This is a genomic window from Acidicapsa dinghuensis, from assembly GCF_025685685.1.
GTDB lineage: Bacteria > Acidobacteriota > Terriglobia > Terriglobales > Acidobacteriaceae > Acidicapsa > Acidicapsa dinghuensis.
Map to the genome: position 1 here is coordinate 1 of NZ_JAGSYH010000009.1, position 230,686 is coordinate 230,686.

The 230,686-nt window shown below is 57.6% G+C and carries 193 protein-coding genes and 1 other RNA gene (1 of these 194 cut by a window edge); 104 read left to right on the forward strand and 90 right to left on the reverse strand.

Annotated features, from left to right (window positions below; genetic code table 11):
- Positions 1-232: 232 nt before the first annotated feature.
- Positions 233-925 (reverse strand): hypothetical protein, encoded by a 693-nt coding sequence (locus tag OHL22_RS22100; protein WP_263341960.1) that lies wholly within the window; start codon positions 923-925, stop codon positions 233-235.
- A gap of 661 nt (positions 926-1,586) precedes the next feature.
- A complete protein-coding gene (locus OHL22_RS22105) occupies positions 1,587-1,979 on the reverse strand; it encodes a hypothetical protein (protein WP_263341961.1) in 393 nt (130 codons plus the stop codon).
- Positions 1,980-2,087: 108 nt separating this feature from the next.
- On the opposite strand from OHL22_RS22105, the gene OHL22_RS22110 reads away from it, so the two are divergent.
- Positions 2,088-3,884 (forward strand): c-type cytochrome, encoded by a 1,797-nt coding sequence (locus OHL22_RS22110; protein ID WP_263341962.1) that lies wholly within the window; start codon positions 2,088-2,090, stop codon positions 3,882-3,884.
- A 148-nt stretch (positions 3,885-4,032) separates the two neighbouring features.
- Positions 4,033-4,959: a 16S rRNA (cytidine(1402)-2'-O)-methyltransferase gene (rsmI, locus tag OHL22_RS22115; RefSeq protein WP_263341963.1), complete on the forward strand. Its 927-nt coding sequence runs from the start codon at positions 4,033-4,035 to the stop codon at positions 4,957-4,959.
- 3 nt (positions 4,960-4,962) lie between these two features.
- Here the strand turns inward: rsmI and OHL22_RS22120 are convergent, their stop codons facing one another.
- Together OHL22_RS22120 and OHL22_RS22125 are read right to left on the reverse strand one after the other, a co-directional pair.
- Positions 4,963-5,955 carry a PilZ domain-containing protein gene (locus OHL22_RS22120; protein WP_263341964.1) on the reverse strand — a complete coding sequence of 331 codons (993 nt, stop codon included), beginning with the start codon at positions 5,953-5,955 and terminating at the stop codon, positions 4,963-4,965.
- A 28-nt stretch (positions 5,956-5,983) separates the two neighbouring features.
- Positions 5,984-6,463: a hypothetical protein gene (locus OHL22_RS22125; protein WP_263341966.1), complete on the reverse strand. Its 480-nt coding sequence runs from the start codon at positions 6,461-6,463 to the stop codon at positions 5,984-5,986.
- 210 nt (positions 6,464-6,673) lie between these two features.
- Here OHL22_RS22125 and OHL22_RS22130 point away from each other — a divergent pair, with 210 nt between their 5' ends.
- The 4 genes from OHL22_RS22130 to OHL22_RS22145 all read left to right on the forward strand — a co-directional run bounded on the left by OHL22_RS22130 (position 6,674) and on the right by OHL22_RS22145 (position 11,211).
- Positions 6,674-6,979: a hypothetical protein gene (locus tag OHL22_RS22130; RefSeq protein WP_263341968.1), complete on the forward strand. Its 306-nt coding sequence runs from the start codon at positions 6,674-6,676 to the stop codon at positions 6,977-6,979.
- Between the two features lie 19 nt (positions 6,980-6,998).
- Positions 6,999-8,192, forward strand: a complete 1,194-nt coding sequence (gene moeB / locus OHL22_RS22135) for a molybdopterin-synthase adenylyltransferase MoeB (RefSeq protein WP_263341969.1) — start codon at positions 6,999-7,001, stop codon at positions 8,190-8,192.
- Positions 8,193-9,186: 994 nt separating this feature from the next.
- Entirely contained in the window at positions 9,187-10,224 is a 1,038-nt protein-coding gene (locus OHL22_RS22140; protein WP_263341970.1) for a PIN/TRAM domain-containing protein, read from the forward strand.
- 123 nt (positions 10,225-10,347) lie between these two features.
- Positions 10,348-11,211 carry a TIGR03435 family protein gene (locus OHL22_RS22145; protein ID WP_263341971.1) on the forward strand — a complete coding sequence of 288 codons (864 nt, stop codon included), beginning with the start codon at positions 10,348-10,350 and terminating at the stop codon, positions 11,209-11,211.
- Between the two features lie 28 nt (positions 11,212-11,239).
- Here OHL22_RS22145 and OHL22_RS22150 read toward each other — a convergent pair whose 3' ends face one another.
- Positions 11,240-12,241: a DUF7544 domain-containing protein gene (locus OHL22_RS22150; protein ID WP_263341972.1), complete on the reverse strand. Its 1,002-nt coding sequence runs from the start codon at positions 12,239-12,241 to the stop codon at positions 11,240-11,242.
- A gap of 247 nt (positions 12,242-12,488) precedes the next feature.
- On the opposite strand from OHL22_RS22150, the gene OHL22_RS22155 reads away from it, so the two are divergent.
- Positions 12,489-13,421: a hypothetical protein gene (locus tag OHL22_RS22155; RefSeq protein WP_263341974.1), complete on the forward strand. Its 933-nt coding sequence runs from the start codon at positions 12,489-12,491 to the stop codon at positions 13,419-13,421.
- A 25-nt stretch (positions 13,422-13,446) separates the two neighbouring features.
- On the opposite strand, the gene OHL22_RS22160 is transcribed toward OHL22_RS22155, so the two are convergent.
- The 3 genes from OHL22_RS22160 to OHL22_RS22170 all read right to left on the reverse strand — a co-directional run bounded on the left by OHL22_RS22160 (position 13,447) and on the right by OHL22_RS22170 (position 15,927).
- Entirely contained in the window at positions 13,447-14,706 is a 1,260-nt protein-coding gene (locus OHL22_RS22160; protein WP_263341975.1) for a hypothetical protein, read from the reverse strand.
- A 110-nt stretch (positions 14,707-14,816) separates the two neighbouring features.
- Positions 14,817-15,329 (reverse strand): NINE protein, encoded by a 513-nt coding sequence (locus OHL22_RS22165; protein ID WP_263341976.1) that lies wholly within the window; start codon positions 15,327-15,329, stop codon positions 14,817-14,819.
- A gap of 115 nt (positions 15,330-15,444) precedes the next feature.
- Positions 15,445-15,927 (reverse strand): GNAT family N-acetyltransferase, encoded by a 483-nt coding sequence (locus OHL22_RS22170; RefSeq protein ID WP_263341977.1) that lies wholly within the window; start codon positions 15,925-15,927, stop codon positions 15,445-15,447.
- An 86-nt stretch (positions 15,928-16,013) separates the two neighbouring features.
- On the opposite strand from OHL22_RS22170, the gene OHL22_RS22175 reads away from it, so the two are divergent.
- The 3 genes from OHL22_RS22175 (at position 16,014) to OHL22_RS22185 (ending at position 18,992) form a co-directional block, all read left to right on the forward strand.
- Entirely contained in the window at positions 16,014-16,409 is a 396-nt protein-coding gene (locus OHL22_RS22175) for a DUF120 domain-containing protein (protein WP_263341978.1), read from the forward strand.
- A gap of 30 nt (positions 16,410-16,439) precedes the next feature.
- Positions 16,440-18,530: an NAD-dependent DNA ligase LigA gene (gene ligA, locus OHL22_RS22180; RefSeq protein ID WP_263341979.1), complete on the forward strand. Its 2,091-nt coding sequence runs from the start codon at positions 16,440-16,442 to the stop codon at positions 18,528-18,530.
- Between the two features lie 81 nt (positions 18,531-18,611).
- A complete protein-coding gene (locus OHL22_RS22185) occupies positions 18,612-18,992 on the forward strand; it encodes a hypothetical protein (RefSeq protein ID WP_263341981.1) in 381 nt (126 codons plus the stop codon).
- A gap of 45 nt (positions 18,993-19,037) precedes the next feature.
- On the opposite strand, the gene OHL22_RS22190 is transcribed toward OHL22_RS22185, so the two are convergent.
- Positions 19,038-19,262: a DUF433 domain-containing protein gene (locus tag OHL22_RS22190; protein ID WP_263341982.1), complete on the reverse strand. Its 225-nt coding sequence runs from the start codon at positions 19,260-19,262 to the stop codon at positions 19,038-19,040.
- Between the two features lie 144 nt (positions 19,263-19,406).
- Here OHL22_RS22190 and OHL22_RS22195 point away from each other — a divergent pair, with 144 nt between their 5' ends.
- Positions 19,407-20,237 (forward strand): protein-L-isoaspartate O-methyltransferase family protein, encoded by an 831-nt coding sequence (locus tag OHL22_RS22195; RefSeq protein WP_263341983.1) that lies wholly within the window; start codon positions 19,407-19,409, stop codon positions 20,235-20,237.
- Here OHL22_RS22195 and OHL22_RS22200 read toward each other — a convergent pair.
- Together OHL22_RS22200 and OHL22_RS22205 are read right to left on the reverse strand one after the other, a co-directional pair.
- Positions 20,227-21,033 carry a carotenoid biosynthesis protein gene (locus OHL22_RS22200; RefSeq protein WP_263341984.1) on the reverse strand — a complete coding sequence of 269 codons (807 nt, stop codon included), beginning with the start codon at positions 21,031-21,033 and terminating at the stop codon, positions 20,227-20,229. The genes OHL22_RS22195 and OHL22_RS22200 overlap by 11 nt on opposite strands.
- Before the next feature lie 89 nt (positions 21,034-21,122).
- Positions 21,123-21,860 carry a hypothetical protein gene (locus OHL22_RS22205; RefSeq protein ID WP_263341985.1) on the reverse strand — a complete coding sequence of 246 codons (738 nt, stop codon included), beginning with the start codon at positions 21,858-21,860 and terminating at the stop codon, positions 21,123-21,125.
- Between the two features lie 133 nt (positions 21,861-21,993).
- Between OHL22_RS22205 and OHL22_RS22210 the strand changes: the two genes are divergently transcribed.
- Entirely contained in the window at positions 21,994-23,502 is a 1,509-nt protein-coding gene (locus tag OHL22_RS22210) for a sulfatase-like hydrolase/transferase (RefSeq protein WP_263341986.1), read from the forward strand.
- Positions 23,503-23,520: 18 nt separating this feature from the next.
- On the opposite strand, the gene alaC is transcribed toward OHL22_RS22210, so the two are convergent.
- Complete coding sequence (gene alaC, locus OHL22_RS22215; RefSeq protein ID WP_263341987.1) at positions 23,521-24,705, reverse strand: alanine transaminase; 1,185 nt, start codon at positions 24,703-24,705, stop codon at positions 23,521-23,523.
- A 138-nt stretch (positions 24,706-24,843) separates the two neighbouring features.
- Between alaC and OHL22_RS22220 the strand changes: the two genes are divergently transcribed.
- The 5 genes from OHL22_RS22220 to OHL22_RS22240 all read left to right on the forward strand — a co-directional run bounded on the left by OHL22_RS22220 (position 24,844) and on the right by OHL22_RS22240 (position 28,220).
- The gene (locus OHL22_RS22220; RefSeq protein ID WP_263341988.1) at positions 24,844-25,728 is read left to right on the forward strand and encodes a hypothetical protein; all 885 of its coding nucleotides are present in this window, start codon (positions 24,844-24,846) and stop codon (positions 25,726-25,728) included.
- Between the two features lies 1 nt (position 25,729).
- The gene (locus OHL22_RS22225) at positions 25,730-26,380 is read left to right on the forward strand and encodes a class I SAM-dependent methyltransferase (RefSeq protein WP_263341989.1); all 651 of its coding nucleotides are present in this window, start codon (positions 25,730-25,732) and stop codon (positions 26,378-26,380) included.
- A 31-nt stretch (positions 26,381-26,411) separates the two neighbouring features.
- Positions 26,412-26,699, forward strand: coding sequence for a UPF0175 family protein (locus tag OHL22_RS22230; RefSeq protein ID WP_263341990.1), 288 nt, complete (start codon positions 26,412-26,414; stop codon positions 26,697-26,699).
- 324 nt (positions 26,700-27,023) lie between these two features.
- Positions 27,024-27,188 carry a DUF3368 domain-containing protein gene (locus OHL22_RS22235; RefSeq protein WP_263341991.1) on the forward strand — a complete coding sequence of 55 codons (165 nt, stop codon included), beginning with the start codon at positions 27,024-27,026 and terminating at the stop codon, positions 27,186-27,188.
- Between the two features lie 165 nt (positions 27,189-27,353).
- Complete coding sequence (locus OHL22_RS22240) at positions 27,354-28,220, forward strand: inositol oxygenase (RefSeq protein WP_263341992.1); 867 nt, start codon at positions 27,354-27,356, stop codon at positions 28,218-28,220.
- Positions 28,221-28,241: 21 nt separating this feature from the next.
- On the opposite strand, the gene OHL22_RS22245 is transcribed toward OHL22_RS22240, so the two are convergent.
- Positions 28,242-28,367: a hypothetical protein gene (locus tag OHL22_RS22245; RefSeq protein ID WP_263341993.1), complete on the reverse strand. Its 126-nt coding sequence runs from the start codon at positions 28,365-28,367 to the stop codon at positions 28,242-28,244.
- A 110-nt stretch (positions 28,368-28,477) separates the two neighbouring features.
- Between OHL22_RS22245 and OHL22_RS22250 the strand changes: the two genes are divergently transcribed.
- Complete coding sequence (locus OHL22_RS22250) at positions 28,478-29,821, forward strand: alpha-L-fucosidase (protein ID WP_263341994.1); 1,344 nt, start codon at positions 28,478-28,480, stop codon at positions 29,819-29,821.
- Between the two features lie 138 nt (positions 29,822-29,959).
- Here OHL22_RS22250 and OHL22_RS25155 read toward each other — a convergent pair whose 3' ends face one another.
- A complete protein-coding gene (locus OHL22_RS25155; protein WP_377819786.1) occupies positions 29,960-30,559 on the reverse strand; it encodes an SEC-C metal-binding domain-containing protein in 600 nt (199 codons plus the stop codon).
- 230 nt (positions 30,560-30,789) lie between these two features.
- The gene (locus OHL22_RS25160) at positions 30,790-31,185 is read right to left on the reverse strand and encodes a DUF3892 domain-containing protein (protein WP_377819789.1); all 396 of its coding nucleotides are present in this window, start codon (positions 31,183-31,185) and stop codon (positions 30,790-30,792) included.
- A 364-nt stretch (positions 31,186-31,549) separates the two neighbouring features.
- Here OHL22_RS25160 and OHL22_RS22255 point away from each other — a divergent pair, with 364 nt between their 5' ends.
- The 6 genes from OHL22_RS22255 to OHL22_RS22280 all read left to right on the forward strand — a co-directional run bounded on the left by OHL22_RS22255 (position 31,550) and on the right by OHL22_RS22280 (position 35,320).
- Positions 31,550-31,921, forward strand: coding sequence for a helix-turn-helix transcriptional regulator (locus OHL22_RS22255; protein ID WP_263341995.1), 372 nt, complete (start codon positions 31,550-31,552; stop codon positions 31,919-31,921).
- Positions 31,922-31,925: 4 nt separating this feature from the next.
- On the forward strand, positions 31,926-32,435 hold the full coding sequence (locus OHL22_RS22260) for an ImmA/IrrE family metallo-endopeptidase (protein ID WP_263342161.1): 510 nt from the start codon (positions 31,926-31,928) through the stop codon (positions 32,433-32,435).
- Between the two features lie 204 nt (positions 32,436-32,639).
- Complete coding sequence (locus OHL22_RS22265; protein WP_263341996.1) at positions 32,640-33,566, forward strand: MBL fold metallo-hydrolase; 927 nt, start codon at positions 32,640-32,642, stop codon at positions 33,564-33,566.
- A 443-nt stretch (positions 33,567-34,009) separates the two neighbouring features.
- Complete coding sequence (locus OHL22_RS22270; protein ID WP_263341997.1) at positions 34,010-34,462, forward strand: type II toxin-antitoxin system RelE/ParE family toxin; 453 nt, start codon at positions 34,010-34,012, stop codon at positions 34,460-34,462.
- On the forward strand, positions 34,389-34,979 hold the full coding sequence (locus OHL22_RS22275; RefSeq protein ID WP_263341998.1) for a helix-turn-helix domain-containing protein: 591 nt from the start codon (positions 34,389-34,391) through the stop codon (positions 34,977-34,979). The genes OHL22_RS22270 and OHL22_RS22275 overlap by 74 nt, the downstream gene beginning before the upstream one ends.
- Complete coding sequence (locus OHL22_RS22280; protein WP_263341999.1) at positions 34,979-35,320, forward strand: DUF3467 domain-containing protein; 342 nt, start codon at positions 34,979-34,981, stop codon at positions 35,318-35,320. The genes OHL22_RS22275 and OHL22_RS22280 overlap by 1 nt, the downstream gene beginning before the upstream one ends.
- Positions 35,321-35,428: 108 nt before the next feature.
- Here the strand turns inward: OHL22_RS22280 and OHL22_RS22285 are convergent, their stop codons facing one another.
- Both OHL22_RS22285 and OHL22_RS22290 read right to left on the reverse strand, forming a co-directional pair.
- On the reverse strand, positions 35,429-36,364 hold the full coding sequence (locus OHL22_RS22285; RefSeq protein ID WP_263342000.1) for an IS1595 family transposase: 936 nt from the start codon (positions 36,362-36,364) through the stop codon (positions 35,429-35,431).
- Between the two features lie 156 nt (positions 36,365-36,520).
- Positions 36,521-40,393, reverse strand: coding sequence for a hypothetical protein (locus OHL22_RS22290; protein ID WP_263342001.1), 3,873 nt, complete (start codon positions 40,391-40,393; stop codon positions 36,521-36,523).
- A gap of 283 nt (positions 40,394-40,676) precedes the next feature.
- Between OHL22_RS22290 and folK the strand changes: the two genes are divergently transcribed.
- The 4 genes from folK to OHL22_RS22310 all read left to right on the forward strand — a co-directional run bounded on the left by folK (position 40,677) and on the right by OHL22_RS22310 (position 45,273).
- Positions 40,677-41,156, forward strand: coding sequence for a 2-amino-4-hydroxy-6-hydroxymethyldihydropteridine diphosphokinase (folK, locus tag OHL22_RS22295; protein WP_263342002.1), 480 nt, complete (start codon positions 40,677-40,679; stop codon positions 41,154-41,156).
- A gap of 214 nt (positions 41,157-41,370) precedes the next feature.
- The gene (locus OHL22_RS22300) at positions 41,371-43,335 is read left to right on the forward strand and encodes a TonB-dependent receptor (protein ID WP_263342003.1); all 1,965 of its coding nucleotides are present in this window, start codon (positions 41,371-41,373) and stop codon (positions 43,333-43,335) included.
- A gap of 123 nt (positions 43,336-43,458) precedes the next feature.
- Positions 43,459-44,643, forward strand: a complete 1,185-nt coding sequence (locus tag OHL22_RS22305) for a VWA domain-containing protein (RefSeq protein ID WP_263342004.1) — start codon at positions 43,459-43,461, stop codon at positions 44,641-44,643.
- 57 nt (positions 44,644-44,700) lie between these two features.
- Positions 44,701-45,273, forward strand: a complete 573-nt coding sequence (locus tag OHL22_RS22310; protein WP_263342005.1) for a tetratricopeptide repeat protein — start codon at positions 44,701-44,703, stop codon at positions 45,271-45,273.
- Here OHL22_RS22310 and OHL22_RS22315 read toward each other — a convergent pair.
- From OHL22_RS22315 to OHL22_RS22330, 4 genes are read right to left on the reverse strand one after another with little or no spacing between them, the layout of a single operon-like run.
- The gene (locus OHL22_RS22315; protein WP_263342006.1) at positions 45,268-45,753 is read right to left on the reverse strand and encodes a GNAT family N-acetyltransferase; all 486 of its coding nucleotides are present in this window, start codon (positions 45,751-45,753) and stop codon (positions 45,268-45,270) included. The genes OHL22_RS22310 and OHL22_RS22315 overlap by 6 nt on opposite strands.
- Positions 45,750-46,205, reverse strand: coding sequence for a GNAT family N-acetyltransferase (locus OHL22_RS22320; protein ID WP_263342007.1), 456 nt, complete (start codon positions 46,203-46,205; stop codon positions 45,750-45,752). The genes OHL22_RS22315 and OHL22_RS22320 overlap by 4 nt, the downstream gene beginning before the upstream one ends.
- A gap of 9 nt (positions 46,206-46,214) precedes the next feature.
- Positions 46,215-47,138 (reverse strand): hypothetical protein, encoded by a 924-nt coding sequence (locus OHL22_RS22325; RefSeq protein ID WP_263342009.1) that lies wholly within the window; start codon positions 47,136-47,138, stop codon positions 46,215-46,217.
- A complete protein-coding gene (locus OHL22_RS22330) occupies positions 47,135-47,449 on the reverse strand; it encodes a PadR family transcriptional regulator (protein ID WP_263342010.1) in 315 nt (104 codons plus the stop codon). The genes OHL22_RS22325 and OHL22_RS22330 overlap by 4 nt, the downstream gene beginning before the upstream one ends.
- 167 nt (positions 47,450-47,616) lie before the next feature.
- Between OHL22_RS22330 and OHL22_RS22335 the strand changes: the two genes are divergently transcribed.
- The 5 genes from OHL22_RS22335 (at position 47,617) to tgt (ending at position 52,445) form a co-directional block, all read left to right on the forward strand.
- Positions 47,617-48,390, forward strand: a complete 774-nt coding sequence (locus tag OHL22_RS22335) for an ABC transporter ATP-binding protein (RefSeq protein ID WP_263342011.1) — start codon at positions 47,617-47,619, stop codon at positions 48,388-48,390.
- On the forward strand, positions 48,383-50,221 hold the full coding sequence (locus OHL22_RS22340) for a hypothetical protein (RefSeq protein WP_263342012.1): 1,839 nt from the start codon (positions 48,383-48,385) through the stop codon (positions 50,219-50,221). Before OHL22_RS22335 ends, OHL22_RS22340 begins: the two co-directional genes overlap by 8 nt.
- A gap of 105 nt (positions 50,222-50,326) precedes the next feature.
- Positions 50,327-50,572, forward strand: coding sequence for a hypothetical protein (locus OHL22_RS22345; RefSeq protein WP_263342013.1), 246 nt, complete (start codon positions 50,327-50,329; stop codon positions 50,570-50,572).
- 150 nt (positions 50,573-50,722) lie between these two features.
- Positions 50,723-51,280, forward strand: coding sequence for a hypothetical protein (locus OHL22_RS22350; RefSeq protein WP_263342014.1), 558 nt, complete (start codon positions 50,723-50,725; stop codon positions 51,278-51,280).
- Positions 51,281-51,284: 4 nt separating this feature from the next.
- A complete protein-coding gene (gene tgt, locus OHL22_RS22355; RefSeq protein ID WP_263342015.1) occupies positions 51,285-52,445 on the forward strand; it encodes a tRNA guanosine(34) transglycosylase Tgt in 1,161 nt (386 codons plus the stop codon).
- 25 nt (positions 52,446-52,470) lie between these two features.
- Here tgt and OHL22_RS22360 read toward each other — a convergent pair whose 3' ends face one another.
- Complete coding sequence (locus OHL22_RS22360; RefSeq protein ID WP_263342016.1) at positions 52,471-53,658, reverse strand: GDSL-type esterase/lipase family protein; 1,188 nt, start codon at positions 53,656-53,658, stop codon at positions 52,471-52,473.
- 153 nt (positions 53,659-53,811) lie between these two features.
- Between OHL22_RS22360 and OHL22_RS22365 the strand changes: the two genes are divergently transcribed.
- Complete coding sequence (locus OHL22_RS22365) at positions 53,812-54,480, forward strand: O-methyltransferase (protein ID WP_263342017.1); 669 nt, start codon at positions 53,812-53,814, stop codon at positions 54,478-54,480.
- Here the strand turns inward: OHL22_RS22365 and OHL22_RS22370 are convergent.
- From OHL22_RS22370 to OHL22_RS22380, 3 genes are all read right to left on the reverse strand, one after another.
- Positions 54,470-54,868 carry a hypothetical protein gene (locus tag OHL22_RS22370; RefSeq protein ID WP_263342018.1) on the reverse strand — a complete coding sequence of 133 codons (399 nt, stop codon included), beginning with the start codon at positions 54,866-54,868 and terminating at the stop codon, positions 54,470-54,472. The two genes, OHL22_RS22365 and OHL22_RS22370, sit on opposite strands and share 11 nt — an antisense overlap.
- A 164-nt stretch (positions 54,869-55,032) precedes the next feature.
- Positions 55,033-56,475 carry a DUF4139 domain-containing protein gene (locus OHL22_RS22375; protein ID WP_263342019.1) on the reverse strand — a complete coding sequence of 481 codons (1,443 nt, stop codon included), beginning with the start codon at positions 56,473-56,475 and terminating at the stop codon, positions 55,033-55,035.
- 131 nt (positions 56,476-56,606) lie between these two features.
- A complete protein-coding gene (locus tag OHL22_RS22380; protein ID WP_263342020.1) occupies positions 56,607-57,101 on the reverse strand; it encodes a MarR family winged helix-turn-helix transcriptional regulator in 495 nt (164 codons plus the stop codon).
- 86 nt (positions 57,102-57,187) lie between these two features.
- On the opposite strand from OHL22_RS22380, the gene OHL22_RS22385 reads away from it, so the two are divergent.
- Together OHL22_RS22385 and OHL22_RS22390 are read left to right on the forward strand one after the other, a co-directional pair.
- Positions 57,188-57,958, forward strand: a complete 771-nt coding sequence (locus OHL22_RS22385) for a VOC family protein (RefSeq protein ID WP_263342021.1) — start codon at positions 57,188-57,190, stop codon at positions 57,956-57,958.
- A gap of 124 nt (positions 57,959-58,082) precedes the next feature.
- Positions 58,083-59,357 (forward strand): alpha/beta hydrolase-fold protein, encoded by a 1,275-nt coding sequence (locus OHL22_RS22390; protein ID WP_263342022.1) that lies wholly within the window; start codon positions 58,083-58,085, stop codon positions 59,355-59,357.
- Between the two features lie 66 nt (positions 59,358-59,423).
- On the opposite strand, the gene OHL22_RS22395 is transcribed toward OHL22_RS22390, so the two are convergent.
- The 14 genes from OHL22_RS22395 to OHL22_RS22460 form a co-directional block, all read right to left on the reverse strand.
- Positions 59,424-59,762, reverse strand: coding sequence for a cytochrome C oxidase subunit IV family protein (locus tag OHL22_RS22395; protein WP_263342023.1), 339 nt, complete (start codon positions 59,760-59,762; stop codon positions 59,424-59,426).
- Positions 59,763-59,812: 50 nt separating this feature from the next.
- A complete protein-coding gene (locus OHL22_RS22400) occupies positions 59,813-60,568 on the reverse strand; it encodes a cytochrome c oxidase subunit 3 family protein (RefSeq protein WP_263342024.1) in 756 nt (251 codons plus the stop codon).
- Positions 60,558-62,219, reverse strand: a complete 1,662-nt coding sequence (ctaD, locus tag OHL22_RS22405; protein ID WP_263342025.1) for a cytochrome c oxidase subunit I — start codon at positions 62,217-62,219, stop codon at positions 60,558-60,560. The genes OHL22_RS22400 and ctaD overlap by 11 nt, the downstream gene beginning before the upstream one ends.
- Complete coding sequence (coxB, locus tag OHL22_RS22410; protein ID WP_263342026.1) at positions 62,216-63,295, reverse strand: cytochrome c oxidase subunit II; 1,080 nt, start codon at positions 63,293-63,295, stop codon at positions 62,216-62,218. Before coxB ends, ctaD begins: the two co-directional genes overlap by 4 nt.
- A 6-nt stretch (positions 63,296-63,301) precedes the next feature.
- Complete coding sequence (locus OHL22_RS22415; protein ID WP_263342027.1) at positions 63,302-64,219, reverse strand: SCO family protein; 918 nt, start codon at positions 64,217-64,219, stop codon at positions 63,302-63,304.
- 165 nt (positions 64,220-64,384) lie between these two features.
- Complete coding sequence (locus tag OHL22_RS22420; RefSeq protein ID WP_263342028.1) at positions 64,385-65,011, reverse strand: hypothetical protein; 627 nt, start codon at positions 65,009-65,011, stop codon at positions 64,385-64,387.
- Positions 64,998-66,290: a hypothetical protein gene (locus OHL22_RS22425; protein ID WP_263342029.1), complete on the reverse strand. Its 1,293-nt coding sequence runs from the start codon at positions 66,288-66,290 to the stop codon at positions 64,998-65,000. Before OHL22_RS22425 ends, OHL22_RS22420 begins: the two co-directional genes overlap by 14 nt.
- Positions 66,291-66,306: 16 nt before the next feature.
- Positions 66,307-67,164, reverse strand: a complete 858-nt coding sequence (locus tag OHL22_RS22430) for a cytochrome c (protein WP_263342030.1) — start codon at positions 67,162-67,164, stop codon at positions 66,307-66,309.
- Positions 67,164-67,709 carry a DUF3341 domain-containing protein gene (locus OHL22_RS22435; protein WP_263342031.1) on the reverse strand — a complete coding sequence of 182 codons (546 nt, stop codon included), beginning with the start codon at positions 67,707-67,709 and terminating at the stop codon, positions 67,164-67,166. The genes OHL22_RS22430 and OHL22_RS22435 overlap by 1 nt, the downstream gene beginning before the upstream one ends.
- Positions 67,709-69,136: an NrfD/PsrC family molybdoenzyme membrane anchor subunit gene (nrfD, locus tag OHL22_RS22440; RefSeq protein ID WP_263342032.1), complete on the reverse strand. Its 1,428-nt coding sequence runs from the start codon at positions 69,134-69,136 to the stop codon at positions 67,709-67,711. Before nrfD ends, OHL22_RS22435 begins: the two co-directional genes overlap by 1 nt.
- A gap of 62 nt (positions 69,137-69,198) precedes the next feature.
- Positions 69,199-72,318, reverse strand: coding sequence for a TAT-variant-translocated molybdopterin oxidoreductase (locus tag OHL22_RS22445; protein ID WP_263342033.1), 3,120 nt, complete (start codon positions 72,316-72,318; stop codon positions 69,199-69,201).
- Positions 72,315-73,190, reverse strand: a complete 876-nt coding sequence (locus OHL22_RS22450; protein WP_263342034.1) for a cytochrome c3 family protein — start codon at positions 73,188-73,190, stop codon at positions 72,315-72,317. The genes OHL22_RS22445 and OHL22_RS22450 overlap by 4 nt, the downstream gene beginning before the upstream one ends.
- A gap of 505 nt (positions 73,191-73,695) precedes the next feature.
- Positions 73,696-75,159: an esterase/lipase family protein gene (locus OHL22_RS22455; RefSeq protein WP_263342035.1), complete on the reverse strand. Its 1,464-nt coding sequence runs from the start codon at positions 75,157-75,159 to the stop codon at positions 73,696-73,698.
- Between the two features lie 116 nt (positions 75,160-75,275).
- Complete coding sequence (locus OHL22_RS22460; RefSeq protein WP_263342036.1) at positions 75,276-76,733, reverse strand: aldehyde dehydrogenase family protein; 1,458 nt, start codon at positions 76,731-76,733, stop codon at positions 75,276-75,278.
- A gap of 109 nt (positions 76,734-76,842) precedes the next feature.
- Here OHL22_RS22460 and OHL22_RS22465 point away from each other — a divergent pair, with 109 nt between their 5' ends.
- The 3 genes from OHL22_RS22465 to OHL22_RS22475 all read left to right on the forward strand — a co-directional run bounded on the left by OHL22_RS22465 (position 76,843) and on the right by OHL22_RS22475 (position 80,671).
- Complete coding sequence (locus OHL22_RS22465) at positions 76,843-77,310, forward strand: DUF1648 domain-containing protein (RefSeq protein WP_263342037.1); 468 nt, start codon at positions 76,843-76,845, stop codon at positions 77,308-77,310.
- Positions 77,311-77,429: 119 nt separating this feature from the next.
- Complete coding sequence (locus tag OHL22_RS22470) at positions 77,430-79,676, forward strand: tetratricopeptide repeat protein (protein WP_263342038.1); 2,247 nt, start codon at positions 77,430-77,432, stop codon at positions 79,674-79,676.
- Positions 79,673-80,671 carry an ROK family protein gene (locus OHL22_RS22475; RefSeq protein ID WP_263342039.1) on the forward strand — a complete coding sequence of 333 codons (999 nt, stop codon included), beginning with the start codon at positions 79,673-79,675 and terminating at the stop codon, positions 80,669-80,671. Before OHL22_RS22470 ends, OHL22_RS22475 begins: the two co-directional genes overlap by 4 nt.
- Here the strand turns inward: OHL22_RS22475 and OHL22_RS22480 are convergent.
- Positions 80,649-81,197 (reverse strand): AAA family ATPase, encoded by a 549-nt coding sequence (locus tag OHL22_RS22480; protein ID WP_263342041.1) that lies wholly within the window; start codon positions 81,195-81,197, stop codon positions 80,649-80,651. The genes OHL22_RS22475 and OHL22_RS22480 overlap by 23 nt on opposite strands.
- A gap of 85 nt (positions 81,198-81,282) precedes the next feature.
- Positions 81,283-81,786: a hypothetical protein gene (locus OHL22_RS22485; RefSeq protein ID WP_263342042.1), complete on the reverse strand. Its 504-nt coding sequence runs from the start codon at positions 81,784-81,786 to the stop codon at positions 81,283-81,285.
- A 327-nt stretch (positions 81,787-82,113) separates the two neighbouring features.
- Here OHL22_RS22485 and OHL22_RS22490 point away from each other — a divergent pair, with 327 nt between their 5' ends.
- The 7 genes from OHL22_RS22490 to OHL22_RS22520 all read left to right on the forward strand — a co-directional run bounded on the left by OHL22_RS22490 (position 82,114) and on the right by OHL22_RS22520 (position 92,010).
- The gene (locus tag OHL22_RS22490; RefSeq protein WP_263342044.1) at positions 82,114-82,926 is read left to right on the forward strand and encodes a hypothetical protein; all 813 of its coding nucleotides are present in this window, start codon (positions 82,114-82,116) and stop codon (positions 82,924-82,926) included.
- Positions 82,927-83,052: 126 nt separating this feature from the next.
- Entirely contained in the window at positions 83,053-83,385 is a 333-nt protein-coding gene (locus tag OHL22_RS22495) for a PadR family transcriptional regulator (protein ID WP_263342162.1), read from the forward strand.
- Between the two features lie 100 nt (positions 83,386-83,485).
- Positions 83,486-86,317, forward strand: a complete 2,832-nt coding sequence (locus tag OHL22_RS22500) for an ABC transporter permease (protein WP_263342046.1) — start codon at positions 83,486-83,488, stop codon at positions 86,315-86,317.
- A 16-nt stretch (positions 86,318-86,333) separates the two neighbouring features.
- The gene (locus tag OHL22_RS22505; protein ID WP_263342048.1) at positions 86,334-89,084 is read left to right on the forward strand and encodes an ABC transporter permease; all 2,751 of its coding nucleotides are present in this window, start codon (positions 86,334-86,336) and stop codon (positions 89,082-89,084) included.
- Between the two features lie 174 nt (positions 89,085-89,258).
- Positions 89,259-90,857, forward strand: a complete 1,599-nt coding sequence (locus tag OHL22_RS22510) for an alpha/beta hydrolase (protein ID WP_263342049.1) — start codon at positions 89,259-89,261, stop codon at positions 90,855-90,857.
- 130 nt (positions 90,858-90,987) lie between these two features.
- Positions 90,988-91,521, forward strand: coding sequence for a DinB family protein (locus OHL22_RS22515; RefSeq protein ID WP_263342050.1), 534 nt, complete (start codon positions 90,988-90,990; stop codon positions 91,519-91,521).
- Positions 91,522-91,605: 84 nt separating this feature from the next.
- Positions 91,606-92,010 (forward strand): nuclear transport factor 2 family protein, encoded by a 405-nt coding sequence (locus OHL22_RS22520; RefSeq protein WP_263342051.1) that lies wholly within the window; start codon positions 91,606-91,608, stop codon positions 92,008-92,010.
- A gap of 17 nt (positions 92,011-92,027) precedes the next feature.
- Here OHL22_RS22520 and OHL22_RS22525 read toward each other — a convergent pair whose 3' ends face one another.
- Positions 92,028-93,302, reverse strand: coding sequence for a YncE family protein (locus OHL22_RS22525; RefSeq protein ID WP_263342052.1), 1,275 nt, complete (start codon positions 93,300-93,302; stop codon positions 92,028-92,030).
- Between the two features lie 60 nt (positions 93,303-93,362).
- Between OHL22_RS22525 and OHL22_RS22530 the strand changes: the two genes are divergently transcribed.
- The 3 genes from OHL22_RS22530 (at position 93,363) to OHL22_RS22540 (ending at position 96,036) form a co-directional block, all read left to right on the forward strand.
- Complete coding sequence (locus OHL22_RS22530) at positions 93,363-94,013, forward strand: GNAT family N-acetyltransferase (RefSeq protein ID WP_263342053.1); 651 nt, start codon at positions 93,363-93,365, stop codon at positions 94,011-94,013.
- Complete coding sequence (locus OHL22_RS22535) at positions 93,985-94,839, forward strand: SDR family oxidoreductase (RefSeq protein WP_263342054.1); 855 nt, start codon at positions 93,985-93,987, stop codon at positions 94,837-94,839. Before OHL22_RS22530 ends, OHL22_RS22535 begins: the two co-directional genes overlap by 29 nt.
- 156 nt (positions 94,840-94,995) lie before the next feature.
- Positions 94,996-96,036, forward strand: coding sequence for a S1/P1 nuclease (locus OHL22_RS22540; protein ID WP_263342055.1), 1,041 nt, complete (start codon positions 94,996-94,998; stop codon positions 96,034-96,036).
- 189 nt (positions 96,037-96,225) lie between these two features.
- On the opposite strand, the gene OHL22_RS22545 is transcribed toward OHL22_RS22540, so the two are convergent.
- A complete protein-coding gene (locus OHL22_RS22545) occupies positions 96,226-97,260 on the reverse strand; it encodes an MBL fold metallo-hydrolase (protein WP_263342056.1) in 1,035 nt (344 codons plus the stop codon).
- 172 nt (positions 97,261-97,432) lie between these two features.
- Here OHL22_RS22545 and OHL22_RS22550 point away from each other — a divergent pair, with 172 nt between their 5' ends.
- The 11 genes from OHL22_RS22550 to OHL22_RS22600 all read left to right on the forward strand — a co-directional run bounded on the left by OHL22_RS22550 (position 97,433) and on the right by OHL22_RS22600 (position 116,548).
- A complete protein-coding gene (locus OHL22_RS22550; protein ID WP_263342057.1) occupies positions 97,433-99,019 on the forward strand; it encodes a VWA domain-containing protein in 1,587 nt (528 codons plus the stop codon).
- A 118-nt stretch (positions 99,020-99,137) separates the two neighbouring features.
- Positions 99,138-99,497: a PadR family transcriptional regulator gene (locus OHL22_RS22555; protein ID WP_263342058.1), complete on the forward strand. Its 360-nt coding sequence runs from the start codon at positions 99,138-99,140 to the stop codon at positions 99,495-99,497.
- A gap of 51 nt (positions 99,498-99,548) precedes the next feature.
- Positions 99,549-102,284, forward strand: coding sequence for an ABC transporter permease (locus tag OHL22_RS22560; protein ID WP_263342059.1), 2,736 nt, complete (start codon positions 99,549-99,551; stop codon positions 102,282-102,284).
- 102 nt (positions 102,285-102,386) lie between these two features.
- Positions 102,387-105,074 (forward strand): ABC transporter permease, encoded by a 2,688-nt coding sequence (locus tag OHL22_RS22565; RefSeq protein WP_263342060.1) that lies wholly within the window; start codon positions 102,387-102,389, stop codon positions 105,072-105,074.
- Between the two features lie 87 nt (positions 105,075-105,161).
- Positions 105,162-107,804, forward strand: coding sequence for an ABC transporter permease (locus tag OHL22_RS22570; RefSeq protein WP_263342061.1), 2,643 nt, complete (start codon positions 105,162-105,164; stop codon positions 107,802-107,804).
- Positions 107,805-108,321: 517 nt separating this feature from the next.
- Positions 108,322-111,891, forward strand: a complete 3,570-nt coding sequence (locus OHL22_RS22575) for a TonB-dependent receptor (RefSeq protein ID WP_263342062.1) — start codon at positions 108,322-108,324, stop codon at positions 111,889-111,891.
- Between the two features lie 360 nt (positions 111,892-112,251).
- On the forward strand, positions 112,252-112,653 hold the full coding sequence (locus OHL22_RS22580) for a hypothetical protein (protein ID WP_263342063.1): 402 nt from the start codon (positions 112,252-112,254) through the stop codon (positions 112,651-112,653).
- Positions 112,654-112,903: 250 nt separating this feature from the next.
- Positions 112,904-113,359: a hypothetical protein gene (locus OHL22_RS22585; protein ID WP_263342064.1), complete on the forward strand. Its 456-nt coding sequence runs from the start codon at positions 112,904-112,906 to the stop codon at positions 113,357-113,359.
- 151 nt (positions 113,360-113,510) lie between these two features.
- Entirely contained in the window at positions 113,511-115,169 is a 1,659-nt protein-coding gene (locus OHL22_RS22590) for an alpha-galactosidase (protein WP_263342065.1), read from the forward strand.
- Positions 115,170-115,318: 149 nt separating this feature from the next.
- Positions 115,319-116,308 (forward strand): IS1595 family transposase, encoded by a 990-nt coding sequence (locus tag OHL22_RS22595; protein WP_263342066.1) that lies wholly within the window; start codon positions 115,319-115,321, stop codon positions 116,306-116,308.
- Positions 116,309-116,347: 39 nt separating this feature from the next.
- Positions 116,348-116,548 (forward strand): helix-turn-helix transcriptional regulator, encoded by a 201-nt coding sequence (locus OHL22_RS22600; RefSeq protein ID WP_263342067.1) that lies wholly within the window; start codon positions 116,348-116,350, stop codon positions 116,546-116,548.
- A gap of 132 nt (positions 116,549-116,680) precedes the next feature.
- Here the strand turns inward: OHL22_RS22600 and OHL22_RS22605 are convergent, their stop codons facing one another.
- Together OHL22_RS22605 and OHL22_RS22610 are read right to left on the reverse strand one after the other, a co-directional pair.
- The gene (locus OHL22_RS22605; protein WP_263342163.1) at positions 116,681-117,685 is read right to left on the reverse strand and encodes a DUF3800 domain-containing protein; all 1,005 of its coding nucleotides are present in this window, start codon (positions 117,683-117,685) and stop codon (positions 116,681-116,683) included.
- Positions 117,686-118,181: 496 nt separating this feature from the next.
- Entirely contained in the window at positions 118,182-119,186 is a 1,005-nt protein-coding gene (locus OHL22_RS22610; RefSeq protein WP_263342068.1) for a YncE family protein, read from the reverse strand.
- 118 nt (positions 119,187-119,304) lie between these two features.
- On the opposite strand from OHL22_RS22610, the gene OHL22_RS22615 reads away from it, so the two are divergent.
- Positions 119,305-119,730, forward strand: coding sequence for a DoxX family protein (locus OHL22_RS22615; RefSeq protein WP_263342069.1), 426 nt, complete (start codon positions 119,305-119,307; stop codon positions 119,728-119,730).
- Between the two features lie 230 nt (positions 119,731-119,960).
- The gene (locus tag OHL22_RS22620) at positions 119,961-121,346 is read left to right on the forward strand and encodes an FAD-binding oxidoreductase (protein WP_263342070.1); all 1,386 of its coding nucleotides are present in this window, start codon (positions 119,961-119,963) and stop codon (positions 121,344-121,346) included.
- On the opposite strand, the gene OHL22_RS22625 is transcribed toward OHL22_RS22620, so the two are convergent.
- The 6 genes from OHL22_RS22625 to OHL22_RS22650 form a co-directional block, all read right to left on the reverse strand.
- A complete protein-coding gene (locus OHL22_RS22625) occupies positions 121,312-122,667 on the reverse strand; it encodes a hypothetical protein (RefSeq protein ID WP_263342071.1) in 1,356 nt (451 codons plus the stop codon). The two genes, OHL22_RS22620 and OHL22_RS22625, sit on opposite strands and share 35 nt — an antisense overlap.
- A 7-nt stretch (positions 122,668-122,674) precedes the next feature.
- Complete coding sequence (locus OHL22_RS22630) at positions 122,675-124,138, reverse strand: APC family permease (protein WP_263342072.1); 1,464 nt, start codon at positions 124,136-124,138, stop codon at positions 122,675-122,677.
- Between the two features lie 69 nt (positions 124,139-124,207).
- Entirely contained in the window at positions 124,208-125,308 is a 1,101-nt protein-coding gene (locus tag OHL22_RS22635) for a Rieske 2Fe-2S domain-containing protein (RefSeq protein WP_263342073.1), read from the reverse strand.
- Between the two features lie 42 nt (positions 125,309-125,350).
- Complete coding sequence (hpnI, locus tag OHL22_RS22640; protein WP_263342074.1) at positions 125,351-126,592, reverse strand: bacteriohopanetetrol glucosamine biosynthesis glycosyltransferase HpnI; 1,242 nt, start codon at positions 126,590-126,592, stop codon at positions 125,351-125,353.
- A 56-nt stretch (positions 126,593-126,648) separates the two neighbouring features.
- Positions 126,649-127,908, reverse strand: coding sequence for an ABC transporter permease (locus OHL22_RS22645; protein WP_263342075.1), 1,260 nt, complete (start codon positions 127,906-127,908; stop codon positions 126,649-126,651).
- A gap of 104 nt (positions 127,909-128,012) precedes the next feature.
- A complete protein-coding gene (locus OHL22_RS22650) occupies positions 128,013-129,239 on the reverse strand; it encodes an ABC transporter permease (RefSeq protein WP_263342076.1) in 1,227 nt (408 codons plus the stop codon).
- Positions 129,240-129,506: 267 nt separating this feature from the next.
- Here OHL22_RS22650 and OHL22_RS22655 point away from each other — a divergent pair, with 267 nt between their 5' ends.
- A complete protein-coding gene (locus OHL22_RS22655) occupies positions 129,507-133,016 on the forward strand; it encodes a S41 family peptidase (protein WP_263342077.1) in 3,510 nt (1,169 codons plus the stop codon).
- Between the two features lie 72 nt (positions 133,017-133,088).
- On the opposite strand, the gene OHL22_RS22660 is transcribed toward OHL22_RS22655, so the two are convergent.
- Positions 133,089-133,523: a dUTP diphosphatase gene (locus OHL22_RS22660; RefSeq protein WP_263342078.1), complete on the reverse strand. Its 435-nt coding sequence runs from the start codon at positions 133,521-133,523 to the stop codon at positions 133,089-133,091.
- Between the two features lie 71 nt (positions 133,524-133,594).
- On the opposite strand from OHL22_RS22660, the gene OHL22_RS22665 reads away from it, so the two are divergent.
- Positions 133,595-133,852: a ribbon-helix-helix domain-containing protein gene (locus OHL22_RS22665; protein WP_263342079.1), complete on the forward strand. Its 258-nt coding sequence runs from the start codon at positions 133,595-133,597 to the stop codon at positions 133,850-133,852.
- Positions 133,821-134,267 (forward strand): putative toxin-antitoxin system toxin component, PIN family, encoded by a 447-nt coding sequence (locus OHL22_RS22670; protein ID WP_263342080.1) that lies wholly within the window; start codon positions 133,821-133,823, stop codon positions 134,265-134,267. Before OHL22_RS22665 ends, OHL22_RS22670 begins: the two co-directional genes overlap by 32 nt.
- A 55-nt stretch (positions 134,268-134,322) precedes the next feature.
- On the opposite strand, the gene rnpB is transcribed toward OHL22_RS22670, so the two are convergent.
- From rnpB to glyA, 6 genes are all read right to left on the reverse strand, one after another.
- Positions 134,323-134,792: RNase P RNA component class A (rnpB, locus tag OHL22_RS22675), an RNA gene on the reverse strand.
- A gap of 70 nt (positions 134,793-134,862) precedes the next feature.
- Positions 134,863-135,285 (reverse strand): PIN domain-containing protein, encoded by a 423-nt coding sequence (locus OHL22_RS22680; RefSeq protein WP_263342081.1) that lies wholly within the window; start codon positions 135,283-135,285, stop codon positions 134,863-134,865.
- Complete coding sequence (locus tag OHL22_RS22685; RefSeq protein WP_263342082.1) at positions 135,282-135,605, reverse strand: antitoxin; 324 nt, start codon at positions 135,603-135,605, stop codon at positions 135,282-135,284. Before OHL22_RS22685 ends, OHL22_RS22680 begins: the two co-directional genes overlap by 4 nt.
- A 24-nt stretch (positions 135,606-135,629) precedes the next feature.
- Positions 135,630-137,465 (reverse strand): glycoside hydrolase family 2 protein, encoded by a 1,836-nt coding sequence (locus tag OHL22_RS22690; protein ID WP_263342083.1) that lies wholly within the window; start codon positions 137,463-137,465, stop codon positions 135,630-135,632.
- Between the two features lie 191 nt (positions 137,466-137,656).
- A complete protein-coding gene (locus tag OHL22_RS22695; RefSeq protein ID WP_263342084.1) occupies positions 137,657-138,184 on the reverse strand; it encodes a hypothetical protein in 528 nt (175 codons plus the stop codon).
- A 261-nt stretch (positions 138,185-138,445) separates the two neighbouring features.
- On the reverse strand, positions 138,446-139,774 hold the full coding sequence (gene glyA / locus OHL22_RS22700) for a serine hydroxymethyltransferase (protein WP_263342085.1): 1,329 nt from the start codon (positions 139,772-139,774) through the stop codon (positions 138,446-138,448).
- A gap of 182 nt (positions 139,775-139,956) precedes the next feature.
- Between glyA and OHL22_RS22705 the strand changes: the two genes are divergently transcribed.
- From OHL22_RS22705 to OHL22_RS22730, 6 genes are all read left to right on the forward strand, one after another.
- Complete coding sequence (locus tag OHL22_RS22705; RefSeq protein WP_263342086.1) at positions 139,957-140,283, forward strand: hypothetical protein; 327 nt, start codon at positions 139,957-139,959, stop codon at positions 140,281-140,283.
- A 177-nt stretch (positions 140,284-140,460) separates the two neighbouring features.
- A complete protein-coding gene (locus tag OHL22_RS22710) occupies positions 140,461-140,799 on the forward strand; it encodes a PadR family transcriptional regulator (protein ID WP_263342087.1) in 339 nt (112 codons plus the stop codon).
- An 8-nt stretch (positions 140,800-140,807) separates the two neighbouring features.
- Positions 140,808-143,519: an ABC transporter permease gene (locus OHL22_RS22715; RefSeq protein WP_263342088.1), complete on the forward strand. Its 2,712-nt coding sequence runs from the start codon at positions 140,808-140,810 to the stop codon at positions 143,517-143,519.
- A gap of 17 nt (positions 143,520-143,536) precedes the next feature.
- Positions 143,537-146,209: an ABC transporter permease gene (locus OHL22_RS22720; protein WP_263342089.1), complete on the forward strand. Its 2,673-nt coding sequence runs from the start codon at positions 143,537-143,539 to the stop codon at positions 146,207-146,209.
- Positions 146,210-146,228: 19 nt separating this feature from the next.
- Complete coding sequence (locus OHL22_RS22725) at positions 146,229-148,976, forward strand: ABC transporter permease (protein ID WP_263342090.1); 2,748 nt, start codon at positions 146,229-146,231, stop codon at positions 148,974-148,976.
- 21 nt (positions 148,977-148,997) lie between these two features.
- Positions 148,998-151,742 carry an ABC transporter permease gene (locus OHL22_RS22730; protein WP_263342091.1) on the forward strand — a complete coding sequence of 915 codons (2,745 nt, stop codon included), beginning with the start codon at positions 148,998-149,000 and terminating at the stop codon, positions 151,740-151,742.
- An 8-nt stretch (positions 151,743-151,750) separates the two neighbouring features.
- On the opposite strand, the gene OHL22_RS22735 is transcribed toward OHL22_RS22730, so the two are convergent.
- The gene (locus OHL22_RS22735; protein WP_263342164.1) at positions 151,751-152,545 is read right to left on the reverse strand and encodes a DUF1223 domain-containing protein; all 795 of its coding nucleotides are present in this window, start codon (positions 152,543-152,545) and stop codon (positions 151,751-151,753) included.
- An 82-nt stretch (positions 152,546-152,627) separates the two neighbouring features.
- On the opposite strand from OHL22_RS22735, the gene OHL22_RS22740 reads away from it, so the two are divergent.
- From OHL22_RS22740 to OHL22_RS22755, 4 genes are all read left to right on the forward strand, one after another.
- Positions 152,628-153,497 (forward strand): M23 family metallopeptidase, encoded by an 870-nt coding sequence (locus OHL22_RS22740; RefSeq protein WP_263342092.1) that lies wholly within the window; start codon positions 152,628-152,630, stop codon positions 153,495-153,497.
- Positions 153,498-153,702: 205 nt separating this feature from the next.
- Complete coding sequence (locus tag OHL22_RS22745; RefSeq protein ID WP_263342093.1) at positions 153,703-154,299, forward strand: hypothetical protein; 597 nt, start codon at positions 153,703-153,705, stop codon at positions 154,297-154,299.
- Between the two features lie 34 nt (positions 154,300-154,333).
- Positions 154,334-154,990, forward strand: a complete 657-nt coding sequence (locus OHL22_RS22750) for a hypothetical protein (protein ID WP_263342094.1) — start codon at positions 154,334-154,336, stop codon at positions 154,988-154,990.
- Positions 154,983-156,398, forward strand: a complete 1,416-nt coding sequence (locus OHL22_RS22755; protein WP_263342095.1) for a Dyp-type peroxidase — start codon at positions 154,983-154,985, stop codon at positions 156,396-156,398. The genes OHL22_RS22750 and OHL22_RS22755 overlap by 8 nt, the downstream gene beginning before the upstream one ends.
- Positions 156,399-156,448: 50 nt before the next feature.
- Here OHL22_RS22755 and OHL22_RS22760 read toward each other — a convergent pair whose 3' ends face one another.
- The 4 genes from OHL22_RS22760 to OHL22_RS22775 all read right to left on the reverse strand — a co-directional run bounded on the left by OHL22_RS22760 (position 156,449) and on the right by OHL22_RS22775 (position 165,456).
- Complete coding sequence (locus tag OHL22_RS22760) at positions 156,449-157,732, reverse strand: abhydrolase domain-containing 18 (protein WP_263342096.1); 1,284 nt, start codon at positions 157,730-157,732, stop codon at positions 156,449-156,451.
- Between the two features lie 138 nt (positions 157,733-157,870).
- Entirely contained in the window at positions 157,871-159,103 is a 1,233-nt protein-coding gene (alr, locus tag OHL22_RS22765) for an alanine racemase (RefSeq protein ID WP_263342097.1), read from the reverse strand.
- 109 nt (positions 159,104-159,212) lie between these two features.
- Complete coding sequence (locus OHL22_RS22770; RefSeq protein ID WP_263342098.1) at positions 159,213-163,202, reverse strand: carboxypeptidase-like regulatory domain-containing protein; 3,990 nt, start codon at positions 163,200-163,202, stop codon at positions 159,213-159,215.
- 868 nt (positions 163,203-164,070) lie between these two features.
- Positions 164,071-165,456 carry an FAD-binding oxidoreductase gene (locus OHL22_RS22775; protein ID WP_263342099.1) on the reverse strand — a complete coding sequence of 462 codons (1,386 nt, stop codon included), beginning with the start codon at positions 165,454-165,456 and terminating at the stop codon, positions 164,071-164,073.
- A gap of 147 nt (positions 165,457-165,603) precedes the next feature.
- Between OHL22_RS22775 and OHL22_RS22780 the strand changes: the two genes are divergently transcribed.
- The 6 genes from OHL22_RS22780 to OHL22_RS22805 all read left to right on the forward strand — a co-directional run bounded on the left by OHL22_RS22780 (position 165,604) and on the right by OHL22_RS22805 (position 169,883).
- Positions 165,604-166,026, forward strand: a complete 423-nt coding sequence (locus tag OHL22_RS22780; RefSeq protein WP_263342100.1) for a GntR family transcriptional regulator — start codon at positions 165,604-165,606, stop codon at positions 166,024-166,026.
- Between the two features lie 43 nt (positions 166,027-166,069).
- A complete protein-coding gene (locus OHL22_RS22785; RefSeq protein ID WP_263342101.1) occupies positions 166,070-166,966 on the forward strand; it encodes a slipin family protein in 897 nt (298 codons plus the stop codon).
- Positions 166,967-166,994: 28 nt separating this feature from the next.
- A complete protein-coding gene (locus OHL22_RS22790; RefSeq protein WP_263342102.1) occupies positions 166,995-168,227 on the forward strand; it encodes an alpha/beta hydrolase family protein in 1,233 nt (410 codons plus the stop codon).
- Positions 168,228-168,282: 55 nt separating this feature from the next.
- Positions 168,283-168,816 carry a hypothetical protein gene (locus OHL22_RS22795; RefSeq protein WP_263342103.1) on the forward strand — a complete coding sequence of 178 codons (534 nt, stop codon included), beginning with the start codon at positions 168,283-168,285 and terminating at the stop codon, positions 168,814-168,816.
- 65 nt (positions 168,817-168,881) lie between these two features.
- Positions 168,882-169,406, forward strand: coding sequence for an energy transducer TonB (locus OHL22_RS22800; protein ID WP_263342104.1), 525 nt, complete (start codon positions 168,882-168,884; stop codon positions 169,404-169,406).
- Positions 169,407-169,430: 24 nt separating this feature from the next.
- Entirely contained in the window at positions 169,431-169,883 is a 453-nt protein-coding gene (locus tag OHL22_RS22805; protein WP_263342105.1) for a hypothetical protein, read from the forward strand.
- 436 nt (positions 169,884-170,319) lie between these two features.
- Here OHL22_RS22805 and sucB read toward each other — a convergent pair whose 3' ends face one another.
- The 4 genes from sucB to OHL22_RS22825 form a co-directional block, all read right to left on the reverse strand.
- Entirely contained in the window at positions 170,320-172,047 is a 1,728-nt protein-coding gene (gene sucB, locus OHL22_RS22810) for a 2-oxoglutarate dehydrogenase, E2 component, dihydrolipoamide succinyltransferase (protein ID WP_263342107.1), read from the reverse strand.
- A 168-nt stretch (positions 172,048-172,215) separates the two neighbouring features.
- Complete coding sequence (gene lipB, locus OHL22_RS22815) at positions 172,216-173,070, reverse strand: lipoyl(octanoyl) transferase LipB (RefSeq protein ID WP_263342108.1); 855 nt, start codon at positions 173,068-173,070, stop codon at positions 172,216-172,218.
- 55 nt (positions 173,071-173,125) lie between these two features.
- Entirely contained in the window at positions 173,126-173,674 is a 549-nt protein-coding gene (locus OHL22_RS22820; protein WP_263342109.1) for an acyl-CoA thioesterase, read from the reverse strand.
- Between the two features lie 80 nt (positions 173,675-173,754).
- On the reverse strand, positions 173,755-176,223 hold the full coding sequence (locus OHL22_RS22825) for an ABC transporter permease (RefSeq protein ID WP_263342110.1): 2,469 nt from the start codon (positions 176,221-176,223) through the stop codon (positions 173,755-173,757).
- A 405-nt stretch (positions 176,224-176,628) separates the two neighbouring features.
- Here OHL22_RS22825 and OHL22_RS22830 point away from each other — a divergent pair, with 405 nt between their 5' ends.
- Positions 176,629-178,665 carry a serine hydrolase domain-containing protein gene (locus tag OHL22_RS22830; protein WP_263342111.1) on the forward strand — a complete coding sequence of 679 codons (2,037 nt, stop codon included), beginning with the start codon at positions 176,629-176,631 and terminating at the stop codon, positions 178,663-178,665.
- Between the two features lie 18 nt (positions 178,666-178,683).
- Here OHL22_RS22830 and OHL22_RS22835 read toward each other — a convergent pair whose 3' ends face one another.
- The 3 genes from OHL22_RS22835 to OHL22_RS22845 all read right to left on the reverse strand — a co-directional run bounded on the left by OHL22_RS22835 (position 178,684) and on the right by OHL22_RS22845 (position 180,875).
- Entirely contained in the window at positions 178,684-179,211 is a 528-nt protein-coding gene (locus tag OHL22_RS22835) for a hypothetical protein (RefSeq protein WP_263342112.1), read from the reverse strand.
- Entirely contained in the window at positions 179,208-179,822 is a 615-nt protein-coding gene (locus OHL22_RS22840; RefSeq protein WP_263342113.1) for an RNA polymerase sigma factor, read from the reverse strand. The genes OHL22_RS22835 and OHL22_RS22840 overlap by 4 nt, the downstream gene beginning before the upstream one ends.
- Positions 179,823-179,939: 117 nt before the next feature.
- Positions 179,940-180,875: a hypothetical protein gene (locus OHL22_RS22845; protein ID WP_263342114.1), complete on the reverse strand. Its 936-nt coding sequence runs from the start codon at positions 180,873-180,875 to the stop codon at positions 179,940-179,942.
- A 363-nt stretch (positions 180,876-181,238) separates the two neighbouring features.
- On the opposite strand from OHL22_RS22845, the gene OHL22_RS22850 reads away from it, so the two are divergent.
- Genes OHL22_RS22850 through OHL22_RS22865 form a run of 4 tightly spaced genes read left to right on the forward strand, consistent with a single transcriptional unit; the run spans position 181,239 to position 189,596 of the window.
- Positions 181,239-181,565: a PadR family transcriptional regulator gene (locus tag OHL22_RS22850; protein WP_263342115.1), complete on the forward strand. Its 327-nt coding sequence runs from the start codon at positions 181,239-181,241 to the stop codon at positions 181,563-181,565.
- A gap of 15 nt (positions 181,566-181,580) precedes the next feature.
- A complete protein-coding gene (locus OHL22_RS22855) occupies positions 181,581-184,256 on the forward strand; it encodes an ABC transporter permease (RefSeq protein WP_263342116.1) in 2,676 nt (891 codons plus the stop codon).
- An 18-nt stretch (positions 184,257-184,274) separates the two neighbouring features.
- Positions 184,275-186,917, forward strand: coding sequence for an ABC transporter permease (locus OHL22_RS22860; RefSeq protein WP_263342117.1), 2,643 nt, complete (start codon positions 184,275-184,277; stop codon positions 186,915-186,917).
- 18 nt (positions 186,918-186,935) lie between these two features.
- Positions 186,936-189,596 carry an ABC transporter permease gene (locus tag OHL22_RS22865; protein WP_263342118.1) on the forward strand — a complete coding sequence of 887 codons (2,661 nt, stop codon included), beginning with the start codon at positions 186,936-186,938 and terminating at the stop codon, positions 189,594-189,596.
- Here the strand turns inward: OHL22_RS22865 and OHL22_RS22870 are convergent, their stop codons facing one another.
- Positions 189,597-192,812: a DUF3857 domain-containing protein gene (locus OHL22_RS22870; RefSeq protein ID WP_263342120.1), complete on the reverse strand. Its 3,216-nt coding sequence runs from the start codon at positions 192,810-192,812 to the stop codon at positions 189,597-189,599.
- Between the two features lie 201 nt (positions 192,813-193,013).
- Here OHL22_RS22870 and OHL22_RS22875 point away from each other — a divergent pair, with 201 nt between their 5' ends.
- The 3 genes from OHL22_RS22875 (at position 193,014) to OHL22_RS22885 (ending at position 195,568) form a co-directional block, all read left to right on the forward strand.
- Positions 193,014-194,186: a lactonase family protein gene (locus OHL22_RS22875; RefSeq protein WP_263342121.1), complete on the forward strand. Its 1,173-nt coding sequence runs from the start codon at positions 193,014-193,016 to the stop codon at positions 194,184-194,186.
- Positions 194,187-194,317: 131 nt separating this feature from the next.
- On the forward strand, positions 194,318-194,530 hold the full coding sequence (locus OHL22_RS22880; protein WP_263342122.1) for a hypothetical protein: 213 nt from the start codon (positions 194,318-194,320) through the stop codon (positions 194,528-194,530).
- 18 nt (positions 194,531-194,548) lie between these two features.
- Positions 194,549-195,568 (forward strand): hypothetical protein, encoded by a 1,020-nt coding sequence (locus tag OHL22_RS22885; RefSeq protein ID WP_263342123.1) that lies wholly within the window; start codon positions 194,549-194,551, stop codon positions 195,566-195,568.
- An 81-nt stretch (positions 195,569-195,649) separates the two neighbouring features.
- Here OHL22_RS22885 and OHL22_RS22890 read toward each other — a convergent pair whose 3' ends face one another.
- Complete coding sequence (locus OHL22_RS22890; RefSeq protein WP_263342124.1) at positions 195,650-196,882, reverse strand: erythromycin esterase family protein; 1,233 nt, start codon at positions 196,880-196,882, stop codon at positions 195,650-195,652.
- Between the two features lie 87 nt (positions 196,883-196,969).
- Positions 196,970-197,911, reverse strand: a complete 942-nt coding sequence (lpxC, locus tag OHL22_RS22895; protein WP_263342125.1) for a UDP-3-O-acyl-N-acetylglucosamine deacetylase — start codon at positions 197,909-197,911, stop codon at positions 196,970-196,972.
- Between the two features lie 266 nt (positions 197,912-198,177).
- On the opposite strand from lpxC, the gene OHL22_RS22900 reads away from it, so the two are divergent.
- The 6 genes from OHL22_RS22900 to OHL22_RS22925 all read left to right on the forward strand — a co-directional run bounded on the left by OHL22_RS22900 (position 198,178) and on the right by OHL22_RS22925 (position 203,358).
- A complete protein-coding gene (locus tag OHL22_RS22900; RefSeq protein ID WP_263342126.1) occupies positions 198,178-199,386 on the forward strand; it encodes a M20 family metallopeptidase in 1,209 nt (402 codons plus the stop codon).
- Positions 199,387-199,546: 160 nt separating this feature from the next.
- A complete protein-coding gene (locus OHL22_RS22905; protein WP_263342127.1) occupies positions 199,547-200,053 on the forward strand; it encodes a YxiG-like protein in 507 nt (168 codons plus the stop codon).
- 316 nt (positions 200,054-200,369) lie between these two features.
- Positions 200,370-202,010, forward strand: a complete 1,641-nt coding sequence (locus OHL22_RS22910) for a glycoside hydrolase family 32 protein (protein WP_263342128.1) — start codon at positions 200,370-200,372, stop codon at positions 202,008-202,010.
- A 117-nt stretch (positions 202,011-202,127) separates the two neighbouring features.
- Positions 202,128-202,412 (forward strand): DUF2089 domain-containing protein, encoded by a 285-nt coding sequence (locus OHL22_RS22915; protein WP_263342129.1) that lies wholly within the window; start codon positions 202,128-202,130, stop codon positions 202,410-202,412.
- Positions 202,413-202,427: 15 nt separating this feature from the next.
- The gene (locus OHL22_RS22920) at positions 202,428-202,784 is read left to right on the forward strand and encodes a hypothetical protein (protein ID WP_263342130.1); all 357 of its coding nucleotides are present in this window, start codon (positions 202,428-202,430) and stop codon (positions 202,782-202,784) included.
- A gap of 112 nt (positions 202,785-202,896) precedes the next feature.
- Positions 202,897-203,358, forward strand: a complete 462-nt coding sequence (locus OHL22_RS22925; protein WP_263342131.1) for an SRPBCC family protein — start codon at positions 202,897-202,899, stop codon at positions 203,356-203,358.
- A gap of 521 nt (positions 203,359-203,879) precedes the next feature.
- On the opposite strand, the gene OHL22_RS22930 is transcribed toward OHL22_RS22925, so the two are convergent.
- The 6 genes from OHL22_RS22930 to OHL22_RS22955 form a co-directional block, all read right to left on the reverse strand.
- Positions 203,880-204,473 carry a hypothetical protein gene (locus OHL22_RS22930; RefSeq protein WP_263342132.1) on the reverse strand — a complete coding sequence of 198 codons (594 nt, stop codon included), beginning with the start codon at positions 204,471-204,473 and terminating at the stop codon, positions 203,880-203,882.
- Positions 204,474-204,718: 245 nt separating this feature from the next.
- Positions 204,719-205,924 (reverse strand): 5-(carboxyamino)imidazole ribonucleotide synthase, encoded by a 1,206-nt coding sequence (gene purK, locus OHL22_RS22935; protein WP_263342133.1) that lies wholly within the window; start codon positions 205,922-205,924, stop codon positions 204,719-204,721.
- Positions 205,921-206,436, reverse strand: coding sequence for a 5-(carboxyamino)imidazole ribonucleotide mutase (gene purE, locus OHL22_RS22940; RefSeq protein WP_263342134.1), 516 nt, complete (start codon positions 206,434-206,436; stop codon positions 205,921-205,923). Before purE ends, purK begins: the two co-directional genes overlap by 4 nt.
- A 72-nt stretch (positions 206,437-206,508) precedes the next feature.
- Positions 206,509-206,727, reverse strand: a complete 219-nt coding sequence (locus tag OHL22_RS22945) for a hypothetical protein (RefSeq protein ID WP_263342135.1) — start codon at positions 206,725-206,727, stop codon at positions 206,509-206,511.
- 207 nt (positions 206,728-206,934) lie between these two features.
- A complete protein-coding gene (locus tag OHL22_RS22950) occupies positions 206,935-207,435 on the reverse strand; it encodes a hypothetical protein (RefSeq protein WP_263342136.1) in 501 nt (166 codons plus the stop codon).
- A gap of 120 nt (positions 207,436-207,555) precedes the next feature.
- Complete coding sequence (locus OHL22_RS22955) at positions 207,556-207,984, reverse strand: hypothetical protein (RefSeq protein ID WP_263342137.1); 429 nt, start codon at positions 207,982-207,984, stop codon at positions 207,556-207,558.
- 1,142 nt (positions 207,985-209,126) lie between these two features.
- Here OHL22_RS22955 and dnaN point away from each other — a divergent pair.
- Entirely contained in the window at positions 209,127-210,260 is a 1,134-nt protein-coding gene (dnaN, locus tag OHL22_RS22960; RefSeq protein WP_263342138.1) for a DNA polymerase III subunit beta, read from the forward strand.
- Positions 210,261-210,399: 139 nt separating this feature from the next.
- The gene (locus OHL22_RS22965; protein ID WP_263342139.1) at positions 210,400-211,164 is read left to right on the forward strand and encodes a hypothetical protein; all 765 of its coding nucleotides are present in this window, start codon (positions 210,400-210,402) and stop codon (positions 211,162-211,164) included.
- Positions 211,165-211,741: 577 nt separating this feature from the next.
- On the opposite strand, the gene OHL22_RS22970 is transcribed toward OHL22_RS22965, so the two are convergent.
- The 4 genes from OHL22_RS22970 to OHL22_RS22985 all read right to left on the reverse strand — a co-directional run bounded on the left by OHL22_RS22970 (position 211,742) and on the right by OHL22_RS22985 (position 214,161).
- On the reverse strand, positions 211,742-212,143 hold the full coding sequence (locus OHL22_RS22970) for a DUF1801 domain-containing protein (RefSeq protein WP_263342140.1): 402 nt from the start codon (positions 212,141-212,143) through the stop codon (positions 211,742-211,744).
- Between the two features lie 85 nt (positions 212,144-212,228).
- Positions 212,229-213,083, reverse strand: coding sequence for a sigma-70 family RNA polymerase sigma factor (locus OHL22_RS22975; RefSeq protein WP_263342141.1), 855 nt, complete (start codon positions 213,081-213,083; stop codon positions 212,229-212,231).
- Positions 213,080-213,562, reverse strand: a complete 483-nt coding sequence (locus tag OHL22_RS22980) for a carboxymuconolactone decarboxylase family protein (RefSeq protein ID WP_263342142.1) — start codon at positions 213,560-213,562, stop codon at positions 213,080-213,082. Before OHL22_RS22980 ends, OHL22_RS22975 begins: the two co-directional genes overlap by 4 nt.
- Positions 213,563-213,705: 143 nt before the next feature.
- The gene (locus OHL22_RS22985) at positions 213,706-214,161 is read right to left on the reverse strand and encodes a VOC family protein (protein ID WP_263342143.1); all 456 of its coding nucleotides are present in this window, start codon (positions 214,159-214,161) and stop codon (positions 213,706-213,708) included.
- A 189-nt stretch (positions 214,162-214,350) separates the two neighbouring features.
- Here OHL22_RS22985 and OHL22_RS22990 point away from each other — a divergent pair, with 189 nt between their 5' ends.
- Positions 214,351-215,796: an ATP-binding protein gene (locus OHL22_RS22990; protein WP_263342144.1), complete on the forward strand. Its 1,446-nt coding sequence runs from the start codon at positions 214,351-214,353 to the stop codon at positions 215,794-215,796.
- Positions 215,797-215,938: 142 nt separating this feature from the next.
- Here the strand turns inward: OHL22_RS22990 and OHL22_RS22995 are convergent, their stop codons facing one another.
- On the reverse strand, positions 215,939-216,532 hold the full coding sequence (locus tag OHL22_RS22995; RefSeq protein WP_263342145.1) for a class I SAM-dependent methyltransferase: 594 nt from the start codon (positions 216,530-216,532) through the stop codon (positions 215,939-215,941).
- A 199-nt stretch (positions 216,533-216,731) separates the two neighbouring features.
- Here OHL22_RS22995 and OHL22_RS23000 point away from each other — a divergent pair, with 199 nt between their 5' ends.
- From OHL22_RS23000 to OHL22_RS23010, 3 genes are all read left to right on the forward strand, one after another.
- Entirely contained in the window at positions 216,732-218,225 is a 1,494-nt protein-coding gene (locus tag OHL22_RS23000) for an FAD-dependent monooxygenase (RefSeq protein WP_263342146.1), read from the forward strand.
- Positions 218,226-218,575: 350 nt separating this feature from the next.
- On the forward strand, positions 218,576-218,899 hold the full coding sequence (locus OHL22_RS23005) for a putative quinol monooxygenase (RefSeq protein ID WP_263342147.1): 324 nt from the start codon (positions 218,576-218,578) through the stop codon (positions 218,897-218,899).
- Between the two features lie 96 nt (positions 218,900-218,995).
- A complete protein-coding gene (locus tag OHL22_RS23010; protein ID WP_263342148.1) occupies positions 218,996-219,880 on the forward strand; it encodes an RNA polymerase sigma factor in 885 nt (294 codons plus the stop codon).
- Between the two features lie 55 nt (positions 219,881-219,935).
- Here the strand turns inward: OHL22_RS23010 and pdxR are convergent, their stop codons facing one another.
- Positions 219,936-221,417, reverse strand: coding sequence for a MocR-like pyridoxine biosynthesis transcription factor PdxR (pdxR, locus tag OHL22_RS23015; protein WP_263342149.1), 1,482 nt, complete (start codon positions 221,415-221,417; stop codon positions 219,936-219,938).
- A 151-nt stretch (positions 221,418-221,568) separates the two neighbouring features.
- Here pdxR and OHL22_RS23020 point away from each other — a divergent pair, with 151 nt between their 5' ends.
- Entirely contained in the window at positions 221,569-222,411 is an 843-nt protein-coding gene (locus OHL22_RS23020) for a DoxX family protein (RefSeq protein ID WP_263342150.1), read from the forward strand.
- Between the two features lie 672 nt (positions 222,412-223,083).
- On the opposite strand, the gene OHL22_RS23025 is transcribed toward OHL22_RS23020, so the two are convergent.
- The 4 genes from OHL22_RS23025 to OHL22_RS23040 form a co-directional block, all read right to left on the reverse strand.
- Entirely contained in the window at positions 223,084-225,741 is a 2,658-nt protein-coding gene (locus OHL22_RS23025; protein WP_263342151.1) for an ABC transporter permease, read from the reverse strand.
- An 11-nt stretch (positions 225,742-225,752) separates the two neighbouring features.
- Positions 225,753-226,097: a PadR family transcriptional regulator gene (locus OHL22_RS23030; protein WP_263342152.1), complete on the reverse strand. Its 345-nt coding sequence runs from the start codon at positions 226,095-226,097 to the stop codon at positions 225,753-225,755.
- A 553-nt stretch (positions 226,098-226,650) separates the two neighbouring features.
- Positions 226,651-227,046, reverse strand: a complete 396-nt coding sequence (locus OHL22_RS23035) for a (R)-mandelonitrile lyase (protein WP_263342153.1) — start codon at positions 227,044-227,046, stop codon at positions 226,651-226,653.
- An 11-nt stretch (positions 227,047-227,057) separates the two neighbouring features.
- Entirely contained in the window at positions 227,058-227,816 is a 759-nt protein-coding gene (locus OHL22_RS23040) for an SDR family NAD(P)-dependent oxidoreductase (protein ID WP_263342154.1), read from the reverse strand.
- A gap of 129 nt (positions 227,817-227,945) precedes the next feature.
- On the opposite strand from OHL22_RS23040, the gene OHL22_RS23045 reads away from it, so the two are divergent.
- On the forward strand, positions 227,946-228,833 hold the full coding sequence (locus OHL22_RS23045; protein ID WP_263342155.1) for a LysR family transcriptional regulator: 888 nt from the start codon (positions 227,946-227,948) through the stop codon (positions 228,831-228,833).
- A 207-nt stretch (positions 228,834-229,040) separates the two neighbouring features.
- Here the strand turns inward: OHL22_RS23045 and OHL22_RS23050 are convergent, their stop codons facing one another.
- Positions 229,041-230,009 (reverse strand): RNA polymerase sigma-70 factor, encoded by a 969-nt coding sequence (locus OHL22_RS23050; protein WP_263342156.1) that lies wholly within the window; start codon positions 230,007-230,009, stop codon positions 229,041-229,043.
- Positions 230,010-230,152: 143 nt separating this feature from the next.
- Here OHL22_RS23050 and OHL22_RS23055 point away from each other — a divergent pair, with 143 nt between their 5' ends.
- Positions 230,153-230,686, forward strand: partial view of an SDR family oxidoreductase gene (locus OHL22_RS23055; RefSeq protein WP_263342157.1) — the 5' portion only. The gene runs 243 nt beyond the window's last position; 534 of the gene's 777 nt are visible here — the first part of the coding sequence; the start codon lies at positions 230,153-230,155; the stop codon falls past the right edge of the window.

The following is a 230,686-nucleotide window of genomic DNA, read 5'->3' on the forward strand; positions in this document are numbered from 1 at the left end:
AGCTCAGTCGGGCATTCTTATGAATGTCCATTCGATCCTCCGAAGATTCCTAGTTGCTCGTCACAACCAGCTTCTCCGGTCCAAATCGAATGGACAACCTCCTGAAAGATCACAGGTGCCCCATCCTTTCTACGTTCTCTGTAGAAAGGGTGGGATAGCAGATGGCCGCAGTACGCAACCAAATTCGTGCACAGCACGAACCCCCACCGTCCGCCCAGACTCTCAATTCAGGCTAACTACCCTTCACACACCAATTCACAATGTAGTTAGACCCCGAGCTATTGCACGGCCTGTCCCAGCCTTCCTTCTTCGCATTGAACGTGTCGCTCTGATGAAAGGTCTTGTCCGCCGCAGCATTGATCGCATTCAAAATCGTCGCGCCCTTAAACGTGTATCCACCAATCGCCACCTGTCCATCACAATCCTTGAACGCCAGCTTGATCAGCGAATAAAGCCCGCCTGTCAACACATTCTCTAAAACCGGTTGAGATGTTTCACCAGCATCTGCGTTAGGAAAGTCGACCGGATATGCACTCAGCTTGCTGTTCGTGTCGGCGCCCGTCGGGTGCGATTCAGTATCGGGAAACTTCATCGCCGGCATCACCGCGCTGAACAGCTTCTGCGCCGCGATCCCGATCTCGCCTCGCAACAGATTCTCGTTCGGGCTATGGTGATCGCCATTGTTGTAAATCTGGTAAACCACCACCACCGAGTCTGTCGGGCTCACCGGCACGCCCGTCACCGGCTGCAATTTATGCTTGCTGAACGAGTGCGTCCCGTTGTTGAAGTCCCCCATCGACTGCACATTCGGACCGAACTCCTTTTCGTTGACGTAGACCCCAATCCCCGCAATCAACGTGTCGTCATGGTGTGAACGGGTGTCAGTGATCTTAAAGGTGTCGAGATAGAACTGAAGATTTGGCATGGAAACCTCTCTCTCCTTCGTGTCACAACTCCGGAAAGCGTTTCTTTCAGGTGGCCGCCGTTTTACGCGCACCGCTTCCCTTGAGTCAACGACTCTTACCGCTATTGACTATTGGCAGATGGCCCACCCTTCATTTTCGGCTCCTGGAGTCACACAACTCTGGGTGTCCCATATCTACGCGCGCTCTACACGCGGAGATGTGGGTCCACTTTCGTGCGCAGCACGAACCCGGAGGTAGCAGGGGCATTCATGCTCCTGAAATTCCGCTACGAGAGAAATGGGGCTTCAGCCCCGGGCCTCGATTCCCAATCCGCCACCACAAAGACGGGTGGCCGACCCTTTCGTGTCGACACCTTGAAGCGCCACAACTCCACGGGTGCCCCATCCTTTCTACGTCCTTAGTAGAAAGGGTGGGATAGCGGATGCTGGCAGCACGAAACCAAATTCGTACACAGGCGGATGGTTCAGATCTGAAATCGCGTGTGGAACATGCCACAACAGATATAAATTCTGGGCCACTCTCAGGCCGATGCACAAACACCCATAATTCCACGCAAATCCACCGCTAACGGAACCAGTAAGTTACAGGAAACTTCACTTGACAGGGCATCTCGACCCACACACACCCAACCCAAAATGTTCCACGAGGAACATTTCTGCCTCACCTGAAAATTGCTCCACGTAGAGCAAAATCCGCCTCCAGCGCTCTGAGAACCGGCCGCCATAAATTGCTCCACGTGGAACATTCCTGAGTCCAGGCACCCAAACAAAATTGCTCCACGTGGAGCAATTTCGCCGCGAAGACCCCGATTTGCAGGAAGCGGCACCAGTCGAGAAATCCACCTAATTTCTTTCCAAACCTTTGCATCGAATTAGCCCCAAAAAGCGCATCATGGAGACAGCGAGCCTTACATCTCTTGCTGCGGGTAATGTCAAACTCGCTAACAGCAGTACCGTTGTTGTTGGCGAGAAAAATAATTACTCCCTCCCCCTCTTTCCGCTGTTTCTTCGCCAAAAGACTTTCTTTCAGCGTTAGATACACCACGCTGCTCAACAGCAATTACGCATCGAACTTCATGAACTGCGGCACGCCATCGACGCCCATCGTCCACCAGTGCACGGCACCGGTTGATATCCTGCCTTCGCAGTTCAGGAGAGTCTCATGCGGTTCTTTTCCTCGCCCAGAATCCTCGCCTCTGCCGTCCTTGCTCTCGGCATCTTCGCTGCGTTCTCACTCGTGATTGGCAATGTTCCGGCACATCTGAACCACTCCACCGTCAAAGCCGCCTCCACCTGTTCCGACGACAGCGGCCTCAAGCTTCCACCGGGCTTCTGCGCCACCATCTTCGCCGATGACATCGGTCACGCCCGGCACCTTGTCGTCAGCGCTGACAACGTCGTCTACGTCAACACCTGGTCAGGCCGCTACTACGGCAACAAGCCAACCCACGAAGGCGGCTTCCTCGTCGCACTTCAGGACAAATCCGGCAGCGGCAAGGCAGACGTTATCCAGCGCTTCGGGCTCACCGAGGCAGATGGCTCCCGCGGCGGCACCGGCGTCGGCCTCTACAACGGATGGATCTATGCCGAGATGAACGACAAGATCGTCCGCTACAAGCTTCCGGCAGGCAGCATCGTGCCCACCGGCGCTCCTGAAACCATCGTCTCCGGCCTTCCCCTCAACGGCGACCATCCGATGCACCCCTTCTACATCAGCACTGAAGGCATGCTCTACGTCGATGTCGCAACCGCGACCAACGCCTGCCAGGAAAAGAACCGCACTCTCCAATCGCCAGGAATCACGCCCTGTACGGAGCTCGAAACCCGGGGTGGCATCTGGCGCTTTGACGCAAAGAAAACCGGCCAGACCTTCTCACCCGCAGAGCGCTATGCGACCGGTATCCGCAACGCCGAGGGCTTCGGAGTAGACAAGACCGGCAACGTCGTCTACATCACCCAGCACGGCCGCGACCAGCTGCACGCCAACTGGCCCAGCATTTACAAGCCTGAGCAGGAAGCCACGCTGCCGTCCGAAGAAGTCATGATCCTCAAAGATCACGGCGACTACGGCTGGCCCGAGTGCTACTACGATCCCGGCCTCAAGCGCCTCATTCTCGCCCCCGAATACGGCGGTGACGGCAGCAAAGCCGGAGTCTGCTCCACCAAAACCGGCCCATTCGCCGCATTCCCCGCACACTGGGGACCCAACGGCATGGTCTTCTATGATCGGAAGCAGTTTCCCGCCGCCTATCAGCGCGGCCTGTTCATCGCATTCCATGGCTCATGGGATCGCGCTCCCTACACGCAGGGCGGATACAACATCGTCTACCAGGCGATCACGCGCAGCGGCACACCCGGCCGCTGTGAGATTTTCGCCGACGGTTTTGCCGGTGGCACCGTCTCACCCGACGGCGCTACCCATCGCCCCTCCGGAGTCGCCGAAGGTTCCGATGGCGCTCTCTATGTAGCCGATGACGTCGCGGGTCGCATTTATCGCATCACCTACGTCGGCGGTAACGCTGCCTCCACCGCCGCGCCAAATTACACCCCTTGCCCCAGCCTCACCGCCGCTCCTGAAGAAGCCTCAGCCGCTGCGGCCCAACCACCTGAGGGCAACCACGCCGACGCAGGCAATGCAGCGCTGCCCGTTCCTGAGGGCGCTACACAAGAGCAGGTGGCTCTTGGAGACCGCATCTATCACGGCCAGGTCAACGGCGCTCCCTGCATGGCCTGCCATGGCGCGAATGGCGGAGGCACACCGCTCGGTCCTGACCTCACCAAAGACAAATGGCTGTGGAGCGATGGGAGCTGGAAAGGCATCGCCAAGACCATCGACGACGGCGTCCTCAATCCTAAGCAGTACCGCAGCGCCATGCCCGCCAAAGGCGGCGCGCAACTTACTCCCGAACAAGTCGAAGCTGTCGCGGCTTACGTCTGGTCCATCAGCCATCACAAGTAGTCCACAAACACCACAAGGGCATAACCAGTCTCACTTCGAGACTGGTTATGCCCTTTGCCTTTTGCAATAGTCCTGCGGTCCGCCACGCATCGTTGCAACGCAAGCCACGCGCCCAAGTGGATATGACCGTCGCGCTATCCTAGTCTTCGTGTCCGAACCCAGCTCCGAACCCGCTCTCGTTCCCGGCCTCTATCTGGTCGCCACACCCATCGGCAATCTGGAAGACATCACTCTGCGCGCGCTCCGCACTCTGCGCAGCGTTGACCGCATCGCCTGTGAAGATACGCGCCAGACACAGAAGCTTCTTAATCACTTCGAAATTGCAAAACCCACCATCAGCCTGCACGAGCACAATGAGCGCGAACGAACCACCGAACTCATCGAAGACATCCGCTCCGGTAAAAGCATCGCGGTTGTCTCCGACGCCGGCACCCCAGCTATCTCCGATCCCGGCCACATCCTCACGCGCGCCGTTCTCGAGGCAGGATTATCCATCTATCCCATTCCCGGCGCAAACGCCGCCATCACCGCGCTCATCGCTTCCGGCCTTAATTCAACAACCTTCCGCTTCCTCGGTTTTCTTCCTGAAAAAACTGGCGCCCGCCGCAGTTATCTCGAATCACTCGCAGCCGAATCCACCTCGGCTCACGAAGATGAGAAATCCGCGCCGGCAACACTCATCTTCTACGAAGCTCCACATCGCATCCTCGAAACCCTATCCGATCTCGAATCCGTCTGGGGCGCGGACCTGCGCATTGTCGTGGCCCGCGAGCTGACCAAGCTCCATGAAGAGTTTCTGCGCGGCTCCGTGAGTGAGATCCGCACCGAACTCGCGGCACGCGACCGCATTCGCGGCGAAATCACTCTTCTGGTCGAGCCCGCTCCTCGCCAGTCCGGCTCAGGCGAGCAACCCGCCAGCCTCGTCGAACGCCTCGCCGCCCTGCAATCCGGCGGACTCAGCGAAAAAGATGCTTTGAAGCAGATTGCCCGCGAAACCGGCCAGGGCAAGAGCGATCTCTACCGCGAACTGCAGCGCGAAAAAGCAAAGACAGTGAACATGACCAGGCGAAGCTGAATATCATTCAGCGTTCTGCGTTTCTGTGATTGACGGTTCATCACGCTCCAGCGCGTGCGCCTCTTCAATCTCCGCGATCAACTCCACAAGCTGTGCGCGGCAGCGCTCGCTCATATCCAGAAACCGGATTCCGATCGTGTTCTTATCCTGAATCGCCTGACTGACACCCGCAATCCGGAACGGCAGTCCGTGCAGATAAAACTCCGTCTCCACGCGAACAAAAATGCCCACGCCGAACCGCTCATCGGTGCGAATCCGGCATCCACCCATACTCAGATTGGCGATCCGTCCGGTCATCGTAATCGCCGATTTGATCAGCAACAGTTTCACACTTGTATCCACCGTGTGCCTGTCATGGCTCCGCCGTTCCCGAACCTTCAGGTGCTGCGCATCTTGAGGCCGTGAATCCCGCATCTCTGACGATGCCGGAACAGCCTGCGCCATTCGCTTCTCTTCTTCCGGCGCCTTTGGCTTCTGTGAGGTTGCTGGCGGAACAGACACATCTGCAACCGCCAGAGTTGCCGCCTCATCCGCTGCAGTTTCCCCTTCACAAGGCGCGTCTTCCTGAACAGCCATCTCGGCCCTTGCGGCATTGACTGTTGCAACTTCCCCCAGCACCTCAGCCAGCATCGCGCGCCGCCGCTCCGGCATATCCAGAAACCGGATCGCAAAGCACTGCGCTCCGCGCGTACCCACCGTCACGCCCAGAATGCGAAACGCAATTCCCCGCAATTGAAACTGAACCTCGACTCGCACCAGCATTCCCGCCAGATACCGCTGTTGCAGCCTTACCAGACATCCGCCCAGGCTCACGTCAGAAAGGCTGCCCGCCATCTGGCCTACGCCGCCCACCGGAATCACCGTAACCGGACAATCCACAGTATGACGCGGAAAAGCGCGCCGGTTGGCGCGCTTCCTCGGTTCCTCTGCTGAAGATTGAAATTCCGGCTGGTTGGCGGTTAACTCTCGGTCTTGCGGGCTCTCGACGCTTGCCATCCCGTGCTCCTGGGGCTCATCTGCCGGCTTAGTGGCCGCCAGAGCTGTCCCAGGGCCGGACCGGCGCGGGCTGCACGGCCTCGCGGCCTTTCACCCGGTCATACATGTACACGTCGCTGGTTGTCCCCAGCGACTCGTTGTAAAGGCTCACTCCACCTGAAATCTGAGCGACCTCTTCCGAAAACTGGTGAACCGAATGCAACTGCTGTGCCGTCGCCGGCAGCTCATATTTGCTGGTTTTAAAGAACTTCTGATATCCGCGATCCTGCAACCGCGCAATCTCACCGCCAAAAACCACCCCAGGGCTCACCTTGTACGCAACTGACGTTGGCTGCCCAATCGACGTCCCAACCTGGTCTCCAATGACCGGGCTCGCCACCAGCACCGCCGCACAGCCATACTTGCTTATCCGCGAACCTTCTGCCGACGGTGTTACTTCAAATCCTTTTGCGCGCAACGCATCCTGAATCTGCTCCAGCGTCGGAGCCTTTCCCGCATTTCGAGCCATGCTCGCGATCCAGTCCCCCGCGGCCAACCGCTCCGCCGGGCAGTGAAATAGATATCGGCAACAATGCCGATTGCTTCAACTCTCGCACATGCCCGCAGTCCATCGCAATTTTTCGCCCCGATTCCACCGCCCGTCCCGCCGCATTTCCACGCGCCCGAATTACTGAAGACCAGCCCTCCTTTGCCGCATCCAATGCGAAAAGGAGTTGCCATGGGCAGTTTCCTCGACCGCCGCTACCAACGCAGACTGCTTTCCGCAGGTCGTCTATATCGCCGCGGACACAGCTATGTCGTGTGGATTCATGGCCTGCTCTTCTTTGGCGGCAGCCTCTTCCTGCTCTGTAACGCGCTTGATTATTTCTTCGACAACGGCGCGCCCTTTCGCCCCTCCGATCTTGTTCGCATCGGCGGGTATCTGGCCCTTAGCATCGTCGGTGGTCTTTTCTATGGCGTTCGCGTCTGGCACAACCTGGACCGCATGCTCGGCCCCGAACCAACTTCCAAACCCGTACAATAGAACCTGAAGGAACCCTAGCATGTCTACCGCTACCCTTGCCCCCGAAACCCTGCCCGAATTGACCAACGACGATCTAGCCCGCTACTCGCGCCACCTCATCCTGCCCGAGGTGGGCATGGAGGGCCAGCAGCGCCTCAAGGCCGCAAAAGTGCTCTGCGTCGGCGCCGGAGGGCTCGGCTCGCCGCTCGCTCTTTATCTTGCGGCGGCAGGCATCGGCACCATTGGCATCATCGATTTTGACACCGTTGACTCCAGCAATCTGCAGCGCCAGATCATCCACTCCACGAAGGATGTGGGCCGTAAGAAAATCGACTCAGCGCAGGAGAAGCTCAACGCTCTCAACCCGGCAATGAACGTCGTCAAGCACGACACCATACTCACCAGCGCCAACGCGCTCGAGATCTTCGCGCAGTACGACATCGTCGCCGACGGCACCGACAACTTCCAGACCCGGTACCTCGTCAACGATGCCTGCGTCATCCTCAAGAAGCCCAACGCCTACGGCTCCATCTTCCGCTTCGAGGGTCAGGCCAGTGTCTTCGCCACTGAGGAAGGCCCATGCTACCGCTGCCTCTACCCCGAGCCGCCACCGCCGGGACTCGTCCCCAGTTGCGCTGAAGGCGGCGTCCTCGGCATCCTGCCGGGCCTCGTCGGCATCATCCAGGCCACGGAAGTCATCAAGCTCATCCTCGGCAAAGGCGAGCCGCTGGTCGGCCGTCTTCTGCTGGTTGACGCACTGGGCATGAAGTTCCGCGAGCTCAAGCTGCGCAAGAACCCCGACTGCCCCGTCTGCGGCACAAACCCCACCGTCACCGAGCTCATCGACTACAACCAGTTCTGCGGCATCGCCAACGAGCCTCCGGCTGACGCCCCCATCAAGAACGGTATCCCGCAGATCTCTGTTCGCGACCTGAAAACCAAGCTGGACAAGCGCGAGACCAACAACGATAACTTCCTGCTGCTCGACGTCCGCGAGCCTTATGAGTACCAGATCGCCCAGATCGGCGGTTATCTCATTCCGCAGAACGACGTCCCGAACCGGCTCAGCGAGCTCGACAAATCACGCGAGATCATAGTCCACTGCCGCAGCGGTGCCCGCAGCCAGAAGATCGCCGAGTTCCTCAAGCAGCAAGGCTATGAAAAGGTCAGCAATGTAGCCGGCGGCATCCTCGCCTGGGCCGACGAAATCGACCCCAGCGTGCAGAAGTACTAACAGGCTGCCTGAAAACTCAATCGGGCGAAGTTTTGTAACAGGTCAAGGCGCTATTTCAGTCGTGCCGTTGACTCGATCAACATACAGGCTTTTCAGTTTTGAAAAGCCTGTTTTTTCATATTCCCACCTCGACTTACGCCCCCGTACACAACTTTTCTGCAAATATCTATCTCTTGTATACCCTATGGGGGTATAGTTGTCTTAGGCAGGGAAATCCGGAATCACCGAACCCTGAGTCACTTATGACCTCAAACGCCAAAGAACCTCCAGACAGCACCTGTGCCACCTGGAGCGCTCTCCTGCGCTGCGTACGCCCGATTGGACCTCTCGCCGACTTCTGACCGGCCAGGCCTTCGCTCGCTTCTCGCAGTGCACGACTGAAAGCACGAGCGAGTGAGCAGCAATCGCGCGGATAAGGACCTGCGCGGCTCTACCACCCCCTCCTGACAATCACAACTGGCCACGTCTATAAGCTTTGCGTCGAACGCTCCTGTCTCTCGCGATGCTCAAAAACGTGCGCCGGAAGGAGGATGCCATGATCCGGAATCTCAATTGCAAAATGGCCCGGAGGATTCTCCCCTTTGCCCTGCCCACACGCCCTGAGCTTCACTGCGTCTGGGCGCCAACCGGTAATCCAGCTCAGCCATTGGCCTGCCGCTGGATCAGCAGCGAAACCACCAGTAGGGCCTCTTCGAAAACCCCTTATCGTCAGCAGACCGGCACATCGCCGGTCTCTGCCCAACCACGGCCACACTTAGTCTGAGTTCGCCTGCGTCTCAGATGCCAGACGCTACCCTTCCTGATCCAGAAGCAATCTTTCATCATTCTGGAATTCATCCATCGGAAATCTGAATCTCTATTTTCGATTTCACTCATTGCACACAAAAGTTTTTCGCAATGTACAACTTCCGTCCTTGACGACCCTTACTCAGGGTATGCATACTCCCCTTTTGTAATCGCCGGGCATCGTTCCCTCCCGGCGGGAGCCGTCATCATGGATCTCATTCTGGTACGTATTCTTTTTGTTGCCTTAGTTTCTGCTGTTTGCTTCTTCCTCAAACCCTTCGGCGTTTCCGGACCCATCGCCGCAGGCTGTGGTGCATTCGCCTCCGCGGCAGCCATCGTCTTTGAATTCCGCGTCCGAGCGCTTTCCCTACGCCGCCTCATCGGAGCGGTCGCAGGTTCCGTCCTCGGCATCTTCGGAGCCTCACTCTTCTGCCTCGTCCTGCGCAGCGCCCTGCCCGCCGGAGCCACATCGGCCTCTGTACAGGTCTTCGTTCTGCTGCTCATGACCTACGTCGGCCTGCTCGTCGGCGCCAGCAAAGGTGACCTTCTCAACCCCGCAGCTCTCGGTGGCGTCTTCTCCGGCGAAAAGGTGACACGCAAGAACTACAAAGTTCTCGACACCTCGGTCATCATCGATGGCCGCATCGCCGATGTCGCTGACACCGGCTTCCTCGACGGAATCTACGTCATCCCCGAGTTCGTCCTGCGCGAACTTCAGGTCGTCGCCGACTCCACTGACGGATCAAAGCGTCAGCGTGGCCGCCGCGGACTCGACATGCTGCAGCGCATGCAGTCCAATTGCAACCTGCAGATCCAGATCGTCCCCGACGACTTCCCCTCCATCAAGGAAGTCGACCTCAAGCTCCTCGAACTTGCCAAGAAATGGGACGCCAAGGTCGTCACCAACGACTTCAACCTCAACAAGGTCGCCCAGCTCCACCGCGTCGAGGTACTCAACGTCAACGATCTTGCCAACGCGCTCAAGCCTGTCGTCCTGCCGGGCGAGAAGATGAACATCGTCATCCTCAAAGAAGGCAAGGAGTACAACCAGGGCGTCGGCTATCTCGATGACGGAACCATGGTAGTAGTCGACCACGCACGCAAGCTCATCGGTCGCAATGTTGAGATCACCGTCACGAGCGTTCTCCAGACCGCCAGCGGCAAAATGATCTTCGGACGCATGGAAGAGAACGGTCGCAGCGCCGACAGCCCGCGCACTCCGGTTCCAATCGAGATGACACACTAGAGCCAGAGTGCCGAATCGGCTTCGGGCCGACATGCTCCACTGGCTCCGTTTGCCGAGCGCCATGAGACTCCAGTGCGTCATCCTGATCGAGTCACACTGATTGCATCGCGGGGACTTTTCACAATGACTGCGCGCACACTTCGAAGACGGCTACCGTCTTTGCTGCTTCTCGTAGCCCTCGCACTCTCTTCTCTCATACGTGCGCAATCACCTGCACAGCCCACGCCATCAACTGCTTCCACTCCAGCAGAATCCCTCTCGTTTGAAGTCGCGGCCATCAGGCTCAATAAATCAGGCGGTGGAAACTCCAGCTCCGACACCGATAACAACCGTTTCACCGCCGTCAATGTTTCGCTGAAGAGCCTCATGCAATACGATGCCTACGGCATCCCGGCCTCACGTATTTTTGGTGGCCCTAAATGGCTTGATTCAGCCCGATTTGATATCGAAGCCAAGATGGATGACGAAACCACGGCCCGCTTGAAAAACCTGGACAGACAACAGCGCAATCTTCAAACCCAGGCTATCTTCCAGCAGCTTCTGGCCGATCGCTTCCAGCTCAAAACCCATTGGGAAACCCGCGAACTCCCCACCTACGCGCTGGTCGTCGCCAGGAATGGTCCAAAGCTCAAGCCCACTGCGGACACAACAGGCAATTCCGGCACCTCGGTCAGTGGCAATGGATCCAGCGTCAATTTCAAAACTACCGGCCTCACCTTGGAACAATTCGCCGAGAGCCTTACTTCCTCCACCTCCGGTGATCTCGGACGCGAGGTCATCGACAAAACCGGCATCCAGGGCCGTTACGACATTACCCTTAACTGGACGCGTGACACCGGCGCAAATGCCTCCGGCGATCCAGCACAAGGCTCAGGCCCATCTCTTTTCACCGCCATCCAGGAGCAGATCGGCCTGAAACTCGAATCCTCGAAAGGTCCTGTACGAGTCCTGGTCATCGACCACGCAGAGATGCCGTCAGACAACTAGTGGTTCCGGCTCAACTCCTGCGATCGCCTCACGCGGCGTGATACACGATATCCCCTAAAGCCGGGTAGCGGCGGCCATAAAAAAGGACGGCATAGTAGCGAATCCAGACCGCGACTGGAGTTGCCAGACTTATAAAGACGCTAAGCCATAAACTTAAACATAAAAATATAAGTCCAACATCACCTGCTATTTGAAGATACATTCCCGTGCCGGTAACACCTCCGCTCATCCTCGCCATTGACAGATCGACTATTTGAGCCAGCACCCAACCCAGTGAGCCGGCTATGAGCGCCAGAATGATCCAGGCTATGAATGGTAGCGCTGTGCGGAGAATCAGATACGAGATAAATTTTTCCCTGTCTGAACTGAAAATCGTGCGCAAAGCCTTGAATGCCGCGCCGAAGGACAAACCCTCCAATGCCATGTGCGGCAGAATAAAATCCTGCAGCATTACCTCAAGTACGGACGCTACAAGACAAACGAAACAGGTAAACCCCAGACTAGGGAAAAACAGGATAAGAAAGACTCCGGGATCCAGTTTGCCATTCGGCGTGCGAATGTTGAGAGTTACAAAGATCACCACAACATACGCAAGAACGATCAGACATAACATGACAAGATCCAGCACCCAGACAATAAGATTCGCTCGGGATAGACGATCCGCCTGCGTCGGATATTTGCCCCAAACCTGCCGGATCTGGCTTGTCTTATGAATCAGACAATCGAAGAAAACAAAGCGGAGATGGATAACTACGCATAGAGTGAGACAAATGAACGTCACCGCTGCAATCGGCAGTGGAATCGCATAGGGTATGTATTGTGCTTTGAATAGAGTAAAAACCCGGTCCCATGGAAGATTCAATTCCAACCCACACACCACTCCCAACGGTATGCTGATGAAAATGTCCTCTGTCATGATCGCCACTGCGGCCAGTTTGAGAAACCGTCGCCAGCTCAGAGGTTGATATAAGTAGTCGTATGTCCGCTTCATCGCAGGCCACACGGCCTCAGAAGCAGAAAACTTCTTCATATCGATTCACCAATCCAAATAGAATTCGGCGTGGCCACTGGATATTTTGGACAGCAGAAGTCTATTACATCGCCGCCGTTGCAGCTCGATCTGGCCTTGAACCATTGAATCGATAGAATTCGTCTTGAGCTTTCGTTTCACCATCTGCCCGGAAACTGCCCGGCACGCCTGCCGCAGCCTGAGCCGCATGCTCAAAAAGGTAAAATTCATTTAGAGCGCCAAGCGAACGCATCTAGAAGGACCAATCATGACCTCCACCCTCAAAACCGCCCTCACCGATTCCATCCAGGCTGCGGCCTCCAAAGCCGGCCTGCAGCTTGTCTCCGCCATCGAGGGCAAGGACTTCCACGGCCACCCCACCGCCGTATTCGAGCTCGCGCCCGCGGCCAATGCCGTCGCAGGCCGTACCCTTCGCCTCGAGCTCAGCGAGCAATTCGATTTCAACAAGCCTGACCTGCTTCCTGCCATGACGGCTCACCTCGCGGAAGAGGCAAAGCGCCTGCGCAATCCGCGCCCCGACACGTACGTGACCCTTGAAGGCCTGCCGATCTCCTTCCGCAAATTCCAGTGGCCGTTTCACCGCTCCACCTCCGGCGCCGACACCTACATCGTCCATGGCGAGGCCTACATCGAAGACGGCACCGGCTCTCCGCTGCACGCCAAACTCTCCGCCTCCATGACCGTCACTTTCGCTGAGATTGTGCCCGCGCCCGAGCAGCCCTATGCTGAGACCTTCGTCTACAACGCTATCCGCAAAACCATCGATATGGGCCAGCTTGAGTTCGTGAAGAGCGGCAACCGCCAGCCTGTTCCCGTCACCACCCGCTATTACTCGCGCTGGCAAAAGAAGTTCATCTTTACCGACACCAATGACGCAGCACGCCTCGACTTCCTGCTGCTCAAGACCTACTGGCTCTCCGGCGTCCTCGGTCAAAACCAGCCCGTCTGGATCGCCGATCCGCGCGATGCCCAGTACCTCAACACCACGGAAGCCGACTTGCTGCGCATGGCCGGTGATGAAGCCGGACAAGGCCTGCTCACGCTCAACGGAGAATATGCCGCTCCCACCGCTCAGCTCATGGCCCGCGCCGATGAGTTTCGCGAGAAGCTCCAGAAGGCGCTGGCCATCACCAAGCCTCAATTCAACGAAGAGATGCGCGCCGGCCACGCCAACATGTAGGTAGCTGCAACCATTTCAAAGCAATCTAAGCTGGCGACTCACCGAGGGCCGCCAGCTTTTTGCTGTTTTGCACCATCGGTTCAGACACAGGCTCAGCGCCGGCCTCTGCACTCTCCCGCCACATCCGCCGGTAGGCCATCGCATACGCGCCGATCATCAGGAACGTACCGTAAGCTCCCCACATGCGCCCGTTGGCCATCACCAGCGGCAACGCAAGAGCCGGCAGATATACGGCTGCCCAGCAAAGCAGCGGGCGCCGCACCCGGAACGCATATACCAGCAGAGGAACGGTGCAGAAGACCGGTATGTCGGCCTCATACTGCATCAGCCGCGGATTCATGAGGAAGATGGCGCAGATAATCATCCCAATCCACACGTCGTCGTTGACGGGATATTCGACTTTATCCATGCGCCGCCGCAGCAGGAACAGCGAGACCAGCAATCCCAACCCGAGCAGGCCCAGCACCGCATAGGGCACAAGTCCCACGCGTCCGGTGAACTTCGCGACATAGTGCGCCAGCACACCAAAGACTCCAAATCCATAGTGCACCGGAATCACAATGCACTGACGCACCGCCCACAAATAACCCGCGTAGAGCGACGGCCACTCGGCCTTCTGTACGACATACAACGCGCCAACGATCACGGCCGTTGCGATGCTCTTCACCCACTGCTTCTTGCCTGCAAACACCGGCAGCAGCAGCAAAGGCAGCAGCGTAAACTTCGTCAGCGTTACCGCAATCACCGCGAGGTAAAACCATCCCCAGCGATTCCTGAGCACTCCCGGCACCGCTGCAATAAAGACGGTGCAATAGATCAGCGTCGCCACGTTGCAGCAAAACAGCGCTTCCTCGCCCATGTACAACGGCCCGACAAAGAACAGCAGCAGCGCCATCAGGGGCGTAAGCCATGGCTGCCGCAATATGTACTTCGCCAGCACCAGCGGCAGCGCCAGCGTAGCCGCAAAATGCGCAATCAGGTAAACCACCAGCGCCACATGCGGCCCAAGCAGCCGCACAAAACCGCCCGCGACGAAGATGAAAACCGGCGGATAGATGTAATACAGCGGAGCTACCTGGCTCGAGTACGGCGACCGGCCCGCAAGCCACTCCCCAACCGCACTTTTAAAGATCGGAATATCCTCAAGCCACCAGCCCTTCCAGCTGAAGCGCCAGTGGATGGCGAGAAACACGAGAATTCCGGCAATCAGGAGAAGCAGAACGAGTATCGTCGCCGGCCGCTTCACCTGTTCAACGCTCTTCTGGGATGTCGCAATTGCCCGCAACGGATCTCCTGGGTTGTGTGGCTCGGAAGCTCATTATCCCAGAGGAAATGCCTAACCGCAATCAACCCAAAGTAGAACAGCCACCGTCGAGATCTTCGTATTTCGGTCCGTTAGCCCAACGGCTGTCCGCATGATGAGCAGAACCGTGAGCCTAGCGGATTGGTATTGCGGCAGTTAGAGCAGACCACCAGCGTTGTCTCGCCGCTCACCCCTGGCGCAGGTGTCACCATCGGCGCCCCGGGTACCGGTGCCGTTGCGTATCCCGGCGCCGCGGCATAGCCCTGCGCACCCGCGAATCCCGGCGCAACCCAACCCGGATATCCAGCCCACCCAGGAACCGTAATGCCCAGCGCCGCCGCTAAGGCTGCTGCCTGCACCGCGTTGTACATCCGCACCCGGCCCGGCATGAAAAAGCACTCCACCCAGCCGATAATCCACGGAATTCCCGTCCACGAAAACACCAGGTACAGCACACCCAGCCCAATGCGGCCCATGTAGAAGTGGTGAGCGCCAAACCCGCCCAGAAACAGCGCCAGCAGCACCGCAATCAACTCATCCTTGCGCACCGCCTCATACTGCTGTTGAAAAATAACCTGCTGATTCGGATATGGCGCCGTGCCCATGGCATCACCTCATGAAAGTGTCTGGTCGGAAAGGCCTGACAAGTTTATATACGACGCACGCGCCGCGCGAGTTCATTTACCCCATAAATCCTGTCTGGATTTGATCGCGATGCAATCACAACAGCTTGCGATAGTGAATACACCGATCCACGACAACATACCCCAGCGCCTCATGCGCGCGCTGTGACATCTCATCATCCAGCCACGTATCGGACGCCATCTCCGCGCATCCCTGCTCCCGCGCCCACGCCTCAGCCGCGGCGACCAGTGCGCTGCCCACCCCATGACGGCGTGCGTCTTCCTCGACAAACCATCCTTCCAGAAATCCCACCGGCTTTCTGCCGTCGCAGCCATCGGCATGCGAACGTAAACCCACTTCGAGAAATCCGCACAGGCCGCGGTCCTGCCGCTCCGCCACCAGAATCACAACAGGCAGGGTGCTTATAGCCTCACCCGCAAGCTTCGCCGCCACTTCCTGTCTGTGCTCCTCAACCGTTCCATCCGGCCATAACGCAGCGCACATAGCCGCTATCCGGTCGCAGTCCTGCGGCTCGGCAAACCTCACGCGAAATCCGGAAACTTCCGCTACGTCTTCCACAACGCTCCCGCTTATCGTGCCTTTCGGCTACCCTGCTATGTTCAAACCAGCAAAGGAAACCGTCACTCTGCACAAGGAGAACACGTTTGGCCATTCTGCGCGGCGTCGTTGTCTCCGGCATGGGCAACTTCTCGTATTGGATCGAGAAGCTCCGCGACCACTACGAAGCTAAGACCGGCATGCACCTTTTCCCCGGAACACTCAACGTGCAGCTCGACCAGCCCTACACCCTTCCCGGAGACGTCATTCGCCTGGAAGGCGCGGAATACGGCGGCACGGTCTCCATCAACATCGTCCCTTGCCGCATCAACGGCCTGCCTTCGTTCCTTCTCCGCACCGACGCCAACGAACAGGGCCGCGGCCACCATCCCCGCACCATCATCGAAATCGCGACTGACGTGAAGCTGCGCGATCACTTCCATCTCACCGACGGCTCACTTGTCGAAATCGATCTCCCCGATGACCCCACGCAGGACGACTGACCCACCGTCCGCCTAGCTATAATCCGGCCCATGACCGTGAATCAGCACGACGGCGCACCCGAAACCCGCATCGAAGAGCTACGCGAACAGCTCCGCCATCACGAATACCTCTACTACGTCCTCGACAAGCCCGAAATCTCCGACGCAGACTACGACAAGCTCTTCCGCGAGCTCAAGTCGCTCGAAGAGGCTCATCCCGAGCTCCTCACACCCGATTCACCCACGCAGCGGGTCGGCGGGCGCCCTGCCGAAGGCTTCCAGAAGGTCGCCCACACACGCCCCATGCTCTCGCTCGACAACGCCAACAGCGAAGCCGAGCTGCGCGACTGGGACCGCCGCGTCCACGAGTTAGCGGGCAACCTGCCCATCCGTTACGTAACCGAGCTCAAAATGGACGGCCTATCCCTCGCCCTCCACTACCAGCTCGATGCCAAAGGCAATGCCCATCTGCTGCGCGGCCTCACCCGCGGCGACGGAGCCATCGGCGAAGACGTCACCACGAATGTGCGCACCATCCGCAGCGTCCCCCTCAGCATCCCGGAATCAAAACTCCACAAATCTCATCTCGAACTGACGCAAACCACCGCCGAACCCTACAGCGGCGCACACATCGCCTTTGAAGTCCGCGGTGAAATCGTGATGCCGCTTGAAAGCTTTAAGAAAGCCAACGAAGAGCGCGTCCGCGAAGGGCTTGATCCTGCGGCCAACCCGCGCAACTTCGCCGCCGGCACCATCCGCACCCTCGACACCAAGGTCGTCGCCTCGCGTCGTCTCGATTTCTACTCCTACTTTCTACTCATCAACGGCGAATACTACTCCGGCGGCCAGCACGCCACACTCGAAACCCTCACAGCACTCGGCTTCCGCGTCAACCCGCACCGCGATACCTACACCACGGTCGACGAAATCCTCAGCTTCCTCACCAAGGTCGAAGAGACCCGCGAAGGCCTGCCCTATGAAATCGACGGCGTCGTCATCAAGGTCGATTCGCGCGAAACCCAGGCTCGCCTTGGCTACACGGGCCGCGCACCGCGCTGGGCCATAGCCTACAAGTTTGCCGCACGTACCGTCGTCGCTCGCATCCGTGAGATCCAGGTCACCGTCGGCCGTACCGGCAAGCTAACGCCGCTGGCCGTACTCGATCCCGTCGTCGTTGGCGGTGTTACCATCACCAACGTCGGCCTCTTCAATGCAGACGAAGTTGCGCGCCTCGGAATCCGCGCAGGAGGCTACGCTCGCGTCCAGCGCGCCGGAGATGTCATCCCCAACATCGTCGAAGCCGTTGTCGATGCGGAACACCCCGAAGGCCCCGCGCCGTTCGTCATGCCTACCCACTGCCCCGTCTGCGGCACAGAGGCACAGCAGACCGAGGGCGAAGTCGATACCTACTGCATGAACGTCGATTGCCCCGCGCGCATCTGGGGTTCTTTACTCTACTTCGCCTCACGCGGCGTCATGAACATCGAAGGCATGGGCGATGTGCTCGCGCAGCAACTTCTCAACGCAGGCTTCATCCACTCCCTCGCCGACATCTACACCCTCACCAAAGAGCAACTTCTCTCTCTTGAACGCATGGGCGAAAAGTCCGCGCAGTCCGTCCTCGACCAGATCGAGCGATCCAAACAAGCCGGCTTAGCACGTCTGCTCATGGGCCTCGGCATCCGCCACGTCGGCGAACGCACTGCAGAAATGCTAGCCTCCGACTTCGGTTCCATGGAAGCCCTCGAAAAGGCAACACAGGAAGACCTGCAGCGCACGCAGGATATCGGTCCCAAAGTAGCCTCCTCGATCGTCGAATTCTTCTCGATAGAAAAGAACCGCGAACTGGTCAAACGCTTCGCCGAGCTAGGCCTGAAGATGACGGCGGAGAAGAAGCAGAAGTCCAACCAGCTCGAAGGCCTGACCTTCGTCCTAACCGGCACCTTCCCAACCCTCAGCCGCGAAGAAGCGAAGGAGGTCATCGAAGCCGCAGGCGGCAAAGTCTCAGGTTCCGTCAGCAAGAAGACGAACTACGTAGTGGCAGGCGAAGAAGCCGGTAGCAAACTTGCGAAAGCTCAGGAACTTAATATCTCCATCATCGACGAAGCCGTATTGCTGGCAATGCTAGACAAGACATCTTGAAGATCGCATTTTATCTATGAAATGCATTTCAACTTACCCTCTTGGTGTCTGACGACGACCAGTGCCCTATACTTTGGCTGCATGAAAAATTCGGCAAGTATTTCGATAAAGGGCTGCGATTCGGATTTACTGTTCGAGTGGCTTGATTATGACGGAGACGACTGCTTCAACGATTTTCACATCGTGTTGTCTGTGGGAAACGAATTGCGCCGATTCGACTTTGGCCCATGTGCCGTCCGAGGGCTGAAAAAATTCGCTCAATTTTTTAAGGGCAAACTAGAAACAGTAAGCTCGGGCTTTCGATTTCCAGATATTCGCAACTGCGAACTCATTCGTGTCGCAGATGGTTTCCAGCTTCAAGTTCGCTTTGAAGCAAATGACTTTTCCGAGCAAATCCACATTAGCGAACCCGCGATAAACATCGAGGATGAGTTTCTGAAGGAATACTACGGAGATCTCTAATTTACGATCGCGAATTGAAACGATTGGTTCTCATCACCAGCACCGTTATACAAACAGCGTCACTGTGTTGCGTGCAAGATCCGCTGCGTAAGCCAGGCACGCCCGCAAATCCATCTCCGTCAGATCAGGAAAATCCGCCAGAATCTCTTCATGCGTCATGCCCGCAGCCATATATTCCAGAACATCGGAGACCGTAATGCGCAGCCCGCGAATACAGGGCTTTCCGCTGCGCTTGCCCGGCTCAATCGTGATGATCTGCGTGTAGTCCATACTGATAAATCCCAACAAGTCGGATTGAAGTAAGTATAAGCTCTGTTGATATCACGGCCAAATCACGAACTTACGGCATCCAACAAGGTGCACTCGTTGGCTACCGATCACTGACCACTGTTCACTGTAGCCTGCCCACTGAAAATGGACCGCCCCACAGAACTCCGCCAATTCTTCGCACACATGGTCACCGCCAATGCAGGCATCCCACCTGGCAGCGCCATCGAAGCGGCCTTCGCCTCCACACCCCGCGAGCAATTCGTAGCCCCGCCACCGTGGCGAGTCTTCACCCCGCGCGGCTACTACGAAACCATCTCCGCAGACCCCGCCTATATCTACCAGGACACGGTCTTAGCCCTAGGCGGCGACCATCCCGGCCTCAACAACGGCCAACCCACGCTCCACGCCTACTGCATCCACACGCTCGGCCTCAAGCCCGGTGACCGAGTAGTCCACATCGGAGCAGGCACCGGCTACTACACCACCCTCCTCGCGAAACTCGTCGGTGAAGCCGGCCACGTCACCGCCTTCGAAATCGAGCCAGACCTGGCCGCTCGCGCCAAAGAAAACCTCGCGATCTTCCCGCATGCCGCCATCGAATCGCGAAGCGGCGCTATCTCGCCCATCCCCGCCTGCAACGCGATCTACATCAACGCCGGCGCAACAGAACCACTCTCCATCTGGCTCGATGCTTTGGAAATCGAAGGCCGCCTGCTCTTCCCACTCACCGGCCCCGACGGCAACGGAGCCATGCTCCTCATTACGCGCAAAGAAGACGGCGTCTACACAGCCCGCTTCCTCATGCCAGTCGCCTTCGTCCCCTGCATGGGCGCACGCGACAAAGCGCTGGAAAAGCAGCTTTCCAAAGCCCTCCGCAACCGCGACTGGCAAAACGTCCGCTTCCTTCACCGCAACAGCGAACCCGCTGCAAATTGCTGGCTGGCCGGTAACGGCTGGTGGCTAGCTACGCAGTAAACCCCTGCGAATCATGCCGTCCCTTTGGATTAAGCCCGATCTGCATCAGCGCCAGCATGCCCGCCAAACCCATCGAGAACATCGCGATGACCTGCATCGCGGGCATGCGGCTTCCAATCACATAGCGCGCCGCAAAAAAGGCATATACCACCACCGGCAGCGCCTCGAATAATCGGTTAGCACCAGCAACAGGCCGCACTCGCCTCCACAACAGACCCACGATCCAGTACACAAGAAACGTCGTCAGCAGCCAGCCCAGATAGTTATGCCGCGGCACGCCAAAGTACGCGCCACCCTTTTCCCATATCCAGTTGCCTCCCGCCGCCATGCCCGGATCCATCACCACATCCCAACCGGTCATCACAAAAGCCGCTGCAATGGATATCGCCGTCACCCCGGCAAGCCCCCGGCCGTCCACTCCCCGCAGCAGCTCCCGCGCCACCATCCACGAGGGATAAATCATCATGAACCACGCCAGCGGAATGATCACCGGCACATGGCCCAGCTTCGGCCCCAGCAGATCGCCATAGTGGTACGCGCCAAACACCAGCCCCGATCGCACCCCAACCTCTTCCATCAGGTACGAAACGATCGCCGACACGGCAAAGAAAATGCCGGTGCGCCGCCATCCATGCTGCACCGCGCAGTGCGCCACCGCAAAGACGACAAACACTAGCGTGAATCCAACATTGCCAAGCGTCGGCAAATGTACCCACTGCCACATCGTCTCAGCCAGAATCAGGTATAGGATGCCGGCAAAAAAGACCCACGCCACCGCCCGCGTTAACCGGTGCATAAGCGCTCCCCAATGCTTTCAGGAATAGAGATGTCTTCAGGAATCGCTTTCACCATAGCAGATCGCAGGCAGCAATGCTGTCTTTGGTTTTAACCCTGCTTCACCGAAGTCGCCTTGTCATTCGAGAAAGACACCACCCAGGTCTTCGGCCCCGCGTGATACGTCACCGTGCGATTCCCAATCTCCTGCGAATCACTCTCGATCAGTATCCCCACGGCCATGCGCGTCTGCGCCTCGCTCATACCCACCTCGGGCTCATGCGCAGCCACCGCATCCCAGACATCTTTCGGCCAGTGGCTGTAGATCGTCTTCGGATCGTCGTAATAAAAAAGCTGGTCCGCAACAATCTGCTCCTGCTCACCCTCAGCCGAGCCGATCGGCGCTGCAAACTCACCCGGCTTGGCATTTCCCGTTTCGTCAGGCATTGTGAACACCACCAGATATTGTCGGCTGCCATGCGCCACACGGTCATCCACCTTCGCTGGAACGGCCGCCTTGATCAGCTTCTTGATTTGCAGCTTCTCCGTCGCGGGCAGATCGCCCTGCGGTTTCGACCACTCCACCGCGCCCGCATACGGAAAATAGGGTAGCGAATATCCAGCCTTCACCCATACCGTCGTGCCTTCCAGTTGTTTGGCCTGGTCAAACGTGGCAAACAGGTATTGCTTCACATACGAAAGATCGTCTTCCGAAACCGGCTTCGGTGCTTCAGCCTTCGTTGCCGCTGCATTCGACACATGCCGCTCATGCTGGACAAACAGGATATAGCCCCCAGCAACAAGCACCGCAGCCAGCGTCATCAGGCCCAACTTTTGCCAGATCTTCATCTCACCTCCGAATCTTCTTCCGTATCAATGGACGGTCCGTCGTGTTTCCGTCGTTTCCACCTACTCATTCGTTAAGATGCCAGAAGTTCCTTTTTGCCGCTGTATCACCTGTCTCTTGTATCGCCCATCGAACGTGAGCTCATCCTCTGCCAATGCGACTCGTCATACCGACCAGAATCCCGCATCTCTGAAAAAAGACCCTCGCGCATTCGCATATATCGTCTTCTACGCGCTTTTTGCCAACATCCCTTTTCTTCTGGCGGCCCGTCAGATGGGTATTCTCCGCAATGGATGGCTCTCGCTCGACTATCTCGCAGCCGGCATTCTCGCGCTTTATCTGCCGCGCGTCTTCGCGCCATTCCTCTTTCTGTTCGCTTTCTTCATTGACTTACTTCAGGGCGTCAGCGAAACCTACTATCTCTCCGTTCGCGTATGCCTGACCAATCTCAATGCTCTCAGCGATCTTCCACCCGGCCGCCTGGGGTACATGATCTTTATTACCTTCATCTTATTGCTTGCGCTCGCCCTTGCGTGGGCTTTGCGCACTCCGCGCCCACGTCGGCTCAAGCAACACATTGCACTGTGCCTGATCCTCACTGGATCCGTTTTTGTTTTGATCGATTGTCTCTCTGCCGTATGCCGCAGTGGCCATCTTCCCGGCCTACTCCATCCATCGCACTGGTCCCAGTCAGCTGCGTTGCCGGTAGAGTACCGTCTTACTCGTATCTCCAGTATCCGTATGGCGCGCGCCATCGTCGCACCTGCCCCTGTCGGTTTCTTCATGCCAAGCGCCGCGGCACAGATCCTCGATCCAACGGTCTTTCACGCTTCCGGCCTCGCATCGTCTCAGCCCAACATCGTCCTCATCCTTGTCGAGTCCTGGGGAAAAGCCAACGATCCGGCAATCCGCGCCGCTCTCACCCGGCCTTTTGAACAGCCTGCAATCCGAACCGGCTACACCATCTTTCAAGGCACTGTTCCCTTTCAAGGCTCAACCGTCACCGCCGAGGCTCGCGAGCTCTGCGGCAGTAACATGGGCTTTCATATCCTTGAAGCCACAGCGCAGGATCTGGCTTCCTGCCTGCCTCATCGCCTAGCCTCCCTTGGTTATCAGGTGATCTCCGTCCATGGCATGGACGGCAACTTCTACCACCGTCTCGACTGGTACCAACGCATGGGCATACAAACCATGTGGTTTAATCCAGAGCTCCAAACAGCAGGCCTTCCCTCATGCGCAGGTTCTTTCAGCGGCATCTGCGACCCGGCCATCGCCGCATGGATCGCCCACAGGCTCACTAGTGACCAACACAACTCACAGCCCGATTTCATCTACTGGGTTACGCTCAACTCACATCTGCCTGTGACTGTACCCGCCCCGCTCAATAGCCCGCCTAACTGCGCCTTTAGTCCGACGCTTTTACAGCAGCCTGAGCTTTGCTCCTGGTATCAGCTCATTGCGACGCTACAACAATCCGCAGCAAAACTCGCCACAGATGACACTGGGCATCCCACCATCTTTATTCTGGTCGGCGACCACGCGCCGCCATTCACCAACGCAACTCTTCGCGATCAGTTTTCTCCCAGCAATGTTCCTTATATCGCGCTCATCCCACGCGCGTTATCAAGTGCAAAGCCCAAATGATTCACATCACTCTGCGGGTTATGCGTAAATCTTCTGCGCCAGCATCTGTTTGATGCCGCGAAGCGCCTGCCGCGTCCGCTCTTCATTCTCGATCAGAGAAAAGCGCACATGCCCGTCACCATACTCGCCGAAGCCCACTCCGGGACTCACGGCAACCTTCGCCTCAGTCAGCAATTGCTTGCTGAACTCCAGCGACCCCAGATGCCGGAACTGCTCCGGAATCCGCGCCCACACAAACATCGTCGCTTTCGGCGAGGTTACGTGCCAGCCCGCACGGTTGAGGCCGTCCACCAGCACGTCACGGCGTTTACGATAGTTCTCGCAGATCTCTTTCACACACTCCTGCGGACCATCCAGCGCCAATATCGACGCCACCTGGATCGGCGTAAACGTTCCATAGTCGAAGTAGCTCTTAAGCCGCGCCAACGCACCCACCAGCACCGGATTGCCCACCATGAACCCGACGCGCCATCCCGGCATGTTGTAGCTCTTCGACAGCGTAAAGAACTCGACGGCAACATCCTTCGCACCCGGCACCTGCATCACGCTAGGCGGCTTGTAGCCATCAAATGCAATATCCGCATACGCGAGGTCGTGAATCAGATAGAAACCAAACTCCCGCGCCAACTCCACCAGCCGGGCAAGAAACGGCAGCTCCACGCACTCCGTCGTCGGATTCGACGGAAAGTTAACGATCAGCGCCTTGGGCCGCGGCATCATCCGCGGAATCAGGTTTTCGATCTCCGCCAGAAACTGCTCCTGGTTGTGGATCGGCACGCTCACTACATGCGCGCCTGCAATCGCCGGGCCGTATATGTGAATCGGATAGCTCGGATTCGGCACCACCACTGTGTCGTTCGAGTCCAAAATTGCCAGGCACAGATGCGAGATGCCTTCCTTCGACCCAATCGTGACAATCGTTTCCTTGTCTGGATCGAGATCCACGCCGTACCGTGTGCCGTACCAGTGAGCGATTGCCTTACGCAGCCGCGGCAGTCCGCGCGACACAGAGTAGCGATGCGTCACCGGCTTCTGCGCCGACTCCACCAGCTTGTCGAGAATATGCTTTGGCGTCGCCCCGTCCGGGTTGCCCATGCCAAAGTCAATGATGTCTTCGCCACGCCGCCGCGCGGCCACCTTCATCTCCCCGGTGATGTTGAACACATACGCGGGCAGACGGCGAATCCGTGTGAACTCTTCCATTCAATAATCATAGCCGCGCCTCAGACTCTTTACCCCCGCCGCAACCGCAAACAGCCTCCCTCCCGAACCCATTCTCGAACACCGCACTAGGAATCCGCGGCAGTAGGCGTCTACCCGAGCAGACCGTACAATAGAAGTGTGGCTACTCTGTCCACTCCTCAGCCATGCGTACGGCTGCAGATAGACGCACCAGCGCCCCTGCGCCTCTGGCACCTCACCAGCCTCGACGCCCCAACCGTCGCTTTTGTCTGGACCCTCGTCTTTGCATGGGTCGTGCACGTTCGTCTGCCGCTCTGGCTTCCCATCGTCGTCAGCCTCTCCGCCTGGGCCTGCTACATTGGCGACCGCCTTATGGATACCCGAAGAGTCCACCGCAGTATCTTCGGACTTTACAAATCCGGCTCTCTCCGCGAACGTCATCATTTTCACTGGCGTAACCGCAAACTCCTGCTCCCCATCGCCATCTTTGCCGGCTGTGCCGCCCTCATCCTCGTCCTGCGCTTCATGCCCTTCCACGCCCAGGAGCGCGATTCAGCTCTCGCCATCGCCACCGTAGCCTACTTCGGCTCTATCCACTCACCCAGCCACTCATCCAACCGCCGGCGTCGTACCCTCCTGCCCAAAGAATTGCTCGTCGCCCTCGTCTTCACCCTCGCCTGTGCAGCCCCCGCTTTCACACGCGTTTCCTCTCACTACGAACTCCTCCTCCTCCCTGCCGTGATCTTCATCGCTTTAGCCTGGCTCAATTGCCACGCCATCGAAACCTGGGAAACCTCCTTCATCCAGACCGCGACCGGCATCCACAAACTCGCTTACCGCCTAGCCACCGCCGCATTCGTCATTGCCATTGCGGCGGCTTTCCTGCATGCGCCCCGCGTCGCCGCACTCCTCGTCATGGCCACCATCAGTGCCGCGCTCATCGGGCTCCTCGACCAGTTCCGCGACCGCCTCACCCCGCTCTCCCTCCGCATCGCCGCCGATCTCGTCCTCCTTACCCCGCTAGCTCTTCTGCCATTTGCCTGAGATGTCCAAGGCCCCCAACTTCAATCGCCTCGCCCTCATCTACCGCTGGCTTGAATACCTCACCTTCGGCCCATTCCTGCATCGTTGCCGCACCCATTTCCTTCCTCATCTCGAGCACTGCCGAAACGCCCTCATTCTTGGCGACGGAGACGGCCGCTTCACCGCCGCCCTCTTGCGCTTCAATCCGGCGATACACGTAACCGCCATCGATGCGAGCCCCGCCATGCTCGCCGCGCTCCGCAAGCGCTGCTCCCCCAGCATCAGCCGCCTCACCACACAGACCGCCGACCTGCGTCAGTGGGCACCTGACCCGTCCGCACTCCGCTATGACCTTGTCTGCACACACTTCTTCCTCGATTGCCTCTCCACCGAAGAAATCGCCGCCATCGCCCATCGCCTAACCCCGGTGTTAGCCCCCAACGCCCTCTGGATCATCTCCGAATTCGCCATTCCATCCACCGCCTTCGGTCATTTCGCCGCAGCCCCACTCGTCTGGCTCCTCTACCGCGCCTTTCGCCTGTTAACCGGCCTCCGCCAACAATCCCTCCCCGGCTATCCCTCAGCTCTCACTGCCTCTGGCTGGTCACTCCAATCGCAAATTCCGCAGCTTCGCGGCCTCCTCAGCAGCCAGCTCTGGCAGCGGGTTTCCTGATGCCGATGTATCATTGCCATCAGAAGCGCCCATGAATCTCCAGATCGAAATCCCGGACGATCTCGCCCACCAGCTCACCTGTGCAGACGCAGATTTGCCGCGCGTCACCATGGAAGCACTGGCGCTCGAGGGATACCGTTCCGGGCGATTGTCCGACGGTCAGGTGCGGCGCATGCTCGGCTTTGCCTCCCGCCTCCAGGTTCACGCGTTCCTCAAGGAACACGGCATCCACCTGCACTATTTCATGTCCGATCTGGATGAGGACCGCTCCACCTCCAGAGGTCTGGAAGATATCTCCGGATATCCGCCTCACGCATGATCGTTGTCGCCGACACCTCTCCAATCAACTATCTTGTGCTGATCGGTCACATCGAAATTCTGCACCACTTCTACGATCAGGTGGTTGTCCCATCCGCAGTCTGGGAGGAGCTGCAGGACATGCACACGCCCTTCTCGGTTCGCTTGTGGGCTCTTCGACCACCCAAAATGGCTTATAGTTCGCCAACTCAGCAACACTCCAGATCCTTCGCTCGATTTTCTCGATCGTGGCGAACGTGATGCCATCGCGCTGGCTCTCGAACTTGAAGCGACTCGCCTCATAGTCGATGAAACACTCGCGCGTAAAGAAGCCGTCCATAGAAAGTTGGCTGTCATCGGAACGCTGGGAGTCCTTAGAAACGCAGCTCGCGCCAATCTTCTTGACCTGCCCGAAGCACTCTCCAAACTGGAACAAACCAGCTTTTATGTTGCCCCGGAACTAATCCAGTCACTCCTCGATGAAGACGCACTTTGGAAGAAAGAGCAATAACGCACTCTCTTATCCGCTTCTCCTGCAACATGTTTCTCCGTCAAGCGCCCAGGCAGGTGATTATCACCGTAATTTCTTGCCACCCGTCCAACATCCGGCATACGATCTTGGAAACGGTTCCATGCGCTGAGCCGCATGGACCGGCATGACACGGAGGACTCCTTCATGGCCGCCATCATCGAACCCGCAGCAGCCGCAATCGCCGCCAAAACCGAAGAACAATGGGACGAGTTCGTCTCTGGCCGCTACCGCGAAGGCAAATCCGAAGAAGAGTTCCGCGTCTATGACGCTCAGGCCAATCCCGGCGTCGCTGAGTTCTACCGCATCAATCACGCCCACCAGACCCTCGATTTCGTCCTCGCCAAAGAGGCTGAGTTCCTGCCTCTGAAGAAAGCCGAAATGGGCATCTGGGAGGCCGCCGACTTCCTCAACAACCTCGTCGACGACAGCGACCCCGACACCGACCTCTCGCAGACCGAGCACCTGCTCCAGACCTCCGAAGCCATCCGCAAAGACGGCCACCCTCGCTGGATGGTCGCCGCAGGCTTCGTCCACGACCTCGCCAAAGTCCTCTGCCTTTGGGGCGAACCGCAATGGGCCGTCGTCGGCGACACTTTCCCCGTCGGCTGCGCCTTCTCAAGCAAAGTCGTCTTCCCTGAATATTTCGCCGCCAACCCCGATGTGACCCACCCCGTATTCAGCACCAAATACGGCATCTATGCGCCCAACTGCGGCCTCGACAAGGTCCACATGTCCTGGGGACACGACTGCTACGGCGCAAAAGTGATGGAGCCCTACCTGCCCGAAGAGGCCATCTACATGCTCCGTTACCACTCCTTCTACGCCTGCCATCGCGAAGGAGCCTACAGCTACCTAATGAACGATCACGACCGCGCGATGTTCGAATGGGTCAAGAAGTTCAACCCCTACGACCTCTACAGCAAAGGCCGCGCCAAGCCCAACATTGCCGAGATCAAGCCCTACTACGACGAACTCTTCACCGAGTTCTTCCCCGCCAAAATCGCCTGGTAGTTAGGAGATTTTTCGGAAGGATCAGCCATCTTCAAAGGCTGCGGAAAACCCATGCGATCGCTTGTTTTGAAAGGGCACGGCTTCAGCCGTGCCGTTAAATCCACTCAGATCAATGGGCTTCAGCCCCTGAGGGATGTTTTTTCGCATCCTCTGCTCCAAAAAACCCGATTTTCCCACCTCACGCCCTAACCTTTCGCGCTCGGTCGGGAATCACCGCTGTCTAATCCCCCTCCCTCCTGCCGTACATTGGATACATTATGAAATCTCTCCTCCTCGCCGCCGCGCTGCTCGCCACCACCCCGGCAATCGCTCAGAATTTCTCCGATCTAAAGCCCACCCCGCAGCAGACTGCCTGGCAGGACCTCGAATTTGGCGTCATCATCCACTTCTCAACCAACACCTTCCTTGATCGAGAATGGGGCGACGGCACCGCCGACCCCTCCGTCTTCAACCCCACCGACTTCGACCCCGACCAGTGGATGCAGGCCATCAAGGCCTCCGGCGCCAAATACGTCGTCCTCGTCGCCAAGCACCATGATGGATTCTGCCTCTGGCCTACAGACCAGACTGATTATTCCATCAAGAAAAGTCCCTGGAAAAACGGCAAAGGAGACGTCGTCGGCGACGTAGCCCGCGCCGCCCACAAATACGGCCTGCAGTTCGGCGTCTACCTTTCGCCATGGGACCGCCACGACCCCCGCTACAAAGACCCCGCCGGCCCCGCCGCGTATGACAAGTACTACAACGCCGAGCTTGAAGAACTAGCCTCCCACTACGGCAACCTCGTCGAGTTCTGGCTCGATGGCGCAGGCTCCGCAGGTCACGTCTACGACTTCAAAAAGATCATCGAAACCCTACGCACCTACCAGCCCAACGCCATCGTCTTCGCCGACACCGGCCTCTTCGAATACGGCGACGCCCGCTGGGTCGGCACCGAAAGCGGCCGCGTCCCCTACGAGAACTGGAACGTCATCGACCGCCACGGATACCTCCGCTGGCGTCCCGTCGAAGCCGACACACCCCTGCGCGACCTCCACTGGTTCTGGCATCCCAACGACGAAAAATCCCTCAAGTCCCTCGACGAGCTCCTAACCACCTGGGACGACACCGTAGGCCACGGCGCGCAGCTCATGCTTGGCCTCGCCCCCGACCGCCGCGGCCTCCTGCCCGACTCCGACGTAGCCCGCCTGAAAGAATTCGGCGAAGCCCTCCGCCAGCGCTACAGCCACAACCTGATGGCCGAGCGCAACACAACCACCGTCGAGGAATCCGCGGCCCTGGACAACAACCCCGACACCTTCTGGTCCGCACCCGCAGGTTCTCACCACTCCGAACTGGTAGCCACATTCCCCCACCCCATCACCTTCAACCGCTCCCTAACAATGGAGTGGCTAAACGACGGCCAGCACATCCAGAAATACTCCATCGATATCTGGGATGAACAAAAGAAGGAGTGGCGCTCAGTAGCTGCAGCCCAGGCCATAGGCCACGAAAAGATAGACAAGTTCGAAGAAGTAACCACCACCCGAGTCCGCTTGAATATTCTAAGCAGCACTGAGGCAGCAGAAATCCGCGAATTCCAGCTTTACGAAATCAAGTGACATCCAAAACAGTCAGCCTTCAGTATGTTCACATTCCCTCCAAATGGGTACCCGAGGTCCGAGAATTGAGACCCTACGGGTACCCAGGCGCTGTAATTGGATTTGTATGCCGAGACATGGGCCACGCCGGCCGTTCATTTATCGAGATATAGCCAACTTGGCTTTATCAAGTGGGCGATGACAACTCTTGTAAGTGCTTCCACTACCGCACCAGCACTGCTGATTAGGGCCGATGAATTTGAGATGAGTAGCCGGATTGAATGCTCGCGCTGTTGGTCCGGGCCAGTATCCGGACCAGTAGTCTAGCATGATCATTCTCCTAGGATCGCCCGCAAACACGACTGAAGGCATGTCATTAATGAGCGTTTCTCCCGGCAGTAAGACTCGGAGCAATACGCCATTGGGTGGGAATCCACGGAAAAGTTGGCGCGTTCGAAGCCAAACTAAGTGCCTCGCGGTATAGATCGTAAGTTGATTGAGGAATTTGGAAATGTCATCCCGCCGCGGATCATATTCGAACTCGGATGCTGAGTATATACACAGACCTGGAATCCTTTTGCCTTCATATTCGATTAGCTGGTCGTAGCGCGGATGAGGATGAACCAAGCCATAATGCTCAGCAAAGAGCGGATCAAGCAAGTATGCCCTCGGATGCGCTGGTAATGGCTGAATTAAGATTAGTAGCCGACACCTCACTGTCATGTTGACTAAGAGCGGGTCCGCCCAATGAGCTTTCATCGGTAACTCTTCCCGCAGTCTGCCGCCATGAAGCCATATCGTCTTACCTTCCTCAAGGCGATGCAGGAAGCCGCGGGCCGATTCGTCGGAAGAGAATGGTTGAATCTCACCAACCCAAGCGCTGGTTGCGGTCGTTTGATCTGGTTTCCGCGTCTGGGCAAATTGAGGATAGTCGACTGCGAGGGACGCCGCTTGGTATGGCGTCCTCGCAGTAGTTACGGCCGCCCCCACTAGAGCGACCGCCAATCTGCACCAACACTATGTGAACGAGCCGGTTGAACTGGTCGGTAAGGTGGCGGAGATACTTGAATGGGTTTCGGCTGGCAATCGGGAAGTGCGCCAAGATTATCGGTGATGATGCCATCACGTCGGGTGATTAAGAACTTACGACCCTCACGTCTCTCGACCTCAACGACTGCTTGGTGCCCTAGCGCATCGCGGACAATGAACCGAGTCTCTCCAGCTTCGATCTGCCGTATCGCCTCGTCTTCGCTTATACGCAGTTCAGCACCTGTGATGGCGTCGATACCTCCGACTGCCTCAATACGCCCTTCGGGCGCGCTTTTGCTCTTACATCGGACCAGTATGGTCTTCATTGCGTTCCCCTTGGTTCTCCAGTTCAGCATGCGGAACTGGGTGGAGGGTTTCACCGGTTGGCGAGGCACGCAATGAGCTCGGGCTATGGCATCATAGACCGCAGGGCCGCTTCATAGCATGGAGTGGCGGGTGAACCGTTGGTTCGCCACCCGATGCCGGTCCGCCTCTAACGGACCGGCATCCTCTTTTCCCCACCCAAAGGAACATAAACCGAGCTGTTGGGCGGAGTAGCATCGCGTATAGCGTAACCAAGGACCAAAAGTATTGTCAAGTTGACTATGATCATCGACTTAAAATGTCGGTAAAACCGACAAAATTCCTTAATCTATTGACAAACGCGATACTTTGTTGAAAATATTCAGTGTGGGATCTGTGGAAAAAAGAGCGGAACTGATGAAAATTTCCGCAGCTGTCAATGAAGCGTTCGGTGCCAAGCTCAGGTGGCATCGAAGATCACGGGATATCTCACAAGGAGAACTTGCCGCCCGCGTAGGTTTGTCACGCGTCACAGTTGCGACTATTGAGGCAGGCAAGCAAAACACACAACTGCAGCATGTGTTCCTTTTTGCTCGGGCGTTGGATGTCCCAATCTCCGACTTGGTGCCAAGTATTCAAGAGGTTGAGCAGAGGCATCATGCTCCGGTCGACATTGGTTCCGGTGGAATCGTCATGTCGGACCTGTTTTTTTTGCAGGACGCGCGGGAATTGCTGCGGCAACTAAAGGATGGAGCCGATGAGCACCCATTGGACGAAACAACAGATTGAGAGTATGACCCGAGAGCTACTCGTTGAGCTTGGAGTTGACCGGGTACCTGTACCGGTCGAGTTTATAGCTAGAGCTAAGGGCCTACCAATCGTAGAGAGCAACATGGAAGCTGAAGTTTCGGGAGCTCTGATCAAGAGCGGAAATCTTCGCGGGATTGCGATCAATGCTTCTAATGCTCCCGTACGAAAGCGCTTCACGATCGCCCACGAACTTGGTCACCATCTAATGAACCACATCGACAAAGACCACATCGACTGGGAATTTACTGTTATACGAAGGGATGGGCTATCCTCTGAGGCGCAAGACGATCAAGAGATGGCTGCTAATTCATTTGCAGCAAACCTGTTAATGCCAAAGCATCAATTAAGGCAAGATATGGAGAGGTACAGGCGCTTTAATGGTGAAATTCGTATGGACGAAGCGGACGTCGCTCTGCTGGCCAAGAAGTATCGCGTCAGCACCGTGGCGATGAATTACCGGCTTCAGAATCTTGGTTTTCTATCTTGGGCTTGACGTAAATCTATAGACCTCCGGATGTGTGTCGGCCGAGGGCCTAAGTCCAGGACGTACATTCCACCACAAAATCAAGGGCCCCAGGCTTCACTTCTGAGACCTGGGCACCTCCACATCCACGACTTCCACGTCTATTCCATCCTCCTGCCGCGTCTATCCACCAGCAAGAAACCTCCAGCCCACAAGATGGAAATGAGGCCCAACATGCACTCACTCAAACCATCGCTGGCAGCCCTGCTTCTCCTGCTCGTTCTCTCACCCCACCCAGCAAAAGCTCAATCCTGCGGAGCTACCAGCATCGCCGTCCAGGTCCTCGGCTCCGGCGGCCCGGAGTACCAGGACAAGCGCGCCTCCACCAGCTACCTCATCTGGGACCACGGCACCCCACGCATCATCCTCGACGCCGGAGGCGGCAGCGCTCTCCGCTTCGGCGAAAGCGGCGCACAGATCTCCCAGCTCGACGTCTTCCTCTTCAGCCACTTCCACATCGATCACACCAGCGACTTCCCCGCGCTGATCTTCTCCTCCTGGTTTGAAGACCGCATCCGCCCTCTGCCCGTCTACGGCCCTCCCGGCAATGAATTCATGCCCTCCACCACCGAGTTCGTGCACGATCTCTTCAGCGATCCCCACGGAGCCTGGCGTTACCTAAGCGACCTAACCGATCCCCACGCGCAGGGGACCTATCAGCTACAACCGCACGACGTCGCCGCCGGAGCAACGCCGGTATTGGTCTTTCGCAATGACCACATGGCGCTGTACGCCGTACGCGTCATTCACGGCGCTTTTCCCGCACTCGCCTGGCGTGTAGAAATCGGCGGCAAGCGCATCGTCTTCAGCGGAGACACCAACGGAGAAGGCGGCGGCCTAACTCAACTCGCAACCAACGCCGACCTCTTTGTCGCCCACAACGCCGTCCCCGAAAGCGCCTCCGGCGTGGAACGCCGCCTCCACATGCCGCCCTCCGTCATCGGCACCATCGCCGGCAGCGCCCACGTCCACCAACTGGTGCTCGCTCATCGCATGCTTCGTACGTTAGGAAAGGAAGCCGAAACCCAAACCGAAATCCGCCGCCACTACGCGGGCCCCGTCGCCTTTGCCAATGACCTCGATTGCTTCCCCGTAAAGTGAGATAACTGCTCCCGGTACATACTGGGTGTCTACTCGCTACGCCGGGGTCGTCGTTGCCGAAAATTATCACTCAATCCGGCACAACAGATCTGACACAGCTAACCCCGTGTAAAGAAACAGCGCAACCTGCTCTGGCGCCCGAGCACAAGAACACTCTCCTCATGACCGCAAAAGAAGATTATGCACTTCACACAGAACGAGAATTCCGGCATAATGGGGTTGCCGTGACAGGGCAGAAAAGGTAAAACTGCATTGTTTTCGATTAGATAGAAGAGGTACAGTTAAATCTGGCGGCAGGCCGGGGAGTTGAACCCCAATCCTGGCAGGGACTGTTCGCGGGTATAAATCCGCTTAGGAGCACCGGCTCCGGGCCTGCCGCTAATCGTCATCTCAATTTTGAGATACGAGTAGAATCTTACCACTAATCTCTTTTTTGAGATAATATGAACGGGCACACGCTCTGTACGTTCGCGGGTTTTGTTTCTGAGGCTGGCGGACGGCTGGTTCAGGAGTGGTACGACGATCTTCCGGAAGAAGAGAAAGAAGAAATTCAGGACACACTCAACTACCTTGCGAGTATTCCCCCTGCTCAGTGGAAAAGACCGGAATTCGACAAATTGGATAAAGGTCTGCATGAAATCGGATGTAGGGTATGCGCGAAAAACCATTGGATTCGCATTTACGGAATATTTGATCCTCAAAGGCGGGGAAGATTCATATTTCTCTACGGAAATGCCGAAAAGAAGGTCAAGAACGACACGCGCGGCAAGAACAAATCACTAGAAAGGGCGAGCCTGCTTAAGCAAGGAAAGGCATCTACACATGAGTTTGTTATCGAAGCGGGGGTTACTGAAGAGAATTCGCAGAAGCAAAGAGGCAAGAAGCCGACTGGTTGAGTCCAACCTGGCTAAACGTGTTGCCTATCAGATCAGGGCTACGAGAGAGGCACAGGATCTCAGTCAATCAGCACTTGCCGATGCAGTCGGCATGAGCCAGAACAATATTTCGCGTCTTGAAAACCCTGACTATGGCAAGCACACTATCTCTTCGTTGCGAAGAATTGCCGATGCACTAGATGTTGCCCTTGTTGTGAATTTTGTGCCGTTTAGTCAGTTCGTTGACTGGTTAAGCGGAACCCCTTATTTAGACAAGGGACTTCGCCCAGAGGCGTTGGCGGTGCCTAAGTTCGCCGAAGAAGAGCAGCAAAAGGCTTTCGATAGCGACATTAAATACTATGGGGTATTTACCAACCCCGTAGCAGCCAGCGGAGTTTATCCTTCGCGAATCGAAATTTCAACGCCACCAATCCCGCTCTTCCAGAGCGCTGGAGCTATTACCCCGCCAATAAATTCTGGATCTAGCAGGCCCATGCTTTCAGAATCTCAACGCGTTAAGCAGGAGTGGGCAGCATGATGAGCACTTCCGAAACAAAACTGCAAACTGGTCAAACTGTGACATGGGACAACTCGCAGTTGATAAGTATCTACGCCAATACTATGGCCATAGGGTTGACACCATTCGACCTAAGCCTCACATTTGGGGAGATCGGTTACGCCACTCCCGAGCAGATGCAAGCGGTAGGTAGAGTCAAGCTAATACTCGCTCCAGAACAGGCATCCAACTTGATGAAGCTTCTGTCGATTGCCGTCCAGAAGTATGTAGAAAACAATGGCGAATTGCGGGTAGCAGCAGCAGTTGATCCTGACCTGTTCTCTAGGACGCTACAGGAGAATTTGGTAAAGCCAAACCAATGAAAGTAGACAAGAGCCAATTCGATACGCTGCTGGGGCGTCTTATGCAGACGCCACCTGAACCCGCGAAGGCGATAAAGACCGAGGGCAAGGCGGGAAAGATAGTCCCGCCTATTCAGCCACCAACTCCGCATAAGGCATAGGCTCAACACCGAGCATCCGGCGGAGTGTGGGGTTGAAGCGATCCTTCTCTTTCCGTGCGTTGAATCGCGTCTCAAACTCGCTTAGGTAGCGGTGCAGGTGCTTTATCGATACCTGATGGTAGCTGCCTATGATGGCCCGTTTGAACAGCGAAAACGCTGATTCGATGCCGTTCGTTGTAGCGTTGCCGTCCACATACACATTCTTGCTATGGTTCACGGTCATGTGCTTTTCAGGGGCATGGCCGGAGAGACGCAGAGCCTTAGGGTAGGCGCGTAGCTCATCCGTGTTGATTGCCTCCACATCTGCGCTCACATGCTCTTTCAGGAACTTCGCCAGCGTCTCTATCTTGGCATCGGTGGTGTGAAACATCCGAACACGACCGCCGCGCTCTTTGATGCCGACAACGACTTCTTTGTTCTCGAATCGCTTGTGCCAACTGCGACCGATACCGTGGCCTTTGCCGCCTACGTAAGTCTCATCCATCTCCACGATGCCTGAGAGCTTATCGTCGCTGCGAGGTGCCATTGATTTACGAATGCGATGCGCCATGTACCATGCGGTGCGATAAGAACCGATGCCCAAGTGTTCCTGAAGCTGTTTCGCGCTCATGCTCTTCTTGGCGTCTACGATCAGCGCCAGCGCCATGAACCACTTTGTTAGAGGCAGGTGAGAGTCATTGAAGATCGTTCCGCTGGTCGCTGAAAATTGATTCTTGCAAGTAGGCTCAAGGCACTGATAGATGCGCGTCCGCTTGTTCTTGCTGGCCGTCTTCCGCGTGATCTTGCTGATGTGATTGTTGCCGCATACAGGGCAGCGGATGCCATCAGGCCAACGCATCGTCTCAAGGTAAGCTAGGCAATCATCGTCTGTTTGGAAGGTCTTGGTTACGTCTATCAGGTTCATTTCGGCCTCTTGATGTTCTAAGTATGCCGAAACTATCTTTCTGTGTCAAGTGTATAATCTTCCCGCAAAATAAACAGCAACAAAATCTGTTGTTCGCAAAATTAATTACCCCCTCCCTCGCGGTAACTTCTTTCTTTTCTTCCTGACCGAACCGGATCACTCCACAAATCCCGCAACCGGGGGCAAGCCAAGCTCGCGCCGCGCAAACAAACGGAACTCCATCGGATAGCCAACCACATGCTTGCGCCACGTCTGCCGCACCAGCGTCACGCGGCACCAGCGGCGGAAGGTGCAGATCCACCACTCCGAATGCGGCGAAATGCGATTGTCAGGAAATGCCAGCTTCAAATCGGTGTAAACCGTGTACATGAAGTCCAGCATCGAGTTCGCAAACTGCTCCGGATACAGCGTCACCTGCGCCTCGTCGCTCTCGGGAACATTCCACTCCACCTCATCCGCTGTGAGCGTGGGCTGGTTCAATGCTGCTTCTAGCCCTACCAATTCCTTGCGCTCCCGCAGATCTTTGAGAATGCCCTCATACAGCCGCATGTGATCGGCGAGAAACTTCTCCATCTCCGGCGTGCGCGGATACCAGATGTCGTACATGCGGTCAAAAAGCCGCCGTATCTCATCCGTCGCACCACCCCGCGGCGTCGCAGGCGCATCCAGCTTCACCTTCTCCGGACTCATCGCCGGCATCATCGTCGTCATGGCCACATGATGCCCAAGCCGTCGATACGCCTCAAACTGCGTCTCCAGGAACCACTGGTTCGCCGTCGAGTCCTGCGGGAACACCGGATGCTTAAGCTTGTAAGTCAGCAGGTCAGGCGGCTCGTCACCCACCAGCGAAGTCTTCATGTACACGATGACGCCTTCATACGGGTCGGCATCGTCGCTGCCCATGCACTCACACGAGGTCGACACATCCGCCTCGCGCGCCACACCGGGCGGCGGCGGATAGGTAATGGTGCCCACCACGCAATGCGCACTGCTCGTTCCTGTCTTCTCCTCAATCTGCAGCGGTCTGAGATCCAGATCGATTTCCACGCCAAAGTCTGACCGGCATTTGGTGATCGCTGCGCCAATGCCTTCAAATTTCATGCCACAGTCCTCTTCGGCATCGCACACGACGATGTAACGGCAGCGCCGCCGCACCAGCTCGTATAAACCCATGTTCTCGAAGTGGCCGCCGTCGCTCAGGTTCACATAAGGCGCGGCATCGTTCACTGCGCCAAACAGCTCACGAAACAGATACAGCGCGGCAAAGTACGGTGTTGGCCTGTTACGTCCCGCAAGCCAGCGGCTCTCGCGCCGGGGATTCGATATCCACCAGCCCAGCCGCACGTTAAAGAACGTCATCAGAAAAGCCATCGCCGGATTGCTGTTATAGCCCATGTTGGGGTTCGCAGCCGCTCCTGAGATCGCTACGGCAGTATCGAGTCCAATGCCGCCTTCCGAGTAGGCATATTCTTCGGTGGGCACAAAGCCGTTGTAGCTCACCATGCAGCCTTTGCGATTGCTTTCCTTCGCATCCGTCCATGGAATGCTGTAGCCGGAGTACAGCGGCGTAAAGGCGAAACTGGCTCCTTTCCGCTCCTGCGTCGCCAGGTCCTCACCAGTAGTCAGATTGATCGTCGTGCAAAAGATGGGGAACGGCCCCTCATACTCTCCCTGCTCATTGTGGATCGAGCGATACTCTTTGGGCAGCAGGTCGCGTACACGCGGCTGCACGCGCTGCGTGGATTTCTGCTGCAGACTCTGCCCCGCTCGATCCGGTACCCACAACTTTGCCCTGGTATCGAAACCGCTAAAAGGATCGGCCTCACGTTCGGGCGCAGTGGCTGCCAGGTAGCAGCGTGAGAGCCTGTTGCGATAGAACGACTGCATCGAGAACTCGTTAACATCGACGCGCCATCCAAAGATCACGGCAATAGCAAATGTAACGAAGCAGCACGCCACATCGACAAACCAATATTGTGCGACAAAACCAGCCCATCGTGGCAACGCATCGTCGGGTAAGCCATTGACTGCCTGATATAGACCGTCCAGTCCAAGTGAGGCGACATTGGAGACGCACAGGAGGATGATCAGCATCGATAATGGCGCGGCAATGAAGGCAATGAGATCGAGTGGCTTAAAGCCCAGGAAATGATTGTCCGTTGGCTTGCCATCCGACTTACCGCTGGCTCCGGCAAAGATCGTCGTTCCATGCGCCACCAGAAAGGTGATGGCCGTAGATATCACCGCTGCGGGCCCTACGCCATAGAGCCAGTAGCCGAGGTATGGTCCGATCAATGCCAGACTCACTAGTCCGAACCACAAGAGGCCGTAGAGCATGGACCAGGCGCGGAGCCGGGCCAGCCATTCGCGGCGCAGATCAGAGAAACTGCGCCCCAGCAAACCCATGGTAAGTTCGATAGCGATATACGGCACACCAAGCAGCAGCCCTGGCAGAATCGCCAGTTGTATTCGCCACGGATCAATCATCGCTCCATTCGAGCCGTTATTGGCTGCATTCGCGCACGACAAAACGCCGCTAAGATTAGCCTGCGAAGAATTGCAGACACACGATTTCAGCGCCTGCGACGCTGCCTGATTGTGCGCCCCCAGCACACCGATTGCACAGGAGATATGCCGCGCGGCCCAACCGCTGCCCTCAATAAAGCCCCAGCCAAGAGCACACGCCGTTGCAGTCATGGCTATTCCAGCGCAAACAAAAGCCATGCCGCAGACAAAGTAGAAACGTTTCGAGGCATGTTCATAGATGCGCTTCAGTGAGTCCATAGCACCGCCGGCAAAGATGACCACCATCGCGACCGCAAGCACCCAGAGCGCAAAACCTGCTTCGCCAAGCCAGCAAACCACCGGATCGCTGGCCTTTCGCAACTGCACCCAGTAGCTGAGCCACCCGGAAAACGCCAACCAGGGGAGGATAATCTTCAACTGCACCTGGCGATTGGTCAGCAACTTGTCCGCTTTCATGCTTGCGGAGTCATCACTATTGGCATGCATTCTGCGTTGCAGCTGCAAATTTGTGCCCAGCCTTACAAGCGACCAGATGGCGATGCCCGCCATGACCACTCCGGCCACCGCGCCCCACCATCGTAATGTTGCGGCGACGTCACCTTTCCAGGTCCAATAATCGCTTTTCGCCCATGCTGGCGCACCGGCAAGCAGGTGCACTGCAAAGCAAGCCGAGGCCAGGCCCATGACAATCGGTATCTGATTGAGGATGGTATTGCGCAGCCAGATGGCGATCATCGTCCAGGTATCGGTTGAAAGCGCGCCGCGCGCGGGAGTGAGATAGCTGGCATAGCGCATCAGCCACTTGATAGGCTCGGGCGAGCGCGGCAAACAACCCGGCTCAGCCTGTGGAATCAGTTCGGCGATCACTCCGTCGCGGCCGTCAGCGTTGCGCATGATCCACGACGCGAGGAATTCATGGATATAGCCGCCACCGGAGACAGACGAAAGATAGTCGATATGCGGCAACAGGCCTATCTGGGCAAGGCCTTGCAGCACGCCGAGGTTAAAGGTAGCGCTGCGTATTCCGCCGCCCGAAAAACAAACGCCGAGAAGCCCTTTTTTCGCCGCTGTTGTATAGACATCGTCTCCAGGCTCACCTGGCCATGCGCGGCGCGCTGCCAGCTCCTGCTCCAGCAGCCATTTGCTCGGGGTGAAATGCACCTTCACCGCAACCAGCTTCTGCAGCTTGGGATTGTGCGGAAGACGCTCGATCAATTGCTGGCGTGTGTAATGGGCTGTTCCTAAACGGACCGATGCGGGAAACGCAGCATCGACGAGTTGATCGACAGTCCACTCATTATCCAGATGGCGATAACGACGGCCTGCTTCTGAAAGAAGCTCAGGGCGAGCCTCAAGAAGAGCGCGCAGCTCGTCGCGGCCATACCGTTCGCCGCGCACAATAGCCGCATCGGGAAATGCAAGCTCAACCAGACGCTTGCAATAAGCGCGATTTGAAGCTTCACTACGCGAATTGGATGTGTGATGATCCGGTCGGCTTGCCATACGTACTCCCGATCGAATGTATTTGGGGATTTTGCGCCGCGGAGCGCCTGCAGATGTGCAGAATAAAAATGCGATGAAAACTCGCTGATGATTAAACCACTCTTCTTACCGCGCGAACAGATGAAATCGCACCAAGCGGCGATTTCCGCGTATTACGATCCCTGCCTGCTATGGTGATCTCAGCGCGAACACCGTTTCTATCGGCGCATGAACTGACCGCACACGGCGGATCGATTGTGCATCGAAGATTCAATCCAAAGTTGAGAGACGTTACCAGCAATCCATGCCTACCGCTTACATCGCCTTGGGAGCGAACCTCGCCAGCCCAGCAGGCGCTCCGGCGCAGACCTTTGATGCTGCGATCGAGCGCCTGGCAGAGCTCGGCGCGGTCTCGGCACAATCGAGCTACCTGAGCACCGCGCCTGTTGGATATGCGGACCAGCCTGAGTTCCTGAATGCTGTTGTGGCGCTGGAAACAGAGCTTGGTCCACTGGCGTTGCTCAACAGGCTGCTTGCCATTGAAAAGGAATTTGGCCGCGACCGCAGCCATGGCATCGTGAACGGACCGAGGACGCTCGATCTCGACCTCATCCTTTTCGGCGACGTGGTGCTCGACACGCCGGAATTACAATTGCCGCATCCCCGCATGCATGAACGGGCGTTTGTCCTCGATCCGATCTTTGAGATCGCGCCAGAGTTAATGCATCCGGTATTACGGAAAACCGTGACACAATTGAAGAAAGAACTATCCCCAGTAAGTTGAGGATCCTCCTCCTATGGCTCAAGGGAAAGCGTGCTTGCGCGCCACATTGCTAAACCGGTCAGTGCAGCGAATCGGCGCAATATCCGTCGCGTATTGGTATGCCCTAGCATTCGCCGCTTTTTCGGGTTCCGCATACGGCCAAGCTCCTGAAAATCCGTCAGCCGTGCAGCGATCTTCTCAAACCCCTCAACCAGTTACAATTGCCGATCCGTCAATGATCGATCTGAGTGATCATCAAACTGTCACTATAACTGCCTACCGCACGCCGCTCGGCGATCTTGAAAATCCCTCCAGCACGCGCGTGCTCACGCCGACCGATTTGCAGGAATCGGCCCCCATCACGCTAGACGGCCAGCTTCGCCTGATCCCCGGCGCGGAGACGTTTCGCCGTTCCAGTTCACTTGTCGCCAATCCGTCCTCGCAGGGCATCAGCCTGCGCGGCCTGGGATCAACCTCGGCCAGCCGCACGTTGGTGACGGAAGATGACATTCCGCTCAATGACGCCTTTGCTGGCTGGATTCACTGGGAAGAGTTGCCGGAACTCTCCATTCATTCAGTCGAAGTGGTGCGTGGCGGCGCCAGCGATCTCTACGGATCGAGCGCCATCGGTGGCGTCATTAACGTGCTTCCGGTCAGACCCAGCGCCAACTCTGCCGAGCTGACCTCGAGTTACGGCTCAGAGAACACCTACCAGGACAACCTGTTTCTGCAAGGCAAACGTGGAGCCTGGGGTGCGCTCGCTACTGGCGGTGTGCTCGGCACCGACGGTTTCATTCAAACAGTGCCCTATGAACGCGGCTCCGTTGATGTTCCTTCCAACGTTCATGCACAGAATGGACTGCTCTTTCTCGACCACCAACAGGGCGCCTTGCGCGTGTTCGTCAAAGGCTCGGCAATGAACGAAGCGCGTGGCAACGGTACGCCCATTCAGCAGAATGGCACGCGCATCTGGCGTTTTGCTGGCGGCAGCGATTGGACACCCGCAGGCGGCGGCTTCTTCGGCGGCAGTACAACGGTCTTTCGCGCTTACGGATCAACAGAACACTATCGCCAGACCTTTTCGACCATCGCGACCAATCGCAACTCGGAAATCCTGAACCGCTTTGCCAGGACGCCTGACGATGAAATGGGCCTGGTGTTGCACTGGAGCAAGCCCCTGCGTCCGGATCTGGTCTTCCTCGCGGGCAGCGACACGCATGACGTCCGGGCAGGCGACTTTGAGACCGTCATCAAGTCAGGAGTGAAGTCCTACGTAAACCTGCATGACCGGCAGCGCCAGACCGGCACGTATGCCGAGCTGCTCTGGACTCCCGGCGCGTGGACCATCTCTGCCTCAGGCCGCATCGACTGGTTCAACAACTTTGACGGACAGCAGTTCCTGCCGACCGTGACAACGCTGCCCCAGATCAGCCAGCACGTTTTTGATCCGCGTATCGGCATCGACCGCAAGCTGAGTGAACATTTCGCGCTGAGTGCGATGGGCTTTCGCGCCTTTCGTGCGCCCACGGCGAATGAACTATACCGCTCCACGCAGGTTGGCAGCCTGCTGACGCTGCCGAATAACGACCTGGTCAGCGAGCGCGCTACGGGTTGGGAAACGGGCATCGCGATGCAGCAGAAATGGGGCACCGTGCGCGCCAGCTATTTCTGGACGCAGGTGAACCGGCCCATCACGGCGCTTACCACTTGCAGCACCTGCAATCCCATCCAACTCAAGCGCGAAAACCTGGGCCAGATCGAGTCACGCGGCGTCTCCGTGGACTTTGAGGCGCATCCGCTCACGTGGATGGCCGTGCAAGGCGGCTATCAATTCACCAACGCCGACGTCACCAAGGGAACGGGCGATGCTCCTGCCGGCAACTGGATTCCGCAGGTGCCGCACCAGATGGGAAGCGCGCAGCTTCGCGCCTACAAGCCGAAGATCGGCACGCTCAGCCTGCAGGCCCGCATGAGCGGCCATCAGTTCGACGACGACGCGAATACCTACTTACTCCACAGCTACTTCAAGCTCGATACTTATGCCTCGCATGACTTCGGCAAACGCATCGAGCTTTTCACTTCTGCAGAAAATCTCTTTGACCGCAGCATTGAAGTGGGCCGCACACCGACGCTGACGCTGGGCAATCCGCGGACGATTCGGGGTGGCTTCAATCTGAAACTCGGGCCTTCGCCACGGTAATCGCCTATTGGAGCTTCTGATTCGGCCAGATTTGGTACCGAAGACATCGAATCTCGCTTAGCACCAGCAACTAATAGCTATTCTTTGCCGTCCAACGAGACACGCAGCATCTGGAGGCCTCCGATGTTTCCCCTGCGTCTCTCCCTTGTTCTTCTTTGTGTATCGCCTGCTTTTTCGCAAACGCCAGTCCCTGGCGGAGCTGCGAATCAGCCCACTCCCGTCATTACAACCAACTCAACGGTCGTGCTTGTGCCGGCCCTGGTGACGACCCGCAAGGGCGAGCCAGTCTTCGCTCTGACTGCCAAGGACTTCGCCCTGACGGATGATGGCGTCACCCAGCCACTGACTCTCGAACCAGATAATGACGCTGAACCGCTCGCATTGATCGTCGCCATTCAGACGGGCGGTGACGGAGCCAGGCGGCTTCGCAACTACGGCACGCTGTCACTGATGGTCGATAACCTCACCGGCCAGGTTCCACATAAGGTCGCGGTCGTCACCTTTGACAGTGTGCCGAAGCTCGTTCAGGGTTTCACTGACGACTCCGACGACATTTCCTCGGCGATTCGCAACCTTTCGCCGGGCGATCCCGGAGCAGCGATTCTCGACACACTTGGCTTCTCGGTCGATCTGCTCAAGCAGCAGCCCATTCAGTACCGGCGCGCCATTCTGCTTATCAGCGAAACCCTCGATCGCCCACTAGCCGGTAGTCATGTTTCGATGGAAGAGGCTCTGCGCGAGATCGGCGACGCCAACACGGCCATCTACAGCCTCGCTTTCTCGTCGATCAAGTCTGAATCGCTGCGACGCAGCGGCAATGCCTTCGAGACCAGCGCTCCCGGTCCACGTCACGGATGCATGGCCCGGGCTGACGGCCCAAATCCGCCAACCGCGGACGAAGCCGCTGCGGGCGCGAAAGACACCGTCGCGGATTCGGCCCCGGCGCGCACACCCGGCCAGGTAGCCAACCAAGCATTCGACTGCGCCGCGTTGCTGGCTCCGCCGCTTGCGCTCGGCAAGATGGCCGTGCTCGCTGGCGTTCACTCCCTTGAACACAATGTGCCTGAGACTGTAGCTGAGATGACGGGTGGCGAGTATTTCCCTTTTAAAGACAACAAGAGTCTTGAGCGCGATCTTGAAACCATCTCTAACCATGTGCCGAACCGCTACATGCTGAGCTTTCAACCTCAGTCACCGCATGTCGGTCTGCATACGGTGAAGCTGCGCCTCAACGGTTATCCTGAGCTGGACTTGGCAGCACGTAACAGCTACTGGGTGGATAACGATTCCACAACGCAAAGCCGTTAACGTCTCCTGACGTGTGTGCACGTATAAAAAGCGAGTACATGCTAGACTTGCCGCGACATGCGTGAAGCTATTCAATCTTTGCTGGCTCAGGGTGTGCAGGCGCGTCGCGCCGGACGCTCTGCCGATGCGAACCACGCCTATGCAGAAGCACTGGATCTGAGCCGGGAAGCGGGCGATACTACCGCGCTTGTGCAGTCGCTCAAGGGTCTCGGACAGATTCTGCGCGATGAAGGCAACAAGCAGGAAGCTCTTGAATGCTACGAACAAGCTGCGTCGCTGAGCCGCAACCTGGATGATCCATTGTTGTATGCGCACACGATTCGCCACGTCGCCGATATTCAGCGTGAACTGCAGCAGCATTCCGAAGCTGAAGGCAACTATGTGGAGGCACTCACGGTCTATCGAAGCCATCCTCAGAGAAACACGCTGGATCTTGCCAACACACTGCGCGGCTACGCAGTGCTGCAAACCAGGCTGGGAAAAAAACTAGAAGCGATCGCTCTCTGGCAGGAAGCGGGGCAGCTTTACGACCAGGTCTGGCGTGAGCCGGGATCGCCTTATAAGGAAGCCGATCTGACTCCCGGCATTGACGAAGCCCAACGGCAAATTGATATGCTCAGCGCGTCATAACTCCCGCCACATCACCAGCGCATCCACATATCCCAGCTTCGGATGATGAAACGCACCGGGCAAGCGTGTCAGCTCGCGAAAACCATGCTTGTGCCACAAATGAATTGCGGCCTCATTGCTACTCACAACGAAGTTGAACTGCATCGCGCGAAAGCCTTCGCCTTTTGCGTATTTAAGCGAGTGCCTGCACATTGCGCCTGCCAACCCTCGGCCCGCCGACCACGCAGCCGTTACGTAGCCGCAGTTACAGACATGATCACCGCCGCGCTGATTGGCGCGTAGATAGTACGTGCCAGCAACTTTGCCATCCAGCTCTGCGACAAATACCCGATTGCCCGGCGTGAACCAGTACGCAAGCGCATCTTCGCGCGACATATCGCGTGGCAGCGTGTAGGTCTCACCTGCACGAATCATCGGTTCGAGAATTGCCCACACTGCATCGTGATCTGCGTCGGTGGCTGCACGGATCGTCACGCTCATAGCGCCTTCCCCATCTCCGGCATCACCATCCATCCGAGTCCTTCGTATACAGGCCGGCCCATACCCGACGCATGCAGTACCTCAAACGCGACACCGCGTCGGCGGAACTCCGCATCCGCAAGCTCCATCAGCTTTTTCGCGAGCCCCTGGCCGCGATACTCCGGCTCAATAAAGACGTTGAGAATGTAACCACGCTCGGCATTCGCGGGATGCAGAAAATGCGGAGGAAAATCGAGCAGGATGAGGCCGACGCCTGCGACGATGCGACCATTGTCCTCAAGCACGAAGCCAAAATAGCGCCCGTCTTCGAGACGCGGAGCGAGCCACGCGGCAAACGGCTCGCGCATCGCATCGAGCGACTCTATCGAAGCTCCATTTTCAGCGAACATGCGATAGCGATGGTCGCAGATAGTTGCGTGGTCACGCGGTTCCACCGCGCGTGTAGTGATCATGCCTACAGTCTATGCAATGCGTTCGACTGTCTCGCTGCCGCTTTCACGCTCTACCCACAGGTCATACCAGCACCAGCTTCCGCGCATCTCCGGCACATGCAGTTGCCCGTGCCCGTCGGAACAAGCCAGCTCCATGCCACTCCACTCGAGAAAGTTATAAGAGGGCGGTCCGAGCCGCGTCGGTTGTTTAAGCATGCGCAGACAGGTCTGACAGCGCTGCTCCTGGTTCAGCAGTGCCCAGCGCAACCCTGCCGTCACCGTGACGGCAAAGAGCGGCATCTCCACCCAGTCAGCCCAGCGGCCAATCTCCATGCGCAGCGGAGCTGTGGCAGCCATACAGGCAAAGAATCCGAGCGCAAGCGTCAACGCAACCTTGGCCCACAGGAAGAGATTCCAGCGCGCCTTTGTCGTGAGCCATCCGCGCCTGTGCGTGCCCTCGCATCGCGGCGGACGCACCGGATTCGTCGCCGCTGAAGCAAATATCGCGGGCGCAGCGATGAAGATGTAGCCATTAAGGAAATGCGTCTCCAGCACGCTCCAGAAGACTGTCCAGGAGCCCATCATCATCCGCTCCAGGCCTGCGCAGACCAGGCACCATGCAGCCAGCACCCACAGGCACGCGGAGGCGGTCCCGCGCCGCTTCGCCAGTGCTGCATCGAAGCCAAGCCACGCTGCATCGGCCATCATGCCGTAGGCAAGACTTGCGGCGCTCATTACGTCATGATCCCAGCGCACGCGCCGACCGCCATGCTGCAGGCACCACAGCTCCGCCCGCCACTCACGCAGCCATTCGTTGCGACGCTGCGCGGGAGTTAGCCGCGCAGCAAATGGGAGCACTCTACCGCAGATGCCGCGGACTTCCTGCCGCAGCGCGACGACGGGTACATCCAGATCCTCGATCTCCGACTCTGCTTCGCTCTTCCGAGGGCTCATAGCGTTTTCCCCAGCTTCTCCGGAACCAGCCTCGCCAGCAGCGGATAGCGCTGCGTAGCCGCCATCTCTGCCTCCTTGCCTACTTTGGTTAGTTCGTAATAGCGCCGCGCCGGCCGCTGCTCTTCAAAGGCTTCAGCCTCGGCCTCCCATTGCGAAGACACCAGTCCGTCACGCTCCAGCCGGCGCAGTGCCGGATAGACCGTGCCGCTCGGCAGACCAGTGACCTCCATGATCTCGAAGCCGAACTGGTAGCCGAGGCTCAACGCCTTCAGAATCATTGCCACGCTATGCGAAAGCTTTCCGGAACTCATAACCAACTCGCATTTCACCTTACTCGTTTTCCACCGGGGTAGTCACTCGCGTTTTCATCGCTCGAAAAATTCGGGGCCAAAAGATCAGGGCTTGACGCGACACTAAAAAGTGTACTACATAGGGTATGGGAAGGCAATTCATTTCACTCTCCGAACCCGAGGCGCCCATGCTGGAAGTCCGAAACGTCACGAAACGCTATCGCACCATTCCCGCCGTCGACAATGTCAGTTTTGTGCTCAATGAGGGCGAAGTCCTCGGCTACCTCGGCCCCAACGGCTCTGGTAAATCCACCACGGTGAAGATGATCACCGGCATGATCGAGCCGACGGATGGCGAAATCCTCTTTCGCGGACGCAGCATCCATGACGATCTTGCCAGCTTCCGCGCCAACCTCGGCTACGTGCCCGAAGAAGCACATGTTTACACGCATCTCTCAGGCCTCGAATACCTGCAGCTAGTAGGCCGCCTGCGCGGCATGTCCGAGGCGCTGATCGAGTCGAAGGCGCGCGGCTTGCTTGCTCTGTTCGCGCTGGAGCATGCGCAATACTCGGCCATCTCCGACTACTCCAAGGGCATGAAGCAGCGCGTGCTGCTATCCGCGGCACTCATGCACGATCCGCCGCTGCTCATCTTCGACGAGCCATTGAGCGGTCTCGATGCTGTTACCGCACGGCTTTTCAAAGACCTGCTGATCCTGCTCGCAAGCGAAGGCAAGGCGATTCTCTATATCTCGCATGTGCTTGAAGTCGTAGAACGTGTCTGCGACCGCGTCATCATCCTCTCCAAAGGCAAGGTGGTTGCCGACGCAGCGCCGAGCCGATTGACCGAGCTGACAAAGTTGGCCGATCTCGAAAGTGTCTTCGCACAGCTCGTACAGCAGACCGACACCGAGCAAACAGCCCGCGACCTCGTCGGCGTGATGAAGGTGCAACATGCCTGAACCGCTTCGCACTATCGACATCGAAGAAGTCAACGTTGAAGTCAGAGCTGCGGAGGCGATGCCACCGCAGTTCCGCATCCTTGAGGTTGAGGATCCCGACGCGCTGAAACCAATTCCTCCGCCATCCTCGCGCGCGAAGATCCTGCGCGATCATTTCTTCCGTCGATTCTTTGATAACGACACGCTTGCGCTCGATGGCGAGACGCACATCACCGTCATCCGCATACTCAGCTTTTTCGCTGTGCCGCAGCTCATGTACACGTTCTGGCTGCTGCCGCATAACATCAATCGGCCTATCCGGGAAATCATGGCCGATCGCTACTTTGTGGTGCTTTTTTCGTTTATCGCCATGGGCATCATCGCCACTTTTGAGTGGGAGATGATGTTTCCCGACCGCTCCGATTTTCAGATCCTGCTACCTCTGCCGCTTAAGGCGCGTGAGCTCTTTGTTGCAAAATCGAGTGCTGTATTGCGCTTCCTTGGCATATTCCTCATCGGAACAAATCTCTTCGCATTACTGCCTTTCTCCGCACTCTATAGCCATAGCCTGGCGTCGCTCATTCACACCGTCGGGGCTCATGCCGCGGCGGTACTGCTGGCCGGCATCTTCGCGGCGCTCACGCCGCTTGCAGTTGAAGGAGTCATCCTCACCACGCTTCCCGCGCGATGGTTCCGGCCGCTCTCAACCGTACTGCAAACGGCCTTCATCGCGGCCTTTGTGCTGTTTCTTCTGCTCTGGCCGCTTATTGGTTTTCATCTGCAGGCTCTACTCGGCGGCGAAGTCTGGTTTGCGAAATTCATCCCGCCTGTCTGGTTCATGGCGCTCTACGAATTCCTGATGGACGGAAGCGTGGCTCCGGCAGCCTGCGGATCGCTGGCCGTCATCGGACTTTACGCTACCTTGATCGTGGCGGCTCTCTGCGTCATTACATACCCTCTCGGTTGGGCAAAACAGAAGAAGCGCGCTATCGAGGGCGTGGTGACCGCTCGTGCTCATGCGACCAGCATGGTCAGCAAACTGCTGCGCAAAACCGTGCTGCGGCGTCCGCAACAACGCGCCGTCTTTCACTTCATCACGCAGACCATAGCGCGCACGCCCCGGTATCAGGTCTATTTCGCGCTCTACTCGGGCATCGGCCTGGCCATCGCTTTGTGCTGTGTTCTCGATCTTCGCCATACGGCCGATGGCGCGCTCGCTCTGATGCTTTCGTCGATTGGATTGCATGCCTTGATGCCGCTGCTTCTTTTCTGGCTTGCCTCCGGGCTGCGTGCGGCAATCACTTTTCCTGTCGATATGCTGGCGCGCTGGATCTTTCCAATCAGCATGCAGTTCACTCGCCCTGCGGATGCTTACCCCGCGCCCTACGCTTATCCGGGCCGGGCTGCCAAAGTCGCACGCACCTTCACTACACTCTGCTGCGGCGCGCTAACGCTTGTTATCCTCGGCCTGTTGCTCGCACTGCATTGGAGCTGGTTCAGCCTATTGATTCAAGCCATCTGCGGAGCGAGCATCACGCTGCTGCTGGGCGATCTCTTCTTCCTCGGCCGCACACAGATCGCCTTCACCCGCCCGCGATTGCCAGGCCGCGCGAGTCTCACCATTATCTTTGTCCTCTACGCAGCGGTATTTCCGCTCCTCATTCTCTTCACAATCGATATCGAACGTGCAGCCGAGCAGCATCCGATCTACATCCTGCGCATACTCCTCGGTGTTGCCGCTACGCACATCGTGCTCATGCTCTTTGACCGCGCAGCGCAGCGCGGCATTGTCGGTGGATTTCCGGAGGACGAAACCGATGAATGGTTTCTCACGCTGGGATTAACACGATGAGAGGAAACGGCTCAAAAGACCGTTCAGACCCCACAATCACATTTCGCAATTGCATTTGCGTGGAATTATGGCTCACTTTGCTACCTTCAAAGCAGAGGAGTTCTTATGTCTCATTGTCCACCGATTGCCTTGTGCGAAATTACGCCTGACAAATACGCTGCTCTGCTCACGCAGGCTCAGTCGCAAGGGCTCAACCTCATAGGTGAATCCGGCTCCACTTCGTATCAGGGCATGGATTTTAGCTGGTCTTACGATGCCGCGGCGCAGACTCTCACTATTCAGTGCACGGAAAAGCCTATCTTTGTACCGTGCAGCATGATCGAGTCGCGGATTCGGTCGCTGATTGCTTAAGCGGTATAGTGAAGCACATCGTGAACTAGACTGGAGATTTATCTCCTGTCCAAGCCAATAAATGGATAGAGGATTTAGTCTCTACGGCGCTAGCTCTAATCGCAATGAAAGTATCGAGCTTTCCACTAGCTGCAAACGAAACGAGTCGTTATGGCTAAAAAGAGGTCGTTCCTTCTTCGTGCCGTAGAGGAGAAATTACTCATCCGTTTTTCGCGCCCGTTCGAATGGGGAAGCGTGAAGGGTTATGTCCTCGACGTCGGGCCGAAGTTCATCCTGATGGCTGTCTTCGGAGACGGATTTACTCTGGATGGCTTTTTGTGCTGCCGCATCGCAGATATCCGGAACTTGAAATGCGCCTCCGACAGCATTGCGTCGATGTACCAGACTGTCCTTAACAAGCGAGGACAGGAGATTCCATCCAGACCAACCATCGACCTGGCAAATGTGGAATCCATCCTACAAACTGCAAATCAGGCTTTCCCTCTCGTTGCAATCCATCGCGAAAAGACAAAGCCTGGTGTCTGTCACATCGGCTGCGTAACCGAGATTAGCGAAGGTAGATTCTGGATGCGCGAAATTGATACCGACGCCTCGTGGGGCGAAGACGAACTCTTTCGTTATAAGCTGTCCGACGTCACATTGGTCGAGTTCGATGGTGACTACGAAAGAGGCCTTCATGAAGCAGGTGGCTCTCCACCACTAAAATAGAAGCGTGGCCTTACAGTTCGAACTCCTCAGCACTCGCGCTTCAGGTGCGCGGCGTGCGCGTATCCATCTTCCACATCAGACTGTGGAAACACCGGTCTTTATGCCCGTCGGCACGCAAGGCACCGTGAAGGCGGTGCAGCAGTCCACGCTCGAAACGATTGGGCCGAACCAGATCGGCGCACAAATCATCCTGGGTAACACCTATCACCTGTATCTGCGCCCCGGCCATGAGCTGATCGCGCGTCTCGGCGGATTGCACAAGTTCATCTCATGGCCGCGCGCCATGCTCACCGATTCGGGTGGATTTCAGGTCTTTTCGCTCTCGGACCTGCGCAAGATCTCCGATGAAGGCGTGCGCTTCCGCTCGCATCTCGACGGATCGAGCCACATGTTCACACCCGAGCACTCGATGGATGTGCAGATCGCTCTCGGCGCCGATATCTGCATGGCCTTTGACGAATGCACCGAATACCCCGCGGACGAAGCCCGCGCCCGCGAAAGCCTGCGCTATACGCTCGCCTGGGCCGCGCGCTCCCTCTCGCATTTTCGCGCCAACCAGCACCGCGTGCCGTGGCATACCGAGATCCTTCAATCCGATGGCGCACTCGCAACGCAATCCCTCTTCGGCATCGTGCAGGGCGGCATGTATCCGCATCTGCGCCGCGAATCAGCGGAACGCCTGCTGGAGTTGGAACACGAAGGCTCAGGTTTTGATGGGTTTGCTATCGGCGGTCTCAGTGTCGGCGAACCACGCGAGCTGACACGCCAGGTCATCGCCGAAACACTGCCCTATCTGCCCAAGGACAAGCCGCGCTATGTGATGGGCGTCGGCTATCCCGACGAGATCGTCGAGTACGCACGCATGGGTGTCGACATGATGGACTGCGTGATTCCGACACGCGCCGCGCGGCATGGCCTGCTCTTCACCAATGCCGAAGCTACGGGAGTAGCGCGCATGAACATCAAGAACCGGCAATATGCCGAAGACAAGAATCCGCCGGACCCAAGCTGTATTTGTCCAACGTGCTCGCGCTACAGCCGCGCTTATCTGCGCCATCTGGCCCAAACCGGCGAACCGCTCGGCGGCATTCTAAACTCGATTCACAACCTGCATTTCTACCTGACAACCATGGCAAATCTACGCGCGGAACTGGAATCTGCGTAACGCTCCTGCGCGAGAGACTTGGCCTCTACTTCCTGCCGTCAAACAAGCTCAGGTCGATGCTCTCTGCAATCTTCTGATGCCCGGCGTCGTTCGGATGCAGATGATCGCCGGCATCATAGGCCGGCAGGTAGCGCTTCGGCATCGCCGGATCGTGTGTCACTCCATCCTGATCGACGATTCCGTCGCATCCACTCTCCGCGCCGCGATAAAACGCATTGATCTGTTCGAGCGTGGTCTGCGCCTCAGGAGTCCACTGGTCTGGCGCACGGCCTATATTCGGCGTCAGCGTAGAGCAATAGAATTTCACGCCTTTCGCATGCGCCTGATCTCGCAGAGTTTTGATGGCGCTAAGCAGAGAGTCGTAGCTGGGTGGCGTGGCCCCGCTCAGATCATTGATTGCGTCATCGGAAAAGATCACCCACTTCACATTGGCCTGATCGAGCGCGTCCTGTTGAAAGCGGGAGACGCCTGTGGCTCCGCCAAAGCGGCTGCTCCTCAGCAGGCGATTGCCACTCAACGACGCATTCACCACGCCTACAGGAATGTGGGCGTCACAAAATCGCTGCGCGAGCAGATCTCTCCATCCGTGATGTGCGCCGAAGGTCGTATTGCTGTCATCGGTGATGGATGCGCCGAACGTCGCTACCGCACCCAGAGCCTTCACATTCAGCACATCGATGCCGGTCAGGTAGTAAAAGCTTGTGAGCGGTTTGGCCAATGAAATCGCATCGATATTCGGCTTAGCTCCCGCGTCTCCGCTTGCGAGATAGACATACTGCCAGGCCTGCGTATGTCCGCTCATGTGCACCGCATCCACCGGCTGCGGAAAGTAGAGGCTCACAGCGAGATCGGAACACGGGGCAACAGGGAAGGCGACTGTATCGCTTGTCACTGTCTGGCCTGCCGGAATCGTCACCTCATGTGATCCGCCAAATGTGATCACACGGTCCGTTCCAGGAACCGTGCTCTTGTCGGAATCGGCATCGGCGAGGTGCATATCGGCAATCGTCACCGGCGCTGTTCCATGCACATTTGTGAAGTGAAGCCGCACTGCATCTCCGCCAAGGCTTACTCGAACCACCTGACGCAAAGTCAGCCCTTGTAAGCCTTTTGATAATGTGGGATCTGCAATCGAGACCTCATTCGGGGGAGCGGCCCATGTCCCTGTCCATGGCACAGGCGTTTGCGCGCCAACCTGCGCCCGCGCAGACATGCAACCAAAGCCAAACCACACACAACACGCAATCCGATATAAATAACCATTCACGAATAGCAGCTTACAACGTCAATCGGATGGTCCACGATCCAATCCGGAGGTTCAGCCTTTATCCTGCAAGAGAACCTAGAGTGAATCCTGGAGCGCAGAATGCCTGAGCCAATCTGGACCGATGTAGACGAATATCTGACTACGACCCTGATTCCTGCCGACCCCGTTCTTGACGCAGTGATGAGCGCAAACAAAGCAGCAGGTCTGCCCGCAATTGACGTGACGGCCGCGCAAGCTCAGTTTCTCCAGATGCTCGTCCACCTCGTTTCCGCAACGCGAGTCCTTGAAATCGGCACACTGGGCGGATACAGCACCATCTGGCTTGCGCGCGCCCTGCCGCATGACGGCAAGCTCATCACTCTCGAATACGAAGAGAAGCACGCGCAGGTAGCGCTGAAAAACATCGCAGATGCCGGCCTCAGCAGGATCGTCGAACTGCGCCAGGGCCGCGCCGCTGATTCACTTGCGCAGTTGCAAGCAGAGAATGCAGAGCCCTTCGACCTCATCTTCATCGACGCCGACAAGCCCAACAATCCTGTCTATCTCGAATGGGCATTGAAGTTCTCGCACCCCGGCACATTCATCGTTGTCGATAACGTCATTCGCGACGGCAAGATCTCTGATGCCTCGAGCACGGACCCCTCCATCACCGGTACTCGCACCATGTTTGAGCAGATGGGAGCCAATCCTCGCCTGAAAGCAACAGCACTGCAAACCGTTGGAGCCAAGGGCTACGATGGCTTTGCGCTTGCGCTGGTCATTTCGTAGTTGTGGCCTGCGCCACCGTAAACTCTTCGCTATTCGTCCGCAGCCATGCTCTTGCAGATCCTGTAGCCGGGTCTTCTACCTCGAGGTACAGGGAATATTTCCCCGGCGGCAAAGCCTCATAAAAGGCGCCGAGCAGGAACGACCAGCAGTAGGTATTCTCAGGCGCTACCAATACACCAGAAGACACATTCAAGGTAGTCATTAGCGGCGCATAGCCGGGGTCACCCAACAAACGGTGATACCATTCCGTCCGTGGTGGCTCGCCGTTCTCGCCTTCGAGGTGAATACGGTACGCCCCCAAGCCCATCGATAGCAGGTGATCGCTCACGTTATCCGTATAGAGCAGCGCCACGGGCCCCGTCCCGGCAGCAACCTGCTTCTGCTGCATTCGTAGCGTCACCTTGGTCCATTTTGATCTCTGCAACTCCGGTGTCGCCTGCGCGTTCGAGCACAAGCAGGGAAGAAGCATCGTCGACACTGCGAAAAATCCTCGCCACCCAGCGTGCATCCGTCCCCCTTAAACTTTCGCACCTTCACGCTAATACTTCGCTCCTACCAGTTCGAGTGTTCCGTGTACGTCAGCGTGGCATCGCCCTTCGATGGCACCTGCACTGCAAAATCTATCGTTGTCGAGTCCTTCTTCACATAGTCCGTGGACTTGGCTGTGATCTTCCAATTCTCTCCATTCATGTGCTCGATCACATGCACGGTCACAGCCTGCGCCTTCTGATTTGAGAGCTTGATCTCATAGGACTCGTCGCGTGTCTTGTTGGTGCTGTGTGCGTCAGTCTGCTTGCGCGTGGCTGTCACATCAAAGGCTCGGCCCGTTGATACGGAAATGTCCTGCTCCGCCGGTGTGTGATCGATCTGGTCTTCGCCAACAAACTGCATCTGCCCATCGGTATCGCGACGGTACACACGCAACCGCCCCGCGGGAATCGGCATGCCCAGATGATTTGCCTCGGAGTTCTTGATCTTCTCAACGATCGACACCGGCGTGGGCTTGTTCTCGTCAGCACCATCCGTCTCGTAACGCCGCTGCACAGTAACGCCGTTGCCCTCCATGAATTGCACCTGCTTCGTCTCGCCGTCCTTCAGTGAAACCGTGCGATTCAGATCGTAGAGATGAAACTCGTCGAATGCTTTTTGCGTGACTGCTGGAGGGGCAGGCGCGGCTTTCATAGCCATCATTCCGGCCGTAACCATGTACTGGCGCACCGGCTGGATCTTCGCCACATCGCCAGCCATCAACTGAATCTTCGCTGCGGGAAACTCCGTGCCGGTATGGTTCTCGATCGTCACCCAGCCCATCACATCAGCTTTTTCCGGCCCCGTCGTGTCCTCGGTCGCCGGAAGCACCACGTTGTAGGTAGCCTGCCACTGCATGCCCTGCGTGATGTAGTCGAGCTCCGCCATCATGTTCTCCGCACGTGAGGCTTCAATCTCCCAGCGCAGCGTCGGCTTCAGCAGTAGGCCATCCGTCTCCACCGGAAAGACAGGCAGTCCCGGCAACTGGAACTGCATCTTGCCATTTACTTCGATGAGCGGCTGGTCTCCTGCGCGAATGATGCGCCCCTGCACAATCGTCGGCGGCAGTGTCTTACGCTCGCCTGTGGATGTGTCCACCACCTGCGAGCCCTGCGTGACGAAATCAATCGTCTCACCCTCGTACTTCTGCAGCAGCCATGCCTGCGTCACTACTCCGGCATCATAGTTCTGCTCCAGCACCTGGATCGCCTCCCGGCTCGTTGGGTCGCGTAGCACCACGGAATCCGGCTCGAGATGGCTTGTCACCTTCGCCGTCGTCACCTCATTCCGGCCCGCCTGCAGCGCCAACGGCACAGTCGTACGCACCACTGCAAAGTCCTGGTTGTAGATGGTCAGCTGCGCTGCTGAAACGTCGCCGGGCTTGATCGCCTTTTGCGCATTGGCTCCGAGGGCAACCACACAAGCCGCAATGCCCGCGGCCAGCAAGAGCGAAATGGATCGTGACATCGAGTACCTCCGGAATTGCTTCCGCTGCCCTTTCGATTCAGGCAGTCACTCCATAGACGGGCCAACTGGCGAAACTTGCAATCTCGCGTAGATTTTCTTCAAATCTCGATTATGAGCAGGCGAAGCGCCAATTAAGACCTCGTCTCACTTTTCGCAATGACGTTGAGATGCTGACGCACTGTCTCCAACGCTTCCGCGCCAATTTCCTTCTCCAGAGCCTGGTGTGCACGCTTCCATATCGGCACAGCCGCTGCCAGCACTCTGCGCCCTTCTTCCGTCAGTACAAGGATGCGGCTTCTGCGGTCGTCCGGCTCGGCAACCACCTTCATCAAACCGCGCCGCACCAGCACACGCGCCGCAGCTGTCAACGTGGTGCGATCCATACCCAGCAGCTCGGCGACATTGCCCATCGTTGCCTTTGGAACACCGGGCATGATTGGCCGGTTGAGACTCATCAATAACGAAAACTGGCCATTAGTGATACCCGCGGGTTTCAAAGCGGCGTCGAATCGCCGAGCCAGCACACGCGCCGCCCGCTGTACATGCAGGCAGACACAGGTGTCCCGCACTTCCAGCGTCGTACTGAAAGGAATTTCCCCAATATTTACCTTGGTTGCGGTTGACACTCTACCATTATGTTGGTATCAACGTAACCGAGTCAAAAATCGAGCCCCGTCCGGCACGAAAAACCTCAACGTGAAGGAGTTTTTATATGTCCGCTTCTATAGGCAAATTCGGCTGGTATGAGCTGCTTACCACCGATACCGATGCCGCCGGCAAGTTCTATTCCAGCGTTGTCGGCTGGTCCACCAAAGATATGCCCGGCCCAACCGGCAACTACATCATTTACGAAGTTGACGGCGTCGGTATGGCCGGTATGATGACCATTCCGGCAGAAGCTAAGGGAATGCCTCCGAACTGGACTGGATATATCACCGTCGATGACGTCGATGCCTATGTCAAGAAAATCGAAGCTGCGGGCGGCAAGCTCTGCAACGGCCCCATGGATGTACCCGGCATGCTTCGCTTTGCTGTCATGTCGGCACCCGGCGGTGAGGCGTTCATCATCTTTGCTCCAAATCCCGCAATGCCCTCTCCCACTCGCCCCACGCCACCCACGGCAGGCACCATCGGATGGCATGAGTTGTACACCGCTGATTTAGAGACTGCCTGGAAGTTCTACTCAGACCTATTTGGCTGGACGATCGACAACGACATGGATATGGGCCCGATGGGTGTCTATCGCATCTTTAACGACGGCGAAAAACAGATCGGCGGCATGATGACTAAACCGCCGAACGTCCCCATGACCTTCTGGGGATTCTACTTCCATGTCGATGGCATCAACGCCGCGGTGGAACGCGTGAAAGCCGGCGGTGGCACTGTTCTCATGGGCCCACATCAGGTCCCCGGCGGCCAATGGATCATTCAGGGCACCGATCCACAGGGTGCTAACTTCTCGCTCGTTAGCAATACCGAATAGTTGAGACACCATCAGGCCAGAACAGCGCTGCGGTCACCTTTTCGGGCAGCGAGCAGCGCTGCTTCTCTGGCTGTCTCTTCGTAATTCGCTTTTCTCCTGCGCGAACCTATGGTTGGATGTTGGTATGTATCCTCTTCGCCGCGCCGCTGCTTCCGGCTGCGCGGTGCTGGCCATTCTGCTCTTTTCCTCGACGGCTACGGCGGCGCCGGCTCAGGCCCGCTTCGTCGGCAACGACGTGCGAACCTACTCGCGCCCCAAATCCGGTTCTACGACGGAACCCGTCCCGGAAACAGGATTTCTCAATCGGACCTTAGAGCTGGACGGCATTACATACCACTTTCAGATTTATCTTCCGGAAGACTTTCACCGCTTCGAACCCCCGATCACAGGAAAGCACGCAAAGGAAGATAAGCCGGCCGAGCAGCCGCCGATCATCCTCTTTCTTCATGGTCGCGGAGAGCGTGGGACCGAGGGGATGTGGCAGACACAAATAGGCCTGCCGCAGCAACTGCGCGATCATCCTGAGCGGTGGCCTTTCATCGTCGTCATGCCGCAGTGCCCTTACCGGCATTTCTGGACCGATCCGGATATGCTGCGGCTCGCAATGGCCACCCTCGATCAGGAAACGCGTGAGTTCCACGCCGATCCTGACCGCACTTACCTCATGGGCCTGTCGCTCGGCGGCTACGGCGCCTGGGAGCTCGCCAAGGATTATCCTCACCGCTGGGCTGCGGTCGCAATTGCCTCTTCTGGCATCTTCTGGAGCTACGCGCCCGAGCGCTGGCGTGAGCAGGCAACCCTGCCGGCAGAATACGCTCATCGCATCGGCCGTACGCCTATCTGGCTGTTCCATGGCAGCGAAGACACCACCGTCCTTCCACGCCAATCGGAACTGCTGTACGACGCATTCAAGGCAGCTGGCGGACACATCCGCTTCTGGGAGTACCAGGGTCTGCACCACGACTGCTGGACCCGCGCTTTCAACGAACCGGAGCTCCCTCGGTGGCTTTTAGATCACCGGCTCAACGCGCAAGGGCAACCAGTCCATACCGAGCCTAAGAACCCCGAACCGCAGCTTCCGGCGTTTGCAGAGCATCTGGTTATTCCGCTGCATCCGCCTGCGCTTAAGCTGCCAGAGACTCTGCTCGACACCTATGTTGGGGAATACCGCGATAGCTACAACATCGTGCAGGCGACCATTCAGCGGCAGGGTGAGAAGCTCTTCCTTCGCAACGCCCAAGGAGATGTCTACGAAATCCTCGCCGAGACAACCAACACCTTCTTCTATCCCTCAGGCAGCCTGACTCGCCTCACCTTTGAGCATGACACCCAGGGCCGCATCACTGGAATTCTCTATCGCGACGACCGCCACGAAGAGCTCTGGGAAAGAAAGCATTAGGTTTTTCGCAGGAAAAGAAAAAGGCTGCCATCTATGGGCAGCCTTTTCACTATTGAGTTTCTCGATTCACCACTGACCCCAGGCGCGTGTGAAGTAGTCCGCCAACGACATGCCCACAAGGATGAGGAAAGTGAAGAGGCCAGCGCCCACCGTCAACTTCGTCAGCTTTGAGCTGTACTTAACATGCATGAAGAACAGCACCACCAACGTTGCTTTAGTGCAGGCGATGCCCAATGCGATAGCGGCATTCCACGGCCCTACGTCCCAGTAAGAAGCCCACACGGTCAACGCCGTACCCACCAATAGAATGAGGAAAATTACCCCATAAACTTTGGGGCTGACGACCTTGTGCTCGCTGTGCTGTTCGGGCTCGTGCCCGTGGTGTTCTGTTTGCAAATCCGCCATCGCTCCGTATCCCTTCAAACTGTCTCGATGTTGTTCGCTGTCGATGGTTCCTAACTGTACCGGCTAATTAGATAGAGCAACGGGAACAGGAATATCCAGATGATGTCGACAAAGTGCCAATACAAGCCAAAATTTTCGACAAAGGCGATATTACCGTCCATATAGGCGCCGCGTGTCGCGCGGAACAGCATAAAGGAGAGAATTCCGATGCCGATGATCATATGCAACGCGTGCATACCGGTCATCGCAAAGTACAGCGAGAAATACACCTCGGTGTGAGCCGCCATATCGGGTGCAAGCGGCTTCTCTGCCGGTTTCCCATCTTCAGCGGTTGGATGCACAAAGGCTTGCGCGCTGAAGTAGGTGCCGGGCACATGATGCAGTACCCATTTCTCGTGATATTCATCCGCCTTGATGCCAAGAAAGACCAGGCCCAGAATAAACGTTGCAATCAGTGACCAGACCAGTCCCTTGCGCCGCTTGGTTTCGGCACACCAGACTCCGAGCGCCATGGTAAAGCTGGAGGTGATCAGCACTCCGGTGTTGGCGGTACCCTCAATGATATTGAGGGTGTGGGAAGCTGCAACGAACGCCGGATAGTACCAGTTGCGATAGATCAGATAGGCGGTAAACATGCCGCCGAAGAACATGATTTCCGTCAGCAGAAACAGCCACATACCGAAGTTTGTGGTTTCGTTCTGCTGTTCCATCGAAACGAAGTGATGGCGCTGATAAGGCGGATGCGCCGCGTGTCCTCCGGCGTGTCCGGCATCGACGGTCGTAGCGACCGCCTGGCTATCCGACATGCGTCACCTCATGCTCTTTCTGGCGTTCGAGCCATTCATAGTCATATGCTTCCTGCGTCACAATCGGAATCTCTACGAAGTTCTCAGTGAGCGGCGGCGATTGAATCTGCCACTCAAGCCCTGTCGCCTGCCATGGATTGTTGCCCGCGATCTTGCCGTACTTCAGCGACCAGATCAGGTAAAGGATCGGCAACAGGTATCCGATGCCCAGGATCGATGCGCCTGCCGTCGAGAAGACGTTGAGCACCTGGAACTCTGGAGGATAAGCAGCATACCGGCGCGGCATACCGAGCATGCCGAGGAGGAACTGCGGGAAAAAGGTGAAGTTGAATCCGATAAACGTCACCACCGCGGCCAACTGCGAGATCTTTTCCGGATACATCCGGCCCGTCATTTTAGGCCACCAGAAGTGGATTCCGGACAGGAAGGCCATCAACATGCCACCCACCATGACGAAGTGGAAGTGCGCCACGATGAAGTAAGTCTCAGTCAGATGAATATCCGTGCCCGATGAGCCGAGGAAGACGCCGGTGAGTCCGCCGATCGTGAACAGGCCCATGAAGCCGAAGGCGTACAGCATCGGCGTCTCAAAGGTGATTGAGCCTTTATACAGGGTGAAAGCCCAGTTGAAGATCTTGATCGCCGAGGGCACCGCGACCAGCATCGTCAGCAGCGAGAAGACCAGCACCGCGTAGTTGGAAACACCCATGATGAACATGTGGTGTGCCCAGACGAAGAATCCGAAGACCGCGATGGCTACCGAAGAGAACGCAACCGCGGTGTAACCAAATACGCGCTTGCGGCTAAAGGTCGAAACCACCTCTGAGATGACACCCATGCCCGGCAGAATCATGATGTACACGGCCGGATGCGAGTAGAACCAGAACAGATGCTGGAAGAGAATCGGGTCGCCGCCCTTGGCTGGGTCAAACACTCCGATGCCAATTGTCCGCTCCAGTACCACCAGGACGAGAGTGATTGCGAGAACGGGAGTGCCAAGCACCATCAGAATCGAACCCGCATAGTTCGACCAGACGAACAGTGGCAGCTTGAACCAGGTCATGCCCGGCGCACGCATGCGGTGGATCGTAACGATGAAGTTCAGTCCGGTGAAAATAGAACTGAAGCCGGCGACGAAAATCGCTAATCCCGTCGTGACCACATTCGTGTTCGAGAAGTGCGTCGAGAGCGGTGTCGTAAACGTCCAGCCCGTATCGACGCCGCCAGAGATCATCGCCCAGAGCGTCATCGCTCCACCGGCCAGATACAGATACCAGCTCAGCAGATTGATTTTGGGAAACGCCAGATCCTTGGCTCCGACCATGATCGGAATTACGAAATTACCGATCGTCGCCGGTACAGACGGAACCAGGAAAAGGAACACCATGATCACGCCGTGCATCGTGAAGATCTTGTTGTAGGTATCAGCAGCGAACAGGTCCGACTGTGGCGTCAGGAGTTCCAGACGAATGAGCCCGGCCAGTGTGCCACCGATCGCAAAGAAGAACGTGATCGAGATCAGATACAGGATTGCTATGCGTTTATGGTCGCCAGTCAGCAACCAGCTCAGCAGGCCATTCTCGTTCGACAGATAATTGCGCTTCGGTATGCGTGCCGTCGCCTGATCGGGAAGGCTCACAATTGTGCTCATGGCTTTGTTACCCCCTGGGACGCCGGTTGAGTGGCGCCCGCCTGGCCGGCTGACCGCGCCGGCTGTTCGGGCAGCAGTTCCGTAGTATTCAACGTCTGCTGTACCCGGTAGTTCGAGCTCAGGTTCTTTATGTATTCCACCAGCGAGATCAGTCCTTCCTCGCTGACCTGCCCCTGATATGTGGGCATGATCGGCGCATATCCCTGAGTGATATGCGAGGACGGATTCAGAATAGCTTGCCGCAGATAAGCATCATCTACCTGTACGGCCTGCCCGGTTGACAGCGTCAATTTCGATCCGTACACATCAGCGAGACTTGGCCCGCGCGCGTCCGGACGTCCATTATGGCAGGCATTGCAGCTGAGACTTGCAAACAGCCGTTCGCCGTTCTGTGCCAGTGAAACGCCGCTGGTTGATTCAGCGAGCCACTTCTTATAGTCATCTTTCGTCAGAACCGTAACTTCGCCGATCATTCCGGAGTGCTCTGTGCCGCAGTATTGCGTGCAGAAGAGATGGTAGGTGCCCGGCGTAGTCGCCTCGAACCACTCCGTCGTGTAACGCCCCGGAATTGCTTCACGCTTCACACGGAACGCGGGAATCGAGAAGCTATGGAAGACGTCCTGCGAAATCAGCGTGATCTGGATCGGAACGCCCGCCGGAATATGGAGTGCGTCGATCTCGTGCTGCCCGGTCGGATGCTCTGCCTTCCACATCCATTGCTTGCCCACCACGTAAATGTTCATGGCATTCGGCGGAGGCGTGTAGATGCGGAAGTACAAGACAGATCCCCAGACGAACATCACCAGGAACAGGCCCAGCGGAATAATCGTCCAGGTGGCTTCGAGCAATGTCGAGCCTTCGATCTGAGTGGCCACCGGGTTGCGGTCTTTGTTGTACAGGATCGAGAAGCCCGCTATCAGCATGCCGACCAGCACCAGACCGACCAGGCTCACCAGCGTCATAAAAACCAAAAGCGCATCGACCTGCGGCGCCTGCGTAGAGGCCTCAGGCGGAATGACCGCAAAGTTGGTCAGCCACTTGACCAAAAACTGCCAAATTACTGGACTCAATCCCATAATCCGTTATCCGTTCACCTTTGTTGCGGCCGTATTGTGGCCGCTCGCATAGGGTCCATTTCTCAAAATCTTTGCTTTCTTCGCATCCTGGCGGAACATTAAGAACATAAAACCGCCAAGAATGAGCAGCGTCAAAAGGCCGCCCAACTGTAGCACCCTGGCAACAATCAGACTGTGTGTATTGGTTGTAGGGTCATAGTGATAGCAGTACGTCAAAATGTTTGCCACTGGCGAGCCGATCTTATTGGAAGACGCCTCGATCAATCCCAACAGCAGATCCTTGGGCGAATACTCCACTCCCATGTAGTACTGAGCAAGCCTGCCCTGCGGCGTCACAATCTGGATGGCGCTCGCGTGCGCAAACTGCGTCAACTTTCCGTCAGGCCCCGGAATCTTCGTATAACCGAATCCAACGGCCTGCGTTAGAGCGTCGATGGATGCCTGCTGACCGGTCAGGAAATGCCATCCGTAGGCAGTCGATAAGTCCCCATAACGCTTGACGTAGCTTGCCTTCTTGGCCGCAGCCAGCGCAGGACCTTCCGTCGGATCGATGCTGACCACAACTACGTCGAAATCTTTGCCGGGCGTGAGATGCACCATCTTCAGCGCGGAGGTTAGACCGTTCAGCTCCTCCGAGCAGAGCATCGGGCACTGATAGTAGACCAACGCCAGAATTGCAGGATGCTTACCGAAGTAGCTTCCAAGCTGAACTGTTTTGCCCGTTTCATCCACAAAGGGCAGAGCCAGAGGAAGCTGTTCGTTGAGCCTCTGCGTGATGCCGACTTTACTCAGAACCGAAGGCTTGTCATTGGCCGGTCCCGCCTCTTTATCGCCGTAGCTTGAAACCTGTGCAATAGCCGGGAGCACACTCATGAGTGGAATCAAACCCGCGCACAGCAGCGTAACGCCGCGCAACATCCGCATCGTTCCTTGCTTACTTGCTCGAATTGTGTTCCCGCTCTTCATCACTACCGTGATACTCCTGCTATTTATCTGCTCTCCGCCGCCTGGACCACAATGAATTGAAGCCCAGGTGCTTACATGAGGAACGAGCGTTGCTTTCTGGTTCCTAAGCCCTGTTCCCTGCCTTTAGTGATAGGCCTGCTCGTACTGCACCAGACCCTGCTTCTCGATCTGTTCCTGTTCGTACCCTGTTCTTGCAAATCCGTTCGTCAGCGGAGCTTTCACTGTCGGCTGCACATCATGCGCCAGCATCGGGCCTTCCGCCGTTTGCGGAGCAACCGGCAAGCCGCGCTCTGCAATCAACTCCATCGCGCGCTCGATCGGTATCCGGACCGTGCCCCTGCTCTCGTCGATCCAGCTGTAGTTATCAAGCAGCAGATCTTCCTTCGCGTGAATATCCGTGACTTCCTGATAGCCGTCGTCGGTCTGCAGACGTGGCGACGGGAATCGTGATGCGAGCTGAGCAAACTGCTTTTGAAGCTCAGGGCTTGTCGCCATGTTGCCGAGACTGCGCACATCTACCGGATGATTCCACTTCGTTGTGGGCCCGTCGGAGCGCGCAAGACCCGAGTTGATGGCCTTACCGATAAATACGCAAAGCAAACCGACGACCGCGACAAAGATGGCCAGCGCGGTTAGGAATACAACGATTCCCGTTACCTTAACGTCTGTGCCTTCGTAGCCAAGCGAAGCATCGACTTCTTCGCCCAGCGGCTCGCGCTTGGGATCATGTGCATCACTATGCGACGGCATGTTCAGGCTCCAGAATCTCCGCCAGATGCGGATCGTTGACTTGTACCACCGGCCGCCGCTGCAACTCCCAGCAGAAGCACGCAACCCAAAGCGCTGTCATCGCGACCGGCACAGCGATGTACTCCAGAATTCCCCACGAGAAATGCAGATTCCGCGCTGCGTCCTTATAGCTCGGCTCAACCAGCCAAAAGAGGTCGAATGCCTTGGCGACAATCATGATCTGGCAGACGCGCGTCAGCCTCGTCTTGTTGCTCTTGAGATCACGCGAAAGCAGAAGCGAGAACGGAATCAGCCAGTGCAGGAAGAAATCGATGGTGCAAATAATTCCCCAGTGGCCATTGATGCGATCCATGTACCAATTGATCTCTTCCGGCAGGTTGCCCGACCAGATGATCAGGAACTGTCCGAAAGCGATGTACATGTTCAGCATGACAAAGGCAAAAGTGAACTTGCCCAGGTCGTACTGCTCCACGCCGCGCAAAATCGTCTTGAAAGGCTCGACCTTGGAAAGCGCCAGCGCCACGATGATGGCGAAGGCAAGCACTTGATAGGCCTGCCCTACCAGGAATAACAATCCGTAGACGGCGGAGTACCAGGTGACGTCAGTGGACATGACCCAGTAGATCGACAGTGCAGTCATCGTGAGGGAATACACCACGATACCGAAGCCCGAGAGGTTCTCGAATTTCTTGATCCAGTAAGGCGTCGCCGCCAGCGTGTCTTTGTCGCGCTGAAGGCTCATTGCGTTCAAACGGCTGGTGTAGAAAAACCAGATCGCGAAGCAGATGGCTCCGACCACCCAATACGTACCAACATTCAGCATCGGGTGCTTCCACTGGAGACAATGCTCGATTGCATTGAACTGCGTCGTGTTGATCAGGCCCTTGTCCACGCCTTCTTTGACCAGGCCGGGATTTGCCCACATGTAAAGCCTGCTCAGCATCAGACCAAGACCCAGCCAATACAAAATGATCAGCCACAGCGTCCGGCTCATCGCCTCAAACGGCCGACGCAGAAGCAGGCCCCACTTACCGCCCGTCACGTACTGCAGCATCAGCATCAGCAGGCCACCGCACGAGAAACCCCAGGTGAGCGTCAGCCCAACCAGGTAGCCCCGCCACAGATGATCCCATCCCGAAGCACCGCCGACAAACGCGAGAACCACGGCGGTGACCGCAAACAAAATTGCTACCACGAGCGCTCGTGCCTGCCAGGCCTTGACCATTGGCGGCGCGCTCAGATCCGCGGGAAGTACCTTTGCGTGTGAATAGTGTGCCATTCTTTAATCCCGCTCCTTATTTCCCCGGCCCGGCTGCAGGCTTGGCTGTTGCAGGCGCCGCAGTGTGCGGTACTTTGATCTCTGGATCCGCCGGGTACCCCTTGTTCATTGCCGGAGTTCCTTCACTGGCGACTGGTGGATACGCCTGAATTGCCGTCGGCCCGGGCAAATCCCATGGCTCGGCAAAACTGGCGGGCTCACCTTTAGCCGCGGCGATGTCTTTCAGCGTGTCAACCTTGGTGCCGGAGGGAACATCCTTCATCGTTCCTTCCGACTGGCTCAACTGCAGCGCGCGAATATAGGCCGCCACCGCCCAGCGCTCGTCCGGCGTCAGTTGCGCCGAGTAATCGGGCATAGCGCCATACCCATGGCTCATGACGTAAAAGTAGTGGCTCAGCGGCTGCGAACGCCGCACCTGATCGTTCAGATTCGCTGCCGGTTTGTAGCCGCGCATCACAATGGCGCCGGCTCCGTTGCCCACGCGAGAGTGGCAGGGCGTGCAGTAAATATTGAACCGCTCCTGCCCCTTTTCGAGCACAGTCATCGTAACCGGGAAGGGCAGCGCATCCTTTTCTTCCTTGTAGCCATTCGCGCCCTGCACCACACCCGTATAGAAGTAGCTGTCTTCGTCCTGTATGCCGCGCGCCACGGTATTCGGCACCTGCGGGCGCGCCGATCGGTGATCGGCAAAGATCACCGACCCTCGCTGAGGATCCATCTTCGGCTGATCGTGCATGTCCTGCCGGCAGCCGGCCACGCCAAGCATCGCGAGGCTTACCACCGCCAATGCCGCAAACTGCCGTTTTCCGCCTGTCATTCTGGTCTGCGCGAGGGACACGTACTTAAGCCCTTGCACCTTGTGGAGGATCGCCATTAGTACTCCACCTCCACCACCGAAACCGGTCCCTGCTCTTCCAGAAACTCTCTGGCGGAGACAATCTCAAATTTCGGATCCGTCGCTTCCAGGCAAAGGAAAAACTTATCGTCGGTCGCACCGCTACGAAAATTCGGCACATTGAACAAAGGGTGATACAGCGTCGGAAGACCGCACAAAGCCAGGGTCCCGAAACACGCCGAAAGACCGGCCCAGAGAATCGTCCATTCGTACGCAGGAACGACAAATGCAGGCCATGAGTAGAGCGGCCTTCCTGCGATATTCACCGGATACGCCAGCACCGAGATCCAGGTTTCCAGCGAAAACATCGCTACCAAACCCATCAGGCCGCCGATCAGCGTGATCAATGGCACCCTGTTCTTGTGAAATCCGATCGCTTCGGCCGCCTCTTCCACCGGATAGGGCGTGTAGCAGTCCATTCTTCGCCACCCGTTCTTGTACGCAGCCTGCGCCGCGCGTACCAGATCGGAAGGCGTCTCGAATTCGGCGAGCATGCCGTAGGTTCCTTCTACCGGTATAGCCATTAGTGTCCCTCCGAACCGGCAGCTGCCGGCTCCTTCGGCTTGATCTTGGCCGAGGGCAGCATCAACTTGATCTCATTCATCGGAATCATGGGCAGGAAGCGCACAAACAACAGGAACAGGAAGGTGAACAGTCCCAGCGTCCCGAAGAACGTCGCATAATCCCACTTAGTGGCGCGATACGTACCCCACGAGGAGGGAAGGAAGTCGCGATACAGGCTGGTCACGACGATCACAAATCGCTCAAACCACATACCCGTGTTCACGATCAGCGACAGGATGAACATGAACGTGATGTTGGTGCGCCATTTGCGTACCCAGAGCGTAGTCAGCGGGAAGGCGATATTGCAGAAGATCAGCACCAGATACGCCCAGCCCATCGGGCCGAACATACGGTTCCACATCATGAAGAATTCCCAGTGCGACGCCGAATACCAGCTCATGAATACTTCCATGCCGTATCCGTAGGCCACGATGCCGCCAGTGCCCAGCATGACCTTACCCATGTTGTCGATATGGCGTTCCGTAACCAGCGCTTCCAGGTGGTAGAACTTGCGCAACGGAATCGCCAGCGTGAGCACCATGGCAAAACCGGAGTAGATAGCGCCGGCCACGAAGTACGGCGGGAAGATTGTTGTATGCCAGCCCGGAAGAACGGCGACAGCGAAGTCGAAGCTGATGACCGTATGTACCGAGAGCACCAGCGGCGTCGCCAAACCAGCCAACAACAGCGAAGCCGTCTCATAGCGCATCCAGTGCTTGACACTGCCGCGCCAGCCCAGCGACATCATTCCGTAAAAATATTGCGCAAACGGCGACTTGGCCCGGTCGCGCAGCGTGCCGAAATCCGGCACCATACCGAGATACCAGAAGACCACCGAGATCGTTGCGTAGGTCGAGACCGCGAATACGTCCCACAGCAGCGGCGACCGGAACTGCGGCCACACGTTCATCGTGAACGGCAGCGGAAAGAGCCAGTACCCGAGCCACGGACGGCCTACGTGGATCAGCGGGAACATGCCGGCGCAAACGACTGCGAAGATCGTCATTGCCTCGGCAAACCGGTTGATCGAGTTACGCCAGCCCTGCTTAAAGAGCAGCAGAATTGCCGAGATCAGTGTCCCAGCATGGCCGATACCGATCCACCAGACGAAGTTGATGATGGCGAAGCCCCACGCAACCGGCTGCGTGATGGCCCAGATGCCCACACCCTTCAGGAACAGCCAGGTCACAGCGGTCATCAAAATACCTGTGACCGACCCGGCTACCACGAAAAAGCCGTACCAACCCCATGGAGTGTGCGGTGTCAGCACAATATCCGAGATCTTCGCCGTCACCGAGTTAAAGGTCTGTCCCTGCCCAAGTACGCGGAACTCCCCTGTCTCCGGGTCGATCATGGGATCGTTTGTCGTAAAATCTTTCGTTGCCATCGCCTAATAAAGCCTCTCAGCGTTATGTGCCGCAACTTTCTCAGTCATCGATTCACCGTCGCCTAACCCGCGTGCTCTACCGGCGCTTCCGCCAGCTCGGAATTCGGATTCAGAACCTCGGCAACATACTTTGTCCGTGGCCGCGTATTGATATCCGCCAGCAGCGAGTAGCTTCGCGAATCATCACGCAGCTTCTTCACTCTGCTGCCGGGATCGTTGATATTGCCGAACGTAATTGCCTGCGATGGGCAGGCTTGCTGGCACGCCGTCACGATCTCGCCGTCCTTGATGGCACGGTTTTCCTTGTCCGCCGTGATCTTTACTTCCTGGATGCGCTGCACGCAGTAGCTGCACTTCTCCATCACGCCACGCGACCGCACCGAAACATCCGGATTGCGCATCAGCTTGAGGCTTTCGGTCTCGAAATCCGAGTACAGCAGGTAGTTGAAGCGGCGCACCTTGTACGGGCAGTTGTTCGAGCAGTAGCGAGTGCCCACGCAGCGGTTGTAGACCATCGTGTTCAGGCCTTCCGGTGTATGTACCGTCGCACCAACCGGGCAGACTTCCTCGCACGGAGCATTTTCGCAGTGCTGGCACATCATCGGCTGGAAGTGCGCACGCGGCGCGGAAAGGTCTCCCTCGAAATATGTGTCGATGCGCAGCCACTGCATGTTGCGACCGATACGCACCTGCTGCTTGCCCACCACCGCAATGTTGTTCTCTGCATAGCAGCTCACGATGCAGGCATTGCATCCCGTGCAGCTATTCATGTCAATCGACATGCCCCAGGCATTGCCGTTGTATTGCCAGTTGGGGAAAAGCGTAGCGTCCTTGTGATCGATCGACCGCTCGTCTGTATCCTGGTTGGCAAAGTTGGGGTCGGCCTTGAACTCCTCAAGCGTGGCCGCGCGTATTACGCCGCGTATATCTGCTTCATTCCACTCAAGCGAGTAATTGCCGTCACCCCTGCCCCCGGCCAGCTTGCCGCGATGATCCTGGTAGTGGCTCTTCGTTACCGCAAGGCCCCACTTACCGTCTACCTTCTTCACGGTGCCTGTCGTGTAATGCAGCGCATCGGAGGTGCGGAGCAGATAGGCATCAAAACCTGCTCCTCCAGCCACGCGGCCTTCCTGGCGTCCGTAGCCAAGATAGAGTGTTGCAGAATTTTCCGGATGCCCCGGCGCAACCAGCACCGGCGTCTTTACCTTACGTCCGTTCGCGGTGATCTCAAGAATGTCGCCTTCTTCGACGCCAAGCTTCGTAAGAGTCGCGGCCGAAACCAGCGCGGCATTGTCCCATGAGAGGCTCGTGATCGGCCTCGGCAATTCCTGCAACCAACCCACATTGGCATACCGGCCGTCATACACGTTCGTATCCGGACGGAAGATAATCTCAAACGTATCCTTGGAGACAGGTTGCGGCGCTTTGGCAGCGGCCAGCGCCGTGGGCGTCGTACCGGGCGTATACGCAGTGCCGTCGATCCAACCCGCATGCAGCGCCTTACGCCAGTTCTGCTCGAAATCGCCGCCCTTGGAAAGATCCGCCTTCCACGTCGCGCGAACAGCCTCATACGCGGAAACCATAGGCTCATCCAGCATCGCCTGAAAGAAGTCGTGCGTCGTGCGCCCGCCATAGAGAGGCTCGATCAACGGCTGCACGATCGAAACGGTGCCGTCATAGCTGCGGACGTCGGACCACGACTCAAGATAGTGCGCGGCCGGCAGATGCCAGATCGCCTCCGCACCCGTCTCGCCCGGAAGCAATCCAAGATGCACCGTCATCTTGGCATTGTTCATGGCGCTCTTAAATTCAAGATCCGCTGGTGCGTCGTAGAGAGGATTGGTGTTCAGCATAATCAGCCAATCCACTTTGCCCGCATTCAGATCCGCGACCAGCGACTTCAGATCCGCAACCTGATCGGATGGGCTGGCCTGTCCCGCCACCGTGCCGTAGGCAACGGTCTTGCCAACATTTCCGAGCGCCACATTGATGCCCTGCGCAAAGAACGATACCGAAGGATCCTGATAGAGACCCGGAATCACGACGCTCTTGCCGCCGCTCGCCTTCAGATCCTTAGCCAATGCGTTCAGAAACTTGGTCTGCTCTTCGGTCCAGCTGTAACCGCTCGGAGAAGCGCCGTTCCCGCCTACCGCCGCAGCCAGGTCCGCCGCGAACGCCGGAATCTCGCTTGCCCGCAGCACCAGCCGGTGCTCGGCCTTCATGCCGGTCGTCGTCGGCGTCGATTCGATCGCGTACAGCCGGTTCATCGTGCGGTCGCCATCAGCCAGCTTGCGCCGCTTGGCATAATCACGCACCAGCTTGTGGAATCCCGGATACGCCGCACCCGAAAGGAAATCCGCATCGATCGAAACGATCACATCAGCCTTATCCAGCGAGTACTGCGGATTAAAACCTTTTGCGAAAGCCGTCCCCGCCAACGCCGGCTCATACTGCACCAGCTTCGCCTTGGGATACGCCTTCTGCGCTTCACTCCACTGCCGCTCGAGAGTTGGCGATGTGATCGCAGACGTTAAGAAGTAGAGGCCTTCGCCACCGTTGCCCTTGCTGGCCAACAGCTTCTCACGGTATGCCTCGTAAAAATCCGCCCAGTCTGCTACATTGCCCCGCACCGTCGCACGCTGTGAGCGATCAGGGTCATACATATCCATCAGCGATCCCTGGCTGAATACATCAGAAGATCCCTGGTTGTAGCTGTGATCCGGATTGCCATCGACCTTAATCGGCCGGTAAGCGTCGGACTTCACCAGCAGCGGAACGCCGCCGGTCGGGAAAGGCATTGCTGTCGCGAAGTAGTTAGGCTTGCCCAGGATCAGATCCTCAGGCGCCTTCACATAGGGATAGATCGGCTCTTCCGGCTGCTTGGTACAACCAGCCAGTCCGGCCAGCGCCATCGACGCACCCATCAGCTTCATGAAGCCGCGCCGTGACACAGGATCGATCCACTCGGAAGCCTGGTCCGGAAATTCCTTGGCCACTGCTGCTTCAAACTCCGGCGTTCCGGCCAGCTCGTCAATCGACCGCCAGTACTTCTTGCCCTTGACGCCCTTGAGCCGCTCGCGCACTTCCGCCAGCGTCAGCCCGGCATTAGCCTCTGCCACTGCCGTCATGCCATTTCCGTTTGGATCCTGCTGCATGTTGCTCTTTCCCGCCTCGCTGCTCATCGGTGGCATACCTCGCAGCTGGAGAGCTCGTTCGGCTTGCGAATCTTGTAGTGGTCAACCAGGAACCTGCCGAGATCCTCCTGGCTGGTGAACTTCGTATAGCTCAATTGCGCCGGAATCACCGCGCCAGCACCGGCCTGCGCAGAGACAGCGCCCATGCCCGGCAGCCGCACGGCATCCAGACTGAGCGATGCCACCTGCGTCCCATTCTTCGCCGGATCGCGGGTCACGCAGTCCACGCTCTGCGCCGTCGGCTTATCGGCCTGCTCGCCATTCACCGCGCACCACACTGGCTTCTGGCTTGAAGGACCCTCCCAGGCCATGTTGTAGATCTGGCTCACCGGCCGCAGATTCTTCGCCGGATTGCGATGACAGTTCAGACACCACTCCATCTGCAGCGTGTTCTGCTGGTACATCAGCGGCATCAAGTCCACACGGCCGTGACAGCTCGAACAGCCAATGCCCTTGTTCACATGTACGGAGTGGTTGAAATAGACATAGTCGGGCAGATCGTGCACTTTGGTCCACACCAGGCTCTCGCCCGTCGCCCAGCTATGGCGCACAGGCTCAAGCAGCGATGCGTTGGTCCAGATCTGCGCATGACAGTTCATACACGTTTTGGTCGGGGGTATGCCGGCATAGCTCGACTTCTCGACCGTCACGTGGCAGTACTGGCATTGCAATCCCAGTCCCTGTACATGGTGTTTGTGGCTGAACGGCACCGGCTGATCCGGCCGCTGTCCCTGCCGCGTCACCCATGGCGAACGCTGCAGTCCATCCAGCGTTACCCCGAGTGCGATCACAATCAATCCCGTAAGGACCAGGCTCATGCGTGCCAGTGCATTGGAGCTGCGGTCGAAAATCTGCGCCATGAATGCTTCCCTGTTTCCGGTTCCCCGCCAAAGGAATGCGGGTCGTTTAGTTCTGCTTCAAGTTGCGTACTGCGTAGATCCTGTTGCTTGCCTCACCAATCGAATGTGGACTGGAACGGTCACACAAACCGACGGCATCTTCTAATACCTCAATAATCACGAACCCACCCTGCTCAGTGATTCCATGGCCACTGCATATCGGCAACGGAAACGATCTGATATATCCCATGAACTAAAACGAGCAAGGAAGATTAGCGACAGGGTGTACCGAACCGGACACCCCGAAAAATCAATATAGCAGCCCGATCCCGGAACCGGCACCTATCCTCTTTGCGTCCTTAAAAATTTGTTTCTAGTTTGGAACCTCTTTAACCGCATGAAAACAAACAATCTTGCCAAACAAGGAATTTGAGCGCATCTCAACGGCTCTCGAAACGAGCTTCCGTCTCAAAAGGTGAGAAGGATGCACGGTCTTTCGATGAAAATTTCCACGCTTCAGCCAACCTTATTGCTGGCTTGAGCTTCCGTTCTGCCGCGCAGGGAAAGGAGGAAGCCACTCGAAGATCCCTTCCACTTTGTCGAATGGATACGGCACACGGTTCAGAACCACCTCTACCAGCGTCGTCGTAAAAGGATGAAACAAGGTAGCGTCCTTATCCTTCAGCGCATCACTGATGTCTATGGTCACTGGATCGCTGTCGGCGCGCATCTCCATTTTCTGGTCATCGCTTCCGTAGCCCTGATACGTCATCACGTCCGTTCCCGTCGACGCCTGGATGCGAATCTGCATCGGTCTTGGCGTCGTCGTGATTCCCTTCGGCAACTGTACGTGGAGACAGCGGTAACTCGGGTCCGCGCCATAGGCATGCACGTCCACCGAAATCTCCTCTGCCCTCTGCCATGTCACCCCATCGGGGCCCAGTTCATACACCTCGATCATGTAATCCTTCACCGGATCGCCATGTGCGTCGCGAGCCCGCACGACAAATTGTTGCCATCCATCGAGCTCTTCGGTCTCCCAGAAAGCAAAGAGATGCCCCTTGCTCTTCAACATCTGCTGCTGTGCCGGAGCGCTCCACTGTTGCGCTTCGGCAAGCCAAGCATTGTATTGATCGATATTTCCGATCTCCAGAAACGACGCAATCCGGTCCACCATCCCTGCATCGGGGTTGGAGACCAGGGTCCCGTGGTCGCGGCCATCGACTGCCAGCATCGGCACATTCAACCGCGACTCACTCGCCCACGGACTCATCGTTACCCGGCTCCGTGGTTTGCCATGCTCATCCGTCGGCGTCTTCGTCAGGTCCAGCGCGATCTTGCGTGTGTTCAAGCCGCAGCCCGACCAGCGCACCGTACCATCCGTCCCCGGATCGTTGGCCAGACTTGAGAGACCTGTGTACGGCGTGTTGCCGATGAAAACCGTCACATACGGCGTATTCGATCCGGTGCCGAAATACGGCTCAGGACCCAGCAGATCGGCATGCGCCAGATCCCATGTGAACTTGCTCGCGAGTTCCAATCCATCCAGCACCAGGTCTCCGGCATTCAGAAAATCCGGCCCCGGTGTCTTGCTTCCCTTCACCAGCGCACCCAGCCATGTCCGTCCTTTATGTGCCTGCGGCGATCCCCACGTCGCCGGAGCCAGGCCGATCAGATGCTTCAATCGCTTCAGCCGGTCATTCGCGTCAGGCGTAATATTCTGGTGCGCCAGCCACGCCCGCACCACCAGCATGCCCGTCGAATGCACAATTGCGTCGAACTCTTCCGACGCGTCCAGCTTCGTCAGGCTGATGGCCCGCTGCATTCCTTCCGCAATGTCCTCGATGGTGATCTCGTTATTGAGGGAAATGTAGTTGCCCACATTCAGCAGCTCTACATCAACCTTCTTGTCGACCAGCGCCCAGTAGAGATTGGTGAAATCGAGGCCAGTAGCCGAGTAGCCATGGATTAGCAAGAGCGGTCGCGTCATCACGTACTCCCATCGTTTGGCAATTGATTCGCGCAGCAAATCTATCACTCTTCGATGGCCGCACGATCACAAATATTTCGTGATTCGATCCGCTCCTTCCGTTACAAAAATCGGCCCTAAACTCCGGCCATCACCAGCATCCGTGGCTCCGTCATCTCTTCAATCGCCCAGCGAATGCCCTCACGCCCCAGCCCTGAATCCTTAACGCCGCCATACGGCATCGGATCGAGCCGCCACGTCGGCGTATCGCCCACAATCACGGCGCCCACTTCCAGCTCGCGAAACGCCGTCATAATCCGCCCCGCGTCGCGCGTGTACAAGCCGGTCTGCAATCCATAACGCGAGTGGTTCACCATCGCGAGCGCCTCTTCAAAATCGTCGTAAGGCTCAATCGCCACCACGGGTCCGAAGATCTCTTCGTCATGCACCTTCATGCCGGGCCGAGTGCCGGTGAGAATCGTCGGCGCAAGCACCGATCCCTCACGCGCGCTGCTCTCCACAATCTTCGCGCCTGCCTCGACCGCTTCCTTCACCCATGCCTCAACGCGCTCGGCATCTGCTGGGCGAATCACTGGACCTACTTCCGTCGTCTCATTCGCGGGATCGCCGCACACCATCTTGTTTGCGCGTTCCACTACCTTCCACAGGAAGCTTTGGAAGATCGGCCGGTGTACATAGACCCGCTGCACGCTGATGCAGCTCTGTCCCGCGTATCCAAACGCTCCATGCGCGGTTCGCATCGCCGCCGCATCGAGAACCGCATCATCCCCTCCCGCCCAATCCGAATGCACAATCAGCGCAGCGTTCCCGCCCAGCTCCAGCGCAACACGCTTCTTGCCGCTCTTGGCCTTCAGCGTCCAGCCCACCGCTGCCGATCCGGTAAAGCTCACCAGTTTCAGCCGGTCTTCCCGCTCCGCCAGCCACGCCGTATCCTCATTCGCCAGCGGCAATATCGCAAGCGCTTCTTCCGGCCACCCAGCCTTGAGCACAACCTCACCCAGCGCCAGCGCGGTAAACGGCGTCTGCGGAGCAGGTTTCAGAATCACCGGACATCCGCAGGCAATCGCCGGAGCCAGCTTGTGCGCTACCAGCATCAGCGGAAAATTAAACGGCGTAATCGCCAGCACCGGACCGCGCGCAAAACGCTGCACCAGCCCCCAGCGGCCTTCGTTGCCTTCCGTCAGGTCCAGCGGAATCGACTCACCACCCAGCCGGATCACATCCTCCGCCGCCGTCTTGAACGTAAGAATCGCGCGCTCCACTTCCACCCGCGCCGTGCGGATCGGCTTGCCCGCCTCTGCCACTATCAACTGCGCAAAGCGCTCCTTCTGCTCAATCAGGGCAGCGGCAATATCTTCCAGAATCTCCTTGCGCTTCCATCGCGGCAGCGCCCGCAGCCTCCGCATCGAGGCCACGGCATGATTCACCGCTTCGCGCGCATCCTTGCGCGTCGCAACCGTCACCTTGCCCAGCAGACCCTGGTCCCATGGCGAACGCACCTCTATCGCCTCGCCATCCACCCATTCCTTACCGCACAACAGAAACCCAGTCTGCGCACCCGGTCGCATCTTCATCGCGCCATTCTCCTCAACATCCCTCCATCCTAAATGCGCAGCACTCACACCCAACTCGCACCGCCTGCGATCTTGCGAATTCGGCCTTCGTGAAACAATGAGTAGAAGTATGCGAAAGCTGCTCGAACTTCTGGCAATCGCCGCCCTCGCGGCCCTCTTCTACTTCACCTGGACCGCTCTCTACGGTCCCAATCATCTCTCCGGCCAGATCCCCACGCACTTCAACGGCGCAGGCGAGCCCACTTCTTACGGACCCGCATCCACGCTCTGGCTGCTGCCCATCATCGGCGCAGCCCTCTACACACTTATTACCGTTGTTAGCCTCTTCCCCAGCTCATTCAACTTCCCAGTCCGCGTCACGGCGCAAAATCGCAATCGCCTCCATCGCATCGCAGTCCGCATGGTCGTCAGCATCAAGGCAGAAGTCCTCCTCCTCTTCGCCGTCCTGCAATATGCCATCATCCAATCCGTCCGCACCCAGACCAACTCCCTGCCGATCCTGCTCATGCCCATCGCCCTCGGCGTCATCTTCCTCACCCTCGCGCTGCATCTCGTCGCGCTTCGTCGCTCAGCGTGAGAGATTGCCGTTCCGATTCAGCACCACTCATCGCACAATCCCGTCGCGGGAAATTCCTCCATCGATTTCAGCGGCATTGAAACGCAGCAGCCTCGAAGCGCACTAACTTCAAAAGAAGCATGGCTGCCGCAGCCCTTCCCCAATCTCTCCTCGCACCACCACCCCGCATTTCTACCCTTCCAGACCCTCCCCCGACACCCTCCCCCAATCCGGCAGCCAACCCCTACCCGCTTCATCACGCCCGTGAGCTTCATGCGAGTGGCCAACTGCTGCATGCGGCCGAAGCCTACCGGCAGACACTCATCACCGATCCGCGCAACCAGTCAGCATTGCTCGGCCTGAGCCTCATCGCACGCCAGAGCAAACAGGCGCTGCCCGCCCTGCGCATGGCGCGAGCCGCCATTGCCACCGGTCCTGCCAATGCCATCGTCTGGGCCAACTATGCCGATACCCTCGCGGCGCTCGGCAAACCAGCATTAGCGCAGCCTGCGTATCAACGCGCCATCGCACTCGACTCCTCTATCGCCCCCGCCCACTACGGCCTCGGCAACTCCTTCGCATCGCAAACCAACTATGCGGCAGCGCTCACAAGCTTCGAAACCGCCGTCCATCTCGCTCCCGGTGTTGCGGACTTTCACTTCGCGCTTGCCTTCACCCTTGGCAAGCTCGGCCGCCACACCGATGCCGCGAGCTCCTACCACCGCGCAATTACGCTGCGGCCCAGCTTTCCCTCCGCATGGCTCAATCTCGGCGTAGAACTCGTCGCCGACGGACGCAGTCATCTCGCCGCTCCCTGCTACGGACAGGCAATCGCAACCGCTACGCCTCTCGGCCCACGGGGACATGCAACCCGCATCTCCGCGCATCTCAACCTCGGCCATCTCGCCCGTAGTCACCGCCGATACGACGAGGCACAGCTTCAGTACGAGCGCGCACTCACCCTTGCTGACGATCTCAAAGCATCCACACGATTCGCCCGCCTCGCCGAAGTCCACATCGCCTTCGCCTGCCTTCATCTCGACCGCAAACAATTCCCGCAGGCCTGGCAATCCCTCCGCGAAGCCGAAGCCTCCGACACGCAAAGCAACCCCAATCACCCCAACCCCGAGATCGCCAACACTCGCGGCATTCTTCTTCTCGCCGAACACACTGCCGCAGTAGCCTCAGATGTCCCCGAGCCATACACCGTGCTACTCGAAGAAGCCATCGAGGCCTTCGCACAAGCCGAATCCGCCGGTCACAATACCGCAGCCTCTAATCGTGGCAACACCCTGCTTCGTCTCGGCCACTGTGATGAAGCCCTCGCAGCCCACCAGGCCGCCATCGACCGCGATCCGCACCACGCAGGCGCACGCTACAACCTCGCGCTCACCCAACTACGCATGGGCAACTTCACGCACGGCTGGCCCAACTACGAAATCCGCTGGTCTTTCCGCGACGTCCATCCACGCCCACGCCGCTTTCCGCAACCACGCTGGCACGGCGAACCACTAGCTGAGTCAAGCACACTCTTTCTCTATGCCGAGCAGGGACTCGGCGACACCATCCAGTTCTTCCGCTATCTGCCTCTCTCAGCCGAACGCGCGCCCGGCAGCAGCATCGTCGTCGAGGTCCAGGCGCCGCTCCTGCGTCTTCTGCAAGGCTTTGCAGAGCAAACCTCCACGGCAACCGGTACAAAGATCCATCTCATCCCGCAAGGCAGCCAACTCCCAGCCATCACGCATCACTGCCCGCTTATGAGCCTGCCAGCCCTCTTCGGCACAACACTCGACTCTATTTCGGCAACCATCCCCTACCTCTATGCAGACCCTCAGCTCGTCCGTATCCGCGCCGCCGAGCTGGCGCACCAGCCGACCGACTCATCCCAACGCGTCGGCATCAACTGGGCAGGCAACCCCAACTACCGCGCCGATCACGAGCGCTCCACGCATCTCAAAACCTTCCACCCGCTTCTCGCGCTCCCTAACATCCACTGGGTCTCCCTGCAAAAAGGCAAACCTGCCGAAGAAATGCGCGGCCTTCCCCCTAATCTTCACCTGCAAGACCTTGGCTCCCACGACCGCGATCTCGCCGACACTGCGGCCGTCATCGCAAACCTCGACCTCGTCATCACCACCGACACTGCCGTCGCCCATCTCGCCGGAGCACTCGGCAAACCGCTCTGGCTCTTGCTGCCATGGCAATCCGACTGGCGATGGATGCAGGAATGCCCCTGCACGCCCTGGTATCCTCAGGCGCGCCTCTTTCGCCAATCGAGCCCCTGCAACTGGCAAGAGTTGATGCAGCGCGTAGGTCGTGAGCTCTCTAAGTCCACCAGCCACTGTCCACCGTGTACCGCCCGTTGTGATACAACAAAGTCGGCGTGAACCATCCCCAGCAATTCGTCCTCGTCTATGACGTTGGCGGCAGCCACATTTCGGCAGCCGTCTGTGAATCCGAGTCCTTCCGTCTGCGCGGACTCTCGCAGGCGCCGCTTCCATCCGAAGGCTCAGGCCACATCTCCGCTGCCAGCTTTGGCCGTCTCATCCACACCCTCGGTGAAACCGCCGCTGCATCCGCGCAGATTCCTCTCAGCAACATTTCAGGCGCATCGCTAGCCATGCCCGGCCCATTCGACTACGAAAACGGCATCAGCCAGATGAAGCACAAGCTGCCCGCTCTCTTCGGCGTCGATCTCAAATCCGCACTCGCAACCCGCTTCGGCTGGCAGCCTTCCGCGCTCCGCTTCGTCAATGACGCTGCAGCTTTTCTACTGGGCGAAATGGGCGCAGGCGCTGCCCGCGGCTTTGATCGCGCCATCGGCATCACTCTCGGCACCGGCATCGGCTGCGCCTTCGGAATTCATAATGACAAGGGCAGCCACATCGCCATTCCATCCGATCAGCCCAATGGCGACCCCGGCGTTCCACCCGGCGGCGAAATCTGGAATCTTCCCTATAACAACGCCACTGTCGAAGATTTTGTCTCCACTCGTTTTTTGCGTGGCCAGTATCAGGTCTTCACTGGCGTCGAAGCAGAGGTCTCCGCCATCGCTGACAAAGCTAAAGGCGACCATCCCTGCCCTGAGCCGCCGGCAATTTTGCCGCCCGAAGACCCCTTCGCCGCTCACTGCCGCGCCCGCGAAGCCTTCCGTGACTTCGGCCGGCATCTCGGCCTCGCGCTCGATCAGCACTGCGCCGCGTTCCATCCCGATGTCATCGTCTTCGGCGGCGGCATCAGCCGCGCTCATCATCTCTTCCTGCCAGCCGCACGCAGGGCCATGACCGGCATTCACGCCGAGCTCGTCATCTCCCGCCTCATGGACGAAGCCCCGCTCACTGGCGCGGGCGTTCGCTGGTTCACTGCCCAGGCAATGGCGTAAGAGCGAGCCGTTCGGTAATCAACATCGCAGCCGCGCGCGGCTCCATCTCACTCGTATCCACACGAAGCTCCGGCTCAGGCATGGCATAGCCCCGAAACACGCCCTCGGCATGGAGCTTCTCAAACAGCTCCACTGAGCTCAGCTTGCCAAACTGCCTGCGCGCCTCCGTCGATACCCGTTCTTTCAACTCTCCGAAAGGACAAACCAATTCAACAAACCGCACTTCGTCGGCGCATCGTGTCATAAGCCGCACAACCTCATCGACAAACCCCGCGCGCACCGTAGCCTCTGGAGCAAACGTGAAAATCAGCCCTGGCATCCCACTCTTCGCCGCCCGCTCAAAGATCGAGAGCCACATCTCTTCGCGCAACTCCACAAACGGCGCACTGCCAAACTCAAACAGCCCCAGCAGCAGGTCCACCACCAGATGATTGTGAAACAGCTTGAATCCCGTCATCGCAGCCAGCTCCCGGCCCACCGTAAGCTTCCCCGTCGCCGGCATTCCATATAGAAAAACAAGCTTCATCGCACGGACCCTCACCGATCGGAACGTAGCAGCAAAAACAAAACGGCCAGGCCGAAGCCTGACCGCTTCCCCGCTTCTTGTGAGCTTACCGCGCAAACGCTATATATTTGCGCCCCTCATACAACCGGAATCCGCCATTATCCGCCTTGACTATCTCCAGCGGTCGCGGACGCTTCATCTCCGCATCGTTATGCGCATCCACCTGCAGCAGATCGTGCGCACCCACATCCAACACTAAAAACTTATCGCCTACGAAGCCCACGCCATAAATACCTGCGGGCAGCTTCTTGCCTTCGATCTCAATCGGATCCTCAGTAATGAAATACGCCTGATATTTTTGCTGGACGTCGCTCGAGTATCCGCTCGTATCCACCATCACCGAGAGCAGATAGCTGCCATCCGCAAACTTCACACCGCCAGAGTTCCGCAACTGCGTCGTCGCTGACTGTCCCTTGAAATACACTGCCGGAGGCAGCAGCTTCGTCGCATCTGCGACTGACAACACTGTGTCTCCGCCTTGCGCCCAGGCTCCCACGCCTGCTGCAAGCACCATAAGCGGCAGCCAAAAATGAATTGCCTTTTTACCCATCTTGCTCCTCTAACTCCCCATCAATTCGCTGAAATAACTGCCCGGAGTATAGCGCAGCCCGCTCCCGGCCTGGATCTTTCGGTCGAGGTCTGCCCTGGTTCATCTACCTGCCCCAGCCTCGGAATCGTGACATTTCGAACATTCATGGCCTTCCATCGCCGGCACCGCATCCTACAACCGGAACTGAAGAAATAATTAAGCTCTTCGAAATCACAAGAATGGTCCCCAATTATGCAAGTAAGTACAGGCTTTTCCGAGAAACTTCGCGTTTCTCACTTTTGCTCCCTGCATTTCCTTCGCACATCCGCTTTTCTGTCGCTCGTGGTCATGACAACATCCGTTCTTATGGCGCAAACCAGCCAGGCCCAAATATCGCAGCAGACATCTCAACTGACATCTCAATTGCCAGACAATCCCTCAATCAGCGTTTTACAAGAGGGTCAGACAGATATTCAGCTTGCAAGCTCGCTACAGCAGAGCAGTCCGCAGTCCCCGCTTCAGACTCCATCCACAGCTCAGCCATCACCTACCAACCCAATGCCGATGGATACTCCCGTACCGGTGCATCCATCGCACTACATGACGCTCAACGAGCGCTTTCGCCTCCAGGCCCACACCACATTCAGTCCCGAGGCCATCGTCCTGCCTGCGGCTGAGGCAGGCATCACCATGGCCCATCCGGCACGCCGTTTTCCTCGCGACTGGTCGGACGGCGGGGCAGCCTTTGCCCGCAACTACGGTTCAACCGCTGGAGGCCGTACCGTCGGAGGCTTCACCGATTTTGGTGTCGCCTGGCTCGATCACGAAGATCCTCGCTACTTCCGCTCGCTTGATCACCGCGTCACACACCGTATCTCCCATGCCATCTTTTTCACTTTCTTCGATCGTATGAATTCTGGCCAACGCACCTTTGCTGTTTCAAACTTTGCGGCAGCTTCCGCATCAGGATTCATCTGCAATCTCTGGCAACCCGATGGCTTCAACGACATCGCCCATGGCCTGCAACGTTCTGAACGCGGGTTTGCTGCCATCACCACCGCCAACATCATTGCCGAGTTTTCGCCTGACCTCTCAAAGCTGATGCACAAAGCGCACCTGCCCGACGGCGTAGCCAACTCCATCCTTCCCCGCTCGTTCTGAGCGCAGGTTCATCTCAATTTTCCTCTTGACAATCAAGAGGAACAGGTTTCTCCTCTTGATAATCGAGAGGAGAAACCGGCCTTGCCCGAATTTCCCAAATCTGAAGAATCCGAGAAAGCCCCTTCCATCCCGGAGCCCAAGTCAGGTGATCTCGTCCAGGGAACCCTGGAGATGCTCATCCTCAAAACCCTCGCCCTGCAGCCCATGCACGGATACGGCGTCGCCCTGCGCATCGAGCAGGTCTCCGGCGGCGTCTTCCGCGTCAACCCCGGCTCGCTCCTTCCTGCGCTCAGCCGCATGGAACGCGCCGGTCATGTGAAATCCGAATGGCGCGCCAGCGAAAACAACCGTCGCGCCAAGTACTACCTGCTGACCGCCAAGGGCCGTAATGCCCTCGAAGCCGAAACCGAACAATGGGACCGCCAGGCTGCCGCCATTCGCCGCATCCTCGAGGCCTGAGGCATATCGACGTTCCGCAAATTCGGGTGCCCCAGGTCTCGACTTTGAGACCTGGGATCAACAAGACCCGCTATCAAAAGATCCCCGCCAAGAGGAAACCATGACCTGGCTCCGAAACCTCACCCACGGCCTCCGTTCCCTAATCCATAAGCCCAGCGTCGACCGCGAACTCGATGAAGAGCTCGCCGCATTCGCTGCTGCCTCAGCCGCTGACAAACAGCGCTCCGGCATGTCCGCGCGGGAAGCTCGCCGCGCCGCGCGAGCCGAGATTGGCAGCATGGGAGCCGTCAAGCATCAGGTCTGGTCCTCCCGCTGGGAAGGCACCTTCGACGCCATCCTCCAGGACACGCGCTTCAGCCTGCGCATGCTCCTCAAGAGCCCCGGCTTCACCTTCGTCGCGCTGCTCTCGCTCGCTCTCGGCATCGGAGCCAACACCGCCATCTTCACCCTGCTCAATCAGGTTCTACTCCAGAACCTTCCCGTCGAACACCCCGAACAGCTCGTCACGCTCGGCGAAACCAGCAGCTCCGGAGTGGCCGGCGGCATCGATCTAGGCGACTATGGTCTCTTTCCCTGGTACTTCGCCCGCCAGCTTGCCTCTGACCACGGCCCATTCCAGGGCATCGCCTCGTACTGCAGCTTCTCCGACAAGGCCAGCATCCGCCTGCCCGGCAGCGCCTCGACTGACGCAGCCATTCTCGCGCCCGTCACACTGGTCTCCGGCAACTATTTTGATTTGATCGGCGCCCACCCATTCCTGGGTCGCGCCATTAATAACACCGATGACGCCACCCCCGGCAGCGGAGCCGTCGTGGTGCTCAGTTACCACTTCTGGCAGGAGCAGCTCTCCGCCAACCCCAATATTCTCGGCAAAACTCTCACCGTCAACGGCACACCCTTCGCCATTGTCGGCATCATGCCTCCGTCCTTCCACGGCCTCAAACAGGATCTCGTAGCCGCCGATCTGTGGACACCCATCAGCATGCAGCCCCAGGTCCTCAGCCAGGCATCCTTCCTCACCCGCGATGGGCCCTACTTCCTGCAGCTCTTCGCCCGCCTCAGCCCACAGGCCGCCAACGACAAGGCAGCCTTCGCGCAATCGCAGGCCTGGCTCGACCAGCAGATCCGCACCGGCATCCGCGCCAATGACGCCACCCAGATCACCCCAGCGCGCGAGGGTGAAATCGCCCGCCACACCGTTCCGCTCATTCCCGCCGCGCGCGGAGCATCCTTCCTGCGCAGCCGCTACGGTGCATCGCTTTGGATACTCATGGGTGTTGTGGGGCTCGTCCTGCTCATCGCATGCGCCAATCTCGCCAACTTCTTGTTGGCTCGCGCCACCGCCCGGCAGCGTGAACTCGCAACCCGTCTTGCTCTCGGTTCCAGCCGTATCCGCATCCTGCGTCAGAGCCTCATCGAAACGCTCCTGCTCTCGCTCCTCGGCGGCGCGCTCGGACTGACCCTGGCCTTCGTGGCGACGCGTGTCCTCATCGCGTATGTCAGCAACGGTGAGGGATACACAGCCCTGTCCCCCACACCCGATCCTGCCGTTCTGCTATTCACGCTCGGCGTCTGCGTCACCACGGCGTTGCTCTTCGGCATCGCACCGGCTCTTACCGCCGCTCGTACCGGAGCCGGCTCACTCACCAGTAACACCCGTGTATCCACTGCAGGCCGCTCCGCTCAACTGCTGCCCAAGTCGCTCGTCGCCGCGCAGGTCATTTTGTCTCTGCTCCTGCTCATCACTGCCGGTCTCTTCCTGCGCACACTGCAAAATCTCCAGGACCAGGACTTTGGCTTCGACAGCTCGCATCTGCTTATTGCCTGGATCAACCCCAAGCTCGTCGGCTACAAACCCAGCCAGACTCCCGCTCTGCATCAGTCGCTGCTCGAACGCATCTCCGCCATTCCCGGCGTTCGTTCAGCAGCGCTCGCCGCCGCCCCGCCCATGAGCTCGGGCAACTGGTCTTCCTCGTTCAAGATCGAGGGCTACACACCCGGGCCCAAAGAGAGCATGAACTCCGTCCTCAATCGCGTCTCGGGCCAATACTTCGAGACCGCTGGCATTCCGATCATTACTGGTCGCGCCATCGGTGACTCCGATACCCAGACCACCGGTAAGGTCGCCATCATCAATGAATCCGCCGCCCGCCGTTTCTTCCCCAAAGGCGGCATCATTGGCCGCAATATCACCATCGACATCGATTCCGTGAAAGGTCCGTGGCGCATCGTCGGCATCGCCCGCGACACCAAGAACATCGATCCACGCCAGACCGATCAGCCCATCATGATCTGGATTCCTCTTGCGCAGATTCCGCCCATGGCGCCCGTGGCTTTCGTTGGCCCTCCCACTCCAGGCCAACCCGTCCCGCAGGAAGAAAATCAGGACCGCTTCGCCAGCGTCATCCTCGCCCGCACCACTGGTGACCCCGCAAAAACCATTGCCGATCTTCGCTCCGCTGTAACGCAGGTCGACCCCAACCTGCCCATCATCGACATCCGCACCATCGAGCAGCACATCGGCGGCTTCATGACTCAGCTCACGCTGGTCTCTCGCCTCTGCGGCTTCTTCTCCATCCTCGCACTCGTACTCGCCGCCATCGGCCTCTACGGAGTCATGAGCTATTCGGTCGTCCGCCGCACCAGCGAGATCGGCATCCGTCTCGCCCTCGGTGCGCAGGCCCAGACCGTCCTCTGGATGATCCTCCGCGAATCCCTGCTGCTCCTCATCATCGGTGTCGCTGTCGGCCTCCCGCTAACGTTGAGCCTCACCCGCCTTCTTCGCGACCAACTCTACGGCCTTACCGCCACTGACCCCATCACCTTTGCCGGCGCCATCGCCGTCGTTGCTCTCATCACTGTCGTCGCCGCATGGCTACCCGCCCGCCGCGCCGCCAAAGTCGACCCCATGATCGCTCTCCGCTGCGAGTAGGACACGAGGAATCCAAATGACCTGGTTACGTAATCTCACCACCGGCCTCCGCTCCCTGATTTCCAAGCCTCGCGTCGACAGCGAGCTTGACGAAGAACTAGCCTCTTTCGCCGCCTCCTCAGCCGCGGACAAACAGCGCGCCGGTATGAGCCCGCGCGAAGCCCGCCGCGCCGCGCGAGCCGAGATCGGCAGCGTCGCCGCTGTGAAGCATCAGGTCTGGTCCTCGCGTTGGGAAGGCGTCCTCGACAACTTCTTCCACGATCTTCGCTACAGCTTCCGCATGATGCTCAAGAGCCCCGGCTTCACACTCATTGCGCTGCTCTCGCTCGCGCTCGGCATCGGTGCCAACACTGCCATCTTCACCCTGCTCAACGCAATCCTGCTGCGCCCCCTGCCGGTCCTCAAGCCACAAGAGTTATACCTCTTCGGACCCGGAAGAGCCGCGGGAAGCGCAGGTGGTCTACCCGACGACAAAACCCAGCTTTTTTCCTATCCCTTCTTCCGTGAAATCAGCCAGAAGACGCAAAGCTTCTCCGGTATTGCTTCTCTTTGCAGCCTCCAGCTCGGCAACTACGCTTCCATCGACGGGGCACCTTACACTCCGGTCCACATCGATCTCGTTTCGGGCAATTATTTCTCTGTTCTTGGCGTACCAGCATTCCTCGGCCGCACCATCTCCACGGACGACGATCGCACAGCCGGCGCTGGCCCCGTCGCCGTCGCAAGCTACGCGTGGTTCCAGCGGCAATTTCACGGCGACCCATCAGCTCTCGGCAAAATCATCCACATACAGGAGCATGATTACACCCTTATCGGCGTAGCCCAGCCCGGCTTCTTCGGCGTCACCGTTGGCCAGTCCACTAACCTCTGGATTCCGCTCTCCATGGAGAAAGAAGTCTCGCCCGGCTGGAATGGTCTCAACGACAAGCTCTTTCAGTCGCTCTATCTGATCGGACGTCTCAAACCTGGTATCTCAGTAAGCCAGGCCAGCGCTGAAACCAACGCATTCTTCAAGCAGGTTTTGCGCGCCGAATACGTCGGCAACCCACCCTCGCAAAAAGAACTGCAAGCCATCCAGCATGCAAGCATCGAGCTGACTCCCGCAGAGCGCGGCATCTCTCGTCTGCGCCGCGCCTTCGGCCTGCCGCTCAAGATCCTCATGACTATCGTCGCGCTCGTACTCCTCATCGCCTGCGCCAACATCGCCAACATGCTGCTTGCACGCGGCGTCGCACGCACACGCGAAATCGCCGTGCGCATGGCCCTCGGAGCCTCCCGCGCCCGCATCGTCATTCAGCTTTTAACCGAATCCCTCCTGCTCGCCTGCCTCGGTGCAGGCATTGGCGTCGCCCTCGCCTGGCGCACCGGAGCCATGTTGCTCAACATGGCCGCGCCTGGCCCCGAGCCCGTTCCCGTCAACCTCACGCCAGACCTGCCAGTCCTTGGATTCACGCTCGGCATCACTGTCGTGACCGCGCTTCTCTTCGGCATGCTGCCTGCCTTCAAGGCCACCAGTCTTGAATTCACGCCTGCTCTCAAAGATGGTCGCGGCAGCTCTTCCGCCAAGACACGCGGCGCACTCTCGCGCTCACTCATCGTCGGTCAGGTCGCCCTCTCGGTTCTGCTCCTCATCGCTGCAGGCCTCTTCCTGCATAGCCTCCTCAAGCTCACATCCATCGATACGGGCTTTGACAAGCGCAACACCCTTCTCTTTTCCATGGACTCCAGCACCGCCAATCTCCCCCATGGCACGCCCGATGAAATCCGCTCCGTTCATCTGCAGGAACAGATCGAGCAGCGCGTCCAGTCCATCCCCGGCGTCAAGGCCGACAGCTTCGCCTTCTTCACCTTCAACGAAGGCGGCTGGACCTCCGATGTCACCTTCAACGGAATACCTCGCACGCCCGAAAATAGCCGCGCGGTCGCAAACAATAATGTCGGCAACGGTTTCTTTGAAGCCATGGGCATTCCCCTCGTTGCTGGCCGCGCCTTCAACGATCACGACACGCAGACCTCACCCAAGGTCGCCATCATCAACGAAACCATGGCGCACCGTTTCTTCCCGAATGAATCACCCATAGGCCGTCGCTTCGGCTTCGGCGAAGACACCGCGCACAGTAACGACATTGAAGTCGTCGGCGTCGTCAAAGACGCCAAGTACTTCGGCCTCACCGAAGACGCAACCATGGCCGATTACTTCCCTTGCACCCAGAACGTCGGCTTCTACGGCAACTTCCTCGTCCGCTATGCCCCCGGCGCGAACCGCCAGCTTCTCGTCTCCCAGATCCGCGCCGCCATCGCTCAGACCAACCCCAACATCCTCGTCACCAATGTCAGCAGTCTTGAGGAACAGGTCGATCAATCCATCTCCACTCAGTCCCTCATCGCCAAGCTCTCCGCGTTCTTCGGAGTCCTCGCCGTCTTCCTCGCCTGCATCGGCATCTACGGTCTGCTCAATTACTCCGTAGCCCGCCGCACCAGCGAACTCGGCATCCGCCTCGCCCTCGGCGCGCAATCCAACAGCCTGCTCTGGATGATCCTCCGCGAATCCATCGTCCTGCTCACCGTCGGGCTCGTCATCGGCGTTCCCGTCGCGCTCGCTACAACACGCATCCTTAAGAGCCAACTCTATGAGCTCAGCCCGCTCGATCCGCTATCAATCTCGACTGCTGTCGCCATCATCGCCGTCATGACCGTCTTCGCGGCATGGCTGCCAGCCCGCCGAGCCACCCGCATTGATCCCATGACCGCTCTCCGCTGCGAATAACAGCAGAGCGAGGACGCTGACAAACCTGTCCAAAAGTAAGCCGGGGATTTATCCCCGGCACAAAACTGCTGCGAATGAGCAACGGAGAGCATTAACCGTCACTCCTAACAAACTCTGGTATAACTCTCACCATCTCCCCGCCGAGCGCCCCCACGCACGGCAAAAGGCGGCGTGGTGAACCAGGAAGACCTTCCCAGCCAGTCCCGGCAAATCTTCGAGCAGGCGCTCACCGCAACCCTACGCGAGCACAACCGTCCGCTGCCCGAAGACTGGCTCTTCCACACCCTCGCCGACCTGCTCCTCACCCGCGAAGCAGTCCTGAGCCTGCTTCAGCATCTCTCAGTCGCTCTGCAACACCACGGCTTCGATGGCGGCTTCCCGCCCGAGTCCGCCGACTTCTTCTTCACCTCCACACAAAAGTGCGGCGCATGGATCGGCGAAATCTATAATCTGCTCGCAATCAGCGCAATGCCCGGAGGCGATTCTCTCGAAGATATGCTGGCGCAGGTCGATAATGCTTCTCCTCACGCCGGTGCAGTAGAACCTCCGACACCATCCGCCGCAAAGCCCGATATTCCAACCTTCTCCGCCCCTGCACCCTCACAAAGAGCCACTCTTGCGGAAGGCTCCCGCATACAGGGTCTTAGGCCCTCTCAAGTGACGCGCACGGGCATGGCGCAAGAGCCCTCACCGGCATCTGAAAAGAGCACGATTGGCGAATTCACCCGAATTTTTTCGACGCAACCAGTCATGGCTCCGGAGCCGTCCCCAACCCGCGTCACCCAGCCCTACACGCAGGCCAGCATCGTCCGCGTCTTCTACGCGACAGATCGCAACCAGACCTCGTTATCCGGTCTCGACATCGGCTACGACGCCAACCGCTCCCCCAACGGCCAACTCCACTACGGCCTCTGCGAAGTCTCGATTCCTAAAGTCCACAAGACCGGCCATCTCGAATCACCCTCCATCCTGCGCCTTGAGTTCCGCCCCGACCCCAGCAAGCACATCCTGCTCCAGCAAACGCTCTCGTTCGCCGAGCAGGAGTTCTTCCAGCAAATCACGGCATCCGTCCAGAGCTCTCCACTCCGCGATGCCTTCGTCTTCGTCCACGGCTACAATGTGTCTTTTGAAGACGCCGCCCGCCGCACAGGACAGGTCGCCTTCGACCTCCAATTCGCTGGAGCGCCCATCTTCTACAGCTGGCCCTCACTCGGCCACTTTGCCGATTATCTGCGCGACGAAACCAACGTCGCATGGTCCGCTCCGCATTTCGAGCGATTCCTTCATCTGCTGGCTCAATACACCGGAGCCACACGCATCCACGTCATCGCGCACAGCATGGGCAACCGCGCCGTCTGCGAAGCTCTCAACAACATGAGCCGCGACCCAGCCACCAGCCTGCGGTTAACGCATCTCGTCCTGGCCGCGCCCGACATCGATGCGCAGACCTTCGCCGAGCTCGCCGGCGCTCTCCAGCGCCTCTCCACCCGCATCACCCTCTACGAGTCCGTCAACGACAAAGCCCTGCAGGCCTCCCGCCGCATCCACGGCAATCCCCGCGCCGGTGAACCATTGCTCATCGTCCCCGGTCTCGACACCATCGATGCCTCGCTCATCGATACCGACTTCCTCGGCCACTCCTACTTCAGCGACAACTGGCCGCTCCTCGCTGACATTCACTCCATCCTCGCCAGCGACGAATCTCCCTCACAGCGCTTCGGCCTAGTAGCCATGCAGCATGCACAGGGCAATTACTACTCCTTCCGGCGATAATGCCCTTCGTGCGACGCCTGAACTGGCATCGTGTGACCACAAATCCCTCATACCACTCAATCTACTGACAACATTTCTCAAAGCCGCGCGCTATACTTCCCGCACTTTGAAAGCAGTAAAGGAAGATCTCATGAAAAATCTCGCTCTCCTGCTTCTCCTCACACTGCCCGCGGCATCCCTCGCTCAAACCAAAAAGCCGCCCACAGACCTGCGCGGCGTCCTCACCGAAGAACTGCACTCAACCCACGATGTAGAAGATTGGTTCGTCCCCGCCAGCACTGCCGTCGCCGGCCTCACCGCCGATCAGGCCAAATGGACTCCCGGCAAAGACCAGCACTCCGTCGGCCAACTCGCCTATCACATCTGGTTTTGGGACACGCAGGCTCTGGCTCGCTTCAAAGGCGAAAAAGCCACTCCGGCGCCAAGCAACAATGACGAAACCTTCAACGATTACAGCCCCGCGCAATGGGATGAACTCGTTAAGAAACTCAACCAGGTGATGACCGACTGGGACACTGCCGTCGCCGCAGCGGATGACGCCAAGCTCGCTGCCAATGCCTCGCTCATCGCACACGTCGCCACGCACAACGCCTATCACATCGGCCAGATCCTCTACGTCCGCAAACTCCAGGGAGCGTGGGATCCGAGCAAGGGTGTCAAGTAAACTCCTGCCCCACATAAGCTCCTGCTCCGCAGCGTAACGTCAGGCGTGCCTGCATGAACATACAACCAGATTGTCGGAAGATTTATGACCTTGACGGACTTCGAACAAGCCCATCTCGATCTCATTCGAGATTATTTTGCTTCCATCGAATCGGGTGTATCCACGCGCGCCTTCTTCACTGAAGATATGCTTCAAATCGAGTTCCCGAATCGCCTCAACCCCAAAGGCCAGCGTAGCGATCTCGTTTCCCTGATCCAGCGCAGCGAGATGGGAAAGAAGGTCCTCACCAGCCAGCACTACGAGATCGTTTCCGCCATCGCTCAGGGCAACCGCGCCGCCGTCGAAGCTGTCTGGACAGGCACTCTCGCCATTCCTTTCGGGGCCTTATCCGCGGGCTCTGTGATGAAGGCGTACTTCGCCATCTTCTTCCAATTCCGCGACGGCAAAATCGCCCTTCAACACAACTACGATTGTTTCGAACCCTGGTAGCCGCGCTTTCACCAACTTCACTTCAGGCGGAACCGCATCACTCGCGCCGGGGACATCTTCATCCCCGGCTTCACATCACCGTGCTCATCCAACTTGTCCCAGCCTGAATTAGCGATGTAATAGAACCACTCACCCACTACCACCCCATGAGTCGGATCACCCAGCTCCGGTCCGCGCTCAATAACATCCTGCGTTGTAACCCGTGTCCATGAATCTTTCGTGCGCATCCGCATAACGCGTTCTGGCGTTGTGCCGTTCTGTGTCAGCAGCATTGCGTCCTGCGCAACATACACACCATCAACTCCACTCAGCGCCGCACCACCCTCTTCATTCACCCACCGCACATCGCCGGTTTCAAGATCGAGCGATCCGATCCCACGCACATAATCCGGCACCAGAGCATGCTTTCCATCTGCAAGCATCGCGGGCGTCTGCGGAGAAATAAAATCCCTTCCATTGATCAGCGCAAGCTTCCCATCTTTCACTCGATATACACCGCCGCCCTCGCCATCACTCACAATCGGCTCGCCGCTCGGCATTAGCGCCATATCTCCCAGTGCTCGCTTTCCTCCATCGATACGCTGCCGCACCGCACCGGTCTTGAGATCCAGGCACAACACTTCAGAGCGTCCCCAATCCTCCTTCGCAACATTGCTGAACCCATCGATCGCCGACTCCGTCGCCCACACCTGGCCGCGTACGGTGTCCACTTTGATCGCCATCATCGACCAGCCATGCGGCGATTTCGCAAAGTCGGTAATCTCGCCTTTCTCAGACACACGCACAATCTTCTTCTCAAGCACGCTCGTCATCAGAAAGCCTCTCGATGACGGATCGTAATCCATGTCCTCTGCAAGCACTCCGGCATCCTTCAGCGAAAACGCCGTCTCCCCACGCTGCACCGCACTCTCACTTGCCTTCATCTGATCGAGAATTGCCTGGTATCGCGGCATCTCCTGCAACGCCGCAAACTGCGCGGCTTTACCCTGCAACATCGCGTCATCCGTCTGCCCCATATCCACGAATTCCTTCAATGCAGCCAGCGCACGCTCATTCTCGTTCCCTTCCGCATACACACGCGCCTCAGACATCACCACCGCCGGCGAATGATGCAGCATCTTTGCCAGCTCCACTACCGCCGCAACGCGCGCTGCGTGTTCGCCGGCCTTCTTCGCCTCCGCCGCCTGTTTCTGCAGCCGCGCGAATTGCTCCTGAGCAGTCTCAATAGACTGAGAAGCCCAACCTGCAAGTACAAATGCCGCAATCACAAGCCGCATCATCATGCCTCGCATTCTATCCACATCCGCATGCAAGTTCTCATCTGCAAGACGCTGCTACCATGAACTCGTCGCATGACCCCTGCACTCGAAACCCGACGCCTCATTCTCCGCCCTCTCGCTCTTGAAGACGCTGAGCAGGTGCAGCATATCTTTCCTCAATGGACTATCGTTCAACATCTCAATGCCATCGTCCCCTGGCCATATCCGCCAGACGGCGTTCTCACCTACTACCGCGATCTCGCGATGCCTGCTATCGCTAGCAACAATGAGTGGCACTGGACCCTCCGCCTCAAACTCGCGCCCGAAATCATCGTTGGCGCCATTGGCCTCATGCGCACCCTTGATCCAGCAGTCCCCATGCACAACCGAGGCTTCTGGCTTGATCCCACACATCACAACCAGGGCCTGATGACCGAAGCCGTCATAGCTGCCAACGAATACTGGTTCGATGTTCTCGGATATCCAATCCTCAGCACTGGCAAAGCCACAGCCAACATCGCCTCGCGTCGCATCAGCGAAAAAACCGGCATGCGTCTCGTCTCCACTGGAGAAAGCAACTATGTCTGCGGCCGCCTGCCCAGCGAAAACTGGGAGATCACCCGCGAAGAATGGCATACCTGGCGAGCTACCCATCTACGCACCGACAAAACAGCATCAAAATCCCAGGAGATTCCGTCTCCTGGAGATGCTGCGCATGATTCTGGTCACGGGGGCCACCGGTAAAAACGGAACTGAACTGATCAAGCTCCTCACGGCACGCGAGATACCTCTACGCGCCATGGTCCACAGTGCCGAAAAATCACCTAAGACCTACGGTCCCGGCATCGATTACGTCGTAGCCGACTTCGATGATGAGCCCAGCCTCCGCCGCGCCCTCGGCGGCATCGACCGAGCATTCCTCGTTACACCTTCGTCGGAAAAAGTGGAAGAGCGGCAGCTTCGTTTCGTACGTCTCGCAGCCGAAGCCCATGTTAAACACATCGTCTATCTCTCCCAGCTCGATGCCGACTCCAGTTCCTCGCTTCGTTTCCTGCGCTACCACGGTGTAGTAGAAGACGCCATCCGCACTTCAGGCATGGCCTTCACCATGCTTCGCCCAAATCAATACATGCAATCGCTCGCCGCATTCAAAGGCACCCTCGCAAGCGAGGGCAAAATCTACGCTCCCATCGGCGATGCCCGCCTGAGCATCATCGACGTGCGCGACATCGCTGCCGTAGCCGCCGAAGCTCTGTCCGGCCCGGACCTCGAAGGCAAATCCTACGACCTCACCGGCCCCGAAAGCCTCACCCACTCCGAGATAGCCGCGCACTTGTCCGCCGCCCTCGACAAGCCCATCGAATTCATCAACATCACCGGCGACATGCTTCTCAACGCTCTGGTCTCTCAAGGCTTCCCCGAGTGGCAGGCCGCGGGCATTGTCGAAGACTACGAAAGCTATCATCGTGGCGAAGCCGCTAAAATTTCACCGGCAGTCAAAGAAGTCACCGACAAAGAATCGACCTCCTTTGCCCAGTTCCTCGCCGATAACAAAGAGCTCTTCCTGTAACCTTCATCCTCCCGAACCCTGTTTCACTCTCGGTAAAACGCCGTCCATCACCCCAAAAACGCTGAAACGACAAGATCATTCGCCTCACTTACGTGTATCTGTGCTATAACTGCGTCCACGTTCCCGCACAACCGATTCGCGTAAGGAGTGCTACTCATGCATAAGACCGCTTGCAGGGCTACCCTCGCTACCGTGCTGTCGCTTCTCCTCGTTTTTCCCCAGTCCTCGTGGTCCTGGGGTAACTCGGGTCATGAAGCCGTCGCCTACGTAGCATGGCAACTTCTCACCCCCCAAACCAAAGCCCGCGTCATCGCCCTGCTCAAACAGGTCCCCGCGCTCAAGGGCACCACCGGCACCATTGCCGGATACAACGAGTGGGTGCAGCAGCTCCCCGCAGGCACCACCGGCGATCTCGAAGATGAGTACCTCTTCATGCGCGCCGCCACCTGGCCGGACAGCATCAAGCACGAGGGCCTCCACGACTCCGATACCCCGCCCCACGGCGTCAGCCAGGACCCCGTCGTCGGATTCACCGACAAAGACAGCCACGGCTACTGGCACTTCGTCGATGCACCCTTTGCCTCCGACAGCGCCACTTATCCCACAGATACTCCCGCCCCCAACGCTGCCACACAAATCAGCGTGATGCGCCAGCACATCGCTTCAGACGACAGCGACGCCCTCAAGGCCTACGAAGTCATCTGGCTTGAGCACATGCTCGGCGACATTCACCAGCCCTTGCACGGCAGCAACCGCTTCAATGCCAGCGCCGGCGATGCCGGCGGCAATCTCGTCAAAATCAAGCTCTCGCCCGTACTCGAAAAGAAGTTCCAGTGCCCGCCCGAAGCACCCTCCAAAACCGCACCGCGCGAGCTCCACGCCTTCTGGGATCAGCTACCCGGCTCCTGCTCAGCCATCACCGCACTCGCACCCGCCGCGGCCTTCGGACAAGCCGTTCCCGCCGCGCCCGAGGACAAAGTCGCCGACACCGATCCCAATGATTGGGCTGCAGAATCCCTCGCCCTGGCCAAGTCCGACGCCTACAAGATCCCCATCGGTCCCGGCGTAAAACCTGCCGGCGGTACAGAATACGTCATAACCCAGGACTACTACGACCAGGCCTTCCTCGACGCGCAAACCCGTGTTGCCCTCGCCGGAGCACGCCTCGCCAAACTGCTCAACGAAAACCTGAAGTAGCCCCAAAACAAAAGCGGCCTTCGGATGAGGGCCGCTTGAGGATGCTTGAAAGCCTGTGATGACAGGTGAAAAAGGTAGGCCGGGGATTTATCCCCGGCACAAAACCAACGCCATCATCGGGCTCCAGCCCCTGAGGCGAGATTTCTGATCTTTATTAACAGTCAGCGCGTCCTCTGCAAGCCAGGCACATCATCCCCGAGCATCCGCCGCATACTCGCGCGCACTCACATTCACACCCACCGGATCGACCCCGCGCCACCAGCAGCTTCCCTGCTCCATAGCCTCCAGACGCACCATCTCGCCAAATCGCGGAGTGCAAACATCCACGCCCTCGCGCGCGGCTATCGCCTGTATCCGTTCCATCGGCTCCGTCCACGCATGCATCGCCAGATCAAACGTTCCGTTGTGAATCGGAATCAGCCAGCGCCCACGCAGATCCCGATGCGCCTTCACCGTCTCCTCCGGCTGCATGTGGATCACCGGCCAGCGCACGTTGTACGCGCCATTCTCAATCAGTGTCACGTCAAACGGTCCAAGTCGCTCGCCAATCTTCTCAAAACCACAGAAGTACCCCGAATCCGCCCCGTAGAAGATCTTGAAATCGCCATCCTCAATCGCCCACGCCGTCCAAAGCGTTTCGTTGCGATGAAAGAGATTCCGTCCTGAAAAATGCTGCGTAGGCGCAGACGTCAGCCGCAATCCGCCAATCTCCACCGGCTCCCACCAGTCGCGCTCCACAATCTTCGCGTCATCCACGCCCCAGCCCGCGATGATTGCTCCCACCCCACGCGGCACAATAAACCAATCAGCCTTGTCCCTCAGCTTCTTGATCGCCGCCTTATCCAGATGGTCATAGTGATCGTGCGAAATCACCACCGCCTTCAACTGCGGCAATTCGCTAATCGAAATCGGCGGCTGATGAAACCGCTTCGGTCCGGCAAACCTCACCGGAGAAGCCCGCTCTGCAAACACCGGGTCCGTCAGCCAGAATCCGCCGCGCAGCTTCATCAGCACCGTCGAGTGCCCCAGCCGCCAAAGCGCCCGGTCTGGAGCCGCCAAGAGTTCCTCGCGCGTCATCTTCACCACCGGAATAACCCCGCGCGGCCGCGTCCACGCCGGCTTATCAAAGGTGAACTTCCAGAACACTTTAGCCGTGCGCCAAAGCACTCCAGCCCTCTGCCGGAACCCCCTCACATCCCCATCCAACCGATCCGAATCCGCCACAGTCCTCCTAAGGCATCAACACTAAATTGGATGCGGCCCGCCAGACCCAGCTTCAGTTTTGTATCGCAAGCTGCCCGGAGGCGTTTATGCGAGACTCTATGTGGTCTCGATTCGTCCTGAGAAACAGAACTTGCGGAGGCGGTGGATGGTATCTCGGTGGCTCATGCAAGTTATGGCATATTCGCTCGGCACTGCCGCCGCGCTGCCCTTCCCCGCCTCATCCACGGCACAGCAGACGCAATCCGGAGAGGCCATGCAACAACAGTCCACGCCCAACGGGGATGGGAACATTCCCGTGATTCGATCCACCACCACACTGGTGTATCTGGATGTGACTGTGCTCGACAAAAAGGGACATCCGGTAGTGAAGGGACTTACTCAGGATGACTTCAGCATTACAGAAGACAAGAAGCCTGAACGCATCTTTTCGTTTGAAGAGCCCGAAGCTCACGATGGGAAGAGTGGAAAGGGTGAGGTTCCAAAAACGGTTCTCCTGCTGGACCTATTGAACACTCCATTTTCAGATTTTGCATATGTGCGTGATCAGGCCCAGCAATTCCTGCTGGATCAGCCGGATGAACTGAACAGCGAAACAGAGCTGATGGTGGTGGGCAACCAGACAACGGAGTTGCTGCAGGGTTTCACGCGCAGCCAGAAGGATCTGCTGTTTGCATTGGATCATTTACCCAGAATGTTGCCATCCAAGCTCGGACCCGATTGGAAATCGGATCGCATCCGGCAGTCTTATATCGCTTTGCAACAGATCTCAGTACAGAACAGAGGCCTGCCTGGCCGCAAAAATGTAATGTGGATTGGCAGCGGCAGTCCGAATTTGCCCGCAAACGAGATACCCGATCCGGACTACGACAAGGTACAGCAGTACCTGCATCGCATGGTCAACATGATGGTGGAGTCGCGCATCAGCCTTTTTCTTATCTATCCCAAGTTTCGGGTCGGATTTGCAAAGCTGGCCAGACAGGCCAGCAATTCGACTTTAGATGAGAATACCCCTAATCCGTTTTCTGGTAGCAGCTTCACCGAATTTGTATACGAAACTGGTGGCAAGGTCTTTGATCTGAATGACGTGAGCAGGGAAATCGACGACTCGGTACAGCTGGGATCGAAGTATTACACACTGACCTATCAGCCTCCGGACGACAAGATAGATGGAGGGTTCCGGCGTATTCAGGTGAAACTGCGAAATCCTGAGCTGCATGTGATGACCAAAGCAGGCTTCTTTGCGCGAAACCAGAAGGAAGCGGCGGAGTCAGACGATAAAACGTTGAACATGCTTACGGAGGCATCGCTAGCCGCCATTCCAATGAAGGCTCTGCAGGTGAGCCTGGCGCAAATAGTGCGGCATCCGGATGCGAAAACAGTGGAGATCACCGTTCAACTGGACGATAACAAGCTGGGTTGGGAAGCTGCGGAGCGTGGCCTGAGTAATACATTCGTCATCGTAACGGCAGTCAGCAGATCTGGATTCGGAGACGTACTCGCCTCAAAAGTCGGCAAGTATGAGCTGACTGCGACCTCGCAGGATGCATCCAGGCTCGCCAACGTTAAGCCCGAAATAAAATTCACATTGCGGCTGCCACGCAGTACGAAAAATGTGCGCGTAGCAATTGCAACCAGGGATGGCGAGAGAATCGGCGCATTGGATCTGAGCCGCAAAGACATTGACGCCGCGCCTGCAACTCTTACACCTGACCCGAGACTTCTGACTCCAAGGAACAGGGTGGCACAAGAAGCAAACTAGGACGGAGCTATTCGCACAAGGAACCCTTTCGATACGAAAGGCTCGTTCTAATCACCGTCCACGCTCTCTCCACAGTTCCTGTTGACATCCGACCCAAGAACTGTCAAACTCCTGTCGTATGCCGACCCAAAGTGACGACTCCGATCGCATCGCCCTCCTGCAAGGCACCCTCGACCTGCTCATCCTCAAAACGCTCCTCTTCGGCGCAGTCCACGGACAGGGCATCGCCCGCTCCATTCAGCACCAAAGCGAAGAAACATTCCTCGTCGACCACGGCTCACTCTACCTGGCCCTGCAGCGCCTCGAAGACCAGAAGCTAATCAGCGCCAAATGGGGCGTCTCAGAAAACAACCGCAAAGCCCGCTTCTATACCCTCACTGCAAAAGGCCGCAAAGAACTCGACACAAAAACAAGCCAATGGAACCGCCTGACCCGCGCCATGGGCCTCATCCTCTCCCCGCAATCCGAAGAGTCGTAGCTCAACACTTACATCTGTCACTCATCACCAACCACTGCCACCGAGGCCGCCATGTTCCACCGCAAGCAGCGCAGCGCCGAAGACTTCGCCGAAGAAATTCGCAGCCACCTTGCCATCGAAGCCGACCAACTCGCTTCAGAGGGCACAAGCCAACAGGAGGCCGCACGCCGCGCCCGCGTCGCTTTCGGCAACAAAGCGGCAGCTCAGGAACGTTTCCGTTTGCGGGGCCGCATCGTCTGGTTTGAAAACCTTCGCCAGGACTTGCGCTTTGCGGCGCGCACCATGTTCCGCAATCCCGGCTTCACTGTCCTCGCTATCCTCACACTCGCACTGGGTATCGCCGTCAGCACCACGGCCTTCACCTGGATCGACGCCGTCCTGCTCCAGCCGCTGAGCGGCGTCGCCGACCCATCCCGCCTCGTCACTCTCGAGTCCATCGCTCCCGACGGCAGCCAGATCCCCAACTCCTACCCCGACTACATCGATTTCCGCGACCGCCTCAAGCTTCTCTCGGGCGTAGCCGTCACCCGACCCAACGCCTTCACCGTCACCCAGTCCGCAAACGACGGCCGCGCGGAACGCGTTTGGGGAGAGCTGGTCTCCGGCAACTTCTTCGCCGTCCTTGGCGTCCAGCCCCAACTCGGCCGCGTCTTCACCCCCGCCGAATACGCCGACACTCCCAACGCCTTCCCTCTCGTCGTCATCAGTGACCGTTTCTGGCGCTCCCACTTCCACGCCGACCCCGCCGCCATCGGCCAGACCCTCCGCGTGAACCAGCACCCGCTTACCATCATTGGCGTCGCCCCGCCCGCATTTCACGGATCCATGCCCGTAACCGCCTACGACCTCTGGATCCCGTACATGCAGCAACCCATCCTCAACGGTGTGCAAGAGTGGATGCTCCGCGATCGCCATAATCGCAACATGCTCGGCATCGTCCGCCTGGCCCCCGGCGTGACCCTGCCACGGGCGCGCGCCGAGCTCGATTCCCTCGCCCGCTACATGGCCGTCGCCAACGCCGACGTCAGCGAAGGCATGACCGCGACCCTACTGCCCCTCTGGCAATCGCCCCATGGCCCGCAGGGCCTGCTCGTCGGTCCGTTGCGCATCCTCATGGCGGTAAGCCTCCTGGTTCTGCTTATCGTCTGCGCTAATGTCGCCAACCTGCTCCTCGCCCGTGCCACGGCTCGCGAAAAGGAGTTCACCGCCCGCCTCGCCCTCGGCGCAGGCCGCTTCCGGCTCGTCCGCCAGCTCCTCACCGAGTCGCTCCTCCTCGCAGCGCTCGGCTCCGCACTCGGCCTCGCCGCCACACCTCTGCTCGCTCACGGCCTCAAGCTCCTCATGCCACCCAGCGAGCTTTCTTCGCTTCTTTCCCTCAATACTCAGCTCAACGGCCGCATCCTGGCCTTCACCCTCGGTCTCTGCTGCCTCGCCGCACTCGCCGCAGGCCTTGCCCCCGCCCTGCAAGTCAGCCGCATGAACCTGAGCGCCAAACTTAACGACGGCGGCCGCAGCGGCTCAGCAGGCCGCGCTCATCACCGCCTCCGCTCCACTCTCGTCTGCTCGGAGGTCGCACTCGCTCTCGTCGCTCTCGCTGGCGCAGGCCTCTTCTCGGAGAGCTTCCGCCAAACGCTCCACATTGATCCCGGCTTCTCACCTGACCACGTGCTCCTCAGCCGCTTCTATCTCAACACCGCCGGATACAGCCTCCAGCAGCGCAAAGAGTTCTGCCGCCGCCTCGAAACCGCCATGCTCTCCGCCCCTGGCGTCACCAACGTCGCGTACTCCGACGGCGTCCCTCTCGGCTTCGAGCCCTCCTGGTGGGAAGAGCTGGATATCCAGGGCTACGCCCGCACCCGCGGCGAAAACATGAACATTTTCCGCAACGTCATCTCCCCCGGCTACCTCGACCTCATGCACATCCCCATCGTCGCCGGGCGCAACTTCACCGCTGCCGACACCGAACAGACCCAGCCCGTCATGATCGTCAGCCAAGCCTTCGTCCATCGCTTCTTTGCCAACCGCAACCCGCTCGGTGCACAAGTCCATGGCTGGGGAAAATGGTTCCGCATCGTCGGCGTCGCGCAAGACTCGAAGTACCACTACCTCAACGAGCCAGCCACCCCTTACTTCTACGTCGACTTCCGCCAGCTCTACCGCGAAGACGAATCGCTCGCCTTCTATGTCAGGACGAAAGGTGATCCCGATACCGCCCTAGCCGTCCTCCGCGCCCAAACCCACGCCATCGACCCCAACGTCAACGTCTTCGACTCTGTCCCGCTCGCCGAATTCATCGGTGCATCTCTCTATCCGCAGCGCGTCGCCGCCAGCCTCATGACCGTCCTCGGCAGCATTGCCGTCCTGCTCGCCGCCGTCGGCCTCTACGGAGTCATGGCCTTTTCCGTCGCCCAGCGCACGCAAGAGATCGGCGTCCGCATGGCCCTCGGCGCCGAGCCCCGTCACGTCCAGCGCATGATCCTTCGCCAATCCCTCGCGCTCACTCTCTTTGGCCTCGCCGCCGGCCTCCTGCTGACTTTGGCCCTGACTCAAACTGTCTCTTCCATCACCGTCACCAACAGCGCCCAGGGCGCCAGCACCCCTCTCCTGGCAAACTCTGCTAATCCCGCTGGCTCCACTCGATTTTTGGCCGCGCTCTTCAACCCAACGCACCTCGCCATCTACACACTCTCCGCCATCTTCCTCTGCGGAATCACCTGCATCGCCGCCTGGCTCCCTGCTCGCCGGGCCAGCCACATCGACCCCATGGAGGCCCTCCGCTGCGACTAACGCGTATCAACTAACTTTCAGCTTTTAGCTTGCTAACTGTTAGCCCTCAACCGCGAATTGATCTCTGTCCCCTGCTCTCTGATCTCTTATTCCGAGGTCCCCATGCCTTTCCGCAATCCGTTCCGTCGCAAACGCCGCAGCGCCGAAGACTTCACCGAAGAAATCCGCACTCATCTCGCGCTTGAAACAGATGAGCTGGAGTCCTCTGGCCTACCCAGCAAAGAAGCCAGACGCCGCGCCCGCGCCACCTTCGGCAGCATTCCCGCAGCACGAGAGCAATTCCATCTCCGCAGCCGCATCGCATGGATCGAACATCTCCGCCAGGACCTTCGCTATGCTTTGCGCGCCCTGTGGCGAAGTCCGGGTTTCACCTTCACGGTCGGTCTTACACTCGCTCTTGGCATGGGTATGACGACCGCCATCTTCACCGCCGTCGACACGCTGATGTTGCAGCCATTGCCATTTCCGCGCGCCCACCAGCTGACTTTCATCGCAGCCGACTTCCGCGGCACGGCGATGAACTCCTTATTCGCACCGGATTTCGCTGCCATGCAGACCGGTGGCGTCCACTCCTTCGCGCGGATCGGCGGCTTCGTTGCAACAGCAGACGCCAACCTGACTGACGGCAAAATCCCGCTGCGCGTAACCAGCATGGGCATAACCGCAAGCCTTCTGGATACGCTCCAGGTTCATCCACAGCTCGGCCGCAATATCGCAAAGGAAGAAGACGTTTTAGGTGGTGGCCACGTCGTGCTGATCAGTGACCGGCTCTGGCGCAATCGCTTCGGAGCCGACGTCAGCATCATCGGTAAATCGATCGTTCTCAATGGCGAGCATCACACCGTCATTGGCGTGCTGCCTCGCGGCTTCGTCTTTCCAGACCCCTCCATCGAACCGGACATCTACACACCCGCGGCACTCCCTACAAACACAAATTTTGACGGCAGACCAGAGCCCGGCGTAATGGCTATCGCTAGGCTGCGCAACGGAGTAGCCATTCGGCAGGCCGACGCAGAGGTAAAGACACTCTTCGAATCAAGAAAACACATGTACCCGCCTGGCTGGGCCACCTCATCCAGCGGATATGTTGTCCGCGTGGAATCGCTCCAGCAGTACGTCACCGGCGACTACAGCAAATCGCTTCTGCTGCTCATGGCCTGCGTGGCTTGTGTCCTCATGGTTGCCTGCGCCAACGTGGCAAACCTGCAGTTCGCGCGCGCCGCTGCCAGAGCCCACGAAATCGCCGTTCGCGAAGCGCTCGGCGCCACGCGAGGTCGGCTTATCCGGCAGTTTCTCATTGAAAGCCTCCTGTTATCCCTCGCGGCATCGCTTGCAAGCCTCGTTCTTGTCCAGCTCTCCTTGTCGATGCTGCGTGGATCGGCTCTTTTGCCTTTCTCTTCCAGCGGCATCACGGCGCTTGCTTCATTCTTCGGCAAATCTGGCAACGCGATCCACCTGGACAGCTCAATCCTGCTATTCGCCATCGCGCTTGCAATAGGCACAACGGTGCTCTTTGCCATTGTTCCCGCAATCAATGCAACAGGATCACGTTCATTTCGAGGTCTGCAGTCGAATACAGACAAAATAACGGCTGGACATTCTCATCGCCGATTGAGACACGTCCTTCTCGTACTTGAGGTCTCAGCCTCGATAGCACTTCTCTCGTGCGCCGGGCTTCTCATTCGTAGCTTTGTCAATGTGATGAGCTATGAATCTGGATTCGATCCCAGCAACACCGTGACCGCCGCGCTCTCGCTCGATGGCAGCTCGTATCAATCGCCGTCTGCAGTAAGAAGATTCGCAGCAGATCTCCTTCCACGTCTGCAGGCATTGCCCGGAACAGAAACAGCCACGCTTACCAGCTCGCTCCCCCTCGATAACACGTTTAAAACGCGTTTCTCTCTGGATGATGATCCCAATCCACCGTTTGATCCCTGGCATCTCGTCACTTTCATAGCTGTATCACCGGACTACTTTCGCACTTTGAAGACACCTGTCATCCAAGGAAGAAGCTTTCGCACCGATGATACGGCGACTGCGCCGCGTGTACTGATCGTGAATCGCAAACTCGCATCACGGTTCTTTGGTGGAAACGCTTTGGGGAAACGAATGTACATGCGCTATATCGAAACCGACACCCCACAATTCATTCCGGCAACAATCGTTGGTGTAGCTGAAGATGTACCCCACAATGGCCTACTGCAGCCGGTTGAACCGGAGGTTTATCTGCCACTCACGCAGGAGCCTTTGCACGCGTTGCAGATAGCAGTTCGGTCTAAAGAAGCTCCAGCAGCGCTTGCACCGGGTATCGTCCATGCCGTCGCCGATGCAGATCGGGAAGTCCCAATTTTCAGCGTGCAGACGATGGATGACAACGTTGCTGCCGAGGTAGCAAAGCGAAAGGCAATCATGGCCTTGATGTCAGCCTTTGCGGTGCTCGCGGTTGTGATGTCTGCGGTCGGCGTCGCTGGTGTGTTTGCCTACCTGGTTTCGCAGCGTACTCGCGAGATGGGCATTCGTCTCGCGCTTGGAGCCTCTCGTGTAAACCTCGTCCGTTTGGTAATAAGTGAAGCCTCCATAATCATTAATCTTGGCGGTCTTCTCGGTTTGTTCATCGCTTTGTTCGCAGACCGGCTCGTAGCTTCGATGCTTGTTGGAATTGGCCAACATGATCCAGCCATCATGGCGGGCGCCTTGATTCTGATGACGGCTGTTGCCCTCTGTGCCGCGTTACTGCCAGCAATACGCGCATCCAGAACCGATGTGCTGTCGGTTCTGCGCAATGAATGACCAAATCATGCAAGGAACGACTTGCCTACACGAATTCCGAAGTTATAGATCACTACGAAGAATCGCAGCAGGAAATCGGAGTTGACCATGTTTCGCAACCGACGCAGAAGCAAAGAGGACTTCGCTGAAGAGATCCGCACCCACCTCGCCCTGGAGGCAGATGAACTGGCGTCCTCCGGCCTATCCAGCAGAGAAGCCAGCCGTCGCGCCCGCGCCACCTTCGGCAGCATTCCTGCAGCACGAGAGCAATTCCATCTCCGCAGCCGCATCGCATGGATCGAGCATCTTAGCCAGGACCTTCGCTATGCCTTGCGCGCCCTGATCCAGAGCCCAGCCTTCACCAGTACCGCGATTCTCACGCTCGCGCTCGGCATGGGAGCCAACATCGCCATCTTCTCGCTCATCGATGCGGTCCTGCTGCGCTCCCTGCCTGTCCAGCAGCCCGACCAGCTCTACTTCCTTAAATACGCTGGAGCGAAAGGCATCGGCCTCGCGCCGCCATACCCCTGCTTCGAACGCCTTCATGCGCAATCCAAATCTTTCACCAGCATGGCAGCTTTTGCTGGCGGCCCTTACGAGCTCAAGGTTCGTATCGGTGGCAGTCTCGAACGAGCCTTCGGAACGCGCGTATCCGGCGACTATTTCACCACTCTCGATCTCCAACCCGTCGCCGGTCGACTGCTCACACCCGCGGACCAGCAACTCGCTCCCGCAACCGCCGTTATCAGTTACGACTACTGGCAGCGCCGATTCGGCCTCAACCCCGCAGCTATTGGCTCAAACTTCACTCTCGATAACACCCGCTTCACCATCGTCGGCGTCGCCCCACGCAGCTTCCATGGACTCTTCCCCGGCCACCAGGCCGACTTCACACTGCCCATGACCACCATGCTGCTAGGCCCACACGACGGTGCAGGCATGCTCGCCGATACCGGCTCTCCATGGTTCGACATCGTCGCTCGCCTGAAACCCGGCACATCGCCCCAACAGGCCCGTGCCGAGGCCGACACCATCTTCCAGTCCTACATGCAGCAGTATCCAATGCCGCCCGACCTTCGCCGCGACGTCTTCAACCACATGGTCCTCGTCCCCGCCTCTCGCGGAATCGATGACCTGCGCAAGCAATATTCACGGCCGCTCCTCGCGCTTATGTTCGTCGTCGCGCTCGTGCTCCTGATCGCCTGCGCAAACATCACGAATCTCCTGCTCGCCCGCGCCGTCCGCCGTCAGCGAGAATTCGCCGTCCGCGTCGCTCTCGGAGCGGGCCGCAGCCGTCTCGTCCGACAGCTTCTCGCCGAAAATACTCTTCTCTTCACCCTCGGAGCACTCGCAGGCGCCTGTCTCGCAGCCTTTGCCATCCATGCAATCGATCACTTCTTCTCGTCAGGCTCGCAGCCCATCACACTCGACGTACACATGGATTGGCGACTCGCAGCCTTCACCGCCGCCATCGCGCTCCTCGCCACACTCCTCTTCGGAGCGGCACCTATCCTCCGCGCACTTCGTACAGACCCCAACTCAGCACTCAAATCAGGCGCGCAAACTACCACTTCGAATCACAAATTTAGCGGTATCGACCTGGGGCGCGCACTCATCGTCCTTCAGATCGCTCTATCGCTCATCCTTCTCGTCGGCGCGTCCCTCTTCCTCCGTACCCTCAACAACCTCTACGCCATCGACGCCGGATTCCAGCCCGAGCACGTCCTGCTCTCGACCATTCAACTCCTTGAGTCTTCCTACCCCGGCGAAACGCAGCGCATCTCCGCCTGGAGCCGCATCCTCGATCGCATCCGCAGCATCCCCGGGGTCGAATCAGCAGGCGTATCGGAGATGACCCCGCTAGACGGCAGCGGACGTCACGTCGGCTTCCAGCCAAACGGTGGCGCAGCCGGCGGCCTCAACATGAACACCGTCAGCGAAGACTACTTTGCCACCACTGGCACACGTCTCATCCGTGGCCACTCCTTCACCCAGAGTGACAATCTCGCATCGCCGCACGTCGCCATCCTGAACCAAAGCGCAGTGAAGGAGTTCTTTCCCGATCGCGATCCCCTCGGCGTCACTGTCCATGTCAACGACGACGCCACCTATCAGATCGTCGGCGTCGTGCAGGACGTGAAAGAACGCGGACTTCGCCAGGATGCCGGCTCATTCATCTATCTCCCCTTCCGTCAGCCCTACGACCGCAACTTCCGCATGACCCTCTCGGTTCGTACTGCCCTCAACCCGGAAGCCCTCGCGCCCACGATCCAGAAGCTCATCCAATCCTCAGGTCCCGACATCCTCATCACCCGCACCGAGACCCTCACCGAGCAGCTCGACTCAAGCGTCGCACAGCAACGCCTCATCTCCGCTCTGGCCTCCATCTTCGGCCTGCTGGCTCTCGTTCTCTCCGCCATCGGACTCTACGGCGTACTAGCCTGCTCTGTCTTAGCGCGCACCCGCGAAATCGGCATCCGTCTCGCCCTCGGTGAACTACCCAGCCGCATCCTGCGCGGCTTTCTTACCGAAACCTCGCGCCTGATCATTCTCGGATCGGCCATCGGCATCCCCGCCTCGCTCTTGCTCGCGCGAGCAGCAAACAGCCTCCTCTACGGCGTCACTTCAAATAACTTCGCAACCCAGATCCTTTGCCTCGCAATTCTCGCGGCAGTTGCCTTGGGAGCCAGTCTTCTTCCCGCCCATCGAGCCAGCCGGATCAACCCGATGGAAGCCCTGCGCATGGAATAAAACATCGAGAACTGCTCCAATCTTCATCGTCTGCGACGGATTTACCCGAATTCTTGATTACATAGGTTCAAAGTGATCAGCTTTCATTGACAGCCTCAGGCTTCACATTCTATTTATCAACAAGATAGATATGCGTCGTCTCGTCAGATCAGACGGCAAGCCTCGCGGCGTCCGACAGACCGTTGAGGCTCACACTTAACGCCACGGCACGTCTGTACCACGCAAAGGGATCTTTCAAGACCCCTCCTGACTGCCAAGTCGTTGCACGGTCTTTCCTCCCGATGGAGCCTGAATCAAGGCACCTGCACGGTTACAGGAGAAGGAACCGGCTAGAAATCGTCACCTGAACCCGCATCCTCTCTCAAAGGGATGAGTTTTTAACTTTGAGAATACGTTTTCTAAACGTATGCGCTCGATTCACGGATCGGAACGAACATACACAAAGATTCGACCCGATCGACCCTTCGCAAGCGGCAACCGTCCCGTTTCAACCGGCTTACCTTTGGAGGATTCAGCCATGCAATCCATCAGGCCAACCTGGCGCGTCATTCTTTGCATTCTTGGCCTTTTCGCATTCTGCGCAACCAGCAGTCTCTACGCGCAGGTCGATCAGGGATCTATCAGCGGCACCGTTGCCGACAACTCAGGCGGCGTCATTCCTGGTGCCACCGTCACCATCTCTAGCGACGCCACCGGACTCACCTTCACTCGCACCACAAACGGAAACGGCTTCTACACCTTCACCCCCATTAAGATCGGCACCTACACCGTTTCTGTTACCGCTCCCAACTTTGAGAAGTTCGTCCAGCAAAACGTCCACGTCGACGTCAGCCAGTCCGTCGGACTCAACATCGCTCTCAAGCCCGGAGCAGTCACGGAAACCGTCACCGTCACTGCCGCTCCCGAACTGCAAACTCAGGAAGCCTCCACAGGCCAGGTCTTCGATACTCAGACCATCGACCAGACCCCGCTGAACGGCCGCAACTACGTCTTCATCGCGCAACTCACCACCGGCGTAGCCGCTCCCAATCAGGGATTCTCGCAAGTCTCAGGCGCGGGTGATTTCACCTCCAACGGTGGCCGCGTCTCGCAGAATAACTTCATCCTCGACGGTGTCGACAACAATTCCAACATGCAAGACTTCCTCAACGGCGCCACCTACGCCGTGCGCCCTCCGCCTGACGCTCTGGCCGAATTCAAGGTCGAGAGCAGCGACTACAGCGCCGAGCTTGGCCGCTCCACCGGAGCCGCCATCAACGCCTCCATCAAGTCCGGCAGCAACCAGTTCCACGGCTCCCTGTGGGAGTATCTGCAAAACGATCGCATGGACGCGGCGGACTACTTCGACAGAAGCGGCAAAACCGCCTATCACCAGAACCAATTCGGTGGAACCTTCGGTGGACCAATCCTGCGTGACAAAATCTTCTTCTTCGCAGACGCGCAGGCCACTCTGATCTCATCCTTCCAACCTGAACAGCCAAACAACACGGTCCCCACCGCTCTTGAGCGCACCGGCGACTTCACCGAGATGCTCAACCCCGCCAACACCGCAGGTAACGGCTCCATCGCTCTCTATCAGCCCGGCGGAACACCCACCGTCACCGCTGGCGGCTCGCAGGTTCCCGGAGCGCCACCACCATATCTCACCTGCAACGGCGTACAAAACGTCATCTGCTCACCCAATCCCATCGCTGCAAAGATCCTGAGCCTCTTCCCCATGCCCAATCAGGGTGCGACTGGCCAGGTCTTCAACAACTACACCATTCCTGCCGCGGCAGTCACCAACAACACCACCCAGTATGACGCCCGGCTCGATTACAACTTCTCGTCAAAAGATCAGCTCTTCGGCCGCTACAGCTACTCCAACAACCCCAGAAACTACGCCCCTCCGCTAGGCATTCTGGACGGCGGCGGTTTTGGCACCACCGGCCAGGACAGTGACTACGGCAAGAGCGCAGTAATCAGCGAAACCCACTTCTTCTCGCCGACCCTTTCCAATGAATTCCGCGTCGGTTTCAACTGGCTTTCCGCAGGCTACCTCCAAGTCAACAATGGAACCGACATCGCCGCGCAGTATGGCCTTGGCGGCATCCCCTTCGGCCCCGCGCTCGGCGGCTTCCCCGCCATCAGCTTTGGCGGATACATCAATGGCATCGGCGTTCCCTCCTACATGCCGTCGTATGAAAAACAGAACGTTCTCCAGATCATCGACAACGTCAATAAAGTCTGGGGCAATCACTCCGTCAAGTTCGGCGTCGACTTCCAGCACGTGCGCTTCTACGGTCTTCAGCCTCCCGATGGCATCGGAAGCCAGAGCTTCAGCGGCACCTACACCGGCGATCCCAGCCAGCCCACCATCGTCACCGGCTCCGGCGTCGCCGACTTCCTGCTCGACGACATGAACAGCTCCAGCCTCAACACCGTCACACCCGTCACCAATCTGCGTTGGTATTCGGCTGCCTACGCACAAGATGATTGGAAAATAACGCCACGCCTCACCGTAAATCTCGGCCTCCGCTGGGAATACACTCAGCCCTTCAGCGCTCTCAATGATGCACAGGCAAACTTCACCGGCACCTACGTAAATAACAATCAGGGCACGGGAACCTATCTCATTCCTCAATCGCAAAAGAGCTTCCCGGTTTCTCCATCCTTGCTGCAGTATCTGGCTGCCGATAACATCGCCATTCAATACAGCTCTAACCATTACCTCGTGAACACGTACAAGGCGAACTTCGCTCCACGGCTCGGCATAGCCTATGCGCTCACGCCCAGGTCTGTCGTTCGCGCCGGAGGAGGTCTTTTCTACGGCGGTCAGGAGAACGTGGGTCTAGGCCTGAACCTCGGCAACAACGCGCCCTTCTTCGTCACCGCTGGTTTCATCCCCACACCCAATGTCTGCCAGAACGTGCTCGGCACCGTAACCTGCCCCACCAACGGCCAGACTCTCGAAACCGGCTTCGGCGCAGCAGCCACCAGCGCTTCAGCTCTCGCCGACGCAGCGGGAGTAGGCACCATCTACGCCAACAACCAGGTCGCCAAGACGGCGGTAACCGCAGCCTACAACCTCAGCTATCAACGCGAGCTCACCAACTCGCTCTCGTTTACCATCAGCTATCAGGGCAACCAGAGCAAGCATCTCCGCGCAAGCTACGCAGCCAATACCTATCTCGGAGCCTTTCCACACGGTGGCGACGGACAGGACCTGCAACCCTTCCACGACTTCTACATCGTCAACGTCGCAAACGAGGGCGTCAGCGAATACAACTCGCTTCAAGCCAAGTTGGACAAGAGGTTTACGAATGGCCTCGGCTTCCTCGCCGGCTACACCTGGGGTCACTGCCTCGACGACGCCTTCGGCCCCATTGGCCAAAGTCAGGACGGCGGATATCGTAACCCCGGCTTCCTCGGCTTCCGCTATGACTACGGCGCCTGCACACAGGATGTCCGCAGCCGCTTCACCTTCTCACCTCAGTATCAGCTCCCCTTCGGCAGAGGCCGCCACTTCCTCAATCATGGTGGAGTAGTCGATCAGGTCGCCGGCGGATGGACCACCAGCTTCATCTTCCAGGCACAAACCGGCAATCCCGTGTTCCTGACTTCCACCAACCAGGGCGAGAGCTATCCAGTTCGCATCTTCGATCCCTACGGAACCGGAGGTACAGCCGACCCAGCCACACAGCCGCAATTCAACTGCGCCGCGAAAACACGCACTCTGGGCCAGTGGTTCAATCCCTGCGCCTTCAAAAACCCACCGCAGGCCGCACCTCAAACCAGCGCCGCCAACAACTGGATCGATGAAACCGTCGCCGGAACCATCCCCTTCGGCCCGGCAGGCCGCGAATCCATCGTAGGCCCCGGCTTCTACAAGCTTGATGCCTCGCTCTTCAAGACCTTCCCCATCGCATTCCACGAGTCGTCGGTGCAACTCCGCGCCGATGCCTTCAATCTCCTCAATCACCCAAGCTACGGCAATCCAGGCAGCGGTCTCTCAGGCGCAAACAGCCAGGCCATCAACTCCACCCGCTTCAGCGGCATCATTCCAGACGCCCGCGTCCTCCAGGTAGCAGCGCGCCTGACCTTCTAAACGATCCACACACACAAAAGCCGCTCCGCGACCATCCTTCGCGGAGCGGCTTTTTCTTTGCCCTACAACCTACTTCCAGATCCACAAGATTTCCTTCGTTGGCAGCCGGGTGCCCACCCTTCATTTTCAGCCCCTCAAGCTACCACAACTCTCGGAGTGCCCCATCCTTTCTACGTTCTTTGTAGAAAGGGTGGGAACCACCACTGTCCGCAGCGCATAAGCCATATTCGTGCGCAGCACGAACCCACTACAATCCGTAACATGCCCACAGGTCTAGTTCGATACCAACAATCGGGAGGCTTCCATTTCCTCACCTTCAGTTGTTATCGCCGCCGGCCCTACCTGAAAGAGTCTGCGGCCATGGATCTCTTTGAAGACGCGCTGGAACGCACCCGCCTCCGCTATCTCTTTGTCGTCGCCGGCTATGTCGTTATGCCTGAGCATGTGCATCTGCTGATCAACGAACCCCGGTACGCGCTCCTATTCGGTGCCAATCGCACCGTAATGCCTATGCCTCTTGCGCAACCACGGGAAATGAGGGAAATTCAGATGCTGGAAGTGAAAAAGATCGCTGAAGACCTGTACATCGCAATTGCGACCCCTCCCGAAGTGGACGAAGAGTGGTTCACTCCGAAGGCACTGAGCGCACACCAGCTAATCAAGGAGCTTAGCAACAGGGGAGCGCACTCGACCGACATCGGCGATGCTATGTATCAACAGGATCCTGCATGGCTTGAGAAGGCTCAGGGACCGTACGAGTGACCAGAACTAGCGGCTAAGAGGGCGTTGGCTCAGATCCGAGATACTGAGATTCTGGTGCCCCAGCTTTCGCTTTTGAGACTTGGGTTACGATGCTCCCATGGCCAATAAGCTAAACCAATATCAGCAGACAGGCGACTTCCATTTCATCACCTTCAGTTGCTACCGGAATAAAGCGCACCTCTGGCACCTCAGTAGTGAAATAAACATAAGACCTAGGCCAATTCCTCCGGGACCCTTTTGAGGTCAGAAAATGAACGGACTGAGATTTGATGACATCGAGCGGATGGTGCCCGTTTCCATAGGATTCGGTATTGGTTATTTGGGGTTTGTCAGCAGCCTCGATGACATTGAAGTTTGGTTTCAGCTCACGGATTTTCAAGGGATTCTCGCCACTCTTGAAAAAGGACTCGCTTCCAATGTTCATGAGGGGCGGCTATTTTATCGGTTCGATAATCGGGGTGGAGATGACGGATCGGAACGAGCCGCTTTTCTGGTCCGCGAACACTTCGACGGAATTGAGATAACTCTCGTCAGCGGATTGGAAGAGAGCGACGACCTATCAGGTCTGGAAATGGGTGGCATGTCGGTGTGCATTTCCAAATCCGATGCGAGGACGCTGATGAATGACTTCTCAAGGTTGTTGAATTCCTCTCTCGACCCAGCCGACCGCCCGACACCTGGCCCATATCTAAACTCAAACCACTGAGGGTGCCCCAGGTCTTAACGAGACCTCGGTTATGACGCTCCCCTGGTGAGTAGGTTGAAGACCTGAAAGTGTTGCGATTCCTTTTACTGCGAACGCAACCGCTGTCTATAATTCGCGCGTGCTGTAAACGATTTCTCGTGCCGGAGATTGCATGCCGACAACCCCTCGTTCCATCCGCCTTGGAGCCATTCTTCTCTTCTCCATACTGGCGATAGGCTCTCTTCCCGTTTGGTCGCAAGCCGGTGGAGATGCTGCAATTCCTCTGCCTCCGATGGGCTGGTCTTCCTGGAACAGCTTCTCCAACCGCATCGATTCAAAGATCGCCATGCAACAGGCGCAGGCGCTCATCAGCACAGGCATGGCCAAGCAGGGCTTTCAATTCGTAAACATCGATGAAGGCTGGTGGCTGGGCACGCGGGACTCGGAAGGCAACATCGTCGTCGAACCAACGCGATGGCCCGCCATCGCCCCCGGCGAGCACGCTGGCGATATGAGCAACATCGTTCGCTACATCCACGGGCTCGGATTGAAGGCCGGCATCTATACCGACGCCGGTAATGACGGCTGCAGCTTCTACGGCCCCGACCTCGGCCCCAAGATGCCCCATACCGGCAGCGAAGGCCATTACGAACAGGACTTTCTCCAGTTCGCAAAGTGGGGCTTCGATTACGTCAAGGTCGATTGGTGCGGCGGCAACGGCGAAAACCTCGACCCCGCGCTGCAGTACGCCGAAGTAGCGCGCGCCATTCACCGCGCCGAGGTCATCACCGGACACAAGCTCTACTACTCCATCTGCAACTGGGGAAAAGACAGCCCCTGGACATGGGCGCCCGGCATCGGCGGAGTGCAAGCCGATATCTGGCGAACCAGCGGAGATATCGTCGCCCCCATCGTCGCGGACTCCCCAAACAGCAGCCGCCGCGCGACATTGGAAGAGGTCCTGGGCAACTTCGACAAAGGCATTCATCCCGAAGCGCAGCACACCGGCTACTACAACGATCCGGACATGATGGTTCTCGGCATGCCGGGGCTTGGCGATGTTGAGAACCGGCTGCACATGACGCTATGGGCTATATCCGGCGCTCCGTTACTGGTAGGAGCCGACCTCACCAAACTCTCACCCGGCGCGCAGGCCGACCTCACCAACTCCGAAGTCATCGCCATCGATCAGGACCCGCTTGGGCTCCAGGCGGTTTGCGTTTCTCCTCCCGATGCCAAAGTGGAAGTGTGGGTTAAGAAGCTCGCGAACACAGATCGCGGCAAACGCGCTGTTCTTCTCCTGAATCGTTCCGCAACAGAACAGCACGCGCACGTATCGTTGAGCGAACTATCGCTCGCTGCCGGCGATGCTCAGGTTCGAGATGTGTGGACCCATCGCAATCTCGACAGGCAAAGCCTAGACCAGGCCGTAGTCCCCGCACACGACGCGCTTCTGTTCATCGTTGAGGGCCGCGAACCCGAAGGGGCAGGCTACGCTCCCGCAGCAACAGCCAACGATGCCCCCGACAACCGCTTCGCCGGAAGCGCCTGGAATTTCTCTGGAGTAAAAGCTGCTGATGGACGAGCCTGGATCACTCTCAACTACTCAAATCCTGGTGACACGACAGAGCTGATGGAGCTGCGAGTCAACGGTATCCGGCAAAGCGCGATAGCCCTTCCCGCATCCAATGCCTCGCAAAATACCGTGACTCTCGAAGTCAATCTCGAAGCAGGAAACCATCCCAACCAGATCACCCTGCTCGGACAAACCGGAGGCAAGGCATCTCCCACCGCAATCAAGGTAATCGCCATCTCTGGTAGCCAGAAATAGCGTCTACTCGTAGCCGCCACCTACCCCGGTAGATGGCGCTCCAAACCTCGCCTCACTCCCACTTTCCCAAGCGCCACCGCGTGTGGAACATACCACAACAGGGTATAAATATATTTGACACACCATGATTGTTTCGATAGTATTAGTTCATGGCAAAGACAGAAAAAGTTCCGCAAAGCTTGCTTGAGGCGACTCGATACTTCGCCGATCCCGACGTGTGTGTAGACTTCGTGGCTGCGATGCGTTGGCCGGATGGTGTGGAATGCCCACACTGCGGGAGCAAGCGCGTTTCGTATCTCTCTTCGCGCCGTATCTGGAAGTGCATGGCAAAAGAGTGCCATAAGCAATTCAGCGTCAAGACTCAATCTGTCTTTGAAGACTCGCCGATCTCTCTCGATAAGTGGCTTACCGCCGTGTGGCTGGTCGTCAATTGCAAGAATGGCATTAGCTCTTACGAAATCGCACGCGACTTGAAAGTCACTCAGAAATCAGCGTGGTTTATGCTGCATCGTATTCGTCTTGCGCTGAAGACTCAGAACTGGAGCAAGATGGGTTCCGGTGGTGGTCCCGTGGAAGTAGATGAAGCATTCATCGGGGGATCGCCTAAGAACTGGCATCTCGCAAAGCGTGCCAAGCGTGCGCGATTCAGCGAAGACAAGCCAGCGGATCATAAGACTGCCGTGGTCGGATTGCTTGACCGTGACACTCGCCAGGTACGCGCCAAAGTCATTCCCAACGTGAAGCGTGAAGTCTTGCAGGATGCCATTCTTCAGAACGTTGTAGGGACCGGCAAGGTCTACACCGATGGTTGGAAAGCCTACAGCAATCTCCCTGCGCTCGAATTCGTGCATGAGACTGTAGACCACCTGAACGAGTATGTACGCGGTGAAGTACACACCAACGGAATTGAGAATTTCTGGTCATTGCTCAAGCGCGGATTGAAAGGCACCTATGTTGCCGTCGAGCCATTTCACCTTGAGCGTTACGTCGATGAGCAGGTTTTCCGGTTCAATAATCGCGCCACTAAATACGCGCCGATGACCGATTCAGATCGTTTCATTCTTGCCTTATCGCAGATCGCGGGAAAGCGGTTAACCTACGCGGAACTGACCGGCAAGGTGGGAGAAACGGCGGTATAACTCATTCTGGAAACCACGCCAGCAAAGGGGCAAACGCAAATGACCAAGGAAGAGATTCAGAGCGTGATGTTGCAAGCGAGACTGGAAGCTGGCCTCACACAACAGGATATGGCGAACATGATGGCGACGAAGCAATCTACGATTGCGCGTATGGAATCAGGCCGGTATCCGGTGCGTTTGCTTACGCTGATGAAGTGGGCGGAAGTGACGGGCAAGCGATTAGAAATCAGGCTCGTTTAGAGCGCGGTTTCTTGCCCGTCTTCTCTGCATCAATCCGCTGTACCATTTCCTTTTTCGACACCTTGAGTATCGTCTTCAAAGCATCCCTGAAACGGGCGAATTCGGGATTGTTTGGCGGAGTCTTCATGGAACCTATGATAGCTCCTCGCTGTCCTCGGCGCTGAGAACCATTGGATCTATTCCAGTTGCCTCTATGTACCTCTTCCTAAACTCCTGATAAGCAGGATCATTCTCAAGGAATTCAACGAGTCGCTTGCGTTGCAAATTGACAAATGCTTCAAGCGCGAAGAGGTTGGCAAGGCGTTCGTGCGCCTCTTCTGGGCTTAACAGGTTCTGTCTTTGTAATTTCAAAAACTCACCCACTTCGCCCCTTAACACGGAACCGAACGTCAGCAAATCAAGCATCCGCATGTGCTGCGCGGGTGGCTCACAACGCAAATATCCAACGTCATTTCGGGTTCCAATAATTCTCAAAGCTTCGCTGCGTACTTGGGTTTCCCCCTCTACGGAGAATTCTCCGGCCAATAAGTCCGCCATTTGGAGCGCTGCAACTTCCTCGTCTTTCCCTGGGGTACATGTTCCAGCATGACGCATGTAGTCGCGAAGGAAGGGTTCTTCCTTATTCGCGTTGAAGTTCTCGATGTTGAATCGAAGGGCAGAGTGCTCGTCGAAGATGAAGTCTACCTTCTCGCCATCGGGTTGTGGCTCCATCCACTGAAAGGTCATCTTCGTTGCGGTAATAAACCCCCAATCATATGCTTTAGCCGCACCCCGCGCATATTTTCGGGAGGCTTTGTCGATGTCGCCCAGCGCATGAGGAACAATCGCGCAGAGTCCTTGCAAGTCAAAGTTGCTAATCACGGCAGCTAGATCAAGCATCTTTTGATCGGCTTGCTCTCGATTAAATTTCCAGAATTGACCGCTCAGGCTCTGGCATTCGTAGTGTTTGAAAAATTCGATTCTCGGATGTTGATGAAGACAGTCATCCCATGCGTCCTCAATCTTTAACCACTCATCAACATGACCGACGAAGCCGCCCATGATCAGGGCCCTGTTTCGCCTTCGGTCATTTCCGCTCTCGTCGAAGAATGCTCTAAACACGGACACTAGCCTTTGCAGGCGCCGAGAGCGCGACATACCGCATAGATGGGGAACGATACGAATAATTGGTAAATGCAATTGCTTTCATCGCTTTCCTCAGCATGCAATACATCGACTTGGTGCGTCAAATATATTAATGCCCACAACAGGTATAAATTCCCCGCGACCTTCCGGTGCATGCACAAACACCCGTAATTCCACGCAAAAATATCGCAAGCAAATCCACTGACTTACAGAAAACTTCGCTTGACATAGCCCGTCCGCCGGCATCCACCTGCGCCAGAATGTTCCACGAGGAACATTCCTTCGCCGCAGCAGAAAATTGCTCCACGTAGAACACTCCAATTGCTCTACGTGGAACACTCCTCAATCAGAATCAGTTCCGCAAAATGTTCCACGTGGAACATTCTGGCGTCTTCGCGTCCAGACAAAATTGCTCCACGTGGAGCAATTGCAATCAGCTCCATCCAACACACACTACGGCTTGCACTGAATTAACGAAAGAGTGCGCATAATGGAAGCGGGCATCGCCTCACTTCGAGGCCCAGGCCAGACCATCCGAAACCGGGCCAGTTGAAAGCAGCCGCGTTTCGCGGAAAGTCGCCATATCAATCTCCGCGACCTTGCCCGGCTTATCGCAGGAGACATAAGCAACCATGCCGTCTGGCCTGACCAGCGTTTCCTGCGGATGTGTGCCCTGGCCAAGATCGATGTTGCGCGCAACCGTCATCGTCTTCAGATCAATCACGGCCACTGCATCCGAATCCATCATCGGCACCAGCAGAAACTTGCCGTCGGGAGTCGTCGCCGTGCCATAACCCGCGCTCTTCATCGGGATACGCTTGGCAATCTTATCCGTTGCCGCATCGATGACGACAAGATCAGGCTTCACCTGGTCAGAAGTGAAAACCCACTTGCCATCACGCGAGACCGAGATGCGCTGCACGTTTTTTGATACGGGAATTACGGTCTTCAACTTGCGCGCCTTCAGATCCAGCACCGAAACCGTGCCCGGTCCAACGTTGGCAGTGTAGCCCCAGAGTCCATCGGGCGAGATCGCCAGCATGTGGCTCTGCTCCTGCCCTGTCGGCACTGTGCCCACAATCTTGAGCGTTTTCGGATCGATGATGCTGACGGTTTTATCCAGCTCAGTTGTTACATAAAGCATTCCGTCGCGCGGATTCATCACCGGGCAATGCGGCCTTATGCCGCGGCCAAAGTCCAGGTGGCCCACGATTTTGTGCGACGCAATATCGATCGCCACCAGCACGGAACCATCGGTACCGGGCTTGCCCACACCCGAGTTGCCGTAGATCGGTACAAACGCGGTCTTGCCATCAAGCGAAGCAGTTACTTCATGGCCAGTGATACCGCCCTCCGGCACGGAAGCAAGTTCCCTGCCCGACGCGGCATCCACAATGCCGAGTGCCTGCGCACCTTTTTCCGCCACCAGCAGATAACCATCCGACGCTGCAAACGCCGATCCCGAAGACGCCACGAGCGCCAAGGCAAGCCCACCAACCCAAATCCGCTTCATTCCAACTCTCCTATTTACCGACGCCCCAACTATATCGCACTGCTCGTGTAGCCTTCTGCTCGACCGTCGATGAGTGAAGTCAACTATGATGTGTGTTCGGAAATGGAGCAACTCCAGCATGGCTATTCAGAATTCAACATCCGGCCTTGGCTTATTTCTTGTGCGCCTGCTCGTCGGTGGAGTGTTCCTTACGGAAGGCATCCAGAAGTTTCTCTTTCCTGCCGCGCTCGGAGCGGGCCGTTTTGCAAAGATCGGCATCCCGGCGCCGCAATACACAGCGCGGTTTGTTGGCGGAGTGGAAGTGCTCTTCGGCGGTCTGCTGATTCTTGGGCTTTTCACAACCCTCTCAGCAATTCCGCTTCTGATCGATATCTCTGTTGCTCTCTACATTACAAAGTGGCCGATGCTGCACAAGGAAGGCATTTGGCCCACGATGCATGAGTCGCGTGTCGATCTCTGCATGTTCCTCGGATTGCTGGCAATTCTGCTGCTCGGGCCAGGAGGGTTATCCTTCGATCGCTTTCGTAGACGCTCGTTGCGATGACCGTCGCAAGCGAGAGCCTCTTTAACGCCACAAATCTCACGACTTTCTTATCGCGTATTTCTCTTGACTTGGCTTTCCGGGAAAGCTAGCCTGATGCGGATTTTCCAGGCAGCCGCTCAAAACTCCCAAAACTTCTCGTGCGGCTGGCCTCTCATCTGCTCTCAGGCTTTGCCGCCGCCTGCGCGCCGCGGCTCTCCGCAGCACCCATCCCATCCAAGCGAGGCGCAAGCATGGCTACTAGTACGACCACACCTGCCAATACCGTCACGAACTGGTTTGGCAACGTTGTTTCTCACCCCGCCGTCATCGTCGATGCCCACTCTGTCGATGACATTATTGCTGTCTTGAAAAATCCCGCGAAATACCCGGCGCCAGTGCGTGCCGTCGGCTCCAACCACTCCACCGCTCCCTGCGGTACTGCGGATGGCGGCACGCTTATTCGCATGAAGATGAACCAGATTCTGAACATCAACCCCGGTGGGAATCCGCCCACCATTACGGCGCAAGCAGACTGCACTCATCTGCAGATGGCCAAGGCCTTGCAGGCGCAGAAGCTGCAGTTTTATGTAAACACTGAGATCGGTAGTCTCTCGGCAGGCAGCGCCTCCTGTGCAGGAACCAAAGATGCGTCTTTTCCCGGCGAATACGGCCAGGTGGGCTCGTATGTTATCGGCGTGAAGATGGTTTTGCCCTCGGGCGAATTGCTGGAAGTGACAGAGGCAGAGAATCCTGCGCTGATGCAGCTTGTCCGCAGCAGTTACGGGCTTTTCGGTGTCATCTATGAGGTCACCTATCAGGTCAAGGCGCTCACGCCGATGCATGTTCATCACACGACATATTCACTAGCGGATTTTCTGAAGGCTCTACCCGATTTTCAAGCGCTCGGTTACTCGATCATGTACTACATGTTCCCGTTTGTGGACAAAATCACGGTCGAGTTCCGCAAGTACAATCCCACAGCCACTGGCGATCCTGCGCACTTTCCCTGGGTGCTGCGCAACCAGCTCTGGGGAACGACGGGACCCAAGGCAGGCCATGATATCGAACAGAACTTCTCCGTCCCCGCCATTCGCTATGGAATCATCGACTCCTTTAACGCCTTCTGGCGCTCGCAGCTTGAGAATGTCGTGGTCGGTGATAACACGCTACCTGCAGATCAGATCATCGACTATCCGCCCGTCTCCAACGATAGCCGCTATACCTTCTCGCTCTTCGCATTCCCTGAGGCGGAGTTTCCTGCGGCCATCACCGACTTTTATAAGTTCTGCAATGACTACTACAAGCAGAAGGGATACCGCTCAAATCTTCTCTACGTCGGTTATCGCATCGCGCAGGATCAGAAAGCGCTACTCTCCTATTCGTGGGATGGACCGGTACTGACACTCGATCCGGTCTCGACTGCCAATCCTGGTTGGGAGGATTTTCTAGTTGCCTACAACCAGTGGTGCAGCGACCGCAACGGACTGCCACTACTGAATCAGACGCCGGATCTCACGCCAGCTATTTTGCAGAAGGCTTATGGTTCGCGTCTCACGCAACTGAACGAAGCACGCAAACAATACGATCCGGGCGATCGCCTGCTCAATGACTATTTCCGTGTTCTCCTATCGATATAGGGGAACGCGGCAACCGGGGAGGCTCAAGCAGCCGGATGAGATATCCGGCTGCGAGCAAAGATATCCAGAGTACGGGATAGCGGTAACGCATGTCGGACACGACGACGTAATAGAGCAAGGGGTAGAGTGCGAGCGCAGCGATTATGAACCAAATGACAGGCTCACGCCTGCGCATCATTACGATGAGCCCTGGAATGGAGAGCACCGTAGCGAAACGCATCACGTATGCGGTGACATTCTGTTCCGCGATCCAACTTTGCGCAGCCTGCGATCCGCCGCGCCCAACAGATCGAGAGACAAAATCGGGTGGAATCTTTTCGACAACGGGAAACCAGAACGCGATGAACCTCTCGGCTGTGAGTTGTAAAAATTGGCCTTCGTGCGAGGCGATCCATTGTTTGGTTTCCTGAGTCTTGAGCCGGTCGTATCGTACTTCACCCAGGCTTAGAACTGCCTGGGCTTCAGCAGGATTTGTGTTGGGATGATGCGCCTGATAGCAGCCATCAAACTCCTCGCTGATAAGACTAGGGGTGGCGCAATCGTTGTTCGATGCGTACATGGTTGCGCCGAGGTTCGTCCGGGTTACAAATGCGCCTAAAACCAGGTAGTTTCGAGTGCACCAGCCGAAGATGGCAACAGCAAGCACCGAGCATGCAATGAGAGCATTTCTGACGGCTTTGGAGCGTGAACCCTCCGCACGCCAAACGGTGTAGGCCATCCAGGGAATAACTACCAGCAAGACGGAGGGATTGAGCAGAAACAACAGCCCTGCAATGACACCAGCCAGAAGCGTTGCCTGCAGTTCTCGCCCTTTGCTCTCTGAAGGCACCGCGATAAGCAAACAGAACAAGAGAATTCCTGCCACTGTGTAGCTGGTATCCCATCCTGGGAGGCAAGGCATCATACCGATCCACAAAATGGATGCCGCTATACCTGGCAGTTCATCGGCGAAGAACACGTTCGCTATGCGGGGAAGCAACACTGCGGTTACAGCGTTTGCGATCATTGACCCCAATACGGCTGCCAGATATACCAGGCTTGGCAGCCTTAGAATGCGTATGAGAAAAGCTACCATCAGCGGATAGAGCGGTGGATTCATCGCAGTTGGGCCGGTTGCCATGACCCGAAATGGATCACGATAGGAACCGGTGGACACAATGTTTTGCGCAAGCCGCATCATCTCATCGCCTGCGTCTGCGGGATGAATCCACTGAATGACGACTCCAACTAATCCCGCCGCTAAGAAGAGCAGCAGGTGTACATCGGAGCGATGCGTCCGCAGGAGCTTAAGAAACGCACGAGTGCGCGTAAGATTTAGCATTTTGCATCTACTCTAACCGAGTATTTAGTTCCATGCCAGCGTCGCGACGCCATGTACGCTTTCGCCAAAGATAGAAGCAAATTGCGGCACTATTGCTGACGAGCACGGTTGCGATAATTTTGCCGGCGTAGATCGCAGGATTGACGACCTTGACGTAGGGGAAGATTGAGATGAGCAGGCTGAAAAGCGTGGCGAGAAACCCCACGACGCAAACTGCCTTGAGCCAGGGTGAAAATTGCCTGCGCAGTGCGGTCACGCCCGCGATTGGCGCTGCGAACATGGCGAGGTACGTCAGCTCGTAATGCGTAAGACCCGCATTGGTGAGAAGCTGGAAGGCTTCCTGTGCATGCACGCCCGATGTTGCCATGACGACGAGCACCAGCACCAGAGCTGTGGCGCAGAGCGTTGAATTGACCGGTGTCTTCCATCGAGGGCTGAGGCGTGTAAACCATGCGGGAACCAGCGTGTCCCAGCCGACGGCCATGGGTAGGCGCGTTGCTCCAGTGAAGAGATAGCTGGCTGCGCCGAGCAGGCGAAGCTCAAGCAGAAGGATCGCTGTGATCGCCAGCAAGTTGCCGATGCCGGTGTTGCCGAGGGCGATGCGCAGCACCTGCGGAATGGGTGCAATGTAGTCGATGTGGCCGGGCTGCACGAACGTTGCAACCGAGCAGGTGCCGAGGATAAACATGGCGCAGATTACGGGTGACGAGATCCACACGGACTGCGCGATACTGCGGCCGGGATGCTTGCTCTCGCCGGCGAAGATGGCGATGTATTCGAGCCCGCATAACGCTCCGAAGAGCATCTGGCCGAATTGCGCTATGGAGCGAAGATCCACTTGAGGCGTAGCGACCGTGAGCCCAGCATAGTGCGTGATGTGTCCGCGCCATATAGCCCATAGCGGTAGAAAGATAAGTGCGGCAAAGACTGCGAGAATAGCGGCTCCGCCGATGTTGTGAATCCACTTGCCTACTTCAAGGCCGCGAATGGCAGCTACGGTGAGCACGACGAGCAATCCCGCAACGATGGCGAAGGATGCGGCTGGGCTTTCGGGCAGCCATTTTGCGGATGGGCCGATGAGATAGGAAATCTCTGTCGGTGTGGAATAAAGAATGGTCGCTGTAACGGCGATGCTGTAAATCCAGAGATTCCATGCGGTCAGAAATCCGCCGAGGTTGCCGAAGGCTTTGTGCGCCCAGATGTAGAGACCGCCTTCGAGCGGCATGGCTGAGTTGAGCCAGATGACGGCTGCGGCCATTGGCAAATAGAAGGCCAGCATGGCCGCGATCCACATGACAGTCTGCGATGGACCGAGGCCCGCAGCGACTCCGACCCAACTGCTGCCGACCACGCAGAGGATTTGTGCCAGCACCAGATCGGCAACACGCAACTGGCGATGGAGCTGATGTTCTTCTGTGGGAGCGGCTGTCTGTGTTTGCGGATCGGCAGATGCGGAGGGCAGCGCAGACATGGTGCGCTGATGATTGCATATTGGCGGCGAATCCCCTAGAGCGATTTTGATGATGCGAATTGGGGTGAGTTAACTGCGCCAGTGCAGATCGACGGGGCCGTCCATCGGATGTTTGCCGGAGCCATCGAGGCGCGCCTGCTTCAGTGCGAAGTACCACTTGGCCGGCTTGTCCGCGTCGTCGATCAGCATGAGGCTCGGGTTGTGACGCAGGCCCTCGGCCTGCTGGATCATCGTCTCCTGATCCTGCTGGACGAACTTCGCTCCGAAGAACTTTGCGATCGGTGTGACGAAGGGAACGTAGTAGAAGACATTCCACGCGCCGATGACATCGATGCGGCAGGTGGAGGCTGTGACAGGCGTGATGGTTGTGAGGCTGGCGAACCATTTTTTGCCGCAGCGGATGGTTTCGGAGCGGCGATTGGGCAGGACGAAATCGATGGTGGTCTCGACGGGTTCGCCGTAGATGCCGAGCAATTTGTAGGGAGCGGAGTTACCGCTGGGCGCGTGAGCTGCCATGCGAAAGCCCTCGGGAATGGGCTCAAAGCGCTTGGTTTTTTCGCGGATGGATGATCGGCTGCGCCACCACCATGCCTGATGCACGAAGGGACCGTGGGCTGGGTCCATGAGGCCGATGATTCCGTGATCGACGTTGCAGGGTAGATCGGCGGTGAGATGGGCGCTGCGATAGTGCTGGCTGAATTTCGGCAGTTCCGGTACGGGTGGAAGCGCATCCACATCTTTGACGCGGCCAGAGCCGGGACCGGGCACATAGACCCAGGCGTAGCCATCGCGCTCGACGCAAGGGAACGAGGTGGCGTAGATCTTTGTGGCATCAAGATGGTCGTGGCTGGAGAGCGATGGAATCAGTTCGCAGCGGCCCGAGCATGGCTCGAACTCCCAGCCGTGATAGCGGCAGGTGACGCGATTGCCATCGAACCAACCGACGCTGAGCGGGATACCGCGGTGCGGGCAACTGTCGCGCATCGCGAAGATGGAGCCGTCGTTGCGGCGGCCGAGGACGAGCGGAAAATCGAGCAACATTGCTGTCTTGAGCTGTTTGGCGCGAAGCTCGCTGGAGCGAATGGCCGGGTACCAGTCGTCATAGATGAGCGTGGCGCTTGGGCCGGGGATTTGCGTGCCGGCAGGATCGATTGTGGTCAGTCTTGCCATCGTTCCTCACGATAGCACCCGGTGCGCGCAGGTGTTTGTGATCTATGTCGCATGCGGCTCGTTCATCTTGACGAGTTTGCCGTCTTTGAGCAGGAAGCGCTCGCCGCGCCACTCGATGGTGTGGCTGGCGAAGCTCCAGACCCAGATGGCAAAACCAACGAGATCGCGGATGGGCAGCAACCAGAGATCGCGTAATACTTGACGATCGTGCAGCACGCCGACGCCGACCTGCATGGCCGCGCCGAGGCGGAGGCAGAGTGCGAGGCAGAGCAGCCAGAGGCTCCAGAAGCTGGCGCCGGAGGCGAGCACATTGATGCAGGCGAGCGGGATCAGATGCGTGAAGAGAAGGCCGACATAGCCCCACTTGCGGCTGTCGCGCACGGTGCGCGCCCAGCGAAGCTGGTGGCTCCAGAAGCCGCGCCAGTTGTAGGCCGGGACGTGTGTCTCGACGGTCTCGGGCGCAAGTTGGATTGCGTAGCCTGCGGCGGCGATGCGCGCTCCCATCTCGTAATCGTCGGCGAGTTGATCGACGAGGGCTTCGAGGCCTCCGCCAGCCGCGAGGGCTTCGCGGCGGACGGCCAGCGTGGAGCCGAGGCCGAAATGAATGCCGCGCTCGATGAGCCGGGCGACGAGGACGCCGGCCTGGAAGTCGGTGGCGATGCCGAGTGCTTCGAGTTTGGAGCCGAGGGTGAGACGGCCAGTGCTGGTGCGTGAAGCGTGGCCGCGATAGAGGGCAGTGACCATGCCGGTTGGTTTTCGTCCTGCACTACTTTTTACTGTGGCGGCGAACTGGCGCATGACGCGCTCGAGATAATGCGGGCCGACGCGGATGTCGGAGTCGTTGATTAACAGGTAGTCGTAGCGGGCCTCGGCTTGCATGCGGATTAGGTTTGAGACTTTGCCATTAGCGCCGAGACGATTGGGACAAAAAACGAGCTTGATGGCGCGATTGGGAAATTCGGCCATGAGCTGGTGGACTGCGGGCACAGCCGGATCGTCTTCGCTGCCAGCACCGAAGATCAGTTCATATTCGCCTGCGTAGGTCTGTTGGCAGTGGCTGCGGAAGGCTTCGTACATGCCGTCGTCGAAGCCTTTGACTGGCTTGAGGATCGAGACGCCGGGTGCGAAGGCAGGCAGATTTTGCGCACGGCGAGAGGAGAGACGGAAGCTCCACGCGGCGAAAATCGCGAGGAGAGAATACGCCATGCTCGCAACGGTCAAAACCATTGTTGCGATTTCAATTGCCGTGAAGGCTGGCTGCCAGTTCAGACTAAGCTCGTGCATTGCGGGCTCTTACTAGTGTAGAGCCCTTGCCGGAGATGCTCGATCAGCATCGAGAACTACTCGTAACGCAGGGCCTCGATGGGATCGAGATTTGCTGCCTTCCATGCCGGGTAAATGCCGAAGACCAAGCCAATCGTACATGCAACCGTTAGTCCGATCGTGACCCACATTGCCGAGACGGTGGCGGGAAGGCCGATGGGCAGGAAGTAGACAATCCAGGTGATTATCGCGCCGACCATCACGCCAATGATTCCGCCGACGGCGCAGAGCGTGATGGCTTCGGTGGTGAACTGCGTCAGAATGGTACGCTTTGTCGCGCCGAGCGCCTTGCGTATGCCGATTTCGCGGGTGCGTTCGGTGACGGAGACAAGCATGATGTTCATGACGCCGACGCCGCCGACCATTAGGCCCACGCTTGACACGGCGAGCATGAAGAGAAAAAGGCCGGAGGAAAGCTGATCCCAGAGACGCGCGAGTGAGTCGGGGCCGAAGATCTCGAAGTCATCGTCCTTCGCCACGGGTACGTGACGCCGGACGCGCAGGAGTTCGCGGATCTCTTCTTCCACTAGCGCCTTATTTTTCTGGTCGTCGAACTTCACGCTGACCCACATATCTTTCTCTTCAGGATGCAGGTTTTCGAATGTTCCGAGCGGGAAGAATGCGGCGTTGTCGTTGGGATTCTTGCCGCCTCCGAAGGGAGTCTTCTGCTTGTCGAAGACGCCAATCACGGTGTAGAGGCTGGTTTCGATGTTGACTTCTTTTCCGATGGCGTTCTGATCGTCGAAGAGCTGTTCCCAGGTATCGTGGCCGAGCACGACTACCTTGGCGTGGCGTTTGTCTTCGGCATCGGTAAAGAGCCGCCCTTGCACCAGGGTGAAGTCGCGCACATCGGCGAGCTCAGCCGTATCGCCCTGGAGCAGAGTCCCTGCGACTTTTCTGCCGTTGTACTTTACAGAAACATCGCCGACGCGAAAGCTCTGATTCTTGACGTACTGTTTGCCGCCATCGGCTGCAACCACATGAGGCAGCTTACGCAGCGCCATCACATCGTCGAGCGTGAGCTTCTTGCGGGCCAACTGCTCCAGTGTGGGCCTCACGCCGATCACCGGCAGATGGAAGACCCAGAAAACGTTGTTGCCGAGCGAGCTGACGAAGTCGCCAACACGGCTGTTAAGGCCGTTAATGATGGACGAGATAGCGATTACTGACGTGACGCCAATGACGATGCCGAGAATGGTCAAGCCGGAACGCAGCTTGTTTGCGCGCAACGTTTCGAGCGCCATTTTTACCGATTCACTTGCCTGACCTTGCGCCATAACGTAAGCTCCCAGCCTCTAGCTTCTAGCCGCTAGCCAGAAGCCCCTCATTTCATCTGCAGCATAATAGCTAGAAGCCAGGCGCTAATAGCTAAAAGCTGCTCTTACATTTCCGACCGGAGAGCAACAATCGGATCGAGTTTTGCCGCTTTGCTCGCCGGATAGACACCAAAGAATATTCCCGTACCAGCCGCCATTAAGAGGCCCAGGATGATGGAGCCTATCGAAACGGAAACCCGGATATCGAAAATCAAGGTAATGGGTGCTGCTACCCCAATTCCAATGGCTATTCCGATAGCTCCGCCAACCGTAGCCAGTGTGGCAGATTCAATCAGGAACTGCAGCAGCACATCTTTTTGCTTTGCCCCGAGCGCCTTGCGCACGCCGATTTCGCGGGTGCGCTCCGTCACAGAGACAAGCATGATGTTCATGATGACCACACCGCCAACGACAAGCGAGATGGATGCCAGCCCGAAGACGATGATGGTGAAGAGCGAGCTGACCTGCTTCCAGATATCGAGGAAGGTGTCGTTGGTTTCAAGCTGGAAGCTGTCTTCGGCGCCGGGTGCATCATGGCGGCGGATGCGCATGATTACGCGCGCCTGATCTTCGGCCCTCTCCATCACCTTCGCATCGCCATTCGCACGCGAGTAGATAGTCAGTGAATCGTTGGTGCCGTAGGTGTGCTGATACGAGGTAATCGGAACGGCTGCCCAGTTATCCTGCGACTGGCCAAAGGTCTTGCCCTGGCGCTCACCTACGCCAACGATGGTGTAAGGAATGCCGTCGATGCGCAATTCCTTGCCGATGGGGTCTCCGTCGCCCATGATGTTGTCGACTATGTCGTAGCCGACAACGCAGTCGCGGGTGGCGTGTTCGATGTCGGCATCCGTCAGAGCGCGCCCCTCGGCGATGTTGATGTTGTTGAGCGAAAACATCGTCGAGGTATAGCCGCGAATCTCGGTGTTGGTGCTGGATTGGCCGTTGTGGAAGACATTGGTGCTCTTGGAGAGCAATGCGCCGACTTCTTTGCAGTCTGTGCAGCCATCACGAATCGCTTCATAATCGTCGTATTTGACGATCTTGCGCTTCTGATACTTGAAGTACTCTTCCGGCGTAAATATGACCGCGGCCATGCGCGAAATCGTGAATACGTCTGCGCCGTATCCGGAGAGCTTGGTGCCGAAGTAGTCGTTTGCCGTGTTGGTCAGCGTAATGACCATGATGACCGAGGCTACGCCCATGACGACGCCGATCAGCGTCAGGATCGACCTGAGCTTGTTGGCCCAGAGCGACTGCAGTGCGAGCTTCATGGCTTCGGCGAACTTCATTGATCCGGTCGTCCTTAAAAACGCGGCGGGAGGCGGTCTGCCCCGAGTGTAACGCCAAAATGGGCGGGCTGGCGCGCAAAGCAGAGTACGCAGGCCGTCGGCATCCGGTTCCCATAAATCGTTCCCTCGCCAAGGGAACCTGGATTATTCTTCCTCCGTAGATTCTAGTTTCTGATTCAGCCTCGCTGCCTGCGCTTTCCCGTCCTCGCCGGTGGCTGCCGGAGCTTTATGCCCCGTGTTCGTTCATGCACCTCAACTGGAGAGCCTATGCCGCTGAACCGTCTTTCCCACCTGTTCGCCGCCTTTTCTGTTTCGCCTTTGCTCTTTGCCCTGGTTGCTACTGTTCCGGCAGCGGCGGCCCAGACTGCTGACCCGCCGCTGCTGCTCCGCTATCCATCGCTGAGCCAGAACAGCATTGCCTTCCGCTACGCTGACGACATTTGGACGGTTTCCCGGTCCGGAGGAGCGGCGGAACGGCTGACCTCAACCTCGCACGTGACCGAAGGGCCGTTTTACTCGCCTGACGGCTCAGAGATCGCTTACTCGGCCCATGTGAACGGAAATACCGATGTGTATGTCATTCCGGCCAACGGCGGGATTCCGCGCCGGATTACCTGGCACCCGGCTGGAAGCTTTGCCGTGGGCTGGAGCCCGGACGGGAAAGATGTGCTGATCACCACCATGCGCAGCAGCCACCGGCATTATCTGCGCCTTTACCGTGTGCACGCCGATGGCTCGGGCACGCCGGAGGCGCTGCCGCTTCCAGCCGGAAGCAATGGATCGTTCTCGCCCGACGGCCTGTCCATCGCATACGAGCCGATTAGCCGTTGGGAAGAGGCGTGGAAGCGCTACAAGGGTGGACAGAACTTCCCCATCTGGATCGTCAATCTGAAATCACTTGATCTTGAAAAGATTCCATCGAACAACACGCACGACTCAGAACCGGTCTGGGTTGGGGACGAGATCTATTTCCTTTCTGACCGCAACAGCGTTACCAATTCCGATCCGTTCGCAAACGATCATTACGGCCCGGTTTCGCTCTACAGATACGACGTGAAGACGAAACAGGTGACGGAGGCGATTCCAAACAAAGGCCTCGACCTGAAGACATTTCAGGCTGGACCGGGCGGGCTGGTCTATGAGCAGTTCGGCTCGCTGCACCTGGTGGATCTGAAATCGTCCGGCGAGCTTGGTGAGGACCACACGCTCCACATCACGATCCACGGAGATCTCTCAAATCTTGCGCCGCACCTGGCATCTATCGGCCCTGAGGAGATTCATGCAGCGGCGCTATCGCCCACTGGCCAGCGCGCGGTCTTTGAGGCGCATGGCGACATCTTTACCGTGCCGGCGGAGAAGGGCGATACACGCAACCTGACCGATACCTCGGGTGCAGCCGAGCGGTCGCCAGCGTGGTCGCCGGACGGCAAAACGATTGCGTACTTTTCAGACGCCTCGGGCGAGTACCAGCTTCATCTGCATGACCAGACTGGATTCAAATCGCCGGTGGTGATCGATCTTGGGCCGAATCCCTCGTATTTCTACGGCCTCACGTTTTCGCCTGATTCGAAGCACATTCTGTACACGGATAAGCATCTGCATTTGTGGTATCTCGACCTGCCGGGCAAAGACGCCAATGGCAAGGAGACGCCCGCTGGCAAGCCGGTGCTGGTGGATACGAGCAAGCAGGGTGGTTTCGGCGAGGGCAACTTCAGTCCTGCGTGGTCGCCTGATTCAAAATGGATCACGTATACGCGTGATCTGGACAACAACCTGAAGGCGGTCTTTCTCTACTCGGTTGAGAAGCATGCCTTTACGCAGGTCACGGATGGGATGAGCGATACCTCCAGCCCGGTTTTTGATGCGAATGGCAAGTATCTCTACTTCCTGGCCTCGACTGACGATGGACCGTCGAGCGCAGGCATCGATCTCTCGAGTCTGGACCGCGCACAGACCAGCGCCGCCTATGTGGTGGTGCTCTCGAAAGATGAGGCATCGCCGATTCCGCCGGAGAGCGACGACGAGAAGGTGAAGGAGGAAAAGCAGGACGATAAGAGTCCCAAACCGCCTACGCCGCCTACGCCGCCCAAGACCTCAGCGGACGATAAGAACGCCAAGAAGGACAAAACTGAAGCCAAGGCTGACGACAAGGACGGCAAGAAGGAAGACAAGACCGAGGACAAGAAGGTTGAGGTCAAGATTGACCTCGACGGCATCGGCAACCGCATCCTCTCGCTGCCAGTGCCATCGCGCAACTATGAGGGGGTGGTTGCAGGCAAGGCCGGCGTGATCTACCTGCTGGAAGGCTCACCCTTTGGCCGCAGCTCGGAGGAGGGCGGTGAACCAGGGATTCGCGGAGTGTGGCGCTTTACGCTGGAGAAGCGGAAGACTGAAGAGGTGTTGTCTGAGATCGATGGCTTCGATGTTTCCGCGGATGCCTCGAAGGCGCTGATTGCCGTGCATCACAACTTCATCATCATGGGCACCGACGATCTGAAGCCAGGTGGCGGTCCGGATGGCAAGCATCCCAATCTTGGCAACATGACAGCGAAGATCGATCCGCGCGCCGAGTGGAGGCAGATGTTCTATGAGACGTGGCGTATTCAGAGGGATTTTCTCTACGATCCGCACACGCATGGGCTTTCGATTCCCAAGATCGAAGCGAAATATGAGCCTTATCTTGCCGGGCTTTCGAGCCGCAGCGAGTTCAGCTATCTCTCGACAGAGATGCTGGGCGAAGTGACCATCGGCCACATGTTCCTGGGTGGCCCGTTCCATCCGGAGCACGCTCCGCGGACCGGGCTGCTTGGCGCGGATTACACCATCGAAAATGGCCGCTACCGGATCAGCAAGATTCTCGGCGGCCAGAACTGGACTCCGGGGCTTGCTTCTCCGCTGACGCTGCCGGGAGTCTATGTGAAAGAAGGTGAATACCTGTTGGCTGTCAATGGCAAGGAGATTCACGCTAACGACAATCTCTATTCGTTCTTTGACGGAACGGCAGGACTGCAGACATCGCTACGTGTCGGTCCGAATGCGGATGGGAGCGGAGCCCGCGACGTCACCGTAGTTCCTATCGAAGATGAGGACAATCTACGTGGTCTGGACTGGATCGAGTCGAACCGGAAGAAGGTCGATGAGCTCTCGGGCGGCAAGGCGGCTTATGTTTATATGCCGAATACCGGAGGCTCCGGTTATACGAACTTCAACCGCTACTTCTATGCGCAGCTCGACAAACAGGCGCTGGTGCTGGACGAGCGGCACAACGAAGGCGGATTTATCGCCGACTACGTTGTGGATGTGCTGAAGCGCGAGCCGCTCTCGGGGGCGATTGAGCGCGATGGCAAGGCGCTGCATGATCCGGTGGGCGCGATCTTCGGGCCTAAGGTGATGCTCATCAATCAGGACTCAGGCTCGGGCGGCGATGCGATGCCTTGGTACTTCCGCAAGGCGGGCATTGGCGAGCTTGTCGGCAAACGTACCTGGGGCGGATTGGTGGGTATTGGCGGCTATCCGGTACTGCTAGATGGTGGACGCGTCACGGCGCCACGCTACGCGATCTATGGCCTGCACGGCGACTGGGAGGTGGAGAATCACGGCATTGCTCCAGATGTGGATGTGGACATCACGCCAAAGGATTTTATGGCTGGGCATGATCCGCAGCTTGAAACTGGAGTGAAGATTGTGATGGAGCAGCTCAAGGCGCATCCGGTGCCAGAGATTCCGATTCCGCCTTACCCGAACTACCACGAGCATGATGGGCTGGGGGTCAAGTAACTCAGACCAGAGCAAACGAAGGGCGGCCGATGCGTTGGCTGCCCTTTTTATTTTGAAGGATGACGGAGAGTGCTACTTGCCTGAGCTGCCGAATCCTTTTTCGGCCCGAGTTGAGTCGGCGAGCGACTCGACAACGGAGACCGTTCCCGTCAAGACCGGCACGGGAATCATCTGGGCGATCTTGTCGCCGGCGTTGAGGCGGACTGCCTCGTCGGTGAGGTTGGTAAGCAAGATCTGGATTTCGCCGCGGTAGCCTGCGTCGATGACTCCGCCAGTGACGGCGATGCCGCGCGAGGCCATGGAGGAGCGGTCACGCACGAGCAGGCCGAGCGCAGCGCCTGTCTCCGGATGGCGCGCTTCGACGGCGATTCCTGTTTTCACCCGAACCGAGGCGCGAGCCCACAGTTCTACGCTCTCCAGTGCAAATATGTCGTATCCCAGGTCTTCGCCCGGATGCGCCACTTCAGGCGCACGGGCTCCCTCAGCCAATAGCTTCACACGTAGCATTTCTTCATCGTAATCGTATGATGAGATGGAAGGATATGATTTAATACGATAAAGTCATATTGAGGTAAACGATGCGGACAACCAAAGCAATTTCCATTACATTGCCCTCCGCCTTGTTGGAATCAGCGCAGTCCCTTGCAAAGCGCGAAAATCGGACGATGAGCGAACTCGTGCGCGAAGCCTTACGGAAATATGAAGAGCTGCAGGAGCGCAAACGATACTGGGATGAACTCAATGCCTTCGGACGCGCCTCGGCTGAGAAGATCGGCGTTCATAGCGAGGAAGACGTAGTCAGGATTGTTCGCGAATCGCGCCGGGAGCGGAGATAACGCTCAATCCAACATGCGAGTAGTGCTCGACACCAATGTTGTGATTTCTGCGCTTGTGTACGGTGGCAAACCGAGTCAGGCGCTGCGGCTCGCGCAAGACTCCATCATTCAGATATTGACTTCTGAGCCGCTGCGCGCCGAAGCCGAGCGCATACTCGCCGAGAAATTTGGCTGGCCTCCGGTCATGATTGCGAGAGGCTGCAGACCAATCTGGCGCATAAGCGAATTGATCGAACCAGACTTCGTTTTGACGGATTGCCCGGACCCTGATGACAATCGAGTTCTTGAATGCGCGGTGGCTGGTGCTGCAGACTGCATCGTCACAGGCGACAAGGTTCTTCTTCGCATGCATCCGTTTCGCGGCATCGCGATCATTCCCACGGATATCTTTCTCAGGCTTAACCCGGAACTATGATTGGGGACACGAAGTAGATCGGCCCCGGCAGGTGTTCCCTGCGCGGGGCCGTCGTCAAGCAAGTGAGCCTGTAAGCCGAATTCTGTCGTGTGCGGTCATTCCTCTAGGCGCCGCGTTGCCGCGGACGCTCATCAGCGACCTACCCGGAGGTTTCGACACTTGCTCGAACCGCCTTATACGTGACGGGTAGCCACGCCTCGCAGCCGGGTTCTTCGGCTCCAGCGAGTCCCTCCCTATTTGGTCTTGCTCCGTGTGGGGTTTACCCTGCCTCACGCTTTACAGCGGGAGCGGTGCGCTCTTACCGCACCTTTTCACCCTTACCCCGGCGGGACAAGCTCGAAAGCTCATCCGGACGCCCTCCAAAGGAGGGGTAGCCGAGGCGGTATCTTCTCTGTGGCACTGGCCGTCTCGCAGCCTTGACACTGCGATCCCGGACGTTATCCGGCACACTACCCTGCGGAGTTCGGACTTTCCTCCCCCGGCAGCTTCTCGCGAAGCGCCGGCAGCGACCGCCCAGCTCCCTTGCTCTGCTTATTCTATCGTGATTCCGATTTTCTCCCCGGCGAAACGCCAGCCCGTATTTATAGATCTGTAGTTATAGATCTGTCGCCCAGTCTTCGATCGAGCGCAGCATGCGAACCCGAGTGAAAACGTGATCGCGCGTGACCAGCACGGCCTCGGTTGCTACCGCGTGCGCTGCAATCAACAGGTCCATCGTCGCGAGGGTTATTCCATGGGTTTCCAGTTCATGACGGGTTTCGGCATAGGCAAGCGCCTCTTTGGATTGCCAGGGGAGAATAGCGAAATGCGCCAATAAGTGTTCTATGGCCTGTCGCCGCTGTTGCGAAAGACCGTGGCGGGCCATTCCAAATCGTATTTCTGCTTCCGTGATGACGGAGATAGCCACGATCGTATCGGACTCTGCGATGCGGCGTTGCATAGTGCCTCGCGCCGCAGGAGAACTACCCTTGGCGATATAGCTGAAGGTATTCGTGTCCAGGAGGTAGAGACGGCTCACTGCTTCGTCCTGCCAGAATCTCGTACAGCGAACAATGCATCCAGTTCGGGACGCTCCTGTGGTTCCTGCCGATCCCTGTCTGCTTCGTTCAAGAACTCATCGGGGAGCCGAGCCGCATCCAGCGCGGTAAACACATCCTCAAGTGCGGGGACCTCCGACAGAATCACGTCCCCGCTCACCGCGTCACGCCGAATCGCTACTTCTGAAGAATGGAAGCGGAACTCGCGCGGGATGGTGACGTGCTGGCTGCGTCCGCTCATGAATACACGTGCCTTTTGCATCATCGCCGCCCCCTGCTGTATAGCATAGATATACAGCATGCTTCGAGGACTTGCAAGTCCTCGTTACTGCGCCTTCCCTACTGCCTTACTTAGATATGCTTTCTGCAGTACAGCGAACGCCTGCTTCTTCACGCCCTGATCGCTCACCAGCCCTTTGCGGTTGAAATCATCCTGGATTCCTGACAGCATGCGGCGCGGGGAGCGGAAGTCCATCAGGCACCACGGGCTCATGCCGCGTAGTTGCGGAATTTTGCTGAGCATGCCGAACTGGTGCTTGTAGAGCTCGGCCTGGTACTCCTCGGTAAAGAACGAATTTGCGGGGGTGTGCTTGCCTGCTTTGGCTCCCCCGCCAAACTCGCTCATGATCTGCGGCTTGTCATACGCAATCTGCCAGGTGGTTTTGTCGATTGTCGATAAATCGCCCTCGTACCAGCCGGTGTATTCGTTTGTTCCGATCACATCGAGATACTGTCCAAGGGGATCGTCCACGATCTTTGTCGTTCCCTGGGTACGCACCAACAGCGCCGCAGTGATGAGCCGCGTGGGGTCGAGCTTGCGCGCTTCCGTTGCCAGCGATGAGATGAACTTTGTCCGTGCATCGTTGACAGGCGTTTCATTGGCCATGGACCAGAGAATGATGGAGGCATGATCGCGCGAGGTGTTGATCTCTTCATCGAGCTGGCGGCGGGCCTTGTCATACACCGCCAGGTTGTCGAACTCGACGGCCCAGTACACCGGATTCTCCGACCAGATCAGAATGCCAAGCTTATCCGCTGCGCGCAGCATGTTTTCGTCATGCGGATAATGCGCCAGCCGCGCAAAGTTGCAGCCAAGCTGCTTGGCCCAGCCAAGCAGAGTTTCGGCATCTTTCTCAGACCACGCGCGGCCGGTGCGATACGGAGCCTCAGCGTGGATGGAAACGCCGCGCAGGAAGATCGGCTTGCCATTGAGCAGAATCTCCGTGCCCTTGACCTCGATGGTGCGGAAACCCATGAGCTCGTTCACGGAGTCTGAGCCAGCTTTGATGGCAACCGGATAGAGCTTTGGCGATTCGGGAGACCAGAGCTTTAGCCCCGGCGCCTTCATCTCTATATCGGCGACGCCGTCGGCTTTTAGCGTCGCTTCAGTTTTTGCCCCGGTTTCGCCGATGCTGACCGAAACCTTGTCTCCGCCCTGGCCGCCTTCGACATGGACCCAGCCTTCGATTGTGTCTTTGCTGTCGCGCGAAAGATGCAGATCGTACTGGTCGATGAAGGCACCGGGCACGGTAATGAGCGAGACTTCGCGTGTGAGGCCGCCGTAGTTGAACCAATCGGTTTGCGCGGTCGGCACGCCATCGTCGCGGCGCGTGTTGTCGACCATGGCAACGATAAAGTTGGTATCGGGCTTGAGCGCGGCGGTTATGTCGCAGGCAAAGGCTGTGAAGCCGCCCTCATGCTCACAGACCTTTTTGCCATTGATCCAAAAGATGGATTTGTAATTGGCTGCGCCGATGCGGAGAAATATTTTTGTTCCGGGCTTGAGATCGTAGTGAAAGTCCTTCTCGTACCACATTGGCCCCTCATACCAGAAGAGCTCGGGCCGCTGCGTATTCCAGTCCCCTGGCACCTTGAGCGTGGGTGCTGTGGCGAAGTCGTAATCCATCGGCGGACCGCCGGGCTTGAAGTGCTGGTTGAGAAACCATCCATCTTTGCGCTCGTGATTGTGGAAGTCGTAAATGCCTGTTCCGTATTGATCGGGGATCGCGTGCCACTCGCCATTGAGCGACATCTGCGGCCTGCGGTCTGCGCCGGTGAGCACGATGGAGTCGCTCTGAGCTCGCGCGATGCAGGCCGATCCATTAACCAGCGTGACCAACATCAAGAGGACAGGACGCAGATGTTCTGAACGCAATCGCATGGAGACCTCGATGGATTCAAATTGAACCGTACCGCTCGTGTCCGCGCTGACTTACGCGACTGTTGCCTGAGCAGCCTCATCCTAAACGTCGCGCCTGCGGTGTGTCGCGCCGTTTAGGACACAAAGAAAAGACCCGTGCCATGGTTACGAACCTTAGGCGACGGGCCTCACTCACTCGATGGTTTTGACGCTTAAGCGCCCAGAAATTCCACGTGTACATACGTACCGAGCCGCACGTTGTAGGCGAGGTACCATCCAGGATGATCAGGATCTTCGTAGATGATGACATCGTCCGAGTCCCACAGCCATCCATCGCAGTAGGCTACGTCAAACGCCGCAACGCTGAAGTAAAAGCCATTGAACCAGAAACGGCCAGGTCCGCCGCCCTGCAAACGCCAGCGATGATCCGGCCCGAAGCCGCCGGTGAAATGACCATGCTCCCAGGGATGATCGAGATGATAGTGGGGATCATCCCGGCCCGTGTCATGACCCACCCAGGTGCTGCGGCTGCCGTGCTCATCGACGTGCGGCACCTGCGGATGTCCCTGCTTGTCTGAGTAATCTCGATGTTCCTGCACCGGATGCGGCGTGCCATGAACCGGCGCCGGACCGTGCATAGGCGGTTGCGGAGTCGGGCGCATACCACCGCCGGGACGTTGCGCAAAAGCGGGCACTGCCGCGACCAGTGCGATTGAAAGAAGTTGCGCGTAAAGCTTCATGGTCTTTTCCTCCGTGACGGCTGCTGCGTAAGCTGGTGCGCCGCCGGTTTTTGCTCAGCCGCCAGATGGTTGATGGTCGGCTTGAGCATACCTCGGCCAATTTGAACCCTTAAAACTGCTTCAAGTTGTCCGCATCGAAGAATTTACACGTTCTACGGCATTAGCGGCATAAATTTTGTTTTGTTTAGGAACAACTTATAAAGAAAAAGGAGCAACCAGTCTGTGGCTGCTCCTGTTACTAACAAAAACGTTGCTTTCTACCTAGACAGTGGCGTGTTCCCGCCGCCAGGAATAGAGCGGGAACTGATTCGCCAGCTCGGTCACTTCTGCGCGGATGCGGCTGAGTGTTGCTTCGTCGGTGCGATGATCGAGCGCTTTCGCGATCCAGCTTGCGATGAGACGCATCTCCGGTTCTTTCATGCCACGCGTAGTCAACGCCGGTGTGCCAATGCGAATGCCCGAGGGCTTGAGCGGCGGATTTGTATCGTAGGGAATCGCGTTTTTGTTGACCGTGATGCCAGCTTTACCGAGAGCGGCCTCTGCCTCGGAACCAAGCATGCCGCCCGGTGCGCCACCGCGAAAGACATCGACAAGCATGACGTGATTGTCGGTGCCACCTGAGATAATGCGCCATCCAGCATTGGCAAGCGCCTCAGCGAGTACCTGAGCGTTGGCCACCACCTGCTTTGCGTAAACAGCAAACTCGGGTTGCAGCGCTTCACGGAAAGCTACGGCCTTGGCGGCGATGATGTGCACCAGCGGTCCGCCTTGTTGGCCGGGGAACACTGCCTGATCGATGGCTTTACCGATGGTCTGCTCAGGCTTCGCGCCTGCCTGATAGTCCTTGCCCGCGATGACCAATCCAGAGCGCGGTCCGCGCAACGTCTTGTGCGTGGTTGTGGTCGTCACATGCGCGTGCGGCACAGGCGAGGGATGCGCTCCACCAGCGACAAGACCTGCGATGTGCGCCATATCAATGATCAACTTTGCGCCGACTTTGTCAGCGATCTGCCGCATGCGGGCAAAGTCCCACAGGCGCGAGTAGGCGCTGGCTCCGCCGATGATCGCCTTGGGCTTTTCCCGCTCGGCGATGGCTTCGAGCTCGTCGTAATCGATGGTCTCAGTATCTTTGCGCACGCCGTAGAATGTGGGCCGGTAGAGCTTGCCGCTGAAGCTGAGCTTATGTCCGTGTGTGAGATGGCCGCCATGCGCGAGGTCAAGACCGAGAATCGTGTCGCCCGGCTGCAGCACAGCCATGTACGCCGAAGCATTTGCCTGTGAGCCCGAGTGCGGCTGCACGTTCGCGTATTCGGCGTTGAATAGCTGTTTTGCGCGGTCGCGGGCGAGGTTCTCGACGATGTCGGTAAATTCGCAACCGCCGTAGTAGCGCTTACCGGGATAGCCCTCAGCGTATTTGTTCGTAAACACCGAACCTGCTGCCTCCAATACTGCTTCAGAGACGAAGTTCTCGCTGGCAATCATCTCGAGGCCTTCGTGCTGGCGCAGTGTTTCGTGTTCAATGGCGGCTGCAATTTCCGGATCGGCCTTGGCGACGGGGAGAGCGAAGAAGTCTTCGATGCGGTCAGTCATATCAAAATTTTAGCGTGACGGAGCGCCGTGCGCTCTTTCGGCCACGCGTTGCTCGCCCCGATGGCTGGATCGTGAACTCTCAAAAACATTTGCGAGGCATGCGCAACTAGCCACTGGACGCTGTGTTTCATCCCACCAGAGACCGCGAGATAAAGCTCCTCCGGTCCGGAAAGGTTCGATCAATGAACACGCTTCGTCTTCGCTCCATCGCTACTTTTACCCTCGCGACTTTACTGGCCGGCGGTTCGGCCTTCGCTCAGGGCACCATTCGCAACCGGGAAGTTCGCCAGCAGGATCGCATTGCCAACGGCGTACGCAGCGGTCAACTTACCCCGCGCGAAACCGCCCATCTGGAGCGCAGGGAAGCGCGCATCAACCATCAGGTTCGCGTCGACCGGCGCCGCGACGGTGGACGCCTCAACGTCGCCCAGCGCAGGCGGATCCATCGCGAGCAGAACCGCACCAGCCGCGCCATCTATCGCGACAAGCACAACCGTCGCAGAGCTTAATCAGGCTTCGGTGAAACACGACTCCCTCACCGACGGGGACGGAACATTCCGTCCCCGTATTTTTGTGTCTTAGAACTATTCTTCATCCTGGCCCAGTCGTCTCAAAAAGAACACTCATGTTGACATTCTGACTATTCATAGGCAATGTATAGGCAGAACGTCAACAGGAGCAGGTTCATGGGAGACTCAAAATCCGATGTGCTGCAGGGCACCCTCGATCTGATGGTGCTGAAGACCCTTGAAGCGATGGGTCCACTGCACGGTTATGGCATTGCGCGGCGCATCGAGCAGGTAAGCGGCGACACACTCACGCTCAATCAGGGAACTATTTATCCGGCACTGCTTCGCCTGGAGCAACGTGGCTGGGTCAAGGCTGAGTGGGGTATGTCGGAGTCAAACCGGCGCGCCAAGTATTACTCGCTTACACGCCCGGGCCGGAAACAGATCGAGTCAGAAACAGAAAACTGGGAGCGCATTGCCGCGACTATGGCGCGCTTTCTCGCGCCATCGAACTAGGAGGCTGCATGGAATCGCCGAAAGAAAGTCTGCTTGAGAAATTCCGTGCTGCCTTGAGCCGGATCGCGTCACTGGGTCGCAGCGGGGCCATGGATGCGGAGATGGATGAAGAGCTGCGCAGCCACCTCGCGCACGCGATTGATGAAAACCTTGCACGCGGCATGTCGCGCAAAGAAGCTCGCAACGCGGCTCTGCGCAGCTTTGGCGGAATCACGCAAACTCGCGAAGCTTATCGCACGCAGCGCGGTGTTCCTGTGTTCGATCAGTTTGTTCGCGATGTTCGCTTCGGCTGCCGTCAATTGATGCGCGCACCCGGCTTTGCGCTTACTGCTGTTCTTACGCTTGCATTGGGACTTGGCGCTACTACCGCGATCTTCTCGATCATCGACGCGCTGTTGCTGCGTCCGCTGCCCGTTCCCCACTCCGATGAGCTTACTGTCCTGAACTACAGGTCCATCAACGATCGACAGAATGGCTACAGTTTCAATGTGCCCGTCTTCCGCACCATCGAGAAAGGGCATGATCTCTTCTCCAACGTCGCGGCCTTCAGTCAGCACACGTTGCAGGTGCGCGGCAACTCGGGCAATGTACGAGTCCAGGGGCAAGTCGTCAGCGGCCAGTTCTTCCAGATGCTGCAGACTCCGCCGCTGCTCGGCCGTTGGCTGACTCCACAGGACGATCAGAAAGGCGGCGCTTCTTCACAGTTTGGCATCGTCATCAGCGAAGGATTCTGGCGGTCGTGGTTCAATCATGCTCCTGACGTGATCGGCCGCAAGATGATTATTGCGAATGCTCCCTTTGTCGTGGTTGGCGTCATGCCGCATAATTTCTTCGGCGCAGACCCTGTCGAGCGCCCGCAGATCTACGTACCGCTGTGGTCTGAGCCCATCGTTGACGCGCCCTATGACAACATCGCCGCAGGTGAGCATTCATGGTGGCTTCGTGTCATGGGCCGTCGCAAACCCGGTATATCTGCGGAACAGGCTGACAGCGCGTTGAAGGCTTCGACAAAATCCATTTATGAAGAAGCTGTTTCCGATCATAAGTGGCTTGAGGACCAGAAAGATCAACGGCTAGGCGCAGAACCAGGCACGACTGGCTTCACGTATTTGCAGCGCTTCCTGGCTAAGCCACTCAAGGCGATCTTTGGTCTTTGCGCTGTCATGCTACTGCTTGCCTGTCTCAATCTTGCAAGCCTGCTGCTGGCACGCTCCGCGGCTCGCGAACGGGAGTTGGCAACAAGGCTCGCAATGGGAGCATCGCGCCGCCGGTTGATTCAGCAACTGTTGGTGGAAAGTCTCCTGATCGCAGTCCTGGGCTCTGCCGCCGGACTTATGGCTGTGCCGATCATCAGCGGTATGCTGACATCGATCCTGCTCGGCGTCAACGCAACACAAACCATCGATACTTCGATGGACGTCCGCATCTTTGCCTTCGTGGCGCTTACCGCAATCGTTGCCACGCTGCTCATCGGCTTTATTCCTGCATGGCGCGCTACTTCGAAGAACCTGAACGAGCAGATCAAAGGTGGCTCGCACACCGTGTCAGCGCATCAACGTACGCGACTGTTGCCGCGCATCCTGATGGGCCTTGAGGTCGCGCTCGCTCTCATGCTCGTTGTCGGAGCAGGCCTGTTGTCAGCCAGCGTGGCGCGACTATACCGCACCGGCCTCGGCTTCGAGCCTAAGGGCGTTGTGGCTCTTTCGCTGGATATGGGGAAACAACCCTTGGATGGCGCAGCGTTGACGCAGTGGTACCAGGCCTACAGCGAGGCCCTCGAGCGACAGCCGGGGGTTGAAGGTGTTGGCTATGCGAGCATGACGCCAATGGACGGGAGTGTGTGGACAAGCACAATTCAATCCTCGTTGAGTGGCGGCGATAAAGAGATGCACATGGACACCATTGGCCCTGAATTCTTTCGGACCATGCGAGTACCCGTGCTTGCCGGCCGGGAGTTTCGCTGGAGCGATACTCCGACTTCAGGCAAGAAGATCATTCTGAACGACGCTGCAGCGAAAGTGCTCTTTCCTAACCGCAATCCGATTGGGCAGATGGTGTATCGCGACAAGGGCGATCCGATCGAAGTAATCGCGGTAGTGGGGGACATGCATTACGAATCCATACAGCATGCAGCGCCACCCACGGCGTACATTCCCATGGGACAGGACAAGGGGCACAAATCTTCATACACGGCGGTGGTTCGGCTGAAGGGTGGCGCTGCTGCCTTTGCCGCTGCAGCGCGTTCGTTGGCCTCGCAAATGTCTCCTGATATTCCACCCCCCATCATGATCAGCTTTCAAGATCAGATCAACAACTCCATCACTTCGGAGCGCATGATGGTGATCCTCGCTATCTACTTTGCGGGCTGTGCGCTGCTGGTTACGGCGATCGGCTTGTATGGAACACTCGCCTACGCAACTGCACGGCGCACCGGCGAGATCGGCATTCGCATGGCTCTCGGTGCTCAGCGTTTGAGTGTCGTTGCGCTGGTCTTTCGTGAAAACGCATCGGTCGCTATTACCGGCTCTGCCGCTGGACTCATCGCGGCACTGATGGCGTCGAAGCTGCTTGCCAGTTTTCTATATGGCACTTCGGTGCGCGATCCATGGGTTATGAGCGCATCCGTACTTACTCTCATGGCTGTGGCGTGTGCGGCATCGTTGCTGCCGGCGCTTCGCGCTTCACGAATCGAACCGATACAGGCCTTGCGCACTGAATAAAGCATTGAGGTAGAAGCATGAAGGAACGCAGCTCAGAACGAATACGCACCGCGATCAGCCGCTTGTTTGGACACGCTCGCGGCGCATCGCTCGATCGCGATCTCGATGAAGAGCTGCGTTCTCATCTTGCCTTTGCCACTGAAGAAAACTTAAGGCGCGGCATGTCGCAACGTGAAGCCCGCATGGCTGCTCTGCGCAGCTTTGGTAATTTGACTCAGACCCGGGAGCACTATCGCCAACAAAGAGGCATGCCCATGCTTGAACAGATACTCGCCGACCTTCGCTTCGGTTTTCGACAGCTTCGCAGATCGCCGGGATTCGCCATCACCGCGATTCTTACACTGGCGCTCGGCGTCGGTGCTAATACTGCAATCTTCACGCTGATCGACTCGATCCTGTTGCGTCCGCTGCCTTTTCCGCAGCAGGATCGCCTGGTTACACTCTCCGCCGATGGCTTTTTTCCCAAGGGATGGATTCGCGCACTACAGCAGAACTCGCGATCCTTTGAGTCGTTGGCTGCATACGGTCTCAATGCGGAATCGAACATAACTCAGAATGGCAATTCCGAACGTGTCTTCGGCACGCAGGTTACGGTCAACTTCCTAGACACGCTTGGCATTCATCCTGAGATTGGTGCGTTCTTTTCAAAAGAGAATGCCATCAAGGGACAGGACAACGTAGTTATTCTCAGCCACGGATACTGGCAGACACGTTTCGCCGCCAGCCCATCCATAGTTGGTCAAACATTGCGTGTGGACGGCATTTCCCGGCGCATCATCGGCATCATGCCTGAGGGCGTGCAGTTCCCTTACAACGACACGCACTTCGTTGTGCCGGCTGCATTCAAAGGCGGCGATGCCACCGACCCCTGGCTTGGCTACGACTTGCGCGGACTCGGCCGTCTGCGCGACGGTGTAACGCCTGCTGCGGCACGCGCCGAGTTGTTACGATTGCATCCTACGCTGCTGACGCTCTTTCCCTGGCGCATGCCTGACATCTGGGCTTCGGACACAGAGGTCACGCCTCTGCTTGATTCCGTTGTAGGCGATACGCGCCCGAAGCTGTTGCTGCTCTTCGCGGCGGTGGGACTGGTGCTGCTGATTGCCTGCGCCAACGTTGCGAACCTCATGCTTGCAAAGGCTGCGTCGCGCGAGCGGGAAATGGCCATTCGCGGGGCTCTCGGCGCGTCCGGCAGCCGTATCGTTTCGCAGCTTCTGGTTGAGAGCGTTCTGATCGGCATCTGTGCCGGCGCAGCAGGTTTGGGATTGGCGTTTCTGAGTTTGCGAGGGCTTATCATTGCACTGCCCGCAGACACCCCACGACTGGCCGGGGTAGGTCTGCATTGGCATGTGTTTCTCTTTGCCGGAATTGCCTCTGTGCTCACCGGCGTACTCTTCGGCCTGGTGCCCGCGCTCAGGATGGCATCGCCGCATCTGCAGCAGACGCTGCGTTCCGGCAGCCTGAGCGTTATCGGCAAAGGAGTGAACTTCCGCGTATCGAGGGCGCTGGTTGTAGGACAGATCGCACTATCTGTCGTGGTCATTACAGTGGCGGGCCTGCTGTTACACAGCCTTTATGGACTGTCTCATGTCAATCCTGGCTTCAATACCGGTCACATCGTAACCGCCGAAGTATCTCTCGATTCGACAGCATGCAAGCAGGCAGGTCATTGCCAGAACTTCTTTCAGGATCTCGTTCGTACTACCGGCAATCTATCCGGCATTCAATCGTCTGCGCTGGCAAGTACGCTGCCGATGGCCGGAGACGAGAACTTCTACACCTACGATGCCGAGGGCCATCCGAGAGAGTCACGTGAGGGAGCAAAAATTGCTGCCGGGCGTACTGTCTCGTCTTCCTACTTTGCGCTGATTGGCGTGAGACTGATTCGCGGGCGTCTACTCAACGAGTCCGATCAAACGGGCGTTTCACGCGCCATCGTCATCAGCCAGCATATGGCGCACGCACTTTGGCCTAAGGATGATGCCATCGGCAAGCATCTGGAATCGGTGGAAGATGAGCCAACGCCTGCGCTCTTCGATGCGAAAAAAGGGTCGATTGTCGTCGGTGTTGTGAGCGACACTCATCATGACAACCTCAAGTCGGGCTTTGGGGACGAGGTTTATCTGCCGCTAACTCCGGCACGCGAACAGTCTTCGATGACCATCCTGCTGCGATCGCAGTTACCCGCATCACAGGTAGCGCCTACGCTTCGCCGCGCGGTTGCCGCGCTTGATCCATCGGCTCCGGTAACACGGGTGCGCACGCTTGACGAGGTAGTCGCTTCTTCGGTCTCGTCGACGCGAGCCTTGACGCTGCTGCTCCTTGGCTTCGGTGCGCTTGCCGTAGCAGTGGGCGCGGTTGGCGTCTATAGTCTCATCGCTTACATCGTCAACTGGCGTACACGCGAGATTGGCATCCGCCTCGCCCTTGGCGCTTCCCGGTGGGGCATACTGGCTCTCATCTTTCGGCAGAGTTTGCTGCTCAGTGTTGCAGGCTCATTCATCGGACTGACAGCAGCGCTTGCATCCGCCCGGTTGTTGCGTAGCTTCCTCTTCGAGGTGCATCCGCTCGATCCGGTTACATTTTGCGCAGTGCCGTTGCTGATGCTCTTGCTTGCTGTACTTGCCGCGTGGATTCCTGCACGACGCGCGGCATCCATCGATCCGATGCAGGCTCTGCGTTCGGAGTAACAACGGAGAGGAGATGCCGATGAACCGGCACACGAGTGGAAAATGGAGAAGCCTGCTGGGCCGCACTTTGGCTCTCTTTCGCAAGCGTGAACTTGACGAGGATTTAGACGAAGAACTACGCAGCCATCTCGCGCATGCTGTAGAAGAGAATGTGCGCCAGGGCATGACGCGCAACGAAGCTCGACGCCAGGCAATGGTTCGTTTCGGCGGCGTCGCACAAACTCGCGAAGCCTATCGCACTCAGCGCGGGCTGCCGGTGCTCGACACACTCGGCTTCGATCTTCGCTATGCCTTTCGCCAGCTTCGTAAATCACCGGGATTTACCGGAACAGTAGTGCTGACGCTTACGCTCGGCATCGGCGCCGTCACTGCTGTCTTCAGCGTTGTTCAGGGAGTCCTGCTGCATCCTTATCCGTTTCGCGACCCGAGCCGCGTTGTTGTCTTACGGGAAACAGTGCGGGAGTTGGAGAAACTTTCGCCGCTGCTTCCTGTGAACTATCTTCATTACGCCAACCTTAGAAAGAATGCTCATACCATCGAGGACGCGGCTATCTTTCAGAACGATGGGTTCAGCGTTGCAGTAGATTCCGAAGTCGCTAACGCATCCGATGAGTCTGCGCACCCACGTGAGACCGAAGGCCTGAACGTATCACCGACTTTCTTCTCGGTACTTGGAGTCACTCCAATACTCGGCCGCACTTTCACTGACGAAGAGACGCAGCCCGGCAAAGACAACGAAGCTATCCTCACCTGGCCGGCGTGGCAGCGCTACTTCCATGGCGACCCATCGGTGCTGAACAGGACCCTCCGCATTGATGGAGTGCCCACGGCCATTGTCGGTGTGCTGCCACCGAGCTTTCGCTTTCCTGTGGTCTCGATGCTGCCCAATGAGTCTACCTTCGGCTCGACCGACCGCTATGAGATCTTTCGGCCATTCGTCGTCAATTCAGGCGTCCTCGATGAGACCGACGGAGATTACGATTATCTCGCCATTGCAAGGCTGCATCCGGGAGTCACGATGGCACAGGCACAGAGCGAACTCGACGGTCTGGATAAGGCTTACGCCGTTACCAACAAACTTGGCTCGCATGTCGGGGTAGCTGTCGAGCCGTTTGCGGAAGAGATCACCGGCAGCTACCGCAAGCCGTTGTGGATGCTCTTTGCCGCGGTTTTCGCGGTGCTGCTGATGGCCTGCGTCAACCTTGCGAATCTGCAGATTGCGCGCGGTGTGGCCCGCTCGCATGAGACAATGCTTCGCTCCGCTCTCGGTGCAGACAAAATGCGCCTGCTTCGCGGTCTTCTGCTCGAGAATCTGCTACTGGGCGTGGCAGGCGGCCTTGGCGGAGTTCTTTGCGCTCTTGCAGCGGAGACGACGCTGCTCACCGCAGCCGCGAGCTTGCCGCGCGTCAATGAGGTGCACTTGAGTGCGCCGATGCTCGCTATCGCAGTTCTCGTTTCCGTCATTACCTCGATCGCGTTTGGCATTTTTCCCGCACTACGCAGCTTGCGCGTTGCTCCTCAATCTGCCCTTCAGATGAACTCCGGGCGTGTCGCCAATACACGCGATGCCGCCAATGCGCGGCGCGTTCTGGTTGCTGTCGAGGTGGCATGCAGCGTCACGCTTCTCATCGTCACTGCGCTCATCACGCGCAGCTTCGCTCATCTGTTGACGCAGGAGCGGCATTTCAATGCCGATCATCTGATGATGGCAAAAGCGGAGCTGAGTACACCACGCTATCTAAACAGCCAGCACGACTATCACGATCATGCAAACAATGCCACCAACGACGCGCGCAACGCCGTGATGGATCGCGCACTGGAGCGCCTGCGATCCTTGCCGGGCGCGCAGGCCGTGGCTCTTACCGGCACGTTGCCGCTCAGTGGCGATTCGATGATCGATGCCGTCGAACGCCCTGACTACAATTTTCCGCCGGGACAAACTCCACTGGTTAATCGCCGCTATGTTAGCCCCGGCTACTTCAAGGCCATGGGCATTCCTCTGCTCGAAGGGCGCGAGTTTGCGGCATCCGATGAGCGCGATCCACACGTCGTAATACTGAGCGAAAAAGCCGCAAAAACCGCCTTCCCCGACGCCAGTGCTCTTGGCCGCACCATCCTTCGCAATGGGCAAAAATTCACAGTCGTCGGCATCGCCGCGGATGCGCGCATTAACGATCTCAAGCGCGATCCGGCTATCTGCTTCGTTCCCTACTGGGCCAATCCGCCATACACACCTGTCTTCCTGGTGCGTAGCGCCGAACCCGAAAAGGCTTTGGGGCCTGCGATGCGTAACGTCATCTGGAATATTGATCCCGATGTCTCCATTCCCACCGTCATGTCGCTCGATATGCAGGTATCGGAGTCCGTTGCCACAGATCGCTTTCAAGCACTGCTGCTCTCGGGTTTCGGTGCCGCTGCGTTGTTCCTCGCCGTGCTCGGTATCTATGGCGTGCTTGCGTACTCTGTATCGATGCGCACGCAGGAGTTTGGCATCCGCATCGCGCTTGGCTCCAACCGCTCAGGCCTGGTGCGCCTTGTGCTTCGCGATGCTTCGTATCCATTGATTGGCGGAATCCTGATCGGCCTGCTCGCATCAGCCGCGGCAACACGCTGGATTCGCAGTCTGCTTTATGAAACCAGTGCTGTCGATCCATGGGCTGTGGCTATGAGCCTCGCGCTACTTTTGATTGCCGCACTCGTAGCATCACTGATTCCGCTGCGTAAAGTGACAAAGGTAGATCCGATGCAAGCGCTGCGCAGTGAATAGGACGGTTTTATGAGACCCAATATGACCAGGCCAGGCATCTCTGACACGCTGCGTACGATTTCCAATCGTATCGCTGCGTTCTTTCATCGCAATCGACTTGATCGCGATCTCGATGCTGAATTACGCAGCCATATTGCTCACGCCATCGATGAAAACATGGCTCACGGCATGTCACGCAGCGAAGCTCGTATCGCCGCCTTACGCAGCTTTGGAGGCGTTACTCAGACTCGCGAAACCTATCGCATCCGTCGCGGCCTGCCTCTGTTCGATCAGATTGCGCGCGATTTTCGCTATGGCTGGCGTCAGCTTGTGCGTGCTCCCGGCTTTGCTCTGACCGCCATTCTCACGCTCGCTCTAGGCCTTGGTGCGAACACCGCCGTCTTCTCTCTTATCAATGCGCTGCTCTTGCGTCCGCTACCCGTTCCGCACGCCGCCGAACTCGCAATCATCCAGGTGGAGGAATCCAACTCCGACGGCCCGAGCTACAGCTTGAATGAACCTGAACTGCGCGCCCTTGAAAAGCGGCATGATGCCTTCAGCTCTACCTCCGCATTCTTTAGTACAAAATTCCAGTTGCACGGCACATCGGGAAGCCTTCAGGTACCGGGGCAACTCGTCAGCGGTGAGTACTTCGCCACGATGCAAGTGGCGCCTTTACTTGGCAGATATCTAGCTCCGGCCGACGATGTGGAGAATGGCGGTCCGGCAGGCTATGCCGCCGTCATCAGCGAGAACTTCTGGCGCACCTGGTTCAACAGCTCGCCAAACGCCGTTGGAAGCAAGCTGATCGTTGCCAATGCACCTTTTACCGTCGTCGGAGTCATGCCGCGCGGCTTTTTCGGAGCCGACCCCACACGCCATCCATCTATCTTTGTGCCGCTCTCGTCGGAGCCGGTCGTAGACGCCCCCTTCAATATGATTGCCAGTGGCTGGAGCGGCAATTGGCTCAATCTTATTGCTCGACGCAAGCCATTCATCTCCCTTGCGCAGGCCAATGCGGCGTTGCAAGCCGAAACAAGCGCCATCCTTCTCGATTCCCATCCGAATGCCTTTGCTCTCGACGACATCCGGACGAACCATCTTCACTTCGTCGCCGAATCCGGAGCCAAAGGATTTACTTACCTCCGCGCCGATTTTCGCAAGCCTCTTATGGTGGTCTTTTCCCTCTGCGGTGGAGTGCTGTTGCTCGCCTGCCTCAACCTTGCCAGCTTGTTGCTTGCGAGGGCCGCCGCGCGCGAACGGGAGCTCGCCACAAGACTGGCCATCGGCGCCACCCGTCTCCGCCTCATCCGGCAACTGCTCATTGAGAGCCTTCTCATCGCGCTGCTGGGCACCGCCGCAGGCCTCGCCGTCTCTCCGCTCGTCAGCAACGCGCTTGCGGTATTGCTCCTGAGCCGTAACCCGGATGCCGCTCTCGATACCTCGCTCGACGCTCGCGTCTTTGTCTTCGCGGCATTGATCGCCGTCTTATCGTCCATTCTCATTGGGTTGCTGCCTGCTCTACGCGCCACCTCCGGCAACCTGAACGAGCAGATCAAGAGCGGCTCGCAGGCGCGTTCGCGGCGAGACTCGCGACGGCTCTTACCGCGTCTCGTCATGGGCACTCAGGTTGCGCTCGCGCTCATGCTGGTCACCGGCGCGGGCCTCTTGGCCGCCAGCCTCACCCGTCTCTATCGCACCAATCTGGGCTTCGATCCCAAAGGCCTCGTTCATCTTCAACTGGACATGGACAAGCAACCTCTCGCTGGCGATGCGCTGCTGCGCTGGTATCAGCAATTCGGAGAGGCTTTGTCTCACCAGCCTGGGGTGCAGGGAGTGAGTTTCGAATGGGGCGTACCGCTCTCGGGTAGTGGGATGACCACCTATTACCGCAATCAACCAAAGAACCATGAGCAGTTACTCTACGGCAACGATGTCGCGCCCGGATATTTCGCAGCGATGAGAGTCCCCATGCTCGGCGGTCGTGATTTCCGGTGGGATGATACAAGTGCCGCTGGCAGGAAAGTAATCCTGAATCAAGCCGCGGCGAACCTCTTCTTCCCCGGCCGAAGCGCAGTCGGTCAATCCATCTACACCTACGACAACAAGATTACTCTCCAGGTCATCGCAGTGGTCGGCAACGTCCACTACCGCTCGATCCAAGCGGAGCCTCCGCCAACCGCCTATTATCCGATCAGCCAGACCTTTTATGCGACGAGCGACAATGGTCCACCCGAGCCGCTAAAAAAATCCTATTTCGCAGTGATCCGCCTCGCTGGCCCGCCTGCCGCATTCGCCGCCACAGCCCGCAACCTTGCCGCCCGCATGGCCCCCGAAATCCCGGCCCCTGCCATGACCAGTATGACCGCCCAGATCGATGAATCCATCAGCTCAGAGCGCATGATGGCCATGCTGGCTGCGTTCTTCGGACTTTGCGCACTGCTTGTCACCGCCATCGGCCTGTACGGAACACTGGCTTACGCAACCTCCCGCAGAACCAGCGAAATCGGTATCCGCATCGCTCTCGGCGCGCAACGCACGCATGTGGTTCGTCTTGTCTTTCGCGAGAATGCCTGGGTGGCTGTCACAGGTTGTCTCGCAGGACTGATTGCTACTCTTTTCGCATCGCGTGCTCTCGCGAGCATTCTCTACAGCACGTCGACGCACGATCCGCTCATTCTTTTCGCATCGGTGGCTTCACTTATGGCGGTGGCAAGCGCAGCATCACTCATGCCGGCAATCCGGGCCGCAAGAATTGAGCCCATGGAAGCACTTCGCGCGGAGTAGATCCAAGACTACGAGTGTTGTACCATCTGCTCCGCTGCCCCGAGCACATGTCCTGTGCGCTTATCCACCAGGAAGACCACCAATCGCAAGGGCGTTGATGATGCGTCGGGCAGTTTCAGCGTGAGCTGCCGTCCATCCGAAGCATCGGAGCCCAACTCTTTCAACACGCGCACTACGGCAACGTTATGCAGCGTGCGTCCGGCGTTTTCTCCACTCTTTACCGAGGTTTCCGCGGAGTCGATGGCGAGCGCCGCAACGAGAGTCGTCTTCACATTTTTGGCATCATGGTCGGTCCGATGGACCACGAACTGTACGCTATCGCCGGCCCATGTGGCGCTGGAGATATTCAGCTCTTCCTTGGCATTTGCCGCGGCGGAGACGAGTGCCTGCGTTAGCTTGTGTCCATCGCTGCCGACAAATTGTACTGCGCCGTCCACTATGGCCTGCGGCGTATACACATCATCCAATCCGAACTTGTCCCCGTACCACTTCTGCCGGTAGGTGACGGCATCCAGTGAAAATGGATCACGCCAGCCTTCATGGTCCCAGTAGGTCACATGTTCACTCAGCACGATCGCATGTACTCCCTGAATTGGCTGTGCTTCATCGAGCTTTGCCAACAAGGCATCTGCTGGTGGGCAACTGGAGCATCCCTCGGAGGTAAACAGTTCCACGAGAACGGGCTTGCTTTGCGTACCAGCTCCGCTCTGGGCCGCTTGCGCACCTTGCGCGGCCCAAGCCACGGCAGCGGCTATCACAACGACGCCCAGCCCAACTCCGATCCACCAGCCAATGCGCTTCATTGCGCTCACCTCTTTACCTTCTGGATTGCTGCAGGCTTCGGAAAGTTACATCTTCGAAAGTCCGGCCGCTATGCTGGGAAGGATGCATCGTATTTTCGTCCTTCTTTTTGCTGTATGTATCGCCGTTTCCTGCACCGCACAGGCACAGGTCAAGACACTCACGTGGACGCCTTCTGTCGTGCAATCCGGTTCTCCCGAGCTGTTTCGCGTCGCAGCGCCTCGCGACGCCGAGGTGGAGGGAGAATGGCAAGGACATCCGCTGCAATTCTTTCCCGGACGCACCGGGAAGGCGTGGTACGCGCTCGCCGGCGTTGATGTCGAAGCAGCGACGGGGCCTGCCCCCATCCATGTCTCCATCCGGATCAACCATACGACGCGGGAGATTAACACTACCATCGCCATTCAGCCCGCGCACTACCGGACCACTACCATTACTGTGCCGCCCAAGTTTGTAGAACCGGGTCCGAAAGAGAAGAAGATCATCGACGCGGCAAATGAAGCTAAGAAAACCGCATTTGCCACCAGCGCAGACCATCCGCTCTGGGATGGCAGCTTTCGTGCGCCTGTGCCCGCGACGGCTACGGACAGCTTCGGCACGCGGCGCGTCTACAACGGCAAGCTTGACGGCATCCATCGCGGCACTGACTTCCGCGCCCATATGGGCACGCCTGTCCGCGCCGGCAACTCAGGTGTAGTTGTGCTGGCTCAGCCGCTCTATTACGAAGGCAATTGCGTCATTATCGATCACGGCCTCGGCCTCTACAGCCTGTCGATGCATTTATCGCGCATCGACGTAAAGACAGGAGATCGCGTGCAGAAGGGGCAGCGCATTGGTCTTAGCGGAGCCACCGGCCGCGTGACCGGCCCTCACCTTCACTGGGCCATTCGCTGGCAGGGTGGTTACATCGATCCGACGAAGCTGCTGCGGATAAATCTCGATAAGTTGCCCTGAAACGGCGCAAAGCTGTTGCCGTGATACGAATCGACGGCGGTCACTTGCCGATCTCATTTCCTCTGTACACTGCGCCCTTCATCTGGCACAATTTCTTAGCTTTCCCGGCTGTGTTGTGCCCGCTTCGGAACTGTTTCCGTGTGCGCACTCAGCTCTTCAGACCAACGCCGAAGTTGCATCAAGATCCGGAAATAAACGGTGTCCGATGAGCAATATCAACGGCAAAGTCTACGCAATGAACGCCATCACTCCCATGCGCCCATGGAAGACGTGGATTCTGCGGGCGATCTTTTTCATCCTGGGCAACGTAAAACCGCTCCAATCCGATCTGATCAATCTCTCCTTTATCCAGTTCGCGCGCTGGGTAATCATCCCGCGCAATAGCTTCCCTTTTGTCGGCGCGCCGCAACAGCGCGAGCTGCTTGAGTATGACTACCTTCTCTTCTTTTCCAATTTCAATGGAACCTGGAATCAATACATCGACGCCTTCTCCGCCGTACTGAGTAAGGGTCTCGACCTCGTCTGGAAGTGGAGCGAAAAATTCCCCGGCTCGACACCGGTCACGATCTTCAAGGAGTACATCACCCGGGTCCAGTTCGATACCGACTACTACTACACCGCTTATCCGCATGCGACGGCCAACGACGTGAAGAATGCCCACATCGTCCAACAGACCTTCGATGCGCTCAACCGTAATGCGGCCACGATGTCTCCCGATCAATTCCGCGAGGCATATCTCCAGTTTGTTCTCTCGGTGCAGACCCATCTGGGTGCAACCGGCGAAGCACCAATCGTTTTCTGAAACCAGCCAATAGTCGACGAAGGAAAGAGCAGAAATGCCCAACCAGAACGGCAGTGTTTACGGCCTCACTCTACTCTGCCCCATCATTAACGATCATCGGGCATCGCCTTCCCATGACCTCCAGATCCGCGCGTATCTCGCCACGCTGCCAACCGGTCCAGATAGTCCATTTGCCATCGCGCCGCACACTCATCTTGCGCGACTTGTCGTCATGGACGATGTCGTCTTTGTGGGCGCACCGGCGCGTGAAGAACATCTGAAGTCGAAATATCTCGTCTTCGAGGCCAACATCGACTGCCCTCCTCACGCCATCGGAACCACTGGCCTCGATACCTATCTCGCAGGTCTTGCCATGGCAGCGCCACAACAACTTGACGCTATCTGGTCGCACTGCACCGGCTATCCCGGCACTGCAAACCTGCAGGCGTTTTTGCACTATATGAAAGCGTGTCAGATTGAAACCACGTTCTTCTTCGCAGCCACCAACGATAAGAGCGTGACTCAGACGCTTAAAGCTCTTCAGACCCAGCGTGCCGTCGCCGACTTCATCGCCACGCATCAGGGCAAAGATCCGGCGGAATTGCAGCGTGATTTTCTCGCCTTCAGCCAGAAATTGATTGCCGCGCCCACTCCAAAACCGGCAGTTCCCGCTCCGCAGCGTCCGATGCAGACGGGAGGGCGCAATGAGTAAGCTCAACGCCACTGACATCCAGGGCTTTGTCCTCCGCGGCTACAACATGCCCTTCGCACGTTTCTGCTTCCTTCATTTCGAAGATGCGGAGAGCGCTCGCAAACTGGTCGGGGCGTTGCTGAGTTCCATCACTACCGGCCAGCTATGGGACCAGGGCAAGCCGCAAAGCACGCTCAACATTGCCTTCACTTTCAAAGGCCTCGTCAAGCTGGATCTCCCACTGGCTACGCTCATCAGCTTTCCTGTCGAGTTCCAGGAAGGCATGAAGTCTCGCAGCGGCATTCTGGGCGACAGTGGTGTCAACGCCCCGGAGCACTGGGATGCAGTCTGGCGCGACGAAACGGGTGCGTCAGAGGTGCATGCGTGGCTTGCCGTCCATGCGCTGTCAGCGGAAGCTCTCGACGCGCGTGCTACCGATCTGTTCACGCTTGTTGAAAAGATTGGCGGCGTGCGCGTCCTCGACACTCAGGACGCCGCCTCGATTGTTCTCGATGGCAATGTCACGACGAAGGAGCACTTCGGCTACACCGACGGCTTCGGGAACCCTGACTACCTCGGTATCGTGCGCAAGTCTCAGCCAGGTCAGGGCAAGCTGATGCCTGACGGCACCTGGGTTCCGCTGGCTACCGGCGAACTGTTGCTTGGCTATGCCGATGAAGCGGGAGAGCTACCCATCGCTCCCATGCCTCACCTTCTCGGCGCTAATGGTACTTTCATGGTCTACCGCAAGCTGCATCAGAACGTGGGCACCTTTCGCCGTTTCCTCGATGAATGGTCGGCCCGCTATGGCGCAGGCGATGCGGCGGCGAAAGAGAAACTGGCCTCAAAGTTCATTGGCCGTTGGCGTGATGGAACTCCTATCGAGATCTCTCCCAACACTCCAGATTCAGCGATCACACAGGATCCTAACCGCAGCACTAACTTCACCTACGGCAGTGATACCGGTGGCGCGCGCTGCCCGGTTGGCGCGCATATTCGCCGCGTTCACCCGCGCGACGCTTTCGGCTTTCAGGGCCGGCTGATCAATCGCCGCCGCATCACCCGCCGTGGATTGCCTTACGGCCCCTACGCGGCCAGCGACGATAATTCACCGGATATGGATTCGGTTGAGCGCGGCGTGGTCTTCATGGCGCTCAACGCCAGCATCTCCCGGCAGTTTGAATTTGTGCAGCAGCAATGGATTAACTACGGCAATGACGCACATGTCGGTAACGAGAAAGATCCGCTGATTGGCAATCACATGCCCGGCGAGCGATTCGTTATTCAGGGTGACACCAACCCGTCGAATCCGCCCTTCGTCTGCGCCCACTTGCCCAACTTCGTCGAACTGCGCGGTGGCGACTACTTCTTCCTGCCGAGCATGACCGCGTTAGGCATGATTGCCATGAACCTGGTCGATCCGCGCTGACAGCGGCTTAACTGGAAATGGAACACAGTCGCTGGAATAGCACTCCCGCCCTATTGCGAGATGAGTTCCCGCTCCGACACCACAGATTCGGGCTCAGACCCAACATTCTCTTTCGCCAGATCCCGAAACGCGCGATACACAAACGACCCCAGGAACCAGCCATCCATGTATTGAAACGGCGTTTCGCCCGTTGTGTAATGGCCGCATGGCAGCACGCGCCGCTCGAAATCCATGCCGCTCTCGGTAAACGCCTTCACCACTTCCAATGAATACTCCAGCGGGAAAGTCAGATCGTAGGTCGCGTACACCAGCAGAATCTTCTTTGCCGTATCAGGCTTGAGGCCTTGCGTGTTCGGGCGGCTCAAGCCCGCATAGCGCTCGTAGAAATGGATAGGACTGATGCCTGCCCAGAGCCGCCGAATGTCTTCCTGTGTGAACCCAGCTTCTTCAAATCCCGCACGAATATGACGCGTGCTCTGTCCTGCCCACACCACATCGCCGAATGAGGTGGAGCAGTGGTTGAAAGCATTCACACGCAGCCGCGGATCGAAAGCGCTGGCGAGGAATCCATAGCAACTGCCCAGGCTGGTGCCGAGCACGCCAAACTGCTCGTATCCCTGGTCAGCCAGCCAATCGAGACAGCACCGGATATCGACTACTGCCTGCCGCGCGGCTGAGAGCGTACGCCCGATGTTGGCGCTTACGGCATAGTCCGAGCGCTCAATCTCGCTCGGTCTACGAATATCGTGATACGGCTTTGAGAGCCTGAGTGCCGAAATGCCAAAGCGGTTGAACAAGCGGCACAACACATTGTGGCTAAAGGCATCCGCATTCCATTGGGGCATCACCACAATCGCCTGTTTGGGCTTTCCCTGTTGCTTCTCCGCCGGCGCGGGATACCAGCGCGCATTGACCAGATCATTTTCCGGATAGGGCGTCCGCTCAGGCGAAGTAAACCGCAGAAACTGCGCCCGTTCCGCTTTACCTTCCGCAGCCATCGTCTTCAATTCCGCATCGCGCTTCAGCGTCTCTGGACGCACGTTGGTAGGGAAGAGCATGGGATGCCGGTCTTCGAGCCGAAAATCCAGCGGACGATCGTATCCGAAAAACTGTTCGCTGTGCGCGAGAATTGCTTCGTTCACGGCGATCATCGCTGCTTGTTCGTCGCCGCTGCCGATCAGCCGGTCTACGCGGGCTGCGGCTCCCGCTTCTTCTACAAACGAGCGCACCCAGTCAAAGCCCCACTCCAACGGACGCACCACGCGGTTCTCATCGCGTGTCGTGAGCTCGGTCTCCCAGCGGTACATCCACCGCGCATATAGTTCTTTCAGCATCAGCCCTTCATCAAGTTTACCAATTTGCGAATGTAGGCAACCGGCATGGCAGTCTTCAGCTCCATTCACTGTGAATCTGCCAGCGTGAGTTGGATGTTTCGGCGCAAAGATTCGATACAAGTCTGTCAACGAATGCCTTCAGACCGCGCGCCGCTCCACACGAGCCGTAATCGAAGTAAATATTTCCCACGGAATCGTTTCGGCCCAGTTTGCGTGATCACATGCGGAGATCGTTTCGTCACCCTGAGGTCCCAGCAGCACAACTTCATCGCCGGGGGAGGCTTTGGGTATGTCTGTCACGTCCACTACGGTTTGATCCATCGAGATGCGCCCGACAATCGGCGCGCGCTCCCCCTGAATCAACACATAGCCGCGATTCGAGAGCGCCCGCTTCAGGCCATCCGCATATCCTATCGGCAAGAGGGCAAGGTGCATCGGTTCGGTTGCAACAAAGGTGCCGTTGTATCCAACCACCTCATCTTTCCCTATCGAGCGCACACTTGCGATCTGCGTCTTCCACGCAAGAGCCGGTTGCAACTCTTTATGAAGATCGTCGAGCAAAGGTAGTTCCTCTCTTACGAGCGGAGGATCAAACTCAGGCACAAGACCATACAGCGCCAGCCCCGGACGGGCCATTGCGTGCATGCCGTGGCGCTTCGCGATCGCAACAAGTGACGCAAGCGCCGTCTCAGGCGCGCCACCAAGCAGTACCGCAGCCGAGTTACCCACGTGCAGCCACCTTGGCTTGAGTCCCGCCGCAGCCACCTGCTCCAGCATATTTTCCAGGCGATCAAGCTGATGATGCGTGGCTTCTCCATCGCGCTCATCGGCAGCATATAGATGCGTCATAATGCCATCGATTCGCACTGGACTCTCGTCCTTTTTGCGAAACCGCTCAAGCAACGCGCCAAGTTCGCTCAATTCCACTCCCTGGCGGCTCATGCCTGTATCCAGCTCAACATGAACTGGAATCGATCCCGGCAACGCGTCGGTCGCCTTTGCCGCGGCCTCCAACTCGTCAAGATGATATGGCTCCCAGATCACCGGCGTGAGGCGATGTGCAATCACCTCCGCTCCCTGACCAGGGAAAACGCCGCCTATCGTCAGAATCTCTGGCGCAGGCTCAAGGCCACGAAGCGTCTGGCGCGCCGCAACGCCCTCTTCGACGCTTGTCACGCCGATCCACCCGGCTCCAGCCCTGACGGCGGCGGGTGCGCAGATGGAAAGCCCATGGCCGTAAGCATCGGCTTTGACAATCGCAAGCAGCTCAAGAGCAGAACTCACCCTCGCCCGGCATGCCTGGGCAAGTAATTTGTAGTTGTCTTCAAAAGCGTGAGTCGAAATCTCAACCCAACAGGGGCGTCTAACCATGCAGCAGTTCCAACTCTTATCCTAAACGCATGGCCCACGCTGTAGACCGTTCGAGCAAAGCAAAGCCCCTGCGACGGGGTCGCAGGGGCTTTGGTTAACGTTAAATTGGTTAGAAGACGATGTGCGCGCCGATTTCCATCTGACGTGGCGCATTGGCCTGAGCCGTCTGCGAGCCCCAGCTTGAGGATGAGCCCAGGCCCAACCCTGGGTCGCCCAGCACATTGTGGTTGAAGATATTGATGAAGATAGCCGTGAGCTGAACGTTCACCCGCTCCACGACCCGGACGTCCTTCTCGATGTTCATATCCACGTTCCAGTAGGGCGTACCGGTGATTGGGCCTACACCAGGGTTCTTGGTGTCGAGGCCCAGCATCGGAGCGCGAACTGAGTCGTATACAGCTACTGGATTTTTGAATACGTTCACCGCGGCTTGAGCGGGAGTGCCTGCGCTAGGCACACCAACTGGGTTGCCGTAGGGATCCGTTCCACCATACACGTTGTAGTGAGAGTGTATGCCACCTGTGTACTTGGTTGTGAATACGCACTGTTCGTTGGATGCATAACTGCTGCCGTCGGCCGAACCCCACGATTGGGCGTTGGTCTCAGTGCTGCAATAGAGCGGTGAACCGCTACCGGCGGTGAGAATGGGCGCAAGCTCCCAGCCTCCAACTACCCGCCCAAGAAGTCCCTGCTGTCCCTTATAGAAAGGCTCTTGCCATACCAGGAAGGAGTTGTAGACGTACTTCCTGTAGAACGGCTGCAAGCCGTACATCGCGTTCAGGTTGAACAAATCGTTGGCGGTGTATTCGCTTGTCGCCTGCGCTTCAGCGCCGGTGCCCAATGCCTTGCTGTACGTGAAGTTGTTCTTGAGGGTTAGACCGTGCCAGTTCTGCCAGCTAAAGGAGGCAAAACCCGCGTTGTAGTTGCCATGACCAAGGCTGGCGTTTTCTGCCATACCTGAGGTCATTTGGCCGCCGCCGCCATTTGCTGACCCGGCGATGGGCGTATTTTGCATGGAACGGCCAAAGTTGAAACCGCCATTGTCCAAGTCGGACCAGAGGCTCCAGACAGACTGAGACGTCAGATTGCCAGTCCCGGCTGGCCCTTCGTTTGCCATCACTGCGGCCGTGCAGCTCGTATAGCCGGTGCAATAACCGGTGCCAGCCAGCGCTGTTTCGAAGAATGCCTGTGGAGTGATGTTTTGGGGTACGCTGACACCGCACTGGGCCGTAGAGGTTGTGCAACCGAGTGCTGTTTCCAGCGCAAGATAAGCCTGCGCGAAGTTTTGCTGTCCCTGAACCATCATGTAGGGTACTGCATTCAGGTTCAGTGGCTGATATTCATCGTGAATGATGCGTCCGATGTAGCCAACCTCAATCTTGCTGCTTCTTGAGGTCTGCCGCTGGATCGTCAAATTGAACGAATCGACGGCGTTGGGACGGAACCCGGGATCGAGCGCCTCGCTGGCCGAGCCGCTCGCCGAGTTATAGCCCGGATAGATGTGCTGCGGCAGCGTTGTGGTGGCTGCTGGTAGAGGGGCCGTATCGCCGTCGACGCCGATACGGAACGCTGTCGACGTGGTCGGGCTCTGGGGTCCACAGGCACCAGTCGATAGTGACTTGGTGCACTGTACAGGCTGGATCAGGCCAATACCCAACAAGGGCACCAGCACGAGATCCACACCGTTCAGGCGTCCGTAAACCCTTCCGTATCCACCACGAATCACTGTTGAGCCATGGCCAAAGACTTTGCTGACAATTCCGTCACCGTCAAAGCTCGGGTTCCACGCCAATCCAACACGCGGGCTGAATGAGCCGTAGAACGGATTGTAAGGATACTTAAGCCCATTGCCGGTGTTGGCAACCAGCGCAAAGCCCAGTTCAGGGTTGTAGACCTGGCCCTGCAGCGCCGCTGCTTCACGCTGCTTGATGTAATCCGTGGTCTTGATCTGCTCGCCTGCATCGTCGATGATCGCTTCCTGCTTGCCGCTCTTCTCCACCGGCGGCATCTCCAGCGTCCACCCCATGCCGTAGCTCAACGTCAGGCTTGGCTTTATGTGCCAAGTGTCGCTGAAGTAGAGGTTGTAGTAAGGAATTGTGCTTTGGTCGAAGGCATGCGTCAATGGAGTTGTGTTCAGCGTCAAATTCGGACCACTACGCGTGTAGGCTACCTGCGAATCCGTTACGATACCGTAGACTGCCGCGGCAACTCGATTCGCAGTCTTCAGATTGGTTCCGGTATTCGGGTATCCCTCCGCCGTAAGTGCAGACATATCAACGTTGGGTGCACCTTGCGAGTCACCCAGTTGGTATGTGGTTGTGAAGTTGATACCGCCGCCGTTGTCGCTGCGCTCGTGGAAGTTGTAGTTGTGTTGATATTGACCGCCCCACTGGATCAGGTGGTTCCCTTTCAACAGCGTCACGTCGTCGCGCAAAAAGTGATCCTGGCCATCCCAAAACCGGGTGCGGATTTGCTGCGTGTTCACATTGAAGGGCACCAGCGCCAGAGTCGGGGATTCGCCAAAAGGCTCTATCGCGCCGCCCAGTCCACTTTCCTGTGGAGGTGCATTGTTGTCGGACCACGACCAGTAGTTGCGCAGGAAACTGTAATGGAAGTCGTTCGTCAGGTGATCGGTGACGTTGGTCGTCAAGCCGGTCACTAAATACCAGGGTTGCTGCGGCTTGCTCGATGTAGCCGCCGGCGTGCCCTTTGTGTCGCCCGGGAAGAATCCACCGATATCCACCTGGCTGGTCGTCAACGCGGTGAATTTGTAAAAGCGATAGCTAACATTCCAGTGCCATTTATCGCCAAAATCGTGATCGAAGCGGCCCACCGCAAAGTTGTCCTTTATCGGGAGCGACATGTTGGCTTTGAAGCCGAGCTCGTTTACGCCGTCGCACTCCGTGCCGTGAAGACCGCCGCAGGATGCGTCGTTACCTTCCGGCTCATACGTGTTCCACATGGCCGCCACCACCGGATTGATACCGATGCCACGTGGATCCAACTTATTCAAGTCGTACTGCGTACCGTTGAACGTCACAAGCCCCTGGCGCATGGCGTCAGAGGGAACCGCACGCTCGTATGTAGCAGCGTTCGGATACCGCCACCCTTGATACATCCCGAAGAGGTATGTTTTGCCGCCCCAGAATTTGGGAGCTATCGGGCCGCCGGCGCTGAAGCCGAATTTACTGTAGTGATAGTTTGCTATCGGGGTATTGGAGAGATTGTTGTCCCAGGAATTAGCGCCAAGCATCGTGCGGTCGGTGTAGTACTCGTATGCCGTGCCGTGGATCGTGTTGGTGCCGCGCTTGGTTACCATCTCCACCTGCGCACCTGAAGAGTTGTTAAAGTCTGCGGTCTGTCCGGCAGTATTCACCTTATATTCTTCAATGCTGTCCGTAGGCGTTGGCATCACACCGGAGGGTGCATGGTACTCGCCGTTTTGCGCCGCCCCTTCCGTTGGGTCACCACCGAAATATGCTGTGGACGTATACACCGTCTGGTTGCCATCCATATCGCTCGAGTTGTTACCTCCATCGAGCGAAAACGTGCTTTGGTCGTTCACCGTACCACCCACGCTGCCGGACGGATCCACACCGGGCTGCATCGCGGTGAAGGTCGTAGCGTCATGCCCAGTGCTGGGCAGCGCTTCGAGTTCGATTCCTGTCACGCTGGTGCCGACCGTCTGATTCAGCGTCTGCAAATCAGCAGCGCTCGTTTCAACCTCGACTGTCGTTTGACCACCGCCTACGGAGAGCTTGAAGTTCGCCGTGGTTTGCGTTCCCACGGTCACCGTAAGGCCGTTTGTCTGATCAGTAGAGAAGCCAGTCTTAGTTGCTGTTATGGAATAGGTGCCAGGCGGCACATTTTGCAGAACGTATTCGCCTGTCTTGCTCGTCGTCGTCGTACGCTGTGAACTGGTCGCTGGGTCCGTCAGCGTTACCATCGCTTCCGGAATCACCGCGCCGCTTTGATCCGTCACTGTGCCTACCACTGTGCCGGCGTTGGTCGCCTGTCCGTACGCGAGTTTCGCGCCCAGATTCAGACACAACATCAGCATGGCAGCCATCGCTGGCCACCAAAATCTCAGTCGCCTCATGAATTGTCTCCTCATCGTTTTCTTTGTTCGTCTGTACTGCCGAAGTTCCTCTGAAAATCAGGTGTTGCAATTGCAAGGAAATCAACCACGTTCAACTACTGTTTTTGTATTCAATTAACGATGCAATCTCGACGATCGATTGCCGGTTGCGTCGCGCGGAGAGCCAATAGACCGGCTCGGGCAAAGGAGGGGAGCCAAGGAAATAGGGGATCGATATGGCACCGGCGCAGACGGTACATCTTCTGGCAAATGGCGTATACGGACGGTGTCTCTAATACTGACTGGTCTCGATTTTTACGGTAAAAATCGGGAAACTGCCGGAGTACTTCAATGCTGCGCTGCGTTCAAACTGCGTGCCGAAGCTGCCGTTAAACCAAAAGTCAGTGGTCCTGCCAAATCAATCTGCAAAGCTATCTCGCAGACGATACTTGGCGGTGTCCGATAAGGCAGGACCATGCATGATCCGCCCCGAATATGCGCTTTTGACAACGTGCGTCGCAAGCAAAGCCCTAAGATCAATCGCAGCGACAAACCACGAAAGCTCGCATCAAAGGTTCCCCGGATCACACCAACATCATCATTTCCGGGGAGCGATATCCGAAATGTTGCTCCACCGTAACATGAACGAAATGATGATTCCAAATAAATTTTTTCGGGACAGCAAACTTTTTCGGGGGTGAAACGTAGAGACAACCCGCGAATTGGTCGTCCGAGTGTATATCGCCTTATAATTCAAATAGATATGGTTGCTGCATCTGCGCATTTTTGCGCGGATTTTGCACCTGGTGAAGCGCCATTGCACGTATTTTCCGAAAGCCTTCTGTCGCCGCAACCGTATCGCGACTCGAGATAGATCCCTGAAGCCCTCTTAAATATCCAATACCTTCCCCGGATTCATCCGGTTTTCCGGGTCGAGCGTCCGCTTTATTGCCCGCATCACATCCACGCCAGCCCCGTGCTCGTGCTCCAGATATTTCTTCTTTCCCAGCCCGATTCCGTGCTCTCCGCTGCACGTGCCGCCCATCGCCTGAGCCCGCTCCACCAGGCGTTCTGAAAACTCAGCCGCCTCCCCAAGCTGGCTCTCGTCCAGCAGGCACTGCACATGAAAATTCCCATCCCCTACATGCCCAACCATCACCGCCGGAAAGCTCGCCTGGTCCAGCTCCACTCGTGTCTCCACAATGCACTCCGCCAGACGCGAGATCGGCACACACACATCCGTCGTCAACACTCGCGATCCCGGCCGCAGCGCCCGGGTCGCATAGTACACATCGTGACGCGCCTTCCATAGCTCCTCGCGCTCGGCAAGGGTGGTCCGCCACTCAAAGCCCAGGCCGCCATGCTCAGCAGCCAGCTCCTGTGCCATCGTCGCCGCCTCTTCTACCGCCCGTTGGCTCACCCCGTGAAACTCGAACAACAGCGTCGGCTTCACCTTCAACCCTGTATGCGAATACCGGTTCACCGCATCCACCTGATGCTCGTCCATGAACTCGATCCGAGCTACGCTCACCCCAAGCTGGATCGCCTCGATCACGGTCTTCACCGCGTCCTCGATCGACTCAAACGCACAGATTGCCGCCGTCACTGCCTCGGGCTGTGCATGCAGACGCAGCGTCACCTCGGTGATGATCCCCAGCGTTCCTTCCGACCCGACAAATAGCCGCGTCAGGTCATAACCCGCGCTCGACTTCCGCGCTCGCGTCCCTGTTTGGATCGCTCGCCCGTCCGCCAGCACCACCGTCAACCCGAGCACGTTCTCACGCATCGTTCCGTATTTCACTGCCGTCGTCCCTGAAGCCCGCGTCGCCGCCATCCCGCCCAGCGTCGCATCCGCTCCCGGATCGATAAAGAATGTCAGCCCTGTATTCTCAAGCGCCTTCTGCAACTGCTTCCGCGTAACGCCCGCTTCGACCGTCGCATCCATATCATCCGCGCTGATGCGCAGCACGCGATTCATCTCCCGCATGTCGATTGAGATCCCGCCACGCAGCGCCTGCACGTGACCCTCCAGCGAAGTCCCCGCTCCGAACGGCACAATCGGCAATCCATGCTCCGCGCTCACCCGCGCAATCCGGCTCACTTCCTCGGTGGAATGCGGGAAGCACACCAGATCCGGCAACGCCGGCGGATGCGTGTCTTCCCCATGGCTGTGATGCTCCCGAACCGATTGCGCAATCGATACGCGCTCGCCCAAAAACTCGTGAAGTTTGCGTCGCGCCGCCTCAACTGTGGAAATGCTGTGGATCGCTGCCATACCCATTCAAGCCCCTATAAAAAGCTCATAATACTGCCCCAAAGCGGCACTCGTACCTTTCAAAGCTGTTCCGTTTCGACCCTTTTCTAAAAATTTTCCACAGATTTATCTTGCAATGTATTAGTTGATTAGTACATTATTATTCTCATGAAGCGAGGCGCAGAATCAAAAACCGCCGAATTCGCCTTTCTACTCAACGATCACAGCGGCGTGCCTGTCTACCGTCAGCTCATCGATCAGGTACAGGCTGCCATCGCCGCCGGCGCGTTGCGAGAGGGCGATCAACTCCCCACAGTCCGCCAGGTCGCGGTCGATCTGGCCATCAATCCCAATACCGTCCTCCGCGCTTACCGCGAGATGGAGATTCGTGGTCTGCTCGATTCGCAACAGGGCACCGGCACTTTCATCGCGGACCGAAAAGTCGAGTACTCCAAAGACGACCGTGAGCGCCTGCTCGGCCAGCTCACCAGCGAGTTCGTCTCCCGCGCCGGCGCCGCCGGGTTCACCCTCAAACAGCTCATCCGCGCCCTGCGCGAACTGATGCCCGACGAAGATGACAAACGCAAATAGCCGGCAGCAATAACCAGCCGCCACAGCGTAAGGAGAAGCCACCATGATCAACGACCACATCGGCAGCAAGCTTCAGCAGCAGCAGATCAGCAGCCTCGGCATCACCGCCTGCGTCATCGTTGTCGCCGTCGCCGCGGCAGCTTTCGCGCTCATGCAGCCCGGCCACGCACGCGGCTGGGTGCTCGGCCTCGGCATATTTCTCGGCCTGTATCTCCTTTTTGCCATCAAAGTCGTCGACCAGTGGGAGAAAGCCGCCCTGCTCCGCTTCGGCAAATATCGCGGCCTGCGCGGCCCTGGACTCTTCGTCATTCTCCCCATCATCGAGTCCCTCAGCGTCTACGTCGACCAGCGTGTGCGCGTCGCCACCGTCAGTGCCGAGTCCACCCTCACCCGCGACACTGTCCCGGTCAACGTCGACGCCATTGTTTTCTGGCTTGTCTGGAACGCCGAAAAATCCATCCTCGAGGTGGAAGACTTCACCCAGGCCATCACCCTCAGCGCCCAGACCGCCCTCCGCGAATCCATCGGGCGCCATGCCCTCGCCCAGATGATTACTGAGCGCGAACCGATGGGCCACGAGCTCCAGCGCATCCTCGACGAGAAGACTTCGCCCTGGGGCATCACTGTGCAGTCAGTAGAGATCCGCGATGTCCGCATTCCGCAGGCGCTTGAAAACGCCATGTCCCAACAGGCGCAGGCTGAGCGCGAGCGCCAGGCCCGCGTCATCCTCGGCGAAGCAGAGGTCCAGGTGTCAGAACAGTTCGCCGAGGCCTCCCGCGTCTACAACGACAACCCCGGCGCGCTCCACCTGCGCGGCATGAACATGCTCTACGAAGCCATTCGCGAAAAAGGCGCGATGGTTCTCGTACCCAGCTCTGCCATCGAGACCATGGGCCTCGGCGGCACGCTCGCCACAACCACGCTGGCCAAAGAAAAGTAGCGTCCCACCCTGATTCGGAGGGTCACTCATGAAACCTCGTATTCTCGCCGTTATTATTGCGGTCGGCCTTGCTGGCATCTTTGTCTTTGCAGAAGATGCTTCCAAACTGCCGCAGCCCACAGGCCCTTACGGTATCGGCCGCATTGCCTGCGACTGGACGGACACCTCCCGCCTCGACACCCTCAGTCCCGATCCAACACGCCATCGCGAGCTGATGGTCTACCTCTGGTACCCAACAAATCGCCCCTCCATCGAGCCACACGGCACATATTTGCCTGGCGCAAAGAAAATCGACGCCGACCCGCAGCTCGGTCCCTCTATGCGCGAGGGATACGGCCCAACCTGGCCGCAGATCCTCTCCGGTGCTCTCTATTCGCACGTCGTTGAGAACGCACCCGCAGCTAAGGCACCTAAGCAATTCCCCGTCGTGATCTTCTCCCACGGTCTGGGCGGCAATGGATTCGGTTACACGGCACTCTTCGAATTCCTGGCCAGTCGCGGTTACGTCGTGGCAGCCATCGAGCACCCAGGCACCGCTGATGTAGTGGTGTTTCCCGACGGCCGGCTCGTGCCGATTACCCACGACACTCCCCCGCCAGGTCTGACGCCAGCGCAGCAGATGCAGCGCATGATGGATTCTGTCGGCAAAGGGATCGAAAACGGAGCGGCCGATGAGCGATTCGTGCTAGACCGGCTTATCAAAGAAAACAACGGCAGTGCAAAGGAATTTGTCCTAGCTGGCAGGCTCGACCTGACCAACGTGGCTCTCATGGGCCACTCCGCTGGGGCAGACTTCGCCGCGCGCGCCTGCGAGCTGGATGCACGATTCAAATCCTGCATCGCTCTCGACGGTGCCATGGTTCCCGTTTCAGCGCTCCCCGAGTTCCCCGATCATGCGAAGATCCAGCAGCCCCTGCTTTATCTTGAAAACCACTACGACGAAGCCCACATGTTCGGCACACATGAACAGCATCTTGCTTTCTTCAAGGAGAAGGAACAGGAGCTTTCGCAGTGCCCGAAGGGCAGCTACCACGTCGTCTTGAGCCCTCCGGGGATGATGCATGGCAGCTTCAGCGATACATACATACTGCACGCCGGAAACATGTCAGAGCAGACAGCGCAGGCAGTGCACAATCTTGGGTTGGTCGAGACTTATATCCTCGCCTTCCTCGACAAGAACCTGAAAGGCACTCCAGCACCGCTATTAGATGATCCCAACGCTTCGCACCCAGAAGCTACGATTGAACGCCTCGGTAAATGATTTGTATCTGTTCGGTCGACCGCAAACGACTCTTCAGGCTATGTAGGAGATTCCCATGAAGAACTTTCATCTCGCGTCTATCGTTCTGATCGCGGCCGCGACGGCCGCAGTCATCTTCGGCTCTGTCGAATTGTCCATGTCGGCCACCGCCGTCGCCGCCGCTTCCGCGGCTAACGTGGTCGCGCAAGCTGCCACTGCTCCAACAGCACCCACGCAAAACTGGGCCGGCGTCTGGAACATCACCGCCCCCGGCAAACCCGGCGGCGTCCTCAACATTGCCAATGATGCGGGCCCGAACGGCTCCTCATTCTCCGGCATCATCGTCTTCTACGTCATGAACCGCGAATCCGGCGAACGCATCGGGATCGAGCCGCGCACCATGATCAACCCGCACATTGAAGGCAACACATTCGTATTCCAGGTACGCCGCATCCTCAAGCCTCATCTGCGAGACGAAGCCCCTGATCAGACTTTTGACCCTACCGACATCGCCGACATGAAGCTGACCCTGGAATCTGCAACCAAAGCCAACCTGACCTGCCCCAAATGCGGCGACGCCGCGCCGACAGAACTCGTGAAAGCACAGTAGCGAAACGGATCTTGGGAATACCGGTCTACTCCGTATATAACTGAGGAATATTTGTAGGAGTTTCTGTGCAAGTTATTAGATGGGTACCGTTGTTAGCTCTTCTGGTCGGCTCCCGTTGCTTCGCCGCCGCACAACAATTGATTGAAATCGATCAGAAGACACTTAATGAACACGTGCTCCACCGCGTACATCCTGTCTATCCCGCCATAGCCAAGGCTGCTCATTTCTCTGGCACCGTGGTACTTGACGTAGTGGTGGGAACCACAGGCAAGATTGAATCTATCAAGGCAGTAAGTGGCAATTCACTGCTGATACCGGCTGCAACCGACTGTGTCAAGCAATGGATCTACAAGCCCTTTGAGAACGGCGGGCAACCAGCAACTGCGCATGGGAAAGTATCGATCGTCTTCTCTCTCGGCGACGATCCCAAAAACTCGCCGCCCCCTCCCGAAAGCCAAATTTCAGGAAGTCAATCTCAGACCGTCACCATAACACTTGCGCCGCCAGATGAGAGGGGTAAACCCGATGAGGAAATTGCCACTCGTTATTTCTCCGCTCACAATGAGTGCACGAAACAAGTGATTGCGTGAAATCACGACAAGACAACTGCCGACGTGTGCAGGAAAGCAGCCGACATAGCGTCTGAATTTAGCCCTGATAACCGCTTTATCGAGAAACGATCCGCTTTTGTATATGCAGCGACGGCCATTGCGAACAGTGGCGATCTCAATAATGCAATCCCCTATGCAAAGAAAGCCGTCGCGGTTGTATCGCTAGGTCACGACGACAACTCGGGGAGCAGTGCTGCTTATTCAGTCCTCGGCGAACTTGAAGCACTGACCGGCAATTTTGCAGATGGAGATCACGATTTGACGACGAGCGAGGATTACGAGCGAAAAGGAATTGTCTGGGCAGAAACAAATGCCGCAAGTTTGGCACCTAGCTATCGCGGTACTCTGGCTAAAGATCTGCGGTTTCACGCTGAGTTGCTCAAACACCTCAATCGTCCTGAAGATGCGCAAGCAAAACTCGACGAGGCAAACAAACTTAGCCCATCTGTCCAGTGAAAAGCGGACTAGCCCAACCAGCCACCTATAGTTGACGTTCGGCATGAACCCAGGGTTGCAAAGGCACCGGGCTTAAGCTGATGACCGCAGCCCGAATCTCCAGCATCTTCTTAAACTTCGCCATGAACTCGCGATATCGCGTTCGTTTACAAATGTGACATTCGTCTGCAGCCGTCCCGCTTATTGCGTGGAATTATCCCCCGTGGGCGCATACTGGAATCTCAGGAATACACATCAACATCGCAAACTACCCGAAAGCCAACCGGAAGCGACACGAAGCACACGCAAAAAGTGCACAAATACGGCGCAAAAACGCGCTTAAACACACTCTGAATTCCGCATAACCCCTGTAGTATCATATGCTTGCGGGCAAAAGCAAGTACCCACCCCTCCCCTGCCGCGCAATTCGCATGCCATTCCGTGTTTCGGGGCTGCTTCAGCCGATATCGCCGTCCCAGTTTTCCAGCGTCTTCTTGAACTCCGCCATGAACTTGCCGCCGTCCGCGCCATCAATGATGCGGTGATCAAAGCCCAGGCAGAAGTGCTGCGTCGAGCGGATCGCGATCGTGTCGTTACCCTCTGCGTCCGTCAGCACCACCGGCTCTTTCTTGAGGCCGCCAATGGCCATGATCGCCGAGTCCGGCTGGTTGATGATCGGCGTGCCAAACTCCTCGCCGAAGATGCCGGAGTTGGTTAGCGTAAACGTCGAGCCCTGCACCTCTTCCGGCTTCAGCCGCTTCGTCCGCGCCCGCTCCGCAAGATCGGCGACGGCACGCGCCAGCCCCAGGAAGCTACGATCCTCTGCCTGGTGGATGACGGGCACGATCAGGCCCCAGTCGAGCGCCACGGCAATGCCGAGATTGATGTTGCGGTGATAGCGGATGCGAAGATCGGCCCCAGAACCCTCCATGCTCGCATTCACAATCGGAAACTTGCGCAACGTATGGATCGCCGCTGCTGCGATGAACGGCATGTAGGTGAGCTTTACGCCGTTGCGCTGCTCGTACTTCGCCTTCTCGCGCTCACGCAACTTGACGATGCGCGTCATGTCCACCTTAAAGACCGTGTACACATGCGGGCTGACCTGTACGCTCTCCACCATGCGCTGCGCAATGATGGCGCGCATGCGCGAGAGAGGCACCAGCTCGCCAGGCGCAGCGATGCCCGACGCCGAAGCGCTCGCAGCGGCAACAGCCCGCTGAGCGGCCTGGGCAGCAAGTCCGGCCGGCGGAGCCACCTTGGCCGCCGGGACCGAACCTGCTCCATACTCTGCCAGATGCTTCAGCACATCGTCCTTGGTGATGCGACCGCTGGAGCCAGTGCCGGGAATCTGCGCGAGGTCGAGATTGTTATCGCGTGCGATGCGCCGTACCAGCGGTGAAGATCGCGGCTCAGCCTGCATTCCCGCAGCAGCAGGAGCAGGCAGTTTTCCTTCCGAAGTATGCGTCGGTGCGGGGGTCGACGCCGGTTTCGCAAGCCCCGGTCCGGAAACCGCTGCAGGCGCAGGAGCTGCCTTGCCGGAGCCTGCGCCGCCAATTACAGCAACAACGGTGTTGATCTGCACCGTCGCGCCTTCGGGTGCCCTGATCTCGCTCAACACTCCCGTCACGGGAGCCGGAATCTCAGCATCGACTTTGTCGGTAGAAATCTCAAACAATGGCTCGTCTTTCTGAACCGTATCGCCTGCCTTCTTCAACCACTTCGTAATCGTGCCCTCAAAGATGGACTCGCCCATCTGCGGCATCACAACTTCCGTTCCGGCGCCGCTTCCGCCGGCGGAAGTCTCAGCCGCAGCGCCAACCTTATCGACGTTGAGTTGAGCCGCTGCTTCCGGAGTTGCGGTCTTCGCCGGAGCTTTGTCAACAGTCTCGGTAACGCCATCGGGAGCGGCAACCTTCGCTACAGGAGCTGTCGCAGCATTACTCACTTCCCCGCCAATCACCGCAATCACAGTGTTGATTTGCACGGTCGCGCCCTCGGTAAACTTGATCTCACTCAGCACGCCAGCAGAGGGTGAAGGGATCTCGGCATCCACCTTGTCCGTTGAAATCTCGAGCAGCGGTTCGTCCTTCTGCACTGCGTCGCCGACCTTCTTAAGCCACTTGGTGATGGTGCCTTCAAAGATCGACTCGCCCATCTGGGGCATGATGACATCGATTGCCATGGTCCAGACCCTTTCCCTTGCCGTGCTGAAAGCCAGCCGCTTCTCGTGATACGCGGTTGCGCCCGATTTCCTTGTGGATTATAAAAGCCCGCGGGCACCACCCGCCGGGTACCAGCCGTTAGATGTAGGTGGTGTTACAGCGGTTTCGAGGCTGGCCAACCATTCCTCTCAGGCGCGAACCGGCTTTTGCGAGGGCTCAACATGAGGATGCCGCAATGCATCCACCTCTGCAGGCACCCGCATCGGCACACCCACCTGCTCCACATCGCCTCGCTCGACCGCTCCGGCGCGGAGCGCTGCCAGTCCAGCAGCGCCATCCTCAAGCGCCAGAATCTGCTGGCCATACACTTGCCCGAAACATCGGGAAGCCACGTCAGCGCATTGCCGCAGCGTGGGCACATCGCCTTGATTTGGCATCTCCAGCTCCAGGCTCGTTACCTCGCGATCGGCGATGCCACATGGAATGATCCATTGAAAGTCGCGCAGGTCCGTCGCCACGTTGAAAGCGAAGCCATGGGAGACAATTCCTCGCGACACATGAATGCCGATAGCGCCAATCTTTTTCTCTCGCAGTGTAGAGTTCACGGTGCCCTCCGGCGCGATAGTCCAGACGCCGGTGCGGCCTTTGACTCGTCCGGTCAACACGCCGTAGCTCGCGCATAAGCGGATTAAGGCTTCTTCCATGAGGCGCACAAAATCAACGGGACCAAGACGCCCGCCTGTTGCATTGGTCAGGCTGCGCAGATCAAAGATGGGATAGCCGACTAGCTGCCCTGGTCCGTGGTAGGTGACATCGCCGCCGCGGTTGATCTCGAAGACGGTAACGCCTTTGCGCGCGAGCATCGCATCCGTCGCCAGAATATTGGCGCGCGTGGCGTTGCGGCCCAGCGTCAGCACCGGCGGATGCTCCAGCAGCAGCAGCGTGTTCTCGATCCGGCCCTGATGACGCAGCTCTACTAGCTCCTGCTGCAGCGCTAATGCTTCGCCGTAATCAATGCGGCCGAGATAGAGCGTTTGAATCATCGTGTTGACACTATTCTACGAGCCTCGGGAATGCGAGGCGAAAAGGGTCTGAGATTCAAGTCGCGCTTTGCAGTTTCTCGCGAGTCAGCTCATTGAGCACTTGCATGCTCTCTGGTACTGGCGGACTCACCAATCCTGGCTGCGCTATATCAAGAATGCGCTGGGGTTCGACGATGGCTTTCTTGCCTGGGTCGTAGAGCGCACCTTTCACCCATCCCACGGCAGCCAGACCATCCTTGCCGGTAAAGGTCTGCTCCATATAAAACCAGCGGTCGTCCCAGCAATCGAGCCGGGTTGTGAGTGTGTACTGCGCCCACAACTCGAGGGAGCGTCGATAGGTGATCCAGACGCCACCTACCAGCGGCACCCAGCGGGCCTTGAGCACCGGCGTGAGTAAACCGGCTCTCGCCAGCAGCCGCATGCGCCCGTAATCCATCACGCTGAGATAGCGGGCATTATTTAGATGGAGATTGAAATCGATGTCGTTGGGCCACACGCGCAGACGCACTACATCCGCGTCGAAGGCATGGAGCCGCGGCAGTGGAGCAATCCAGTTGCGGATCACCAGCGCAGGTATCCGGATGAAGCTGTTGTAATGAGCCATCGCCGCGGACCGTCCCGGCTTTTAGTGTAGCCGCCGCTCATGTTGAACGACGGCCCGCGACAAACAATGGCAGTTACTGGCTACTCTGCGCGTAACGCATGCACGGGATCAACCGTTGCCGCGCGGCGAGACGGCAGATAGCAAGCCACCCATGAGATGCCCAGAATCACCGCCGTCGTTCCGCCGTAGGTGATTGGGTCCATCGGACTGACGTGATAGAGCAAGGACGCCATCAGCCGCATCACTCCGAACGCCGTTGCGATACCGAGCCCTGCGCCGATGACGGTCAGCAGCATTCCCTGACGAACGAACATTGCGGTCAATGACGGACGTTGCGCACCCAGCGCCATACGAATGCCGATCTCGCGCGTACGCTGCGACACCGAGTAAGCTATGACGCCATAGATGCCGATGATGCCCAGCAGCAGAGCCATGCTGGCGGCCACTACAAGCATGACCAGCGTGAACGAGGTCCGCGCCATGGACTTGGTATAAAACTCGCCCAGAGTTGAGACATTTGAGAGTGGCAGGTCAGAATCTATCGACCAGACAGCTTGTCGCGCCTGTTCCATAAAATTCTCAGAGCCGGCGCGACTGGTTCGGATGACGAGCGCTCCGCCGCGCATGACATCCTCTGGCTGCCCCTCGAATTTCAAGCGCCACAACGGCCAGTAGACGGACGGCGGCGGGTCCTTGCTGACGCCATCATCGTATACATCGCGCACAACGCCAATGATTTGCCGCCAGTCGTCCGTGCTCGCGACGCGAATGCGTTTGCCGATGGCATTAGCCGGACTGCCCCAGTATTCGCGAGCAAAGTTCTCCGAGATAATGGCGAACGGCTGCTTCTGGAGCTCATCATCCCAGGTATAGTCACGACCGGCGATGATCGGCGTGTCCAGCGTCTTGAAAACGCCGGGCGCAACGTATTTGAAGCGGCGGATCGGCGGTATCTTGCCATCGGCGATCGGGTGATCTTCGGCATACAGCACATCGTTCGACGAAGAGCCGCTCATCGGCACAGCCGTCGTCATGCTCACAGACGTTACGCCGGGAATAGCGGCCAGCTTGTCGATGATCGCCTTCTGTTCGCGAACGACGCGCTCACGTTGTGTCTCAGGCACCCGCGCCTCGGGGATAAAGATGCGGAAGGACTGCACCGTATTTGGATCGGCGAAGCCCGGCGAAACGTGCATCAGGGCATAGAAGGTGCGAATCATAAGCCCGGAGCAGATCAGCAGCACCAGCGCCAGCGCCACCTGCATCACAACCAGAGCCTTACGAATGCGATGACGCTCGCGACCCTGGCTCAGTCCGCGGCCGCCTTCGCGCAGATCCTGGTTGATGGCTCCGCCGGCGTACTTCAGCACGGGAATCAAGCCGATCAGCAGGCTCACCGTAACCGCGATGCCAAGCGTGAACAGCAACACCGGCAGATCGATGCCGATCTCATGAATACGCGGCAGTCCCGTTGGAGCGGCGGCGACAAGCAGGCGCAGCGCTCCGAAGGCAATGCCGAGGCCGATGACGCTGCCCAGCATGCCCAGCGTCAGGCTTTCGATCAGAAGATCGACCGCGATGCGTCCGTAGCCCGCGCCCAATGCGCTGCGAATCGCCAGCTCCTGCCGGCGGCCCTCGACACGCACCAGCAGCAGATTGGCCACATTGGCGCAGGCGACCAGCAGCACCACGCCGATAGAGCCCATCAGTACCCACAACGCTTTGCCCACATCACCCACCACATCCTGCTTCAACAGGTGCAGATTGGGCTGGATATGCGCATCTTCGAATATCTTGGCGCTGAAGCCGTCCGGAGCCGGAAAGCTGCGATTGGCAATTGGGATCAGCCGTGCAATATCGGCGGAGGCCTGCTCCAGCGTAACCCCCGGCTTCATCCGCGCCAGTGCTTCATAGCTGAAGTTGCCGAGTTTTGTCTTGCTGCGATCCCACTGCATGGGGATGACGAGATCGACGTCCTGATAGTCGAGAAACTGAAATCCGCGCGGCAGCACGCCGATAATCTCGCGTGGCTTGCCATCGGCATTGATGTTGCGGCCGATGACATTGGGATCCGACCCAAACTTCTTTTGCCAATAGCCGTAGGAAATCATTGCCGTCGGCGGCGCTTCGGCGGTATCGTCGCGCTTCGTAAAGAGACGCCCAAGCGACGGGTGCACGCCAAGCAGAGGAAACGTTCCGTCCGTCACATCCAGCCCGCGGATATGCTCCGGCTCCCCCTGCCCCGTAATGGTGAAAGCATCCCCGTTATAGACCCCGACATCTTCAAACGACGTGTTCTGTTCCCTGTCGATAAAGTAGTACGACGGACAGATATTCAGCTCGGGGATACTGATCCCCGGCGCTTTGTGCCAAATGCCAATCAGCCGGTCCGGCTGAGGATAGGGCAGCGGCTTGAGCAGCACGCCCTCAATCACGCTGAAGATGGCGGTATTTGCGCCCACGCCGATGGCGAGCGTCAGCAGCACAATGGCGGTGAATAACGGAGTGCGCATGAGGCGGCGCACTACCTGCCGGAATTGGTCGATCATACCGTCGTCCTCGTCTTTCTTTGCTTCCTCTTGCCGGTTTCGCCTACATCCTTGATGCGGCTGATCTTTCAATGGATATGAGCAATAAGTCTGCCAAAAAACCCAGCCTGCAGGAACTCGGTCTCACTTGCTCTGGGACATAATCTCACGCATTGACACGCAAGAATGTCCGAAAACAGAATCGGGGTGTCCGTGTTCGGACACCTGGGCGCGGCATATCCGATCCACCGTTCCGCTTCTCTTGTGCTTACGTCAAGACGGTCTGGTTTGTTCCGAAGATTTCTGCCTGGACCTTCTATCCGGACCTATTGTCCAGCCGTAATCTGCACGATCTGCTTGTCAAAGCCGGCTACATCCGAGAGACTGGTCGCACTTTACTGTTGCGTTCGTTTGCATGGAGGCGGAATGCTGCGATCCAGTTCCCGGTTTGCCTTAACCATCTTGCTGTCAGTCTTTTTCTCTGAAATCACGGGAGCGCCTGCTCTGGCTCAAACCCACACCCCCGCGAATCCGGCACAACCGGCTGCGCCGCTTAAGACAACCCCGGCCACGCCAGCAGCTACGCCCGGACCGGGGCCGGCCGCGCCTCCACCCGGCAGCCATGCGCTGACTTCGGCTGACCTTGAGGCATTCTTTGACGGCGTCGTACCCCTGCAGCTCGAGCGCAGCGACGTCGTAGGCGCATCCGTGCTGGTCATGAAAGACGGGCAGACGCTGCTGGAAAAGGGCTATGGCTACGCCGATCTAAAGAACAAGAAAACCGTCGATCCCAACTCAACGATCTTCCGTCTGGCATCGATCTCGAAGCTTTTCACCTGGGTCTCCGTGATGCAGCTCGTGGAGCAGGGCAAGCTCAATCTCGACACGGATGTCAATCAATACCTCGACTTCCAGATCCGTCCCGCATTCAACAAACCCGTCACGCTGCGCAATCTGATGACGCACACCGGCGGTTTTGAGGAGACTGCGGACGATATCATCCTGCTGAATCCGAAAGATGCCGTTTCGCTTCGCGATTACCTGATTCACAACCAGCCCATGCGGCTCTTTCCTCCAGGCGAAGTGCCGGCCTACTCCAACTATGGCGTAGGCCTGGCAAGCTACATCGTGCAGCGCGCCAGCGGACAGCCCTTTGAGCAATACGTACAGCAGCATATTTTCACGCCTCTCGGCATGACGCACTCTTCCTTTGAGCAGCCGCTGCCCAAGTCTCTCGCCAACTTGCCCTCCGAGGGCTATCGCGACGACACGACCAAGCCTGCTGTGGGATTCGAGATATTCAATCCTGTCGGTGCAGGCGGAATCTCGTCTTCTGCAGCGGACATGGGCCGCTTTGGCCAGGCGTTGCTTAACGGTGGCTCTCTCGATGGCAAGCAGATCCTGAAGCCCGAGACTCTTGCCCTGATGTGGACGCCGCAGTTTCAGGCCAGTCCGCAACTGCCGCCCATCTGCATGGGCTTCTATCAGGACTGGCGCAACAATCTGCGCTGGATCGGCCACGAGGGCGATCTGATCGCCTTTCACAGCCTTTTCTTTGTCGAACCCTCACAGAAGCTGGTGCTCTTCGTTTCTTACAACTCTGCCGGTGGCGGCGGCCGGCCTCGCCCGGAGATCATCGACATGTTCACGGACCGCTATTTCCCCGGCGCACCGAAGGTCGAGTTTTTAAAGACGCTACCGCCGGAGATGAAAGCGATCGAAGGCCGCTATCAGACCACCCGCCGCTCCGACAGCACCAAGATGGCGCTCGGGAATCTCTTCTCACAGCGCTCCCTGAGCATCAACAAAGACGGTGTGTTGCGCGTATCTGGTTTCCGCGATCTGCGTGAGCACGTCGTCAAGTGGAAAGCCATTGGCAAAGACCTGTGGCAAGCCGAAGACGATCAGACACGCATCTTCGCCATTCGCGATAGCTCTAATCGCGTCGTGCGCCTTGCGGTTGACTTCCCCGGTGTTCAGATACAACGCGTGCGCTGGTTTGAAAACAGCAGGCTTGTGCTGCCAATTACTTATGCAAGCATTGGAGTCCTGGCACTTGTTGTTATTGCCTCGATCATTCGGCTGGGGCGCAGGCTTTTCCTGCACAAGCGCCCGCGCTGGAAGCCACAGCCCGGCACCATATGGCTCACAGCATCGCCTCGCATCGCGGCATGGCTATGGATACTTTTCCTCGCTGCGATTGTGGGCTATTTCGCGGCCACCAGTGACGATATCTCGATACCCAATCCGCATTGGTACCCGTGGTTTGTGCTTGTTAACTGGGTTGTCGCGGTTATTCTCGTCTTCAGCTTCTTTACTTTGATCCGAGCGTTTTTCATCTGGACCCGCGCAGACCTGCGCCTGATCACGAAGCTGAAATTCACGATCGTGGCACTGTCCTGTGTGGTCCTGGGCTGGGTTGCGATCCATTGGAATGTGATCGGCTCGGCCCATCGCATTTAACTTTTTTGACGGCGTCGTTTATTCCTTCTCAGATGCGAAGAAGTAAACGACTCCGCCCATGATCGCCAGCAGCACAAGGCCAATCGTCAGCGAAACAGCGTTCATCTCCGGCTTGAACCATCCGGTCGCACCAGAGGGCCATAGCGCCTTCCAGTCAAATGCGGATGACTGTGCCGCGCTGGCAAGCCAGCTCTTCCACGGAATGCCTTGTCGCAGCTCCGTGTAGACAAACAACCCCGCAAGACAAAGCGTAGCGGCAAATGCGAGGATCTGCGCCACGATAATTGGCCGGTTGATACGCTCAACCGCTGCATTGCGTTTGCGCAACTGCGCACGCCACCAGATCACGCCAGCAGACGGCAACTGCGCCTGCGCCATGCTTGCGCCACGAGCCTTGCGAAAGGCCTGCGAAACAAGAATCTGATCGGCGCAGGAACGGCACGCCTCGGCGTGCTCACACAGATCGGCAGGTGCAGCCTGCGGCCAGTGGCCCAGCGCAAGCAGCCGCTTGATCTCCGCTTCGTGTGTGCAGTTGCGAACGATCATGGCAGCCTCCTTACGTTGGATTCCGCAACTGGTTGCTCTGCTTCACGCAGCAGCTTCGCGATCTTATGGCGCGCGCGAAACAGGAGTAGCCGTATGCTTGCGGACGCCAGCCCCGTGACCTCGGCGATCTCCTTATGGGAATAACCCTCTGCATGAGCCAGCCAGAGAAGTTGGCGTTCGCGCGGTTTCATTTGGTTGAGCGCCGGGGTGAGTGCTGCAACCTCGTCGTAGGTATCGTCTGCGCCGTTCGTTGAGAAAAACTCTTCGGGAACCTCTTCAATCGATGTAGTGCGTGGACGCCGCCAGTGATCGCGCAACAGGTTGCTACCGATGCGAAACAGATATCGACGACCAGCAATTTCGCCTTCTTCTACCAGCGGAGACCGCGCAGCGGTAAGAAACCGCACAAAGCTCTCCTGCACCAGGTCGTCCGCCAAAGCGGGATCGCCCGAAACGCGCGCCAGATAGGCCCAAAGCCCGCGCGCCGAACGCTCATAAAAACCAGCGAACGCGTCACTATCCATGGCAAGGCCGGCGCGCAGCACGGCATCTTGTGCCGGCTGCGCCGCTTCGCCTGTCAGCGACTTCGGAAGTATCGTTTCCCAGAGCATCTCTTGCGTCTCTCTTACTGTCTCTCCGGCTGATCCTGAGCCTGTTACCGATTCGAGCTTTGGGGGAGGAATCTGCTGCGCTTCCGCTTGCGAAATCCCATCCGGCTGCATCCCGGATCACTGCCGCTCTCTAGGCTCATACGGAGCGCCGAGTCCATGCGTTCCATTTGCCCGATCCGGCATGAGCCCTAGCCGCGCAGCCAGAACCCAGGTAATCCCTGCGGACAGGATAAACCCGATTCCCGGCATCAGGAAGATCGTTCCCAGCACCAGCATGGAAGTCTGAAAGTCCGGCTCTGTTCTCGCGCCTCGCAGCAGCATGAATCCAGCACCAAGCAGCGCCATCACCACGCCGATCTGGATCGGTGTCAACACTCGCGCCACGGCGTTCGGCATGCGCTGTTCCGAGACAAAATCCATGGCAATCGGCGATGCCTCCAGGAACCGTTTGCCCGCGTCGGTGCCCATATAGCCCAGCAGCTCCTGGTTGGAACTGAAGCGCTCGATGATGCGAGAATGCACGTCGGCGTTCTGCTTGAAGATGCGCGCCCAGCGGCGATTCTCGACAAAGAACTTGGTGAGCCACAGCAGCGCTCCGATCACGCAAACCATCACAATCATCGGCGTGATGTCGCTCACGAGATTCGCGGCGACGGACGGTCCAGGGCGCATCTCCGGCAGGTCAGGCCACACTTCGTGTTCGAGTGCTTCGTCGGGCCGGCCATCGGCGTGCATGTGGGTAAACAGGTAGTAATCAGGATTCAACCCCACCTCAGGGTGGTTCTCCAGAAACTGCGCCAGTTGAGGGTTATTCGCCCGCACATACTCTTTGTCCGAAAGCAACGAAGGATCGCGCGCCACCACGCTCGTTAGCTTTGGGCTCAACTTCAGCAGATGAATCAGCTCTTCCTGCGTTGCCTCCACATCTTTGTCGGAGGTCACGGCAACCTGCGCAGCCGGATGTTGCGAAACCTGCGGCCGCTCCGGGACTTGCGCCAGAGCGATACCCGTCCCCATCACGGCGCACATGGCGGCTGCGCCAATCCCTCTCATTTTCCAAACTTTCTTCCCAGGCAAAAAAAGGCCGGAACCTCCGTTTCCCATTCCGGCATCCCGGCTCTCGCAAAACCCATCCATTTTTTCGTTCTGAACCTGTACCATTGGCATCCTCATTTCGCCTGTCTCGTATCTCGGGGCTTCTCACCCCGATTGCTTTCTCAGCGTTGTCTGCCAATACAACGGCTCCCGTGGAAAGCGGTTAACAACATGGAGAAAATTTCCCTTCGCGCGTTTTGCACCCTGCGGCTTCATACCTTTCTCTTGACATACCCATACTTCTAGGCATAACTTGACTCATACCAAGTTTTCTAGGGGTAGGCGCATCCTATACAGCGGCTATTCCGGGGAGTTTCCGCATTGGCTCGCAATGATCTTCAGGGTTCGCTCGACCTGCTTGTTCTCAAATCGCTGGCGCAGATGGGCGAGATGCACGGCTACGGCATCGTGCTCCACATCCAGCGCGCTTCTGACTCGCTGCTCAGCGTGGAGGAAGGCTCGCTTTATCCGGCACTGCACCGCATGGAGCAAAGCGGCTGGATCAGCTCCGCATGGGCGCTGACTGAGACTCGGCGCAAGGCGAAGTATTACAAGCTCACCACCGCAGGCCGCAAACAGCTAGAAGACGCAGAGGCCAGCTTCGAGCAGCTCGTCAAAGGCGTCCGCGCCATGCTGCGCTACGCGTAAACGGAGAAGCACACGATGAGCCTCTTCAACCGACTCGCCAATCTCTTCCGCCGCGACAAGTTGCAGCGCGAAATCGAAGCGGAGCTCGCAGCTCATCTCGCCATGCGCAGCGAGGACAACCGCGCCGCCGGTATGTCTCTGCGAGAGGCACAGCTAGACGCGCGGCGGCGGTTCGGAAGCCTCACGGCAATAGGCGAGAGAATCGTTGCCGCGGATGCCGCGCTTGCCCTTGATCGTCTCGGTGGCGATCTGCGTTATGCGTTGCGTCAATTGCGCAAGTCGCCCGGCTTCACGGTAACCGTTGTCCTCACTCTGGCTCTGAGTATCGGCGCAACCGCTGCTATCTTCAGCGCAGTCGAAGCTGTACTGCTGCGCCCACTGCCCTTCGAGAATCCTGATCGACTCGTTGTGGTGTGGCAATCCGATCCCGCGCACCCTGGTACTGGCGCATTCTTTAACAGCTACCGGGAGTTTGAAGTTTGGAAAGAACACAGCCGCAGCTTCGAAAAGCTAACCGCGCTCACCTGGGCCGGCAAGCATGCCAAAACCCTTTTCTGGCATAACAAGCCCATCGACGTCTTTACTGTCCCGGTAAGCACCGACTTCTTCGGGATGCTCGGCGTAACCGCACAGATCGGCCGCACCTTTGCGCCGTCCGATCTCAGCAATAGCTGCACCCTTGTGCTCGCGTATCCCTTTTGGCAGCAGAAACTCGGTGAGCCTAAAGACATCGTGGGCCAAAGCCTCGCCTACGGCAATACTCAATGCCAGATCATAGGCGTCATGCCCAGAAGCTTTGCCTTCTATCCCATGCAAACCGCCGCGTGGTCGCTGATAACGCCGCAAAGCGAGTTTGTAGAAAAACCCTGGGGAACCATGACTGGCGCGTTTGGCCTGCTCAAACCAGGCGTCACGCGCCAAGCGGCCGTAGCCGAACTGACAGCACTCGAAAACACCGTGCTGCCGGAAGCTCCGAGTGAGTTGAGAATCATGCGCAACTGGAAGCCGGTCGTCCTCGACCTGCAATCCAATTTCACTTGGCTCGCAGGCCGCAGTTTGCGCCAGGGTTTGTGGCTCCTCCTCGGCGCATCCGGCCTCATCTTGCTCATGTCCACGGTTAATGTCAGCGGCCTGCTTCTTGGCCGAGGCATCGAACGCGAGCGGGAGATGGCCGTACGTGCCGCGCTTGGCTCCGGGCGCAGGCGCCTTATCGCCCAAGCCCTGACGGAGTCAGCGCTGCTTGCTTTCTTCGGCACCTCCGCCGGCCTTGTGCTTGCATGGAGCCTCATCCGCTGGTTCCGAGCCATCAATCCCATCGAATTGCCTCCGGGCAGTGCTGTCACCCTCGACTGGCGCGTGCTTGCCTTCACAACAGCTACGGGCATCTTCTCTGCCGTTGCCTTTGGACTTTATCCTGCCTGGCGCGGCTCGCGTATCGATCTCAATAGCGCCCTCAAATCTAGCGGCCACGCGCACAGTCCTGCGGCCTCGGCGCAGCGCGTCGCCAAATGGATGGTCGTCGCGCAGGTAGCGCTTTCCATGGTTCTTGTCACCGGCGCGAGCTTGTTCGCAGAAAGCCTGTGGAAGTTCATGTCCACCGAGCTCGGATATCGTACTCAGCACCTCTTCACTGCGCGTCTCAATCTTCCTTCGAGTCCTCTGTCGGATCGCTATACCGATCAGGCCTCCCGTGAGCGCTTCGCAAGCAATCTCGAAGCTGAGCTCACAGCTCTTCCCGGCATCAAATCCGTCGCTCTTGGCTCGGACTTCATACCGATGGATGGTGAGGGCCTTTCCATTGAGGGCGATGCAGCCACATCCAACGGCTCAGACAGCGCGGTCGCGCAGTATGTCAGCCCGCGGTTCTTCTCAACGATGCAGATTCCACTACTCCGCGGCAGAGTCTTTGATGTAGGCGACCGCGAGCACACGCAACCAGTCGTCATCGTCAACCAGGCCTTCGTCAATAAATACTTCCCTGGCAAGGATCCAATCGGCCGCGCTATTAAGCTCGCCCCCGCTGGCGACTCCACCAAACCGTGGATGAGCATCATCGGCATAGCCGGAGATGTCAAAACCACGACAATCTTTCGCGACATGGTTTACGAAGAGTCACCATCCATCTACGTTCCACTAGCCCAGTCCACACCCGCGTCCCTTGCGTTCATGCTCGCCGGAGAGGAGAACGATCTCGCGCTTGCGAGCCAGATACAGCAACTGCTCTCTCATCTTGACCGCAGTCTTCTACTCTCCGACATCGACGGTCTACACGAGGAGCACATCTCCGATCTCAGACAACCGCGCTTCCGCACTGTGCTCTTTGCCAGTTTTGCAGGGCTTGCTCTGGTGCTCGCACTTGTAGGTTTGTGCGGCGTACTCACGCAGCTCATCGTGCGCCGCCGACGAGAGATTGGCGTGCGCATGGCCCTGGGCGCAAATCGCGAGAGCATCCTGAGCAGCGTTCTCAGGCAGGCATGCGTCATGACGACCGCAGGAGTTGCAATCGGTGCATTTTGCGCAGTGGCAGAAGTGCGCCTGATCCACTCACTGCTTTATGAAATTCGCGCATGGGGCGTAGCGGAGTTTGCCTGCGCTGCTGCTGCTTTGCTGATCGTAGCGCTTGCTGCCGCATGGTTCCCGGCGCGCCGCGCCGCGTCAATCGACCCCATGGAAGCCTTGCGCTCAGAGTAAGCAATCGGAGAAATCATCATGCCCATCCTTCGCCGACTCGCCAACCTCTTCCGCCGAGACAAGCTGCAGCGCGAAATCGAAGCGGAGCTTGCAGCTCATCTCGCCATGCGCAGCGAGGACAATCGCGCCGCCGGCATGAGTCCACGCGAAGCGCGGCGCAATGCCCAATTGCGTTTCGGAAATTCCGCATCTTTGACGGAGAAAACCATGCAGGCTGACACTGCTCTATTCCTGGAGAGCCTATGGCTCGATACACGTTTTGCCATGCGCCAACTACGCAAGAGCCCCGGCTTCGCAGTCATTGCCGTTCTCATGATTGCGATCGGGCTGGGCGCGGCGACAGCGATCTTCGCCTTTGTCGATGCGGCGTTGATTCAGCCCATGCCTTACAAAGATCCGGCGCGTCTGGCTGCTGTATATGAAGTTGCCGAAGGATGCCCGTTATGCAACCTTTCCCGGCAGAACTGGCAGGATTGGCGTCAGACCAATACCGTCTTCGAGTCCTTTCAGGCCTGGGGATGGGCCAGTTATCTTTTACGAAATTCTGAAGGCACGACGGAAGCGAGAGGCGCAAGAGTCAGTGATGGCTTCTTCCACACGCTTGGCGTCATCCCCGTTCTAGGCCGCGACTTCTATGCTGGCGAAGAGAAGCCCGGAGCGACGCGCACTGTGCTGCTGAGTTACTCCGCGTGGCAGAAGCGTTTCGGCTCCAATCCTGGTGTCGTCGGACAAAGTGTTCGGCTGAGCGACAACGACTACACCATCATCGGTGTGCTGCCGCGCGAGTTCCACTTCGCCCCGCTCGGTGAGGCTGACTTCTGGACCGCGCTCAACGATCTCGACTCCTGTGAGCAGCGGCGCGGATGCCACAATCTCTTTGGTGTCGCGCGCCTCAAGCCCGGTGTCACGGTAGCCGCGGCAGCGGATGCCATGCGCACCATGGCTGCGCAGCTTGTGGTGCAGTATCCAGATTCGAACAAAGGGCTTAGCGCCACGGCTATCTCGCTGAACGACGCTATCGTCGGAAATATGCGGCCTTTGCTGATCGCATTGCTCTGTGGCTCGGCGCTGCTCTGGATCATTGCTTCCGTCAATGTCATCAGCCTGCTGCTTATCCGCTCGGAAGGACGCCGTCAGGAGATTGCCGTGCGCGGCGCTCTTGGCGCCTCCAGCGGCCGCCTTGCCTGGCAGTTTCTTCTCGAAAGCTTCGTGCTGGTCACATGCGGCGCGGCGTGTGGCATTGCCTTGGCGGAGATCACTATCCGCAGCATGCTTCATCTGATTCCAACTGGTCGCATGGACGCGATGCCTTATCTGCTCGGGCTCGGCCTGCATAGTCACGCGATCCTCTTTGCTGCAAGCCTCGCCTGTGTCTCCATCATCGTTTGTTCGCTTGCACCCGCAACCAGACTCGCATCGACGTTTGGTGGAGGCAGTCTGCACAGCGGCCTTGCAGCAGGCGCACGCGGCGCTTCGGGCAACACGTGGCGCAAGCTGGGCGCGCGGCTCGTGGTTGTCGAGGTTGCAACCGCTGTCATTCTGCTCGCAGCGGCGGGCTTGCTCGGCAAGAGCCTTTTTAATCTCCTTCATGTCGATCTCGGAATGCAGCCCGATCATCTTGCGACACTCGTTGTTTCCGCACCAAAACAAGTGGAAACCGATGCGCAGATGATGGGCCTGCTGCGTTCCCTGGTTGATCGCGTGCAAAGTCTGCCCGGCGTTACGAGAGCAAGCGTGTCGAGCCATCTGCCCGATCATGATTGGGATGGTGGCGTGATGCTGGTGAAGCCGGATGATCCACCCGACAAGGTACCTGCTCCTCTTCCAGAACGTGACGTCAGTTCCAGCTATCTGCATACCATCGGTGCGCAGTTGCTGCGTGGCCGCTATTTCACGCAGGAAGAAGACGATGCCTCAAAGCCTGCGATCGCCATCGTCAATGAGTCACTGGCGAAGTTGTACTTCCCAGGGCAAGACCCTATCGGCAAACGTCTGGCGTATATGCACTCGAAAAATTTCATGCAGATCGTCGGCGTGGTCAAAGACGTAAAAGAAGGCCAGATGGACACCGCCACGCGGCCTGTTGTCTATGTCCCGTACATGCAGGGATGGTCGCACTCCTTCTATCTGGTTGTACGCACCGCAACCGATGCAGGAGCTCAGTTGCCCACGATCACCGCTGCAGTGCATGGGTTGAATCCTTTACTCGCGACTTCCGATCCGGTCACCATGATGACCCTCATCAATGACTCTCCATCGGCTTATCTGCATCGTTCGTCGGCATGGGTAGTCGGGGGCTTTGCAACGCTGGCGCTGCTGCTCTCTGCTGTGGGACTGTATGGCGTTATCGCTTACTCCGTCAGCCAGCGCCGGCGCGAGATCGGTGTTCGCATGGCTCTCGGAGCAAGGCGGGAGTCGGTATGCTACCTCGTCTTGCGTGAAGCCGGCATGCTCGCAGCAGTGGGCATCGCATTCGGCGTGATTGGCTCGCTCTGCTCGGCGACGCTCATCCGATCTCTGCTCTTTGGCACGCAGCCATGGGATGTCACCACGCTGCTCGCTGTGGCCCTGCTGCTTGCTGTTTGTGCATTCGTCGCGAGCTACATTCCTGCTCGCCGCGCCGCATCTCTCAACCCTATTGAGGCGTTGCGCACGGAGTAACAGGTCAAAGGAGTTCCTGTGGCCATCTTTCGCCGTATCGCGAACCTTATCCGCCGCGACAAGTTGCAGCGCGAAATTGACGCGGAACTAGCATCTCATCTTGCCATGCGCGGCGACGATAACCGCGCCGTAGGCATGTCTTCGCGTGAGGCACAACGCGATGCACGCATTCGCTTCGGAAACGTGTCATCGATGCGCGAAAAAACCGCCGAAGCCGACATGTCTCTCTGGATTGAAGACGTGGCGCATGATCTTCGTTATGCATTTCGCCAACTGCGCAGAGCGCCAGGCTTTGCCATCACATCCATCCTTGTTCTCTCACTCGGCATCGGCGCATGCACGGCAATCTTCAGCGCGATCAAGCCGATCCTCATCGACCCGTTACCGTTGCCTCACGCTGATCGTCTTGTTATGGTGTGGGAACGCTCAAACGACGGCAGACCCGTCCACGTTACATTCGGTAGCTTCACCGGGCTCGCGGAACGCAGTCCTGCCTTCACATCGATTGCAGTGATGAAGCCGTGGCAGCCGGCTATCGCCGCTGGTGCACAGCAAAGCGACAAACCGGAGCGGCTCGAAGGCCAGCGCGTCAGTGCAGACTTCTTTCGCACGCTCAGCATAACGCCTGTTCAAGGACGTGATTTCCAGTCCTCCGATGACCGATGGCGCGGGCCCAATGTTGTGATTATCAGCGATCGCCTGTGGCATCGCCGCTTCGCCGCGGATCCAAACATTGTCGGCAGCCAGATCCGTCTTGATGACCAGCCCTTTACCGTTATCGGCATCCTGCCTGCGAGCTTTGAAGATGTGCTTGCTCCGCAGGCCGAGCTATGGGCTCCTCTTCAATACAACCAAGCGTTGCCCCCCAATGGACGCGAATGGGGCCATCATCTGCGCATGGTGGCGCGGCTGCGTGATGGCGTCGCTCCCGCGCAGGCGCAGAGCGCATCCGATGCGATCCTGCATCTGTTTGCGCAGAGCCATGCCAACGGCTATGACAGCACCGGCGGCGCGCCTGCCGGTATCATCGCAACGCCTCTGCAACACGATCTGACCCAGGGCATACGCCCCGCGCTCTTCGCGGTGATCGGCTCGGTGGTTCTGGTGCTGCTGATCTCTTGCGTCAACGTCGCAAATCTGCTGCTCGCCCGCGGAGCGCAGCGGCAGGCTGAGTTCGCCATGCGTGCGGCCCTCGGCGCGGCCAATACGAGACTCGTTCGACAACTTCTCACGGAAAGCCTCGTCCTGGCCATTGCCGCAGGCCTCATCGGACTCGCCATTGCAGAGGCTGGCGTCCGCATCCTCATAGCCATGAGCCCCGCAGAACTTCCCCGGCTCAGCGCCATCAGCGTCAACCTGCCTGTCTTTTTCTTCGCACTTGGCATCGCCGCGATCATCGGCATCTTCGTTGGCCTGGCTCCGGCACTGCAATCCACACGCGGCGAGCTCAACGCCCGCATGCAACAGTCGTCGGGTCGCACTGCTGCCCGTCGGCACTGGACGCGCAGCGCGCTCGTCGTCGCCGAGGTATCGCTTGCAATCGTGTTGCTCGTGAGCGCAGGTCTGCTGCTGCGCACCATGCAGCATCTTTTCTCCACCGATCCCGGCTTCGATGCCTCTCATCTCATCACCATGCAAGTGCAGGAATCCCCGCGCCGCTTCGATGATCGTCAAGCCGCTCTACGCTTCTTTTCGCAGGCTCTCGATCGCGTGCGCCAGATGCCCGGCGTTATCTCTGCCGGATTCACAACGCAGCTCCCGTTGAGCGGCGATAGCGACATTTATGGCGTCGAATTCGAAAAGGATCATGGACGCAACAGCGGTGCGGCCTTTCGCTACTCCGTCACTCCTGGCTATCTCGAATCGATGCGCATTCCACTGTTGCGCGGCCGCCTGCTGGACGAGCACGACACCTTCGGCGCCCCCACTGCAGTCATCATCAACGACGCGCTTGCCCGCAGTACTTTTCCGGGCCAGAACCCAATCGGCCAGCGTCTCCGCGTAGGCCCCGATGCAGGCGAGCAGGGACGCCCCTGGGGGACTATCGTTGGCGTTGTCGGCAACGTAAAGCAGCAATCGCTGGCCATGGCCGATGATGATGCCTTCTACATCACCACGGAACAATGGTCCTGGCTCGATAACGTACAGACACTGGTAGTGCGCACCAGTGGACCTGCAGCAGCACTCGCCGCTCCCATCCGCGACGCCATCTGGTCCGTCGACCGCAATGAGCCGATCGTGCGTATCACCACCATGCAAAGCCTCGTCGCAACATCAGAAGCCCAACGCCGCTTTGTGCTGACTCTCTTCGCAGCCTTCGCTGTTACCGGGCTCATCCTTGCTGCTACTGGCCTCTTTGGGCTGCTTGCGGGCTATGTCACCGAACGTACCCGCGAGATCGGCATTCGCACCGCCGTTGGCGCTTCGCGCGCAAGCATCGTGCTGCTCATCCTGCGCCACGGCCTGGGCCTCGCGACAGTTGGCGCAGTCATTGGCATTGCCGGAGCAGCTCTTTCAAGCCGCGCACTCGCTGCGCTGCTCTCAGGTATTTCACCGCTCGATCCAGTGACGTATCTCGGTGTCACGCTGCTGCTGCTGTGCGTAGCCACAATCGCCTGCTTCCTGCCAGCACGCCGCGCTGCATCCATCGATCCCGTCAAAGCCCTGCGCGCCGATTAATCAGGGCTCCAGTACAAGTTCACAAACGCCATCATGGCAATTCAACTCTGCCTCGTGCACGAGCGTTGCGTCAGATTCTTTGGGCCAGAAATCCGCAACACTGATTCCCTCAATCTCCTTATCGGTTCCAGGTATTTCTTTTGTGTCGATAGATTGAGCGCGAACAATCTTCCCGCCGCGCATCAACAGACGGTACTCTGTCGACCCATTAACGGAGCTGCTGATCGAAACATTGAAGCTACGCTGCGATTTCAACTCTGCTTCGAGACCAGGCATATCGATGGAATCGTCGGCACCAAGCTTCTCCCTGCGTTGGGCAATCTCAGTCTGCAGCGCACCTGGTTTCTTGCGAATCGGCGGTTTGAGATAGCTTGCAAAGGATGCGAGAGCCAGCTCATAATCCGTGATTGCAGGCCCACTGTCTCCAGCGGCTTCAGCAATTTCGCCGAGATGCAACCCTACTTCGGCTGATTGTCTGTTTCGCCACGCAGCGTGGATATAGTTTTTTGCTTGGTCAGTCTTCCCATCAAGGAAGTAGGCCCACCCCACCGTATCCCAACAGGCTTCGAGCATCCTGCTTTTCGCCGCAAGCGTTTCAGGTTTCTCATCGAGAGACCATTGCTTGCTCTCCTCGGTCATTTGAGCAAGAGCCTTCATCGCGGCCGCGGAAGCTTCTGTTATCGCGGTGTGGCCGTTGATCAGCTCATATGCTGCATCATTTCTGAGGCCCGCTGGCTTTGCGTCCTGCAATAAGGCCATAAGTGTCGTCTTACCTTCCTCCTGCTTGCCGGCCCTTAGCTGCACGCGCCCCAGAGTAAGTTGCAGTGCATCATCTTTCCGTTCCTCGGGTGGCAATGCAGCAATTCCTGCTTCACCGGCTTTGAGCGCCTCCTGCACCTGTCCCTCGTCGAGCAATACTTGCATCAATGCGCGCACTGGCGCAGGATTCTTCGGCTGTTCCGAAGCCCAACGTTCGAGCGTCTTGCGAGCCAGTTCCGGGTGGCCCAATATCACCTGAGCCTCAGCCATCGAAGAGAACACCCCGGTGTTTCGAGGGTAGAGAGAGATGTCCTTCGCGTAATCCCCAATCGCGGCTTCCATGTTGCCCCGTTGGAATTCGAGATAACCGTAGCTGGCCCAGAGCCCTCGCGCCTGGGTATCTATATGCACCGCCTGGTCCAGCAACGACTGCGCCTCGTCAAAGTTGTGCTTCCGAATGGCCTTTCGCGCGCGGCTGATGAACTCTGCCGCGTTCAGCGGACTCGTCGCAGTTGAGATGCTTGGCGACGTGGACGCCCTGCTGAGCTGCACCATCTCCGACCCTCCAAGGCCGGCGGCTTCGGCCCATTTTAGATAGTCGTTCCACTTGGAAAGGGGAATCTTCTTTTGGAGAATTTCGATTCGTCTTTCGGCATATAGAGTGCCACCCTCAAAACGGTAGGTTTCATCAAGCTTTGCGTAAGAAGTAACAGCATGGATCGCTGTCGGCAGCGTCACTGTCCATCCTTCGGGAAGTTTCAGCGCGGCAGTGGAGGTTTCTACGCGCTGCGGTCCCAGTTGAATAGATTGCGTTGGCGTATCCGTTGTGCTCAGCACAGGCAGGCCTACCGGAGCTAACTGTGCCGGGATGCGCAGATTATCCCAGTCTCCTGGCTTTTTTCGTTCGTAATCGTAAGAAATGGTCAACGGTTTCGATGAGTCTTCCAATGCGCCTACATCAACATGGCTCACCGTACCGGCATAGCCCATGCCTTGCGAAACACGCTCTATAACGTCCTGGTAATGGGCAGCTCCCGCTTCGAACAGCACTGCCCGCAGCAGCAATTCGCCATCCCCACGCAATGACAGCGTCAAATGCGAATGAGCAGTACCCTGTGCGTCGAGCGTCCCAGTCGCATTGAACTTCTGAAATGCCTCAAATGGCAGCTCGGCAGGAGTTCGTTCCAATCTGGAGACCCCACTCTCCGGTACCACCAACGCTTGCTTGTCGCGCAAAGTGATAATCATGGCCCCAAAGGGAGCCAGCTCCTCGGTGGCGTCCATCCACACTTGCTGTCCATTCAATTGGGCAGTGGTAATGACATGATTGAAGGCGGCTGGCGACGGAACATCCGGATTAAATCGAACTCCCCCGCCGATCAGCGCCGCATCGGAATGCACACCAACCGCCGTCAGCAGCGCAGCCAGCAGCGTGTGCTTGTCCTTGCAGTCGCCGTACTGATTGTCCAGCACCTCTGACGCAGCATGCGGCTGGTACCGTCCGATGCCAAAATCCACGCCGATATAGCGGATCTTCGACGAAACATATCCATAAACCGCCTTGACCTTATCCTCTTCCGTCGTCTTGCCTGCTATCAGCTCATTCGCCTTCGCCTTGACGGCGGCATCGGGAACAATCCGATCCTGCTCCAGCTTGCGATACCACTCGCCAACCTCGTCCCAGCTATGAAACGAAGTCCATGCCACATCCGGATACTTCCCCTCTTCGGCATCCTTTTCTTCTTCATCGGTCAGGACATGATGCTTTTCCGCTTCCTTTGCTGCTTCGGCCTCCTTGCCGACAGTGGGCTTGAGCTGCGTACTCGTCCATCGCCATACATGCTCCGAGGCTGTTGTCGATTCTTCAGCCTTGTTTTTCGGACACCAGACCTTGGCGTAGGTGTCTTTCGGCACGTGAAGCTCAAGGCTCTCTTCCAGAACGACGGCGTCTTTGTCGAAGTTCTCCGTCCCCCAGAATTCCTTATCTGCCTCTGCCTTAAAGCGCACCCACTTGATCTGGTACTCCAGGCGATCGCCCACCTGCAGATTGCGCACAGGAACCTGCAACTGCTTCAGATCGCTATAAAAGGGCGCAGCCTGCGTCACCGGGGACGGCATCTCCATGGCGCTGCTGGCGGGCGTTTCCGTGACCGTTCCATTTGCACTGCGAACGCGCAAATAGACCATCTCAAGCCGCTCTGATGCGCTCGCGAAGCTGAAGTTGAGCACTCCCAGCTGCCGCACCGTTGCCTCCGACTGAATACGCACCACAGCCGTCTGCATCTTCCATCCCGTTCCATCCGCAGCGAAGGAATACACCGTATCAAGCCGCTCGACGACTGCCGGCTCGCTGACATACTTGCTCGCCACTGCGACATCAGGATTCGCTTTCGCGATAGTTACTTCGGAACTTCGCGTCTGGTTTGCAGTACTGTCTTGTGACAGTGCTGGAGTCATCGAACTGATCTGTACCAAGGCAAGAAAAGTCAAACAGGTAATTACAGAAGTTTTATGTGACATAAGTTGGAAGCCTAAAAGCGGTATAACAGACCTGGCTCTCTTCGGTGAACGAAATTGAGGCGAACCATGAGCAATCCCTATGAACGTAATCGGCGGCCATAGCGTTCCCTGAGCCCAATCGGCGACAATCATCGCGATATGGCTAACCGATCCCGCCGCGACTTCCTCCTTGCCAGCTCAGCCCTCACCCTTGCCACGCAGCTTCCTGCATCGCTCTTCTCCGAATCCGCCGCGAATCCAAAGCGCATTCTTGTGGGTAGCGATACGCCCAATGGCATCCTTTCCTTCGGCTGGGACGCGAAGACCGGCGCTCTCACGCCGCAGGAGATTGCAGGCGTCATTCCGCAATCCACATGGATCGACCTCTCACCCGACCGCCGCTTCCTTTATGTCGCCTGCGAGCTCAACGAATTCGAAGGCAAGCCCAGCGGCTCTGTCGCCAGCTTCAAAATGCCCGCACCCGGCTCAGGCGGCAAGCTCACGCTGCTCTCCAACGTGCAGGCGCACGGCAAAGGCACATGCCATCTGAATACCGACCACACCGGCCGCGTCGTTATCTGCGCCAACTACGCAGGAGGCACCGCTGCCAGCTTCCTCTCCACCAACGGCAAGCTCAGCGAAGCCGTCTGGACCGAGACCTACCAGGGCTATCCCGGCCACGGTCCTGTCGCCGACCGCCAGGAGATGGCACACGCTCACTTCGCCTGTATCTCGCCCGACAATCGCTTCGTTTTCATCAACGACCTCGGTGCCGACAAGATCCACATCTATCGCATTGACGTCGCTACCGGAAAGCTGACGCCGGCGGGCACATTCCATTCCCACCCCGGCGCCGGCCCGCGCACCCTGCACTTCCATCGCAACGGACACATCGCCTACTGTGTCAACGAGCTCACCAAGAGCGTCTACGTCCTCGCCTGGCATGAGCAGGAGCCGAACTTCACCATCGAGCAGGAAGTCGACCTACTGCCCAAAGGTGACCCCGGCACCGGCTCCACGGCCTGCGACGCCGTGCTCACCCGCGACGGCCGCTTCGCCTACTTCGCCAACCGCGGCAATGACTTCCTGATGAGTTTCCGTATCGACCCTGCCAGCGGCAAGCTCGCCCCGCTCGGCTCCAAACCCCGCACCACCTGCGGCGGACACATTCCGCGCAACTTCACCCTCGATCCCACCGAGCGCTGGATGCTCGTCGCCAACCAGGGATCGAGCAACCTCACTGTCATTGCCCGCAACCCGGAAACCGGTGAGCTGGCCGACAAAGGCACAAACTATCCAGCGGCGACCCCCATGTGCATCGTTTTCGTATAAACTTCTTGCAGGGCGAACAAGTGGCGAAAGAGATACCCCTTGTGGATATTTCTCATGGAGACGCGCATACTATCTACGGAACCGCAGCGATCGAGGCAACTTAGCCTTTGTCGCGATTCCCGAAGGAATCCATGGTCGTCGACGTCAAAAAGCTCTCCGATGCGCTCCGCCACAGCTCTCCAGAAGAAGAGTTGCGCCGCGACCTCGAACGGCTTATCGGAGCACGCCGCCAGGAGATCAACAGCGCCCTGGAAGCAGGCCGTAGCTTCGTTCTGCGCGTACCGGATGGCCGCCGCATCCGCATCTCACCGCGAACCGCGCCTGAGCCGGCCACAGCTCAGTAAGCCGAAAGGCGGTCCGTCGTGATCGCCCTCGTCACCACCAGCTTCCTCATCTTCTATATCTTCGTTCCCGGCATTCTTTTCCGCTTTGCCAGTTCGCTGCGTGTTCGTCTCAAGCTTTTCCAGCGCACCCGTACGCAAGAGGCTACATTCTCCGTTGCCGTGGCGCTCCTGCCATTTGCCCTTGCACTCTATGGAACATGGTATCTGCCAGTGATGCGCCATCAACCCTTCGCCATTGTTGATGAATCTCTCTCCCAGTGGCGGCAGGACTACCGCAGCGTAACCACCTTGATCGTTTCCACCGACGCCTCGCGCTTTCTCGACAACGGCCCGGCTGCAGCATCATCCAGTGAAGAAAACTGGCGCGCCATCGGCCGCGTCCTGCATCGCCAGATGCGTTTTCTCTTCTGGTATTTCCTCGCTGCCTGCTGTGAAGGCTGGATCTTCGGCTATCTCGCCAGCAAATACGGAGATTGGCAGCTCAATACCGATCCGGAAGAGCGCCTCCGCGCCAATCTGAACCGGCTGGCACGCACCCCTCTCATCTTCTACAACTGGATCGCGGTCAAGTTCATCCTGCCCAACATCTCCGAATGGCACATGCTGCTGACCAATTTCAACTGGCCCAGGCGAGACGGCTTCTTCGTCAGCGTCGACATTCTGCAAAGCAACGAACATCTTTACCAGGGCCGCGTCGCCGACTATTTCATCGACTCTGACGGCAAGCTCACCGGCATTTTGCTTAAGAATGTAAGCCGCTTCGATCGCCAGGCCTACGTGGACGCAAGAACCCACAGCGCCACCCCAGAAGCCATTCCACGTGAAGACTACTGGCGAAACATACCCAGCAACCACTTCTATATCGGCTACGCTTCCATTGTGAATCTCAACGTGCGCTTCGCCCCGCGTGACCAGGCACTCATCTCCATGGCCGACAAGATCCTGCGGCAGGACGACACCCCCGCCTATGAACTCAACATGGAGCCCGACGATCAGGACGACTCAGCCGATTCTCAGCGGCCCGATATCTATTCTTGAATGAGTTTTATCTGAAAGCCGGGCACATGGAAGCACGAAAGTTCTGTTTATAACTTCTCAATTCGCATTAAGAATTGTTCTTCAGTGGCTGAGCCACGCTGGGGCATGTTCTTTGCGAAAGACGACTAATCCATCTACAACCTTGTCCCATCGCATGCTTTCAAAGCGGTTCCCTAAAGGACGAGCCGCAACAGAGCTATATCTTTGCAGCTCTTTCTTGGATAAAAATATCTCGTTGAAGCTGTTATGCGCGAACGCAAGTCCTTCGAGAGAAGCATCAGGTGCGATATCCAACTGTCGAACGGGCTGATGAACAAATGCATACTCGCCGGAATACGCGGAAAATCCAAGCGCATAGGCTCGATCGCCAAAATCCTTTTCTATATAAAATCCAAACGGTACCGTGCCCTTGAACCCATTAACGTTAGTCAGAGTTTTAGCTAGATGTACCGTTGCCGCCCACACAATGACCTTGCTGCCTCGTGGCAACTGGGAGAACTGTTCCTTAAAGTTGAGATACATGGAACGATCACGGTCGTTATCCCACTTCACTTCCTGGTCGTTTTTAGTAAAGTCGTCTTCGGTAAAGTTCCGCGCAAGGTTCCGTTCAAGGCTGGCAATCATAGCTTTATCTTCTTCAGCCTCTCGCTGTTGCTTTACCTCAGGTTGAGAAAGCTTTCCTCGAATCTCTTCCAGGCAGCCAACAATCTTTGCTTTATCGGTAGGACCATAAGGAGCATCGTCACTATATTGCCAGCCCATGTGTTTCTGCAAAATACCGAGACATCTGGACCTTTCATCGCCGAAAAGATATCGCACCAGATCAGATGACATCCCTCTGGATGCATACGAGTCTCTCCCAATCTGATCGTCCAGCCCTCGCAACACGAAGCTGCCCGTCTTCATTTTTTCTTCCAAAAACGGAACCAGCGGTTGCACTTCCTCGTTGGACCACAAGCCTCCGATAGCCGACGAAATCATTGCATCCGTCACATCGCGGCCAGTAGCTGACAGCGCCTCTATGTGAACAAAGTCATACATTCCGCTCTCAATAAAAAGAGCGTTGTAATGACACTCCTGCACCAGCCTGTGAACGAGCTCAACCTTGAACTCCAGCGTTTCTCCAAAGCCGTGCACTGGGGATTCACCAAGCATGGCAACACTCTTGCCACATAGCGCATGCTCAACCAGATCGATATTCTTTACATCCGTTGATTGGACCCTGACAGACACACATGCGATAGCCACCATGAGCGGCAACAAAAAGAAGAGTCGTCTGATTTTCGAGAGATGAGAACCGGCTGTTCCGTTCAACTGTTCCTGCCAAACAATAGAGTCGCGAAACAAATCCGGAATGTTTTTAAATAAGCTAGTCGAAATAGCGAAGCTGATGTCTTTACTTTACGCGCCCACCAGTGCGGCCTTGCCTACATGTCGCGCGGCTTCCGGCTCGATCTCAGTGGCCTTCACTACCGGCGCATGCGCCAGCTCCCACGCCGAGCGGTCCTTCATCAACCGCGAAACCAGCGCCGTGTGCATTGCGTGGCCCGCGCGCACCGCAACCACTTTGCCCTGAATCCGCTTGCCCGCAAGCGCCAGATCGCCAATCAGGTCCAGCACCTTGTGACGCACAAACTCATCGGTGTAACGAAGTGGCCCATTCTCCGGCCCGCGCTTCGTCAGAATGATCGCATTCTGCGGCCCAGCGCCGCGGATCAGGCCCATATCGCGTAGCTTCTGCTCATCGGCCTTGTAGCCAAAAGTACGAGCCGCTGCGATCTCCGCGTCGTAAGTTTCAGTTTCCAGATCCACCACAAAGCTGTCGTGCCCGATCGGCTCCGGAAAATCGATCTCATACTCAATCGAATAGCCGTCGCCCGGATAAACACCGATGAACTTGTTGCCCTCGCGCACCTCAACCGGTTTCGTCACTTTGATGTACTCGCGCCGCCGTCGCTGTCCACGAATCCCCGCCGTCACAAACGCCTCGACATACGGCTTCGCGCTTCCATCCAGAATCGGCAGCTCCAGGTTATCGAGCTCCACAATGACGTTATCCACGCCCATGCCGATCAGCGCCGACAGCAGATGCTCCGTCGTCGAGATCAGCACGCCCTGGCGCATCAGGCTTGTCGCGTAGCTCACCTTGGCCACATTGCGGCCCGTCGCCGAAATCTCAAAGTTATCGAGATCGGTGCGTCGGAAGACAATACCGGAACCAGCCGGTGCAGGCAGCAAACGCATCTTCACCGGCGCGCCAGAATGAAGACCTACACCCGAGAACTCAATTGGTCCTCCGATGGTCTGTTCCTGGTGAATCGAGTTATGACTGAAACTTGGCAAATAATACCTGCAGCAGGGTTGTAATCTACCGCAAACAGTAGGGTAGACGAGAGATTGCAATTTGGCAGTGTGGCATTTTTGCCACAAACCGCGTGGTATTTTTGCGGTAAACATCTATTTCCTAAGCGATTTATAAATGGAAGGCGAAATAAAAGCGATAATCGGTAAGACGATTTGGCATCTCCAGATTTCCATAGGTTCGATATCGATCTTAGCCTCCGTAACGCACCCACCGCTAACTGCACCAGATATGCGACAGTATCTGCATGGCTTCCATCCCCATGCGCGCCTTACTCGCAGGCGCCCGCCGCAAGCAGCCCGGCCTGCTCAATCTCGCAAAACGGCTGGTCCTCTGCGAATCCCCTTCCGACTCCAAGCCTGCCGTCGATGCATGCATGGACCTCGCCGCCGCGCATGCCAAAACTCTGGGTGGTCGCATCAAACGTCACCGCCAGGGCAACTACGGAGACGTCCTCGAACTCCGCTTCGGCCCCCGCAATCCTGCGGGGCGAATTCTGCTCCTCGGCCATCTCGACACCGTATGGGCCCTCGGCACTTTCAAAACCATGCCACACCGCATCGCACCCGACGCCAACGGCCACCAGCGCCTGTGGGGACCCGGCACCCTCGACATGAAAGTCGGCGTAGCGATGGCTTTCACCGCCATCGAGCTGCTCATTGAAGCCGAAGCACTCACCGCCACGCGAACAAAGCAGCCCGCTGGAACCGAGATCATCCTTCTGCTTAACAGCGAAGAAGAGGTTGGCAGCCCCGTCTCGCGGCCCATCACCGAATCCCTCGCCCACGAGTGCTCCGCCGTCTACGTCCTCGAACCCGCGCAAGTTCTTGCCTACAAGACCGCCCGCAAAGGCACCGGTAACTGGCGGCTCACCGTCCACGGCGTCGCATCGCACGCCGGCGTCGACTTCACCCGCGGCCGCTCCGCCATCCTCGAGCTAGCGCGCCAGCTCGAACGCATCAGCGCTTTCACTGATCTCAAGCGCGGCGTCACCGTCAACGCCGGAGTCATCGGCGGCGGCACCAAATCCAACGTCGTCCCCGCCGAAGCCTGGGCTGAAATCGACGCCCGCATAGCCCGCAACTCCGACGGCCGGCGCATCGAGCGCAAATTCGCCGCGCTAAAGCCCACCCGCAACTCCGGCTGCACCCTGACGCTCGAAGGCGGCATCAACCGTCCGCCCATGGAGCGCACCCGCGGCACCGTTCAGCTCTTCCGCCGCGCCCAGGCTCTTGCCGCCGAGCTCGGCCACGACTTCGACCCCATCACCCACACGCAGCTAGAAGAAGCCTCCACCGGCGGCGCATCCGACGGCAATTTCACCTCAGCCCTCGGCATCCCCACCCTCGACGGTATGGGAGCCGTAGGCGAAGGTGCCCACGCCACCCATGAATCCGTCCTGATCGACCACCTCGCCCCGCGCACGGCTCTACTTGCCGCCATGCTTGCTGAATGATTTGATATGGGGCGACGAAGCAGCCCTGGCCGGAGAATTCTAACGGGCAATCATCCGAAATGCGCACGAGCGATGAATGCATCAGGCAAACCAAGACCATGATTCACACGGGTAAGATTCAATCAAAGCCAAATCCTGGCTAACGGGCTGGAAGATATCTATGAGTAGTGATAACGGGACCGAGAATCCTCTTGGTAAATTGCTGGATGGCACTCTCTCTGAGTACGACTTCGGAGTTTTAGAGCATGGTTTCTTTCCTCACGGCAGGGACTACAGATTTGTAATTCAAGACAGCTTGTGCAGCTATCCCGAAACATATGAACTGACTTTCACGCATGTCGTCGATCTCAAGTATGAAACGCGGGTGGGCGAAAAAGTCTGGCAAATCTCATGGACAGATGAGTTCACCGACTACGCCCAATGGAAGAGTGCTGGTGAACCCGACGGCTATGTTTTTGGTACGGACTGGTCTCTTGCGTATCCAGGGATAAATGCTGACGCTGAGGCACAAGATTGGTCAAAACGGCTTGAGCGTCCAATGTTTTCGGCGAGTATTGAGACTGATCGGTTCTATATTTCGCTCGTTTTTAGTGAAGTGCGCTATCGCAAATTGTCGGATGAAACCGGAGTAGTAAGGAAAGTCATAATCCCTTTGCAACCTCACTGATCACTTGGAACAGTTAGGCCCAGCCTTCGCGACGACCCGTAGCGCAAGATCAGCAAATAATCTATACGTGTTCTGTTAGCACGTGAAGTTCGTCGGATTTCCTAAGTTCACTTTCTGTCATGACACCGCTTTAGCCGTGCGGGGAAGTCGGTAATCGCTTCAAGCCCGACGGACGCCTTTTCAAGCATAAGGTCATATTCAGGATGATTTGCTTCTCCTGCTCGCGCACTTTATCGCACACCAGTCCCCATCCTCATCACGTATCATCTCGTTGCAACCGAATCGCGACATCAAACCCATCAGGAAAGAACCCGCCATGAGGATCCCGCGCCGCCGCTTCCTGTCCAGCACCCTCGCCCTCGCCGCAGCCGGCACCCTCTCGCGTTCCACCATCCTCAGCGCTCTTGAAGATCAAACCACCCCCACCGAAGCCGAGCTAGCCAAAGACCCGCGCCGCCCGCAATACCACCTGCTCCCCGCCCGCAACTGGATGAACGACCCCAACGGCCCAATCTACTGGCGCGGCAAGTACCACATGTTCTTCCAGTACAACCCCCACGCCGCCGTCTGGGGAGACATGCACTGGAACCACGCCGTCTCCGCCGACATGATTCACTGGCGCCACCTGCCCATCGCCCTCGCGCCCACCCCCGGCGGACCCGACGCCGACGGCTGCTTCACCGGCACCGCCGTCGTCAACAACGGCGTCCCGACGCTTATTTATACGGGCGTCAAAACCGTCCCCAAATCCGAATCCACCCTCGACGACGGCCACAACATCTACCGCGAAACCCAGCTCTACGCCACCAGCTCCGACCCCATGCTCGGCTCATGGACCAAGCGCCCAACGCCCGTCATCCCCGCCCCACCGCCGAGCCTCAAAGTCACCGGCTTCCGCGACCCCGCACCCTGGCGCGAGCCATCCCTCGCAGGCGGCCAATGGCTCATGGCCGTCGGCTCCGGCATCCAGCACCAGAGCGGCATGCTCCTGCTCTACAAATCCCCTGATCTCCAAAACTGGGAATACCTGCACCCCCTCCTCGGCGGCTCAAAAACCGGCGGCAGCGCCTCCAATCCCGTCGACTCAGGAGACATGTGGGAATGCCCCGACGTCTTCCCCCTCGGCAACAAGCACGTCGTCATCTACTCCACGCAGGGCAAAGCCCTCTGGAAAGTCGGCCAGATCGACCCCAACGAGCTTGTCTTCCATGAAGAACAAAGCGGCGTCCTCGACCACGGATCTTTCTACGCCCCCAAAACCCAGCTCGATAAATCCGGCAACCGCATCCTCTGGGGCTGGATCCCCGAATCCCGTCCCGAAGCCGAATACCACGCCGCCGGCTGGTCCGGACTCATGTCCCTGCCGCGCCAGCTAACCCTCGGCCCCGACGGCCGCCTGCGCATCGCCATCGTCCCGCAGGCAGACAAGCTCCGCAAACACGAGCAGAAGCTATCCCTCAACCCCGCAAAAGACGGCAGCAAAGAGCTAGAAGCCAGCGCCCGCATCCACGACGCCTGCGCCGAGCTCCAGTGCACTGTCATCCCCGGAGCAGACGGCAACTTCGCCCCCTTCTCGCTCGACCTGGTCAACACCGCCAGCCGCACCACCGCGCCCACCACGCCCACTGACGCTGGCAGCGACGCCACACCAACAACCTCCCCGACCAGCATCCTTTCCATCCGCTACAGCCACGCCAACCCCAAAGAACTAGTCGTCGACCAGGCCCGCCTGCCCCTCAATCTCACCGCCGGCCAGCCACTCGACCTGCGCTTCTTCATCGACGGCTCCGTCATCGAACTCATCGCATGCAATCAGGCAGCTTTCACCAAACGCTTCTACTACCCCGGTCAATCAGCCCCGGAAATAGCCATCAGCATCACCGGCGACATAAAGGCCATTCAGCGCCTAAGCCTCTGGCCCCTCAACCCCATCTCCCAAGACCGTCTGACGAGTTAGTTTGTTGCCAGAGATCGAGACTTAAATAAAATTAAGTTTTTCTTGAATTTTATTTAAGTACGGCGTACCGTCATCGTCATGGAGAAAACCGATCCCAATTCCTCCGGGAGTAGACATTTGCTGCTCTCCCTTCCGGACGAAGATCGGGATTTCATCCTGCAATTCGTACTGGCTTCCGGTTCGCTCAAGGAAATGGCGCAGCTCTACGGCGTCAGTTATCCCACGATCCGCGCCAGCCTCGATCGCATCATCAGCAACCTGCGGCAAGCTCTCAATGGACAGCCGCCAGATCCCCTGACCGAACTGCTCGCCCGCCTCATCGAGCGTGGCGAGCTCAAACCTGCAACCGCCAGAACCATTCGCTCCGTCTATCGTGAGGCTCTGGAACGTAAAAGCCAGTGACGCCGGAGGAAACCAATGAACTCAATCTTCGAAGCAATGCGCCAGATCAGTCACTATCGCACCCTTATCGCCGTCGGGCTGCCTCTGCTTGGCGGAGCCATGGTCATCGCCACCAGCACACTCACGCCGCGCGGCAAAGCCAAAGGCATCCTGACAGGAGCCTATCTCCTGCTCGCCTGCATCGGCGCCAGTTGTCTGCTCTTTTCACTCATCGCCGCCGTCGCTCATCAGCCCAGCGAAGTGTTTCTGCCCCTGCTGCTGCCCGGCATCGTCCTCACCGTAATCATGGGCATCTTTTCGCCCGCCATCATCCGCGAATATCAGCTCTTCGAGTTCCGCAAACTAGCCGCCAATCTCTTCCGGCATAGTTAACCCAAGGCGGCACCCGATCCTCCGTCGCATTCGGATCCAAACCCCTGACCACTTCTCCGCTAGGCAGCCTGCCAGTTGGAACCCGTCGAGAGGAAAAGTCGTAAGCGGATCCGTGCAGCTCCAATCAAGCATCCTCATCCACCGCACCCCCGAACAGGTCTGGAGCTTCCTCGGCGACCCCACCAACGTACCCAAATGGGACCGCGGCGTAGCCGGTGTCGAAGAAACCACATCGCAGCCTACCGGCATCGGCTACGAATTCAACACCGTAGCCCACGACCGGCTCAACCTCCCCGACCAGGGCCGCATGACCTATCGCATCAAAGAGAGCAATCCCGCAGCAGGACGCTGTATCGTCGAGCTCACCAGCCGCACCGGCAATGCGCGCTTCTTCAAAACCGCCGAGTGGCGCTTCGACATCCACCCAGCTCCTGAAGGCTCCCACCTCAACTGCACCGCCATCTTCACCCTGCGCTGGAACTATCTCTTCTTAGGCCCTATGCTCTACCTCGGCCGCAAGCAGATCATGATCGACCTCGAATGCCTGAAACAAGCTATCGAATCCAACCGATGACCTTTTTCGCGCAAAGCGCGAACCGGAGGGAGCCAAGGGCTTCAGCCCTTGGAAAGAAGCACTCATCAAAACAAAAAACGAGGGGCCTCGACGGCCCCGAGCCTTTCCAAAAGCCTGGCTCAACGCGGCCTACCTTTCGCAGCGAAGAGCATAAGTGAAGAAACCGATTGAGCCAGCGTGCGATATTACAGCCGTGGAAAAAAGTGAGAGCAGTCGATATCGGATTGTCTTGGCTTGTGAAGGCATCCCAGATCGACAGGGGCAACAAGCGGCCCTAGACATCGCGGAAGAGTTCACGCATCGGCCGTGGCATGAGAACGTCGAATGTAAATGAAGCGATGGATCTCTACTCTTAAGCGCAGAGAACGACTATGACCCCCACGGTCTCGCCCTGATCGATGAATTCTCGGATGCTATCTCTGCCTGCACCTCTGCCGATTTCGGCTACAGCATCCGGCTCGTATCCGCCATCGCTGTATGACAGCTCGTATCTTGAAAAGAGCGAGTTTCCGGTTTGCCTATCACACGCCCGTGATCTCAGCCGCGGATGCGCATCCAAGAAGCGGCCAATCGGCGGAATACACAGCGAAGATGCGAAGAGCACCTGGTTCGCAGCCGTCGAATTTGCCGGTGTTCAATGCTGTATACGCTTCATCAAATGTGTCGAATAGGCAATGAGCGTTGGTGGACAGTTTTTCCGCCAAGCCGTTGCATGAAAGAGGAGAATGCTCAGGGGCAGGCGAGTTTTCGACCCAAAAAGTGACGATATCGAAACCTTCCAGTTGCTTCTGAGTTGGCGCAGTCACATGTGGCTGGACGGGCCAGACTGGACCCGGCGAAAAGGGCCGCCAAATGCCATCGAAAAGCTCTAATTCATAGACTTCGTAATAGAACAGCTTTGTGTCTTGAATGTCGATGGAGTTTTCCAATGCGAGACTTTGGATCAATTCGGGATTATCAAAGAACCACCAACAGTTGTGTTTCCAGTAGTTAACGTAGTCCGCAAAGTCATCGTTCACACAGGCGCCCACAGAGTAAACATCTAAAACCTGCGATGACTTAAGCCAGCCGGGACTACACTGTACGCGCTTTGCCATGTAGCCCATGGGAATCATGTGGATCTAGTCTATCGCTCCGATAGGCGTTCTATCATTGGTTCCCGATGTGCGGTCGCAAGAAACGCAAACTACAACTTCCGTTGGCCTCGAAAAGGTTCTTTGTGCAACAAATCCGGGCTGTTACGCTGGATTTTATCTAGCTCTCAAACCAAGCTCTGTGCGGCCACCAGTTCGAACAGGCGCTCACATAAACACAAAAAGCGGGGGAGAGGCTCGACGCCTCTCCCCCGCTGTGCTGATCCCTATTCCCTGGTCCCTAAGCGCCGATAGGCGCTAAGCACCCGCTCCAGCGCCTCATCCGCCGTAGCCCCCGTAGCCGAAAGATGCCCCATCTTCCGCCCCACGCGCGCAGAATGCTTCTCATACAAATGCAGCCGCACCCCCGGCACCGCGAGCGCCGCGGCAAAATCCGGCTTGCCACTCGCGTTAACCTTCGCCGCATCCAGCCAAACCTCACCCAGCAGATTCACGATCGCCGCCGGAGTCAGTATCTCGGTATCCCCCAACGGTAAGTTGCAAGTAGTCCGCACTAACTGCTCAAACTGGCTAGTAGCGCAAGCCCGCTCGCTCTCGTGATAACTGTTATGCGGCCGCGGAGCCAGCTCATTCACCAGCAGCTCCCCGCTTTTCGTCACAAACATCTCCACGCACAGCAGCCCCTCAACACCCAGCCCGGCCACAATCCCGCGCGCCTGCGCTTGAGCACGTTCCTCCAGCTCCGCCGGAATCCCAGCAGGCAGCACACTCCACGCCAATATCTGCCGCTCATGATGATTCCGTGCCGCCGGATAGCTCTTTACCTCACCCGCAGGCGACCGCGCCGCCATCACCGAAATCTCAAAATCCAGCTCCAGCGCCTGCTCCGCAATCCCGGCCCACTCCGCGGCAGAACCCTTTAGCTCGCCCCACACCTGCGCCACAGCGGCCTCGTCCGCAACGCTATCGAGACCAATCCGAGCCTGCCCGCGCCCGTCATATCCACCACGCGCAGTCTTCGCAAACACCCGCCCGCCCAGCACGGCAACAGCTTCGTGCAGCTCAGCCTCCGACCGCACCACGCGAAACGCGCCCACCGGAAACCCATGTTCCGCCAGCCACGTCTTCTGCAGAATCTTGTCCTGAATAATCCGTATCGACTCCACGCCCGGCCGCAGCGGAGCCAGCGCCGCAACTTCACGCAGCGCACCCACTCCAATCTGCTCAATCTCCAGCGTCACCGCATCCGCGCCACAGGCCAGCCGCCGCGCCGCCTCCACGTCGTCCCATTTGCCGGTGACCACTTCATCCACCACAAAACTCGCCGGGCACTTCTCTTCGGGGTCCATCACCCGCACGCGATACCCCATCGTCCGCGCCGCCATCGCCGTCATGCGCCCAAGCTGCCCGCCACCCAGAATCGCGATCAGCCCACCCGGCTCCACCACTAGCTTCTTCTCAGGCTCGCTCACGCCGTCGGCTCCGCAACCAGCGCCTGCGCCATAACCTCAGCCGTCCGCGCCCTGCGCCAGGCCGCCAGCTTCTCCTGCAACACAGCATCGCCGCTCGCCAGCATTGCCACAGCAAACAGCGCCGCATTCGCCGCCCCCGGCTTCCCAATCGCAAACGTCGCCACCGGAACACCCTTCGGCATCTGCACAATCGACAGCAGCGCATCCATCCCCAGCAGCCCCGTAGCCGCCACCGGAACACCCAGCACAGGCACAGTAGTCTTCGCCGCCAGCATTCCCGGCAAATGCGCCGATCCGCCCGCGCCCGCGATAATCGCACGCAGCCCGCGCCCCTGCGCCGCCTCGGCATACGCAAACAGCAGGTCCGGAGTCCGGTGCGCGCTCACCACCCGCGCCTCATGCGCTACGCCAAACTCGCGCAGCACCTCCACCGCCGCCTCCATCACCGCGTAGTCGCTCTTCGACCCCATCACCACACCCACCAGCGGCGCAGCATTCCGTCCATCGCTCATCCCGCGATTATAAGGAACCCAGGCGTCGTTATCAGCAGTCGTTCACACTCCACATTCACACTTCCCACTGCCTTAGTGCCTCTGCCAAACCTCAAACGCCGCCTCCACCACCGCCATCACCACACTCACCGTAGCCATCATCCCCTTGGCCCGCTGCAAATTCTGCTCATGCCGCTCCACCCGCCGCTCCAGCTCCCCCAGCCGCCCGGCATTCCCATCCCCCACCAGCCCCACCATCTGCGACTTCAGCACACTCAAGTCGCTCAACACCTGCGCCTCAAACTCATTCATCATCCGCATCCCAAACCCCAGCGCACACCGGTCCCTGATCCCGTCCCGTTGCCCGAATCTCGTTCGAATCACCACAAATCAGCGTGCCCCATTCATTCGGCCTGCCTTTGGCCGAATGAGTGGGAAACTAACCCAGTCAGCAGCACCAGCTCCGATCTCTGACCCGTGACCCGTGACCCGTGACCCGTGATCTCTGATCTCTGATCTCTAACTAAGCGGCAGATTCACAAACACCCCAGCCGAAAACTCCGAATAATTCGGCGGCACACTCCCGTCATACATCCGGATATAAAACCGATCCGCTTCCGTCGCCCGCGGAATATCGAAAGTCGATACCGACGACCGGATCACCAGATCCGCATCCATCCCCGCCCGAAAAGCAAAATCCCTCCGCCGCACCTCAAACCCACCACTAGTCGGAGGCGTCAAATTCATTGCCACCGTCACCGCAGTCGCCGAAATCCCCGTAACCGCAAGCTGATTCAGATTCGCCAGATACGTCGGCCCAACCGCCGCAGGCAGCCACGCATCCACTGGCACCTTCTTCGACGTCTTCACCGACAGGTCGTTCGCCCAGTCATTCGAAAACGCAATCGCATACCGCACCACATCCGGCGAGCTAGCCGAGTACTGCAGCGTCACAGCTCTCACCACCACCTGCGCGTTCAACGACCCACCGGAAACCGGCACAGAAGAAGCCCGCAGCAACACCTCATCCCCAGGCCATCATCGCCCCGCCAGCAGTAGCAGCCGCGCTCTGGGTAGCCTGCAGCGTGCTTTGCCCCGTACCCGCCTCCGGCGCAAACACCCCATTCAACGACTCTGCACTCACCGGTCCCGCAACCGAACCGCCCCCCAGTGACAACAGACTCCCCGTAGCCTGATCCACATAGTGCTTAGCCCCTGAGGCGAATCCTCTTTGATCGTTCCCGTAACGACTCCCTCATCCCCGTCGCCCTCTTCTTCCAGCGCCTTCGTCAACAACTGCCCCAGGCTCTCCGTGGACACAGGCGAACCTATCCGCCGCACGTAATTCTCCGCGTACTCCATCAGCGCCTTCAGGCTGGGGATATTCCCGTCTTTCGCGAAAGTCAGAAGCTTATCGGTAATCGTCTTCGCATCCACCGACAACCCATCGTAGGAAAGCCTCTGAATCAGCTCCGATCCCTTCTCCGCCATCTCCGGGCCCGAAACTTCCCCAACCTTCGCCTCATCCGCACACCTCTCTACCGCGTCTTTCCCTTCCTCGTTCCCCATTTCACCGCCCGACGCCGGGCCTGTCGTAAACAGCCCGACAGTTCTTCCCCGCAAAGAAATCGGGGAGCAGCCCAAAGCCGCTCCCCGTCCACTCCACCGGAATATCTCTAGCCTACCTGTTTCCCCAATAATTCCACGCAATCGCGGAAATTCCTTATAACTTACTGATATGCAATGTCTTACCAGCAAATCAGCCATTCAACCGTCGATCCGGCGCAAAAATCTCTCTCCTCCCGCATTCATCCCCTGACAATCTCCAATAGCCGCCCTCTTTTCCACGCGCCCGTCAAACCCTGTGCATACTGTGGAACAGCCATCACCCCTGCAAAACCCCTCCATCCCATCCCCGCATCAACAGCGCACAAAACCATCCTTTCCACGCCTCGCACCCGCAAATCCACATCCCTTTCGCGCTCTCATGTGGGAACCGTGTAAACCCCAACCCCCAATTCACCCCTCTTTTCCCATCTTTCCACTTCCCCTCAATTCCACAGCCAGGTTTTCTAAAACTCACCCCTTACTCATCTCCAACACCTCACACCACATCCACCCGATTTCCACTTTTCCCTCAACAACGGTTACGACGGCGGAGCTACTAAGTCTTTCTTTAGTTCAAAACTCACTACTCGCCCTACCCATTCCTCCCTTGTCATCCTGAGCAGAGCGAAGGATCCACTTTTGCCATTGCCTTTCGCTGGCTTCCCCACCAATCGGGGTGCCCCCGGTCTCGATTCTGAGACCGGGGAACCGCCACCGCTGGCGTCACCACAGTCCAGCTCTTGCTTTTCTGTCTGTCATCCCCGAAGGGGATCTGCTTCTCACACCCCACACTCGTCCTCCCCCGATTTCATCGCTACCACCCCCTTTTTCCACGAACCCGCCATTCCGTATTTGCATACAATCAACCCAGGCCAACACCGCAAAACATGCGCGTTTCAGGCCTCGCGTCCAGTGGTGTACATTGGCATCACGCCAATCAATCGGCGCATGATGCCTCCCGGCGCACCACACGCGCAATCACTGCGGCCACAGCCGTAAAACCACGCGTTCGCTCGCTTGAGAGGAATCTGACAATGCCAGGGCTGGAAATCGAACCGATCGAATCATCAGCATCGAATACGTCTTCCACAGAAGGACCTGCAATGGAAATCACCGTTACACGTCAGGAACTGCTCAAAGAGCTCACCGCCATCCAGTCCGTAGTCGAGCGCAAAACCACCATTCCCATCCTCTCCAACTTTCTCGTTGAGGTCAGCGAAGGCCCCGAAGGCAGCCGCATCAACATCACCGCCACTGACCTCGATCAGGCCATCCGCACCAGCACCGCGGCTAAGGTCAAAAAGGCCGGCGCCTGCACCATCCCCGCGCGCAAGCTCTACGACTACGTCAAGCTCCTCCCCGACGGCGACATCTCCATCAAGCTCCTCGACAACCACTGGGTCCAGATCCGCTCCGGCCGCAGCAACACCAAGATGGTCGGTCTCGGCCGCGCCAACTATCCCCAGGTTCCCGAGCTCCCCTCAGCCTCCGGCGTCAAGATTCCCTCGCTCGTCCTCAAAACCCTCATCGCGCGCACTATCTTCTCCATCTCCAACGAAGAGTCACGTTACACCCTTAACGGCGCCCTGCTCATCCTCAAGGCCGAGTCCATCGCCATGGTCGCCACCGACGGCCACCGTCTTTCCTTCGTTGAAAAATCCGAGCAACCCCTCGAAGGCGTCACCGGCGAAAAGCGCATCCTCATCCCGCGCAAAGCCCTAGCCGAGCTGCAATCGCTCCTCTCCAATACCGATGTCGAAACCATCGAGTTCGCCGATGACGATCTCTGGCTCTTCTTCCGCATCGGCCATCGCACCCTGTCCAGCCGCAAGCTCACCGGCCAGTTCCCCAACTACGAAGCCGTCATGCCCCGCGACAACTCCCGCTTCGTAGTCGTCCGCACTGCAGAGCTAGGAGCCGCCATCGGCCGCGTAGCCCAGTTCGCCGACGAGCGCAGCCACGCCGTCCGCCTCAAGCTCGAGCAGAACGAGCTAAAAGTAAGCGCCCAGTCCAACGAAGCCGGCGAGTCCGAAGACAGCATCGAAACCCCCTACACCTTCGACCCCATCGTAGTAGGCTTCAACAGCGATTACGTCCTCGACTTTCTGAAAGCATTAGGCAACGAAGGCGAAGTCCGCCTGGAGTTTAAAGACAGCCAGTCCGCCGGCCAAATGCGCCCCGAAGACCCAGACGCAGAATACAAATACCGCTACGTCCTGATGCCCATGCGCATCTGACGACCTGCCGTCCAGGCAATTAAGCGCTCCGCGCAAAAGCGCCATAGCAGAGACACAAAGGCCGGCTCGCACCGGCCTTTGCTTATTTCCGGCCAAGACGCACAAAAAGAGGAACCAACAGTTCGATTAGAGTTGATTCATGAACCCAGTAGTGTTGCATGTTGAGCCTAACAATCACGAAACAGATGGGAGAATAGAGAGGGTCGCTAACCAAGTTCGCGATTACTTCACTCTCAACTTTGCTATGCCGACGAATGCACGAGTTATCTGTTACCTCGACGGCACTGATAGAGATTGGTTGAAACAAATGTGGGGTGGAGCTTCAAATCGAGGAGTTCATTGGCCCATAAGAGGTCAAGGTCTCCATGATTGGCCTCAGGATATGTGGTGTACGATAGCCTGTTCTGATCCTCCATCCGGAGAAATTGATTGGCCGTATGAAAGCGTCATCTATCTCCACGGAAGCACCTGTCAAATAGAAGTTCAATTAGCAATGACGCTCGCTCATGAGTTACAACACTTCCTGCAGTATTCCCATCAACGGCAGACATGGGCAATCAACACATTGCTCGCGAAACTTCCATATCTGCCTTCGGCGGACCTAAATCACTGGTACGACCTTCCAGCCGAAAGAGAAGCTAGAATCATCGGCAAGCGCGTGTCAGAAGCCATTTTCGGTAAATTAGTGGTGAATAACCACATCGAGATTATGGCCCGCACAAGTTGCTCGGTCGAGGATGCTGCCGATTGGAGTTTCATACGAGCCCTCGATAGTAACGAGGCCTATGACGTCAGGGCTGCCACCATCCCTTTTGTAGAGAGACACCGCCAAGGATTAGAAGATTTGCAGCGCACGACATTCTCAGCCGACAAGGACTTGGGAACTGTTAGTCTCGATATATAATGTTTCTCACCCGCAAAGTTTTGTTCGTTCTGTGGTCGTAGAACCAAAGCTCGATCTTTGGAACGAGTCTTGTATGAGGGGCTTGAGATCCAATTCGCGAAAGCGCGAACCAAGGTAGGCCGGGGATTCATCCCCGGCATCAGCCGCCACTCTCGGAAGGGGTTTTAACCCCTGAGGCGAGCTTCTAATCGAATAAAAGCTCCCCAATAAGCCTCACTCTAACTTGACCATCCACTGCGTAGAAATGGACAAAGGAATGCTACCCCTGATACCTTCATGTACCGAGAAACACTGGCCACGTCGAAGTTTCTTCCATAACTGATACGAATTTATGACCCTCCTCTATCATCCAGCGACCCTCAAAAATTGGCTCCTCATCGTCCCTCTCGCCATCGCCATGATCTATTTTCGTTCCCGGAACCTGCGTAAACCCATGCGGTTCCGCGCAGGCTTAACCCGCAAAACAACGGAAATACGGGTCGATTCGGCCAAACCAGGCTTCGAGTCAGATTTCAAAAACGACAAGATAAGCTAGAAAAATTTCCCTCGCCCACTACCGCAAGTAAGATACCCGCGGTTAGCCGTTCTCGACACGGGATTTGATATCGGCATAAGCGGTCTCGATCAGCTTCTGAAGCGCTTCGTTATCGATGGACGATTCCAGGCGCAGCTTTACGTGGCGCATGAATTTGCCCGTACCTTGCAAAAGATGCGCCGGGTCGGGCAGCGATGCACCCTGGAAGAAGCCCACGTTAACATGCGCGGTGAAGACATTGACGTAGGCAAAGGGCACATCTCCGAAGCAGGCGACCGGGCAGCCGTCGTGCATGATTTCGCGGACTTCGTCTCCGCAGTTGCGCATCACCTGAAACCACTGATGCGCGATAGCGCCAAGTGGCCCAGGGCGCTCCTCAAACCATGCGTCGATCGCGGCATCATGTTCAAACGCGGTATCGAGGCGGAACAGAGTTGTGTTCATAACCTAGGGCTCCCGCAGTAATCGATGACTACAGGAAACTCTATCTCAACCGGTCATTCACACAGTATCTCGAAAAACAGAAGAATCAATGCAGATGCTTCAGCTTGTCGGGGTTGCGCACTACGTAGATCGCCGCGACCTTTCCATCTTCAATTTCGAGCGCGGTTGTCTGCAGCTCTCCATCGGCTTCCAATGTCACGAAGCCGGGCAAACCATTAATGAAACCGGCACGCACAAATTGAGTCTTGGAAAACAAGGCCGCCACCCGTTCGAAGAGCTTCATGACAGCATCGAATCCAAGGATCGGGTAAGGGATTGCCGGACGCTTGCCACCACCATCGGCATGCAGACTGACATCGGCTGCGAGCATCGCGCCGAGCGATTGCATATCGCCGCCGCGCGAAGCTTTAAAGAACGCCTCAGCAAGCTCAAGACCGCGCTGCTGTTCCATCTGAAAACGCGGTCTCGCCTCTCGAACATGATCACGTGCGCGCGCAGCCAACTGGCGGCAGGCAGCGGGGTCGCGCTGGATGGTAACTGCCACCTCATCGAACGCCACGCCGAAAACATCGTGCAGCAGAAAGACTGCGCGCTCCAGCGGCGAAAGACGTTCAAGCGCAAGCATCAGCGGCAGGGTGACGTCTTCAACTTCTTGCTCTTCGACAATCGGATCAGGAAGCCATGGGCCGACGTAGGTTTCGCGCTGATGGCGCGCTGATTTGAGCTGATCGAGACAGAGGCGCGTAACGGTGCGTCGCAAAAACGCCTCCGGCTCGCGAATCTCGCCGCGGTCAGTGTTCATCCAGCGGAGAAATGCCTCCTGCACGACATCTTCAGCGTCGTGCACCGAGCCAAGCATGCGATAGGCAACGCGCATGAGTTTCGGACGCAGCGGCTCGAAGCTGGCCGCTGCATCCTCTTGTTTTGTGCCAGTTATCAAGCGGCAACCGCCTTCGCTGCCTTCACAGCTACTTTGACGTCCTCAGGATCGGCCCACGCCTTGAACCCGACCGCGATGCGATTCCAGCCGTTAATGATGTTGATCAGCAGGGTAAGCTTGACTTGTTCTTCGTCAGTGAAATGAGCCTTGAGAGCTTCATACGCAGCCTCATGCGTATGGCCTTCAGAAAGCCGTGTCAGCGCCTCAGTCCAGCCCAGCGCGGCACGCTCACGCTCGGAATAGCACGGAGCTTCGCGCCATGCCGGCAAAAGATAAATGCGCTGTTCCGATTCTCCATCTTCGCGTGCGAAGACCGTGTGCATATTCAGGCAGTTAGCGCACCCGTTGATCTGCGAGGCGCGAATCTTCACAAGCTCACTGAGGCTGCGCTCAAGGCTTGAGTCTATAAGGACAGATGTGCGATGCCACTCCGACATGAGTTTCGGAGCAGCGGTAAGAGGATTCAATCTGGCGGTCATGAGCAATCTCCTTTTCCAGTACTGCAACCATGACGAGAGAGCAGCTACGAATGTGACATGGCAAGGAAAAATTGCGTCAATACGCACGGGTTAATGCGCGCCGACCTCGAAACAACGGCTTGTGGAGTGCTGCTTGAGGACTCTCAGCTTTCGCGTGCTGCCGCTTCGAGCGCTGCAAGGTCCATCTTGATCATGCCCATCATCGCCTGCATGGCTTTGGGATGGTCGACCAGTTGGCCGATGTTGCGAGGCACGATCTGCCAGCACAGGCCGAAGCGGTCCGTGAGCCAGCCACAGGCCATGGGCTTGCCGCCTTCGATGAGCTTGTCCCAATAACTGTCGATCTCCTGTTGAGAGTCGCAGCGGACGAAGTAGGAAAAAGCCGGGTTGAGCTGATAGGCGGGGCCGCCGTTGAGAAAGACCATCTGCTGCCCTTCCAGCTCGATAGTAATGGTGGCGATTTTGCCTTCAGGCCAGGGGCCGACGCCTTTGGAGCGCAGTTCCTCGACCTTGTGGGCGTGGGGGAAGACGCTCAGGTAGAACTCAGCGGCTTCTTCGGCGTTGTCATTGAACCAGAGAAAAGGGGCTACTTTGTTCATGGGTGGCATGGTACCAGCCCGGAGTGTCAATGGGGTGATTTTATGGGAGCACTTGCCGGGTTAATTTTGGTTGAATGGACATCCATTATCCCACCCTGAGGTTGGTGGTGGGATAGGGGGTTAAAAGACGAGGGTAGGTACTCGGTCACGGAGATACACTGGTGATCGTTCAGTCGTGGAGAAATCACAATGATCGATGATTTCGAAAGTCGTAATTTCGACCTCAACATTGAGAAGGTGCTTGAGGGCTGGGAAACATGCCACGCAATCAGGGAAGTCATCGCGAACGCTCTTGATGAGCAAGCGCTCACCCGGACAGCAGAAGTTGAGATCAGTCGAAACACTGACGGTGCGTGGCATATTCGCGATTTTGGGCGTGGCTTGAGATACGAACACCTGACCCAAAACGAAAACGAAGAAAAGCTTAAGAATCCCGGCACGGTCATAGGGAAATTCGGTGTGGGATTGAAAGACGCACTCGCAACTTTCAACCGACACAATGTAACCATCCGCATTCGTTCTCGATGGGGTGAGATCACCCTCGACCAAATTCCGAAATCGGGCTTCGCCGATGTAATCACTCTCCACGCTGTTGTCCACCCTGCTCAAGACAGTGTCATGCTTGGCACTGAGGTCATTCTGCGAGGCTTATCCGACGAAGACATATCGAAAGCAAAGAGTTTCTTTTTGAAGTTCTCAGATGAGCCTGTACTTGACCATACCCCTTACGGACAGATACTACAGCGGAACCCAGCTCGGAATGCTCGTATCTACGTCACCGGAATGCTCGTCGCGGAAGAGGAAAATTTTGCCTTCTCATTCAACATCACATCTCTGACTGCAGCGATGCGTAAAGCTCTTAATCGTGAAAGGACCAATGTAGGCCGGAGTGCATACAGTGAGCGCGTTAAGCAAATGCTTCTTGCGTCTAAGTCAACGACCGTTGCGAATACTCTCGTGAATGAGTTGATGAAAATCGAAAGCGGGACAAATCGCGATGAAGTGAAATGGACGGACGTTGCAGTACATGCATCTCAAACCCTCAATGCCTCCGGCGAAGTTGTCTTTGTTACGGCCAAGGATCTTATCTCCTATACGGACGCAATTGATCACGCTCAGGCGGATGGGCTGAGGATTGTCACGTTGCCCGAAAACATAAAGGCCTCTCTCGGCGGGATCAACGACATTCAAGGAAATCCGGTGCGCGATCTCTCCGTCTATCAGGCGGAGCGTGAGCAGAGCTTTAAGTTTGAGTTCATTGGGTATGAATCGCTCAGCAAGCCTGAACGGAATGTCTTCGATCAGTGGCAGACGATAGCTGGTTTTATCGGTGGCCTCCCAGATAGGGTACGAGAAGTGAAAATTTCGGAAACGATGCGTCCTGATTTCTTCACTTCAAATGAAGCGGTGGGCCTCTGGGACCCTGCATCATCGAATATCGTGATAAAGCGCACACAGCTTGCGACGTTGTCGTCCTTTGCCGGAACGCTTCTTCACGAGATAGCTCACGCGCGAAGTGGTTATGGAGATGTTACGCGCGATTTCGAATCTGAGCTTACCCGAATGCTCGGGATTGTGGCTGCCGCCCAGCTTGCGCGGACAAAGGGGCCTTTCTCCAAATGGTTCAGTTCCTAAGTGGGCACTGAGTTGCGGGTCGGTTCTTCTTCGCTGGGTTGCATGGTCTTCGACTCGCTCATCGCGATCTGGTTCCTGGCCGGAGCGCCGTCTTTTGTTTCGGTGCGGAAGACGGAAACTGCGGTGTGAGTCGAGACGAAAGCTACGCTTCTTTGAACGCGTCGAAGTAGTGGTTTTCGCCGATGTCTTCGTACTCAGAGGTGACCGTGAGGCCGGCGGATGCGAGAAGCTTTCTATACTGATCGGCTCCAAGAGAGACGGATTCGACGCCGGTCATAGCGTCGTTCCAAACGCCGGGCCTGGCAGATGCAGTGAACAACAGCCTGCCACCTGGGACCAAAGCCTCAGCGAATCTCTCGATGAGGCGATGCTGCTCTTCAGGCTTGAGAAGAAAGATGAGTCCGACGGCGAGAACTGCGTCAAATGCGCAACCGAAGAAACTTGAGTCCAGAACAGATTCGCAGAGGATGGGAATGCCGGGCAGGTTGCGCTGAAATGCGGCGACGAAGGATGGCGATCCATCGACGGCGAAGACGTTGAGTCTCTCTTCAACAAGCACCACGGTAATGGGAAAGCCGGGACCGCTGCCAAGGTCGAGGACAGAGCTGCCGCGCGGCAGAGTCCGGGCCCATGCGCGGACTTCTTTTACGCCGATCGCGTTAGACCGGGTAGCACCGTTGCCGCGCCGCGTGAGAAATTCGGCGGAGATTGCTTCGTAGCCAGTGGATAAATCCATAGAGCACACGAGTCGATCGTAGTTGAGATCACGGGATAATTAAGGTCTAAAAAAGCTCGTCCACGGATTGGACGAGCCACTGAGGAAATATTTCTCCCCCCATCTTTAAGATATAACGCACCCGGGGGCTTGCGGCAAGGCCCCGGCTATGCTGCATGATCGTGCACTGGAGCAAGCAATCTACGCGACGGGAGACACGATGACGAAGCATGAGGTAGTGATTGCAGGAGCAGGTCCGACGGGGTTGATGCTGGCGGGCGAGTTGGCGCTCGCAGGTGTGGATGTAGCGATTGTGGAGCGGCGTGAGAGCGAGGGTCTTGCGGGATTGCGCGCCGGCGGGCTGCACATTCGCACGATTGAGGTCTTCGATCAGCGGGGCATCGCTGAGCGGTTTCTGTGGGAGGGACACAAGGCTCTCCGTGCGCCATTCGCGCACACTCCTCTTGATATCAGCGATTTACCGACCCGACACAGCTACTTTCTTGCACTGTGGCAGATGCATATTGAGCGCATTCTTGCAGGCTGGGTAGGTGAGCTCGGGATAACTGTCCATCGGGGAGCTTCGGTCACGGCATTCAGGCAGGATGAGGATGGCGTCGATGTGGAGCTGGCTGATGCTGGGCTGCCGGACGGTCGCCAGCTGCGAGCCCAATATCTCGTTGGGTGCGACGGTGGCCGAAGCATCGTGCGGAAGACGGCGAGTATCGAGTTTCCCGGGTGGGATGCAACAGCGAGCTATCTGATCAGCGAAGTTGAGACGGCCGATGAGCCGGAGTGGGGACTACGCCGCGGGACCCACGGCATCAGCGCAATCGCCAAGCTCGACGATGGACGCGCTCGCGTCGTGTTGCACGAAGAACGCATTATGCAAGGTATAGAGCCAACGATAGACGATGTGCGTAATTCGCTTACCGGGGTCTATGGCACAGACTTTGGTCTCCGCAGTGCGAGCCAGATTTCCCGGTTCACGGATATGACTCGCCAGGCGGCGCAGTATCGCGTTGGACGCGTGCTGCTGGCAGGCGACGCCGCGCATGTGCATTCGCCCATGGGCGGCCAGGGGCTGAACCTCGGCGTGCAGGATGCAGTAAATCTCGGCTGGAAGCTGGCGCTGGTGGTGCAAGGGAAAGCTCCGGAGAGCCTGCTCGATACCTACCATGCGGAGCGGCATCCAGTAGGTGCTCGTGTGCTGCGCAATACGATGGCGCTCACGGCAATGGAGCGCAGCGAAGATCGCATCGATGCACTGCGCGCAATGATGGCTGAGCTGATGCAGCAGGATGAGACGCGCAGACGATACTTCGCCATGATGTCAGGGCTGGATGTTCACTATGACATGAGCAATGGCGACACAAGTGAAAGCCATCCACTGCCGGGCAGGAGAATGCCGGATCTGGATGTGACGATCGATGGAGCCACACTGCGCGTCTTCAGCCTGTTGCACGAGGCGCGCGCGGTGCTGCTGAATCTGAGCGAGCCCGGAACATGGGATGTAAGCGCATGGGCGGATCGCGTCAAGCTCGTCAACGCCGCATATGCGGGCGAGTGGGATCTTCCGGTGATTGGCGTGGTAACCGCTCCAAAAGCAGTGTTGATTCGGCCGGATGGGTATGTGGCGTGGGTCGCAGACGCAACCGCGCAAGGGCTAGATGACGCGATGAGCAGGTGGTTTGGACCACCTGCTGCCGCGTAGTGACGGAGAAAAGCGGAGGCGGGGATCCGTCTCCGCTCATTCACAAATTTCACTGGCATTTCATTCGCTTCGCAGGCAATCCATCGGATCAGTTCGCATGGCTTTGCGCGCAGGTACATAGCAGGCAGCTAAAGCAGCAGCGAGCAGTACGCTGGACACGCCGAACAGAGTGATTGGGTCCCCTTGACCGACTCCGTACAGCAATACCTCCCAGCGGAGTGTACTCTCTTCAGACTGAGACGACTTCGTTTGAGCAACGACACTGATTTTTTGCCCGACCGATTCGTTTTCCTTTTCGAAATCGTCTTCATGGTGTCAACACAAAAAACAGCATTCCTGAGGAGAACACCATGACCACAACAATTTCAGCGACAAATAACGTCACTACCCTTATCAACGTCCTCACCGTTGAGCCGGAGAATCAGCAGAAGCTCATCCATCTGCTCCGTGAGAGCACTGAGGGCGTCGTCAGCAAACTCGATGGCTGGATTTCGACCAGCTTCATCGCAGCCCAGGATCTGCGCCATGTAGTCATCTACTCGCAGTGGCGCAACCTCGCATCAGTGGAAGCGATGCAAGCCGATCCTGAAATGATTGCTTACTTTCCGAGGGTCGCAGCCCTGGCCGCGTTCGATAGCTTCGCCGGCGCGGTTGTCTACAACCACCATGCCTGACGCACGGACAGAGAAGAGCATGATGGGCATCCCGGCCAATATAGTCTTGATAAGCGGCGTCAACCGGCGCCTCGGCCGGAGGCTTGCCAACAAGATATGAGTAATGATGCGTGCGCTGCGTTCGAACAGTTGGTGGGCGAGCTTCGCCCAAAGCTCCATCGATACTGCGCACGCATGACAGGCTCTGCCGTCGATGGAGAGGACATCGTCCAGGACGCGCTGATCAAAGCGCTCGCCGCGCTGCCAAATGTCGGAGTCATCGGCAACCCTCAAGGCTGGCTGTTTCGTATCGCCCATAACACCGCGCTCGATTTCCTGCGCAGCCGTGCGCGCGGCCCGGTTCTATTGAATGACGAAGCCCTCGACATGATTGCTGCTCCAGATTCTCCCGGTCAGAATCACGAGATCGCCGCAATCAGCCTGCGAACTTTCATGCGCCTTCCTGCACTCCAGCGAAGCGCGGTGATCCTGAAGGATGTGCTAGGCCACTCAATCGAAGAGGTCGCTTCGATCACTGGTGCAAGTGAGGCCGCTTCAAAATCCGCGCTCCAGCGGGGCCGCGTCCGTTTGCGCGAGATTGCCAGGGAACCGGCGGACGTCCCGCTGCCGATACTTTCAGATAGGATGCGCGCCCGGCTAACCATCTATGTCGAAGGATTCAAGATCGGAGACTTCGACACCGTCCGCGCGATGCTGGCTGACGACGTCAAACTCGACCTTGTCGCGAAGCTGCGCAAGCAAGGAACGAGCGAGGTTGGGGAATACTACACAGCCTACGCAGCCGCCAAACAGTGGGCTTACGCAGCCGGAGTTGTTGATGGCCGGCCCGCAATGGTTGTATACGACCGCAACGTCTCGCTGGAAGCGCCCGCTTATTTTGTCGCGCTCGATTTTGATGGCGACCGCGTGGTTTCAGTCCATGACTTTCTCTATGCGCGGTATGCGATGGATGGCATCGACTTGTCGCTCCTCTCGGAATGAACCATCGCGCAAGAGAGATCACGCAAGAGAGATCATAGGACGAATTCAATAAACTTCAACCTCGTCGCCCGCTGGGCTCTTTGCTGAACGCCTTTGCGAGCTGGATGAGCGCTTTCCGTATTGCCGGCTCCGGGTAGGCCGCAAATCCAAGAACCACTCCCTTCGGATCGGGATGTTTGAAGGTATATCGATCGACGCCGAGCGCTTCTATGCCTTGGACGGCAGCTGCTTTTTCCGCTTGCCGTGAGGTCATTCCATTTGTCAGGAATCCAATTGTGTAGAGACCGGCCTGGACGTTGGAGATATCAAGCAACCCGCTTAAATGTTGTTTGCCTCCATCGATCATTGCGGCGAGACGGCTGCCGTACAGCTCACGCATGCGCCGCATATGGCGTGCGAAATGGCCCTGCACAATGAATTCGCAAAGAATTGCCTGATCCACATGCGAATTCCGAAAGTCGGTTTGATAGCGAAAGGCTAAAAAGCAGTCAACCAGCGATGGCGGCAATACAACATAGCCCAACCGTAACGACGGGAACAGTGTCTTGCTGAATGACCCGATCAGGATTACGTTCGAATAATTGTCGAGGCTATGCAGCGAAGGCACAGGTTGTCCTTCGAACCGGAATTCACTGTCATAGTCATCTTCGATAATGAAGGCGCCAGTGCGTTTGGCCCACTTGAGAATGGCCATCCGCCGCTCCAGCGACATCGTCACTCCCTGCGGAAACTGGTGGGCCGGGGTCAGATAAACTCCCCTGGCATGCGGACAGATTGTTTCCCCGGCGGAAACCAACAGGCCCTCCTCGTCCACCGGTACAGGAATGATCTCGGCCCCGACATTGCCAAAAGCAATCGTGGCCCCAAAGTATCCAGGGTCCTCCATCCACACCTGGTCGTGCTCCTTGAGCAGCACACGCGCTAACAGATCAAGCGCCTGCTGCACTCCGGAAACGATGAAGATTTGTTCCGGGTTGCATCGCACGCCACGAGTCGCGCGCAAATAGTCTGCAATCGCATCGCGCATTGGCCGATATCCACGCACATCAGCCTCTGTCTCAAGCCACGAGCCGAAGTTTCTCGCGTATCGTGCAGCAATGCGCCCCCAAACCTTCGCAGGGAACGCCTTCGTGTCCGGTGCCCCTATGCGGAACGGGCGGACACCTCTTGTAAAAGGCAAATCGACTAAGGGCCTCGGCAGCTTGTGGGTTGCAATTGCGCGGCGAACGTAAGCCGGAGGAGTCACACTCATTTGCCGCGCAGGCCGCACGACCGACACCCGATTCACCAAAGTCCCAACGCCAACACGGCTCGTAACATACCCCTCGGCCTGCAAGCGTTCGAAAACGCTGACTACAGTTCCCCTCGAAAGCCCATATTGGCTCGCAAAATCTCTCGACGCCGGCAGTCTGGTGCCCGGCGCAAGCCGGCCTTCAAGAATGGCGCTCCGCAACTCTCCATAGAGCCAGCCCGTTAACGTCTGATCCTGCGGACGGCTATCCAAAGTGAATTCGAACGAGCTGACGGTCTTGGGCATCGGCTTCCCCCAATTGGTCTAACCATATTAGATGAAAATGGCTCTATTCAGAGTACCAAGTCCACCATACCATCAGCTCCATGGGGTGTGAATGCACCTTCCCACCCCGCTGAAGGCTACGGCCTGCTGCGCTCATAAGGAGGTTGAACAAGTGAAGGTCGGAGTCTATTTATACGGCTTGGCAACAATGGCATTCGGTATCTTGGATCTGATCTGGGGTCAATTCGACAGCTCCCATCAACCGATACAATCCCTCGGCGGCCACATCCCTGGCCTGCTGTTCCTTGTGTACCTCACCGGTGCCTGGATGATTGCGGCTGGCTTGGCAATCGTATGGCGTCGAACCGCACGGATAGGCACCGCGGCATCAGCCATCATCTATTTGATTTTCATCGTATTCTGGCTGCCTCGCTTCTACGCTGCGGTTCACACCCTTGGTTGGCGGCTTGATATCCTGGCTGGCCTGCTGTTCGTGATCGGTCAGGAGTTGTTCTTGATCGCACCGGCAGTAATCATTTACTTCTCGATTGCACCAAACGAATTCGTATCGCAATACAAAGCAGCGATCGCCGCTCGGTGGATGCTTGGGCTGCCTCCAATCTTCTTCGGTCTGGACCATCTCATCGGCATTCGCATCTTCGCAGGCATAGTGCCCCACTGGCTGCCATTTGCAACTGCGTGGACCGTCGTAACAGGCATCGCGTTTATCCTTGCGGGCGGCGCAATTTGCCTGAAAGTATTCGATGTCCTCGCCGCCAGGCTTCTTGCCTTGATGCTCCTTCTCTTTGAGTTTCTTGTTGAGATACCTCCGGTATTTGTGCGATCGCACAGCGAGCAGGCATGGGGAGCCGCTGTTTACAACCTGGCAGCCATCGGGGCATTATGGATTTTCGCTGCATTCGTCGTAAGCCTCCAAACAGATTCGCAAAAGACAAACCACGCCGAGCATCGCGCCAATGCACGTTTGACAGAGAGCCTCGCATCCGGATCTTAGAGTCAATTTCATATCAAATCCAAGAATCGAATCCAGAACATGTCCCTTGAAACGCCCATGTCAGATGATTGCGACCAATGCCCCGAAGCTTTGTAAGCCCGGTCGCAGAGGTGGCTGGAGAATTTCATTGCGAATGCAGTATCTACCAGCAGTCGGTCAAGTCAACATAAGCCGACTTTTCAGGCGCTATTGAAACTTCATGTGAAAGCGAATGTCGTCTAGCGCGTCCTGGGCGCTGGATTTGACTAGCGGATCATCTCGCAACTCGGACAACCTCTGGAGTACAACTTCAAGATCGAGTTGACGGTGAATCCTTGCAAGGTGTCCGAAGCATGTAGCCGAATTCCATCGCACTGTTGCAGACGGATGGTGACTGAAAGCTAGACACTTTTCCTGCACCCATCTCCAATCTGGATCGTAGAAAGCGGCGCTGAGTAGCGCATTGCTGATATCTGTTTCGTCCTCGCTTCGGAGAAGAGTTTCCAGTTCCTCCCGATTGCGCTCAATGACCGCTTGGTACTTCAAGTGTCTCTCCTCACATCAACAGTACGCGCTGTTCCTGATAAACGCCGTTATCGCAAGTTGCGACGGATTTGGGTTTACGCGAAATCGTCGTTCCCAAGAGACTAAAGCGCCAATCCTATTCAGCCACGAATTGCCTCTACGCCACTATCACTCCGCACGCAGGGTTTGTATCGGATCCATTTGCGACCCACGTCGCGCGGGTATCCAAACTGCAATCAGAGCCACGCTGCTCAAGAGAATCGGCACGGTAATCAATACGGCCGGGTCCCAACTCTTCACTCCGAACAGAAAGCTTGCTATCAGATGGGTCAGAGTCATCGCCACACCCACTCCAATGACTGCTCCGGCAAGCGCCAAACGCATTCCTTGCCAGATCACCATATTTCGGATTTTTTGGCGATCGGCTCCGAGCGCCATTCTGACACCGATCTCCTGCGCTCGCTGCTGAACAGAGTAGGCCATGAGCCCGTAAATGCCGATGGCTGCCAGAAGCAATGCCGACGCTCCAAAGATGGAGAGCAATTGCATATCGAAATTCTGCCGTGCGATCGAGAGGGATACGATGTCCCGCATGGTGCGAGTCCCCGACGTTGGAATACCTCCACTAGCCTCTAACAATTGCTCTTTGACGCTTGCGGTGAGCTGCTGCGGCTCGACGCTCGTGCGCAGCGCCCAGTGGATGGGCTCCATCCGATCGCTGATGTCAGTTATGCCATCCGGAACCTGCGCCTGCGGAACGATCGCCATCGGCTGAACGGTAGCGTCTAGTCCATCGGACAAAATATCTCCCACGATGCCGACGACCTGGCGCGGCCGATCGGCGAACATCGGCGGCATCCCTTTTCCCAATATGATTTGCTGGCCCAGCGGATTCTGCCTGGGCCAAAACATTTTGCTCATCGTCTGGTTAATGATCACTACCGAGGGCGCCGTTCCGCTGTCGTTCTGGTTGAATTCTCTTCCGCGAAGAAGCGGAATTTGGAAAACCGAAAAGTATCCGGGCGAAACAGCGAGCCACTCGGCAGAGCCTGTGTTCGGCGCGCTTCCTGCCGGCCGCCCCAGGACATCCACCGGAATTCGATGCACCGCTTGCAAGGGTAGAGAAACGGTGGAAGCGGAGTTCAATACCCCGGGGAGTGCGTTCATTCGCTGGCGGGCATCGCTCACCAGCTGAGCCACGGGAGCAGTCTGATGAAAGCGTGGCCCGGTCAGCGCCATCTGCATTGTGAGGACGTTGTGCGAACTGAACCCCGGATTGACGGACTGGAGTGCGACAAACGTTCGGATAAACAATGCCGCGCATATTGAGAGCACAACCGCCAGCGCTGCCTCACCGATCACCAGCAGCGACCTGGCTCGTTGCTGATGAAAACCGGTTCCCGCAGTCCGGCCGCTCTCTTTCAATGCAGTGCCTAGATCCAAGTTAGATGCGCCGCGCGCGGGAGCCAGACCGAAGGCCAGACCTGTGAGCACAGACAAAGACAAGGTAAAGGCGAGCACACGCCAATCCAGCCCGACAGCTGAGCCATTGACGCCCAAGCGAGGAATATCTCCCGAACTAACGGCCAGGAGAAGACGCACGGCCAATTCGCCTAGTCCTAGTCCGAGCAAACCGCCGATCAGCGAAAGAAGCACGCTCTCCGTCAGCAATTGACGGACGATCCTCCCTTGCGACGCTCCCAGGGAGGCGCGAATGGCGAACTCGCGCTTGCGGCCTGAGGCGCGAATCAATTGCAAATTGGCCAGGTTGGCACATGCAATCAAAAGAACGAAACCGACCGCTCCAAGCAAAAGCAGCAGAGAGGAACGTGAGTTGCTTACGATGGCGTCTTGCAGTGGGCGCACCACAAAGTACATCCGCGGGTTTACGGCTGGGTATCTGCGGCGAAAGTTGACCGCCGCGAGCTTCAACTGAGCGTTAGCCTGACTGAGCGTCACACCCGGCTTCAGTCTGCCCACGACTCTGAAAAACGGCGTAACGTCTGTGCTGTTGGGATCTGCCTGCAATGGCAGCCAAAGGTCGGCCCCAAGTTCTGTCTGAAATTGCTGGCTGACTACGCCGATCACTGTGTAAGGGTCGCCGCCCAACGAAATGCTTTTGCCCAGAATGCTTGGATCCGAAGCGAAGTGATTCTTCCACAGGCTGTAACTCAAGACAGCCGTGCGGCCGCCGTTTAGATTTTCCTCTGCGGAAGTAAAAGTGCGCCCGAGGGTTGTTTGCGCGCCGAATAAATGAAAATAGTTCTCCGTAACGTGAAGCCCATGGACGACCTCGGGGTGATCGCCCGTAAGGTTCAAACCAATGCTATCCGTGTCGGAGGCAGAGAGATCCTGAAACAGGTTGCTCTGCTCCTGCCAAAAGTGGAATTCAGGAATCGAGACAGCCGCGAACTCTCTCTGCCCATCGGTCTCAAAGAAGAGAGCGAGGCGGTCCGGCTCTGGATAGGTGAGCGGTTTGAGAAGAACAGTGTTGACCACGGAGAAGATAGCAGTGGTCGCGCCAATCCCCAATGCGAGCGTGGCCAACGCGGTTAGAGTGAAGGCAGGCGATGCCATGAATTGTTGCAATGCAAGCCTCAGATCCGCCCACACGCTTTCCAGTTTTGGCCATTGCCACACTTCACGGCTGCGCTCTTCGATTCGCGTCACGTTGCCAAATTCAAGCCGCGCGGCTCGCGAAGCCTCTTCCCGCGACATACCCTTCTCCATCAAGACTTCGATCTTTTCTTCCAGGTGCTCTCGAATCGACTGAGAGACTTCGGCGTAAAGTCGATCGCGACGGAAGATTCGCTTGAGCCAGACCATGAGGACATCTCCTAGGTTTTGCTGATCGCCAGCACTCGGTTGATCCCGGCAAACATCCTCTCAAAGCTGGAGAGCTCCTGTTCGAGGTGCTTTCTGCCCAGCGCCGTCAGCTTGAAGATTCGCACTGGCCGATTTCTGGCAGAAATGCCCATTGCGGATTCCAGCCAACCCGCCTTCAACATTCTCTGCAAAGCAGGATAGAGAGAGCCTTCTTCGATTTGCAGCAAATCGTCGGAAAGGTTCTTGATGTGTTGGGCAATGGCATATCCATGCATCGGCTTGGCCCGGAGCGTCTGCAAGATCATCATTTCCAGAGCCCCTGGAAACAGGTCGCGGTGTTGCGAGTCTCTCGTCATGCAGGAACGTTGATACTATATCGAAAAGACTATTGTCAACATAGCCTTGATCAGCTGAACTGCTGATCCGGAAGAAGATCGTATCGAGCTTTGGCAGCTCGTCGCGGCTGAGTGACGCAAAGGCCACACATCGGTCCCCAGCAATCTCGTATTTACAGATAAGCCGCGGTGCAAATGGCGGAATCACCGGCTTCACGAAAGGTGAGCTTTGACAATTGACTTGCTACGAAGTTCTCGGCGAGTGGTAAATCGCCGAGTCACTCACCGAGCCGGATAGATTCTCAAGGGCAGCTTATGTTGACCTGACCGCGCCGGTAGATACTGCATTTGCAAGGAATGCTGGCAGCGATCTCTGCGGCTACGCGTACCAAACGACCGGCCGGTGATCGCAATAATCAACCTAAGTGCGTCTATCGGTACCAACCAACGGAAGGAAAGAAGCCATCCTGTTCACAAACTATTTCAAGAACAGATAAGATGTCCGGCCGTACAGAGATCGCCGCTGTGCAGACCAACCGAATATCAGTCGCGGATTCCTGCCTAACGTGACGGCTTATTTCCTGTACTGTTGGTCGCTGACTTTTTCCATCCAATCGACTACCTTGCCATCAAGTTTTTCCTGAATGGCGATGTGACTCATCGCCGTTTTAGCGCTGGCGCCGTGCCAGTGCTTTTCACCTGGGGAAAACCAGACTACGTCACCGGGGCGGATTTCCTGCACGGCTTCCCCTTCCTTCTGCACCCACCCAAGGCCGGACGTAACAATGAGAGTCTGTCCCAGGGGGTGCGTGTGCCAGGCTGTGCGTGCGCCCGGCTCAAAGGTAACGCTGGCACCACTGACACGGGCCGGTTCGATTCGATCAAATAAAGGATCGATCCTGACGGTTCCGGTGAACCAGTCTTCCGGACCCTTTATTGACGGCTGCGAGCCGCTGCTTCGAATTTCCATAGGCCTCCTTTTTAGTGCGCGACGAAACCACCGTCTACTGGAAGTGCTACACCCAGGACAAAGGAAGAAGCTGAACTGCACAGCCACAGCACGGCAGCCGCAATTTCTTCCGGCTTGCCCATGCGGCCTATAGGCTGCTGTTTCAGGAATTCCTGCATCGCCGACGGATCGATCCCGTCGCCCATTGGCGTCTCAATGCAGCCCGGACAGATGGCGTTTACACGGATGCCTTGGGCTGCAACATCTAACGCCGCGCTTTTGGTGAGGCCAATTACGCCGTGTTTAGTCGCGTGGTAGGCTGCACGACCGGGCAGACCAACCAGACCGCCTAGAGATGAGCAATTCACGATCGCGCCGCTGCCCTGCTTTTTCATCTGGATAAGCTCGTGCTTCATGAACGTCCAGACACCGCGAAGGTTTACAGCGTTTACTTCGTCGTATCCTTCCCCTGTTTCTTCCACCAAGGGACACATCGGACCCAGAATGCCAGCATTGTTGTAGGCCATGTCAAGGCTGCCGTATTCGGTCACGGCTTGTTCGACTGCTGTTTTTGCCAGCTGCTCGCCGGATACGTCGCCAGCGAGCATGAGTGCCTTGCCGCCTGCGCCGGTGATTTCGTCGACGAGGCTGTTGAGTTTTTCCTGGTCGCGATCGACCAACATTACTGCCGTGCCGGATTCTGCAAACGCTTTCGCTGCCGCACGCCCCAGGCCGGAAGCTGCTCCAGTGACAATTGCAACCTGCCCTGAAAAGTCATATTTGGGGTTCATTGTTCTCCTGCCAATCTCGGATCTTCCACTTTCACGCCGATGATGATTACCGGCACTACAGAAGATAGATGTTTTGTCTCATGTATGGAAGCTTGCTATATAGATAGGCTTCATGAGTATTATGCATAAATGATTCGAGATAAACTTCCCGAGTTGGCTGCGTTTGCAACTGTTGCCCAAGAGCGCAGTTTCACACGCGCTGCCCTGAGGCTTGGGATGTCACAATCTGCATTGAGCCACTCGATGCGTGGGCTTGAAAAGCGACTTGGAGTGCAACTCCTGGCCCGGACGACACGTAGTGTTTCGCCCACGGCGGCCGGCGCTGCACTGTTGCAGGAGCTCGCGCCCGCCCTGGAACGTATCGAGCGATCAGTGGCGGAGACACGCAAGCAACGCGAGAAACCGGCTGGAAGAATTCGCGTTATCGTTCCGAGACTGGTTGCTCAAATGGTGATCTTGCCGAAACTAGCCTCTTTTGCACGCACCTACCCGGAGATCGTGTTGGAAGTGACGACCTCGAACGATCCCGTTGATCTGGTGGCCGCTGAATATGATGCTGGCATTCAGCTCGGCGAGTTCATCCAGCGGGACATGATCGCGGTTCGAGTCACAAAAGAGATGCGCCTTGCGATTGTCGGGTCTGCCGACTACTTCGAGTCCAATCCCATACCGCGTCACCCGCAAGATTTGAAAGATCACTCATGCATCGGATTTCGATTCAGTAATGGGCTTTACCGGTGGGAGTTCGAAAAGGGCCGCAAGTTGGTCACGGTCAGCCCGCAAGGCCACGCATCATTCGATGATCCTGAGTTGGTAATCCAGGCTGTTGAAGCTGGCTTGGGAATTGGCTCATCCATGGAGGAACCTTTAGCCCATAAGATTTCCAGTGGTCACCTGGTGCAGGTCTTGAAGGATTGGTGTCCTGTGTTTCCGGGATATTTCCTCTACTATCCGAGTCGTCGCAATCAACCGACAGCTTTATCTGCACTGATCAACACGCTTCGGTATACCGACTGACCTTTCTCATCGCTACGCAACATAATGATTGCGTAAATAACGAAAAGCCAGCTTATGTCGATTTGACAATCTGCCGGTAGATACTGCATTCGCAATGAGATCCGCAGCCACCTCTACTACCTGGCATACAAAACTACGGGCAGCGGTCGCAATCATCTGCCACGCGCGTTTATGAGCACTGGTGTTTGAGCTTCTCTCAAACCTTGTTTACCTTGGGGCTGAGATCGCAGCAAGCTTGCTGGGCCTCATGATCCACATGATTTGATTAATGCCTTCGGCGGAAGCATCAATCGTCCCCAGCGCTCCGGGGATGCCATCGCGCGAGATAAGAACGGCTGCCTGTCCATTGACTTCAACCCATGAAACCGTCACACCCATCCAGAAATGCCAAGCAAAAGAAGCATAGAATTTTGCAACATGCTGGCGACCAGACACTGGAGCACGAGCCGCTGTTCGAACGACGCCTCCACCATCCGAGTAAGAGACAACATCTTCAGTGAATAAGGACTCCAGCGCGGCTACGTCTCCTTTTTGGGCTGCACTGACAAAGGCCTCGAGAAGACGCCGCTGCTCTTGTGGACTGACTGATCCGCGCCGCCCTTCAGAGATGTGCTTGCGAGCGCGGGAGACGAGTTGACGGCTATTTTCCTCTTCAATTTGTAAAACATCCGCGATTTCGCGATGCGAGTAATCGAAAGCTTCGCGCAAAATATAGGCAGCGCGCTCTGTCGGAGACAGTTTCTCGAGCAGCAGCAGGATAGCGAGCCCCAATGCTTCCTGGCGCTCCGCACCTAGCGCCGGATTGCTGCTGGTGTCGACGGGTTCGGGAAGCCAAGGGCCAGCATAGGTTTCTCGACGTGATTTTGCGCTTTGGGCGAAATTGATACACATTCGCGTGGTGGTGGTGGCCAAAAACGCCGTCGCGTTCTCAACAACACTTCGATCGGTAGCCTGCCACCGCAACCATACATCTTGAATTATGTCCTCGGCTTCCGCGGCGCTTCCGAGCATTCGGTAAGCGATGCCAAAGAGGCGCGGCCGCGCCCCGAAGAAGGCGCCGAGATCATCGTTTTGCGCGATCCCTTTCACGGCAAAATTGTACTGCTTGCGTGTTGCTGTGCCAGGCGCGGACACGCCCAGGAATGCCAGCGACACAAACACGGGGATTGAAGGCAACGAACCACAAGATTGCCTGTGCATGATTGGAGAGCGCCATAATTTTTGAAGGAGAATTGACAGCCGTTGTCACGAACGCACGGGCTATTCGGTCTTAGTGGGTAAAGCCGGTTTAGAAACCTACCGGCAGAGAGAGGGCAATCATGAAAATCGTAATAGTTGGTGGTTCTGGACTCATTGGATCCAAGCTCGTCGAAAAGCTCGGACAGCATGGTCACGAAGTTGTGCCTGCATCGCCTAAGACCGGCGTCAACAGCATTACTGGCGAGGGGGTCGCAGATGCGCTCAAAGGCGCTTCGGCTGTCGTCGATGTAACGAATTCCCCTTCATGGGAGGACGCAGCAGTAATGAACTTTTTCGAGACATCGACGCGTAATCTCCTCAACTTTGAAGCGGCCGCAGGCGTAGGGCACCACATCGCTCTATCGGTCGTGGGAACTGAGCGTCTCATCGAAAGCGGATTCTTTCGCGCAAAACTGGCTCAGGAAAACCTAATCAAGGCTTCTTCGATTCCTTATACGATCGTCCGCGCGACACAGTTCTTCGAGTTCTTAAAGCAGATTGCAGATTACTCCACAGTGGGCAACGAGGTGCATCTGCCCTCTGCGCTTTTTCAGCCTATGGCAGCTGACGATGTAGCTACCGCACTGGCCAAAATCTCAACGAGTTCACCGATC

Bases quoted from the DNA above. Each gene is read 5' to 3' on its own strand.
- OHL22_RS22535 (WP_263342054.1), top strand. From the start codon at position 93,985: ATGATTCTGGTCACGGGGGCCACCGGTAAAAACGGAACTGAACTGATC.
- OHL22_RS22665 (WP_263342079.1), top strand. From the start codon at position 133,595: ATGCGGACAACCAAAGCAATTTCCATTACATTGCCCTCCGCCTTGTTG.
- nrfD (WP_263342032.1), bottom strand. From the start codon at position 69,136: ATGGCAACGAAAGATTTTACGACAAACGATCCCATGATCGACCCGGAG.
- OHL22_RS22245 (WP_263341993.1), bottom strand. From the start codon at position 28,367: ATGCGAAAAAACATCCCTCAGGGGCTGAAGCCCATTGATCTGAGTGGA.
- OHL22_RS22650 (WP_263342076.1), bottom strand. From the start codon at position 129,239: ATGAAGTTCGCCGAAGCCATGAAGCTCGCACTGCAGTCGCTCTGGGCC.
- OHL22_RS22345 (WP_263342013.1), top strand. From the start codon at position 50,327: ATGTCTCATTGTCCACCGATTGCCTTGTGCGAAATTACGCCTGACAAA.
- OHL22_RS22400 (WP_263342024.1), bottom strand. From the start codon at position 60,568: ATGTCGGATAGCCAGGCGGTCGCTACGACCGTCGATGCCGGACACGCC.
- OHL22_RS22435 (WP_263342031.1), bottom strand. From the start codon at position 67,709: ATGGCTATACCGGTAGAAGGAACCTACGGCATGCTCGCCGAATTCGAG.
- OHL22_RS22385 (WP_263342021.1), top strand. From the start codon at position 57,188: ATGTCCGCTTCTATAGGCAAATTCGGCTGGTATGAGCTGCTTACCACC.
- OHL22_RS22575 (WP_263342062.1), top strand. From the start codon at position 108,322: ATGCAATCCATCAGGCCAACCTGGCGCGTCATTCTTTGCATTCTTGGC.
- OHL22_RS22880 (WP_263342122.1), top strand. From the start codon at position 194,318: ATGGTCGTCGACGTCAAAAAGCTCTCCGATGCGCTCCGCCACAGCTCT.
- OHL22_RS22185 (WP_263341981.1), top strand. From the start codon at position 18,612: ATGAAAAATTCGGCAAGTATTTCGATAAAGGGCTGCGATTCGGATTTA.
- OHL22_RS22905 (WP_263342127.1), top strand. From the start codon at position 199,547: ATGAGTAGTGATAACGGGACCGAGAATCCTCTTGGTAAATTGCTGGAT.
- OHL22_RS22125 (WP_263341966.1), bottom strand. From the start codon at position 6,463: ATGGCTCGAAATGCGGGAAAGGCTCCGACGCTGGAGCAGATTCAGGAT.
- dnaN (WP_263342138.1), top strand. From the start codon at position 209,127: ATGGAAATCACCGTTACACGTCAGGAACTGCTCAAAGAGCTCACCGCC.
- OHL22_RS22250 (WP_263341994.1), top strand. From the start codon at position 28,478: ATGAAATCTCTCCTCCTCGCCGCCGCGCTGCTCGCCACCACCCCGGCA.
- OHL22_RS22820 (WP_263342109.1), bottom strand. From the start codon at position 173,674: ATGGCTCATTACAACAGCTTCATCCGGATACCTGCGCTGGTGATCCGC.
- OHL22_RS22600 (WP_263342067.1), top strand. From the start codon at position 116,348: ATGACCAAGGAAGAGATTCAGAGCGTGATGTTGCAAGCGAGACTGGAA.
- OHL22_RS22720 (WP_263342089.1), top strand. From the start codon at position 143,537: ATGAAGGAACGCAGCTCAGAACGAATACGCACCGCGATCAGCCGCTTG.
- OHL22_RS22395 (WP_263342023.1), bottom strand. From the start codon at position 59,762: ATGGCGGATTTGCAAACAGAACACCACGGGCACGAGCCCGAACAGCAC.
- OHL22_RS22550 (WP_263342057.1), top strand. From the start codon at position 97,433: ATGGCATATTCGCTCGGCACTGCCGCCGCGCTGCCCTTCCCCGCCTCA.
- OHL22_RS22335 (WP_263342011.1), top strand. From the start codon at position 47,617: ATGCTGGAAGTCCGAAACGTCACGAAACGCTATCGCACCATTCCCGCC.
- OHL22_RS23040 (WP_263342154.1), bottom strand. From the start codon at position 227,816: ATGAACCCCAAATATGACTTTTCAGGGCAGGTTGCAATTGTCACTGGA.
- OHL22_RS25160 (WP_377819789.1), bottom strand. From the start codon at position 31,185: ATGCTGAACTGGAGAACCAAGGGGAACGCAATGAAGACCATACTGGTC.
- OHL22_RS22775 (WP_263342099.1), bottom strand. From the start codon at position 165,456: ATGGCAGCGATCCACAGCATTTCCACAGTTGAGGCGGCGCGACGCAAA.
- OHL22_RS22570 (WP_263342061.1), top strand. From the start codon at position 105,162: ATGTTTCGCAACCGACGCAGAAGCAAAGAGGACTTCGCTGAAGAGATC.
- OHL22_RS22645 (WP_263342075.1), bottom strand. From the start codon at position 127,908: ATGGCGCAAGGTCAGGCAAGTGAATCGGTAAAAATGGCGCTCGAAACG.
- OHL22_RS22300 (WP_263342003.1), top strand. From the start codon at position 41,371: ATGATCGATCTGAGTGATCATCAAACTGTCACTATAACTGCCTACCGC.
- OHL22_RS22150 (WP_263341972.1), bottom strand. From the start codon at position 12,241: ATGAAGAAGTTTTCTGCTTCTGAGGCCGTGTGGCCTGCGATGAAGCGG.
- OHL22_RS22740 (WP_263342092.1), top strand. From the start codon at position 152,628: ATGCATCGTATTTTCGTCCTTCTTTTTGCTGTATGTATCGCCGTTTCC.
- OHL22_RS22830 (WP_263342111.1), top strand. From the start codon at position 176,629: ATGCTGCGATCCAGTTCCCGGTTTGCCTTAACCATCTTGCTGTCAGTC.
- OHL22_RS22930 (WP_263342132.1), bottom strand. From the start codon at position 204,473: ATGATTCCCATGGGCTACATGGCAAAGCGCGTACAGTGTAGTCCCGGC.
- OHL22_RS22585 (WP_263342064.1), top strand. From the start codon at position 112,904: ATGAACGGACTGAGATTTGATGACATCGAGCGGATGGTGCCCGTTTCC.
- OHL22_RS22490 (WP_263342044.1), top strand. From the start codon at position 82,114: ATGACAACATCCGTTCTTATGGCGCAAACCAGCCAGGCCCAAATATCG.
- OHL22_RS22985 (WP_263342143.1), bottom strand. From the start codon at position 214,161: ATGAACAAAGTAGCCCCTTTTCTCTGGTTCAATGACAACGCCGAAGAA.
- OHL22_RS22430 (WP_263342030.1), bottom strand. From the start codon at position 67,164: ATGGCGATCCTCCACAAGGTGCAAGGGCTTAAGTACGTGTCCCTCGCG.
- OHL22_RS22540 (WP_263342055.1), top strand. From the start codon at position 94,996: ATGCATAAGACCGCTTGCAGGGCTACCCTCGCTACCGTGCTGTCGCTT.
- OHL22_RS22580 (WP_263342063.1), top strand. From the start codon at position 112,252: ATGGATCTCTTTGAAGACGCGCTGGAACGCACCCGCCTCCGCTATCTC.
- OHL22_RS22505 (WP_263342048.1), top strand. From the start codon at position 86,334: ATGACCTGGTTACGTAATCTCACCACCGGCCTCCGCTCCCTGATTTCC.
- OHL22_RS22690 (WP_263342083.1), bottom strand. From the start codon at position 137,465: ATGCGATTGCGTTCAGAACATCTGCGTCCTGTCCTCTTGATGTTGGTC.
- OHL22_RS22275 (WP_263341998.1), top strand. From the start codon at position 34,389: ATGAGTTTGTTATCGAAGCGGGGGTTACTGAAGAGAATTCGCAGAAGC.
- OHL22_RS22515 (WP_263342050.1), top strand. From the start codon at position 90,988: ATGAAAAATCTCGCTCTCCTGCTTCTCCTCACACTGCCCGCGGCATCC.
- OHL22_RS22285 (WP_263342000.1), bottom strand. From the start codon at position 36,364: ATGAACCTGATAGACGTAACCAAGACCTTCCAAACAGACGATGATTGC.
- OHL22_RS22710 (WP_263342087.1), top strand. From the start codon at position 140,461: ATGGGAGACTCAAAATCCGATGTGCTGCAGGGCACCCTCGATCTGATG.
- OHL22_RS22370 (WP_263342018.1), bottom strand. From the start codon at position 54,868: ATGCAGCAGAAGCAGGTTGCTGCCGGGACGGGGCCCGTGGCGCTGCTC.
- OHL22_RS22560 (WP_263342059.1), top strand. From the start codon at position 99,549: ATGTTCCACCGCAAGCAGCGCAGCGCCGAAGACTTCGCCGAAGAAATT.
- OHL22_RS22280 (WP_263341999.1), top strand. From the start codon at position 34,979: ATGAGCACTTCCGAAACAAAACTGCAAACTGGTCAAACTGTGACATGG.
- OHL22_RS22660 (WP_263342078.1), bottom strand. From the start codon at position 133,523: ATGCTACGTGTGAAGCTATTGGCTGAGGGAGCCCGTGCGCCTGAAGTG.
- OHL22_RS22500 (WP_263342046.1), top strand. From the start codon at position 83,486: ATGACCTGGCTCCGAAACCTCACCCACGGCCTCCGTTCCCTAATCCAT.
- OHL22_RS22610 (WP_263342068.1), bottom strand. From the start codon at position 119,186: ATGAAGCGGATTTGGGTTGGTGGGCTTGCCTTGGCGCTCGTGGCGTCT.
- OHL22_RS22995 (WP_263342145.1), bottom strand. From the start codon at position 216,532: ATGGATTTATCCACTGGCTACGAAGCAATCTCCGCCGAATTTCTCACG.
- OHL22_RS22230 (WP_263341990.1), top strand. From the start codon at position 26,412: ATGAATCTCCAGATCGAAATCCCGGACGATCTCGCCCACCAGCTCACC.
- OHL22_RS22145 (WP_263341971.1), top strand. From the start codon at position 10,348: ATGACTGCGCGCACACTTCGAAGACGGCTACCGTCTTTGCTGCTTCTC.
- OHL22_RS22240 (WP_263341992.1), top strand. From the start codon at position 27,354: ATGGCCGCCATCATCGAACCCGCAGCAGCCGCAATCGCCGCCAAAACC.
- OHL22_RS23035 (WP_263342153.1), bottom strand. From the start codon at position 227,046: ATGGAAATTCGAAGCAGCGGCTCGCAGCCGTCAATAAAGGGTCCGGAA.
- OHL22_RS22270 (WP_263341997.1), top strand. From the start codon at position 34,010: ATGAACGGGCACACGCTCTGTACGTTCGCGGGTTTTGTTTCTGAGGCT.
- OHL22_RS22305 (WP_263342004.1), top strand. From the start codon at position 43,459: ATGTTTCCCCTGCGTCTCTCCCTTGTTCTTCTTTGTGTATCGCCTGCT.
- OHL22_RS22825 (WP_263342110.1), bottom strand. From the start codon at position 176,223: ATGATCGACCAATTCCGGCAGGTAGTGCGCCGCCTCATGCGCACTCCG.
- OHL22_RS22860 (WP_263342117.1), top strand. From the start codon at position 184,275: ATGCCCATCCTTCGCCGACTCGCCAACCTCTTCCGCCGAGACAAGCTG.
- moeB (WP_263341969.1), top strand. From the start codon at position 6,999: ATGTCTACCGCTACCCTTGCCCCCGAAACCCTGCCCGAATTGACCAAC.
- glyA (WP_263342085.1), bottom strand. From the start codon at position 139,774: ATGACTGACCGCATCGAAGACTTCTTCGCTCTCCCCGTCGCCAAGGCC.
- OHL22_RS22635 (WP_263342073.1), bottom strand. From the start codon at position 125,308: ATGGCAAGACTGACCACAATCGATCCTGCCGGCACGCAAATCCCCGGC.
- OHL22_RS22655 (WP_263342077.1), top strand. From the start codon at position 129,507: ATGCCGCTGAACCGTCTTTCCCACCTGTTCGCCGCCTTTTCTGTTTCG.
- OHL22_RS22565 (WP_263342060.1), top strand. From the start codon at position 102,387: ATGCCTTTCCGCAATCCGTTCCGTCGCAAACGCCGCAGCGCCGAAGAC.
- hpnI (WP_263342074.1), bottom strand. From the start codon at position 126,592: ATGCACGAGCTTAGTCTGAACTGGCAGCCAGCCTTCACGGCAATTGAA.
- OHL22_RS22900 (WP_263342126.1), top strand. From the start codon at position 198,178: ATGGCTTCCATCCCCATGCGCGCCTTACTCGCAGGCGCCCGCCGCAAG.
- OHL22_RS22620 (WP_263342070.1), top strand. From the start codon at position 119,961: ATGGCTACTAGTACGACCACACCTGCCAATACCGTCACGAACTGGTTT.
- OHL22_RS22795 (WP_263342103.1), top strand. From the start codon at position 168,283: ATGAAGAACTTTCATCTCGCGTCTATCGTTCTGATCGCGGCCGCGACG.
- OHL22_RS22715 (WP_263342088.1), top strand. From the start codon at position 140,808: ATGGAATCGCCGAAAGAAAGTCTGCTTGAGAAATTCCGTGCTGCCTTG.
- OHL22_RS22590 (WP_263342065.1), top strand. From the start codon at position 113,511: ATGCCGACAACCCCTCGTTCCATCCGCCTTGGAGCCATTCTTCTCTTC.
- OHL22_RS22390 (WP_263342022.1), top strand. From the start codon at position 58,083: ATGTATCCTCTTCGCCGCGCCGCTGCTTCCGGCTGCGCGGTGCTGGCC.
- OHL22_RS22625 (WP_263342071.1), bottom strand. From the start codon at position 122,667: ATGCTAAATCTTACGCGCACTCGTGCGTTTCTTAAGCTCCTGCGGACG.
- coxB (WP_263342026.1), bottom strand. From the start codon at position 63,295: ATGGGATTGAGTCCAGTAATTTGGCAGTTTTTGGTCAAGTGGCTGACC.
- OHL22_RS22615 (WP_263342069.1), top strand. From the start codon at position 119,305: ATGGCTATTCAGAATTCAACATCCGGCCTTGGCTTATTTCTTGTGCGC.
- OHL22_RS23005 (WP_263342147.1), top strand. From the start codon at position 218,576: ATGACCACAACAATTTCAGCGACAAATAACGTCACTACCCTTATCAAC.
- OHL22_RS22310 (WP_263342005.1), top strand. From the start codon at position 44,701: ATGCGTGAAGCTATTCAATCTTTGCTGGCTCAGGGTGTGCAGGCGCGT.
- OHL22_RS22980 (WP_263342142.1), bottom strand. From the start codon at position 213,562: ATGACCGCCAGATTGAATCCTCTTACCGCTGCTCCGAAACTCATGTCG.
- OHL22_RS22920 (WP_263342130.1), top strand. From the start codon at position 202,428: ATGAACTCAATCTTCGAAGCAATGCGCCAGATCAGTCACTATCGCACC.
- OHL22_RS22205 (WP_263341985.1), bottom strand. From the start codon at position 21,860: ATGAAGATCTGGCAAAAGTTGGGCCTGATGACGCTGGCTGCGGTGCTT.
- OHL22_RS22870 (WP_263342120.1), bottom strand. From the start codon at position 192,812: ATGACTCCAGCACTGTCACAAGACAGTACTGCAAACCAGACGCGAAGT.
- OHL22_RS22745 (WP_263342093.1), top strand. From the start codon at position 153,703: ATGAGCAATATCAACGGCAAAGTCTACGCAATGAACGCCATCACTCCC.
- pdxR (WP_263342149.1), bottom strand. From the start codon at position 221,417: ATGCCCAAGACCGTCAGCTCGTTCGAATTCACTTTGGATAGCCGTCCG.
- OHL22_RS22100 (WP_263341960.1), bottom strand. From the start codon at position 925: ATGCCAAATCTTCAGTTCTATCTCGACACCTTTAAGATCACTGACACC.
- OHL22_RS22530 (WP_263342053.1), top strand. From the start codon at position 93,363: ATGACCCCTGCACTCGAAACCCGACGCCTCATTCTCCGCCCTCTCGCT.
- OHL22_RS22755 (WP_263342095.1), top strand. From the start codon at position 154,983: ATGAGTAAGCTCAACGCCACTGACATCCAGGGCTTTGTCCTCCGCGGC.
- OHL22_RS22770 (WP_263342098.1), bottom strand. From the start codon at position 163,202: ATGAGGCGACTGAGATTTTGGTGGCCAGCGATGGCTGCCATGCTGATG.
- OHL22_RS22780 (WP_263342100.1), top strand. From the start codon at position 165,604: ATGAAGCGAGGCGCAGAATCAAAAACCGCCGAATTCGCCTTTCTACTC.
- OHL22_RS22195 (WP_263341983.1), top strand. From the start codon at position 19,407: ATGGACCGCCCCACAGAACTCCGCCAATTCTTCGCACACATGGTCACC.
- OHL22_RS22190 (WP_263341982.1), bottom strand. From the start codon at position 19,262: ATGGACTACACGCAGATCATCACGATTGAGCCGGGCAAGCGCAGCGGA.
- OHL22_RS22595 (WP_263342066.1), top strand. From the start codon at position 115,319: ATGGCAAAGACAGAAAAAGTTCCGCAAAGCTTGCTTGAGGCGACTCGA.
- OHL22_RS22225 (WP_263341989.1), top strand. From the start codon at position 25,730: ATGTCCAAGGCCCCCAACTTCAATCGCCTCGCCCTCATCTACCGCTGG.
- OHL22_RS22365 (WP_263342017.1), top strand. From the start codon at position 53,812: ATGCCTGAGCCAATCTGGACCGATGTAGACGAATATCTGACTACGACC.
- OHL22_RS22735 (WP_263342164.1), bottom strand. From the start codon at position 152,545: ATGAAGCGCATTGGCTGGTGGATCGGAGTTGGGCTGGGCGTCGTTGTG.
- OHL22_RS22605 (WP_263342163.1), bottom strand. From the start codon at position 117,685: ATGTCGCGCTCTCGGCGCCTGCAAAGGCTAGTGTCCGTGTTTAGAGCA.
- OHL22_RS22260 (WP_263342161.1), top strand. From the start codon at position 31,926: ATGACCCGAGAGCTACTCGTTGAGCTTGGAGTTGACCGGGTACCTGTA.
- OHL22_RS22255 (WP_263341995.1), top strand. From the start codon at position 31,550: ATGAAAATTTCCGCAGCTGTCAATGAAGCGTTCGGTGCCAAGCTCAGG.
- OHL22_RS22340 (WP_263342012.1), top strand. From the start codon at position 48,383: ATGCCTGAACCGCTTCGCACTATCGACATCGAAGAAGTCAACGTTGAA.
- OHL22_RS22990 (WP_263342144.1), top strand. From the start codon at position 214,351: ATGATCGATGATTTCGAAAGTCGTAATTTCGACCTCAACATTGAGAAG.
- OHL22_RS23010 (WP_263342148.1), top strand. From the start codon at position 218,996: ATGAGTAATGATGCGTGCGCTGCGTTCGAACAGTTGGTGGGCGAGCTT.
- OHL22_RS23025 (WP_263342151.1), bottom strand. From the start codon at position 225,741: ATGGTCTGGCTCAAGCGAATCTTCCGTCGCGATCGACTTTACGCCGAA.
- OHL22_RS22325 (WP_263342009.1), bottom strand. From the start codon at position 47,138: ATGAGCCCTCGGAAGAGCGAAGCAGAGTCGGAGATCGAGGATCTGGAT.
- OHL22_RS22470 (WP_263342038.1), top strand. From the start codon at position 77,430: ATGGCTGCCGCAGCCCTTCCCCAATCTCTCCTCGCACCACCACCCCGC.
- OHL22_RS22130 (WP_263341968.1), top strand. From the start codon at position 6,674: ATGGGCAGTTTCCTCGACCGCCGCTACCAACGCAGACTGCTTTCCGCA.
- OHL22_RS22425 (WP_263342029.1), bottom strand. From the start codon at position 66,290: ATGGCACACTATTCACACGCAAAGGTACTTCCCGCGGATCTGAGCGCG.
- OHL22_RS22165 (WP_263341976.1), bottom strand. From the start codon at position 15,329: ATGGGCACGGCGCCATATCCGAATCAGCAGGTTATTTTTCAACAGCAG.
- OHL22_RS22465 (WP_263342037.1), top strand. From the start codon at position 76,843: ATGCGAAAGCTGCTCGAACTTCTGGCAATCGCCGCCCTCGCGGCCCTC.
- lipB (WP_263342108.1), bottom strand. From the start codon at position 173,070: ATGATTCAAACGCTCTATCTCGGCCGCATTGATTACGGCGAAGCATTA.
- OHL22_RS22140 (WP_263341970.1), top strand. From the start codon at position 9,187: ATGGATCTCATTCTGGTACGTATTCTTTTTGTTGCCTTAGTTTCTGCT.
- OHL22_RS22485 (WP_263342042.1), bottom strand. From the start codon at position 81,786: ATGGGTAAAAAGGCAATTCATTTTTGGCTGCCGCTTATGGTGCTTGCA.
- OHL22_RS22685 (WP_263342082.1), bottom strand. From the start codon at position 135,605: ATGCTGTATATCTATGCTATACAGCAGGGGGCGGCGATGATGCAAAAG.
- OHL22_RS22290 (WP_263342001.1), bottom strand. From the start codon at position 40,393: ATGGCAAGCCGACCGGATCATCACACATCCAATTCGCGTAGTGAAGCT.
- OHL22_RS22320 (WP_263342007.1), bottom strand. From the start codon at position 46,205: ATGATCACTACACGCGCGGTGGAACCGCGTGACCACGCAACTATCTGC.
- OHL22_RS22695 (WP_263342084.1), bottom strand. From the start codon at position 138,184: ATGAAGCTTTACGCGCAACTTCTTTCAATCGCACTGGTCGCGGCAGTG.
- OHL22_RS22725 (WP_263342090.1), top strand. From the start codon at position 146,229: ATGAACCGGCACACGAGTGGAAAATGGAGAAGCCTGCTGGGCCGCACT.
- OHL22_RS22555 (WP_263342058.1), top strand. From the start codon at position 99,138: ATGCCGACCCAAAGTGACGACTCCGATCGCATCGCCCTCCTGCAAGGC.
- OHL22_RS25155 (WP_377819786.1), bottom strand. From the start codon at position 30,559: ATGAAAGCTCATTGGGCGGACCCGCTCTTAGTCAACATGACAGTGAGG.
- alaC (WP_263341987.1), bottom strand. From the start codon at position 24,705: ATGGAAGAGTTCACACGGATTCGCCGTCTGCCCGCGTATGTGTTCAAC.
- OHL22_RS22350 (WP_263342014.1), top strand. From the start codon at position 50,723: ATGGCTAAAAAGAGGTCGTTCCTTCTTCGTGCCGTAGAGGAGAAATTA.
- OHL22_RS22785 (WP_263342101.1), top strand. From the start codon at position 166,070: ATGATCAACGACCACATCGGCAGCAAGCTTCAGCAGCAGCAGATCAGC.
- OHL22_RS22855 (WP_263342116.1), top strand. From the start codon at position 181,581: ATGAGCCTCTTCAACCGACTCGCCAATCTCTTCCGCCGCGACAAGTTG.
- OHL22_RS22520 (WP_263342051.1), top strand. From the start codon at position 91,606: ATGACCTTGACGGACTTCGAACAAGCCCATCTCGATCTCATTCGAGAT.
- OHL22_RS22480 (WP_263342041.1), bottom strand. From the start codon at position 81,197: ATGAAGCTTGTTTTTCTATATGGAATGCCGGCGACGGGGAAGCTTACG.
- OHL22_RS22455 (WP_263342035.1), bottom strand. From the start codon at position 75,159: ATGACGCGACCGCTCTTGCTAATCCATGGCTACTCGGCTACTGGCCTC.
- OHL22_RS22730 (WP_263342091.1), top strand. From the start codon at position 148,998: ATGACCAGGCCAGGCATCTCTGACACGCTGCGTACGATTTCCAATCGT.
- OHL22_RS22415 (WP_263342027.1), bottom strand. From the start codon at position 64,219: ATGCGGATGTTGCGCGGCGTTACGCTGCTGTGCGCGGGTTTGATTCCA.
- alr (WP_263342097.1), bottom strand. From the start codon at position 159,103: ATGGTTAGACGCCCCTGTTGGGTTGAGATTTCGACTCACGCTTTTGAA.
- OHL22_RS22450 (WP_263342034.1), bottom strand. From the start codon at position 73,190: ATGGCGCAGATTTTCGACCGCAGCTCCAATGCACTGGCACGCATGAGC.
- OHL22_RS22155 (WP_263341974.1), top strand. From the start codon at position 12,489: ATGACCTCCACCCTCAAAACCGCCCTCACCGATTCCATCCAGGCTGCG.
- OHL22_RS22265 (WP_263341996.1), top strand. From the start codon at position 32,640: ATGCACTCACTCAAACCATCGCTGGCAGCCCTGCTTCTCCTGCTCGTT.
- OHL22_RS22970 (WP_263342140.1), bottom strand. From the start codon at position 212,143: ATGAACACAACTCTGTTCCGCCTCGATACCGCGTTTGAACATGATGCC.
- OHL22_RS22790 (WP_263342102.1), top strand. From the start codon at position 166,995: ATGAAACCTCGTATTCTCGCCGTTATTATTGCGGTCGGCCTTGCTGGC.
- OHL22_RS22420 (WP_263342028.1), bottom strand. From the start codon at position 65,011: ATGCCGTCGCATAGTGATGCACATGATCCCAAGCGCGAGCCGCTGGGC.
- OHL22_RS22835 (WP_263342112.1), bottom strand. From the start codon at position 179,211: ATGATCGTTCGCAACTGCACACACGAAGCGGAGATCAAGCGGCTGCTT.
- OHL22_RS22200 (WP_263341984.1), bottom strand. From the start codon at position 21,033: ATGCACCGGTTAACGCGGGCGGTGGCGTGGGTCTTTTTTGCCGGCATC.
- OHL22_RS22445 (WP_263342033.1), bottom strand. From the start codon at position 72,318: ATGAGCAGCGAGGCGGGAAAGAGCAACATGCAGCAGGATCCAAACGGA.
- folK (WP_263342002.1), top strand. From the start codon at position 40,677: ATGCCTACCGCTTACATCGCCTTGGGAGCGAACCTCGCCAGCCCAGCA.
- OHL22_RS22955 (WP_263342137.1), bottom strand. From the start codon at position 207,984: ATGGGGAACGAGGAAGGGAAAGACGCGGTAGAGAGGTGTGCGGATGAG.
- sucB (WP_263342107.1), bottom strand. From the start codon at position 172,047: ATGGCAATCGATGTCATCATGCCCCAGATGGGCGAGTCGATCTTTGAA.
- OHL22_RS22750 (WP_263342094.1), top strand. From the start codon at position 154,334: ATGCCCAACCAGAACGGCAGTGTTTACGGCCTCACTCTACTCTGCCCC.
- OHL22_RS22845 (WP_263342114.1), bottom strand. From the start codon at position 180,875: ATGAGAGGGATTGGCGCAGCCGCCATGTGCGCCGTGATGGGGACGGGT.
- OHL22_RS23030 (WP_263342152.1), bottom strand. From the start codon at position 226,097: ATGACGAGAGACTCGCAACACCGCGACCTGTTTCCAGGGGCTCTGGAA.
- OHL22_RS23045 (WP_263342155.1), top strand. From the start codon at position 227,946: ATGATTCGAGATAAACTTCCCGAGTTGGCTGCGTTTGCAACTGTTGCC.
- OHL22_RS22910 (WP_263342128.1), top strand. From the start codon at position 200,370: ATGAGGATCCCGCGCCGCCGCTTCCTGTCCAGCACCCTCGCCCTCGCC.
- OHL22_RS22120 (WP_263341964.1), bottom strand. From the start codon at position 5,955: ATGGCAAGCGTCGAGAGCCCGCAAGACCGAGAGTTAACCGCCAACCAG.
- OHL22_RS22315 (WP_263342006.1), bottom strand. From the start codon at position 45,753: ATGAGCGTGACGATCCGTGCAGCCACCGACGCAGATCACGATGCAGTG.
- OHL22_RS23000 (WP_263342146.1), top strand. From the start codon at position 216,732: ATGACGAAGCATGAGGTAGTGATTGCAGGAGCAGGTCCGACGGGGTTG.
- OHL22_RS22330 (WP_263342010.1), bottom strand. From the start codon at position 47,449: ATGAGTTCCGGAAAGCTTTCGCATAGCGTGGCAATGATTCTGAAGGCG.
- OHL22_RS22110 (WP_263341962.1), top strand. From the start codon at position 2,088: ATGCGGTTCTTTTCCTCGCCCAGAATCCTCGCCTCTGCCGTCCTTGCT.
- OHL22_RS22760 (WP_263342096.1), bottom strand. From the start codon at position 157,732: ATGCTGAAAGAACTATATGCGCGGTGGATGTACCGCTGGGAGACCGAG.
- OHL22_RS22875 (WP_263342121.1), top strand. From the start codon at position 193,014: ATGGCTAACCGATCCCGCCGCGACTTCCTCCTTGCCAGCTCAGCCCTC.
- OHL22_RS22525 (WP_263342052.1), bottom strand. From the start codon at position 93,302: ATGCGAGGCATGATGATGCGGCTTGTGATTGCGGCATTTGTACTTGCA.
- OHL22_RS22705 (WP_263342086.1), top strand. From the start codon at position 139,957: ATGAACACGCTTCGTCTTCGCTCCATCGCTACTTTTACCCTCGCGACT.
- OHL22_RS22840 (WP_263342113.1), bottom strand. From the start codon at position 179,822: ATGCTCTGGGAAACGATACTTCCGAAGTCGCTGACAGGCGAAGCGGCG.
- ctaD (WP_263342025.1), bottom strand. From the start codon at position 62,219: ATGAGCACAATTGTGAGCCTTCCCGATCAGGCGACGGCACGCATACCG.
- OHL22_RS22630 (WP_263342072.1), bottom strand. From the start codon at position 124,138: ATGTCTGCGCTGCCCTCCGCATCTGCCGATCCGCAAACACAGACAGCC.
- purE (WP_263342134.1), bottom strand. From the start codon at position 206,436: ATGAGCGATGGACGGAATGCTGCGCCGCTGGTGGGTGTGGTGATGGGG.
- ligA (WP_263341979.1), top strand. From the start codon at position 16,440: ATGACCGTGAATCAGCACGACGGCGCACCCGAAACCCGCATCGAAGAG.
- OHL22_RS22460 (WP_263342036.1), bottom strand. From the start codon at position 76,733: ATGAAGATGCGACCGGGTGCGCAGACTGGGTTTCTGTTGTGCGGTAAG.
- OHL22_RS22375 (WP_263342019.1), bottom strand. From the start codon at position 56,475: ATGTCACGATCCATTTCGCTCTTGCTGGCCGCGGGCATTGCGGCTTGT.
- OHL22_RS22360 (WP_263342016.1), bottom strand. From the start codon at position 53,658: ATGTCTGCGCGGGCGCAGGTTGGCGCGCAAACGCCTGTGCCATGGACA.
- OHL22_RS22945 (WP_263342135.1), bottom strand. From the start codon at position 206,727: ATGAATGAGTTTGAGGCGCAGGTGTTGAGCGACTTGAGTGTGCTGAAG.
- OHL22_RS22965 (WP_263342139.1), top strand. From the start codon at position 210,400: ATGAACCCAGTAGTGTTGCATGTTGAGCCTAACAATCACGAAACAGAT.